At 32.3% G+C, this 230,686-nt stretch carries 219 protein-coding genes, 12 tRNA genes, 1 other RNA gene and 2 pseudogenes (2 of these 234 running past the window's edge); 162 read left to right on the top strand and 72 right to left on the bottom strand.

Annotated elements, in window-relative coordinates:
- The 3 genes and pseudogenes from OH806_RS02020 to folK form a co-directional block, all read right to left on the bottom strand.
- On the bottom strand, nucleotides 1-1,166 hold the 5' portion of the coding sequence (locus OH806_RS02020; RefSeq protein WP_264742008.1) for an OmpA family protein. Its footprint begins 286 nt before the window's first position; 1,166 of the gene's 1,452 nt are visible here — the first part of the coding sequence; it begins with the start codon at nucleotides 1,164-1,166; its stop codon lies off the left edge, out of view.
- Between the two features lie 79 nt (nucleotides 1,167-1,245).
- Nucleotides 1,246-2,352 (bottom strand): annotated as a pseudogene (locus tag OH806_RS02015) (OmpA family protein); the annotation flags it as partial.
- 21 nt (nucleotides 2,353-2,373) lie between these two features.
- Nucleotides 2,374-2,787 (bottom strand): 2-amino-4-hydroxy-6-hydroxymethyldihydropteridine diphosphokinase, encoded by a 414-nt coding sequence (gene folK / locus OH806_RS02010; protein WP_264742006.1) that lies wholly within the window; start codon nucleotides 2,785-2,787, stop codon nucleotides 2,374-2,376.
- Between the two features lie 20 nt (nucleotides 2,788-2,807).
- Between folK and sppA the strand changes: the two genes are divergently transcribed.
- Nucleotides 2,808-4,562 (top strand): signal peptide peptidase SppA, encoded by a 1,755-nt coding sequence (gene sppA / locus OH806_RS02005; RefSeq protein ID WP_264742005.1) that lies wholly within the window; start codon nucleotides 2,808-2,810, stop codon nucleotides 4,560-4,562.
- Between the two features lie 83 nt (nucleotides 4,563-4,645).
- On the opposite strand, the gene OH806_RS02000 is transcribed toward sppA, so the two are convergent.
- The 6 genes from OH806_RS02000 to lnt all read right to left on the bottom strand — a co-directional run bounded on the left by OH806_RS02000 (nucleotide 4,646) and on the right by lnt (nucleotide 8,532).
- Nucleotides 4,646-4,900 carry a GlsB/YeaQ/YmgE family stress response membrane protein gene (locus tag OH806_RS02000; protein ID WP_264742004.1) on the bottom strand — a complete coding sequence of 85 codons (255 nt, stop codon included), beginning with the start codon at nucleotides 4,898-4,900 and terminating at the stop codon, nucleotides 4,646-4,648.
- A gap of 70 nt (nucleotides 4,901-4,970) precedes the next feature.
- Complete coding sequence (gene ftsY, locus OH806_RS01995) at nucleotides 4,971-5,924, bottom strand: signal recognition particle-docking protein FtsY (RefSeq protein WP_225719152.1); 954 nt, start codon at nucleotides 5,922-5,924, stop codon at nucleotides 4,971-4,973.
- A gap of 104 nt (nucleotides 5,925-6,028) precedes the next feature.
- Complete coding sequence (locus OH806_RS01990; RefSeq protein WP_087712364.1) at nucleotides 6,029-6,178, bottom strand: DUF4295 family protein; 150 nt, start codon at nucleotides 6,176-6,178, stop codon at nucleotides 6,029-6,031.
- Nucleotides 6,179-6,199: 21 nt separating this feature from the next.
- A complete protein-coding gene (gene rpmG / locus OH806_RS01985) occupies nucleotides 6,200-6,382 on the bottom strand; it encodes a 50S ribosomal protein L33 (RefSeq protein WP_053327078.1) in 183 nt (60 codons plus the stop codon).
- Between the two features lie 6 nt (nucleotides 6,383-6,388).
- Entirely contained in the window at nucleotides 6,389-6,631 is a 243-nt protein-coding gene (rpmB, locus tag OH806_RS01980; RefSeq protein WP_002976757.1) for a 50S ribosomal protein L28, read from the bottom strand.
- A 239-nt stretch (nucleotides 6,632-6,870) separates the two neighbouring features.
- Entirely contained in the window at nucleotides 6,871-8,532 is a 1,662-nt protein-coding gene (lnt, locus tag OH806_RS01975) for an apolipoprotein N-acyltransferase (RefSeq protein ID WP_264742003.1), read from the bottom strand.
- 56 nt (nucleotides 8,533-8,588) lie between these two features.
- Between lnt and OH806_RS01970 the strand changes: the two genes are divergently transcribed.
- Nucleotides 8,589-9,011, top strand: a complete 423-nt coding sequence (locus OH806_RS01970; RefSeq protein WP_264742002.1) for a VanZ family protein — start codon at nucleotides 8,589-8,591, stop codon at nucleotides 9,009-9,011.
- Here OH806_RS01970 and proC read toward each other — a convergent pair.
- From proC to OH806_RS01930, 8 genes are all read right to left on the bottom strand, one after another.
- Nucleotides 8,992-9,795 (bottom strand): pyrroline-5-carboxylate reductase, encoded by an 804-nt coding sequence (proC, locus tag OH806_RS01965; protein WP_264742001.1) that lies wholly within the window; start codon nucleotides 9,793-9,795, stop codon nucleotides 8,992-8,994. The genes OH806_RS01970 and proC overlap by 20 nt on opposite strands.
- A gap of 56 nt (nucleotides 9,796-9,851) precedes the next feature.
- Nucleotides 9,852-11,000, bottom strand: coding sequence for a cytochrome-c peroxidase (locus OH806_RS01960; RefSeq protein ID WP_264742000.1), 1,149 nt, complete (start codon nucleotides 10,998-11,000; stop codon nucleotides 9,852-9,854).
- Between the two features lie 3 nt (nucleotides 11,001-11,003).
- Nucleotides 11,004-12,533 carry a DUF6850 family outer membrane beta-barrel protein gene (locus OH806_RS01955; protein ID WP_264741999.1) on the bottom strand — a complete coding sequence of 510 codons (1,530 nt, stop codon included), beginning with the start codon at nucleotides 12,531-12,533 and terminating at the stop codon, nucleotides 11,004-11,006.
- 36 nt (nucleotides 12,534-12,569) lie between these two features.
- Complete coding sequence (locus tag OH806_RS01950; RefSeq protein WP_264741998.1) at nucleotides 12,570-13,799, bottom strand: DUF4876 domain-containing protein; 1,230 nt, start codon at nucleotides 13,797-13,799, stop codon at nucleotides 12,570-12,572.
- Nucleotides 13,800-13,821: 22 nt separating this feature from the next.
- Entirely contained in the window at nucleotides 13,822-16,578 is a 2,757-nt protein-coding gene (locus tag OH806_RS01945) for a TonB-dependent receptor (RefSeq protein ID WP_264741997.1), read from the bottom strand.
- 146 nt (nucleotides 16,579-16,724) lie between these two features.
- Entirely contained in the window at nucleotides 16,725-17,744 is a 1,020-nt protein-coding gene (murB, locus tag OH806_RS01940) for a UDP-N-acetylmuramate dehydrogenase (protein ID WP_264742322.1), read from the bottom strand.
- Nucleotides 17,744-18,220, bottom strand: coding sequence for a hypothetical protein (locus tag OH806_RS01935; protein ID WP_264741996.1), 477 nt, complete (start codon nucleotides 18,218-18,220; stop codon nucleotides 17,744-17,746). Before OH806_RS01935 ends, murB begins: the two co-directional genes overlap by 1 nt.
- A gap of 12 nt (nucleotides 18,221-18,232) precedes the next feature.
- Nucleotides 18,233-19,438 (bottom strand): pyridoxal phosphate-dependent aminotransferase, encoded by a 1,206-nt coding sequence (locus OH806_RS01930; RefSeq protein ID WP_264741995.1) that lies wholly within the window; start codon nucleotides 19,436-19,438, stop codon nucleotides 18,233-18,235.
- Nucleotides 19,439-19,729: 291 nt separating this feature from the next.
- On the opposite strand from OH806_RS01930, the gene OH806_RS01925 reads away from it, so the two are divergent.
- The 6 genes from OH806_RS01925 (at nucleotide 19,730) to OH806_RS01900 (ending at nucleotide 26,669) form a co-directional block, all read left to right on the top strand.
- Nucleotides 19,730-22,201, top strand: a complete 2,472-nt coding sequence (locus tag OH806_RS01925) for a fibronectin type III domain-containing protein (RefSeq protein WP_264741994.1) — start codon at nucleotides 19,730-19,732, stop codon at nucleotides 22,199-22,201.
- 142 nt (nucleotides 22,202-22,343) lie between these two features.
- Nucleotides 22,344-23,528: a hypothetical protein gene (locus OH806_RS01920; RefSeq protein ID WP_264741993.1), complete on the top strand. Its 1,185-nt coding sequence runs from the start codon at nucleotides 22,344-22,346 to the stop codon at nucleotides 23,526-23,528.
- Between the two features lie 8 nt (nucleotides 23,529-23,536).
- Nucleotides 23,537-24,958, top strand: coding sequence for a hypothetical protein (locus tag OH806_RS01915; RefSeq protein WP_264741992.1), 1,422 nt, complete (start codon nucleotides 23,537-23,539; stop codon nucleotides 24,956-24,958).
- Between the two features lie 154 nt (nucleotides 24,959-25,112).
- Nucleotides 25,113-25,568: a DUF1801 domain-containing protein gene (locus OH806_RS01910; protein WP_264741991.1), complete on the top strand. Its 456-nt coding sequence runs from the start codon at nucleotides 25,113-25,115 to the stop codon at nucleotides 25,566-25,568.
- Nucleotides 25,546-26,196, top strand: coding sequence for a YiiX/YebB-like N1pC/P60 family cysteine hydrolase (locus OH806_RS01905; protein WP_264741990.1), 651 nt, complete (start codon nucleotides 25,546-25,548; stop codon nucleotides 26,194-26,196). Before OH806_RS01910 ends, OH806_RS01905 begins: the two co-directional genes overlap by 23 nt.
- A gap of 161 nt (nucleotides 26,197-26,357) precedes the next feature.
- Nucleotides 26,358-26,669, top strand: a complete 312-nt coding sequence (locus OH806_RS01900) for an NIL domain-containing protein (protein WP_264741989.1) — start codon at nucleotides 26,358-26,360, stop codon at nucleotides 26,667-26,669.
- Between the two features lie 148 nt (nucleotides 26,670-26,817).
- Here OH806_RS01900 and murA read toward each other — a convergent pair whose 3' ends face one another.
- Nucleotides 26,818-28,125, bottom strand: coding sequence for a UDP-N-acetylglucosamine 1-carboxyvinyltransferase (murA, locus tag OH806_RS01895; protein ID WP_264741988.1), 1,308 nt, complete (start codon nucleotides 28,123-28,125; stop codon nucleotides 26,818-26,820).
- The gene (locus OH806_RS01890; protein WP_264741987.1) at nucleotides 28,125-28,781 is read right to left on the bottom strand and encodes a DUF4290 domain-containing protein; all 657 of its coding nucleotides are present in this window, start codon (nucleotides 28,779-28,781) and stop codon (nucleotides 28,125-28,127) included. The genes murA and OH806_RS01890 overlap by 1 nt, the downstream gene beginning before the upstream one ends.
- Nucleotides 28,782-28,970: 189 nt before the next feature.
- Here OH806_RS01890 and OH806_RS01885 point away from each other — a divergent pair, with 189 nt between their 5' ends.
- Nucleotides 28,971-30,404: an alpha-amylase gene (locus tag OH806_RS01885; RefSeq protein WP_264741986.1), complete on the top strand. Its 1,434-nt coding sequence runs from the start codon at nucleotides 28,971-28,973 to the stop codon at nucleotides 30,402-30,404.
- Nucleotides 30,405-30,462: 58 nt separating this feature from the next.
- Here the strand turns inward: OH806_RS01885 and OH806_RS01880 are convergent, their stop codons facing one another.
- Complete coding sequence (locus OH806_RS01880; RefSeq protein ID WP_264741985.1) at nucleotides 30,463-30,876, bottom strand: thiol-disulfide oxidoreductase DCC family protein; 414 nt, start codon at nucleotides 30,874-30,876, stop codon at nucleotides 30,463-30,465.
- An 11-nt stretch (nucleotides 30,877-30,887) separates the two neighbouring features.
- Nucleotides 30,888-31,349 (bottom strand): heme-binding domain-containing protein, encoded by a 462-nt coding sequence (locus OH806_RS01875; RefSeq protein ID WP_264741984.1) that lies wholly within the window; start codon nucleotides 31,347-31,349, stop codon nucleotides 30,888-30,890.
- 311 nt (nucleotides 31,350-31,660) lie between these two features.
- Between OH806_RS01875 and katG the strand changes: the two genes are divergently transcribed.
- The 5 genes from katG to OH806_RS01850 all read left to right on the top strand — a co-directional run bounded on the left by katG (nucleotide 31,661) and on the right by OH806_RS01850 (nucleotide 37,079).
- Nucleotides 31,661-33,877 (top strand): catalase/peroxidase HPI, encoded by a 2,217-nt coding sequence (gene katG, locus OH806_RS01870; protein ID WP_264741983.1) that lies wholly within the window; start codon nucleotides 31,661-31,663, stop codon nucleotides 33,875-33,877.
- 134 nt (nucleotides 33,878-34,011) lie between these two features.
- Nucleotides 34,012-35,208: a DUF4861 domain-containing protein gene (locus tag OH806_RS01865; protein ID WP_264741982.1), complete on the top strand. Its 1,197-nt coding sequence runs from the start codon at nucleotides 34,012-34,014 to the stop codon at nucleotides 35,206-35,208.
- A gap of 24 nt (nucleotides 35,209-35,232) precedes the next feature.
- Nucleotides 35,233-35,883 (top strand): hypothetical protein, encoded by a 651-nt coding sequence (locus OH806_RS01860; protein WP_264741981.1) that lies wholly within the window; start codon nucleotides 35,233-35,235, stop codon nucleotides 35,881-35,883.
- Between the two features lie 99 nt (nucleotides 35,884-35,982).
- Nucleotides 35,983-36,297 carry a hypothetical protein gene (locus OH806_RS01855; RefSeq protein ID WP_264741980.1) on the top strand — a complete coding sequence of 105 codons (315 nt, stop codon included), beginning with the start codon at nucleotides 35,983-35,985 and terminating at the stop codon, nucleotides 36,295-36,297.
- Nucleotides 36,294-37,079 carry a TatD family hydrolase gene (locus OH806_RS01850; protein WP_264741979.1) on the top strand — a complete coding sequence of 262 codons (786 nt, stop codon included), beginning with the start codon at nucleotides 36,294-36,296 and terminating at the stop codon, nucleotides 37,077-37,079. The genes OH806_RS01855 and OH806_RS01850 overlap by 4 nt, the downstream gene beginning before the upstream one ends.
- A gap of 55 nt (nucleotides 37,080-37,134) precedes the next feature.
- Here OH806_RS01850 and deoD read toward each other — a convergent pair whose 3' ends face one another.
- A complete protein-coding gene (gene deoD, locus OH806_RS01845; protein ID WP_264741978.1) occupies nucleotides 37,135-37,845 on the bottom strand; it encodes a purine-nucleoside phosphorylase in 711 nt (236 codons plus the stop codon).
- 186 nt (nucleotides 37,846-38,031) lie between these two features.
- On the opposite strand from deoD, the gene OH806_RS01840 reads away from it, so the two are divergent.
- The 23 genes from OH806_RS01840 to OH806_RS01730 all read left to right on the top strand — a co-directional run bounded on the left by OH806_RS01840 (nucleotide 38,032) and on the right by OH806_RS01730 (nucleotide 53,441).
- Complete coding sequence (locus tag OH806_RS01840; RefSeq protein WP_264741977.1) at nucleotides 38,032-38,694, top strand: hypothetical protein; 663 nt, start codon at nucleotides 38,032-38,034, stop codon at nucleotides 38,692-38,694.
- Nucleotides 38,678-39,811 (top strand): AAA family ATPase, encoded by a 1,134-nt coding sequence (locus OH806_RS01835; protein ID WP_264741976.1) that lies wholly within the window; start codon nucleotides 38,678-38,680, stop codon nucleotides 39,809-39,811. Before OH806_RS01840 ends, OH806_RS01835 begins: the two co-directional genes overlap by 17 nt.
- A complete protein-coding gene (locus OH806_RS01830; RefSeq protein ID WP_264741975.1) occupies nucleotides 39,784-40,527 on the top strand; it encodes a hypothetical protein in 744 nt (247 codons plus the stop codon). Before OH806_RS01835 ends, OH806_RS01830 begins: the two co-directional genes overlap by 28 nt.
- Complete coding sequence (locus tag OH806_RS01825) at nucleotides 40,518-42,914, top strand: hypothetical protein (RefSeq protein ID WP_264741974.1); 2,397 nt, start codon at nucleotides 40,518-40,520, stop codon at nucleotides 42,912-42,914. Before OH806_RS01830 ends, OH806_RS01825 begins: the two co-directional genes overlap by 10 nt.
- A complete protein-coding gene (locus OH806_RS01820; RefSeq protein WP_264741973.1) occupies nucleotides 42,898-44,595 on the top strand; it encodes an APC family permease in 1,698 nt (565 codons plus the stop codon). Before OH806_RS01825 ends, OH806_RS01820 begins: the two co-directional genes overlap by 17 nt.
- Nucleotides 44,588-45,610 (top strand): tetratricopeptide repeat protein, encoded by a 1,023-nt coding sequence (locus tag OH806_RS01815; protein ID WP_264741972.1) that lies wholly within the window; start codon nucleotides 44,588-44,590, stop codon nucleotides 45,608-45,610. Before OH806_RS01820 ends, OH806_RS01815 begins: the two co-directional genes overlap by 8 nt.
- A gap of 759 nt (nucleotides 45,611-46,369) precedes the next feature.
- A tRNA-His gene (locus OH806_RS01810) sits at nucleotides 46,370-46,442 on the top strand.
- A gap of 10 nt (nucleotides 46,443-46,452) precedes the next feature.
- A tRNA-Ile gene (locus OH806_RS01805) sits at nucleotides 46,453-46,522 on the top strand.
- An 8-nt stretch (nucleotides 46,523-46,530) separates the two neighbouring features.
- Nucleotides 46,531-46,603 (top strand) — tRNA-Arg (locus tag OH806_RS01800).
- Between the two features lie 149 nt (nucleotides 46,604-46,752).
- A tRNA-Ser gene (locus OH806_RS01795) sits at nucleotides 46,753-46,820 on the top strand.
- An 8-nt stretch (nucleotides 46,821-46,828) separates the two neighbouring features.
- Nucleotides 46,829-46,901, top strand: a tRNA-Glu gene (locus OH806_RS01790).
- Between the two features lie 5 nt (nucleotides 46,902-46,906).
- A tRNA-Asn gene (locus OH806_RS01785) sits at nucleotides 46,907-46,981 on the top strand.
- A 105-nt stretch (nucleotides 46,982-47,086) separates the two neighbouring features.
- Nucleotides 47,087-47,168: transfer RNA gene (locus tag OH806_RS01780), tRNA-Cys, on the top strand.
- Between the two features lie 113 nt (nucleotides 47,169-47,281).
- Nucleotides 47,282-47,365: transfer RNA gene (locus tag OH806_RS01775), tRNA-Tyr, on the top strand.
- Nucleotides 47,366-47,652: 287 nt separating this feature from the next.
- Nucleotides 47,653-47,726, top strand: a tRNA-Leu gene (locus OH806_RS01770).
- Nucleotides 47,727-47,753: 27 nt separating this feature from the next.
- Nucleotides 47,754-47,875, top strand: a tRNA-Phe gene (locus OH806_RS01765).
- Between the two features lie 243 nt (nucleotides 47,876-48,118).
- On the top strand, nucleotides 48,119-48,604 hold the full coding sequence (locus tag OH806_RS01760) for a ribonuclease H-like YkuK family protein (protein WP_264741971.1): 486 nt from the start codon (nucleotides 48,119-48,121) through the stop codon (nucleotides 48,602-48,604).
- 27 nt (nucleotides 48,605-48,631) lie between these two features.
- On the top strand, nucleotides 48,632-49,204 hold the full coding sequence (locus OH806_RS01755) for a DinB family protein (protein ID WP_264741970.1): 573 nt from the start codon (nucleotides 48,632-48,634) through the stop codon (nucleotides 49,202-49,204).
- On the top strand, nucleotides 49,201-50,217 hold the full coding sequence (locus OH806_RS01750) for an RNA ligase, Rnl2 family (RefSeq protein ID WP_264741969.1): 1,017 nt from the start codon (nucleotides 49,201-49,203) through the stop codon (nucleotides 50,215-50,217). Before OH806_RS01755 ends, OH806_RS01750 begins: the two co-directional genes overlap by 4 nt.
- Before the next feature lie 56 nt (nucleotides 50,218-50,273).
- Nucleotides 50,274-50,837, top strand: coding sequence for a metallophosphoesterase family protein (locus OH806_RS01745; RefSeq protein ID WP_264741968.1), 564 nt, complete (start codon nucleotides 50,274-50,276; stop codon nucleotides 50,835-50,837).
- 98 nt (nucleotides 50,838-50,935) lie between these two features.
- Nucleotides 50,936-51,487, top strand: a complete 552-nt coding sequence (locus tag OH806_RS01740; RefSeq protein ID WP_264741967.1) for a 3'-5' exonuclease — start codon at nucleotides 50,936-50,938, stop codon at nucleotides 51,485-51,487.
- A gap of 338 nt (nucleotides 51,488-51,825) precedes the next feature.
- A tRNA-OTHER gene (locus OH806_RS01735) sits at nucleotides 51,826-51,884 on the top strand.
- 459 nt (nucleotides 51,885-52,343) lie between these two features.
- Entirely contained in the window at nucleotides 52,344-53,441 is a 1,098-nt protein-coding gene (locus OH806_RS01730) for a slipin family protein (RefSeq protein ID WP_264741966.1), read from the top strand.
- Between the two features lie 287 nt (nucleotides 53,442-53,728).
- Here OH806_RS01730 and OH806_RS01725 read toward each other — a convergent pair whose 3' ends face one another.
- Nucleotides 53,729-54,175 carry a VOC family protein gene (locus OH806_RS01725; protein ID WP_264741965.1) on the bottom strand — a complete coding sequence of 149 codons (447 nt, stop codon included), beginning with the start codon at nucleotides 54,173-54,175 and terminating at the stop codon, nucleotides 53,729-53,731.
- Nucleotides 54,176-54,382: 207 nt separating this feature from the next.
- Between OH806_RS01725 and OH806_RS01720 the strand changes: the two genes are divergently transcribed.
- Nucleotides 54,383-55,900 (top strand): TROVE domain-containing protein, encoded by a 1,518-nt coding sequence (locus OH806_RS01720; RefSeq protein WP_264741964.1) that lies wholly within the window; start codon nucleotides 54,383-54,385, stop codon nucleotides 55,898-55,900.
- Nucleotides 55,901-57,348: 1,448 nt separating this feature from the next.
- Here OH806_RS01720 and OH806_RS01715 read toward each other — a convergent pair.
- Together OH806_RS01715 and OH806_RS01710 are read right to left on the bottom strand one after the other, a co-directional pair.
- Nucleotides 57,349-57,693 (bottom strand): helix-turn-helix domain-containing protein, encoded by a 345-nt coding sequence (locus tag OH806_RS01715; protein WP_264741963.1) that lies wholly within the window; start codon nucleotides 57,691-57,693, stop codon nucleotides 57,349-57,351.
- 13 nt (nucleotides 57,694-57,706) lie between these two features.
- Nucleotides 57,707-58,132: a helix-turn-helix domain-containing protein gene (locus OH806_RS01710; protein ID WP_264741962.1), complete on the bottom strand. Its 426-nt coding sequence runs from the start codon at nucleotides 58,130-58,132 to the stop codon at nucleotides 57,707-57,709.
- A gap of 577 nt (nucleotides 58,133-58,709) precedes the next feature.
- On the opposite strand from OH806_RS01710, the gene OH806_RS01705 reads away from it, so the two are divergent.
- The 8 genes from OH806_RS01705 (at nucleotide 58,710) to OH806_RS01670 (ending at nucleotide 65,432) form a co-directional block, all read left to right on the top strand.
- On the top strand, nucleotides 58,710-60,236 hold the full coding sequence (locus tag OH806_RS01705; protein WP_264741961.1) for a SulP family inorganic anion transporter: 1,527 nt from the start codon (nucleotides 58,710-58,712) through the stop codon (nucleotides 60,234-60,236).
- Nucleotides 60,237-60,359: 123 nt separating this feature from the next.
- A complete protein-coding gene (locus OH806_RS01700) occupies nucleotides 60,360-61,403 on the top strand; it encodes a TerC/Alx family metal homeostasis membrane protein (RefSeq protein WP_264741960.1) in 1,044 nt (347 codons plus the stop codon).
- Between the two features lie 152 nt (nucleotides 61,404-61,555).
- A complete protein-coding gene (locus OH806_RS01695; RefSeq protein ID WP_264741959.1) occupies nucleotides 61,556-61,990 on the top strand; it encodes an FKBP-type peptidyl-prolyl cis-trans isomerase in 435 nt (144 codons plus the stop codon).
- Between the two features lie 111 nt (nucleotides 61,991-62,101).
- Nucleotides 62,102-63,052, top strand: a complete 951-nt coding sequence (locus OH806_RS01690) for a hypothetical protein (protein WP_264741958.1) — start codon at nucleotides 62,102-62,104, stop codon at nucleotides 63,050-63,052.
- A gap of 67 nt (nucleotides 63,053-63,119) precedes the next feature.
- Nucleotides 63,120-63,530 (top strand): Rrf2 family transcriptional regulator, encoded by a 411-nt coding sequence (locus OH806_RS01685; RefSeq protein WP_264741957.1) that lies wholly within the window; start codon nucleotides 63,120-63,122, stop codon nucleotides 63,528-63,530.
- A 59-nt stretch (nucleotides 63,531-63,589) separates the two neighbouring features.
- Nucleotides 63,590-64,240: an NAD(P)-dependent oxidoreductase gene (locus tag OH806_RS01680; protein WP_264741956.1), complete on the top strand. Its 651-nt coding sequence runs from the start codon at nucleotides 63,590-63,592 to the stop codon at nucleotides 64,238-64,240.
- Between the two features lie 17 nt (nucleotides 64,241-64,257).
- Nucleotides 64,258-65,025, top strand: a complete 768-nt coding sequence (locus tag OH806_RS01675; RefSeq protein ID WP_264741955.1) for an MBL fold metallo-hydrolase — start codon at nucleotides 64,258-64,260, stop codon at nucleotides 65,023-65,025.
- On the top strand, nucleotides 65,010-65,432 hold the full coding sequence (locus OH806_RS01670; protein WP_264741954.1) for a MoaF-related domain-containing protein: 423 nt from the start codon (nucleotides 65,010-65,012) through the stop codon (nucleotides 65,430-65,432). The genes OH806_RS01675 and OH806_RS01670 overlap by 16 nt, the downstream gene beginning before the upstream one ends.
- A gap of 73 nt (nucleotides 65,433-65,505) precedes the next feature.
- On the opposite strand, the gene OH806_RS01665 is transcribed toward OH806_RS01670, so the two are convergent.
- Complete coding sequence (locus OH806_RS01665) at nucleotides 65,506-66,528, bottom strand: M23 family metallopeptidase (protein ID WP_264741953.1); 1,023 nt, start codon at nucleotides 66,526-66,528, stop codon at nucleotides 65,506-65,508.
- Between the two features lie 222 nt (nucleotides 66,529-66,750).
- Here OH806_RS01665 and OH806_RS01660 point away from each other — a divergent pair, with 222 nt between their 5' ends.
- Together OH806_RS01660 and mqo are read left to right on the top strand one after the other, a co-directional pair.
- The gene (locus OH806_RS01660; RefSeq protein WP_264741952.1) at nucleotides 66,751-67,791 is read left to right on the top strand and encodes an NAD(P)H-dependent glycerol-3-phosphate dehydrogenase; all 1,041 of its coding nucleotides are present in this window, start codon (nucleotides 66,751-66,753) and stop codon (nucleotides 67,789-67,791) included.
- A 267-nt stretch (nucleotides 67,792-68,058) separates the two neighbouring features.
- Complete coding sequence (mqo, locus tag OH806_RS01655) at nucleotides 68,059-69,564, top strand: malate dehydrogenase (quinone) (protein ID WP_264741951.1); 1,506 nt, start codon at nucleotides 68,059-68,061, stop codon at nucleotides 69,562-69,564.
- Between the two features lie 167 nt (nucleotides 69,565-69,731).
- Here the strand turns inward: mqo and OH806_RS01650 are convergent.
- Nucleotides 69,732-69,802: transfer RNA gene (locus OH806_RS01650), tRNA-Gln, on the bottom strand.
- Nucleotides 69,803-70,029: 227 nt separating this feature from the next.
- Here OH806_RS01650 and der point away from each other — a divergent pair.
- Nucleotides 70,030-71,340 (top strand): ribosome biogenesis GTPase Der, encoded by a 1,311-nt coding sequence (gene der, locus OH806_RS01645; protein WP_264741950.1) that lies wholly within the window; start codon nucleotides 70,030-70,032, stop codon nucleotides 71,338-71,340.
- 83 nt (nucleotides 71,341-71,423) lie between these two features.
- A complete protein-coding gene (gene upp, locus OH806_RS01640) occupies nucleotides 71,424-72,077 on the top strand; it encodes a uracil phosphoribosyltransferase (protein WP_264741949.1) in 654 nt (217 codons plus the stop codon).
- Here the strand turns inward: upp and OH806_RS01635 are convergent, their stop codons facing one another.
- From OH806_RS01635 to OH806_RS01625, 3 genes are all read right to left on the bottom strand, one after another.
- Nucleotides 72,078-72,764 (bottom strand): alpha/beta fold hydrolase, encoded by a 687-nt coding sequence (locus OH806_RS01635; RefSeq protein WP_264741948.1) that lies wholly within the window; start codon nucleotides 72,762-72,764, stop codon nucleotides 72,078-72,080. It abuts the gene before it with no gap.
- Between the two features lie 59 nt (nucleotides 72,765-72,823).
- Nucleotides 72,824-73,477: a ComF family protein gene (locus OH806_RS01630; protein WP_264741947.1), complete on the bottom strand. Its 654-nt coding sequence runs from the start codon at nucleotides 73,475-73,477 to the stop codon at nucleotides 72,824-72,826.
- A 65-nt stretch (nucleotides 73,478-73,542) separates the two neighbouring features.
- Complete coding sequence (locus OH806_RS01625) at nucleotides 73,543-75,018, bottom strand: helix-turn-helix domain-containing protein (protein WP_264741946.1); 1,476 nt, start codon at nucleotides 75,016-75,018, stop codon at nucleotides 73,543-73,545.
- Between the two features lie 126 nt (nucleotides 75,019-75,144).
- Here OH806_RS01625 and aceB point away from each other — a divergent pair, with 126 nt between their 5' ends.
- The 6 genes from aceB (at nucleotide 75,145) to OH806_RS01595 (ending at nucleotide 80,971) form a co-directional block, all read left to right on the top strand.
- Nucleotides 75,145-76,719 (top strand): malate synthase A, encoded by a 1,575-nt coding sequence (gene aceB / locus OH806_RS01620; RefSeq protein ID WP_264741945.1) that lies wholly within the window; start codon nucleotides 75,145-75,147, stop codon nucleotides 76,717-76,719.
- A 31-nt stretch (nucleotides 76,720-76,750) separates the two neighbouring features.
- Nucleotides 76,751-78,031: an isocitrate lyase gene (gene aceA, locus OH806_RS01615; RefSeq protein WP_264741944.1), complete on the top strand. Its 1,281-nt coding sequence runs from the start codon at nucleotides 76,751-76,753 to the stop codon at nucleotides 78,029-78,031.
- Between the two features lie 96 nt (nucleotides 78,032-78,127).
- Nucleotides 78,128-78,511, top strand: coding sequence for an acyl-CoA thioesterase (locus OH806_RS01610; RefSeq protein WP_264741943.1), 384 nt, complete (start codon nucleotides 78,128-78,130; stop codon nucleotides 78,509-78,511).
- A gap of 58 nt (nucleotides 78,512-78,569) precedes the next feature.
- On the top strand, nucleotides 78,570-79,016 hold the full coding sequence (locus OH806_RS01605; protein WP_264741942.1) for a 6-pyruvoyl trahydropterin synthase family protein: 447 nt from the start codon (nucleotides 78,570-78,572) through the stop codon (nucleotides 79,014-79,016).
- 14 nt (nucleotides 79,017-79,030) lie between these two features.
- Nucleotides 79,031-79,807: a UDP-2,3-diacylglucosamine diphosphatase gene (locus OH806_RS01600; protein ID WP_264741941.1), complete on the top strand. Its 777-nt coding sequence runs from the start codon at nucleotides 79,031-79,033 to the stop codon at nucleotides 79,805-79,807.
- 189 nt (nucleotides 79,808-79,996) lie between these two features.
- The gene (locus tag OH806_RS01595) at nucleotides 79,997-80,971 is read left to right on the top strand and encodes a LuxE/PaaK family acyltransferase (protein WP_264741940.1); all 975 of its coding nucleotides are present in this window, start codon (nucleotides 79,997-79,999) and stop codon (nucleotides 80,969-80,971) included.
- Nucleotides 80,972-81,058: 87 nt separating this feature from the next.
- On the opposite strand, the gene aqpZ is transcribed toward OH806_RS01595, so the two are convergent.
- Nucleotides 81,059-81,787: an aquaporin Z gene (gene aqpZ / locus OH806_RS01590; RefSeq protein WP_264742321.1), complete on the bottom strand. Its 729-nt coding sequence runs from the start codon at nucleotides 81,785-81,787 to the stop codon at nucleotides 81,059-81,061.
- 207 nt (nucleotides 81,788-81,994) lie between these two features.
- On the opposite strand from aqpZ, the gene OH806_RS01585 reads away from it, so the two are divergent.
- The 17 genes from OH806_RS01585 (at nucleotide 81,995) to OH806_RS01505 (ending at nucleotide 98,996) form a co-directional block, all read left to right on the top strand.
- Nucleotides 81,995-82,615, top strand: coding sequence for a DUF5715 family protein (locus OH806_RS01585; protein ID WP_264741939.1), 621 nt, complete (start codon nucleotides 81,995-81,997; stop codon nucleotides 82,613-82,615).
- A 78-nt stretch (nucleotides 82,616-82,693) separates the two neighbouring features.
- A complete protein-coding gene (locus OH806_RS01580) occupies nucleotides 82,694-83,452 on the top strand; it encodes a hypothetical protein (protein WP_264741938.1) in 759 nt (252 codons plus the stop codon).
- Nucleotides 83,453-83,457: 5 nt separating this feature from the next.
- Nucleotides 83,458-84,081, top strand: coding sequence for a hypothetical protein (locus OH806_RS01575; protein ID WP_264741937.1), 624 nt, complete (start codon nucleotides 83,458-83,460; stop codon nucleotides 84,079-84,081).
- A gap of 95 nt (nucleotides 84,082-84,176) precedes the next feature.
- Complete coding sequence (locus tag OH806_RS01570; protein ID WP_264741936.1) at nucleotides 84,177-84,842, top strand: sensor histidine kinase; 666 nt, start codon at nucleotides 84,177-84,179, stop codon at nucleotides 84,840-84,842.
- The gene (locus OH806_RS01565) at nucleotides 84,826-85,506 is read left to right on the top strand and encodes a response regulator transcription factor (protein ID WP_264741935.1); all 681 of its coding nucleotides are present in this window, start codon (nucleotides 84,826-84,828) and stop codon (nucleotides 85,504-85,506) included. Before OH806_RS01570 ends, OH806_RS01565 begins: the two co-directional genes overlap by 17 nt.
- A 149-nt stretch (nucleotides 85,507-85,655) precedes the next feature.
- Nucleotides 85,656-86,393: a hypothetical protein gene (locus tag OH806_RS01560; protein WP_264741934.1), complete on the top strand. Its 738-nt coding sequence runs from the start codon at nucleotides 85,656-85,658 to the stop codon at nucleotides 86,391-86,393.
- 48 nt (nucleotides 86,394-86,441) lie between these two features.
- Nucleotides 86,442-87,071, top strand: coding sequence for a hypothetical protein (locus OH806_RS01555; RefSeq protein ID WP_264741933.1), 630 nt, complete (start codon nucleotides 86,442-86,444; stop codon nucleotides 87,069-87,071).
- 13 nt (nucleotides 87,072-87,084) lie between these two features.
- On the top strand, nucleotides 87,085-88,107 hold the full coding sequence (locus OH806_RS01550; RefSeq protein WP_264741932.1) for a hypothetical protein: 1,023 nt from the start codon (nucleotides 87,085-87,087) through the stop codon (nucleotides 88,105-88,107).
- A gap of 49 nt (nucleotides 88,108-88,156) precedes the next feature.
- On the top strand, nucleotides 88,157-89,497 hold the full coding sequence (locus tag OH806_RS01545) for a T6SS phospholipase effector Tle1-like catalytic domain-containing protein (protein WP_264741931.1): 1,341 nt from the start codon (nucleotides 88,157-88,159) through the stop codon (nucleotides 89,495-89,497).
- A gap of 252 nt (nucleotides 89,498-89,749) precedes the next feature.
- The gene (locus tag OH806_RS01540) at nucleotides 89,750-89,998 is read left to right on the top strand and encodes a DUF4162 domain-containing protein (RefSeq protein ID WP_264741930.1); all 249 of its coding nucleotides are present in this window, start codon (nucleotides 89,750-89,752) and stop codon (nucleotides 89,996-89,998) included.
- 40 nt (nucleotides 89,999-90,038) lie between these two features.
- Entirely contained in the window at nucleotides 90,039-90,959 is a 921-nt protein-coding gene (locus OH806_RS01535) for a hypothetical protein (RefSeq protein WP_264741929.1), read from the top strand.
- 125 nt (nucleotides 90,960-91,084) lie between these two features.
- Nucleotides 91,085-93,010, top strand: coding sequence for an ABC-F family ATP-binding cassette domain-containing protein (locus OH806_RS01530; RefSeq protein ID WP_264741928.1), 1,926 nt, complete (start codon nucleotides 91,085-91,087; stop codon nucleotides 93,008-93,010).
- Between the two features lie 148 nt (nucleotides 93,011-93,158).
- Nucleotides 93,159-93,515 carry a hypothetical protein gene (locus tag OH806_RS01525; RefSeq protein ID WP_264741927.1) on the top strand — a complete coding sequence of 119 codons (357 nt, stop codon included), beginning with the start codon at nucleotides 93,159-93,161 and terminating at the stop codon, nucleotides 93,513-93,515.
- A 227-nt stretch (nucleotides 93,516-93,742) separates the two neighbouring features.
- Nucleotides 93,743-96,127, top strand: coding sequence for a TonB-dependent receptor (locus tag OH806_RS01520; protein WP_264741926.1), 2,385 nt, complete (start codon nucleotides 93,743-93,745; stop codon nucleotides 96,125-96,127).
- Between the two features lie 31 nt (nucleotides 96,128-96,158).
- A complete protein-coding gene (locus OH806_RS01515; protein ID WP_264741925.1) occupies nucleotides 96,159-96,722 on the top strand; it encodes a hypothetical protein in 564 nt (187 codons plus the stop codon).
- Nucleotides 96,723-96,868: 146 nt separating this feature from the next.
- Nucleotides 96,869-98,203 carry a trigger factor gene (locus OH806_RS01510; RefSeq protein WP_264741924.1) on the top strand — a complete coding sequence of 445 codons (1,335 nt, stop codon included), beginning with the start codon at nucleotides 96,869-96,871 and terminating at the stop codon, nucleotides 98,201-98,203.
- 106 nt (nucleotides 98,204-98,309) lie between these two features.
- Nucleotides 98,310-98,996, top strand: coding sequence for a hypothetical protein (locus OH806_RS01505; RefSeq protein ID WP_264741923.1), 687 nt, complete (start codon nucleotides 98,310-98,312; stop codon nucleotides 98,994-98,996).
- A gap of 54 nt (nucleotides 98,997-99,050) precedes the next feature.
- Here OH806_RS01505 and OH806_RS01500 read toward each other — a convergent pair whose 3' ends face one another.
- Nucleotides 99,051-99,635 carry a DUF3109 family protein gene (locus OH806_RS01500; protein ID WP_264741922.1) on the bottom strand — a complete coding sequence of 195 codons (585 nt, stop codon included), beginning with the start codon at nucleotides 99,633-99,635 and terminating at the stop codon, nucleotides 99,051-99,053.
- A 6-nt stretch (nucleotides 99,636-99,641) separates the two neighbouring features.
- Nucleotides 99,642-100,547, bottom strand: a complete 906-nt coding sequence (locus OH806_RS01495; RefSeq protein ID WP_264741921.1) for a DUF6427 family protein — start codon at nucleotides 100,545-100,547, stop codon at nucleotides 99,642-99,644.
- A 42-nt stretch (nucleotides 100,548-100,589) separates the two neighbouring features.
- Between OH806_RS01495 and OH806_RS01490 the strand changes: the two genes are divergently transcribed.
- Nucleotides 100,590-100,823, top strand: a complete 234-nt coding sequence (locus OH806_RS01490; protein ID WP_264741920.1) for a DUF6341 family protein — start codon at nucleotides 100,590-100,592, stop codon at nucleotides 100,821-100,823.
- A gap of 80 nt (nucleotides 100,824-100,903) precedes the next feature.
- Here the strand turns inward: OH806_RS01490 and OH806_RS01485 are convergent, their stop codons facing one another.
- Genes OH806_RS01485 through OH806_RS01455 form a run of 7 tightly spaced genes read right to left on the bottom strand, consistent with a single transcriptional unit; the run spans nucleotide 100,904 to nucleotide 105,715 of the window.
- Nucleotides 100,904-101,341 carry a universal stress protein gene (locus tag OH806_RS01485; RefSeq protein ID WP_264741919.1) on the bottom strand — a complete coding sequence of 146 codons (438 nt, stop codon included), beginning with the start codon at nucleotides 101,339-101,341 and terminating at the stop codon, nucleotides 100,904-100,906.
- Nucleotides 101,342-101,400: 59 nt separating this feature from the next.
- Complete coding sequence (locus OH806_RS01480) at nucleotides 101,401-102,006, bottom strand: fumarylacetoacetate hydrolase family protein (RefSeq protein ID WP_264741918.1); 606 nt, start codon at nucleotides 102,004-102,006, stop codon at nucleotides 101,401-101,403.
- Between the two features lie 14 nt (nucleotides 102,007-102,020).
- On the bottom strand, nucleotides 102,021-102,419 hold the full coding sequence (locus OH806_RS01475) for a putative signal transducing protein (protein WP_264741917.1): 399 nt from the start codon (nucleotides 102,417-102,419) through the stop codon (nucleotides 102,021-102,023).
- Between the two features lie 3 nt (nucleotides 102,420-102,422).
- The gene (locus OH806_RS01470; RefSeq protein ID WP_264741916.1) at nucleotides 102,423-103,187 is read right to left on the bottom strand and encodes a 3'-5' exonuclease; all 765 of its coding nucleotides are present in this window, start codon (nucleotides 103,185-103,187) and stop codon (nucleotides 102,423-102,425) included.
- 15 nt (nucleotides 103,188-103,202) lie between these two features.
- On the bottom strand, nucleotides 103,203-103,916 hold the full coding sequence (locus OH806_RS01465; RefSeq protein ID WP_264741915.1) for a CDP-alcohol phosphatidyltransferase family protein: 714 nt from the start codon (nucleotides 103,914-103,916) through the stop codon (nucleotides 103,203-103,205).
- A gap of 1 nt (nucleotide 103,917) precedes the next feature.
- Nucleotides 103,918-104,781 carry a lysylphosphatidylglycerol synthase transmembrane domain-containing protein gene (locus tag OH806_RS01460; RefSeq protein WP_264741914.1) on the bottom strand — a complete coding sequence of 288 codons (864 nt, stop codon included), beginning with the start codon at nucleotides 104,779-104,781 and terminating at the stop codon, nucleotides 103,918-103,920.
- A complete protein-coding gene (locus tag OH806_RS01455; RefSeq protein ID WP_264741913.1) occupies nucleotides 104,762-105,715 on the bottom strand; it encodes a glycosyltransferase family 2 protein in 954 nt (317 codons plus the stop codon). Before OH806_RS01455 ends, OH806_RS01460 begins: the two co-directional genes overlap by 20 nt.
- 70 nt (nucleotides 105,716-105,785) lie before the next feature.
- Here OH806_RS01455 and OH806_RS01450 point away from each other — a divergent pair, with 70 nt between their 5' ends.
- The 10 genes from OH806_RS01450 to OH806_RS01405 all read left to right on the top strand — a co-directional run bounded on the left by OH806_RS01450 (nucleotide 105,786) and on the right by OH806_RS01405 (nucleotide 118,066).
- Entirely contained in the window at nucleotides 105,786-107,414 is a 1,629-nt protein-coding gene (locus OH806_RS01450; protein ID WP_264741912.1) for an ArnT family glycosyltransferase, read from the top strand.
- A 158-nt stretch (nucleotides 107,415-107,572) separates the two neighbouring features.
- Nucleotides 107,573-107,992 (top strand): DUF2147 domain-containing protein, encoded by a 420-nt coding sequence (locus tag OH806_RS01445; RefSeq protein ID WP_264741911.1) that lies wholly within the window; start codon nucleotides 107,573-107,575, stop codon nucleotides 107,990-107,992.
- 112 nt (nucleotides 107,993-108,104) lie between these two features.
- Complete coding sequence (locus OH806_RS01440; RefSeq protein ID WP_264741910.1) at nucleotides 108,105-109,085, top strand: pyruvate dehydrogenase complex E1 component subunit beta; 981 nt, start codon at nucleotides 108,105-108,107, stop codon at nucleotides 109,083-109,085.
- A gap of 118 nt (nucleotides 109,086-109,203) precedes the next feature.
- Complete coding sequence (locus OH806_RS01435) at nucleotides 109,204-111,198, top strand: KUP/HAK/KT family potassium transporter (RefSeq protein ID WP_264741909.1); 1,995 nt, start codon at nucleotides 109,204-109,206, stop codon at nucleotides 111,196-111,198.
- A 68-nt stretch (nucleotides 111,199-111,266) separates the two neighbouring features.
- Entirely contained in the window at nucleotides 111,267-111,740 is a 474-nt protein-coding gene (locus OH806_RS01430; protein ID WP_034709941.1) for a Fur family transcriptional regulator, read from the top strand.
- Between the two features lie 3 nt (nucleotides 111,741-111,743).
- Nucleotides 111,744-113,489: an OstA-like protein gene (locus OH806_RS01425; protein ID WP_264741908.1), complete on the top strand. Its 1,746-nt coding sequence runs from the start codon at nucleotides 111,744-111,746 to the stop codon at nucleotides 113,487-113,489.
- Nucleotides 113,490-114,217: 728 nt separating this feature from the next.
- On the top strand, nucleotides 114,218-115,141 hold the full coding sequence (locus OH806_RS01420; protein WP_264741907.1) for a hypothetical protein: 924 nt from the start codon (nucleotides 114,218-114,220) through the stop codon (nucleotides 115,139-115,141).
- Between the two features lies 1 nt (nucleotide 115,142).
- Nucleotides 115,143-115,970 (top strand): hypothetical protein, encoded by an 828-nt coding sequence (locus OH806_RS01415; protein ID WP_264741906.1) that lies wholly within the window; start codon nucleotides 115,143-115,145, stop codon nucleotides 115,968-115,970.
- Between the two features lie 2 nt (nucleotides 115,971-115,972).
- Complete coding sequence (locus OH806_RS01410; protein WP_264741905.1) at nucleotides 115,973-116,749, top strand: hypothetical protein; 777 nt, start codon at nucleotides 115,973-115,975, stop codon at nucleotides 116,747-116,749.
- Between the two features lie 141 nt (nucleotides 116,750-116,890).
- Nucleotides 116,891-118,066, top strand: a complete 1,176-nt coding sequence (locus OH806_RS01405) for an aspartate aminotransferase family protein (protein WP_264741904.1) — start codon at nucleotides 116,891-116,893, stop codon at nucleotides 118,064-118,066.
- A gap of 55 nt (nucleotides 118,067-118,121) precedes the next feature.
- Here OH806_RS01405 and OH806_RS01400 read toward each other — a convergent pair whose 3' ends face one another.
- A complete protein-coding gene (locus OH806_RS01400) occupies nucleotides 118,122-118,487 on the bottom strand; it encodes a helix-turn-helix domain-containing protein (RefSeq protein ID WP_264741903.1) in 366 nt (121 codons plus the stop codon).
- 227 nt (nucleotides 118,488-118,714) lie between these two features.
- On the opposite strand from OH806_RS01400, the gene OH806_RS01395 reads away from it, so the two are divergent.
- The 6 genes from OH806_RS01395 (at nucleotide 118,715) to OH806_RS01370 (ending at nucleotide 123,494) form a co-directional block, all read left to right on the top strand.
- A complete protein-coding gene (locus OH806_RS01395) occupies nucleotides 118,715-118,924 on the top strand; it encodes a grasp-with-spasm system A modified peptide (RefSeq protein WP_264741902.1) in 210 nt (69 codons plus the stop codon).
- 88 nt (nucleotides 118,925-119,012) lie between these two features.
- Complete coding sequence (locus tag OH806_RS01390) at nucleotides 119,013-119,882, top strand: hypothetical protein (protein ID WP_264741901.1); 870 nt, start codon at nucleotides 119,013-119,015, stop codon at nucleotides 119,880-119,882.
- Entirely contained in the window at nucleotides 119,879-120,781 is a 903-nt protein-coding gene (gene gwsG, locus OH806_RS01385) for a grasp-with-spasm system ATP-grasp peptide maturase (protein WP_264741900.1), read from the top strand. Before OH806_RS01390 ends, gwsG begins: the two co-directional genes overlap by 4 nt.
- Before the next feature lie 194 nt (nucleotides 120,782-120,975).
- Complete coding sequence (gene gwsS / locus OH806_RS01380) at nucleotides 120,976-122,049, top strand: grasp-with-spasm system SPASM domain peptide maturase (RefSeq protein ID WP_264741899.1); 1,074 nt, start codon at nucleotides 120,976-120,978, stop codon at nucleotides 122,047-122,049.
- A gap of 171 nt (nucleotides 122,050-122,220) precedes the next feature.
- Entirely contained in the window at nucleotides 122,221-122,607 is a 387-nt protein-coding gene (locus tag OH806_RS01375; protein WP_101239698.1) for an START-like domain-containing protein, read from the top strand.
- 77 nt (nucleotides 122,608-122,684) lie between these two features.
- Nucleotides 122,685-123,494: an aminotransferase class IV gene (locus tag OH806_RS01370; RefSeq protein WP_264741898.1), complete on the top strand. Its 810-nt coding sequence runs from the start codon at nucleotides 122,685-122,687 to the stop codon at nucleotides 123,492-123,494.
- 325 nt (nucleotides 123,495-123,819) lie between these two features.
- Here the strand turns inward: OH806_RS01370 and OH806_RS01365 are convergent, their stop codons facing one another.
- Nucleotides 123,820-124,368 (bottom strand): YqgE/AlgH family protein, encoded by a 549-nt coding sequence (locus tag OH806_RS01365; RefSeq protein WP_264741897.1) that lies wholly within the window; start codon nucleotides 124,366-124,368, stop codon nucleotides 123,820-123,822.
- A gap of 24 nt (nucleotides 124,369-124,392) precedes the next feature.
- Between OH806_RS01365 and pdxH the strand changes: the two genes are divergently transcribed.
- Nucleotides 124,393-125,034: a pyridoxamine 5'-phosphate oxidase gene (gene pdxH / locus OH806_RS01360; protein WP_264741896.1), complete on the top strand. Its 642-nt coding sequence runs from the start codon at nucleotides 124,393-124,395 to the stop codon at nucleotides 125,032-125,034.
- A gap of 69 nt (nucleotides 125,035-125,103) precedes the next feature.
- Here the strand turns inward: pdxH and OH806_RS01355 are convergent, their stop codons facing one another.
- The gene (locus OH806_RS01355; RefSeq protein ID WP_264741895.1) at nucleotides 125,104-125,394 is read right to left on the bottom strand and encodes an HU family DNA-binding protein; all 291 of its coding nucleotides are present in this window, start codon (nucleotides 125,392-125,394) and stop codon (nucleotides 125,104-125,106) included.
- Between the two features lie 400 nt (nucleotides 125,395-125,794).
- On the opposite strand from OH806_RS01355, the gene panD reads away from it, so the two are divergent.
- Both panD and OH806_RS01345 read left to right on the top strand, forming a co-directional pair.
- Nucleotides 125,795-126,145: an aspartate 1-decarboxylase gene (gene panD / locus OH806_RS01350; protein ID WP_264741894.1), complete on the top strand. Its 351-nt coding sequence runs from the start codon at nucleotides 125,795-125,797 to the stop codon at nucleotides 126,143-126,145.
- Nucleotides 126,146-126,148: 3 nt separating this feature from the next.
- Nucleotides 126,149-127,171 (top strand): lysylphosphatidylglycerol synthase transmembrane domain-containing protein, encoded by a 1,023-nt coding sequence (locus OH806_RS01345; protein ID WP_264741893.1) that lies wholly within the window; start codon nucleotides 126,149-126,151, stop codon nucleotides 127,169-127,171.
- Between the two features lie 80 nt (nucleotides 127,172-127,251).
- On the opposite strand, the gene OH806_RS01340 is transcribed toward OH806_RS01345, so the two are convergent.
- The gene (locus OH806_RS01340) at nucleotides 127,252-129,270 is read right to left on the bottom strand and encodes a M3 family metallopeptidase (protein ID WP_264741892.1); all 2,019 of its coding nucleotides are present in this window, start codon (nucleotides 129,268-129,270) and stop codon (nucleotides 127,252-127,254) included.
- A gap of 202 nt (nucleotides 129,271-129,472) precedes the next feature.
- Between OH806_RS01340 and OH806_RS01335 the strand changes: the two genes are divergently transcribed.
- From OH806_RS01335 to rimM, 5 genes are all read left to right on the top strand, one after another.
- Nucleotides 129,473-130,003 carry an SRPBCC family protein gene (locus OH806_RS01335; RefSeq protein WP_264741891.1) on the top strand — a complete coding sequence of 177 codons (531 nt, stop codon included), beginning with the start codon at nucleotides 129,473-129,475 and terminating at the stop codon, nucleotides 130,001-130,003.
- Nucleotides 130,004-130,083: 80 nt separating this feature from the next.
- Nucleotides 130,084-130,533 carry a hypothetical protein gene (locus OH806_RS01330; protein WP_264741890.1) on the top strand — a complete coding sequence of 150 codons (450 nt, stop codon included), beginning with the start codon at nucleotides 130,084-130,086 and terminating at the stop codon, nucleotides 130,531-130,533.
- 67 nt (nucleotides 130,534-130,600) lie between these two features.
- Nucleotides 130,601-131,122 (top strand): nitroreductase family protein, encoded by a 522-nt coding sequence (locus tag OH806_RS01325; protein ID WP_264741889.1) that lies wholly within the window; start codon nucleotides 130,601-130,603, stop codon nucleotides 131,120-131,122.
- A 169-nt stretch (nucleotides 131,123-131,291) separates the two neighbouring features.
- A complete protein-coding gene (locus OH806_RS01320) occupies nucleotides 131,292-131,855 on the top strand; it encodes a 30S ribosomal protein S16 (RefSeq protein WP_264741888.1) in 564 nt (187 codons plus the stop codon).
- Between the two features lie 11 nt (nucleotides 131,856-131,866).
- On the top strand, nucleotides 131,867-132,409 hold the full coding sequence (gene rimM / locus OH806_RS01315; RefSeq protein ID WP_264741887.1) for a ribosome maturation factor RimM: 543 nt from the start codon (nucleotides 131,867-131,869) through the stop codon (nucleotides 132,407-132,409).
- 6 nt (nucleotides 132,410-132,415) lie between these two features.
- On the opposite strand, the gene OH806_RS01310 is transcribed toward rimM, so the two are convergent.
- Nucleotides 132,416-133,360: an XRE family transcriptional regulator gene (locus tag OH806_RS01310; RefSeq protein ID WP_264741886.1), complete on the bottom strand. Its 945-nt coding sequence runs from the start codon at nucleotides 133,358-133,360 to the stop codon at nucleotides 132,416-132,418.
- Between the two features lie 88 nt (nucleotides 133,361-133,448).
- On the opposite strand from OH806_RS01310, the gene OH806_RS01305 reads away from it, so the two are divergent.
- The 4 genes from OH806_RS01305 to rpoN all read left to right on the top strand — a co-directional run bounded on the left by OH806_RS01305 (nucleotide 133,449) and on the right by rpoN (nucleotide 137,741).
- The gene (locus tag OH806_RS01305) at nucleotides 133,449-133,925 is read left to right on the top strand and encodes a hypothetical protein (RefSeq protein WP_264741885.1); all 477 of its coding nucleotides are present in this window, start codon (nucleotides 133,449-133,451) and stop codon (nucleotides 133,923-133,925) included.
- Nucleotides 133,926-133,943: 18 nt separating this feature from the next.
- Nucleotides 133,944-134,543 carry a CDP-alcohol phosphatidyltransferase family protein gene (locus tag OH806_RS01300; protein ID WP_264741884.1) on the top strand — a complete coding sequence of 200 codons (600 nt, stop codon included), beginning with the start codon at nucleotides 133,944-133,946 and terminating at the stop codon, nucleotides 134,541-134,543.
- Nucleotides 134,544-134,666: 123 nt separating this feature from the next.
- Nucleotides 134,667-136,115 (top strand): asparagine--tRNA ligase, encoded by a 1,449-nt coding sequence (asnS, locus tag OH806_RS01295; protein ID WP_264741883.1) that lies wholly within the window; start codon nucleotides 134,667-134,669, stop codon nucleotides 136,113-136,115.
- Between the two features lie 162 nt (nucleotides 136,116-136,277).
- A complete protein-coding gene (gene rpoN, locus OH806_RS01290; RefSeq protein WP_264741882.1) occupies nucleotides 136,278-137,741 on the top strand; it encodes an RNA polymerase factor sigma-54 in 1,464 nt (487 codons plus the stop codon).
- 53 nt (nucleotides 137,742-137,794) lie between these two features.
- On the opposite strand, the gene OH806_RS01285 is transcribed toward rpoN, so the two are convergent.
- The 3 genes from OH806_RS01285 to OH806_RS01275 form a co-directional block, all read right to left on the bottom strand.
- Nucleotides 137,795-139,417, bottom strand: a complete 1,623-nt coding sequence (locus tag OH806_RS01285; RefSeq protein ID WP_264741881.1) for an AMP-binding protein — start codon at nucleotides 139,415-139,417, stop codon at nucleotides 137,795-137,797.
- Between the two features lie 63 nt (nucleotides 139,418-139,480).
- On the bottom strand, nucleotides 139,481-140,155 hold the full coding sequence (locus OH806_RS01280; RefSeq protein WP_264741880.1) for a beta-carotene 15,15'-monooxygenase: 675 nt from the start codon (nucleotides 140,153-140,155) through the stop codon (nucleotides 139,481-139,483).
- Entirely contained in the window at nucleotides 140,148-140,639 is a 492-nt protein-coding gene (locus OH806_RS01275; protein WP_264741879.1) for an RNA polymerase sigma factor, read from the bottom strand. The genes OH806_RS01280 and OH806_RS01275 overlap by 8 nt, the downstream gene beginning before the upstream one ends.
- Before the next feature lie 166 nt (nucleotides 140,640-140,805).
- Here OH806_RS01275 and rnpB point away from each other — a divergent pair.
- Nucleotides 140,806-141,130: RNase P RNA component class A (gene rnpB, locus OH806_RS01270), an RNA gene on the top strand.
- A 55-nt stretch (nucleotides 141,131-141,185) separates the two neighbouring features.
- On the opposite strand, the gene OH806_RS01265 is transcribed toward rnpB, so the two are convergent.
- Nucleotides 141,186-142,055, bottom strand: coding sequence for a polyphosphate kinase 2 family protein (locus OH806_RS01265; RefSeq protein ID WP_264741878.1), 870 nt, complete (start codon nucleotides 142,053-142,055; stop codon nucleotides 141,186-141,188).
- A gap of 84 nt (nucleotides 142,056-142,139) precedes the next feature.
- Nucleotides 142,140-142,622, bottom strand: a complete 483-nt coding sequence (locus OH806_RS01260; RefSeq protein ID WP_264741877.1) for a DUF1573 domain-containing protein — start codon at nucleotides 142,620-142,622, stop codon at nucleotides 142,140-142,142.
- Between the two features lie 128 nt (nucleotides 142,623-142,750).
- On the opposite strand from OH806_RS01260, the gene OH806_RS01255 reads away from it, so the two are divergent.
- The 7 genes from OH806_RS01255 (at nucleotide 142,751) to OH806_RS01225 (ending at nucleotide 149,607) form a co-directional block, all read left to right on the top strand.
- Nucleotides 142,751-145,363 carry a valine--tRNA ligase gene (locus tag OH806_RS01255; RefSeq protein ID WP_264741876.1) on the top strand — a complete coding sequence of 871 codons (2,613 nt, stop codon included), beginning with the start codon at nucleotides 142,751-142,753 and terminating at the stop codon, nucleotides 145,361-145,363.
- Nucleotides 145,364-145,444: 81 nt separating this feature from the next.
- Nucleotides 145,445-145,738 (top strand): GIY-YIG nuclease family protein, encoded by a 294-nt coding sequence (locus tag OH806_RS01250; RefSeq protein ID WP_264742320.1) that lies wholly within the window; start codon nucleotides 145,445-145,447, stop codon nucleotides 145,736-145,738.
- Nucleotides 145,739-145,785: 47 nt separating this feature from the next.
- Complete coding sequence (locus tag OH806_RS01245; protein WP_264741875.1) at nucleotides 145,786-146,421, top strand: DUF4241 domain-containing protein; 636 nt, start codon at nucleotides 145,786-145,788, stop codon at nucleotides 146,419-146,421.
- 85 nt (nucleotides 146,422-146,506) lie between these two features.
- Entirely contained in the window at nucleotides 146,507-147,397 is an 891-nt protein-coding gene (locus OH806_RS01240; RefSeq protein WP_264741874.1) for a ribokinase, read from the top strand.
- Nucleotides 147,398-147,485: 88 nt separating this feature from the next.
- Complete coding sequence (locus OH806_RS01235) at nucleotides 147,486-148,325, top strand: alpha/beta hydrolase family protein (protein WP_264741873.1); 840 nt, start codon at nucleotides 147,486-147,488, stop codon at nucleotides 148,323-148,325.
- A gap of 1 nt (nucleotide 148,326) precedes the next feature.
- The gene (locus OH806_RS01230; protein ID WP_264741872.1) at nucleotides 148,327-148,971 is read left to right on the top strand and encodes an HD domain-containing protein; all 645 of its coding nucleotides are present in this window, start codon (nucleotides 148,327-148,329) and stop codon (nucleotides 148,969-148,971) included.
- Between the two features lie 99 nt (nucleotides 148,972-149,070).
- On the top strand, nucleotides 149,071-149,607 hold the full coding sequence (locus OH806_RS01225; protein WP_264741871.1) for a hypothetical protein: 537 nt from the start codon (nucleotides 149,071-149,073) through the stop codon (nucleotides 149,605-149,607).
- 55 nt (nucleotides 149,608-149,662) lie between these two features.
- Here the strand turns inward: OH806_RS01225 and OH806_RS01220 are convergent, their stop codons facing one another.
- The 8 genes from OH806_RS01220 to OH806_RS01185 all read right to left on the bottom strand — a co-directional run bounded on the left by OH806_RS01220 (nucleotide 149,663) and on the right by OH806_RS01185 (nucleotide 158,909).
- A complete protein-coding gene (locus tag OH806_RS01220) occupies nucleotides 149,663-150,553 on the bottom strand; it encodes a DUF72 domain-containing protein (RefSeq protein WP_264741870.1) in 891 nt (296 codons plus the stop codon).
- 86 nt (nucleotides 150,554-150,639) lie between these two features.
- On the bottom strand, nucleotides 150,640-152,085 hold the full coding sequence (locus tag OH806_RS01215) for a hypothetical protein (protein ID WP_264741869.1): 1,446 nt from the start codon (nucleotides 152,083-152,085) through the stop codon (nucleotides 150,640-150,642).
- A 139-nt stretch (nucleotides 152,086-152,224) separates the two neighbouring features.
- A complete protein-coding gene (locus OH806_RS01210; RefSeq protein WP_264741868.1) occupies nucleotides 152,225-152,797 on the bottom strand; it encodes a hypothetical protein in 573 nt (190 codons plus the stop codon).
- A 366-nt stretch (nucleotides 152,798-153,163) separates the two neighbouring features.
- Nucleotides 153,164-154,753, bottom strand: coding sequence for an Ig-like domain-containing protein (locus OH806_RS01205; RefSeq protein WP_264741867.1), 1,590 nt, complete (start codon nucleotides 154,751-154,753; stop codon nucleotides 153,164-153,166).
- Between the two features lie 9 nt (nucleotides 154,754-154,762).
- Nucleotides 154,763-155,335, bottom strand: a complete 573-nt coding sequence (locus OH806_RS01200) for a hypothetical protein (protein WP_264741866.1) — start codon at nucleotides 155,333-155,335, stop codon at nucleotides 154,763-154,765.
- Nucleotides 155,336-155,639: 304 nt separating this feature from the next.
- On the bottom strand, nucleotides 155,640-157,298 hold the full coding sequence (locus OH806_RS01195; RefSeq protein WP_264741865.1) for a ribonucleoside-diphosphate reductase subunit alpha: 1,659 nt from the start codon (nucleotides 157,296-157,298) through the stop codon (nucleotides 155,640-155,642).
- Between the two features lie 142 nt (nucleotides 157,299-157,440).
- Nucleotides 157,441-157,932 (bottom strand): hypothetical protein, encoded by a 492-nt coding sequence (locus OH806_RS01190; protein ID WP_264741864.1) that lies wholly within the window; start codon nucleotides 157,930-157,932, stop codon nucleotides 157,441-157,443.
- 2 nt (nucleotides 157,933-157,934) lie between these two features.
- A complete protein-coding gene (locus OH806_RS01185; protein ID WP_264741863.1) occupies nucleotides 157,935-158,909 on the bottom strand; it encodes a ribonucleotide-diphosphate reductase subunit beta in 975 nt (324 codons plus the stop codon).
- A 428-nt stretch (nucleotides 158,910-159,337) separates the two neighbouring features.
- Between OH806_RS01185 and OH806_RS01180 the strand changes: the two genes are divergently transcribed.
- The 29 genes from OH806_RS01180 (at nucleotide 159,338) to OH806_RS01040 (ending at nucleotide 190,883) form a co-directional block, all read left to right on the top strand.
- On the top strand, nucleotides 159,338-160,027 hold the full coding sequence (locus OH806_RS01180) for an ABC transporter ATP-binding protein (RefSeq protein ID WP_264741862.1): 690 nt from the start codon (nucleotides 159,338-159,340) through the stop codon (nucleotides 160,025-160,027).
- Nucleotides 160,028-160,118: 91 nt separating this feature from the next.
- Entirely contained in the window at nucleotides 160,119-161,348 is a 1,230-nt protein-coding gene (locus tag OH806_RS01175; protein WP_264741861.1) for an ABC transporter permease, read from the top strand.
- 27 nt (nucleotides 161,349-161,375) lie between these two features.
- The gene (locus tag OH806_RS01170; RefSeq protein WP_264741860.1) at nucleotides 161,376-162,647 is read left to right on the top strand and encodes an ABC transporter permease; all 1,272 of its coding nucleotides are present in this window, start codon (nucleotides 161,376-161,378) and stop codon (nucleotides 162,645-162,647) included.
- 39 nt (nucleotides 162,648-162,686) lie between these two features.
- The gene (locus OH806_RS01165) at nucleotides 162,687-163,883 is read left to right on the top strand and encodes an efflux RND transporter periplasmic adaptor subunit (RefSeq protein WP_264741859.1); all 1,197 of its coding nucleotides are present in this window, start codon (nucleotides 162,687-162,689) and stop codon (nucleotides 163,881-163,883) included.
- An 85-nt stretch (nucleotides 163,884-163,968) separates the two neighbouring features.
- On the top strand, nucleotides 163,969-165,495 hold the full coding sequence (locus OH806_RS01160; RefSeq protein ID WP_264741858.1) for a glycosyltransferase family 39 protein: 1,527 nt from the start codon (nucleotides 163,969-163,971) through the stop codon (nucleotides 165,493-165,495).
- Between the two features lie 69 nt (nucleotides 165,496-165,564).
- Complete coding sequence (bla, locus tag OH806_RS01155; RefSeq protein WP_264741857.1) at nucleotides 165,565-166,317, top strand: subclass B1 metallo-beta-lactamase; 753 nt, start codon at nucleotides 165,565-165,567, stop codon at nucleotides 166,315-166,317.
- A gap of 99 nt (nucleotides 166,318-166,416) precedes the next feature.
- Nucleotides 166,417-166,743 carry an ArsR/SmtB family transcription factor gene (locus tag OH806_RS01150; RefSeq protein WP_264742319.1) on the top strand — a complete coding sequence of 109 codons (327 nt, stop codon included), beginning with the start codon at nucleotides 166,417-166,419 and terminating at the stop codon, nucleotides 166,741-166,743.
- Nucleotides 166,744-166,801: 58 nt separating this feature from the next.
- A complete protein-coding gene (locus OH806_RS01145; protein WP_264741856.1) occupies nucleotides 166,802-167,275 on the top strand; it encodes a DUF6428 family protein in 474 nt (157 codons plus the stop codon).
- Between the two features lie 5 nt (nucleotides 167,276-167,280).
- Nucleotides 167,281-167,697 carry an arsenate reductase ArsC gene (locus OH806_RS01140; protein WP_264741855.1) on the top strand — a complete coding sequence of 139 codons (417 nt, stop codon included), beginning with the start codon at nucleotides 167,281-167,283 and terminating at the stop codon, nucleotides 167,695-167,697.
- Between the two features lie 96 nt (nucleotides 167,698-167,793).
- Nucleotides 167,794-169,059 (top strand): serine hydroxymethyltransferase, encoded by a 1,266-nt coding sequence (gene glyA / locus OH806_RS01135; RefSeq protein ID WP_264741854.1) that lies wholly within the window; start codon nucleotides 167,794-167,796, stop codon nucleotides 169,057-169,059.
- A 59-nt stretch (nucleotides 169,060-169,118) separates the two neighbouring features.
- Nucleotides 169,119-169,577 (top strand): regulatory protein RecX, encoded by a 459-nt coding sequence (locus OH806_RS01130; protein WP_264741853.1) that lies wholly within the window; start codon nucleotides 169,119-169,121, stop codon nucleotides 169,575-169,577.
- Between the two features lie 32 nt (nucleotides 169,578-169,609).
- On the top strand, nucleotides 169,610-170,740 hold the full coding sequence (locus tag OH806_RS01125; RefSeq protein WP_264741852.1) for a DegT/DnrJ/EryC1/StrS family aminotransferase: 1,131 nt from the start codon (nucleotides 169,610-169,612) through the stop codon (nucleotides 170,738-170,740).
- 119 nt (nucleotides 170,741-170,859) lie between these two features.
- On the top strand, nucleotides 170,860-172,788 hold the full coding sequence (locus OH806_RS01120; protein ID WP_264741851.1) for a polysaccharide biosynthesis protein: 1,929 nt from the start codon (nucleotides 170,860-170,862) through the stop codon (nucleotides 172,786-172,788).
- A gap of 36 nt (nucleotides 172,789-172,824) precedes the next feature.
- Complete coding sequence (locus OH806_RS01115; RefSeq protein WP_264741850.1) at nucleotides 172,825-173,643, top strand: polysaccharide biosynthesis/export family protein; 819 nt, start codon at nucleotides 172,825-172,827, stop codon at nucleotides 173,641-173,643.
- A 90-nt stretch (nucleotides 173,644-173,733) separates the two neighbouring features.
- Nucleotides 173,734-175,035, top strand: a complete 1,302-nt coding sequence (locus OH806_RS01110; RefSeq protein WP_264741849.1) for a nucleotide sugar dehydrogenase — start codon at nucleotides 173,734-173,736, stop codon at nucleotides 175,033-175,035.
- 65 nt (nucleotides 175,036-175,100) lie between these two features.
- Complete coding sequence (locus tag OH806_RS01105) at nucleotides 175,101-177,470, top strand: GumC family protein (protein ID WP_264741848.1); 2,370 nt, start codon at nucleotides 175,101-175,103, stop codon at nucleotides 177,468-177,470.
- Nucleotides 177,471-177,527: 57 nt separating this feature from the next.
- Entirely contained in the window at nucleotides 177,528-178,817 is a 1,290-nt protein-coding gene (locus OH806_RS01100) for an oligosaccharide flippase family protein (RefSeq protein WP_264741847.1), read from the top strand.
- Nucleotides 178,818-178,819: 2 nt separating this feature from the next.
- Nucleotides 178,820-179,983, top strand: a complete 1,164-nt coding sequence (wecB, locus tag OH806_RS01095; RefSeq protein WP_264741846.1) for a non-hydrolyzing UDP-N-acetylglucosamine 2-epimerase — start codon at nucleotides 178,820-178,822, stop codon at nucleotides 179,981-179,983.
- 3 nt (nucleotides 179,984-179,986) lie between these two features.
- Nucleotides 179,987-181,339 carry a hypothetical protein gene (locus OH806_RS01090; RefSeq protein WP_264741845.1) on the top strand — a complete coding sequence of 451 codons (1,353 nt, stop codon included), beginning with the start codon at nucleotides 179,987-179,989 and terminating at the stop codon, nucleotides 181,337-181,339.
- An 80-nt stretch (nucleotides 181,340-181,419) separates the two neighbouring features.
- Entirely contained in the window at nucleotides 181,420-182,544 is a 1,125-nt protein-coding gene (locus OH806_RS01085; RefSeq protein ID WP_264741844.1) for a glycosyltransferase family protein, read from the top strand.
- A gap of 24 nt (nucleotides 182,545-182,568) precedes the next feature.
- Entirely contained in the window at nucleotides 182,569-183,696 is a 1,128-nt protein-coding gene (locus tag OH806_RS01080; protein WP_264741843.1) for a glycosyltransferase, read from the top strand.
- A gap of 21 nt (nucleotides 183,697-183,717) precedes the next feature.
- The gene (locus OH806_RS01075) at nucleotides 183,718-184,542 is read left to right on the top strand and encodes a glycosyltransferase family 2 protein (protein ID WP_264741842.1); all 825 of its coding nucleotides are present in this window, start codon (nucleotides 183,718-183,720) and stop codon (nucleotides 184,540-184,542) included.
- A complete protein-coding gene (locus OH806_RS01070; protein WP_264741841.1) occupies nucleotides 184,539-185,444 on the top strand; it encodes an NAD-dependent epimerase/dehydratase family protein in 906 nt (301 codons plus the stop codon). The genes OH806_RS01075 and OH806_RS01070 overlap by 4 nt, the downstream gene beginning before the upstream one ends.
- The gene (locus OH806_RS01065) at nucleotides 185,444-186,406 is read left to right on the top strand and encodes an MraY family glycosyltransferase (protein WP_264741840.1); all 963 of its coding nucleotides are present in this window, start codon (nucleotides 185,444-185,446) and stop codon (nucleotides 186,404-186,406) included. Before OH806_RS01070 ends, OH806_RS01065 begins: the two co-directional genes overlap by 1 nt.
- Nucleotides 186,407-186,425: 19 nt before the next feature.
- Nucleotides 186,426-186,971, top strand: coding sequence for a dTDP-4-dehydrorhamnose 3,5-epimerase (gene rfbC, locus OH806_RS01060; RefSeq protein WP_264741839.1), 546 nt, complete (start codon nucleotides 186,426-186,428; stop codon nucleotides 186,969-186,971).
- Between the two features lie 94 nt (nucleotides 186,972-187,065).
- Nucleotides 187,066-188,367, top strand: coding sequence for a 30S ribosomal protein S12 methylthiotransferase RimO (gene rimO / locus OH806_RS01055; RefSeq protein ID WP_264741838.1), 1,302 nt, complete (start codon nucleotides 187,066-187,068; stop codon nucleotides 188,365-188,367).
- A 374-nt stretch (nucleotides 188,368-188,741) separates the two neighbouring features.
- Entirely contained in the window at nucleotides 188,742-189,401 is a 660-nt protein-coding gene (locus OH806_RS01050; RefSeq protein ID WP_264741837.1) for a hypothetical protein, read from the top strand.
- A gap of 17 nt (nucleotides 189,402-189,418) precedes the next feature.
- On the top strand, nucleotides 189,419-190,159 hold the full coding sequence (locus OH806_RS01045) for a hypothetical protein (protein WP_264741836.1): 741 nt from the start codon (nucleotides 189,419-189,421) through the stop codon (nucleotides 190,157-190,159).
- 352 nt (nucleotides 190,160-190,511) lie between these two features.
- The gene (locus OH806_RS01040) at nucleotides 190,512-190,883 is read left to right on the top strand and encodes a septal ring lytic transglycosylase RlpA family protein (RefSeq protein ID WP_264741835.1); all 372 of its coding nucleotides are present in this window, start codon (nucleotides 190,512-190,514) and stop codon (nucleotides 190,881-190,883) included.
- 53 nt (nucleotides 190,884-190,936) lie between these two features.
- Here the strand turns inward: OH806_RS01040 and OH806_RS01035 are convergent, their stop codons facing one another.
- The 3 genes from OH806_RS01035 to OH806_RS01025 all read right to left on the bottom strand — a co-directional run bounded on the left by OH806_RS01035 (nucleotide 190,937) and on the right by OH806_RS01025 (nucleotide 195,195).
- Complete coding sequence (locus tag OH806_RS01035; protein ID WP_264741834.1) at nucleotides 190,937-191,701, bottom strand: exodeoxyribonuclease III; 765 nt, start codon at nucleotides 191,699-191,701, stop codon at nucleotides 190,937-190,939.
- Nucleotides 191,702-191,877: 176 nt separating this feature from the next.
- Nucleotides 191,878-193,422, bottom strand: coding sequence for a T9SS response regulator signal transducer PorX (gene porX, locus OH806_RS01030; protein ID WP_264741833.1), 1,545 nt, complete (start codon nucleotides 193,420-193,422; stop codon nucleotides 191,878-191,880).
- Between the two features lie 132 nt (nucleotides 193,423-193,554).
- Nucleotides 193,555-195,195 (bottom strand): S41 family peptidase, encoded by a 1,641-nt coding sequence (locus OH806_RS01025; protein ID WP_264741832.1) that lies wholly within the window; start codon nucleotides 195,193-195,195, stop codon nucleotides 193,555-193,557.
- A gap of 155 nt (nucleotides 195,196-195,350) precedes the next feature.
- On the opposite strand from OH806_RS01025, the gene OH806_RS01020 reads away from it, so the two are divergent.
- The 9 genes from OH806_RS01020 to OH806_RS00980 all read left to right on the top strand — a co-directional run bounded on the left by OH806_RS01020 (nucleotide 195,351) and on the right by OH806_RS00980 (nucleotide 203,673).
- The gene (locus OH806_RS01020; RefSeq protein ID WP_264741831.1) at nucleotides 195,351-196,577 is read left to right on the top strand and encodes an HD domain-containing protein; all 1,227 of its coding nucleotides are present in this window, start codon (nucleotides 195,351-195,353) and stop codon (nucleotides 196,575-196,577) included.
- Between the two features lie 72 nt (nucleotides 196,578-196,649).
- Entirely contained in the window at nucleotides 196,650-197,681 is a 1,032-nt protein-coding gene (gene lpxD / locus OH806_RS01015) for a UDP-3-O-(3-hydroxymyristoyl)glucosamine N-acyltransferase (protein ID WP_264741830.1), read from the top strand.
- A complete protein-coding gene (locus OH806_RS01010) occupies nucleotides 197,674-199,071 on the top strand; it encodes a bifunctional UDP-3-O-[3-hydroxymyristoyl] N-acetylglucosamine deacetylase/3-hydroxyacyl-ACP dehydratase (protein ID WP_264741829.1) in 1,398 nt (465 codons plus the stop codon). The genes lpxD and OH806_RS01010 overlap by 8 nt, the downstream gene beginning before the upstream one ends.
- Nucleotides 199,072-199,866 (top strand): acyl-ACP--UDP-N-acetylglucosamine O-acyltransferase, encoded by a 795-nt coding sequence (lpxA, locus tag OH806_RS01005; protein ID WP_264741828.1) that lies wholly within the window; start codon nucleotides 199,072-199,074, stop codon nucleotides 199,864-199,866.
- 21 nt (nucleotides 199,867-199,887) lie between these two features.
- Entirely contained in the window at nucleotides 199,888-200,292 is a 405-nt protein-coding gene (locus tag OH806_RS01000) for a hypothetical protein (RefSeq protein WP_264741827.1), read from the top strand.
- A gap of 24 nt (nucleotides 200,293-200,316) precedes the next feature.
- Nucleotides 200,317-200,880, top strand: a complete 564-nt coding sequence (efp, locus tag OH806_RS00995; RefSeq protein ID WP_264741826.1) for an elongation factor P — start codon at nucleotides 200,317-200,319, stop codon at nucleotides 200,878-200,880.
- A 252-nt stretch (nucleotides 200,881-201,132) separates the two neighbouring features.
- A complete protein-coding gene (locus OH806_RS00990; protein ID WP_264741825.1) occupies nucleotides 201,133-202,035 on the top strand; it encodes a UDP-3-O-(3-hydroxymyristoyl)glucosamine N-acyltransferase in 903 nt (300 codons plus the stop codon).
- A 91-nt stretch (nucleotides 202,036-202,126) separates the two neighbouring features.
- Complete coding sequence (sucD, locus tag OH806_RS00985) at nucleotides 202,127-202,999, top strand: succinate--CoA ligase subunit alpha (RefSeq protein ID WP_264741824.1); 873 nt, start codon at nucleotides 202,127-202,129, stop codon at nucleotides 202,997-202,999.
- 14 nt (nucleotides 203,000-203,013) lie between these two features.
- Complete coding sequence (locus tag OH806_RS00980) at nucleotides 203,014-203,673, top strand: porin family protein (protein ID WP_264741823.1); 660 nt, start codon at nucleotides 203,014-203,016, stop codon at nucleotides 203,671-203,673.
- A 74-nt stretch (nucleotides 203,674-203,747) separates the two neighbouring features.
- Here OH806_RS00980 and OH806_RS00975 read toward each other — a convergent pair whose 3' ends face one another.
- The 3 genes from OH806_RS00975 to OH806_RS00965 form a co-directional block, all read right to left on the bottom strand.
- Nucleotides 203,748-205,058: an ABC transporter permease gene (locus OH806_RS00975; protein WP_264741822.1), complete on the bottom strand. Its 1,311-nt coding sequence runs from the start codon at nucleotides 205,056-205,058 to the stop codon at nucleotides 203,748-203,750.
- Between the two features lie 3 nt (nucleotides 205,059-205,061).
- Nucleotides 205,062-205,973 carry an ABC transporter ATP-binding protein gene (locus tag OH806_RS00970; RefSeq protein WP_264741821.1) on the bottom strand — a complete coding sequence of 304 codons (912 nt, stop codon included), beginning with the start codon at nucleotides 205,971-205,973 and terminating at the stop codon, nucleotides 205,062-205,064.
- 106 nt (nucleotides 205,974-206,079) lie between these two features.
- Entirely contained in the window at nucleotides 206,080-206,430 is a 351-nt protein-coding gene (locus OH806_RS00965) for a T9SS type A sorting domain-containing protein (RefSeq protein WP_264741820.1), read from the bottom strand.
- A gap of 121 nt (nucleotides 206,431-206,551) precedes the next feature.
- Here OH806_RS00965 and hemB point away from each other — a divergent pair, with 121 nt between their 5' ends.
- Entirely contained in the window at nucleotides 206,552-207,541 is a 990-nt protein-coding gene (gene hemB / locus OH806_RS00960; protein ID WP_264741819.1) for a porphobilinogen synthase, read from the top strand.
- Nucleotides 207,542-207,624: 83 nt separating this feature from the next.
- On the opposite strand, the gene OH806_RS00955 is transcribed toward hemB, so the two are convergent.
- Nucleotides 207,625-208,353 (bottom strand): hypothetical protein, encoded by a 729-nt coding sequence (locus tag OH806_RS00955; RefSeq protein WP_264741818.1) that lies wholly within the window; start codon nucleotides 208,351-208,353, stop codon nucleotides 207,625-207,627.
- A gap of 150 nt (nucleotides 208,354-208,503) precedes the next feature.
- Between OH806_RS00955 and lptB the strand changes: the two are divergent.
- The 3 genes and pseudogenes from lptB to OH806_RS00940 all read left to right on the top strand — a co-directional run.
- Nucleotides 208,504-209,229: pseudogene (lptB, locus tag OH806_RS00950) on the top strand (LPS export ABC transporter ATP-binding protein); the annotation flags it as partial.
- Between the two features lie 509 nt (nucleotides 209,230-209,738).
- Nucleotides 209,739-211,466 carry an ABC transporter ATP-binding protein gene (locus OH806_RS00945; protein ID WP_264742318.1) on the top strand — a complete coding sequence of 576 codons (1,728 nt, stop codon included), beginning with the start codon at nucleotides 209,739-209,741 and terminating at the stop codon, nucleotides 211,464-211,466.
- A gap of 34 nt (nucleotides 211,467-211,500) precedes the next feature.
- Nucleotides 211,501-212,454 carry a helix-turn-helix transcriptional regulator gene (locus tag OH806_RS00940; RefSeq protein ID WP_264741816.1) on the top strand — a complete coding sequence of 318 codons (954 nt, stop codon included), beginning with the start codon at nucleotides 211,501-211,503 and terminating at the stop codon, nucleotides 212,452-212,454.
- A gap of 187 nt (nucleotides 212,455-212,641) precedes the next feature.
- On the opposite strand, the gene OH806_RS00935 is transcribed toward OH806_RS00940, so the two are convergent.
- Complete coding sequence (locus OH806_RS00935) at nucleotides 212,642-213,133, bottom strand: DinB family protein (RefSeq protein ID WP_264741815.1); 492 nt, start codon at nucleotides 213,131-213,133, stop codon at nucleotides 212,642-212,644.
- Between the two features lie 175 nt (nucleotides 213,134-213,308).
- On the opposite strand from OH806_RS00935, the gene OH806_RS00930 reads away from it, so the two are divergent.
- From OH806_RS00930 to OH806_RS00910, 5 genes are all read left to right on the top strand, one after another.
- Nucleotides 213,309-213,893 (top strand): hypothetical protein, encoded by a 585-nt coding sequence (locus OH806_RS00930; protein ID WP_264741814.1) that lies wholly within the window; start codon nucleotides 213,309-213,311, stop codon nucleotides 213,891-213,893.
- Between the two features lie 100 nt (nucleotides 213,894-213,993).
- Nucleotides 213,994-214,563: a cob(I)yrinic acid a,c-diamide adenosyltransferase gene (locus OH806_RS00925; RefSeq protein WP_264741813.1), complete on the top strand. Its 570-nt coding sequence runs from the start codon at nucleotides 213,994-213,996 to the stop codon at nucleotides 214,561-214,563.
- Entirely contained in the window at nucleotides 214,553-215,182 is a 630-nt protein-coding gene (locus OH806_RS00920; protein ID WP_264741812.1) for a thiamine diphosphokinase, read from the top strand. Before OH806_RS00925 ends, OH806_RS00920 begins: the two co-directional genes overlap by 11 nt.
- Before the next feature lie 6 nt (nucleotides 215,183-215,188).
- Nucleotides 215,189-216,094, top strand: a complete 906-nt coding sequence (locus tag OH806_RS00915) for a tyrosine-protein phosphatase (protein WP_319804061.1) — start codon at nucleotides 215,189-215,191, stop codon at nucleotides 216,092-216,094.
- A gap of 111 nt (nucleotides 216,095-216,205) precedes the next feature.
- Nucleotides 216,206-217,600 (top strand): type III PLP-dependent enzyme domain-containing protein, encoded by a 1,395-nt coding sequence (locus OH806_RS00910; protein ID WP_264741811.1) that lies wholly within the window; start codon nucleotides 216,206-216,208, stop codon nucleotides 217,598-217,600.
- Between the two features lie 139 nt (nucleotides 217,601-217,739).
- On the opposite strand, the gene OH806_RS00905 is transcribed toward OH806_RS00910, so the two are convergent.
- Nucleotides 217,740-218,399: an HAD family hydrolase gene (locus tag OH806_RS00905; protein ID WP_264741810.1), complete on the bottom strand. Its 660-nt coding sequence runs from the start codon at nucleotides 218,397-218,399 to the stop codon at nucleotides 217,740-217,742.
- A gap of 190 nt (nucleotides 218,400-218,589) precedes the next feature.
- Between OH806_RS00905 and speB the strand changes: the two genes are divergently transcribed.
- From speB to OH806_RS00890, 3 genes are all read left to right on the top strand, one after another.
- Complete coding sequence (gene speB, locus OH806_RS00900) at nucleotides 218,590-219,444, top strand: agmatinase (protein WP_264741809.1); 855 nt, start codon at nucleotides 218,590-218,592, stop codon at nucleotides 219,442-219,444.
- Nucleotides 219,445-219,519: 75 nt separating this feature from the next.
- Nucleotides 219,520-220,380, top strand: coding sequence for a bifunctional helix-turn-helix domain-containing protein/methylated-DNA--[protein]-cysteine S-methyltransferase (locus OH806_RS00895; RefSeq protein ID WP_264741808.1), 861 nt, complete (start codon nucleotides 219,520-219,522; stop codon nucleotides 220,378-220,380).
- 30 nt (nucleotides 220,381-220,410) lie between these two features.
- Nucleotides 220,411-221,022 (top strand): alpha-ketoglutarate-dependent dioxygenase AlkB family protein, encoded by a 612-nt coding sequence (locus tag OH806_RS00890; RefSeq protein WP_264741807.1) that lies wholly within the window; start codon nucleotides 220,411-220,413, stop codon nucleotides 221,020-221,022.
- Nucleotides 221,023-221,120: 98 nt separating this feature from the next.
- Here OH806_RS00890 and OH806_RS00885 read toward each other — a convergent pair whose 3' ends face one another.
- The 4 genes from OH806_RS00885 to OH806_RS00870 form a co-directional block, all read right to left on the bottom strand.
- A complete protein-coding gene (locus OH806_RS00885; RefSeq protein WP_264741806.1) occupies nucleotides 221,121-222,980 on the bottom strand; it encodes a CocE/NonD family hydrolase in 1,860 nt (619 codons plus the stop codon).
- A 50-nt stretch (nucleotides 222,981-223,030) separates the two neighbouring features.
- Nucleotides 223,031-225,751 (bottom strand): outer membrane beta-barrel family protein, encoded by a 2,721-nt coding sequence (locus tag OH806_RS00880; protein WP_264741805.1) that lies wholly within the window; start codon nucleotides 225,749-225,751, stop codon nucleotides 223,031-223,033.
- 81 nt (nucleotides 225,752-225,832) lie between these two features.
- On the bottom strand, nucleotides 225,833-226,252 hold the full coding sequence (locus OH806_RS00875) for an SH3 domain-containing protein (RefSeq protein ID WP_264741804.1): 420 nt from the start codon (nucleotides 226,250-226,252) through the stop codon (nucleotides 225,833-225,835).
- 6 nt (nucleotides 226,253-226,258) lie between these two features.
- Nucleotides 226,259-226,747 carry a BON domain-containing protein gene (locus OH806_RS00870; protein WP_264741803.1) on the bottom strand — a complete coding sequence of 163 codons (489 nt, stop codon included), beginning with the start codon at nucleotides 226,745-226,747 and terminating at the stop codon, nucleotides 226,259-226,261.
- 221 nt (nucleotides 226,748-226,968) lie between these two features.
- On the opposite strand from OH806_RS00870, the gene OH806_RS00865 reads away from it, so the two are divergent.
- Entirely contained in the window at nucleotides 226,969-228,219 is a 1,251-nt protein-coding gene (locus tag OH806_RS00865; protein ID WP_264741802.1) for a dicarboxylate/amino acid:cation symporter, read from the top strand.
- A gap of 11 nt (nucleotides 228,220-228,230) precedes the next feature.
- The gene (locus tag OH806_RS00860; protein WP_264741801.1) at nucleotides 228,231-228,944 is read left to right on the top strand and encodes a phytanoyl-CoA dioxygenase family protein; all 714 of its coding nucleotides are present in this window, start codon (nucleotides 228,231-228,233) and stop codon (nucleotides 228,942-228,944) included.
- 50 nt (nucleotides 228,945-228,994) lie between these two features.
- Here OH806_RS00860 and OH806_RS00855 read toward each other — a convergent pair whose 3' ends face one another.
- Nucleotides 228,995-230,686, bottom strand: partial view of a GH92 family glycosyl hydrolase gene (locus OH806_RS00855; RefSeq protein WP_264741800.1) — the 3' portion only. 1,113 nt of this gene lie beyond the right edge of the window; the window shows 1,692 of its 2,805 coding nt (coding positions 1,114-2,805); the start codon falls outside the window, past its right edge; its stop codon occupies nucleotides 228,995-228,997.

Raw genomic sequence — 230,686 nt, 5'->3', positions numbered from 1 at the left:
GTATTAGAAGGTAAAATTCTATCAGAATTTAAATCAAATTCAATTCCTTCTAAAGTTCTTTCAGTCTCTTGTATTGGTCCAGCAGGAGCTGTTGTAGGACAACCGTTGTTTTCTACAGGCCCAGGAACAGTTACACACTTATCGTGAAGATCAATTACTCCGTCTAAGTCAGTATCAAGAGCAACACCAGCACCATCAACTCTTGCACCAGCAGGAGTATCAAGTTGTCTATCCCAATCATCACAAACTCCATCATTGTCAGCATCTCCTTTTTTACAAACTTCAATATCTTGGTTTTTGTTAGCCAAAACATCTAGCTTATAATAAATTTCCTGAAGAGGATCATGCCACATTAAGTGAGATTCGTGTTTTCCTAGTTTTAAAGTAAGACCCAAAGTTGCGTTGAAGAAGTTATCAGAAACTTGCTCTTCACGTTGGTTGATTGCACTGTATTTATCTCCTCCACCATCGAATTCATCATCACCAGTCATTACATACATTACTCTACCTTCAATATCAATTCTGTTGTTTACTTTGTATTTAAGACCTGTACCCGCCTGAGCAAACATTGAACCTAATTTGAATGGTTTTACTTCAGTTGCTAACCTTTGACCAGCAGCATCTTTTTGATATGCTCTATAAGCAATAGTACCAAGACCAGCATAACCATGTAATGCCCATCTGAAAGGAGAGTGGTTATCAACTCTTCTCAACAAATTTGAGAAATTGATGTCTCCTAAAATAGAGATTGCATCATATTGAGTTCTAGCTCCTACTTGCTGATAAGGTAGGTTGTTTGGAACAGATTCCTTAGTATTAAACCATCCTTGTCTAGTTTCACCTCTGTCGTATTGTAGTTTTAAACCAAAAGCATGTGTAATTGCTTTGTCAATACTTATATAAGCTGAATAACCAAAAAGGTTTTTACCGTTACCATTTTTTATAGACGTTAAGTCTGCAGACTGCATTAATGGTACACCAGCACCTGCAGAAATCGACCAATCATTAAATCTTTTAGATTTATTGGTAAATGGGGAAACATTAGCAGACCCTGAAGAAAATGTATTTGGATATTCTCCATTTGAAGAAACTGCCGTTGAGTCTTGTGCAAAGCTCACTGTTGGTACAGCTAATGCAAATGCAACAATTGCTAAACTTAATTTCATAGTGTATTTTTATTTAGTTAATTAAATGATTTCTTTTTTTATTAAAATAAAAATTTATTTATTTTAAAATCCTTTTTTACTTGTTCGTTGGGCAGCCGTTATTTTCAACAGGACCTGGAACTGTAACGCATTTGTCATATAAATCGATAACGCCATCAAGATCCATATCTAAAGCGACACCAGAACCATCAACTCTTGCACCAGCAGGAGTATCAAGCTGTCTGTCCCAATCGTCACAAACTCCATCGTTATCATTATCTCCTTTTTCACAAACTACAAGATCTGTAGTAGCATTTTCTAAAACATTAGTTCTGTAATATGCTTCTTGTAGAGGGTCATGCCAAGCTAAATGAGACATATGTTTACCCAATTTGAATGAAACACCAAGGTTAACAGTCCACATATTATCTGAACGTCTCTTGTTTAGCATGTTGTATTTTGATACCGTATTCGGGTCATAGTCTCTTGGACCAGCCCATCCACCTCCATCGAACTCATCATCACCACTGATGACATACATTGTTCTTGCTTCAATATCAATAAGTTTTGAAACTTTATATTTTAAGCCTAAACCAAGTTGATAATAAATTGAGTTTATATCAATTTTTTGCTCAATAAATAAAGGAACTCTCTTAGGTACATCACTATATCTGTATTCGTTGTTGTCATACAGGGATGTATCATAACCCAATAACCCAATCCCAGCATAACCATGTAGAGCCCATCTGTAAGGAGAATGATTATCAACTCTTCTCAACAAGTTCGAGAAATTGATATCCCCTAACAATGCAATTTGGTTATACTTAGTTTTTGCAGTTCCAATACCTCCAAGCTCTCCTGCAACACCTGGTAGTTGTGCTTTTTGAGTGGTTTCACCTCTCTGATAGATAAGACTTAATCCAAAAGTGTGAGTGATTTGCTTATCAATACTTACATAAGTATTGTATCCCCAATTTACTTTTTTGTCATAAATAGATTTAAGATCAGAGTGTACCATAAATGCTGCACCACCACCAACTGAGATAGACCAATCATTGAATCTTCTCGATTTGTTGTTGAAAGGTTGAACATTGGCAGAACCTGAAGAAAATGTATTGGGATATTCATTTGTAGAACTAACTGCAATACTATCCTGTGCATAAGTAGCAATAGGAAGGGCGGCCAATAATAATAAACCTAATTTCATACAATATGTTTTATGTTTTATTTATAAATCTTTTAATAATACTCTAGAAAACTCTCTTTCAAATAGATGTTTCTTATGAGGTATTTCCAATCTTTCAGATGTGAAATTTAATTCATCATATTTAATGATATCAATGTCTATTACTCGATCTGTGTACCCTCCAATAGCTTTTGAATCATTAATTCTCCCCATTTCAAATTCAATACTTTTAACAAAATCAAGTAGTTGAATAGGTGAAAGACTTGTAGATATTATTGATGCAATATTACAAAAAATATTGGAACTGACAAATTCTACAGGTTGTGATATTAAAAATTCACTTAATTTTAATATTTCAATTCCACTTTTTCTTATTGTGTCTAGGGCTGTTTCTAAATTTTTTTTTGTATCACCAATATTACTTCCAAGTAACAAAATGACTTTATGTTGCGACATATTAGAAAATGATTGATTTTATGAAAAGTTTCTTTAAAAATGTATTGGCAAATATAGTTGCAATTGTGATATTGTGTGCTGTATTTTTCATCTTTTTCATTATGTTGCTTGTCTTTAGCTCAATGGGGAATGATAAATCTGTTTCTGTGAAAAAGAATTCTGTATTAACGATTAATTTGAATACAAATATTATTGATAGCCCGACAGAAGAGGAAAATGAATTGTTCAATATTGGAAATCAGAATAAAAATGTTTTGGTTTACGATGTTCTTGAGGCTATTAATAAGGCAAAAACTGATGATAATATTAAAGGTATAAGTATTGAAGCAGATAATATTAATGCAGGGCTTACCCAAATTGATGATATTAGAAGTGCAATAGAAGATTTTAAGAAAAGCGGGAAATTTGTTTATGCATATGGTAATGGTGTTTCTCAAGGTTCTTATTATTTGGGAACTGTTGCTGAAAAATATTTCCTTCATCCTGCCGGAATGATTGATTTAAAAGGTCTGGCTACAGAAGTGACTTTTTTCAAAGATTTTGCAGAGAAATACGGTATAGGAATTCAGGTTATTCGTCATGGAAAATTCAAATCTGCTGTTGAGCCTTTCCTAAGAAATGATATTTCTCCAGAAAATAAAGAACAATTAAGTACTTTACTGAATGATATTTGGAAAAATACATCATCAAAAATGGCTATGTCTAGAAAAATCGATACAGCTCAGTTCAGAGTTGTGGTTGATAGTTTATATGGAATGATTCCGGATCAGAGTTTGAAATATAAGCTTGTAGATAAACTGGCTCAGAAAAGTGAGTATGATGAATTGCTAAGGACAAAATTAGCTCTTAAAGAAAAAGATAAATTAAACAAAATTTCTCTTTCCAATTATATCAAATCTTTCTCTAGTGATGAAAAGTCAGGAGATAAAGTGGCTATATTATATGCCTCAGGTTCTATAAATAATGGAGATAAGTATAATGATATTTTTTCTGAAAAATATGTTAAGTATATTAAAGATTTACAGGATAATGATAAGGTGAAGGCTGTTGTTTTAAGGATTAACTCTCCTGGAGGAAGTGCAAATGCTTCAGACGAAATTTTATTTGAACTTCAAAAACTGAAAAAGAAAAAACCGTTGGTAATTTCATTTGGTGATTATGCTGCGTCAGGAGGATATTATATTGCAATGGCTGCTGATAAGATTTATTCTGAGCCTAATACACTTACGGGTTCTATCGGGGTTTTTGGTGTGATGCCTTATTTCAAAGATATAGCTAATAAAAATGGAGTTCGTTCTGATATTGTAGCAACTAATGCTAATTCTGCTTATTATTCAAGTTTAAACGGAATTACACCTTATGGAGTGACTCAGATTACAAGAAGTGTAGAAGGTACTTATAAAAGATTTGTACATTTTGTAACGCAAAATAGAAAGAAAACTTTTGAACAGATTGATGAAGTTGGAGGTGGAAGAGTATGGAGCGGTGTAAGAGCTAAGCAAATCGGTTTGGTGGATGAGTTGGGTACTTTGAATGATGCTGTAAAGTATGCGGCGGAAAAAGCGGGGTTAAAATCTTACAAGGTGTCTTCTTACCCTAAAAGAATGTCTGCTTTTGAACAAATATTCAGCAATTTAGATGAAGATAATATTTCAGCAAGAATAATTAAAAATAAAATAGGTAAAGCTAATTATGAAATTTTACAACAGATTACTAATGAAAAACTGAAATCTGAAGTGAAAATGGAAATGCCTTATCAGATAAAAATAGACTAACTAAATTATATATTGTACAAGAAACGCCGGATTTGAAATTTCAAATCCGGCGTTTTATTTTTTCAATTAAAGGTTAAGTTATTTTAGCCTTTCTTAGTAACCATTCCGTAGATCCAAAGAACGATTAACGCTCCTCCGACTGCTAATAACATACTTCTAAAATCGAAACTATCTGTAGTTCCCCATCCCAAAAAGCTGCCTATAAAGCCTCCTACGAAAGCTCCAACAATACCTAAAATAATAGTCATTAACCATCCGCCGCCTTGTGTTCCCGGCATAATAAGTTTAGCGATTGCTCCGGCAATAAGACCGAATATAATCCATGTTATAAATCCCATAGTTGCATTTTTTAAATTGTTAATATTTAATGAATTGTTTTTACTAATTTAATGAAAAACATGATATAAATCATCTTTTCTTAAAAAAAGAATCCACAAATTCTGTACCATTAAATAATTGTAAATCCTGCATCTTCTCACCAACACCTATATATTTTACAGGAATTTGAAATTGGTCTGATATACCAATTACAACACCTCCTTTGGCTGTACCATCAAGTTTTGTTACTGCTAAAGCATTTACTTCTGTTGCTGCTGTGAATTGTTTTGCCTGTTCAAAAGCATTTTGACCGGTAGAACCATCTAGAACCAATAAGATTTCATGAGGTGCATCAGGGATTACTTTCTGCATTACTCTTTTAATTTTAGAAAGCTCATTCATCAAATTAATCTTATTGTGAAGTCTTCCTGCTGTATCAATAATTACAACATCTGCATTTTGTGCGACAGCACTTTGTACGGTGTCAAAAGCAACAGACGCTGGATCCGAACCCATTCCTTGTTTTACGATAGGAACATCAACTCTCTCGCTCCATATTGTTAATTGATCAACAGCAGCGGCTCTGAATGTATCTGCAGCTCCTAAAACAACTTTTTTGCCTTCGGATTTAAATTGGTGAGCGAGTTTTCCAATGGTTGTAGTTTTTCCAACACCGTTTACTCCAACTACCATTATTACGTATGGTTTTTTTGAAGTATCTATATTTCCTGTTCCGGCGTGAGGATTTTCAAGAAGAAGCCCCGAAATTTCTTCACGAAGAATTTTATCAAGCTCATTTACTCCGACATATTTATCTCTTGCAACACGTTCTTCAATTCTTTCTATGATCTTGATGGTTGTAGATGCGCCTACATCGGATGCAATTAGTATCTCTTCCAAATCGTCAAGCACTTCATCATCTACTTTGCTTTTGCCGACTACGGCTTTTGTCATTTTTTCGAAAAAGCCTTGACTGGATTTTTCCAATCCTTTGTCTAGGGTTTCTTTTTCTTCTTTCTTGAAAATATTTTTAAACCAACTCATAGATTTTATAATATAAGATGTTGAATTATCTCTGTATACAACAAAGATAACAAAAAAACTACCCAAAAGCTGAGTAGTTTTTTATATTGTAAATAAAGTGTAGATTATTTTTTCAAATAACCGTCAACTTCGTCTGCATTCATTACTTTTTCTTCGAAAACGTAAGCACCCGATTTAGGAGACTTCACCATTTTCACAACTTTAGTCATTTTTTTAGACCCGGTTTGTAGGGTTGCTACTACTTTCTTTGCCATGGTAAATTATAATTTAATAAATTACTTGATTTCTTTGTGAACAGTATATTTCTTAAGAACAGGATTGTATTTTTTCAATTCCAATCTCTCAGTTGTGTTCTTTTTATTTTTTGTAGAAATGTATCTAGACATTCCTGGCATACCGCTCTCTTTGTGCTCTGTACATTCAAGGATTACTTGAACTCTGTTTCCCTTTTTTGCCATGATTTATTAATTCTTTTTAATCAATCCGTTTCTAGTAGCTCTTTCAATAGCTTCCTCGATTCCAATCTTGTTAATCACTCTCAATCCATGAGCTGATACTTTCAGTGTTACGTGCTTATCTTGCTCTGGAAGGTAAAACTTCTTCTCTAATAAGTTAATTTCAAAACGACGCTTCGTTTTGTTATTAGCGTGAGAAACGTTGTTACCAACCATTGCACGCTTTCCTGTTATTTGGCAAATTCTTGACATATCTCGATGTTCTTATTTGTACTATAATATTTGAGAGTGCAAAATAACAAAGAATTTTTGAGATAGACAAATGTTTTACAAAATATTTCGAATAACTTATTGATTAATAATCTTAAAATAAAGTGAAAATATTAGGTGAAAATTCTAACTATATACGATGGTAAATAGATTTTAATATATTGTATTTTCAATGCCTGTAACTCTCAAAGCTGTTATTCTTAAATAATAAAATTTGATTTCTAATTTTTCTTCATTTTACTTTGAAACCATTTAATAATGAAATAAAATAACAAAAATCCTAAAGCAAAAATTGAAATTCTTGAAAGCAAATCTCCGGCTCTTGTATAAAACGTCATCTTATCATAAAGATTCACCTTGGCAAATAAAGCCGTTTGGTCTCCATAAAAAGTATCTTCCATAATCTCTCCTTTTGCATTGATATGTGCGGAAATTCCGCTGTTTGCCGAACGTGCAATTTCTCTCCTCGTTTCTATGGCTCTCAGTTTTGCGTAAGATAAAAGTTGTTTGTGTCCTTCGGTAACGCCCCACCAAGAGTCATTGGTCATGATTCCTAAAAAGTTTGCTCCTTTTTTTACATAATCTGTCGTAAACTCTCCGTAAATGCTTTCATAACAAATTATTGGTGCAAATTTTCCTTTATTGTAAGGGTTTGAAAAAGCCACTCTTTCTTTGTCTGTTCCTAAAGAAGCAACTGTACCTCCCAGATTAAGCATTGCATCACCTAGAATAGGCTTTAAAATATTCATGTAAGGAAAGATTTCGACTCCCGGAACTAATTTTCCTTTGTGATAAACTTCTACTTTCTGATTAGGAATAATTTGAATGGCGGAATTAAAACTTTCAACCCAAAGCCCTTCATTCAGTTGATATGCTTCTTTGGGTAAATTGGTATTATTTAAGTAAAATTTATGCGAAGAAATTCCTGTTTCAAAAACTGAATTGGGATGTTTGGCAAGGAATTCTTTTATATTATTTAAAAGAAAACTCTTTTCAAAAGCTGTTTCTGAGATAGAGCCTCTTCCCGGAATGGCGGTTTCCGGAGCAATAAAATAATCTATCTTTTCTCCTCTTGAATCAGTCATTTTGAATAGATTCGAGTTTGATTCTGCAAGAGTTAATAAATCATTTAAAATTGTCAGGCTATCTTTAGAATATTTTTCTGCATAAGGGTCAAGATCGGGTTGAAGCAACAGTACATTTACCTGTCCGACAGGTTTTTCATTAAAATTATTGTATTTAATGATGGAGATTATCATCGGAATAACGATTAAACCGACTACAATTGAAGAGTTTTTGATTAAATCTTTTCTTTTTCTTCCTGCTTCCCAAGTTCTTATTGTGTAAAATATTAAGATGTTGATAAGCAAAATCCAAAAGCTGCCTCCAGTTGCTCCTAATGTGTCATACCATTGTATCAATTTAGGATAATCTGAGAAAACGTTTCCTAAATTCAGCCAAGGCCAAGTAAGCTCCCAATTGAGATGGAATTTTTCAAAACTCATCCAGATTGCTAATAAAAATCCTAATCCCCAATAGGTACCTTGTGCGTTTTTGTACCAATGATAACATTGGAAAACCAAAGAGTAGAGTAAAGAATTTACTAAAACTGGGAAGAGAACAGCCATTAAAGAATGGCTTCCGTCAGGATTTTTAGAGCCATACAACCAACCTGTTGTTATGATATTCCAGATAATAAAACAAAGGTAGGAAAGCCCGAAAACTATCCAGCCTTTTCTTTTATAATTTGAAAATTTTGATACTCCGTGTTCCATCATTAACAGAGGAACGAGAGCGAAAAATATAAAAAACGGAACACCATACGTTGGCCAAGAAACGGACAACAACATCGCTGAAATGAGCGTAAGTAAAACGTATTTCATTAAATTAATTTAATAAAACAAATTTAATGCTTTTGAAATGAATAAATTTGCATTTGATGTTAAAGAAATTTTATAAAATAATTATTCTTCCCTATACTTTATGTTTGCTTTATCTCATGCTTTTGGGATTTGGCAGAACGCAATATGATGAAAATGTCATCAGGATAAAACCTTTTTTATCTACATTAATGTTTATTGAAAATACATTTCGATTGAAAACCATCATTATTATTGTTTTAGGAAATATAATAATGTTTATCCCGTTTGGTTTTCTGGGCTGGATTTTTCCTAGACTAAATGATTTAAAAAGCCTTGTTTTTACCTTCGTTTCAATAATTACAATTGTAGAAGCGCTTCAGTATTTTACCAGAATGGGTATTTTTGAAGTAGATGATATTATGATGAATACTTTTGGAGTTTTCATCGGATGGAATATTTGTAAATTTCTTGAGAAAAGATTTAACCGTTTAGTTCTTTAGCGCGTTTTTCGGCATTTAAAATTCCTGTTTTTAAAATTTCTTTTAAATTATTTTCATTGAAACTTTTCAGGGCAGCTTCTGTGGTTCCTCCTTTTGAAGCAACATCTTTAATGAGTTCTTCCAGATTTTTATCTGAATTATTAATCAAATGATAGGCGCCAAGCATGGTTTGCTTTACGAAAAGTTTGGAAAGGTTTTCATCAATTCCCATTTCAATTCCTGCCTTGATCATTGCATCAATAATGTAGTAGAAATATGCAGGGCCGCTTCCGGAAAGAGCAGTAACTCCATCTAATAATTCTTCATTTTCCAAGTAGACAGACCTTCCGGTTGAGTTTAATAATCTTTCGATGTTAATCAATTGACTAAAAGAAATTCCTTCTGCAGAAGTATATCCTGTGATTCCCATTCCTAAAAGAGTAGGAGAGTTGGGCATTGCTCTTACCACAAGAGGATGGTTTAATAATTTTTGAATTTTCTCAATCTTGATTCCCGCCATAATGGATAAAACCATTTGATTTTCCTTCAGAGAAAAAGTGAAATTTTCTGCAACATGCTGGAAATCCTGAGGTTTTACCGCAATGATGATTAAATCCGCATCAAGCTCTTTCACCTCATCAAAAATTGAAATTTTAGAATGAGGAAATTCTTCTGATATTTTTGAAATTTTGTCTTTATTTCTCGTAATAAGGTGTAAATCAGTAGGTTTTATTAATTCGTATTTCAAAAATGACTTCGAAAAAGATAGTCCCATGTTTCCTGCTCCTAAAATTGCTATTTTCATATATGTTTTTTTATGTTGAAATAATAATTTTAGGCTAAAATAAAGAATTTTATCGTTTATTCCACAGGAAATTCAGGTCTTCTCATCTTGAATTTTGTTGCTGAAAGTGCTTCTAAGAAAGAAACTAATGCCTTTTTCTCTTCTACGGTTAATTTCAATGGTTTCAATAAAGGATCTGTAACCGGATAAAGAGGGTCTTGTTTTTTCTTTTCATCAGAAGGATTAATCATCTGCATTCCACTGTCATACATATTAACGATTCCTTCCAAATCATCAAAAAGTCCGTTATGCATCCAAGGTCGAGTAAGGTTTAGATCTCTCAGTTGTGGCGTCTTGAATTTACCAACATCTTCTGCTTTTTTGGTGATATTGTACAATCCTAAATCTTCGTACTTTCTCTTATAATAGGTTAAACCAATATTATGAAAAGATTCGTCAGTAAGGTATTGCCCATTATGGCAATTCATACATCTTGCTTTGGTACGGAAGATGTGCATTCCGTAGATTTCTTCGTCAGTTAATGAATTATATTTCCCTTCCAAAAATTTATCAAAACGACTTGGTTGGCTTTTAATTGTTTTTTGAAAATCAACGATGGATTTTATGATTCTGTCATAAGTAACTTTTTCGTCACCATAAGCATTTTTAAAATACTTTTTATAACCTTTAATAGATTGAATCTTCGCAGGTAAAGTATTTACATCCATTGCCATTTCGTGGTGAGCTCCAAGAGGACCTGCTGCTTGTTCTTCAAGAGTTTTTGCTCTTCCTTCCCAGAAAAAAGATTTTCTTTCAGCAATGTTGTAAAGGGATATTGTATTTCTTTCTCCAAGCAAATGGTTGTTTCCTAAAGAAACACGTCTTCTGTCTGACCATCCCATTTCAGGGTCGTGACAAGTGCTACAAGAAATTTGGTTTGATTTAGATAATTTTGGGTCAAAGAAGAGCATTTTACCCAAAATTACATTAGGTTTTTCTTGTTCTTTAAAATAATTGGAATCAGTTTTAATTGGTGAAAACTCTTTCCATTCAACTCCATAATCAATATTGGGTTTTGGCCATTCTGAAATAGCTTTTTTATAGCTTTTTACAATGTCTTCAATCGTAGGATCTTGTATTTCAAGCAGAACTCGGTTTACTTTTGGTGTAAAGCTTAACAATATAAATAAAACTATTCCTAAAACCCAATATAATCCTTTTTTCATCTCTTAAAATGTTATTCCTATACTTGCACCTACAAAATTATTGTTTTTTTTCTGAATTTTTTGAGATTGGTATTCTGCGTATACAAAGAATGCAGGTAATTTTTCAAGTTTAAAATCATATCTTAATGAACCTCCGAAAGTTGTGATGTCACTTGCCTGATAATTGTAATCTTGAAGTACCCATTCGTCAACAGCCATGTTTCCTGTCGAACTTAACGCATTGATAGATTTGCTAACACGTCTTTTTGCAAAATAAGGCTGGAACGTTAGAACCTGATTCTCTTTGATTTGTTGTTTATAATCTGCATTGATTCCGAAGTAAGAATAAACAAATTTTTGCCCTGCAATAGGGTATAGTCTTCTTTCTTTTATTTCTTCATATCCAAAAAATGGAGTAGTAGTAACTGAAAAAGTTTCCCGATTATATTGATAAAAACCCTTTACAGTTGTAGTATAGTTTTCTCTTCGGAATGCTTTTCTCTTGAAAAGCAGAGTCATACTTGTAGATGAATTTACAGAATATCCGTATTCAGAACCTGTTTTTACAGAAGATGTAAAATTGGCTAAAAGACCAATTCTGTTTTTTTGATTAACATCGAAAAATTTAGCTCCTTCAGCCTGAAAATTTTCATCTACTAAATCAGAAAGATCATAATATGTTGCACCAGAATTGTTGTTGCTTTTCTGATTATTTGACCCACCAATGCTTGCCTGAAGGTAAAAACCTTTTCCTTCTTTATTAGATATTTGTAAACCTCCTTTATAACCTAATTCTTCAAAAGTTGATGTAGGGGAAGTTCCTCCATTAAATAAATTGTTTGAATTTCCGAAGCCTACCATTTGGTAGACAAAAGGTCTTCCCAATATACTTTGGAAGGTCAATGAATTATTTTGGGTGTATTTGTTAAATTCTCCAAAAACTCCCACAGTGTATTCTCTGAATAATTTATAATTTATTCCTGCATTGATGCGTAAATCAGAGGTTGTGCTTCTTAATCTGGGGTCTTTTGAACGATAGCCTAATTGCGCTAAATAGTTTATCTGTCCGGCAACTGTCCATCTATTTATTTTTTGAACCAATCCTCCAGAAAACTGATAACGTTCTATATTTAATTTTCCACCAACAGAATCAGCCGCTGCGTATGGTGCAATACGTTCATAATCCAGATTTTCATTCCATTTGATGACGCCTGTTTTTATATTTTGGTAACTTGCGCTTCCCCAAACCGAACGGTTTTTCTTTAATTTTTGAAAAGATTTGGCTTCAATTGTTAAGCCTTTTTCTCCATCTCCGAATTGTTGACGATATGCTTTTTTGTCACTTTTGTGATATCCAACGTTAAATTCTGAAAATGAAGAATTACTATAATCCGACATAGATGCCGGATTATAGTAAAACTGAGATTTTAAATTTCTTTCTACGTTATATTGATTGTTGATCTTTTTAAAAAGACTAAGACTGTCCTGAGCTTTCAAAGTAATTGAACTAAGGCTCATCAATATAAGGCAAAAAGATGTTTTTATGTTTATCATGATTTTTTATGATATCAAATAACAAGTAACAATATTTTAGTGTTGAATACCATTTTTTAAGCTTGGCTCAGCGTCTTTAACAAAATCATTAGAAGAATTGTTGGTGTCAGCGTACAGGTTTTTATTATTGGATGTTTTTCCTAAAATCTTACGTCTTACAGATTTTCCGAAACGTGTGGCATCGTTGTCAACAGTTCCTGCAGAAGTCCATCCTGCATCAATGCTTGCAGAAGTTATCGTATGGATGAATTTTGTAGGAATACTATTATTTTGTCCATCAATAATCCAAGAATTTGGAATTGCATAAGCACTTTTAGAAGTTACAGCTCCTGCACTGTTTACATATGTGTAATTATATTTATGGTTTTGTAGGAAGGTATTTTCATTTTCCCCAGCTGGAAAACGAGCAATTACATAACTTTCAAAGCCTCTGTTGTGTAGGAAGAACATATTGAAATTCATTTGACTGTAAATTACTTTTGCATTGGGTACAGACGGATTGTCAACTTGTCCTAAAGAAGGATTTGTAGACGGGAATTCAAAATCTGCATTGTGCAAATCGTAAGCTGTGCTTGTATTTTGTGTATGGTCGATAGCGTTATCAGCAATTACAATAAAATCTCCAGGTTGTACAGGATATTGAGCTCCTGTTCCAGGTAATACCATTACTCCTTTTACTGGGAAGTTTTGGTTTACATTGTAAGGTGTGGGGTTTTTGTCTTCAGTTGTAAGGAATTCAGATTGCCCGATAATTAAACCGTCTGCATATAGTACTTTATCAGAGTTATTGGTGATTTTGAAATAACGGCTGGAATTGTAGTTCTTATTATCTGGTGTCTTGATGCCTGTAAAAAATACTTCCTCAATAATAAAATCGTTGTGGAATGCTTTGAAATATAGAGGAATATTAACATTGGTAGCTAATGTATTAATATCTGCTTCACCATTTCCTCCAGCTGCTAACTGTTCTGATGCAGTAGTTATCACCTGACCGTTTACAGTAATTTTATAAGAACCGTAGGGTAGTTCTAATGAATGAATATTAGTGTTTTCAATACTTCTTTTGTAAACTGCTCCAGTATTAATTTCTTTAATTTCAATTTCTAAAGTTTTAAAAGAAGTTATATTTTCTCCAGAAAAAGATAAAGTTAAAACTCCGTTTTGAGTAGCTTGTATTCCAAAATCATCGCTTGAACATGATGTAACTGTAAATGTTGTAGTTGTCATCATTGCTAACAAACTTAATAGTAAAACTCTTTTTTTCATGCTATTTTTTTTAATTATTATTTTAAAAATTGTAATTAAGTTCCATCCCGAAATAAGGTGTATTTGTGCCTTTTCTAGATACTTTTACGTTGTTAAAAGTATAAGGTGAACTATAATTGAAAAGTCTATTTACAAATAGAGATGTTTTTAGTGCTTTATAAATACTCTTTGTGACTTTGACATTTCCAGTGATCGTGAAGGTGTAGAGAGTAGCCATATTATCTGTAACAGAAACATTTCTTACCAGCCATTGCTTATAAATGTCAGTTTTATCTTCTTCTGTAAAAGGGTGAACTACACCGTCCATCCCATAATAAGAGATAGGTTCTGCTATTCGTAGGTCATTCTTTCTGTGGTCAAATAAACTACCTTGTAAAGATGCAGATACGATAAGGTCTAAACTTGGAAGGTAGGTGTCAATAAGAAAGTTGTAATTCATATTAGAATTTATATAACCATTGTCATTTTTATAGATTCCGTAATAAGGAAAAGCTTCCGTGCCCACTGAAACTGTAGGTTTATAAATAAATGGAACTGAATTTCTATATTGAGACTTGAAATATGCTCCTGTTAAAGTAAATCTTGTATTGATTGATTTAATTCTTGGCGAAGTATATCCAAATTCGATACCTTGTTTTAATGTTTCACTGCCGTTTTCTACCATTTCGTAACTAGCAAAAATACTTTTTAGTTCGTAGGGTACAGTAGTTAGGTTAGGCCCATTGGGTGTCCATTGAGTTAAATCGACCTGTGTAGCATCATATTGTTTATAGTTGTGAACTGCTGTGTGAGCCATGTTGCGGAAACCATTTGACATATCTTCCTTAAAGTAAGTGATGAAAAATTCATGATTTCTATAGCTTAGATCTAGGCGTATTTCTTTTTTTATACTTTTTGCAGCTTCAATTTCTTTATTTTCTCTTGATTGCACATAAGTCATGAAATTTACATAGCGATATTGTGCATCATTATGATAGTAATTTAGTTGAGTATAATCCCAATATTCTTTATTGGGGTAAAGCATCATTAAAGTTGGTTGCTTGTAGAATAATCCGTACCCTAAAGTAACATCTGTCTTTAGAGGATGATTATTTATCATTAAATGTGGTAAACGGTATTGTAGATTAAGCCTAGGTTCTGTAAATACTTTTTTGCTTATTTCGTATGAATTATCGATTCCTAAATGTTTAGAAAACCTTAAACCCGCATATAAAATAAATTTGTGCTGATTGATAGCATAGCTCATTTGATCTCCTATAAAAGCCGCTAATAAACTAGATGCAGGAATATCATTAAAAGCTCTTGGTCTGTCTATTCCATACGCTGCTGAAGGTGGTCTTAGCATGTTATACACCAAGCCTTTTCCGTTGTTTTTGGAGAATCTCCAGTCTAGCCCAGATTCATATTCATGAATTATTTCTCCTGTTTTCTTTGTACCATTTGTTTTTAGAAGTGCTGTAATATCTACTGGCTTTCCTTCTGTGGAAAAATCAGAAACGTAACGTAATTCTGGGAAAAAACCAACGTTTTCTCCTTGTTCATAAGCTAAAGAGAAAGAGCGCGGACCAGATAATTGAATAAGTTTTGTTTGTTCAATTTTTTCAAAACCAAGTCGGATCGCTGTATTTAAAGTTAGTTTATTGAAGAATGAATTTTTATCTAAAGAATAAATAAAGTTATTGGTAAAGCTTATTTTTTTATTATTAGACTCGTAGCTATCTGTAGTAGGATTTCCGTTGTCGGGATCGTATTTTTTTTTGTCAACATTAGTGGAAAAGTCAATATTTGATCTCCATTCTAATGGTCTTGACCAGAGTAAGCCTATTTTTTTTGAACGAAGAGAGGCTGTTACACGTTGATAATTTTCAAAATCATCGGTTGGGGTCGCTTTAGAATCTAAGAAGTCGATACTTGCACTGATTTGCCATTTGTCATTAATTTTAAACCCCTTTCCTACATAATATTGTTTACTGAAACCATCAGCTTTGAATCTTGCCTGTAAAGGAGTTTGTCCGATTTTACGTTCAATTTTAATTAATCCCGAAGTTAGATCTCCATATGACGCAGAAGGTATTCCTCTGATTATTTCTACTTTTTCGATATCATTGGTAGAAATTGTTCGCATATCAACACCAGAATAAGCTGTTTCTCTATTTTTTGCAGCTTCTAAGAACTGACTTCTATCTACTGAAACCTGAAAATCTGCATTTGAATTGATGATATTATCATCTACCATGAATTGTACTCCCAGAGAAGAAGTTTTGTAGTCATCAGTATTTTGAAGAGTACCAGGGTTTTCACGAAGGAAAACTCTGTTGGTTGAACTTAAATCTGGAGTTCTTGCTAAACCACCAGGAACTAATTCCATTAAATCTGTAAAACTCGAAGGTTGCAAATGTTGCATTGCCTGTCTGTCTATAGTAGATTTGGTAGTTAATCCTTTACCTTCTTTTGAAAATACAACAACTTCTTCCAGCCTATTAATCGGTTGAAGCTGAATTGTAATATTCTGTTGACCATCTATCGTTACTCTGATTTCTTTTTCTTGATAGTTTGGATGAATAGCTTTTAATGTATGTTTTCCTTTAGAAACTGAAAGTGTAGCAGTCCCTTTATTGTCTGTAGTGGCCGAAATTTGATTAATAATAATCGATGTTCCTCCTAATTCTTGATTGTTTTGATTATAAACGGTAACGTTCAATAGAGATTTTTCATCTTGAGCATAAATAACCTGTGTGCTCAAAATGAAGAAGAAAACAAATGGTAAAAAACGGCCCATCCTTATTTTATGTTTTTCTAAATAAAAAGTGAGCGCAAATGTATTAAATATATTTGTGAGATAAAAGGTAATTTAGAATAAATTAAAATAATTGATAAAATTTAGGAATTTATACCAAATAATTTTACATAATATTATGCTGAGAATTATATAATGTTCACTTCTCTTTCTAGTTCAATGCCAAATTTTTCTTTTACAGAATTGATAATATTAGTAGAAAAATCGAAAATTTCTTTACCTGTTGCATTGTCTGTTGCATTAATGATAACCAAAGCCTGAAGTTTATGAGAAGCAGTATTTCCAATTTGTTTTCCTTTCCAACCTGCCTGTTCTATAAGCCAACCCGCGGGAACTTTTACAAAATCTCCGTTAGGATATCCAGGAATATTTTCAAATTTTTGCTTTAAATTTTCAAATTGAACTAACGGAATGGTTGGATTTTTGAAGAAGCTTCCTGCATTTCCTATTTCTTTCGGGTTGGGAAGTTTACTTTGTCTGATATTGATAACTGCCTTGGAAATATCCTGAATGGTAGGGTTTTCAATACCTAAATTCTGTAATTCGGATGTAATAGCTCCGTATTCTGTTTTTATTGTATGATTTTTTGTTGTCAGTTTGAAACTTACTTCCAAAATAACATATTTGCCCTTTCCCTCCTGTTTGAAAATAGAATCTCTATATCCAAATCTACATTTCTCTAAATTGAACTCTTCGGTTTCTAATGTTTCAAGATTTAAAACAAGGCATTTTACAAAAACATCTTTTATTTCGGTACCGTAAGCTCCGATATTTTGCATTGGAGAAGTACCAACATTTCCAGGAATCAGAGATAGGTTTTCAAGTCCTCCAAAATTTTTATTCAAACAATACAAAACAAACTCATGCCAATTTTCACCTGCTTTTGCCGTAACTAAAACTTCATTGTCATTGATGATTTCTTCCGAAATACCTTTCAAATTCAATTGAATGGTAAGTCCGTCAAAATCTTTCGTTAATAAAATATTACTTCCTCCACCTAAAAATAATAAGTTGAGATTCTGAGATTTCGAGAAGTTTAAAGCCTCTTTTAGTTCTTCAATATTATTAACTTCAGCAAAATATTTAGATTTTGCTTCTACACCGAAAGTATTGTAAGGTTTTAGTGAAAAATTTTCTTGCATTGGTATTATTTGTATTCTTTTGGAAGAATTTTTTCTAGTTGTGATTTGAATTTCCTGAATTGCTTATAATGAATCGTGTCGTTATAAGAATTTACAAAAACATGAGATTTTTTTGTGGTTTTGATTTGAAAGGTTTCGTCAATTCCGTTCTTAGCTTGTTTGCTTTCAGAGCTTTTTACTTTGTCTAATGTTTTTATATCAATTGTAGAAGAGAGCTGCTTCCAGATTTCAGGAGAAATACTAGAATTCCATGTTTTATGAATATTTTTAGCTACAACTCCCTGTTCTAGTTTAATAGAATCTTTTGTGATTTTTATATTTCTGTAATTTCCGAGTTTCCCGCCTACGTTTGATAGTTTTATCAAAGTGATTTCATTATAGTTTGTGGCCGGTTTTTCGGATTTTTTATCACATGAAAAAAATATCAGCAATAAAACTGTCGAAAAGAATATTTTCAAACCCATTTTTTTTATTGCTGACATTGTATTTTAATTTTAAAGATTGAATTCTAATTGATATTGTTTTAAAGCATCTTTCAGAATTTCAACGCTTCTTTTTAAATCTTCTTCTTTAAGAACGTAAGCAATTCTTACCTGTTTTTTGCCAAGTTCAGGATTGCTGTAGAATCCTCCTGCAGGTGCAACCATGATAGTTTCATTGTTATGAGAGTATTTTTCTAATAACCACTGTGCGAAAATCTCTGTATCGTCAACAGGAAGTTCGGCAACACAATAGAATGCTCCTTTAGGTTTAGGACAGATTACACCAGGAATTTCGTTTAATAAGTCTACTAAAACGTTTCTTCTGTGAGTATATTCTTCTCTTACCGATCTGATGTAAGCGCCGTCATTTTGGTGAGCTGCAGTTGCTGCAATTTGTCCTAAAAGTACCGGACTTAATCTTGCCTGTGCAAAAAGCATTGCTGCATCATGTATTTTTTTTGAACGAGTAATCATACATCCGATTCTCACTCCACACATGGAATAACGCTTCGATTCTGAATCAATAATGATACAGTTTTCACTTAGTTCAGGGAATGAAAGCATTGAAACTTGTTGCTTTCCGTCATAAACGTATTCTCTGTAAACCTCATCAGAAATAACAACAATGTCATATTTTAAAGCAATTTCTGCTAATTTTTGAAGTTCTTCACGTGTGTAAAGATATCCTGTAGGATTTCCCGGATTACAGATTACAATTGCTCTTGTTTTTTCTGTAATTTTTTTCTCAAATTCTTCAATAGGAGGAAGGGCAAACCCTGTGTCGATCGTTGAAGGAACTGCCACTACATTTACATTGAATGTGCTTGTAAAACCGTTGTAGTTTGCATAGTATGGTTCAGGGATGATTACTTCATCTCCGTCATCACATAAAGTTGAAATTGCAAAGTTCAAAGCCTCTGAACCTCCATTGGTTACAATAAAGTTGTCCGGAGTAAGGTCTTTAAAGTCTAATGAATGATAATATTCTGTAAGAGCCTTTCTGTATTCTAAATTTCCCTCAGAAAGAGCATATTCCAATACTTTTAAATCAATGTTTTTTAAAGCATTTAGTGCTGTTTCCGGAGTTTCTATATCTGGTTGTCCTATGTTTAGGTGGTATACTTTTATTCCTTTTTGTTTTGCTTTAATGGCAAAAGGAACCAGTTTTCTTACCGGCGAAGGCGGCATGTGTTGTGCTCTGTTTGAAATATTTGGCATTGTTCAAAAATTTGTATGGCAAAAATAAGATTTAATTTTTCAATAATGAAAATATGTGTATGATGTATTGAAAAAAATGATAAATGTTGATTTCGGGAGTTTTTTTTGTTTGTAATATTAATTAGTGAGGTTTTTAATTTTTATTTATTTTGTCTGATTCATGTAAAAAATTAATTTTTTAATTATTATTAGATGATATTTGTTATATATTATTAAAATGTTGTTGTTTTTATAATGATTTAATTAAAATATTGTTTTTTTATTAAATTTGAAGCACTAATGTTAAGTGGTATGAAAGTAAAACTATTTTTTGGAGCATTGAATACTATTGCTCTTCTTTCTGCGTCTGTAATGACGGCGCAAAATTTTCAAACTATGCCTGTGCAATCTGGTTATACGGCAGATGTAATCGCTAACGGAATAGGTTCTTCGTCTTTAAGTACTACAACTGATGTAGATGGTGTTTCTTACGCCTTTGTTTCGAAGGATTTTCAGTTGACATCTTCAAGTACACCTCTTACTTATGGTTTGCCAACTGACGAGATTATCAATTCTGTTATTTCTTCTACTCCTTTGCTCAGCTATAGATTGGGAAGTTATAATGGAAATAACTCATTAAGGCTGGCAAATACAAATGATACCGGGACTTTGACTTTTACAACTCCGAAGGCTGCTTACAAGTTGTATATGCTTGCAACAAGTGGTAGTGGTGCTTCTGTAGTTACTGTAACTGTTAATTTTACGGATGCTACATCTCAGACTATTTCAGGAGTGAATATTTCGGATTGGTATGGTGGAACTGATTTTGCAGTTCAGGGATTTGGCAGAATAAACAGAACTACTGATGCACTGGAGTCTGGAAGCGGAACAAACCCGAGACTTTATCAGATTTTATTAAATATTGATCCTGCGAATCAAAATAAGTCTATACAAAGCGTTACTGTAACAAAAACATCAGCAGGAACTCCTGTACCAAATGGAATTGTAAATGTTTTTGCATTTTCGGCAGATGCCTATTCAGATTGTGGAGCACCGATTTTACAACCGGTTGGAACCGTTACAGCCAACTCTGCAGATATTTCATGGACTGTTCCTACGGGAACAACAGCCGTAAGTTATGATGTTTATTATAGTACCACAAATACAGCTCCTACGAGTAGTACGTCGCCGAGTTTTCCTGGAGTGACAGGAACTTCAATGACAATTCCGAGTTTGAGTTCGAATACAACTTATTATTATTGGGTAAGAACAAATTGTAGCTCGGCAACAAGTCAAAGTTTATGGTCTTTTGCGGGAACATTTAAAACTCTTTGCGGACCAATGACTTATATGTTTGAAAATTTTGATTCTTATGCTACTGGAAATATTGTACCTGATTGTTGGGTGAGAAATTTTGTTAATGGAACAATGTCAATTTCATCATCTTCTCCTGCTTCAGGAACGAGAAATATTTATCAGAATAGTTCTTCATCACAAACACCAAGTACGGTAGTATTACCTGAATTTTCTAATATAAATGCAGGGACTAATTGGTTGAGACTAAAAGCAAGAGTTAGTTCAGCAACAGGAACTTTAAATGTTGGATATGTAACCAATCCTACGGATCCGAGTACATTTGTATTGTTGCAAGCATTGAGTGTAGCTAATACCACCTATACTGCAACTTCTGAATATATGGTTGTGGTTCCTTCTTCTGTGCCTGCAAATGCAAGACTTGCGATTAAAAATACAGCTGATGGAAAATCGTATTATTGGGATGATGTGTATTGGGAAACAATACCTACATGTTTTAAACCAAGTAATGTTACTGTGTCTAACGTAACGAATGGAAGTGTCATGGTTTCTTGGACGTCACCGTCTCCAGCACCTGCGGAAGGATTTGAAATATATTATAATACAACAAATGTGACTCCCACAAGTGCAACGTTGCCAATTACAACGTCTTCTACGACATCTGTTCAATTAAATAATTTGGGTACTGATACCAATTATTATTTATGGGTAAGATCAAAATGTAGTTCTACTGATAAAAGTGTTTGGACTAATGTTACACCATTTAGAACTGGATATTGTTTGCCTTCGTCCACTAGTCAGAATTCGTGGGTTTCTAGCTTTAGTTCAACAGGTGCAGTTACAAATTTAGCTTATGCGTCACCTTCTGGTATAGCGGGAGGATACCAGAATTTAACAGCAACAAATAACAAGATTTCAAACACTGAAGGATCGAGTACTCCAATATCTTTAACAGTTGGCGGAGGAACAACTTGTGGATTTGCAGTTTGGGTAGACTGGAATAATAATTTAACTTTTGAAGCTACAGAAAGGGTGCATGTGACAACAGGCTATGTGAGTTCTACTTCAGGCATTATTACTGTGCCTGCAGGAACAGTGGCGGGAAATTATAGAATGAGAGCGGTAGTAGATTATACTAGTTCGGCACCTTCAATCCCTTGTGGTGCCCTTTCAAGAGGAGAATATGTTGATCTTATATTTGAGGTGGTTTCATCTTTGGCAACTTCAGAAGTAAATGCTAATAAGCAGGAGGTTAAGGTTTATCCCAATCCGTTCGAAGATGTTTTGTATATCGAGAATATGAAGGATGTTAAATCCGTAGCTATTACAGATTTAGCAGGAAGAGTAGTGAAAACTATTAGTAATCCGACTAAAGAACTTCGTTTACATGAATTGAATGCAGGTTTATATTTGGTTACTATTTATTTCAATGATGGTTCAAAATCAACAGTGAAAGCTATTAAACAATAACTTTATTACAAAAATGAAAGTGTTGAGCAGCTATTTAAATAATAGCTGCTTTTTTTTATTTGAAATTTATCCTTAATTAATTGTAATTTAAATTGTTGTATTGATTAATTGTTTTACTTTTGCACGCTAAGTATAAAAATCTATGAATAAATTATATTTTTTTGTTTTTGTTCAATTGTTTTGCTCTCAGCTTATTTTCTCTCAAAGGATAGATAAAGAGACGATCAGTTTTCAACTTTTGAAAGAGCCTGTTTTTGTTACTGAGCCTAATAACAGAAATTATACAATTACGATAAATTCTCCTTATAACATTACTAAAGATGATGTGTTAAGAATGTCTAAAGAAGATTATCAGAGACAGGTTGATAATTATCAGATGAATGTGGAAACTGCAAAAATTGAGCATCAAGAGAAATTAAAGGATTATGAAGCTGAAGTGAAGAAACTTCAGGAAAAATACAAATTAGAATCTGCGGAATACAGCAAATTATCAACGGTTGAGAAAATTGCGACAACAAATGGAGGTCCCGTTTTAGTATTGCCTTCAAGACCTATTCTTAATATTCCTCCTATGCCAACGTACAAGCAACCAGATTTAAGAGAGGCTTTAATTGTTGATAACAAAATTTTAGCTTCCCAAATAGATATTGCTGGTTTTTCAAAAGGAGGGGATTATCTTGATGTGGTGATTGAAATGGAGAGAACCAATTTTCAGGATAATCAGGGGAAAACGTTTGCTAATCAGCCTGTAAAAGTTATTGCTAAGCAAAATGGAGTTGTAAAATTAGATAAAACCTACTTTTCAGATTTTACTGAAATTGCGAGTGTTCCTACTAATGAAATTAACCTTAATTTTCATGAAAAAAGATTTCTGCAGAGAATAATGGATCGTATAAGAAATATTATTAATGATAATTTTGGTTATCAGACTATTAGTTCTACGGTAATATTGGAAAATGTAAAGAATAAAGGAGATTATGATGATTTGGAAAGAGCATATATTTACGTTACAACGAATCTTAAAAAACTTCGGGCTAAATCTGATTATGCACCCAACAAAATAGCCATGGAAAATTTGCAGAAAGGAATTGATTTATGGGAAAATGCTTTAAGAAAAGTAAATTATAATGATAAAAAAGCACATTATAATCAAAAAATTGGGGAGTACCTTTATTTTAATATGATAAGATTAAACATTGCTCTAGGAGATTATCAAAAAGCAGAAAAATATTTGAATGAATTGCAGGAGCATTTAGTAGACATAAAACTGTCTTACGATGCAAACCTTGAATTGAAAAGACTAGAAGAAAAAATTTACAATAACTAAAAAATAATATGATTAAAAAGTTTATTACATCAACATTAGTTGTAGTGTCTGTAGCTGCTTTTGCACAGATGAAAATTACTGAAGGAAACAAGTTTACTACCGATACCAATCTTGAAACCAACGAAAAACTGGTTTTGACAGATGATTATAATTCTTACATGTTTAGTGTTATTAATGTTGACGGATTGATGCGTAATGTTTTTCCTCACAAGAAATTGCTAATGAGGAAACTTGATCAGAATGGAAGTCTTATTGATACTTACGTTAAGGATTATGCTAATAAAACAAACGGCGTACTTCATAATTATTTAGGTTCTCAGCAGATTGATGAAGACAGGCTTGTAGCTTTTACGGAAGAATATTTTGGTAAAGAAAACCGAAAAGAAGTTTTTCAGCACGTTTTTAGTAAAAAAGAAGGAACTTTTACTACGAAAAGTATTGCAAAGTATACAATTGAGTCTGCAAATAAATCAGGAACTACTCATGTTCTTTTCTCTGAGAACGGAAAGTTTGCCGCAGTTTTCAACGATAGATTTTCCAATAAAAAGACGGGTAACATCAATGATGTTTTGGTGATGGATTTAAGAACGCTTTCTCCTGTTTGGAATAAAGAGATTACGCTGAGTGATGATTATGTTGAAAAATCTTTGACATTAACCAATTCCGGTAAAGTAGTTTTATTACGTAAAGCAGCTGGTTGGAAAGAATCTTATAAACTTGAATTGGTTTCAAATGATGAGGATAAAGATTTGCCTTTCGATAGCAAATATATTCCTGAAAAATTATACGCAATCAGTAAAAATGATAATGACTACCTTGTTGCTTTTGGTAGAAAAAATGCTACGGTTACTATTGGCACAAGTACTTTTGGAACTATAATGTTCTATGATATTAAATCAGGTAAGGCCATCATTAGTAATACTAATTTAGCGGGAAGTAAAGATATGAACGATGTTAAAGTGATTAAAACAATTGTGAAAGGTGATGAAGTTTTAATGGCTATTCAGCAGGAAACTGTAACAAGACCGCAGGAAACACCAATGAACCGTTTTCCAGATCCGGTATACAAATTAGAATCAGGAGTTTTGATAAAATTTAATAAAGAGGGGGAAGTTAAGCAATTTGTGCCTGTCGGAACAAGTACAGGGAGACGAATTCAGGTAATTGAATCAGGGGATAATTTGTATGTATCTTCATTTTATCCTAAAGGAGCTTTCGGGAATACAGGTTTTTCAATGAAGGTGTATGATTTTAATGGGCTTGTTCCAAAAGAACTGAATGCTAATTATAATGGTAAAAATTTCTTCATGAATTACGGATTTGCAGATGGAAATCTTATTCAGTACGTTCCGAATACAAATAAATTAATGTTTTTGGAGAAAGGAGCTAAAGATTTTCAAATGGTTAGTATCTATAACTTTATAAAATAAAATTAAATATAAATTTATTTATAGTTTGCCTTGCGTTTGCAGGGCTTTTTTTATTGAAAGTTGTCTTTTTCAACAGGAAGACTAAAAAACATTTTTTATATATTTTTTTGAAACAAATTTTGTTAATTTGAAAAATTATTAAAATTGAATTAAGATGCAAATTCCCGCGACATCAATAGAGGATTATATCTCTAAAATTCCGGAAGAGAGACAAGAGGTTTTTAAAAAATTATTTGATACTATTGAAGATAATTTACCTAACGGATTTAAACAAGGAGTTAGTTATGGAATGGTAGGCTGGAATGTTCCTTTAGAAACTTATCCAGCAGGATATCATTGTACTCCGGGAAGTCCGTTGCCTTTTATTGGGTTGGCTTCTCAGAAAAACTTTATTGCTTTGTATCATATGGGGATTTATGCGAAGCCCGATTTGCTTGATTGGTTTGTTTCTGAGTTTCCAAAACATGCAAAAAGAAAGTTGGATATGGGTAAATCTTGTATTCGATTTAAGAAAATGGATGATATTCCTTTTGAATTAATTGCTGAACTGAGTAAAAAAATGACTGTTGATGATTGGATTACATGTTATGAATCTAATTTTAAGAAATAAATTTTCGAAATTATTTTTACTGATTGTTTTCTCCTTTTTTCTTTTAGGATGCAATGCAAAGCTAAATCGAGGTTTAAAAAATGGAGACTTGCTTTTTGTTACAGCAAAAGAAACCGGGCTTTCTGGTGCAATAAATAATGTTACGCAAAAAGAAAAAAACAATTCTTTTGACCATATCGGGATTTTAGAGAAAAATAAAGATGGTGCTTTTGTTCTTCATGCAGCTCCGGAAGGTGGTTCACAAAAGCAAACGTTGAGGCAATTTGTTCTAGAACAAGCTAAAGAAGGGCAAAGAGTAGTGGTTTATAGGCTGAAACCTGAATATCAAAAAACAATCCCTTCTGCAATCAGAAAAGCTAATGAAATGTTGGGAAAACCTTATAATTTCAATTATATATTAGATGAAAACTCCTTCTATTGTTCAGATTTTATTGAAAGAGCTTTTAGAAAAGACAATATATTTAAATTGGAACCTATGACTTTCATTGACCAGAAAACATGTAAAACCAATACTTTTTGGGAAGAATTTTACCGAAAGAAAAATCTCAAAGTTCCTGAAGGAGAATTAGGTTGTAATCCTAACGGATTAGCGGGTTCTGATAAATTAGAAAGAATAAAAGAATTGTAAGATAAGAGAAAGGTAAATTAAGCCTTTCTCTTTTTTTTGAAAAAATTAAAAAAAATATTAGTCCACTAATTTGGTAGACTAATATTTTTTTATATTTTTGCTAAAGATTTAAGAGTTGATAAACTTGAATCTTATAATGTTTAATACAAAAAATGTTTAGTATGATTACACCTAATCCAAATCTGCAGGTTATACAAGGTAAGCTACACCTGCCTAAGAAAGAATTAATATTGGAAATAGAGTTAAATGGGAAAATGAAGTTTGAACATTTGATGAATACTATTTACAACAAATTCGGGATATGTCACAGAGTGTTGTCTGCTAACGTAGAATATGTAAACGGAAATAGTTTTGGTTCTGTACAGTTATATATAAATGTAAATTCGGATGATTATCAACAGCTGGAATATTATCTGGCTAAAAACAAACTTTTGAGTACAACTGTAGATTATGTCTGCAGAAAATATTCTTGAGATAGATTCATATAGTTTTAATTTCTTAAAGGGTATCTGTTTTTAGATATCCTTTTTATTTAAAAAAAAGAGCATTCAAAAATTCTTGAATACTCTTTTATTAGTGAGATTTTGAGTTATAAGTTTACTCAAAAATTTTAATTTTCACTTAAATTCTTTCGATATCAGCTCCGATTGCTTTTAATCTTCCATCAATATTCTCGTAACCTCTGTCGATTTGCTCAATATTGTGAATGATTGATTTTCCTTCAGCTGAAAGAGCGGCAATAAGAAGAGCATTTCCAGCTCTGATGTCAGGAGAAGTCATTGTTGTTCCTCTTAAAGGTGTTTCCTGATTCAATCCGATTACAGTTGCTCTGTGTGGGTCGCATAAAATAATCTGAGCTCCCATATCTATCAATTTATCGACAAAGAATAATCTTGATTCAAACATTTTTTGATGAACTAATAAACTTCCTTTTGCCTGAGTTGCTACTACCAAAATGATTGACAATAAATCTGGAGTGAATCCTGGCCAAGGTGCATCAGAAATGGTTAAGATTGAACCGTCAATAAATTTCTGTATTTTATAATTTTCCTGAGCTGGAATGAAAATGTCATCATTGCTTTGCTCAAGCTGAATTCCTAGTTTTCTGAAAGTATTTGGAATAACTCCTAATTGATTCCAGTTTACATTTTTTATGGTGATTTCAGATTTTGTCATGGCTGCAAGACCAATCCAAGAACCGATTTCTACCATATCAGGAAGCATTGTGTGCTCGGTTCCGTGCAGATAATCCACCCCTTCAATGGTCAAAAGATTTGAGCCGATTCCGGAAATATTTGCTCCCATTCTGTTCAGCATTTTACAAAGTTGCTGAAGGTAAGGTTCGCATGCTGCGTTGTAAATTCTTGTTTTTCCTTTGGCTAAAACAGCTGCCATTACAATATTTGCTGTTCCTGTAACAGAAGCTTCTTCTAAAAGAATGAATTTTCCTCTAAGTTCTTTGGCTTTTAATGAATAGAAATATTCTTCTTCATCATAATTAAACTCTGCACCTAGGTCTACAAGTCCTTGAAAGTGGGTGTCTAGTCTTCTTCGTCCTATTTTGTCACCTCCCGGAGTTGGCATATAAGCCTCTCCGTATCTTGCTAACATGGGACCCATCAACATAATTGAACCTCTGAGTTTGGCTCCGTCTTTTTTGAATTCTTTAGACTTTATATAGTTGAAATTTACTTTATCAGCTTTAAAAGTAAAATCTCCTTTGTCGTTTTTAGTAACTTTTACACCAAAATCTCCTAAAATTTCAATCAATCTATTTACATCATGAATATCAGGAATGTTTTTGATTCTAACTTCATCATCTGTTAATAAAACAGCACATAGGATTTGTAGAGCTTCATTTTTTGCTCCCTGTGGAGTGATTTCGCCGTGCAGTCTTTTTCCTCCTCTTATTTGAAATGTTCCGCTCATTACTTCCTGTTCTTGTAGTTATTATTGGTGTGTCTTCTCTTGTTATTAGACTGGTTTTTGTTATTATTTCCTCTATTATTGTTATTATTTCGGTTGTTATTATTGTTATAATAGATTTTACTTTTTTCAAGCGTGTCTATTCCTGTAAGATCCAGTCTGTTTTCCGAAAGTTCTTTCAAGTGACGAAAAATTACATCATCCGTTACATGTTCCTTGTTATATACATTGTAAGATTTCTTCATATTATTAGCAATCACCTCAATCAGGGCTTCTTTTTCATCGCCTGTTTCAAGTTCGATTGCTTTTTCAATTAATTGAAGAATACTTTTTCCATAAAATTTAAATTCCCCCTGAAGCTTTGGATATTCCATAGTTTTAGGCTTTTCTGCCAATTGTTCTCTGGTAGGGAAAGGATATGGGGAATCTACATCTAAATCATAATCAGCTAAAATGAATAAATGATCCCAAAGTTTATGTTTGTAATTTTCTTCGTCACGAAGTTGAGGATTTCTTTGCCCCATAAAATCAATGATTGCGATTGCCATTTCATTCCTTTCATTTCTGTCAGAAGTTTCTTTGCAACGTTCAACCAATTGTTGTATAATTCTACCATATTCTGGTATATGAAGCTTTGTTTTTTGGGTATTGTATTCCATAATCTACAAATATATGGATTAATGGAAAAATTGTAATCAAAATCTTGAAAGTTTATGATTTTTTAATGAATTTTTAAATAATAGTTTTTTGTGTTTGATTGTTGAAAAATATATTTATTTCACAAATATTAGAAGTTGTATTAATAAAAGTGTATTTTCGTTGATACTTTAATAATTAAAACATTGTATATGAAAAAAACACATTACTTACTTTCAATTCTGGCTTTAGGACTTGTTTCTTCCTGTCAGAATAATGATGAAATTACAAATGAAATCGAGAAAAAAACGGAGGTTCATGATAAAATTGTGAATGTTACGAATCACGATGGTCGACCATTTAGCACAGGCAATAGTTCTGCTAATGGAAAGTTTGTTTCAGGACCGGGAGGTGGAGTTTTAATGCAGGGATTTTATTGGGATGTCCCTGAAGGTGGAAATTGGTGGAATACCGTAAAAAGTAAAGTTACTGATTGGTCGAACGCAGGAATTGGTGCAATTTGGTTGCCTCCGGCTTCAAAAGCTCAAAATGGAGCGTATTCAATGGGTTATGACCCTACGGATTATTATGATTTCGGAAATTACAATCAAAACGGAAGTGTAGAAACACGTTTTGGGTCAAGAGCTGAACTTGAAGCTTTAATTACTCAGGCTCATGCAGAAAATATGCAGGTTTATGCTGATATTGTGATTAATCATAATAGTGGAGGTCAGTCTGAGGCGAATCCTTATACAGGAACGAATACATGGACAGATTTTTCAGGTGTGTCTTCAGGGAAATTTACAAGAAATTATAACCATTTTTATAAAAATGCTTACGGAAATAATGATGAAGGTGCTTTTGGTGGCTTCCCAGATTTATGTCACGCTAATCCTTATGTTCAGGATTGGCTTTGGGGAAGGGATGATTCTGTAGGGAAATATTATAAAAATGTTATGAAATTTGACGGTTGGAGATTTGATTACGTCAAAGGATTTGCACCATGGGTTGTCAATACCTGGAACTCTAATGTTGGAGGTTTTTCTGTCGGCGAGCTTTGGGATTCAAACGTAAATACCTTAGAATGGTGGGCAAATAATGCAAACAGTTCTGTATTTGATTTTGCGGCTTATTATAAAATGGATGAAGCTTTTGACAACGGAAACCTAAATGTTTTGAATGATGATATGATGTGGAAAAGAAATCCTTATAAAGCCGTAACTTTTGTGGCAAACCATGATACAGATATAATATGGAACAAAATGTTGGCATATGCTTATATTTTGACGCATGAGGGTTATCCTACGATTTTTTACCGTGATTATGAAGAATGGTTGAATAAGGAAAGATTAAATAATCTGATTTGGATTCATAATAATAAAGCAACAGGTAATACATCTATATTATATACTGATAATGATGAATATATTGCAAGGCGAAATGGCTACAACGGAAATCCGGGGTTGGTTGTTTATATTAACAGTTCTTCAAATTGGCAGGAAAGATGGATAGAAACCAACTGGAGTAGTCAGCAAATTAAAGATTTTACAGGACATTCTAATTGGTATCCTACCACGCAAGGTGATAAATGGGTGAAAATTCAATGTCCACCAAATTCTTATTCGGTTTGGTCTTTGAATCAGTAACTTAAAATTAAAAAAATATTCTCCTGTAAATTTTCGAAAATCTACAGGAGTTTTTATTTTAAACCTCAATGAATTTTTTTCTTTGATGAGGTGTAGGTAAATAACATTTCTGGTTGGCCAATTTCATTCTGTTTCGGGAAATCATGTCGTAGAAAATGTCGCTTAAAGAGGTTGGTAGAATTTTAGTAATACCTGAAAGTTTGTAAATTCCACCTAATAAATTTGCAATTTGTAAAATTGCTCGGGATTTTATTAAATAATATTTATCAGGTTTCCAGAGATACATTGTGTTGAATTCTGTAGTTTTTAGACCTCTTTCAGATAAAAACTTTTGCCCAAAATCAGATTGCAGAGACGCAAACATAAATTTATCTTGTTTGTCTCGTTCTAAAATCCATTGCACCCAAAAATTGCAGACACCGCAATCTCCATCGAAAAATACAATATGCTTATTTTGCCAACTATCCTGCATGATTTTTAAATTTAAAATACCATCGCTCTTTCAGTATCTTCTTTCATTTTTTTGAAGTATTCTACCAAAATTTTTCTTTGTTCATCGGTTAATTTTGCATCTTGGTGCCCTAAATAATAAGATTCTAAAGGCATTTCCTTTTTCTCAACTGTTTCAATACATTCTTCAAGTTTGTGAGCTTGTCTTTTGGGTTCATATGTAGCGAAAGTTGAGAAATTGAGATGTTTTCTACCTTCATTAATATGATTTTTTAAAAACCATGATGCAGGAGCAATATTTGAATACCAAGGATATTTCGTTTCATTTGAGTGACAATCATAGCATGAAGTGCTGATGATTTTCGCGATTTCGGGCGGAGTTTTTTTTATGGTAAGGAAATCCATTCCAGGAGTAGGAGTCGGATTTGTTTTATCAATTGGGAAAAATTGAATCATAATAAATGCTACAAGAAGCACAACTAATACTTTTTTCATATCTTAAAAATTCATGTTTTATTAACACATAAAGATAATTAAAATTTAATAATTTTCGTAAATACTTTACTGATATAAAATATTTTAAACCTATATTGAACGATTCTAAATTTCTTTTTTTAACTTTTCTTTATATTCGATATAAAGTAATAGTTAGTAACTTGATTTCATTAAAATTATAAAGAACACATGTTATAGTTTTTAACTATCATAAATATATATTTAATAGCTTTTGTTTATTTTAAAAACTATTGTATGTTTGCACTATTCATAAATAAAATTTAAACTTAATCAATAAAAAATAAAAAAAAATGGAAAACGATTTGAATGATATCAGTAAATGTCCGTTCCATAATGGAACGTTAAAAGGTAATGCTGTAGCTGGAGGAGGAACCCAAAATAAAGATTGGTGGCCAAATCAATTAAGAGTTAATATATTAAGACAGCATGATACAAAATCAAACCCAATGGAGAAAGATTTTGATTATGCTAAAGAATTTCAATCTTTAGATTTAGAAGCAATTAAAGCAGATTTACATGCTTTGATGACAGACTCTCAAGATTGGTGGCCTGCAGATTTCGGACATTACGGACCATTATTTATTCGTATGGCTTGGCACAGTGCAGGTACTTATCGTGTGCAAGATGGTAGAGGAGGTGCAGGTGAAGGTCAACAACGTTTTGCACCATTAAATTCTTGGCCGGATAATGTGTCTTTAGATAAGGCTCGTCGTTTATTATGGCCAATCAAACAAAAATATGGACGCAAAATTTCTTGGGCAGATTTGATGATTTTAACAGGAAATGTTGCTTTGGAATCTATGGGTTTCAAAACTTTAGGTTTCGCAGGAGGTCGTGCTGATGTTTGGGAGCCCAATATGGATGTGTATTGGGGTTCTGAAAAAACTTGGTTAGAACCAAGTGGAGGAGCTAACAGTCGTTATTCAGGAGAACGCGATTTAGAAAATCCTCTAGCAGCCGTACAAATGGGATTAATTTATGTTAACCCGGAAGGACCAGACGGAAATCCTGATCCAATTGCTTCTGCAAGAGATATTCGTGATACGTTTGCTCGTATGGCAATGAATGACGAAGAAACTGTTGCTTTGATTGCTGGTGGACATACATTTGGTAAAACTCATGGTGCAGGACCTGCTGATAATGTAGGTTCAGATCCGGAAGCATCTGATTTAGAACTGCAAGGTTTGGGTTGGGTAAATTCATTCGGAACAGGTAAAGGTGGTGATACCATTACTTCAGGACTGGAAGTTACTTGGACGAGTAAACCAACAGAATGGTCAAATTTATTTTTAAGTTATTTATTTGGTTTTGATTGGGAATTAACAACATCTCCTGCAGGAGCTCACCAATGGGTAGCTAAAAATGTTGGTGATATCATCCCTCATGCACATGATCCTAATAAAAAGTTGAGACCTACTATGTTAACTTCGGATTTGGCATTACGTTTTGATCTGGAATACGAAAAAATTGGTAGAAGATTCTTAGAAAACCCGGATGAGTTCGCAGATGCTTTTGCAAAAGCATGGTATAAGCTAACGCACCGTGATATGGGACCTCGTGAAAGATATTTAGGAAAAGATGTTCCTGCTCAAGAATTTGTTTGGCAAGATCCGATCCCGAAAGTTGATCATGAATTAATTAATGAAAATGATATCGCTTCATTGAAAGAACAAATTTTAGGATTAGGATTATCAGTTTCAGAATTAGTTTCTACGGCTTGGGCTTCTGCGTCTACGTTCCGTGGTTCTGATAAACGTGGTGGTGCAAATGGCGCTCGTATCCGTTTAGAGCCAATGAAAAATTGGGAAGTAAATAATCCTGTTCAATTAAGCAAAGTTTTGACTGCTTTAGAAGGATTACAAGCAAAGTTTAACGAATCAGGTAAAAAAGTATCAATTGCGGATCTTATTGTTTTAGGAGGTGCGGCAGGTATAGAAAAAGCAGCTAAAGATGCAGGATACAATATTACTGTTCCATTTGCTCCAGGGCGTGCAGATGCTACACAAGAACAAACAGATGTTGATTCAATAAAATGGTTGGAGCCAATTGCTGACGGATTTAGAAATTACAGAAAATATAAAAATAGTGCAGTTTCTACAGAAGAATTATTGATTGATAAAGCTCATTTATTAACATTAACAGCTCCAGAGCTTACTGTATTGGTAGGTGGTCTACGTTCTATTAATATCAACTACAATGGTTCAAATCATGGAGTATTTACAGATAGACCAGGTCAATTGACTAATGATTTCTTCGTAAATTTATTAGATATGTCAACTGAATGGAAGGCAATGGATGATTCTAAAGAAACTTATTTAGGAACAGATCGTAAAACAGGTCAGGCTAAGTGGACGGGAACTCGTAATGATTTGGTTTTCGGGTCAAATTCTGAGCTAAGAGCAATTGCTGAAGTTTATGCTAGTGCAGATTCAAAAGAGAAATTTGTAAATGACTTTGTTGCAGCTTGGAATAAAGTAATGAATGCAGATCGTTTTGATTTGAAATAATAGAATTATAGTTAATATTGTATAAAAAGACGGCTTCTAAAGCTGTCTTTTTTGTTTTTCAACGGAAAAGATAATTATGCCTATATTTATCAGGCTGATATTAAGATGATGGTTTATGATAAAAAGTTTTTATTATGTTTAAAAGTAAAGTTTTTCTTCTGGGATTTGTTGGTGTGATTGATTGTTTTTGTAACATTAGTTCTACAAAAGCACAGAATACTATTGAGATTGAAAATAAATTAGATTTTCCACGAAGTGAAATAGTTTCAATTCCTGTTTCAGACTTAAAATTTTATTTGAAAAAAAATAAGGAATCCGACCTTAGAATAAAAGACGACAATAATAAATTACTTACTCTACAATGGGTAGATTATGATGCTGACGGAAAAAATGACGAATTACTTTTTCAGGTAAATATCGAGGCAAAGAAAACCAATATATATAAAATAATTACTGATAATAAAAATCCAGTTCCTGATACAAGTGTAAAAGCATATTCAAAGTTAATTTCAGAGAATTTGGATGATTATGCTTGGGAAAATGATAAAGTTTTGTTTAGGATTTTTGGTCCGAAAGGTCAAAAAGAAGCAGAAGAAAAAAAGAAAACAGGAATTCTTTCTAGCGGAATTGAGATTGGGTTTAAGAAAAATGAGCAGCCAATTATTACTCAATGGTATCAGGAATATATAAAAAATCCGACAGCATTACTTAAAAATCCGAAAGAAGAAGGCTTTGGTTTATATGAAGTTGGAGGAAGCCGAGGTGTAGGAGGAACAGGGGTTTTAGTAAATAATAAGCTTCAGGTTTCTAAGAATTTCATTACCTCCAAAGCAATTGCGGAAGGTTCTTTGAGAACTATTTTCGAAGTTACATATTTTCCTTGGGGAGATTATAAAGTAGGTGAAAAGAAGCGAATTTCTTTAGATGTTGGTTCCAATTTTTCAAAAATTGAATCTACTTTTGAATCACATAGTCCGGCTCCCAATTTTACAGTAGGAATTGCTTTGCATAATAATGAAGGTCTGGCAAAACTTAATGATAGAAGCGGATACTATCTTCATTGGGAAAAACTTGATGACAATTTTGTAGGGGAAGGATTAGTTCTCAACCCGAATATTGTTCAAAAATCATTTTCAAACAGAACAGAAAATCCGGATGAAAGCAACTTGCTTGTTGTTACAATTCCTCAAAATAAACTTACTTATTATGCCGGATTTGCTTGGCAAAAAAGCGGACAAATTCAAACGATGGATGATTGGGAAAAAATGCTTCAGAAACAAGCGAAAATTATTGCTAATCCTTTGGTTGCTGTCTTTAAATCAATTAAATAATAATTATAAAGGTTTGTTTTTCAGATGAATTTTTTTGAAAAGTATGTTCCGTTATTTTCTGAGAAGTGGAAAGAGAAATATCATGCTATTTTACACGAGGAAAATCTTATAAAATTGACTCAAAACGTAGTTAAATTCCAAAACAACAGCTTACACTGGGACTTGCCTTATTTCAATGAAGAAATTATCATTAATAGAAATGAAAGTTTTGAAAAAATTATCACAATTCTTCAAAGCGAAGAATCAGATAATAGTAAAACCCTACAATTAGAAAAAGTTAATATTGAAGATTGGTTAAATATTTTCGGACAAAGATTAACTTCTGCAAGTATTCGTGACGAAAGAGCAATTCCTCCACCGAAAAATATTTTAATTGAAGCTTGTCAGAAACCTTTTAATAATGAAATAACCATTGCTCAAAGAGCCTGGGAAAAGCATGTTGGGAGAATGGATGATGAGTTTTGGGGTGAAATAAAAGGAAATAATCAGCAAAAACAAGAAAAAGTATTGGAAAGAATCAATAATATTCTTGATAATGTAACCTGGTGGAATATCTTTTTTCATTATAAACATGAATTGGTTTTTGAAGTTCGCGAAAAACATGGTCACGGAATCCGTTGGAGTCACGGAGGTCAACAATTAATTGGTTTTTTGGAAACTTTTATCAATGAATAATACAACAACGTAAATAGATTGCGTATTAAGAAAATAGTTTTGCAATCTAATAATTTTCTTAGATTTTAATTCCAGTATTTTCATTTTAAAAAACGAATGATGAAGAACATTTATAACAAAGGAACTTTCAGGAACCATGAATGGGGTAAAATTCCTTCCTATTTAAAGAAACTTGGAAATAAAAAATGGAGAAGAACTGAAGTATTAGAAATTGAAGATCAATTAAAAGAGTTTATTCGGTTTTATAAGAAAAGAAAAAAAAGGAGGAAGATTATTTGGGCAAAAATTACCACAGAAATTAGAGGACGGTCGAGTTCTGATTATAGAAGTTTTTATTCTGAGAAATCATTTAAAGACTCAATCAGAAGACCGAATATTACAAGATACTATATAATAAAACAAAGAAAAAAATGAACACATTTATCGACATTGGTATTAATCTTACCAATAAACAATTTTACAACGAGCAAGATGAGATAATTAATCGGGCTTTGGATAATGGAGTAGAACAAATAATTCTTACAGGAACAAGTGTTCGAGGAAGTAAAGAATCAGCAGAAATTGCAGAAGATTATCCTGAAATTTTATATTCAACTGCGGGAATTCATCCTCATGATGCAAAATCTTTTAATAATGAAAGTATTCATGAACTTAGAAAACTTTTACAAAAAGAACATGTAGTATCTGTTGGAGAATGCGGACTGGACTTTGATAGAGATTTTTCGCCGAGAGCAATTCAGGAAAAATGTTATCGTGCACAGTTGGAATTGGCAATTGAAATCCAGAAACCACTTTTTCTTCATGAAAGGGCGGCTTTTCAAAAATTTAATGAAATTACAGACGAATATCTTTCAAAACTTCCTGAAGCAGTAGTGCATTGTTTCACAGGAACGTTGGAAGAAGCAAAAGTTTATTTGGATAAAGGTTTTTATTTAGGATTTACAGGTGCAATTAGTGATGAAAGAAGATTTAAACATTTGGCAGAGGTCATAAAATATATTCCTCTTGAAAGAATGATGATTGAGACTGACGCTCCATTCATGCTACCGAAAAATATGCCTAGAACACAAAATCGAAGAAACGAACCAGCTTTTTTACCTTATGTTGCTCAAACCATAGCGCAGATTAAGAAAATAAGTATTTCGGAAGTTGCCGATGAAACAACGGAAGTCGCCAGAAGATTTTTCAAAATATAAAAAGAGCTTTACTAATCAACAGGTAAAGCTCTTTTTTTTGATATATAATGAAAGATTATATTGTTTTTATAGCAGATTCTAAAGCAAGTTCAATCATTGGTTTTAGTGCTTTTTCTCTTTGGTCTGCCGAAATATTTTCATGAGTAGGAATAATATCAGAAACTGTAAGGATAGTTGCCGCATTTTTTCCTAAATGTTTAGCATTGGCAAATAAACCGAAGGCTTCCATTTCCACAGCCGGACAATTGTATTTTGTAGCAATTGCAGGGATATTCGGGTCTTTTCTGTAAAAAATATCACTACTGTGAATATTTACAGCTTTGGTTTGTAGAGACAATTCCTGAGCTGTAGCGTTGATAGTATCGAAAATATTTCCTTGATTGGAAATAATTTCTTCTTCAATTTCCCAGGCATATTTTGCATATGTACTCTCACTTGCTGCATTTTCAACATTTAAAATATCAAAAACTTTTAAATCAGTTGTGTACGCGCCACAAGTTCCGATTCTGATGATGGTGTCTACATCATACTCCGTAAACAACTCGAAAGAATAGATTCCGATACTTGGAAATCCCATTCCACTAGCTCCTACAGTGATTTCTTTTCCTTTATAAAGACCGGTATAATAAAAGATACCTCTTGTTTTACTGACTAATTTTGCATTTTCCAAATAATTTTCAGCAATATATTGTGCACGAAGCGGATCCCCCGGCTGCAATACTACTTTGGCAATTTCTTCTTTGTTGGCACTAATGTGAATACTCATAATTTTTTTTTGAATGTGGCAAAGATAATAACTTTTTGATTGCCTTTATGAATAGACTGAAAGTCTATGAACGTAGTTTAGGAATGCACAGTGATTTTATTTTAATATACAAAATGTGAAAAGCGTTATTTATTAATCATTACCTTAAAAATTTTATTCTCAGGGAAATAATTTTATTTTTGTCATATGATGGAAACCAAATCACCATTTTTAGATACCTTGTTTTTGCTTCGGAAAGATGAATGTATAACCATCTTTACCGATATTCAGGAAATTTCAAAAAAAGAGGAGGAAGATGCTGCTGAGTATTTTGAATCTGAATTTGAGAAAGAAAGGTTAGAGTTTTTAGATTCTCAGTTAGATTGTAATCAGGAAACAGCAGTTTGGGCAGGAAAAGTACTGTATCACAGTGCTCAGTTATATTTAATAAGAAAAGGAACAGATAAAAATTTAAATACATTAATTCCGCAATATAAAGGAACCAAAAATATATCTTCAATTTTATCGGCTGATTTGTCGTTGAGATTTTTACCCCAGATTATTATGGCTCTTCAAATTAAAGATCCTGAAGATGTCTTAGTTAAAATGTTGGAAGAGATTTTGTTGCAATTTCATTATTCAGGAATTGGATATGATTTGAACGTAGAAAATATTAATTGGGAAGAAGAACTAGAGAATAAAACATACAGAAAATTATATCTTGAAAGAATTGTAGAAAAGAAAGCATACAAATTAGCTGGAATTCCGTTTATCAATAGTTTGTTAATGGCTGAATTCGGTCTACATAAAGATATTTTTTGGAGAGAATTAGAAAATAGTAATAGCGAAAAAAATGACTCAAAATATTGAAAAATTAAATAAAGTTCTTACTCATGTCAAAGAAACCTTTGTTGGTAAAAATGATGTAGTAGATTTGCTCGGAATTTGTTTGTTAGCGAGAGAAAATGCCTTTTTGTATGGGCCTCCAGGAACAGCAAAATCAGCAATTGTAAGAACATTAGCCAAAACAGTAAAAGATGGTAAAAATTTCGAATATCTCTTAACTCGTTTTACAGAACCTAACGAAATTTTCGGACCTTTTGATATCAGAAAATTAAAAGAAGGTGAGTTATTAACCAATACAGAAGGGATGATGCCTGAAGCCTCTATGGTTTTTTTGGACGAAATTTTCAATGCCAATTCCGCTATTTTGAATTCACTTTTGATGGCTCTGAATGAAAAAGTTTTCAAAAGAGGAAAAGAAACGAAACATCTTCCTGCATTGATGTTTGTAGGAGCGAGTAACGTTCTTCCCGAAGATGAAGCATTGAATGCATTGTTCGATCGTTTTTTGATAAGAATTAATGTTGATTATGTAAATCCTGAACTTCTTCAACAGGTACTTTTAGCAGGAAGAAAATTGGAGAATGAAGAAGAAACAGAAACTCCTGAAATTCTTTCAAACGAAATCAAGGAACTTCAAAATTTGTGTAAAACTATTGATTTAAGACCAATTTATGAAGTGTATTTAAATACCATTATCAGTCTTAGAAATACAGGAATTGCGATTTCTGACCGTAGAGCGGTAAAATTACAGAATCTGATTGCTGCAAGTGCTTTAATTTGTGGGAGAAACGAAGCCATTTTATCAGATTTATGGGTGTTGAAACATATTTGGGATACAGAAGAGCAAATTGAAATTCTGGAAGGAATTATCAACAGAACCATTGAAAAAGATGAAAACCCGAAAGCGCATCCTCAGGCTTTACAAAATAAAACACCAAACCCAGAAGAAGTGATGAAGGATGTACAGATTTTAATGGAAAAATGGGAATCTGGTATATTGAGTTACGAAGAGCAGAATGTTATCAAAGATAAATTAAGATACCTTCAAACCCGTTGTGATTGGATAAAAAATTCTGAGCAGAAGCAATATATTCAACAAGAAATCGAAAAGCTATGGCAGAAGATTCTTCAAAGCGTATAAAAGAATTTTGGGCAGAATTTCCTCGTGCTGACGAAGATTTTTTAGGTTCAATCCGAGATTGGAAGAATATTCAGATTGCGGCAGATGACGAAGTGATTTGGCTTAGAGGTTTTACGGAAGAGCAGACTGTTTCTGCGGAAATTCAGCAATTACCTAATTTTCTGCTGTATGAATTGCGAGACGGGCTTTTATTTCGAAAAGATGCGCTTGTTCCAAGCAAAAAAATGAGAACAGCTTTGCTTTGGACATCTATTCATAAGGCTTTACCTCTTACTTTTCCACCTTCAAATCATAATTTTTTCGGAATTGACGGTAAAATTCAAATACAATTAAAACCGAGTGGAGAAGAAGAACAGGCAATTGCTTTATTGTGTTCAATACATGAAATTAAGGATCTTATTATTACTTTTCCCAAGTTTAAACTGGAAAAAATTGATTGGATTGTCATCGATGATAAAGCTTTGTTTTTAGGAATTCCTTTGTTGAGTCTTCCCGGAAAAACTTTTTGGATAAAAAATCACCATTTGTTACCAACAGGTTTTGATTTTGAGTTTAAAAATATGAGTACTTTACTGCAAAGAAAATACAACGAACAGCAGGACAAATGGTTGTTGTGGAATGAAGACGGAAGTTATTTACCTATTTACAAAGAAGATTTGCGAAAGTTGTCTGTAAGTTCATTTCGTTTGACTGAAAAATCACAGGAATGGAGCTGAAAGAATATTTTCAATCCTATCGGGATTATTTTTGGGAGTGGAATACTGATGAGGATGTTTCCGAAGACACTGGTTATAGTGTGAATAACACTATTTATTTTTCAACGCTAAAGACAACCGTTGCTTACAGGTCATATATTATTGATGTTTTGAAAGAATTGAAGATTCAGGGATGGCCTCCTTTCGGTTCTTTGCTTTTAGTTTTGTATGCAACACAAGACGGATATTTGGATATGAATAGCCTTTTTTCTGAGATTAAAAAAAATTCAGAAAGACAGGAGCTCGATGATATGATTGTAGAAGCGCGAGAATTTCTTGAAAAATTACAGTCATTAAGTCATGTATATAAAAAAGGGCAGAACAGAATCATTCTTTTTCATACAATTTTTAATGAAAATAGAGCTTGTATTTCATCCGATAAAGCAGAACTGCTTTATAGAAGATATTTAAGGATGCCTCATTTGATTGGAGAAAGTGCTAATAAAAAAGCGTTTAGTCTAGAAGTTTTACAAAAAGACATCAGAACTTTAGCGCTTGCCAATCGGAAATTTCCGACTATGCAATCTATTGTTGATGCAATAAGAGGATTTACCAAAGAACCTGAGTTGGATGATGAGGTAATTGAAGATGAAACAACTGTTGAAACAGATAAAGATTTTATTCAGGAACTTATTGAAGAATCTAAAACTTTTCAGGTGGGAAGTTTAATTAAAAGAATCTGGAGCGGACTTAAAATTCCGATGCGACATCTTTCTCCTGGTGAACAGTCGATTGGTGGTATTTCTGATATGACTAATAAAGGAGATCTTCACAGAATGTTGTTATCCGAATTTGCCAACGAAGATGAAGTTTTCATGAGCAGAATCGCTAATAATGAAGCGTTGTATATTCAACGTGAAATTCCACCTGAAGAAAATATTTTTGAAAGAATTATTTTAATAGATACTTCACTTAAAAACTGGGGAACCCCAAAAGTGTTGGCTTTTGCTTCTACTATTGCTATTGTGAAGCATCCAAAAGCTCATTCAGGATGTAAGGTATTTACTTTGGGGCAATCGAGTATGCCAATTTCGTTGGATAAAGTAGAGCAGGTTGTTGAAAATCTAAATCAGGTAAGTGGTAATCTGGATGTTTCGGAGGCGTTAGAAAATTTCTTTCAAAAAGAACAGAAAGAAAAGAATTTAGAAGTTTTTTTCATTACAAATGAGGAAAATTTAAGCAATCAAAATCTTCAAAAAGTTATTCAGGAAAACAGAGACCGATTGAAGTTTGTGGTTACAACTTCTGTAAATGGAGAACTGAATTTTTATAAACATCATAACGGGCAAAGAAAACATATTCAGAAAATTGTACTTCCGCTGAAAGAATTATGGTCAAATCCGCCAAAAAAGAAATTCGCAAACAAAACTGAAACTTCTCAGAAAGGAGCAAAAATGCCTGTTCCTTTAAATTATCCGTTGCTTTTTCCAACACCCAAGCAAAGAATTGCCACTTTTTTATATGAAGGAGATTTCTATATTTTAAGCAATAAAAAACAATTGTTAAAGACGTATTTGTCTGATAATTATTACAATAAGAGTATTTATCAGAATACGAGAATTCATCGTGGTTGCGAAGTCGTGGTTGAAAATATTTCGGTAAAACCGAGAGGTCAGTTTTCTTTAGCGAGAAATAAAGCGGGGAATTATATACTTTGTCAGTACCAAACAGATAAAAAAATACTATCAAAGCTGAATTTGACAACCAAAGAATATTCTGAGCTCAATGTTACAGGACAAAATATTCCGTTGAATTTTGAGTTGATATATTTTGACAGGAGTTTTTATTTGTATCAGGACCAGTTTCCAACAATTTTTAAAATCAATATTGAAGGTAATATTTCAATTGAGCAGATTAAAAATGATGATAAAATTGCCAAAAGCTATATCCGAAATCAGGTAGAAATTGGAAGATTAGAAAATGGAGGAGTGAATATTCTCAGCAATTTTGGGAAGATAGGAATTAATGAGTTTGAGGAATTGGTTGTTTCAAAACTTGCGTTAGCACAACAACATGAAAAGGTATTTAGTTTTGAGAAAAATAAATATGATATTGAGGTTTTAGCCTCTCAAAGCAAAAATAAATACACTTTTGAAGATGGTAGCGAAATTATAACCGATTCTCGTGGAATGCTTACTTGTATAAGCAGTAATAAGAAGATTCCGGTGTTTTATATTCCTGCTGCTCAAAACGGATATTTGGCATTAAGTACTGAAAAAGATTTTGGAGGTTCGGAGTATTATCTGCCACAAAAAGCTTTATTGAAAATAAGAGAAATGGACGATATGTATTCTGATTATTTAGAGTCTTTCATTAAGCATATTTTGGAGTATGGAACTGAGAATTAAACCTTTTCCGAAAAATATTTATCTAAAGAAAGGTCTTTTAATAAAAGGAGCTTCACCTTTGGTATGGCTTCAGGAAATGGAATTTTTGAGGATAAATCTTGATGAGGTACAATCTTTTCCAATACCGTCAAATGAACCTAATATTTTGTATGGTTGTTTTTTGATTTTTAATGAAATTGCTCCAAGCGAAATTGGGAAAAATATTTATTTTCAATGTGTTGAAGATAAATTGTTTATTCCTGAATATACTATTTGTTATCCACAGATTCTTTCGGAAGAATTCCTTTCCATAGATTCTAAATATCTTATTATGCATCCTGATTTTGGTTTGGTAAGATTAGATGAAGAAATTGATTGGCTTGATATTATCCAGAATCCTCTTGAAGATAATTCTAAAATCAGAAAAGCATCCAATGGTGTGAAAATACCTCAGAATATAGAGACTTACACCGTAGAAATGGATGATGAAAAAATTCTAGAAGCACTTCAACAACCTAAAACAGAAGAAGAATGGATGAAAAATCTGCCTTTTGATAAGAAAAAAGTATTGGAAGGCAATAAAAAAGAAATTGAAAAATATTTAAAATATATTGAGCAGCATCCTGACAGAATTGTAGATCTAGGAATTCCTTTGGATATCATGGGTAATTCCAGAGGAGATGGTTTTTCAAAATTCAAATTTGGAGGTGATTGGCTGAGAAATTTATTCAATAGAAATAACGATTCCGGCAAAACAAATCCTTGGATTGTTTTTTTATTTTTAATTGCCTTTTCAGTGGGAGCAAGGTTGATAATTCAGAAAATAAAAGAAAAAACAGACTCTCCCCATAATAATACTGAAATTGTCAATTCTTCTGAAAATATTCCTGTTGTTAAAAGTAAGCCTTCCGATCCGTTGATGTTTGAATCCGGTGTTACAGAAATTGATATTAAAGTTGATTCTTTATATAAGCAAAAAAGAAATGACCTTTCCCGTGAATTAATAAGAACGAGACATGCTTACTCAGCGAATAATGAGGAAGTAATTAAAGATCATGAAGCAAGAGGAGGAAGAACACTTGAAGCGGTAGAAAGTGATATTGCCGTTACAAAAAATAGTATGAGAAAATCGAAAGATTCTCTCAAAAAGATTTACAGCAAAATCATAGAAAAAAAGGTTGAAGAGAAATCCGAAACTATTCAGAAGAAGATTTCGGACTCTATTAAAAATGCAAATAACGGAAAACCTGCTGATAAAGGCATCGTAAAAAGCATTTGGAACAAAAAACAAATTTTAATGATTGATTCTCTTGGTCGTTATTACGGTACTTTTGAAGAACCAGATTTGCCTGTTATTCATGATTCAAAACCTTTTAATAATGCTGATAATTTTTCAGGAAAAAAGGAGATTTCATTTGGAGAAATCTTAGGTCTTACCCTTTTTATGATAGCTTCAGTAGGAATTTATTCATTTTTAGTTAAAAGGAAATTTTTAGATGTTGGAGGAGAGAATCTTCCGACAGGTGTCAAAGTTTTGTTTATGGGTATTCTGTTGGGAATGCTTATTTATATTTTTTATCCTTTGATAAAAATGTTTGGTTACAATTGGTTTGTTTGGGTAATTATTATAGGTGTGATATTCTTACTATATCGATTGTTTAGTTCTGATAAAACCATTTTAAATTCAGACAAAAATGAATAAACAGAAATTTACAGATAAGTTTATAGCAGCTTTTTTTGTTCTGGTATTTATTAAAATATTAGGGATTTTTGCAGAGCTTTTCCATAAAAGTTTTTGGGATGTTATCGGTACGCTTATCATTTTTGTAATTGTAGCATTTCTCATTTTGGCTGTAATTATTTTTCAGTCTAAAAAAGAGAATAATTATGGAAATTCTGGAAGAGGTCATGGTGGAACTGGGGGAAGTTTTTATGTTGAAAACTCAATTTTTGACAAACTTCAAAGTATCTATGAAGAACGAGCTCGAAAATATATTGAAGAAAAAGATTACCGGAACGCTGCTAAAGTTTATATCAATCTTTTAAAAGATAATTACAGAGGAGCAAAGACCTTGGAAGAAGGTGAAATGTATAATGAAGCCGCTGTAATTTATCTCAAAAAACTGAACAACAAATCTGAAGCTGCGGCATGTTACGAAAAAGCTAAACAGGCAAAAAAGGCCATCGAGTTGTATAAAGAACTTAACTATAATGAGAAAGTTGGTGATTTGTATAGAGAAATCAATGATGTTAAAAGTTCAGATACCTATTATCAAATGGTTATAGATGACTATGAGAAATACAATCAAATGGTAAAGGCTTCTCTTATTTATCGCAAAAAAATGGAAAAACCTGATGAAGCTCAAAAACTTCTATTAAAAGGGTGGATTGAAAATAGAGATGCTTTTAATTGTCTTAATAATTATTTTGCAAATATTTTTGAAGTGAATCACTTAGAAAGTGAGATTAAGCATTTATATAAAGAAACTCCTTCTGATAAGAAGCTAATCTATTTGGAAGCGATGAAATATGAGTTTAAAAAATCTGAAGAATTACAATCTACTACCCGAAATATAGCCTATGAAATTATTTCGGAAAACATAAGTACACATTCTGAGATTGTGAATGAATTAAAACATTTTAATCCTAATGATGAGGTGATTTTAAGAGATATTTTGAGATACAAAACAGGGAGAAATAAAATGTTTGGATATTAAAATTGATTATCTAGGAATTAAAAAAGTAAAGAAAATAAATTATCTTTGCGCCAGAAAATTATGACAATACAAAGAGCACATATCAGTTTAAATCTATGCGATCGCCCTGCAATAAAGGGATCGTTTGAGTATGAAGGCATGATATTGAATGAGGCAAAATGTGCTTGCTTTGAAAATTATTTACCATAAACCTGTAGAAATTTAATCAAAATATAGCAAAAACGCCTCGATACTCGAGGCGTTTTTTGTGTTTTTAGAGTGAAAATTATTTAGAATGAAAAAAAATAACCAAAAAGATGAAAATTTTTTAATTAATAATGAACAAACAATAAGAAAATAAAGAGTGATAACTAAACCGATGAGAGACAGTCATTTAGGTATTTAAGCTATCTGCAAAATATTGCGGACAGATACTTCTTATTCTTATGTTTGTATTTAATTAAGTGGTTTTCAGAAAGTTAAGTAAAAAATAAATTTGTGAGATTAAAAATTTCATATTTACTTTGCAACCGAAAATTGAAAGCAACAAGTTTTCAGCTTTTCAAAAAACTTTTTAAAACAAGAAAAATAAAATGAAACAATTACATACCATATCAAATCTATATTCAAGACAACGCAGTCTACTACCGATGGGACTAGGGTATGCATGTATTTTTGATAGTGAATTTGTGGATAAAAGGTGCTTATATATATGGGTCAGCTAATGAACTGACACGTCTAAAATATCGAGCGCCTCCTAAAAAGAGGCGCTTTTTTTATGGTTTCTCTAGCTTATTTGGTAAAGCGTCGGTTTGTGGCACCGAAGAACAGGGTTCGATCCCCGGAGATACCCAAAATTATAAAAACTCATAGCTCAATTGGTTAGAGTATCGACCTGATACGTCGAAGGCTGAAGGTTCAAGTCCTTCTGGGATTACAAAGGTTCCGTGGCTCAATGGATAGAGCATGGGTTTTCTAAACCCAGGGTTACAGGTTCAAATCCTGTCGGAATCACAAATAAGGTCTATTGAGGTAACGGCTAACCTTCCCGACTGTCTCTCGGGCACTGCGAGTTCGATTCTCGCATAGACCGCAAAAGATTTACGGAAAATTTCGAATCCGACTGTCTCTCGGAAAAGATTTTAAAGTGGATCTGCAAAACTGGAAAGATAAAGGTGGTTGTTTACCCGCCTTGGACGCGGGAGGTCGCAAGTTCGAATCTTGCTTTTCAGACAATTTACTCCATTCGTCTAATGGTTTAGGACGGCTGCCTTTCGAGCAGTAAATAAGAGTTCGATTCTCTTATGGAGTGCAAAAGATTTCGTAGCTCAATGGTAGAGTGCTGGTCTGTTAAACCAGAAGTTGAAAGTTCAAGTTGTTCCGGAATCGCCAATAAATGTTAATTGTTTCAAAAAAGAGAAAAGAAAAGGTTTGTCAAGAGCAGAAGATCTTTACGCCAAAAATACGAAAAAATAGACAAACTTTTCTTTTCAATCTGATGGTTCGCCGAAGTGGAAGAGTCGGGGCGGTCTGCAAAACCGTTGTGTAAGCTGAGTGGGTTTGAATCCCATAACCATCTCAAATAACTAAAATGAGATTAGTTCAGAAGAAAATAAAAGTTTGTCGAGCGTAGAAGTTCTTATATCAAACAAAAAATAAAGACAGGCTTTGTTTTCTTCCAAAAAATTAAAAGGAAGTACGCCGAAGTTGGAGAGTCGGGGCAGACTGTAAATCTGTTGCTTCATTGTTGAGTAGGTTCGAATCCTACTACTTCCACAAACACCACTGATAATGTAATGGCAGCATGCAGGAAATGTACTCTTGTTGTTTAGGTTCGATTCCTAGTCAGTTGGTCAAAATAATTTGAAGAGTTAATAAATCGATTTTAAATTACAAATATCATGAAAATTCAAATTGGGAATAGTATTTATTAGGTTTTCATAAAAGATAAGTTAAGACAGGAAAGAGAAAGACGTTGCCAAGCGCAGAAGATCTTTATAAAACACTAACAGGCATAGTTTATTAAAAGGCAAGCCTTCTCAGACCTTACTACTTATCAAAATGCGGAAGTGGTGGAATTGGCAGACACACTTGATTTAGGCTCAAGGTTTTGGGGGTTCAAGTCCCTCCTTCCGTACAAAATGTAAACAACTTATGAAAAATTGGAAGAGTGGTGTAGCAGGTCTGCACGTTAGTCTGAAAAACTAAAGGTACAGGTTCGAAATACGAAGTATTCGTGAATACTATAAATAAATATAAAATTCATGAACAATCCTGTCTGTTCCACAAAATATGAATTATAATAATAGACAAAACTCAAAACTTATAATTAATAATTCATAACTCTAAATCTGATTCATGGTGTAATTGGTCAGCACACAAGACTTTGACTCTTGTTGTTCAGGTTCGAAATGCGGAGCATTCGTGAATTCTTTAAATAAGATATAAAACTCATGAACAATCCTGATGAGTCAACAGAAATTAACAATTTAATATTTAAACAAAACAAAATTTAAAACATGTAGAAAAATGGAAACGCAACAACAAACATGGCAGAATATGAATGGGAAAATTTTCCAGAAATCTATCAAACAACTGGTAGAAGATGCCATAATCCGCGAACAGGCAAACGGGCATCGACTGAAGGTTTGTGTGGGTTCAGACTCCCACGTTTATGGTGATGCTATCAGTTATGCAACGGCAGTTGTCTTTATTCGTGAGGGAAAAGGAGCGTTTACCTTTATCAGAAAAGAGAGAGAAATACAGAGTATCAGTATCAAGGAAAGAATGTTGAATGAGGTAAACAAATCCGTAGAAATTGCATATGCTATTTGCTCTATTTTGGATGCTTATGGGGTAGAAATGGAGGTGCACGCAGATATTAATACCGATCCGGATTTCAAATCCAATGTAGCTTTGAAAGATGCAATGGGATATATTCTGGGAATGGGATATGTGTTTAAAGCGAAACCTTATGCATTCGCGAGTTCAAACTGTGCTGATATGATGGTTTAAGTAAAGTATAGCTAAAAAAAAATTATAATGGACATTTTTAGATTAATTCAAGATATAAAAACACATTTAAAACTCAATTTTGATGAGGTTGATAGATGGTTTGATAAAGATAATAAGACATTGAATTATCAGCCATCAAATGGAGGTTGGACGATTCAGCAGATTTTAGAACATATCTATTTGACAAATTTTTATTTGTTGATTTTGATTGAGAAAGGTTCAAAAAAAGCGGGGCGAAATTATCTTGGTCTTGATTTAAATCTTGAAATAAAAAATTACAGTTTCAATCCAGAAAAGTTTGAAAAAGTAGGTGAGTATGGCACTTTTGAATGGATAAGACCAGAACACATGGAGCCGAAAGTAGAATTAAAATTAACTGAAATCAGGAATTTAATTTCTCAACAATATCATCAATGTTTAAATTATTTAGACTTGATGAAAAACGGCGAAGGTCTTCTCTGCAAAACGACAATGACTGTGAACAAATTGGGGAAAATTAATGTGTATGAATACATTTATTTTCTTTCACTTCACGCTCAGAGACATGTTACCCAGATGAAAAATAATGAATTAGAAACTATTAAAAATTTAAAAAAATGATTTTCAAAACATATAATTCTATTGAAAATGCTTATCAAACCCGTGTGCTTGAGCAAATCAAAATGCAGGGTTTTGGGGATGAGGTTTTCATAGTACAAGAAAAAGTTCACGGAGCTAATTTCTCTTTCTTTACCGACGGAAAGGAAATTAGAATTGGAAAAAGAACCGCTTTCATCGAAAAAGATGAAAAGTTCTTCAATGCACATCAGATTTTAGAACGTTACAGAAATAATGTAAAGGATGTGTTCGAAAAAGTGAAAACTCTTCATCCGGATGTTGAAACTGTGGCTATCTATGGTGAATTGTTCGGAGGAGGTTACAAACATAAAGAAGTAGTACCTGTAAAAAGTGCGTTGAAAGTGCAGAAAGGTATTGAATATGCACCTTACAACGAATTTTATGCTTTTGATATCAAGTTAAATGGTATTACTTATTTGGATATAGATTTGGCTAATCAAGTTTTTGAAGAAACAGGATTTTTCTATGCAAGAATTTTGTTTCAGGGAACTTTGGAAGAGGTTTTGAAGTATCCGAATGTTTTCAATTCTAAAATTCCGACTTGGTTGGGACTGCCTGAATTGGAAAATAATATGTGTGAAGGAACCATTGTGAAAACTTTGAAAACCAGATGTTTTGGAAACGGCTCAAGAGTAATTCTGAAAAACAAGAATGAAAAATGGGTTGAAAAATCTAAAGTTGAAAGAAAGCAGAATAAAACTGTTCAAAAACAAATCAACTTTAGTGAAAAAGGTCAGAATATTTGGGATGAAATTCAAAAATATGCAACTGCAAACAGGCTGAATAATGTTGTAAGCAAGGTTGGTGAATTTGAGCCTAAAATGATGGGACAAATCATTGGTCTTTTTGCACAGGATATTTTGGATGATTTTGAAAAGGATTTCCCGGAAGTTTTCACAACTATTGAAAAAGAAGAACAAAAGAGAATCAATAAAAAATTGAATTCTTTAGTAATTAAAGTTATAAAAGAAGAATTTATGACTCTAAAAGTTTAGTTTCGGTAAGTATTTATCGAAACTTTTTTATATAAATATTTAAAAACAATTAAAAAATGAAACCAAATATATTTTTTACGGCGGACCATCATTTTGGTCACGAAAATATTATAAAATTCTCCGAAAGACCTTTTGAGTCTTTGGAACAAATGAACGAAGAACTTATCAGAAGATGGAATGAGAAAGTTGATGTCAACGATATTGTTTATCATTTAGGTGATGTGAGTTTAGGTAAACCGGATTTTACAAAGGAAGTCTTAAGTAAATTGAATGGCAAAATTCATTTAATAAAAGGGAATCACGAATATTCCGCTCTTCGGGTACCCGACAGATTTGAGTGGATTAAAGATTATCATGAACTTTATGTAGAAGATGAAGAAGCGAATCAGGGAAAACAAAAGATTATTCTTTTTCATTATTCCATGCGGACATGGAACGGCTCTCATCGTGGAATCTGGCAGCTTTACGGGCATTCACACGGAACACTACCTGATGATGAAATGGCTTTAAGCATTGATGTCGGAGTAGATTGTCATCATTTCTATCCCATTTCTTACCAAGAAGTGAAAGAAGTGATGAAAAAGAAAAAATGGACGCCACCGTTTGCGCCAAGAAATTAGATGTAAGGAAAGTTGGATGCCAAAGAGAAATATGCATTGCAGAAGCTATAGTTTTCTTACATCCATTTTTAATCCTTTAATAATTAAATTTTTAAACAATGAAAACAACAGATAATATATTAATTATAGACCTTGAGGCAACGTGTTGGGATGACCGACCGCCAAGAGGTCAGGAAAGTGAAATTATAGAAATCGGTGTATGTATTATGAATGCAAAAACTGGTGAGATTTCACAAAATGAGGGGATTTTAGTAAAACCTCAATTTTCAAAAGTAAGTCCTTTTTGTACGGAACTTACTTCTATTACCCAGAAAATGCTTGATGATGAAGGCGTTTTGCTGGATGATGCTTTTGATATCCTGAGAGCAGAATATGATTCAGAAGACCTGACTTGGGCTAGTTACGGAAACTATGATTTGAATATGCTTCAAAATCAGGCAAGAAGATTCAATTTAGATTATCCTTTGAGTTATGACCATATTAATGTAAAGACTTTATTTGGAGAATTGCATCCAACTGTACGCAAAAGCGTTGGGATGGCGAGAGCTTTAGGAGAATTGAATCTCAAACTTGAAGGTACTCACCATAGAGGCGTAGATGATGCCAAAAATATTGCGAAGATTTTATATTGGTGTTTAAATCAATACTAATATAGGAATTTAAAATGTGCAATAATTACTCCCTTTTATGAGGGAGTTTTTTGTTTTTATATAAAAAATCAAAATAAAAATTAGAACGCAAAAAGATTGCGTAATTGGTCGTTTACTTTGCATCATCAAAATGAAATAATACTAAAATTTTGAAAAACAGATTTTAGTCAAAATATCAGGCAGGTCTAGTTGGGTGTTTCTGTATAGCACTATTGCAGAGGAATTTGTTGAGAAACATAAATTTATTCTGTTCAGCTTGACTTGAAGGTTTCGAGGTTTTCCAAAAAATCTCACACGGCTCTATCGGGTGAAGGTTCGAGTCCTTCTATCTCTCGAAAGGGGATATAGTTCAATGGTAGAACAATAGATTTTTGCGTGGGTTCGAATCCCACTCTCGTTTCGCACGAGGTAGCTCAGTCTGGTCAGAGCACTACATTTTTAACGTAGGTTGAAAATAGACTCAAAATCTATTTTTTATTAGAGTTTCGAATATTCTCATTAAAAATATTCATGGAAAAATCTGGAATTTTTTCAGTTGTTGAATCAACATTTTGAAAAAGCCTGTAAGAAAAGATGTTTTCTGAAAATGAAGTTGAATTGAAGAATAAATGATTTTTAAATGAACTTTTCTAAAGTTAGAATTTTAATATAAAATCAAATAACAGATATTTTTTGCTTGCAAATGATAGACGTTGAATGAAATATATGAAATCAGAATTTTCGAAAATCAATTTGAAAATACTATTCTAAAATAAATAGATTTTTCTGAAAGACTTTGCTTCCGCTGTTTTTGGAAGAAGAGACTCTGGATTTTCCTTTTAATAATTAAAATTAATAACGAATAAAATATAAAAAGATGATAAAGAACGTACAAATTAAGGCTAATGAAACAGGGTTGGTTTTCAAAAACGGAAACTTAATTGATGTTTTGAAAGAAGGTAAATATTGGATTTTTGGGAATAAATCAGTGGAAATTCATGAGATGAAAAATAAATTCAATTCAGAAAATGATATTGACCTTTTATTGAAGAATGAAACCTTGGTTTCTATGCTGGAAGTGATAGAGGTAAAAGATGGGGAGATTGTTTTGTTGTATGAAAAAGGAATTTTCAAAGAGGTCTTGAATGTAGGACAATATGCTTTCTGGAAAGGAATTTTGAACAGAGAATTTCAAAAAATAGACTTAACGAAAGTTGAGATTACAGAAAAAATCTCCAAAACGATTCTTGAAAATATGAAATTGAAAAATTTCATAAGGAAATTCGTAATAACAAATCAGTACAAAGGCTTGCTGTTGATTGATGGTAAATTGGAAAAGGTGCTTGATTCAGGAACTTATTACTTCTGGAATAACGAAATTTCTGTTGATGTAAAATCTATTGATACAAGAATGCAACAAATGGAAATTGCAGGTCAGGAATTGTTAACGAAAGATAAGGCGATGCTTCGTATCAACTTTTATGTACGTTTTCAGGTGGAAAACATCGAAAAAGCATTGATGGAAAACAAAGAATATGACAAGCAATTGTATATTCTGATGCAGTTGGCTTTGCGTGAATTTGTCGGAGCATTGACTTTGGATGAGTTGCTGGTGAAGAAAGATAACGTAGGAAAAGAAATTCTTGAAAATCTTGGAAACAAAGCTGATGATTTAGGACTGAAAGTTTCTGATGCAGGAATTAGAGATGTTATTTTGACTGGTGAAATGAAGGAAATTATGAATCAGGTTTTGATTGCTGAGAAAAAAGCTCAGGCAAATACCATTATGAGACGTGAAGAAACAGCTTCTACCAGAAGTTTGCTGAATACAGCAAAATTGATGGAAGAAAATGAAGTTCTTTGGAAGCTGAAAGAAATGGAATATATGGAAAAAATTGCCGACAAAATTGGAGATATTACCGTTTCCGGAAACAGTAATATTGTCTCTCAGTTAAAAGAAATTTTTGCAAAATAGGAAATAATATCCATTATTATAAAGGCAGGTTTTGAGTTTCAAAATCTGTCTTGTAATCAGCCTTGTAGCTTAAAAGGAAAAGCCTACGGTAAAATTTACTAACCGTAGAGTTTGCGGATATTCCGGTTAGACCTGCGCGGACTAATGGGTAGAGTTTACAGATGCACCGAAATTGTTTAGGGAAAGTAGGGAAGCGTATTTACAGCCGCAATGCCAGTAGGGAATGTGAGTTCGAGTCTCATCAAGGCTACAAAAAAGACAAGTTTAAATTTTAAACTTGTCTTTTTCTATTTTTTCTCCAGCCACTCCTCATAAGAAAGGACACCTAGCTCTGGTTTTCCGTCACCTTCCAAAATAGAAATGAATTCTAGCTGATTTCCGTCGGGGTCATTAAAATATATTGCTAAAGCGGGCATCCATGCGAAAACCATTGGCTTTTCAATTCCGTCTTTTAAAAAATTGTAAGGTTTTAAGTCTTTATTTTTTAAAAATTCTATAGAGTAATTCAAAATATCTTCTTTATCCGCCGTAAAAGCAAAATGCCTTGTCTGCAAATTTTCTTTTTGTTCCCATAGTCCAAGCATTGATACTTTGTTTTTTCCAATCCACAAAAAAGCGATTGGTCGATTCTCGTCTCTATGAGCTAATTCTAATCCTAAAACTTCAGTATAAAACTGTACAGCATTTTCCAAATTGCTTACCTGAATATGCGTTTCATATAATCCTTTAATCATAGCTTATTCTTTTGATATAAACAAAGCTAAAAAACGAATTTCCAAAAATTGAGAACCGTTAATTTCTTTATTCGAAACAAATAATAGAAAAATTTTATAAAATTTTTAATTACGCAAAATGATTGCGTAATTATGTTTTTACTTTGCATCAGAAATCAGAGAGAAGATGACAATTCTCCGATAATGTTTAACAAAAAAACAGTAATTATGAAATTTAATTTTTTTAGAAAAGAGAATAAAGTAGTGGTGAACTACGAAGGTGCGAAAGCATATACAATGACACCTGCGGAAGAATTATACAGTGCTGTTGTTACAACAGGATTATCAAATACTACTTATGAAAAAGGAAATGACAGATTGGCGAGAATTCAGTCTCTGATTTTGAAAAACGACCCAGAATTTGTTGCGAAATTGGCGGTGTATGCAAGAAAAGATATGCATTTGCGCTCTATTCCGTTGGTGTTGACGACTGAATTGGCAAAGCAGGTTTCGGGTACAGATTTGGTAAGCAGAACTGTTGACGGAGTTGTTCAAAGAGCAGATGAAATCACCGAGTTATTAGCGTATTACCAATTGGCTAACCAAAGAACAGAGGTTAAAAAACTGAATAAACTTTCAAAGCAAATCCAAAAAGGTTTGGTGAAATCTTTCAATAAATTTGATGAATATCAATTCGCAAAATACAACAGAAAAGCAGATGTAACATTGAAAGATGCATTGTTTTTGGTTCACCCGAAAGCAAAAGATGATAATCAACAAACAATTTTCAACAAAATTGTAAACGATACGTTGGAAACTCCATACACTTGGGAAGTTGAACTTTCGGTTTTGGGTCAGCAAAAATTTGCTAATGATGCAGACAGAAAATCAGCATTTAAAAACAAATGGGAAGAACTGATTTTCAGTAATAAACTAGGTTATATGGCAACCTTGCGAAACCTGAGAAATATCTTGGAGGCTAATGTTTCCTCCGATGCGATTTATAAAGTATGTAATTATCTGTCGGATGAAAAAGCAGTGAAAAATTCAAAACAATTGCCTTTCAGATTTTTGGCGGCGTATAGAGAACTGAAAAATATTGATTCAAAATATCTGTCATCAATTTTGGAAGCCTTGGAAGATGCAGTGATGATGAGTGCAAAAAACATCAAAGGTTTTGGCTTTGATACTTCGGTTGTGATTGCAGCAGACGTATCGGGTTCTATGCAAAAATCAGTGTCTCCAAAATCTAAAGTTCTGTTGTATGATATAGGTTTGTTGATGTCGATGATTTTGCAGTCACAGTGCAAAAATGTTATCACGGGTATGTTTGGTGACCGTTGGAAGAGAGTTCCGATGCCTAAAAATGGTATACTGAGAAATGTAGATGCTTTCTATAAAAGAGAAGGTGAGGTTGGTTATTCTACGAACGGTTATCTGGTAATTGAAGATTTGATTAAAAGAAAAGAAATCGTGGATAAAGTAATGTTGTTCACTGATACTCAGCTTTGGGATAGCAACAGAGGAGGTAATTCCTTTGAAAATTCATGGAATCAGTATAAAAAAATCAATCCGAATGCAAAATTGTATATTTTTGATTTGGCAGGTTACGGAAAACAACCGTTGGATGTCAGAAAAAATGATGTATATCTTATTGCAGGTTGGTCAGACAAAATTTTCGATGTACTGAACGCTTTGGAAGATCGAAAATCAGCAGTAGAAATGATTAAAAAAGTAGTGCTGTAAAAGGCACTGCTTTTAAAAATAAAACTAATAACCATTAATTTTTTAGAAGCTATTTCCCGCTTTTGTTTTTATTCAACCTAAAAATTGGAAAAAAGAAAACAAGAACTAAATTTAAAATTAGGTAAGCTAGGAAAGACCCAGATGAAATAAACTGACCTAGGAAATGTAGGCGTTAAGAAAATAAGCTATACGAACGTTAAGAAAATTCTATTGTTCGAAGCGCGACATAAATAGAGAAATGAAGAGTAAATATTAAATTCGCACAAGTTTTAGAATTTTTAGAGAGTATAGGTTATTTTTAGCCGGAGTTTCCAAGTCTTGAATTTTGGTTCTTTTGCTTCAAGGCAAAACGAACAAAACATAAACAACCGATGCCGTAGAAAAGAAATCCTTCGACTTTTAATTGAATATGAGTCTTTTCACTATATTGCTCGGTTTAAATAAACCAATGTCGTTATGTAAGAGTTTCATCGTCAAACTTAAAATTTGAATAACATTCAAAACTCTTAAAATTGTTACTTGGTTTTAAAAATAAATTCAACTGCGTAAATATAATGCGCACTAAGGTAGTAATTTTGCCTTAATAAAAAATAATAACTATTTAATATAAAGTAAGTGTCGTAAAACAGAGTTACTTCGTTAGGAGCGGTTATACAGGTTCGAATCCTGTTCTGGAGCACATACAGATGGCGTAATTGGTAGCGTACCGTATACAAGTTCTGTTTGAATTCCTACCTTACTTAAAACAATCGATGCCGTTGAAAAGAGTTACTTCGACTTCCAATTGAAAATAAAGACTCTTTCTTTTATTGCTCGATTTTGAAAATATATAATCAAGTGTCGTCTTAGAATCATACTTCGAGATTGAGTAAACATTGGGTCGCAGGTTCGAGTCCTGCCTTTTCCCTCGAAAAGGAGAAGTAGCTCAGCGGGTAGAGCAAATGCACGGAAGATTCTACAATTATTACCTTGATTTAAAAATAAAAGAGTGCCGTTAGAGAAAACTTACTTCGGTTAATCTTATGATGTTGGTTCGACTCCAAAATAAATCTGAAAATGATTTATATAAAAGGTTTTCCCGTCTTTTGCCTCTTTTTTTAATTTGTAAAATATAAACAGGTGCCGTAGAATAGTGTTACTTCGCTCATTACGACGGGGTCACGGGTTCGAATCCCGTCTCTTCCACCAAAAAACAGGAAGAGTAGCTCAGATGGTTAGAGCACGACATTGCGCTATTTGTTTATTGCCTTGTTTTCTTGATAAATAAAAGTGTCGTAGAGAAAAGATACTTCGTCCACAAATAGGGGAGGAATAATGAAGTTGGTAACTCCGACAAGATTATCCGGTTCGACTCCGGCAAGACGTGCCCCGCCATTCAATTCTTTTCTTGCTTATTACCTTTAAAAAAATAGAACCAATAAAAATTATCGGTTCTATTTTTTATTGGATTACTTATTATTTGCTATTTTCTCAAATTCGTCCTCAAAAGTTTTCTTCCATTTAGCTATTGTCGTTCTGCTTATTTTATATTTTTTAGACATATAGCTTGTTGAGAAGCCGTGTTTTTGCTGATACTCCAAAAGTTTGAGCATCGTTTTTTTATCATAAGTTTTTAGCTTTTGATTGTTTCTCTCACTCTCTTTAGAACGCTTAAAGATTTTGTCATTAAACTTTAATACTTCTTCCGTGGTATCAAGTTTTTTAAGCATCTTTAGTATTTTGGGATCTTTTAATTTATCGGGATGCTCAAGCCTTAACATATCCTGATAAATTTTGTTATAATTAGGTCTCATGCTACTCATCTTTTTATTCTACATCATTTCTTTTTTGTAACCATCTGTGAAGTGTACTTTTTGGGATAGAGTACTCCTTGATAACTTCACTTTGGGTCATTTCCCCGGAAATAATTCTTTTCATAATAAACTCTTTGATTTCCTGAGTGTAAATATTTTTTCTGAAGTAAGGGATTTTTTCCGATTTTTGAGTGTTTTTATTAGTAGCAGAAGGGGGTGAATACAAAATCAAATGCGAACTGTAAAGTCTAAAAAAATCATATTCCAAAAGTTTAGACCATCTCAAAAGCGTATCTGTGTCTATAGATTTGCTATTGTACATTTTTTCAATGAATTCTTCATCTTTGTTTAAAAAATTGCAGATTCTCTCCATTGTAATCTCTTTTTCATCAACACTCTCCTTAATGAATTTTCCGATGTGTATCTCTTTGTACAGCATTTTATTCAAATAATCTTAATAATTAAACAATTAACTAAACCAAACATCCAAAGAAAAATAGGTATTTAGAAGTTAGTCAGATAAGGAAAATTGTTTGTTGCTATTAAACAATAGAATTTAGAACTATGATTTATTTATTCAGAATATTTTGAATGATAAGATATGATGTTCGTATCTTAAGAAATTCCCTTATATCACAAACATTCATGTGTTGTAAACGGTAAATCTTTCATTTTTATTTTGTAAAAACTCATATTTCCAAACTTTTCCCCATAAGTCTGAACAATATTTTACCTATTAAAGCTTTTTCATGTATTCTCTGTATATATAAAAAAAAATTGTTGATTTTTTATCACTTATAGTGGAAATAATCATTTTTTTACTTTTTCAAATATAAAAAAATAATGACAATTTAACGAATGATTTATTGAAAATTATCTTTGAAATTTAATTATAGATAAAAAAAATACAATAAATATATATATTGTATTAAATAATATAAAGTTTCATTTTGAGTTAAAAATTTGTGCTATAAAAATTAGTCTAAAGTCAATACCTTTGCGGTTTAGTTTAGTATATGAAATTGTTCGATTTTACTCAGAAAGTAAATTATAAAAACGAATTACTTGCAGGGTTTACTGTCGCGATGACAATGATTCCGGAGTCTCTTTCTTTTGCGATTTTGGCAGGGCTCTCTCCTCTTACAGGATTATATGCCGCTTTTATGATGGGGTTAGTAACTGCTATTTTTGGAGGCCGTCCGGGAATGGTTTCCGGAGGAGCTGGTGCTACAATTGTTGTTTTAATAGCTTTAATAAAAACTCATGGAATAGAATATCTCTTTGCAACTGTTGTTTTGGCAGGGATTTTTCAGATGTTGGTTGGTTTTTTCAAACTCGGGAAATTTGTAAGATTAATTCCACAACCCGTTATGTATGGATTTCTAAATGGTTTGGCTGTGATTATTTTTATGTCACAGGTTGAACAATTTAAAATTACAGATACAAACGGAATCGTAGGTTGGTTACAGGGAACATCTTTATATGTAATGTTGGGGTTAACGGCTTTGACAATTGCGATAGTATATTTTTTCCCAAAAATTACAAAAGTTGTTCCTTCTTCTTTGGTTGCAATTGTAATTGTTTTTGGAGTCGTTTTAGGATTTGGAATTAATACCAAGACAGTTGCGGATATAGCAAGCGTAAGTGGGAGCCTTCCAAGTTTTCATATTCCTGAGATTCCTTTTTCTTTAGAAGCATTACAAATCATTTTTCCTTACGCTTTGATAATGGCTGGAGTTGGTTTAATAGAATCTCTTTTAACTCTGTCTATGGTTGATGAAATTACAAATTCTAAAGGAAGTGCCAATAAAGAATCTGTAGCACAAGGTTTGGCAAATATTACAAACGGTTTCTTTGGCGGAATGGGAGGTTGTGCAATGGTTGCCCAAACTCTGGTTAATATTAATGCTGGTTCCAGAGCAAGACTTTCAGGGATTATTGCATCTATTACAATTTTGATTATCATTTTGATAGGAGCTCCATTTATTGAAAAAATTCCGATGGCAGCATTGGTTGGAGTGATGATGATGGTGGCGATAAGTACTTTTCAGTGGGTTTCTATCAGAATTGTTAATAAAATGCCCAAATCTGACATTTTTGTGGGTATTACAGTCGCTTTAATTACCATTGTTCTTCACAATCTTGCTTTAGCGGTATTAGTTGGAGTTATTATTTCGGCGTTGGTTTTTGCTTGGGATAGTGCCATAAGAATTCGTGCGAGAAAGTATCTTGATGGAAATGGGGTAAAACATTATGAGATTTTTGGGCCATTATTTTTCGGTTCAGTAACGACATTTAACGAAAAATTTGATCCTATAAATGACCCGGAAGAAGTAATGATTGATTTTAAAGAAAGTAGAATTGTAGATATGAGTGCAATTGATACTTTAAATAAATTGTCTAAAAGATATACTGATCAAAATAAAAAATTGCATTTATGTCATTTGAGTGAAGATTGTATAAAAATGCTAAAAAATGCAGAAGCTGTTATTGAAATAAATATGGATGAAGATCCTACCTATAAAGTAATGCCTGAAAGGTAAAAGTGATTTATTTTCAATATTCTGTTAAAAAAGTTTCAAAAAGCAGATTAAAATAGGTGGACATATTTTTTAATATTATCTTTGGAGCTATTTCATTTATAACAATTTAAGTTAAAGATTGCGGTGGATAAACATCAAGGTATTTTAGACCTTCATCCGGGGTTGGTGTTGGGATTTGCAATAACTGTTATCATTATGTTATTGCTAGATTTAGGAGTTTTTAATAAAAAAAGTCATGAGGTTTCTTCTAAAGAAGCTACAGTCTGGTCGATAGTTTGGATCTCGCTGTCTATGATATTTTCTGGGGTGGTATATTGGGTTTTCAATACAGATGGTGCACCGGAAAGTCATGCGTTAGCCGTTGAAAAATTTACACAATATCAGGCTGCATATTGGATTGAGAAAGCTCTTTCCGTAGATAATTTATTTGTATTTATCCTTGTGTTTGGTTTCTTTAAGGTGCCAAAACATCTTCATCACAAAGTCTTATTCTGGGGAATTATAGGTGCATTGATATTCAGAGCTATATTTATTTTTGCGGGAATTGGAATTATTAACCTAACTTATCTTCCGGAAATGACAATTTTCGGACATGAAGTTAAGATCAATGTTGTAATGACTCTGTTTGGTTTATTTCTTCTTTATGCGGGGATTAAGTCTTGGGGAGAAGGAGATGGTGATGACGATGAGGATTTTAATGACACACCTGGAGCAAAACTTGTAAAAAAATTCTGGAAGGTTTCTAATAATTACGATGGAGATAAGTTTTTTACGATACAGAATGGTATTAAAATGGCGACTCCGCTTTTGGTCGTAGTAGCTGTGATTGAGTTTACAGATGTATTGTTTGCGGTTGATTCTATTCCTGCCATTTTCGCCATTTCAAATGACCCTTTTATCCTTTATACATCCAATATTTTTGCAATTTTAGGACTGAGGTCATTGTATTTCTTATTGGCCAATTTTATTTATATGTTCAGCAAATTATCATATGGTCTGGCAATAATTTTATCTTTTATTGGAGTTAAAATGTTGATTGCGCCTTGGATTCATATTCCGTCCCCTATTTCTTTGGGGATTGTAGGAGGTGTACTTGTAATCTCGGTTTTGGTATCTTTATTATTTCCGGATAAGAAGATGAAAGAGAAATTAGAAGAGAAAAATTAAAATATAAATGCTTTACAATTTGTAAGGCATTTTTTATTTGTGGTTTGGGAGTTTATTGAAATTATTTTTATTAGTTAATCAATCTATTTAAACTTTTTGAACTGATTATAAAGTTCAGTTTTCAAAATCCTATCTTTGTAAAAAATTTAACAATGGGAGTAGCAGATATGTTATTTAAACGTAAAAAAGAGCTTGCTGAAAAAAATCTTAATGAAGGTAAAGCTTATATGGAAGAGTATGGCAAAAGAGAAAGTGTTGTACAATTACCAAGCGGATTGCAATATGAAATCATTACAGAAGGAGACGGTGAAAAACCAGGTCCGAAATCTACTGTAAAATGCCATTATCACGGAACAACAATTTCAGGTAAAGTTTTTGATAGTTCTGTGAAAAGAGGTACTCCGGCATCTTTCCCTTTGAATAGGGTAATTGCAGGTTGGACTGAGGCTCTTCAGTTAATGCCTGTAGGAAGCAAATGGAGATTAATTATTCCTCCGCATTTGGCATATGGGGAACAACAAATCAGCAAAGAAATAGGGCCAAATTCTACTCTTGTTTTTGAAGTTGAATTATTAGATATTAAATAAGATTTCCTTAAAAATAGCTTAAAAAGTTTGTCCGAATTCGGGTAAACTTTTTTTATTTATTTATCTTAGCCTTTGGTTTAAATTAAAATTCTTTTGTTTAAATAAGATTCAATGAAAAAGCTATTTTACTTTTTTGTTATTATTGTTTCATTAACTTCTTGTGTATCAAAGAAGAATCTTGTTATAAAGCAGAATATTCTTACACTTCGCGATAGTTATTGTAAAGCACCTTTTAAATATAATTATACCAATAAAATTCCGTCATATAATTCAGATTCTATTATTGCAGCAAATAAAGAACTGAAAGGAATGTTTTCTGACCAGAGTATTTTAATTCTTAACGCTCTTGATAATCTTGATGAGGTTCATAAAATCATTGAGCTGAAAAAAGAATCATCTTTGGAATCGCAGGTTAAAGTTTTACAGCTTAAAACAAAAATTAACAGTAAAATTACTATTGCTCTGACGGAATTGGATGCAGTAGCCGCAGAATTTGATTGTGAAGGAGAAAGAGTAGCTCAAATTGGAAATTATGTTGACAATTTGAATGAATCCAGAAATAACAAACTGATTTTATATTCAATCGTAACGGGAGCTGCAGCTTCAATTGCAGGAGGAATTGTAAAAGATAATGGGTGGAGTAATGCCATTGACATTGGAGGTGGTGTTTTGGGAGCTGGTTTTGGTTTAGCAACCCTCAATCCAAAAGGTAAAAAAGTTGAGTTTATACATCAAAGAAATCTGTTGAGAGATGTTTGGAAAGAAAAACTGGAATCTCCAAATTTTCCCCCTTTTATCTGGTATATGTATACTGAGAAAAAGTTTTCCATTAAAGAAAATCTTTCCATTATTGGGAATATAAAGGAAAGGTGGTTACACTATCAGTTTGATAACGATAAAGAAACTGCTGATAAATCGGTTATATTTAGTGATGGAGGATATTATAGAGCGGATGATTTACATAATAGAGCTGCAATGTTGAACCAAATGCAGTCTGCTACACGAACTATTAATCAGACTATCAATTATTTACTGTTGGATTTAGATAAATTAATTTTGTAAATAATAAATTAACTGTAATGAAATTTGTTACATTTAAAAATTGTTGTATATTTGTATCAGTAATATAATGAACAATACGAGATTTGCTACGGCAATACATATTATGACGTTGTTGGCTAAAAGTCCGCAAGACTGGCTTACTTCCGAGTGGATGGCTGGAAGTATTAATGTAAATCCTGTAGTCGTTCGTAAAGAAATAAGTGTATTGAGAGAAGCGGGTTTAATTATTAGCAGACAAGGAAAAGAGGGAGGAAGTCAGCTTTCTAGAAATGCCGATTCTATCACGATTTCTGAAATATATTCTGCGGTTAAGAATACTGAGGTTTTAGGCAAGAAAAATCAAAATCCTAATCCAGCCTGTAATGTAGGGAAAGAAATTAATGAACATTTGAATGGTTTGTTTATAGAAACCGATAAGTTGGTCGTTGATTTTTTAGGAAATAAGACATTGAAAGAATTTAGCGAACAATTCAGCTAAAATTTTTTTAACTATAAATGTAACAAATTTTATTACAGTTTAATTTAAAATATATTATTATGAAAAAAGTAGCCGTAATTGGAGCCACTGGATTTGTGGGAAAACAAGTAGTAAACGAATTAGCAAACAGAGGGTATGAAGTTGAGGCAATTGTGAGAGATGCTTCAAAAGTACAGCAAAATGAAAAAGTATCAGCAAAAAGTGTTGATGTAAACAATGTGGATGATTTAGTAAATGCTTTGAAAGGAAATGATGCGGTTATAAGTACTTTTAATGCGGGTTGGACGAATCCAAACTTGTATAATGATTTCCTTAATGGTTCTGTAAACATCGAAAAAGCTGTTGAAAATTCAGGAGTAAAGAGATTAATTGTAGTGGGAGGAGCAGGAAGTCTTTACATTGATGGAAAACAATTGGTTGATAGCCCTGATTTTCCTGAAGCTTATAAAGCTGGGGCTGAAGCAGCAAGAGATTATTTAAACAAAATTAAAGAGAATAGTACATTAGATTGGACTTTTTTCAGCCCTGCTATAGAAATGCATCAAGGTACTGCAGGGGTAAGAGTCGGAAAATACAGAACAGCTTTAGAAAACCCTGTGTTTGACGAAAATGGAAGAAGTGTAATTTCTGTAGAAGACGTTGCAGTGGCTTTGGTGGATGAGCTAGAGCAAAATAATCACATTCGTGAACGTTTTACAGCTGCATATTAATTTGAAAATTGTTCAAAATGGTTAAAAAGAAATTATTTTCATTAATTCTGATATTGGGATTAATAAGTTATGTGTTTGCCGGAAACTTAAAAATTAAAGTTTATAACCCCGGAACTAAAGCAATTTTTCCTATCACATCAACAATTGTGTATGGAGACAGAGATGCAATATTGATTGATGCACAGTTTCAGAAACAATATGCTGAAGAACTTGTAAAAGAGATAAAAGCAACGGGTAAAAATCTGAAAACCGTTTTTGTTTCTCATAGTGATCCTGATTTTTATTTTGGTTTAGATGTTATTAAAAAGGCTTTTCCCAATGTTAAATTTATTTCTACTGCTCAAACAGCTTATCTTATTTCTGCTTCTAAAGATGCTAAATTAGCTGTCTGGAAACCGCAATTGAAAACAGATGCTCCTTCAGAAATCATAGTTCCGGAAGCGGTAAACTCAATTCCTGATTTGGAAGGTAATACAGTTGAAATCAGACAAAATCAGGAAGATCCGGCTCACAGTTTTCTTTGGATTCCTTCCATTAAAACCATAGTTGGAGGAATTTCCATCTCTTTGGATTCTCATCTTTGGATGGCAGATACACAAAATGTTGAAGCGATTGATAAATGGATTGGGCAAATTGATGCGATGAAAGCACTTAATCCTAAACAAGTTGTTCCTTCTCATTATGCAAAGCTGAATCTTTCACCAAATTCACTTGATTATATAAAAACTATCTTGAAAATTATAAAAAAGCAGTTACGGAAAATAAAACTTTGGATGCTATTGTAAATTTCATGGTAAAAAAATATCCGGATTTGCATGGAAAGGATGAGCTGACAATGGGTGTAAAAGTTTTCTTGGGAGAAATGAATTGGGATTTGAAATCTCCTTATCCTGCAATCGGAAGAAAAGTAGAGGTTGACTTTGGTGAAATGAAATTTGTTCTTGATTTTAAAGATAACAAAACGATGTCTTTTATAGGAACAGAAGGTTCATTAAAAGGTTCTTCAGATACGGTTCAATACACAGCGGTAGAAGTTGCAAAAAATGTTTTCATGGTTTATTGGCATGAACCTAAGCAAGGAAGTAATGTAACTCACATTCAGGATTATAATCAAAAAACTGTTTATACGAACATTGCATCTAAAGATGGTTCTTTCATTCATTTGAAAGGTAAATTGACAATTTTGAAATAAAAATATTAAGGAGTTGAAAATAGTTTCGGCGGCACCAAAGGTGCCGCCGAAACTGATTTATTAAGATTAATTTTTATAAATTCATAAATAATTTAGGATTTACAGGAGTGTTATTTTTGTGTACTTCATAATGAAGGTGAGGGCCTGTAGAACGCCCTGAATTGCCTGATTTAGCAATTACCTGACCTACTTTTACGTTGTCGTTTACTTTTGCAACAAGTTGGGACAAATGGGCATAAAGTGTTGCTAAACCGTTTCCATGAGAAATAATTACGCAATTCCCATAACCACCTTTTTGTCCTGAGAAGATTACTTTTCCTGCAGCGGTAGCAATCACATTAGAACCATACGCAACAGCAATATCCAATCCTTTATGAAACTGCATTTGGTCTGCTTCAGCAGGTGGATTGTTTTTCTCAACTTTCGGAGTTGCTGTGTTTGCAATGGCTTTGGTTGAGGTCGTAGTTGTGGGAGTGGGAGCAGAAGTTGTAGTTTTGGGAGTTACCATTATTTTTACCTCTCTCTTATTTCCGTAACTGTCGGTTAATTCAATTATTTTTTCAACAGGTTCTGCTTTTACTTCAGGAGTTACTGCTACTGTTGCTACAGGTTTAGAATCTGTTTTTGTGGTCGATTTTACAGAAGCGTAATTTGTTTTAAAAGGAATCGGGTTTTTTCTAACTCCAAAGTTTGATGAAATATATCCGTCTGTAGGCATTCCTAAAGGAACTTGAAGTAATTTTTTCTGTAAATCTATCAGATATTGACTGTATCTGTTGGCTTGTTTAGCTAGATAAACCGAGTTTGAAATACTATCCTTGTTTAGCACCATTAATTTTTCACTCGGAATATTTTTTGATTTTAAAAATGAGTTTAATTCGGCTACAGATTGGTCGACAAGGCTCAAATCTGTTTTCATTTTCATGTAATCTACACTGTCTTTTTGTGTATTTATCTTTACGAGATTTACTTCGTAAGTTTTGTCATCTTTTTCAGAAAATAATTTGGCAATAAAAATACCTTGTGCAAAAATTACTAGTAAAAGTCCACCAATAAGGAAGTTTACGTTCTTCTTGCTACTTAGAAATTTCTTCATTTTTCTAGCTCTTAGATTAAAAACGGTTTTAAGGTTGCAATTTAATTAAAAATAATATTTGGATGTTATTCTTAACATACTTTTATTTTTATCTGTAATTAACGGTGATTTATGTATTTAATTGTGTTGAACCGTTAATTTTGTATAAAAATGAATTTTATTATATCCTGAAAAGTGCTGTTAAGGATACGATTTAATATATTTGCAGTTCACATTTCAATTATGGCGAAAAAGAAAACAATTTCGGAATCTTCAGGTCTTAAAAAAACTAAAAAAGACGTTTCCGTAGGAGTGGTAGGAAGTGGAAGTTTTGCAACAGCAATTGTAAAAATGCTTGTAGAAAATTGCAAAACAGTACACTGGTGTGTAAGAAATGAATTTGTAAAAGGAGCGATTGAGCTTCGTGGGCATAATCCGACTTATCTTACAGCGGTTAATTTCAATTTAAAAAACTTAAAACTGACAACTGATATCAATGAGTTGGTTTCAGAATGTGAAGTGGTAGTTTTGGCAACGCCTTCTATTTATTTGTCCGATGCGTTGGAAAAAATGACTTGCGATTATAAGGATAAAATTTTTGTTTCTGCAATCAAGGGGATTATTCCTAAGGTGAATGATGTGGTTGCACATTATTTAAGGGACGAATTCAAAATCGGATTCAGAAATCAGGCTGTAATTGCGGGTCCTTGTCATGCAGAAGAAGTTGCGATGGAAAGACTTTCTTATCTTACCATTGCTACGGTGGAAGATGAGGTTTCGGATAAACTGGTAAGTGTCTTTAATTCGGATTTTATTAAAGTAAATCCAAGTAAAGATATTTTAGGAAACGAGTATAGTGCGATTCTTAAGAATATTTTTGCAATTGGAGCGGGAATAGCAAGTGGTTTGGGTTATGGAGATAACTTTATTGCTGTTTTTGTTTCAAATGCAATTCGAGAGATGGAGACTTTCCTGGAAGCAATTTATGAAGCACCGAGAGATGTTAATGAAAGTGCTTATTTAGGAGATTTGTTGGTTACAGCGTATTCATTATTTTCAAGAAACAGAAGTTTAGGAAATCTTATCGGTAAAGGCTATACTGTGAAGTCAGCAATTCAATCTATGAATATGGTTGCAGAAGGGTATTATGCGGCTGATTCTATATATAAAACTTCAAAACAAAAAGGCTTGAAACTTCCTATCGTTGATACTATTTACAGTATTTTGTATGAAGGAAAAAATGCTGAGAAACAGTTTAAAAAGCTTACTGCAAAACTTAGCTAAATTATATTTCTGCATTTCGACTTTAAGTAAATTACATTTTTAATTTCCGTTCAGGATTATTAATATTTGCTTTGGGTCGAAATGTTTTTTTTTAGTAATTCTTCAAAATTAAATTAGTCTTTTCAATAAATACTGATTTATATTTTCCATCGTATTTATTAGTTCAATTATTATTCTTTTTTAATAGGCTTAATTTTACATGTTAAAAATCATGAAATTGGGTTTGTTTTTAAAACTTTTCCCGAAATTTGAAGAAAAATTAGAATTATGCCACATTCGCTTACTAGCAGAAAGCCAAAGCCAAAATACGATGTTGTATTGATTGGCGGAGGAATAATGAGTGCAACTTTAGCAACTTTGCTTCATGAGTTTGAGCCTAATCTTGAGATTGCTATTTTTGAAAGATTGGGAAGGTTTGCTAAAGAAAGTACAGCTGCTTGGAATAATGCGGGAACTGGTCATTCCGCTTTTTGTGAACTTAATTATACTCCTGAAAAAGCTGATGGAACTATCGATATCTCAAAAGCTGAAAATATTGCTGAACAGTTTGAAGTTTCAAAGCAGTTTTGGGCTTATCTTATATCAAAAGGTTATGTTGAGGGGCCTAAAGATTTCATAAACTCTTGTGCTCACATGAGCTTGGTATTTGGTGAAAAAGATGCTGAGTTTTTGAGAAGACGTTATGAAAAAATGTCAGAGTCTATCTTATTCAAAGGAATGGAGTTCTCAACCGATCATGAAAAACTAAAAGAGTGGATTCCTTTGGTAATGAGCAAGAGAAATAAGTCTGAAGTGATGGCAGCAACCAAAATGGATTTGGGAACAGATGTGAATTTTGGAAGTCTGACAAGAAAAATGGGAAGGCATTTGCTTGAAGATTCTAATGTTGAAGTATTCTTATATCATGAAGTAAAAGATATTGATCCAAGAGAAGATGGAAGATGGGAAATGGAGGTCAAAGACAGGATAAATAATCATAAACAGGAAGTTGTTGCGGACTTTGTCTTCATTGGAGCAGGTGGTTACGCACTTCCGCTTCTGGATAGTTCAGATATCAAAGAAAGTGAAGGATATGGAGGTTTTCCGGTTTCTGGTCAGTGGTTGGTAAGTCATAATCAGGAACTGGTAGAAAAGCATAAGGCAAAAGTATATACTCAAGCGACGGTAGATGCACCACCAATGTCTGTTCCGCATTTAGATTTGCGAATTATTGATGGCAAAAAAGCGCTTCTTTTTGGCCCTTTCGCAGGTTTTTCAACTAAATTTTTGAAAGAAGGAAGCTATCTTGATTTGCCTGAAAGTGTAAATACTAAAAATTTGAGGTCTTTATTTGGAGCTTGGTGGCATAATCTTCCTTTAACGAAATATTTAATTCAACAGGTTGCGATGAGCAAAGCTCAAAGAATGCAACATTTGAGAGAGTTTATAAAAGATGCCAAAGAAGAAGATTGGGAACTTAAAGTTGCCGGACAAAGAGTACAAGTCATTAAAAAAGATGATAAATTTGGGGGAAAGCTTGAATTTGGAACTGAAGTAGTTGTAAATAAAGCTGGAACTATTGCGTCTTTATTGGGTGCTTCACCTGGTGCTTCTACTGCAGTCCATGCAATGTTAAACGTTCTTGAAAAATGCTTTCCGGAAAAAATTCAAGGAGAATGGAGAGAAAAGTTGTTAGAAATAGTTCCCTCTTACGGACAAAAACTGGCAAATAATCCTGAGCTTACTGAAAAATTAAGAAATTACACAAAAGAAAAACTGGAATTGGATTATTAATTAAATAAAACTTTTATTAAAATAGTATTTGCTTCATCATTTTTTGATGAAGTTTTTTTCATGATATTAAAAATGAGTATTGGCTAAAGATAAGAAAATATAAAATTAAATTTCCTGAAAAGAAAAAAGCAATCTACTGATATTCAGTGATTGCTTTGTTTGTATTGTAGACCCACAGGGATTCGAACCCCAGATGACTGAACCAAAATCAGTAGTGTTACCGCTACACCATGGGTCTTTGTTTCTGACTGCGAAATTATAGAAATTATTTTAAAAATAAAAATGTTAAATGAAGAAAAGTGTTTGTTATGACTATTATTGTTTGATATACAAATATTTATTTTAACATTAAGTTACTTAAAGTCTAATTTTTATCACTAAATAATAAAATCATATCTTTGCAAAAAAAATTGGGCTCCAAAAGTTGGAGAAACCCATTAATAATCTTAATTATTAAACATTTTTATGTCGAATATTGTCGCTATCGTTGGGCGTCCCAACGTAGGAAAATCCACACTTTTTAATCGTTTACTGGAAAGAAGAGAAGCTATTGTTGACTCTACTGCAGGGGTTACAAGAGACCGTCATTATGGAAAATCTGACTGGAACGGTGTCGATTTCACTGTAATTGATACAGGTGGTTATGATGTAGGTACAGACGATATCTTTGAAGAAGAAATTCGTAAACAGGTTCAATTGGCTGTAGATGAGGCTACTTCTATCATTTTTATGATGAATGTAGAAGAAGGTCTTACAGATACTGATCACGAAATATACAGACTTTTAAGAAGATCAAACAAACCTATTTATATTGTTATTAATAAGGTAGATTCTGCAAAAGAAGAACTTCCTGCAACGGAATTTTATCAATTAGGAATCGAGAAATATTATACTTTATCTTCTGCTACAGGTTCAGGAACGGGAGATTTGCTAGATGATATCGTTAGAGATTTTCCGACAACAGAATATAAAGATCCATTTGAAGGATTGCCTAAAATTACAATTGCAGGTCGTCCCAACGTAGGGAAATCTACTTTAACGAATGCTTTGTTGGATGTTGAACGAAATATTGTTACCGATATTGCCGGAACAACAAGAGACAGTATTCAGACACTTTATAATAAATTCGGGCACGAGTTTGTATTGGTAGATACTGCTGGAATGAGAAAGAAATCTAAAGTTAATGAAGATTTAGAGTTCTATTCTGTAATGCGTTCTATCCGTTCTATTGAGTTTTCTGATGTGGTAATTATCATGGTAGATGCTACACAGGGTTGGGAATCTCAGGATATGAACATATTCGGGTTGGCTCAGAAAAACAGGAAAGGAATTGTTATTCTGGTGAATAAATGGGATTTGATTGAGGACAAACAAACCAATACAATGCGTGATTTTGAAAAATCTATTAAGGATAAAATCGGGCAATTCCAGGATATTCCAATTTTGTTTATTTCTGCTTTAACGAAGCAAAGGATTTTAAAAGCTGTTGAAGTAGCAATGCAGGTGTATGAAGACCGCAAAAAGAAAATCAAGACTTCAAAACTAAACGAGGTGATGCTTCCTATTTTTGAAGGAACGCCACCACCTGCAAATAAAGGAAAATATATTAAAATTAAATATTGTGTGCAGCTTCCGACGCCTTCACCGCAATTTGTATTCTTCTGCAATTTGCCACAATATGTAAAAGAACCATATAAAAGATTTACTGAAAATCAGCTGAGAAAAGAATTCGGTTTTACCGGAGTTCCTATCGAAGTATATTTCAGACAAAAATAAAATATCATCCCTTTTAGAGTTTTCTAAGAGGGATTTTATTCTTAAATAAATTGTATAATTTTAGATAAAAGCCTTTCAAAATAATGAATACAGTAGTATTATCAGAACAATTTTCTTTAGTAAATTCTTGGATTAACGAGCTTAGAAACGTTGAAATTCAACATGACCGAATGAGATTCCGCAGAAATATGGAAAGAATCGGTGAAATTGCAGCGTTCGAAATAAGCAAAGGGTTGGAATATAAAGAAATTGAAATTCAGACTCCTTTAGATACAATTAAAGTTAAGGAAATCGCTGTTCAGCCTGTAATTACTACTATTTTGAGAGCTGGAGTTCCTTTGTTTGAAGGGGTTCTGAATTATTTTGACAGAGCTGACTGTGGATTTGTGGCTGCTTATAGAAAGCATGATGCCAACGATTATTTTTCTATTAAACAAGATTATTTAACTTGCCCGAATATCGAAGGAAGACCATTAATCGTAGCTGACCCGATGTTGGCAACAGGAGCATCTTTAATTGAAGCTATAAAAGATTTGTTGACGAACGGAAAACCAACCCAGCTTCATATTGTTGCTGCTATTGCATCAAGACAAGGGGTAGAAACTATTGAAAAAGCCTATCCTGATGCTAAAATCTGGGTAGGAGCAATAGATGAAAACTTAACATCAAAAGGCTACATCACGCCGGGGTTGGGAGATGCAGGAGATTTAAGCTACGGAGAAAAACTTCAAAGATAATTAAGAAAGATTCCAGAAATCTTTCATTAAATCAAATAATAAATTGGGTCGTACTTTATCCATAGGATGCTTTGTGTCGGGGAGTACGGCCAATTTTGCATTTGGAAGATTTTTATAGGCATTAATGCTTTCCTCCAAAGTTACCATATTGTCTTTGTCTCCAACCATAATTTGAACCGGGATTTCTATTGAAGATAGATTGTCTTTCAAAGGAGGATTTTTACCTAAAGAAATCATCATTTCAGCAATTGCAGGTAATAATTGCTTCCATTTTGAGCCGTGTTGGCTTTCTAATGACTCTGCATATTTAGGAACTTTTTCAGAAATAATGTCAGGATTAAGCATTTTACTTTCTTTCAAAGCCTGTTCTTCTGTCCAATCGAATTTTGTTCCTAAGGTAATGATAGAATTTACAGTTGAAGGATACTGATTGGCGTAGCAAAGTGCAACATATCCGCCCATGCTGTGCCCGAAAATATGAATATTTTCAAGATTTTCTTTTTCAATGAATTCTTTCAATTCTTGAGTGTACTTTTCAATAGTAATTCCGTTTTTTGGAAGTTCTGTATTTCCGTGTCCTGAAAATAAAGGACTATGAATAGCAAAATGTTTTGAAAGTTCGTTTTGAAAAGGATTGAAGTTGTCGCTGTGACCTAAAGCACCGTGTAATAAGATAAGATTTTTCATAGTAATTAGTTCGGTTCAAAATTAATAAAAAGATTGAGAGTTTTTTGATTTTTAAAATTTTATGCATCTATTGCCATTACCAAAACGCTCACTTTATTGTTTCCGGATTTCAAAATTTCCCACGCAACAGACGAAATTGTATTTCCTGTGGTGAAAACATCATCAATCAATAACATGTGTTTTCCTTCAATATTCCTTGTGGTAGAAAAAGTATTTTCAGTTTTCAGGCGATGTTGTTTGTCTTTTAAAGCTTGAGCTTTTGAATAATGATTTCTCTTAATTAAATCATGCTCAAACGGGATGTTGTAAAATTTAGATAATGTTTCAGTGAATAAATGAAGCTGATTATAACCTCTTTCTTTTAATTTTTTAGGATGAAGTGGAACAGTTACTAATAAGTCTGGCTTTTCATTTTTGAAATCCAGTCGTTCTATTGTCCATTCTGCTAATATTTTCCCTATTATTTCGCGGTTCTTGTATTTTAATTCATGGATGATTTTCCTGCTTAAACTTTCTTTCTCAAACTGCATCAATGCAAATGTGTTTTCAATAGGGAACAATAGTTTGCATTTTTCTTTTATATAATTATCCTGAGAATACTCAAAATGAGTGAAATTAATTTGCTCAAAACAAATATTACAAACAAGTAAGTTACCGTCAATAATTTGGTTGCAGTTCATGCAACGATTTGGAAATAAAATATCTAAAATCATTTGTGTTGGTGCTTACAACGAAAGTAGATATTTTGATTGAAAATTAAAGAGTAGAATTTTAAAAATTATAAAATATCTTTTCTCAACCTTTCTACTGCATTTTTCATACTCGAGTTAAAATATTCTTTTTCTAATCGAATTGGTGGAGCTTGTCTTACTTCACAATCTGCTATACTGCAAGATTCACAGGTGACACCAACATTAATCGTTTGCAAAGTCGGAGATTTTATGAAATTGATTTTCTTTATCGTTTGAGGAGTTAATAAAATACCTAAACAATAGCTTCTGTTGCTCCCATCAGAAAAAGGGTTTTTTTGTGATGTGGAAATTACCAGATAACTTACTCCTTGGTCTTTGTAATGAGAAATTTGGGCTGCTGTTAATGTTTCATTCTCTACCAAATGATCTAAATTTTTCACCGCAATCCACCTTCTACAATAATGTTCGTTAGTTGCATTGGCGTGTGGAGCTTGTTGATGGTTTAAGTGCAACTCTTTTAAAATCTGTATTTTATTGGAATTGTTCTTTTTAACTAAGCACAAATAAAATAAATCTTTAATTCCTAATTCTGAAGAAAGGATATTGGTTAATCGGTAATAAAATGTTTCCGGAGAATTGGTGAATTGATTGATTAAGTTTTCGAAATTTTTAGGTTCCCAGCTGTTTTGAAGGAAAAATTCTGATGTTTTTTCAATTGTTTTTCTTTTTGAAATTAGCAAAGCTCCTGCAAAGTAGGAGGCATAAAAATTATTCAAAATTTCTTCAAAACTTCCAAAATCCAGCCATGAGAATGTGTTGGGGCGGTTTTTTAGTCCTAAAACATTAAATCCGACCTCTTTTGCTAAAATAAAAGTTCTCTGGTCTTTTTCTAGTTTTTTGTTTAAAAGCAACAATTTTTTCTCAGGAACAAATAATGACCTGAGGTTATCCAATGTGTCGTAACGTTCAAAATCTTCTGATTGAATGGTATAACCGAAATTTTCGTTTAGAATTTTCTCCAACGAATCGGTTTCTAAGTTTTTACCTGTTTTGAGTTCATTTTCTTCTGCAAAAATCAAAACTTTTTCTTCTATATCAGGAAAATAATTATCGTATAATTCTTGAAATGAGCGTAGTACGGCGAAATAAAATCTCTCCTTTCCTAAATTATAGTTTTGAGAAATTTCAATCAAAGCATTAATGAATGCAGTTACTTTTTTTGGAGCATCACTAATGATGCTTATCAAATTGTTTTTGTTGATTCCGAAAAGATCCAAAGGGACTTCTTTGAAAAAATCAGATTGTAGAATTTCATTGAACGGAGCTAGGCTTTTGTCTAATTTTGTAGAAACCAAATCATCAAAAGTGCAGTTCAGTGCCTCCGAAAGTTGTATTATTTTGTCGTGTTTCGGATATTTTTTGCCATTTTCTATCTCATTAAGGTAAGATTTTGATAAACTGGTCTTTACGGCAAGGTCTTGTAAAGACCAATTTTTCTTTTGTCTCAGTTGTTTTAGTTTTAGTCCAAAAACCGTTTTAATAAAGTCACTTTCAGAATTCATAAATCAAATATAATATATAAAAGCGATTTTTCGCATAATATTTTTTTAAATTAATTTAGCGAACGTTCGCTATTTGTGAAAATTTTTATTTAAGTTTGTAAGGTTGAATTACAAAATCAATGTGTTATGGAAACCCCAACTCAATTAAAAATAAATGCTGAACAGCAATTCGAAAAAGTGTTTACTAATGAATTAGTAGATTTTTTAATTGAACTTCATCAGAATTTTAATCAAAAAAGATTAGAACTTTTAGAAAAAAGAAAACGAACACAGGAAGAACTTGATAAAGGTAATCTCCCTCATTTTTTGTCTGAAACGGAAGAAATAAGAAATGGTGATTGGGTTTGTGCGTCGCTTCCGCAGGATTTGTTGGACAGAAGAGTCGAAATTACAGGTCCTGTTGACCGGAAAATGATTATTAATGCTCTGAATTCTGGTGCTTCAACTTTTATGGCAGATTTTGAAGATAGCAATTCTCCAACCTGGAAGAATTGTATCGAAGGACAAATCAACCTCTCAGATGCAATTAATAGAAGAATTAATTTTACAAATGACCAAGGAAAAACCTACAACCTGAATGAAAATACAGCAGTTCTTTTAGTTCGTCCGAGAGGTTTGCATCTGAATGAAAAGCATATAGAAATTAATGGTGAACAGGCTTCTGGTTCATTGATAGATTTTGGGATTTACTTCTTTAGAAACGCAAAACGATTATTAGAAAACGGAAGTGGACCTTATTTTTATCTTCCAAAGTTGGAGCATTATGAAGAGGCTCGTTGGTGGAACGAAGTTTTTGTTTTTGCTCAAAATTATCTGGGAATTCCACAAGGAACAATCAAAGCGACAGTTTTAGTTGAAACTATTACGACACCCTTTCAAATTGACGAAATTTTATTTGAATTAAAAGAACATAGTTCAGGTTTGAATTGTGGAAGATGGGATTATATTTTCTCTTTCATTAAAAAGTTTAGAAATCTTCCTGAATTTATTGTTCCGGATAGAGATCAGGTTACCATGACTTCACCTTTTATGAGTGCTTATTCTAAAAGAGTGATTGAAGTTTGTCATAAAAGAAATGTTCATGCGATTGGAGGAATGGCAGCTCAAATACCGATTAAAGATGATTATGAAGCCAATAGTATTGCTTTCGGAAAAGTAAGAGCAGATAAAGAACGTGAAGTGAAAAACGGTCACGACGGAACTTGGGTGGCGCATCCTGCGTTGGTTTCTGTGGCGAAAGATATATTCGATAAATACATGCCCTCTCAAAATCAGATTGATAAAAAGTTTGATTATAAGATTACTGAAAAAGACTTATTAGAAATTCCTAAAGGTGAAATCACAGAAAGCGGAGTTAGAAAAAATATCAATGTCGGCATTCTTTATATAGAAAGCTGGTTAATGGGAGTAGGTGCGGCAGCGATTTATAATCTTATGGAAGATGCAGCAACTGCTGAAATTTCAAGAACTCAAATTTGGCAATGGCTCAAAAATGATGCTGTCTTAAGTGATGACAGAACTTTAACCCGAGAAATGGTACTTCAGTGGGAGGTTGAAGAAATGGCACGTATTGAAAAATATGTCGGAGCAGAGCGATTTAAAAACGGAAGATTCAATCTGGCGAAAGAGCTTTTCAACCAACTAGTTTTCTGCGAAAAATTTGAAGAATTTTTAACATTAAAAGCATACCCTTTTATTTAAACCCTATTAATTAACAATAAATCCAAATGTCATGAAAACAAGACAAGAACAAATTCAGGAAATAGAAAAAGATTGGTTGGAAAATCCTCGTTGGAAAGGAGTTGAAAGACCTTATACAGCAGAAGATGTTTTAAAACTTCGTGGTTCTTACCGATTAGATTACACCATTGCGACGGAGATGTCCAAAAAACTGTGGTATAAACTCAATAATCAGGATTTTGTAGCCGGTCTTGGTGCTTTAACAGGAAATCAGGCTGTACAGGAAGTTGATGCAGGTTTGGAAGCAATTTATCTTTCAGGTTGGCAGGTTGCAGCAGATGCAAATTTGTCTGGTGAAATGTACCCTGATCAGTCTTTATATCCTGCGAACTCAGTGCCCTCTGTAGTGAAGAAAATTAATAATGCACTGTTGAGAGCCGATCAGATTCAATCTGTGAACGGAGGAGGAGATAAAGAATACTTGGTTCCTATTGTTGCTGATGCAGAAGCGGGTTTTGGAGGGAACTTAAATGCATTCGAATTGATGAAACAGATGATTGAAGCTGGAGCTGCAGGTGTGCATTTTGAAGATCAGTTGTCGTCTGCGAAAAAATGTGGACATTTGGGCGGAAAAGTTTTAGTTCCGACTCAGGAAGCTATTAATAAATTGATTTCAGCTCGTTTGGCAGCAGATGTTTTGGGGGTTCCGAGTGTAATTGTTGCTAGAACAGATGCTGATGCAGCGGATTTGTTAACTTCGGATATTGATGACAGGGATAAAAAATTTGTTACGGGTGAAAGAACTTCAGAAGGGTTTTATGTAGTGAAGAATGGAGTAGAACAAGGTATTGACAGAGGTTTGTCCTATGCTCCTTATGCAGATTTAATTTGGATGGAAACTTCAAATCCTGATTTGGAACAGGCAAGAAGGTTTGCAGAAGGTATTCATGCGAAGTTCCCTGATAAAATGTTGGCTTATAATTGTTCTCCTTCTTTCAACTGGGCTGCTAAATTAAGTGTTGAGGAAATGCTTAACTTCAGAGAAGAGTTGGCGAAAATGGGATATAAATTCCAGTTTATCACTTTGGCAGGATTCCATGCGTTAAATACAGCAATGTTTGAATTGGCTTTAGCTTATAAAGAAAAAGGAATGGCTGGTTATTCTGAATTGCAAGAAAGAGAGTTTGCGCTTCAAAAGCAAGGTTTCAGAGCTGTAAAACATCAATCTTTTGTTGGAACAGGATATTTTGATGAGATTCAGAATATTGTTACTAATGGTTCTTCAGCAACAGTTGCGATGAAAGATTCTACAGAAACGGCACAATTTCATTAAAAAGTTCCATTTTTAAATAAATTCAATTGTCAGAACCTTCTCATCTTTGGGAAGGTTTTACTTTTTTATATCTAATTTTGAATAAATTTTCGGAGAATGAGTTTGATTTTTGAAAAACAATTGCAGGTCACCAAAGAACATATTGATGCCAATAATCATGTGAATAATGTTCAGTATGTACATTGGGTGGAAGAAATAGCAGCGGAACATTGGGATTTTGTAAAACATAAAACTGATTTTCCTAATGATATTTGGATGCTTTTGGATCATCATATTCAATACAAAAAACAGATTTATTTAGGAGATATTATTCAAATTAAAACCTATCCTAAACCTCCTGAAGGAATTCGACAGCCTAGAAAAGTTGAATTTTACTGTAAAGGTCAATTAATGGTAGATTCTTCTACACTTTGGGTTTTTGTGGATAAAGAAACGGGACGGGTTAAACGGCTTGAACAAGATTGGCTCGATAAACTTTAAAGATATTAGTCTGCGTTGAGCTTTTCTTTGTTAACCTCTTTTGTCATATCTTTGCACCATGATACGTATTACAAAAATTTTTACATTCGAAACGGCTCATGTTCTGTACAATTATGACGGAAAATGTAAAAATATGCACGGACATTCTTATAAGCTGTTTGTAACAGTGAAAGGAAAGCCTGTAAATGATTTGGGGAATCCTAAAAATGGGATGGTGGTAGATTTTGGAGATATTAAAAGTATCGTAAAATCTGAAATTGTGGATGTTTGGGATCATGCAGTTCTTATTAATGCACTTTCTCCTCACAAAGAATTGGGAGAAGGACTGGAAGAGCAAGGGCATAAAGTGATTTATTGTACTTTTCAGCCAACCTGCGAAAATATGTTGTACGCCATCGCTGCAAAAATAAAGTCAAGACTTCCTGAAGGAGTTTCTTTGGCTTATCTAAAGCTTCATGAAACAGAAAACTCTTACGGAGAGTGGTTTGCAGAAGATAATCAGTAATCAAAAATTCAGACGTGTTAAAAACTATCATCAATTTAGAACCTGGTAAAAAAGTATATTTTGCTTCAGATCAGCATTTTGGTGCTCCTAATCCTAAGGAAAGTAAAGTGCGTGAAGAGCGATTTATCCGTTGGATGGATGAAATAAAGCATGATGCTCAGGTTTTGTTTTTGATGGGAGATTTGTTTGATTTTTGGCATGAATGGAAACATGTAATTCCTAAAGGTTATGTACGTGTTTTAGGGAAAATTGCTGAATTGAAAGATAGCGGAATTCATATTTATTTTTTTGTGGGAAACCATGATTTGTGGATGAAAGATTATCTGGAGGAAGAGATTGGATGTACCGTTTTCTATAAAAAGCAATATTTTGAGATTGGTGGAAGACAGTTTTTATTGGCTCATGGAGATGGTTTAGGTCCTGGAGATAAAGGGTATAAAAGAATGAAAAAAGTGTTTACAAACCCTGTCGCTCAATGGTTTTTTAAATGGCTTCATCCGGATATTGCAATGAGAATTGCGTTGTATATGTCGCAGAAAAATAAAATGATTTCAGGGGAGGAAGACAAAGAGTTTTTGGGAGAGGATAAAGAGTTTCTGATTATTTATTCTAAAGAAAAGCTTAAAAATCAAAAGATTGATTATTTTATTTATGGTCACCGTCATTTGCCAATGGTTTTGGATTTAGAACAAAATGCAAAATATATTAACTTGGGAGACTGGATTTCTTATTTTACTTATGGGGTTTTCGAGAGAGATTTTGAACTGAAAACTTTTGACAATAAAGCATAAAAAAATTACCTCCTGAGAGGTAATTCTCGGATGAAATTTTCATCATCCTGTTTTTAATCCATATTCCGATTATTTCATAGCAATAATTTGACCATTCTTTAATTTTTAGGTTAAAAAATTATTAAAAATTAAAGTCTTTATTATGAAGGTATGCTTTTGAGCCTTATATAGACTAGAAAAATTAACATTTTGGAAAATATATTTGATATAAATACAGAACAGGATTTTTTGTCTGCTTCACTAAAAGCATTTCGTTATCAATACGAAAATGTAGAAGTGTACAGAAAGTTTGTAGATTATCTGAAGGTGAATCCTAATGAAGTTGATAGCTTGATAAAAATTCCGTTTCTTCCTATTGAAATGTTTAAAAATCATCAGGTTTTAGATAAAAAAGTTTCTGCAGATTTGTATTTTCAAAGTTCAGGAACTACGCAAATGAATTTGTCGAAACATTTTATAGCCGATGAAAATATTTATCAGGAAAGTATTTACAAAAGTTTTGAGCAGTTTATTGGTAAACCTGAAGATTTTATTTTCCTGGGATTATTACCAAGTTATTTGGAAAGACAAAATTCTTCTTTAATATATATGGTAGATTATTTGATGAAGAAATCTGCTAAATCTGAAAATGGGTATTTCCTTTATAATCATTCAGATTTGTTTGGGCTTTTAAATCAATTGAAAGATAAAAAGGTGATTCTTTTTGGCGTCTCTTTTGCTCTTTTAGATTTTCTTGATTCTATAGAAAATCAGAAAATTACGAAGTCTGAAAATCTCATCATTATAGAAACCGGAGGAATGAAGGGGAGAAAAGAGGAAATGACGAAGGATGAATTATTGAAAATATTACAGAATGGTTTTAAAACAGAAAAGATTTATTCTGAATATTCTATGACAGAGCTGCTTTCACAGGCTTATTCTTTAGGAAATAATGAATATGAATGTCCGAGTTGGATGAGAGTTTTAGTAAGAAATACGGAAGATCCTTTTAGCTATGAAAAAGAAGGTAGAACGGGAGCGATTAATATCATAGATTTAGCCAATATTCATTCTTGTTCTTTCATTGCAACTCAGGATTTAGGAAAAATACAAGGCAAAAAATTTCAGGTGCTTGGAAGAATAGATCATTCTGATATTCGTGGATGTAGTCTATTGGTTTCTTAATTTTTTTAAATAAATAGTTGATAAATTAACAAAGAAATAAAAAAAAACCTGTCATATCGACAGGTTTTTATGTTTTAAAATATTATTCTATTCTGCAATTTCAGAATCTTTTTGAAGTAGAAACTTATAAATTAATCCTCCCACTACACCTCCTAAAATTGGTGCAGCCCAGAATAACCAAAGTTGAGACATAGCATTTCCTCCAACAAAAACCGCCTGAGAAAGAGATCTTGCAGGGTTTACGGATGTATTTGTGATAGGAATTGAAATTAAGTGAATAAGTGTAAGAGCTAAACCAATTGCTATTCCTGCAAATTTTCCATTGGCATACTTATCAGTTGCTCCCATAATGATGATTAGGAAGAAAGCTGTTAATAAAAATTCAGCTAAAAATGCAGCTCCCATTGAGTAGCCTTTTCCGAAATAGACAGCATCACCATAAAAATTGGTGGCAAATGCTCCCGGTCCGGACAAATCTGGCGTTCCAGAACCGCTTAAAATTGTGTATAAAGCTCCTGCAGCAGCAATTGCTCCTAAACATTGAGCCACAATGTAGGGGATAAGGTCTTTCGCAGAAAATCTGCCTCCTGCCAATAAACCAAACGATACAGCTGGGTTGAAATGCCCACCTGAAATATGTCCAACAGCATAAGCCATTGTAAGTACCGTAAGACCAAAGGCTAAGGCAACACCTATTAAAAGAATACCTAATTGACCATTAGCAGCGGGTGCAATTTGAGATGCAAAAATAGCACTTCCACAACCTCCGAAAACAAGCCAAAACGTGCCGAAAAATTCAGCAAAAAGTTTTTTTATCATATTGTTTATTTTTATATGTAAACCAAATTTAGAATTTAAAATTCAAAATAAAAAATTAAATTTTAAAAACTCTATCAATTTTAATGAAGAAGGGAAGGTTGTTTTAAGACGTATTGTGAAAATATTTAATGAATATTATTTCTATAGTTGAAATATATGGCATAAATATTTATATTTAGATTGTAAATTTAAAAGCCTGTTTTAATGAGAAAGTTTTTGTGTGTGGTTTTTGTGTCTTTTGTTTATAGTATTTATTTTGCTCAGGCGTCGAAAAAATCTCTTCCATGTTATGATTACGCAGAGGTTTTGAAAGTAGAGCCAACTCCGCTTTATAAGCCACATTTGGATGCCTCAAAGAGTTTTGGGGTAAAGCTTTTGAAAGACTCTAAGTCTGTTCAGAAATACATTAATAATGGGAAATTTCATAAAATAAAAAAATCAGGAAAAGGATATCGGGTTCAAAAACTAGATTACAGTAGAGCATGGATGGTTTCCAAAGCTAAAGCTACTCTTGAGAAAATAGGAGCTAAATTTAGTAAAGAAACCAAAGGACATACTTTTACAGTTTCATCTATTACAAGAACTCTGGAAGACCAATGTAGATTGAGAAAAGTGAATTCAAACGCCTCTCTAGGGATTAGTTCTCATAATTATGGAAATTCTTTTGATATTTCTTATGTGAGATTTAATGATGTCTTAAAAAATAATCCGAAAATGGAGAAAGCATTAGAGAAAGTTCTAAACTATTATGCCAGAGCAGGTAAGATTTATTTTATTAAAGAAAAACAGCAAAGTTGTTATCATATTACGGTAAGGAATTATTAATTTAAATTCAATTTCCAGTGAATATTTGCATAGATAATTAAGTTTCCATATTTTTATGGAACTAAAATTACCATGTTTATGACAACTTTAAACCATGAAGAATTCATTCAGGCTACTAATGAATGGAAATCTTGTTCTGAAAATTACCAGAGTATTGAAAATCTTATTTCTACAAGTAATGTTATTGAGTTTGACATAGAGCAAATTCAGTGGTTGAGAGACCGAAATAAATACAAAGAGTTTTGTGTAGAAGTAGGTGTCTTTCGAGAAAACCTAATTCTTATTTTCTGTCCTCTTAACGAAAACGGTCAAAAAATCAATGAAGAGAGTTATCCTTATAGTTCTCTTGTGGGCTGTACAGGAGATATTAGACTTGTAGAAACTAAAGAATATACAGTTGTAAAACATGCTGTTCTTTCAAGTGATTTGAGAAAGATTGATGATAGTGCAAATACCTACTTCCCGGTTGCAAATATGCCAATGTTGGAGCAGGATAAAGTAGTTGAGGCTATTGAGTCTTGGAGAAATGAAGGGATGAATTGGTTTTACAACGAATGCCAAAAGTATGAAAGAACAAGCTATAGAAATATTTTTGAAAGATTTTATGTTCCTTCCGAGAATTTATATCCACCAAAAGCCAATTTAAACAAGTTTATATGTTCTTTCGGCTTAAAATTTTCAGATGTGTATCAACAAATGCTTGTTACTCTTATTTTCATTTCTTTTTATAATGAAGGAAATCTTCAAAATGGTTTAGGACAAAGTGTAGAGATGGTTTCTAATACCTATGATTGGTCACAACCATGCCCACCCGTATGTAAAATACCGTTTGAATAAATAAAATGAAGGATTTTTATTCAGTAGTACTTTATTTTAACAATATTCTTCTTCTTATATGCTGTATACTGCTTATAATTAGATGTAAAAATTTTGAAAAAAAAGAAAAATGGTATATCTATTATATCATTTTTCTTTTTCTGATAGAAGTTATTAATAAATTACTGATTTATGTTTTTAATATTGAAAATACAGTATTTCTCTATCCCATCTATATTGCAGGGGAGTTTTTGATATTAACGACACTTTTTATTAGAAAATTAAACCTTCCCAAATATTGGTTTGTATTTTCTTTATTACTTTTTCTGATATTTGTTGTTGGTAGGAATTTTTCAATGACTTCTGGTGTTGATGATTATGCCAAAGTGATTTCAAATATCATTGTTATATGTTTTGCAGGCAGTACATTACTACAGAAAATTAAATCAGATAAAATTACTAATCGCTTTCTTTTAGTTGACGGATTGATTTTTTTATATTATTCAGTATCTGTTTTTGTTTTTATTATTCAGCATCAGCTTATATTGCTTTCAGAGGAAAATTATTTGTTAATTTTAACATTGAATAATATTTTATCCAGTCTACTTTATTTATCACTTATATATACCGTATTAAAATTAAAGAAGTAACTTTAAATATCAGTTCTATTGTTCTTATAATTGTTCTTATAGCAGTTATAATAGCTTTTATTCTATTGGCTTATAAGTTTTTTATAGATAGGATTATGAAAGAAAAGGCTGAAAAGTATAAAGCTGAAATCTATTATCAAAAACAAATGGTACTGGAAAGTAATAAAGTACAGGAAGATGAAAGAAGAAAAATGGCCGTAATGGTGCATGATGATTTAGGAAACCGGCTTAATATTTTGTCTTTATGGTTGAATAATATAGAAATTGAAGATAAATCGGCTGAAAAAGTAATTTCTACACAGATTTCGGAATTGATAGATTCAGCAAGAGGGATATCTCACTCATTATATCCGGTTAATCTGGAAAGACTTGGGTTAATACTTTATATTGAGGAGCTTATCACCAATCTTTCTCCTAAAATTACAATTTTACTGAAAGTAAATTCTAAATATACTCCTAAAGACGTTTCAACGGAAGTACAGATTTATAGAATTATTCAGGAGTTTACAACTAATGTTATCAAGCATTCTTTAGCCACAGAAATTGAAATTTATATAAAAGACAACAAAAAAAATACAGTAATTATTCTTTCAGATAACGGACAAGGATTCGATTACCAAACCGCAAGTAAGGGTATGGGACTTAAAAATATAGAATCTCGTATCAAGTCTCTGAATGCAATTTATAAATGGAAAAACACAATTGGAAAAAGAAGTAGATTAATTATTAAAATTTTTTCTGATAATGAATTCAAAAATTAATATTGCGTTAGTAGATGATGAACAGCTTATACTTGAAGGTATAAAACTTCTTTTGTCGAAAGAAAAGCATATCTCTGTGAATCTTACCTCCATCAATGGTAACGACTTTTTAGAAAATTTGGAAAAGTTGTCTCCGGAAGACTTTCCGGATATTGTTTTAGCGGATATTCAGATGAAACCTATGGATGGTTTTGAGTTAGTAGAAATTTTGAAAACGAAATATCCCGAGCTCAAAATCATGATTCTCTCTTCTCATTACAAAACAGGAGTGTTGGGATATATGGTAAAATTGGGAGTTTCTGCTTTTTTACCCAAAAATTCCCCTAAACAGGTTTTCATTGATGCTATAAATGCAGTCTATAAGAATGGAGTGTTTTTCACTTCCGAAGATTATAGTATGCTTTCTTCTTATATGAACAATTCACAAAAGAAAAAATCTCTTTTTGATAATAGTGATGAGCTTACCGAAAGGGAAAAGGAAGTGGTTGTTCTCATCTGCCAAGAATTTACTAATAACGAAATCGCGGAAAAACTATTCCTGAGTCCACGAACTGTTGAAAGTCATCGACAACGGATTTTAGAAAAAATAGGAGCCAAAAACACCGTGGGACTCGTTATATATGCAATAGTTCATAATATTTACTCACCTCCAGTTAATCTTTGATTCCGTACTTATACGGAATTTTTTATTTGGCAATTTTTACTCTACAAATAGTGAATTTTTCATTGTTACTTTGTCTTGTTCATTCAACGAAGCTTCAGATAAATATGAACAATAACGAAATAATAATAACCAAATAAAAATTTACTATCATGTCAACAATAACAGAATCAAAAGCAGCAACTACGGTATTTTCAATCAATTTTGATTTTACATCAAGTGAACAGAAAGCAATTTTACAATACTTGCAACAAAACGGATATAAACTAATGGGTTATAAAGGAGCTTCAGGACCGAATCAGGTTTCTTCTGGGGTGCCAGCTTGGTTTGCGGTGAATTATCAGGAAATGTTTGGCGAAGTAGAAATTGATTATGAGCCAAAGTATAAAGTATATGTTTATAACAAATCGAATATTGGTACCAATACTACTATTCAAATGCAGGCTTTGTCAAATGAAGTTCCACTTGGAACAGCTGTAACGTTTCATGCTGATGGATCTTTTTCTACTACTACTGGCGCTCCTGCAGGTGTAATTACAGTGAAAAACGAGAGAGGGGCAGGAACTCCCAATATTACGATAGGATTAGCAGCAAAAGTGAACGGAGAATTTCAACCTTTCTGTGCATTTACATGTACTCCCGAAGGTTCTGTAAGTATGGAGCCAAATGAGAAAGTTGTTTTATTTGCGGCTCAGACTAATATGACGTCTGGATCTGTTACAGGTAATGCTACTGCACCTGGATGTAATTTTATCTTTAGTGCACAGAATATAGAATATGATTTACAGATGATTCCGGGAACTTATGGTATTGAAAGTGTACCAGGAACAGCTCCTGTAAATCCAGTATCTTCAGGAGAGTCATTGACACAGCTTTTGAATATTTTCTAAAAATAAATATTCCCGGAGGATTAAACTCCTTCGGGATTTTTTTTTAATATGGATATTGCGCTCAACATATATTTTGATTCCAAAGGGATAACCTACCTGAATGATACCCAACAAAGTGTTGGTATTATAAGGTCTTATCCCGGAAATTCAGATTTGAAGTATATATGTCTTGCATTTAAGCCTTTTATTAATCAAAACTCTTATGTTTTCTCAGACAATTGGCAGGTATGGGCAACTAGGACTAAACCTCAGAATATGTCTGTTTATAAAAAAAATATTTCGGCAGATGCGCAATATGGAAAAAGATATTTAGTGTCAAATCTGGGCTTTGAAGGAGCGTACGATTGTCCTTCTGAGTTTTTAGGAATAGAAAACGCTTCTGATTCTACTTTGTATCCGGCTATTTCTCAGAAAATTAATGATGAGTTTAGTCTTTGCAATGCAGATTCAGCATCTGTTAATACAATTGTTTATTTTGATTACAGTGATGAGCTGTGGCTTTTTACAGCCAGTGGAATTACTTCGAATATGGCAATTTCGTCATCATTTTTTGTCCCCTCGGGCATAAGTGCCAAAAATATTGTTATGAGCAAATATCTTTCTATAGATTTTCAGGAAGATACAGACGTATATTTTGATTCGGCGAGTAATCTATTTAAAAAAGGAAAACTTCCATAAAAAACAATTAACCATGGAAAATATGCAAATTACTACTGAAGAATACCTTTATGCTTTAGGGCAGAACAATTTGGTTTATAATTGTGATTTTCGGTATTTCAGTAATCAAACTTCGAGGAATGGAGCTATTATTTATGGCGTTCCTGATGGTTGGGTTTATAATGATAAGGGAGCAAATGGAAAAATTTCTTTTGATTCCAATTCCAATCAGTTGGTTATTATGAAAAGTCAAACATCGGACGAAATGTCTTTTACTCAGGCTTTACATGAATTTCCAAGATGGATGCAAATGTTACCCGGAAAAACAGTTTCAGCTAAAATAATATTAAGTCTGAGTGTGAAAGGAAATGTATCTGTACAATTGGCGGACGGTATAGATTCTACTTCTGTTACAGTTTCACAAACAGGAAATCATGAAGTTAATATTCAGCATAATATCAATTCTTCTGCCACTCAACTTGTGCTTTCCGTGTCATCATTAGTCCCTAATGCAGAGATAAGAATCACACAATGTTGTGCTAATTTGGGATTGGTTGCTCTTCAGAATCTTCCATGCATTATTCAGGGAATAATTGGGGAAAGAAAACAATATATTGCAACTGAATTTCCGCCCGAAGGAGAATTTTCTTTATGCAACGTTCCTGTGGAATTAGACAAAAATTATACAAGATTAAATTCTGTTATCAATTACAGATTTGGAAAAGGTTCAAACGGATATTCTATGCTCCTTGATATGCGTGGATACTTCAGTCGAGCTTGGAATAATCAGGCAAATGTGGATATGAATGCTACGGAAAGAACAGCTCCGGGAACAGGAACAATTACGGGAGACCATGTAAGTACTTTTGAAAATGATATTTTTAAGAAACATGATCACGGACTGAATTTTTCAACTGATTTGATGATTACCTCGGGTACGGGACCATCTATGAATATTATTAATACAAAAGCTACCTCTAAAACGAATATTGAAGCAGATGGTTTAGAAACTCGCCCTAAAAATATTGCTGAATTATACACCATAAAATGGGCTTAGAGTTTTTTTAGACAAAAATTAAAATAACAAAAAATTAAAAACTTTTAACATGGAAAACAATAATATAATATCCATCGGAATTTTTTTCGATGGAACAGGAAACAACGGTATAAATGCAACGTCTCCTCAAAAACCTACAAAAAATAATGAAAGTTATTATAGTAGTACTACTAACATTTATAGACTTTTTGGTTTGTTCAGCGGAAATGAGAAGGCTTATATCGAAGGAATAGGAACATTAACAGGACAAGAGGATAGCAGCTATGCAATGGGAACATGTATGAATCCTGTTGGTTACAAAGGATATTCTTCTGACGATAAGCTGGCAAAAGCCTGTGCTTTTATTGCAGATAAAATGAAGGATAAAACCAAAGAATATCATTTTTATGTATATGGTTTTAGCAGAGGGGCTATGTTGGCAAGAACTTTCTGTTATGAATTGCTGAAAAAAGGCACAAAATATACAGAGAATATTAAAGTCAAATTTTTAGGTATTTATGATACTGTAGAATCTACACCGCCTACTCTCAATTATCCTGTGAATCTGTTACCGGGTATTGAAAATGCACTTCATCTTTGTGCTGTGAATGAATGTAGATATTTCTTCCCGCTTACCGGTATTTTTAAAGATTCCCCAACCATGAAAGACGAAAAATCTGTTACCCCAACTTCTGTTTGGAAAGAGATGTTTGTTCCTGGAGCACATGCAGATGTAGGAGGAGGATATTTAGAAGGTCCTCAATCTGTTTATATTTCTGCTAACTATACTAAAAATGCCAAAGTTATTGAGTATGTAGAAAAGGTAAGAGATACAAAGAGAGATTCGGAAGGTAACAAAATTTGGTATTCTCTTCTTGAAAGTTATAAACTTGATGAAGGTATGATATATTCTCAGGCCTATGTAAAAAGAAATAATGTATATAATGATTTGTCAAAAGTATACGGAAAACTGATGCTAAAGGAAACCAATTTGGTAACTCCTATTTTTAGTACAAACTTTAATGAGTCAAATTTTGAAATCAATTTTCAGAAACATCCTTATTTGATTGCACTTTCTGAAGAAATAGAAGCATACGCAAAAGACTTGTCTCCAAGTTTAAAACCTAAATATAACTATCAAAAGTTAGTAGACTATACTCATATCTCTGCGAACTTTGGTTTATATAAAACAGCGTTGTTGAAAGGAGCTCAAAATGAAATTGATGTTGAACTAATCAATAATGGGTTGAACGTTCCAAGTGATACTGTTGCATTGGCAAGTTTAAATACCGCTGATTTAAAAATGAAAGCCGAAGCCGGTAATCTGGAAGCTAAGTCTGTTACTGACCTTACTTACGGAACAAATATTCCTAATAATGATACTTGGAGCCGAACGATATTAGTAAAATAAAAGATGTACTAAATGTTAGTACTTTTTCAGTTTTAAATTTAGTGGAGAGTTGCCCTATTTGGGCAGCTCTTTTTTATATTCAAACTTTAAAAACGGATTTGAAAACGAAGACTCAGTGAAAATACGCAACCGTGAAATTAGTGTTTTCTACTCTATTTTTTCTGTTTTTTTCGTGGTTACTTTGCTTTTATTAAATGGTAAAACCGATTCTTAATACTAAGAATTTTATCGAAAAAATAAAAAAAAGAAATCATGACAGAGACTACATGGATTAACAAAGCGAGTAAACTTCATAAAGCTTGTGTAGAGGAGCAAAATAGAAACAATGGAGGTACACAAATAACGACAGAGGAAGCCAAGTCATTGAACGAATTGCAACATGCTATAAATTCGCATCATGGTATACATAAAGTAACCTATAATGAAGCAAGAGTAAGCCTAGATGAAATGTTTGTAATGGTAAAAGCAGGTAAGAAAACGCCTCCTCTTACTAAAGGATAAAAACTAATAAAAAACTTAAATAACCTAAAAAATAAAAAATATGGGATGTAGAACAGCATCTGTTGAGAGAGTAGCAGATAAAACAGTAAAAGCAAAAGAGCAAATTGATAAGTTGCAAGCAACGATTGAAGCTCAGGAAGCAAATAATAAAGCAAAATTTTACAAGCAAATTGAAGAGCATTTAGCGAGTGCACAATTAACTGATGCAAGGGAAATTTCTTATACATCTAATGTAAAAACAGAGTATACAAGTGAATTTAGCCTTGATAAAATTGCCAGTGTAGTTACCTCTGCATTAAAAGCGGTAAAGGCAGCAAGTGACCCGACTAATCCAGAAGGTTTAGCAAGTTCAGCAGCAATTGATGCATATAGTGATGTGGTAAATGCTGTTGCAGAAGCTGCAAAATCTTCTTCCAATTCTACTGCAAGTTTGGCTTTCTCTATGAATAGACTTGCTCCAGGGACTATTGCGTTTCTTTATGCTTCGTCAATTAATATTCAAGATGATGAAACTTTTGGAAGTGAAGCAGTTACAACTACGGCTATCTATTATAGATTAATGGAGAGCCCAAGAGATGTAGAATTATCAGCAGCTTTAGATGCAACAAAAATACGTGTAGCAGCAGATCTTGAGACGTACAGGAAGTTTATTGCATTACAGGCTGGGCTTGTAGATTCTCTTGCAGAAAATAAAATAACATTTGAAGCTTACTTGGTGTTAGATGACAAGTATGCAAAAAAAGCAGCTGAACTTGAAAAGAGAGTAAAAGATGGTACTCCTACTGCGAAATTGGCAAAAAGTACTATTTCGGATGTTCCATCAATCGAAGATTTTGGAAGTAGTTCAGAAGAGTATAAACAGCTAGTTCATTCAGCAATAAAAAGACTCTCAGAAAAAGGTGAAATGTATGATACGGTGATTAGGAGAAATATCTCTCGTCTTGAAAATGGATATTTTTAATTCACAATAAATAAAAAAATTGAGCTACCTTATTTTGGTAGCTTTTTTTGATGTCGTCATTTCATTTCTTTTTCCGTATTTTTGCACCCGAAAATTCATTATTCACTTATTAATCATTATTTAACATGCTTTCGGTTCAAAGTTTAGGATTACATCATTCGGGAAACTATTTGTTTCAAAATGTGAATTTCACAATTAAAAAGGATGATAAAATTGGCTTAGTTGGTAAAAATGGGGCAGGAAAATCCACTTTACTAAAGATGCTTTCAGGGGAAATCAATTTCTATGAAGGAAACGTGGTTCCTGAAGGAAATATAACTATTGGTTTCCTGAAACAAGATTTAGACTTTGTGAAAGGAAGAACCGTTTGGGATGAAACTATGCAAGCTTTTGAGCAAATCAATGCTTGGAAAAATGAATTGGAAGAAGTAAATCATCAAATGACCATAAGAACCGATTATGAAAGCGATTCTTATACCGATTTGATTAATAAAATGACTGAACTCAACGACCTTTTAATGCATCACGATGCATACAATTTGGAAGGGGATATGGAAAAAGTACTTTTCGGTTTGGGTTTCAAAGCAGATGATTTCAAAAAAATAACAGACGAATTTTCCGGAGGGTGGAGAATGAGAATCGAATTGGCAAAATTGCTTCTTCAAAAGAATGATATTATGCTTCTCGATGAGCCTACCAACCACTTGGATATGGAATCTATCATCTGGCTGGAAAATTTCTTGAAAGATTATCCGGGTGCAATTGTTCTGGTAAGTCACGATAAGCAGTTTATGACTGCGGTTTGTAACAGAACTTTTGATATTAATAATAAGAAAGTAGACGATTACAAGGCCAATTATTCAAAATATTTAATCATGCGTGAAGACCGCCGTGAAAAACTGATTCAGGCTAAAAAGAATCAGGATGCGGAAATCAAGCAAATGGAAGATAATATTAACAAATTCCGTGCAAGTGCTACAAAAGCTTCTTTTGCACAATCTCTTATCAAAAAATTAGATAAAATAGAGCGTATTGAGGTTGATAACGAAGATGTTTCTAAATTCAATATCCGATTTGTACAATCTCAAGTTCCGGGTAAAATTATTTTTGAAGCCGAAAAATTAGGAAAAGCTTACGGAGAAAAACAAATTTTTGATGATGTTGATTTCATTGTTCAGAGAGGCGACAGAATTGCTTTATTGGGGCAGAACGGACAAGGGAAAACTACTTTAGCCAAAATTCTCGCAGGAGACATCAAAGATTATTCTGGAAACTGGAATTTAGGTCACAACGTTAATATTGGTTATTTTGCTCAAAATCAAGAAGAAGTATTAACGCCGAATAAAACCGTTCAAGAAGAAGCAGAAGATGCTGCAACAGAAGAAACAAGACCAAGAGTAAGAGATTTATTAGGATCTTTCCTTTTCCAAGGTGAAGCGGTAAATAAAAAAACAAAAGTACTTTCCGGAGGTGAGAGAAACCGTTTGGCTCTTTGTAAATTGTTGCTTCGTCCTTTCAATACGTTGATTATGGACGAACCTACCAATCACTTAGACATTCAGTCTAAAGAGATTATTAAATTGGCTCTTCAAAAATTTGAAGGAACACTGATTGTCATTTCTCACGATAGAGAATTTTTGCAAGGTCTTTGTGATAAAATCTACGAATTCCGAGATGGTAAAATGAAAGAATTCTTAGGAGATATTAATGAATATCTAGAATTCAGACAAAAAGAATCCATTCGTGAAATTTCTGCTGAAAAGGCAAAACTTCATAATGAAGTACCAAAAGTTGAGATGAAGAAAGTTGAAGAGAAACCGATTAATAATAATCAATCAACGATTGCAAGTAAAGAACAGAAAAGTGTTCAGAATAAAATTAAAAAAGTAGAAGAAAGAATTACTGAGCTTGAGACAGAAATTGAAAAATTTGAAGCTTCTTTTGCAAAAGAAAATCCTTCTGATGATACTTTGGAGAAATACAATAAAACGAAAGAAGATCTAGATTCGGCTCTGCAAGAGTGGGAATATTTAGGAACTCAACTTGATTAAAGTAAAAAATAAAAGCTTCATGAATACTATTTGTGAAGCTTTTTTGTAACAAATCCTTTACTTTTTGTACTTATTAAACAATCACAATTTTTAGTGATTTAATAGAATTTTAATTTATACAATTAAATTATTTTTATACTTTTGAAGTATGATTTTTAAAGAAAGCAGAAGTCTGAAGAATTTTATATCCAAGTTATTGTTTGGGATATACTTCATTGCGCTGTTTTCTCAAAACTTTCACAGTCACAGTTCAGAAGATGTTTTTAAAGGTTTTAACTTTAAAAAAACAGAAAATACCATTACAAAAAATATTGTAAAGGAAAAATCAGGTGACTGTTTGGCTTGTCATTTTTTGGTTACAGGAAATACTTTGGTTCCGGAAGAATTTAATTTTTCTTTTGAAACATACACTCATGAAGTAAAGCAAATTATTGCTGTTCAGGAGAAAATATGGTCCCAGACCAAGTTCACTTTTCAGCTTCGCGGTCCTCCTGCAATTTCTTAATTTTAATTCTTTTTTCGGATTTTTCAGGCTTAAATTTTTTTAAGATTTAAACATTTTCAATGGAATTATAAACCCATATGAGAGTGATGAGATTATTAAAAATATTAGGTTGATGATATTGATATACATTTGATTAAGTGTAATGATATATTCGGTGATAAAAATCCATTCAACAAATTTTTACGAAAAATGTACCTCTTTGAGGGTATATAATCTATCTGTTTACAATGAAATTGATATATAGTTTATTGCTTACCTTTTTAGGATTTGCAATTACAAGCGCACAACAAAATTATACTGTAGAAGGCACGGTTTATGATTTTCATGATAAAACCTTTTTGGAAAATGCGGAAGTGAAAATTGGTGATTTTACAGCAAAAACCAATAAAGAAGGTAAATTTTCTTTTAATAATATTCCTGTAGGAAATTATATTCTCATTGCTAAGCATCCTGATTGTGATGACCATACTGAAAATATAGAAGTTACTCAGGATCTTCATTTAGAAATAACTCTTGAGCATCACGCTGAAGATATTGAAACAGTGAGACTGCATGGAACTCACAAAAAAACCGGAACAGTTATCATAAAAACACTTGATAAAGCTGATATTGAAAGGAATTCTACCGAAAATTTAGGGAATTTACTTTCAAGATTATCAGGTGTTACAGCCTTGAAAACAGGAAATAATATCTCAAAACCTGTTATTCGCGGTTTGTATGGAAGTCGTATTTCTATTTTGAATAACGGCGTGAAGATGGCTGAACAAGAATGGGGTGTGGAACACGCTCCGAATGTGGATGTTAATGATTTTGAGCATATTGATGTCATTAAAGGTGCATCTGCATTGAAATATGGAAGTGAAGGAATTGGGGGAGTCATTCTTTTAGAACCTGCTCCAATGCCAAAGAAAGATACATTGATGGGAAACATAAAACTATCAGGTATTTCTAATGGTAGAGGAGGCGAAATTGCTGCAAATGCAATAAAATCCTGGGAAAACAACTGGTTTGTAAAAACGGGAGGAACTTATAAAAAACTGGGAGACCAGATGATTCCTCATCATACTTTGCAGAATACAGGTATGGAAGTTAATTCTTTTAATTTCTCATTCGGAAAGCAAAGTTTTATGCAGGGTTTTGAAATTGCTTATAGCGGTATCAATCAAGAGTTTGGCATTTATAAAGGAGCGCATTTGGGAAGTCCTGTAGATTTTTATAATGCCATAAATTATGGTCAGGAATATTTTTATGATAATTTTAGTTATGATATCAATAGTCCGAGACAGGAAGTAGAACATCATATCGGAAAAGTGATGGCATACCAACGTTTTGAAAATTTTGGAAAGCTAACTTTTCAGTATAGTTTCCAGTTGAATCGTCGTAAAGAGTTTGATATCAGAAGAAGAGAATTGAATGCGTTGCCTTCGATGGATTTGAGACTGATTACTCATACTGCAAGTTTAACACATCTCATTGAACGCCCGAATTGGAGCCTGGAAAGCGGTATTTCTACAGGTTTCCAGGATAACTATCCAAATCCGGCGGCAAAAGCAAGACGTTTAATTCCTGATTATTATAAATATGACGCAGGAGCGTTTTCTGTTTTCAAATATAAATTTAATGCTAAATTTAATGCAGAAGCTGCCGTGAGATATGATTTTAGCAGATATGATGCCTATAAATATTATGATGCTTCAGAATGGGATGATAAATATGCCTCACTTTATCCCGAGTTTTATGTGAGAAAAAGTGATAGCCGAATTTTAGCTCGTCCTATTTTAGATTTTCACAACTTTTCGGCAAATCTTGGGTTGAATTATAAACCGATTCGTGATTTCGAGGTTAAATTAAACTTATCCAGAGCGGAAAGAAACCCGAACCCTGCGGAATTATTTGCTGACGGACTTCATCATTCTGCTGCAATCATGGAAAAAGGAGATTTAAGCATCAAAAAAGAAACGGCTTATAACGTGAATCTTTCTTTGGCTGCTCAGTTTAATATTTTGAAAGGTTTGCATATTGAGGCAAATCCTTACTTTATGTATTCTGACAGTTTTATCAACCAGATTCCGACAGGTATACAGTCTACAAACAGAGGCGTTTTCCCAATTTGGACTTATCAACAGATTAAAGCTAGAATGTACGGGTTGGATGCAGAAGCAGAGCTTAAAATTCTTGATAATTTAAGTCTAAAGTCAGCTTTTAGTACTTTGAGAGGTGATGATTTATCAAATGACGAACCGCTTATCTTGATGATGCCGACAAAAATGAGAAATTCCATTGAGTTTAAACTTAATAAACCTTCCAATTTCTATATTACTTTGGAAAACGATATTGTTTCTCAACAAAAACATTTTCCGGTAAGAAATAATGATATTACGTTTATTGACAACGGTGAAATGGTGATCAAAACTCTTGATTTGAGTACGCCACCTCAGAAATACGTGTCGTTCAATGCTTCAATAGGAGCAGACGTATTCAAAAACTTTAATGTTAATTTCAGAGTCAATAATATTGGAAATCAATATTATAAAGAATACCTAAATAGGTTGAGATACTTTATGTACGAACCAGGGAGAAATTTTATCCTTACTCTGAAATACAATTTCTAATTATTATTAATACTTAAAATTTAAAATTACAATGAAAAAATTATTCAATATAGCACTATTACTTTTCGCAGCTGTTTTACTTTTCTCTTGTAGAAATGGGGAAGATGATATTCCTGAAGATATCCATGAGCATGAGGAAATTGAAAAATTGGTTGTTACTCTTACCAATAAAAATGATGCAAGTGATGTTCAGACGATTAATTATATAGGAGGAGTGGCAGATGCTCATATTCATGCACATGCAGGAGATGTATATAATGTTTCTCTAGATTTTCAGGTGAAACATGATGATCATTATCATAGTGCAAATGATGAGATTTTAGAAGAAAAGGACGAACATTTTGTTATCTTTGAGTTTGCAGGTGCAGAGGTAAAAGTAAAGAGGGCCGCAGATGATATTGTAAGAACTGATGGTAAAAAATTAGGTCTTAAAACAGAATGGACTGTTACAGGTACAACTTCTACAGGTAAGGTAAATATTAAACTTATTCACGGGGCAACTTCAGTAAATGATAATTCGCCTTCTGCTGATAATCAACTGGGAAGTACTGTTGGAGGAGAGAGTGATGTAGATGCTATAATTAGTATTCACTAACAAAAAAGCATCATATATTATATTTTGGTAACCACTGATTTTTTCAGTGGTTTTTTATTTAACAATATTTAGCTTTATTAGTTGATTTTAAATGAGTGATTTTCATAAAATTTTCATATTTTTGCAACCTAAAATTTTAATCAATAATGAAGGTTACCGCACAAAACCATGATGATGTAAGTGCATTGCTTACAGTGACATTGGAAAAATCTGACTATAAAGAAAAAGTAGAAAAGCAATTAATTAATTATGCTAAAAATGCGCAAGTTCCTGGTTTCAGAAAAGGGAAAGTGCCTTTGAGTATGGTTAGAAAACAATATGAAGCAGGTATTGCATTCGAAGAAATCAACAAACAAGTTTCTGATGCATTAAACAACTATGTTAACGAAAATAAATTAAGATTAGTTGGTCAGCCTGTTCCTCAGCCAGTAAACGAATTCGATTACAATGCTGATCAGTTATCTGTTGCTTTTGAAGTTGGGTATGAGCCTGAATTCACTATAGATTTGGCTAAATATGAGGCTCCTCATTATAAAGTAGAAGCTTCTGATAAAGAAATCAACAAAAGTATTGAGAACATGCAAAAGCGTTTTGCTGAGCAGGCTCCTCAAGACAAAATCAATAAAGACTCATATGTTGCTTTAGAAATTTCTCAGGTTGTTGAAGAAGATGCTGAAGGAGAGCACAACCATCATCCAAAAAATGTAGTAATCACTGCAGAAAACAAAGAAGCTTTCAAATTAGTAAAGTCTTTGAAAATGGATGGTTCTGTAAAAGTTTCTAAAGAAACTCTTGCTGGTGACGAAGCTTTAGCTAAAGAATTAGGATTCTCTAAAGAAGAAGTTGAGCACTTACACCATGCTGAAGTTGAAGTAAAAGTAAAAGATTTTTATGCTTTAAATTTAGCAGAATTAAACCAAGAACTTTTTGATAAAGTTTATGGAGAAGGAACTATCAAGTCTGAAGAAGAGTTGAAAGAAAAAGTAAAATCTGAACTAGATGAATATTTCCAACAAAATGCAGATGTTCACTTCGTAAATAAAATCTTAGAACAAGTTTCTGAGAAAGAAGAAGTAAAACTTCCTGAAGCTTTCTTAGTTAAGTGGTTGGTATTCTCTAATCAAAATATCCAGTCTGAAGAACAGGCAAAAGAAATTCTTGAAGCAGAGAAAAATCAATTAAAATATCAAATCATCGAGGGTAAATTGATGGCTGATAATGAAATTCAATTAGATTATGCTGATGTTTTAGCTCAGGCTGAACAATTGGTGAAAAATCAATTAGCTATTTACGGAATCCATCATTTAGGTGATGAAGAAATCCAAAAATATGCTGTTGAAATGTTGAAAGACCAAGAGCAGGTAAGACAAATTTCTTCTGAAGTTGCTATGGCTAAATTGAAAGATGTTATTCTTGAAAAAGCTACTAAAAAAGAAACAGCAATTTCTCATGATGAGTTCTTAGAAGAGCTTAAAAAATAATTTATTGAGATATAAATATTTTAAAACCACCATATTTTGGTGGTTTTTTATTTTTTGAATCATTTTGTCTTTTACATTTTTTATATTTACAGCCTAAATATAGTATATGAAAAAAATAATCATTCCATTTTTTTGTGCAGTTCTTTTTTCTACTTCTGTATATGCACAACAAAAAGCAGTAACTGATAAAACAGAAATAAAGCAGTCTAAACTGACACCTAAGGAAGTTATTGATAATTATATTAAAGCTTTAGGAGGAAAAGAAAAACTGGAAGGAGTAAAGTCAACAGTGATAGATAATGTACTTTCTGTACAAGGAATGGAAGTTAGCATGTCAACAAAAAAAATGGGAAATAAGTTCAAATCTGAACAACTTGTTATGGGGCAGAAAATGGTTCAGCTTTTTGATGGAGAAAAAGGTTACTTCGAGCAGATGGGTAATAAAAGTATGATTCCTGCAGATAAAATTTCTGAACTTAAGAAAGGAAAAGTAATAGATGCATTAGGATATTATGAAACTAAATTTCAATCACCTACTGTAGAAAATGTTGATGGTAAAAACTATAATGTTTTATCTTCGGATAGTGGTAAATATTATTTTGATGCTGAAACAGGATTACTATACAAATCTAATTCTAAAGAAGGAACTGCAATTGTTAAAAGCTATATGACGGTAGATGGAATCAAATTTCCACAGGAAATAGATGCAGAAGGAAATGGGCAGAAGGTTACGATTAAAACAACTAAAGTGGTTATAAACTCAGGGGTTTCTGATGAAGATTTTAAAGGGTAAAAAACTTTAATATAAAAAGAATAAAAACCGCAGAAATTTCTGCGGTTTTGTTTTTTAAGAACCATATTCTTTTTTCCATTCTTCTGCGGCATCGCTTAGAACTTCATAAAATTCTTCTCCGTATTTTCTAATCAAAGGAGTTTTTAAGAATTTATATATAGGAACGTGCAGCTCTTTTCCTAGAGTACAAGCGTCATTACAAACGTCCCATTTATGGTAATTAAATGCCGTAAAAGTAGAATATTCTGTTACTCTGATAGGATAGAGGTGGCATGAAATTGGTTTTTGCCAATCTACAGCACCGTCTTCATAGGCCTTTTCAATTCCACATTTTGTAATTCCTTTTTCATCAAAAGTTACATAGGCACACTCTCTGTTTTCCACCATTGGGGTTACATACATTCCGTCCATAGGGTCAGTTGTCCATGTTCCTATTTCCTCAATAGATTTTATTCCTTCGGGAGTAAGATAAGGCTTTACTTTGTCAAAAATAGTATCCAAAATTTCCAATTCGCTCTTATCAAGAGGAGCACCAACATCTCCTTCTACACAACATGCACCTTTACATTTTGTAAGGTTGCAAACAAATTCTTCGGAAAAAATATCCTCGGAAATCAATTTATCGTCAATCTGAATCATAATCTTTTAAAATAGTTCGAAAAAAGTACCTGCTTTAAAGGTAATTAAACTTACAATAATAAGCCATACACTTACTTCCTGCATCCAGTATTTTGGTAGAAATTTTATCATTCTACTTAAAATAATACTTGATGGAAATGCCAAAAGAAGCAAATATTCATAGCTTTTATTCATATATAATATAATGGTTACAAGCTGTGCCAGCGAAAAAACAAGTAGAAAGGTATATTTATACCTGCTTACTGGGCTTTTTTTGTTGTAATTGATGAAATGGTCATAAACCGCATAAATAAGCATCAAAGCTATCGGAATTAAAGATAAAATATCACTGTAGTCCGTTACTATTTTCATTTTTCCAAATGGGAAATAATCAATATTCCATGTTGTGAAATTCAGGAAATACATGATAGAAAAATAACTGAATACAATTAAAACGATTCCGAGTAAAAACCTGAAAAGATTAAGAGTAATTCTTTCTGAAGTAGCAATTACATGAATAATTACAAAAACAGCCATAGGCCAGGTTGTGGGAAGAAAAATGAAATTTAATGCCACAATTGACCCTACCAAAACATAAGATTTTTTTCTGATGTCTTCATTAGTACTCGTTAAAAGGAGTAATAGAAAAGAATTCGTTAAAAGTGATACAGCGATTCCTATATCCAGACTTCCGGGATAAAGCCCAAAAATGAAAAAAGTGTACAGGAATAATGGCAGATGTGTCTGATAATTAAGTGCTATACTATTAAAACAAAAATAACCAAGAGCAATTCCCAGAAAGGTAATTCCGGCAATAATTGCTTCATAGGTATTGAAATTCAGTATGTTAAATATTATTACTATTAAAAGAAGAAAACCAATATAAACAGGAATTGAAAAAATATTGCTTTCTTTTGAAAGTAATTTAAACATTTTTTTTAAATTTGTACAAAGTTAATTTAAAAAAGGAAAATAATGACGTCTTTCTGGTTATTCTTAAGTAAAGTTTTCAAATGGTCTTTCGGTTTTTTTGATTCATTTGGAAATGTTTTAAACTGGATTTTATTTATCGTTTGCTGTGTATTGTTTGTTTATTGGTGCTATGTTCTAGTGGTTACACTAGGTGGCGATAAAGATAAAGACTACTATTCTCCAACGGAAGGTAAGTTCCCTTACTATGATCCGAAAATCTACAAAAAAGAAGGTTAATTAATTGGTTATATAGTAAAAAACCGATCAAAACTTATGTTTTTTGATCGGTTTTTTTATATTAACGATTAAAATTTAATTTACTCATGTATAGGAATTACCAGAACAGGAATGGGTGAATCTTTTGTTAATCCTTTGGTTAAGCTTCCTACAAATACATCATATATTCCGCTTCTTCCGTGTGAACCCATTACAATAAAGTCTGCATTTTTCATTTTAGAATATTCTAAAATAATTTCTTTAGCAAGACCTTGTTTTAGAAAATGTTCACAATCTACATCCTGAGCCAGAATTCTTTGTTCAATTTTATTAAGCTGAACCAATTCTTCTCTTATTTCATTTGCTTCCACTTCCGGGAAATATTGATATCCCATATCCCCAATTGCAAAACCAATATCTGAAGGAGCAACGTGAATTAAGAAAATTTTTCCGTTTACCTGTTTAGCAAATTTTACTGCTCCATCTACAAGTTGATCTGTTTTGTCCCCAAAATCTACGGGTAGTACAATGTTTAACATAGCCTTTAATTTTGTTACTTAAAGATACAAAAATTATGTTAAATTCTACATTCGATTATTTATAATATTCGTATGTCAAGCATTTTTTCGTTTTCAAGGTAGGCTTCAAGAATATCTCTTTCTTCTACTTTTCCTACTCCTTTAGGCGTTCCGGTGAAGATAAGGTCGCCAACTCTCAGGGTAAAATATTGAGAAACAAAAGCAATAATATCATCAATAGTAAAAATCATATCTTTTGTGTTGCCGTCCTGAACTTTCTCTTTATTTTTTAATAATGAAAAATTAAGTGATTCTAGATTGTAATTTTCTTTTTTAAAGAAATTACCAACCACAGCAGAGCCATCGAAGCATTTTGCAAGTTCCCAGGGAAGTCCTTTAGATTTAAGTTCACTTTGAAGGTCTCTTGCTGTAAAATCGATTCCCAACCCAATTTCTTCGTAATGTTTGTGAGCAGATTCTTTTTGAATGTATTTTCCGCCTTTTGAAATTTTTACAACAACTTCAAGCTCATAATGAACGTCATTGGAAAATTCAGGGATGTAAAAATCATTTCCTTTCAGAATAGCAGTATCTGGTTTCATGAAAATTACTGGTTTTTCTGGGATTTCGTTTCCTAATTCTTTTGCATGTTCACTATAATTTCTTCCTATGCAGATGATTTTCATATATTCTATTGTTTTTAATGTGTAAATTCATTTCCGCAATAATAGCAGATAAATTTATGACTCGTTAAAATTGAGATTCCGAAAAAGCTTGTGGCACTATCATCTCTGTAAATATGATTTGAACCGCATTTTGGGCATACAAAATCAAATTCAGGGTTTTCAATGGTGTGCTCTACTTCTAAAGCAAATTCTTGATTTTCTTTATATTCTTCCAGAATTTGTTTAGCTTTTTTCAAATCTTCATCAAAAACTTGTAGCTGAATTCCGCCAACAGCCTGAGAAAGCAACCAATCCGATTGAATCAGTTGTTCGTTTGCTATGAAGCTGTTGATGCCATTTTCAGCCAAAATTTGTTTGTCTCTGTTGGCTTGAAGGGCGGTTTCGTAAAATTTAAATTTTACCAGTTCGCTCATATATTAAAACCTGCTTGATAATTGAATTTTTGTAAAAATTTTCTTTGTATAAAGAGGAAAATCTGCGTTTTGAAGCCATCCATAATAGCCAAGGTCTTTCTGGAAAACTGTTTTCACAACTTGTCCTTTATACTTTCCGAAGTTGAAAACTTCTTCATTTTTATCATTATAACCAATGAATCCTGCCAAATCTGCATTTTTATTATGGAAGGTAAACTCGCTTAGTTCAGAAACTTCATTAGGAATATCGTCGTATTTTCCAACCTGAGCATCCAAAACCTCAAAAGTAGCCATTACATCAGCTTCTGCAGAATGGGCATTTTCCAATGTTTTTCCACAATAAAACTGATAGGCTGCTCCAAGATTTCTTGGTTCTTTTTTATGGAAAATAGTTTGTGCATCAACCAGTTTGAATTTGTTCAGGTCAAAATCCATCCCGACTCTCAAAAGTTCTTCGGCTAAAAGAGGAACATCGAATCTGTTTGAATTAAAGCCGCCTAAGTCCGTTCCATTAATCATTTCCATTACTTTTGAAGCAATTTCTTTGAAGGTAGGAGCATCTTTTACGTCTTCATCATAAATTCCGTGCACTTCACTGCTTTCTTTTGGAATTGGCATTTCGGGATTTACACGCCATGTCTTGCTTTCTCTAGAAGCATCAGGATTTACTTTTAGAATGCAGATTTCTACGATTCTGTCTTTTCCTATATTGGTTCCTGTGGTTTCTAAATCAAAGATACAAAGCGGTTTATATAATTTTAAATTCATTTTTTTAGTTATAACTTATTTAAGTTGTTTTTGAAATATAATTGATATTAAAATATAATACATAATCACCAACGGAATTCCTACCGTTTTGAAAATAAGTAAAATGATAATGGAACCAATCAATAAGGCTAGTTTAGGATAGTTATCCTGCAATTTCATCGATTTGAACTTCATGGCAATCATTTTAATTGGGCTAATCAACAACCAAGATGAAACTGCCGTAAATAATATTAAAAATAAAGAATTTTCAAATAAAAATGTAAAATCACCACTTTCTTTCTGAACGTAATACAATCCGAAAATCAAGATGGTATTGGACGGAGTATTCAATCCTTTAAAATAGTATTTTTGGTCTTCATCTAAATTGAAAATTGCCAATCTTAAGCATGAAAAAAGAGTAACAAATAATCCTAGATATTTGATTTCGAAAGGTAATTCGGTGTCTAAAAAAATATTCCCGAAAGGTTCTAATGCAGCATACATTGTTAGTCCCGGAATTAATCCGAAACTCACCATATCTGCCAAAGAATCAAGCTGAACTCCCAAATTAGAATTTGCTTTTAAGGCTCTTGCCACAAATCCGTCAAAAAAATCTAAGATTAAAGAAAGGATAATGCAGATTGCCGTCGTCTGATAATCTCCTAAAATCAAATGTATTGCCCCAATACAGCCTGAAAAAAGGTTTCCTAATGTTAATGCATTTGCCAGATTGTTCTTTATAAAATTCATGTTATTTTTCTCTAAGGTTTAAATTTAGCTTTCTTAATTGGAATATAATTCCAAAAAGCGAAAAAAATGCTGTAATTACCGTAAAAAGTAAAGATGCTGATACAGAAATTGAAGCATTGAATTCAAAATATTTTGAAGCCTGAAGAAATAGCATTTCTCTTACACCAATTCCCGCAAACGAAATCAAACTTAATATGGAACTTCCCAAAAATGTAACGGTATAAATCGTAAAATTATCATGTACTCCCAGACTTTTCATAATTAAAAAAAAGCAAATCACTTGCAAAAGCTGAATGATGATTGATATTGCGAAAGTCTTGAAGAAAATTTCTGTATAGGTAGAAAATATTTTTTTTGTCAAAAAATAAGTGAATCCGATTCCTAAAATAATTAAACCAATAATCAGTAAAACCCACTGAACTTCAAATAAAAAAGCTGAAAAACAAAGAATCAGAACACAAATAGCTAATAATCCGCTCAATCTGTCATTAAATAAAGCTGAAGTAATTTTCTTGGCACTCCATCCGAATTTTTTATTTAAAATGTATACTTTATAGGCATCACCGCCAATTCCTCCGGGGATGAAAAAATTGTAAAACATTCCTAAAAAGTAAAGTTCTAAATTGCTTTTGAAGTTCAAGTTGAAATTATTTGAATCCAAATAAAATTCAAGCCTTTTTGTAGACAAAACTTGAGAGGCCAAGAAGAAAAATGCTGCTAATATGATGTAAAAAACATTAACAGTGGACCAAAGTTGAGCAACATCTTTAAAAGGTATTTTTTTGAAAACAAAATACAATAAAACAATACTGACAAGAATTTTTGCAGTATTAATCAGGAGTTTTTTAAGCTTTGTTTTCTCCAAAATTTGTAATTTTTCTGATGTTGAAAGGTCTCTTACTTTGTGATTCGTAATACGTTTTCATCAACATATCAATAATAATACCTGTTGTAAAAAACTGAATCCCGATGAATGCCAAAAGAACACCCAAAATCAATAATGGTCTGCCTCCGATATCGTGTCCCATTAATTTTACAACCAAAAGATAAGCATTAATCAACATTCCCAACACAAAAGCAACAAGTCCGATGTTTCCAAACAGATAAATAGGTTTTGAAAGGTATTTTTGATTGAATAAAACCAAAAGCAAATCATTAATTACTTTAAAAGTTCTGTTCATCCCGTATTTTGAAACTCCGAATTGTCTTGCATGGTGTTTCACCGGCATTTCAGCAATTTTTGCCCCGTTTAAATGTGCCATTAAACTTATGAATCGGTGATTTTCTCCATATAAATTCAAATCCTTTGCTGTGTCGTGAGTGAAAACTTTTAAAGCACAGCCCTGATCTGAAATATTAAGTTTTGTTGATTTTTTAATGATGAAATTGGCAATTCTTGAAGGTATGGTTCTTATAGAAGAATCTTTTCTTTTTTGGCGTTTTCCTACAACCAAATCGTAATCACCTTTTTCAAGAAGAGCAACCATTGCAGGAATATCACTTGGATCATTTTGTAAGTCACCGTCTAAAGTAATTACGTAATCTCCTGTTGCATAGTCAAAACCTGCCATCATCGCAGAACTTTGACCATAGTTTTTCTTTAATTGAATCAAAACTACACTCGGATCATTTTTTTCTATAATTTCTTTTACCGTTTTATCTTTAGAGTTATCATCGATAAGGATGAGTTCGTATTTATAGCCGTTCATGGCTTCACGAATACGATCGATGAGAATTCCTGCATTGCCTTCTTCATTATACATGGGAATTACTAAAGAGTAAAATTTATTATGATCCATTCAGTTGATATTGATTTATTAAATTTGCATAGAAATGCTTTTGCAAAAATACTAAAAAACTATCTTTTAGATGAATCAAAATCAACTGCTGTCATCGACTCAAATTTTATTCTTATATATCGGTTTTTCAATTGTTTATATATCGGGCTTATTTATTCCGTTGATGGAGAATGATTCCGCTCAACATGCATCAATGGCTATGAGAATGACTTTGAACAACGATTTTTTCAATATTTTCAAAGGAGATAATCCGTATTTGGATAAGCCTCACATGCATTTTTGGTTATCTGCAATTTCAATGAAAATATTTGGAATTAGTCATATTGCTTACAGAATTCCTGCTTTATTGTGTCTTGCTTTGGGAGCTTTTTCTACAAAAAAACTAACAGATTTATTATACGAAAATCAAAATATAGGATATCTGGCTTCTTTGATATTTCTTTCTGCGCAAACAATTATTCTTTCTGTTCATGATGTAAGGACGGATGCTGTTTTGACTGGTTTTATTATTTTTTCATTGTGGCAATTTGTTAAATTTATTAAAACCCAAAATATTCTGAGTGTAATTCTTGCGGGACTGGGAACGGCAATTGCTTTTTCATCAAAAGGATTAATGGCAATTGTGATTATTGGGTTCTGTGTTTTTGCTTACTTGTTGTATTCTAGAGAATGGAAAAGGTTTTTTAATTTTAAAATTATCATTGCGACCATAAGTTTTGTTGTTGGAATTTTACCGATTTTATACGCTTATTATAATCAGTTTGGTGAAGAAGGAATACGATTTATATTGCTTAATCAAAGTGTAAATCGTTTAACAGCAACAGGCTTTGAAGAAACCAGTCCGGATTATTTGTTCTTTTTCCATACGTTATTGTGGGCTTTTTTACCTTTTTCTTTGGTTTTCTATGTTGGGGTTTTCGATAAAACAGCTTTTTTTATTAAAAATAGATTCAAAAAAATAAGTGGAGTAGAATTTTTGTCTTTAGGAGGTTTCTGGTTGGTTATGTTACTTTTTTCAGCTTCTAAATTTAAACTTCCACATTATCTAAATGGACTTATTGCTGTGTTGGCAATTTTTACAGCAGCTTATTTATTTGATATATTTAAAAGAAATGTTTCTAAACAAGCTAAAGTTTTATATATAATTCAATTGGTTGTTGTCTTTGGGGCAATTGCTGGAGTTGGTTTGCTTACCTATTTTTTTACAGGAATTGATAACGTATTCATGTATGTTGTTTTTGTTTTGTTGATAGGTGTTTTGCTTGTTAATATTTTTAGAAAAGAAAATATCTTCAAGAAGTATGTATTTGTTTCTTTAGTATTTGCAATTGGGATTAATATTTATCTTAATACACAATTTTATCCTGTTCTTACCCAATATCAAGGAAGTTATAAAATAGCACAGCAGGTTAATAATGAAAGAATGTTAAAAGATAAAATCTTTATGCCTGAAGGAGCAGAATCTTGGGCTTTCGATTTTTATACCAAAAGAAATACTCCAAGAGTTGTTATTGATGAAGTAAAAAAAGGTGATTATTTATTGATTTATAAAGAAAGACTTCCAGAAGTAAAAAAGAAATATAAAATCATTATTGAACAAAATGATTACAGAATAACAAGGCTTTCTTTGAAGTTTCTGAATCCTGAAACTAGAACTGAACAATTGGATAAGATTTTCTTAATTGAAATAGTAGAGTAGACCTTTGTGTTTAATAAATGTTTAAGTTTTAAAATTGGCATATCTGTTGTTATATATGCTTTGGATAATAAAATTTTTTGGTTGTTTGAAATAAATTTATATTTTTAGAAAAGAATTAACAACAAAATCTTTTTATTAGAATTAAAACTATAAGAAATATGAAAAAATTATTATTAACATTCGTTCTTTCATTATTTGGGGTAATGTCTTTTGCACAAATTGAAGGTAAATGGAAAACAATAGACGATGAAACTAAACAAGCAAAATCTATTGTAGAGATTTTTAAAAAATCTGATGGTAAATATTACGGTAAAATTCATCAATTATTGATAAAACCAGCAGATCCTAATTGTACTGCTTGTAAAGACGATAGAAAAGGGAAAGCTCTTGTAGGTCTTGAGATTATCAGAGGGTTGCAAAAAGATGGGGATGAGTTTACAGGAGGCACAATTACAGATCCTAAAACCGGAAAAACGTACAAGTGTACTATTACTAAAAAAGGCGATCAGTTAAATGTAAGAGGTTATGTAGGTTTATCTCTACTGGGAAGAACTCAGGTTTGGAATAAAGTTAATTAATATAAATTTTAAATAAAACCAATAAACGACATTACATTGAAATGTGATGTCGTTTTTATTATGTGTATAATAAAAAAACACTATTTTTGTAGTCTAAATTTTTCAAATAAATATGGCAGAATATACTTTTCGTGAGGTAATTGCACAGGCAATGAGCGAGGAAATGCGTAAAGACGAATCTATCTTTTTGATGGGGGAGGAAGTTGCAGAATATAACGGTGCATATAAAGCTTCAAAAGGAATGCTTGATGAATTTGGTCCGAAAAGAGTAATTGATACTCCTATTGCTGAACTTGGTTTTACAGGGATTGCTGTAGGATCTGCAATGAATGGTAACAGACCAATCGTAGAATTTATGACTTTCAATTTCTCTTTAGTGGGGATTGATCAAATTATTAATAACGCGGCTAAAATCCGTCAGATGAGTGGTGGACAATGGAATTGTCCTATCGTTTTTAGAGGACCTACTGCTTCTGCAGGTCAATTAGGAGCTACTCACTCTCAGGCTTTTGAAGGTTGGTATGCGAACTGTCCTGGTTTAAAAGTAGTTGTGCCTTCAAATCCATATGATGCGAAAGGTTTGTTGAAAACAGCCATTCAAGATAATGATCCTGTTATTTTCATGGAATCTGAACAAATGTATGGAGATAAAATGGAAATTCCTGAAGAAGAATACTACCTGCCAATCGGAAAGGCTGATATTAAAAGAGAAGGTAAAGATGTAACTTTAGTTTCTTTCGGTAAGATTATGAAGTTGGCTATTCAGGCTGCTGAAGATATGGAGAAAGAGGGGATCTCTGTAGAAGTTATTGATCTTAGAACGGTTCGTCCATTAGATTTTGATACAATATTAGAATCTGTAAAGAAAACGAATAGATTGGTTATTTTAGAAGAAGCTTGGCCGTTTGGTTCAATATCTTCTGAAATTACTTATATGGTTCAACAAAAAGCATTCGATTATCTGGATGCTCCAATCAAGAGAATTACAACTCCTGATGCTCCGGCTCCCTATTCTGCAGCACTATTTGCAGAGTGGTTCCCTAAACTTGAAAAAGTAAAAGAGGAGATTAAAAAAGCAATGTACGTAAAGTAATGGTTATAGAGAAAAACTTCCGAAAGGAAGTTTTTTCATTTATTATATTCATGGTTAAAAGTTCTTGGGGATATAAATTTAATTTAAATTTGCGCGTTTAAAATTTAAAATTGCTGATATGGCAGAAGTTACAGAAGGTGGTCATCATTTTGATCTAAAGAAGCTTTCATTTATAGGCGTTATTGTATCTCTTGGGATTGTATTCGGGGATATTGGTACATCGCCGCTTTATGTAATGAAGGCAATCGTAAATGCTCGTAAAGATGGTGCAACAATGCCATTTGATGAATATATTGAAGGAGCTCTGTCTTGTATCATTTGGACTTTGACTCTTCAAACCACTGTTAAATATGTTATTATAGCTTTAAGAGCTGATAATAAAGGTGAAGGTGGTATTCTTGCTCTTTATTCTTTAGTGAAAAGACTTAAGAAAAAATGGCTTTATGTCGTAGCAATTATTGGTGCATCTACACTTGTTGCGGATAGTGTTATTACTCCTTCTTTAACGGTGATGTCTGCTATTGAGGGGCTTAAAATATATAATCCTGAAACACCGGTAGTTGTCATAACACTATTTATTCTATTTATTGTTTTTGTCGTTCAGCAGTTTGGAACGGCTTCTATTGGAAAATTTTTTGGACCAATTATGGTAACCTGGTTTCTTATTTTAGGAGTTTTTGGTTCAATACACATTTTTGATCATGTTGAAATTTTCAAGGCATTCAACCCGATGTACGCTTATAATCTTATTACACATTCATCGAGTGCAATTGTGATTATGGGGGCGGTTTTCCTTTGTACCACAGGTGCCGAAGCTTTGTATTCAGATTTGGGGCATTGTGGAGCAAAGAATATTAGGGTTAGCTGGATTTTTGTTAAATCAATGTTGATTCTTAATTATTTGGGACAAGGTGCTTGGTTGCTGGAGAATCATGAAATGGTACATAATACAGGAGTAAATCCTTTTTTTGGAATTATGCCTGAATGGGCTGTTTTACCAGGAGTAATTTTGGCAACAGCTGCTGCAATTATTGCGAGTCAGGCTGTAATTACAGGTTCGTTTACGATGTTCTCTGAGGCAATGTCTATTTCATTTTGGCCCAATCAGCATATTGAATATCCTTCCGGAGTAAAAGGTCAAATGTATATTCCAAGAATTAATTGGGGATTGATGGCGTTTTGTTTTGTAGTTGTGATTTTCTTTCAAAAATCCGAGAAAATGGAAGCTGCCTATGGACTTACTATTACCATTACCATGCTAATGACTACTATTTTATTGTTGTATTGGCTAAGTAGAACAAGAGTAAATAAAATATTTATTATTGGTTTTGCAATGGTTTATCTTTTCTTAGAGTCCGGATTCTTTTATGCAAATGTTATAAAATTTGTTGATGGAGGTTGGTTGACTATGGTTCTTGGAGGTTTTATTGCAGTTTGTATGTATGCTTGGTATAATGGAAGATTGATTAAGGCTAATTTTATTCAATATGTTAAAATAGATAAATATGCTCCGATTATCAAGGATATGAAACTTGACGAAACTATCCCTAAATATGCTACTAATCTGGCTTATCTGAGCAGAGCAAAAAGAGGTGACGAGGTAGAATCAAAGATTATCTATTCTATTATAAAAAAACAACCTAAAAGAGCTGATCATTATTTTATCTTAACAATTGCCAATCAGGAAGATCCTTTTACTTTTAAATATACTGTTGATGAGATTTTACCAGGAACTATCTATAAAATTAACTTCCTTTTAGGGTTTAAGGTTGACCGCAGAATTAATGATTATTTCGGAATGGTTTTAAAAGATTTGATGGAAGATGATACAATTCCGTCAAGAAGTAGTCATCCGTCTTTGAGAACACACAATATTCCGCCTGATTTGAAATATGTTATTATTGATAACTCCTATATCAACGATATACTTTTAACTGTTAAACAGAAAATTACACTCAATATTTATAATTTTGTTAAGTATATCGGAAGTGATGATTTCAAGGCTTGGGGAGTCACTTCACACAATGTGGTTGTAGAGTCTGCGCCAATTACGGAGCTTACAGTTTATGATCATAAAATTGAGCAGGCAGGATTTTCAAGACATAATAATTAATATCCTTTAACAAGTTTGTCCGATATTTGTTTAAATAAAATTCAATAAATTTGTAGATAATTTTTTTGATGGATACTATACAAAAAGAAAAAAATATTGCTTTGATTAAAGATGTGTTGAGAAACTATCTACTAGAGAAAGGTTTCAGAAATACACCTGAAAGATATACTATATTAGAAGAGATTTATAATATGGATCATCACTTTAATGTAGATGATCTTTATCTTCTAATGATGCAGAAAAAATATCACGTTTCTAAAGCAACAATTTACAATACTATTGAGATTTTCCTTGATGCAGGATTGATTCGTAAGCATCAGTTTGGTGAAAAAACGCTGACCTCTTCATCTTATGAAAAATCATATTTTGATAAACAACATGATCATTTGGTGATTTATAAAAAAGACTCAGATAAAGAGATTGAGGAGATTATTGAGTTTTGTGATCCGAGAATTCAGGGGATTAAAGAAGCAATTGAAGATGCATTTGGCGTAAAAATTGATTCTCATTCGCTATATTTTTATGGCACTAAGAATGACTAATCAATGAGACTAATTTTTGTTCTATTAGTTTTTATTTCAACGTTTACTTTTGCGCAAGAGAAACCAAAACTTGTGCAAAGAGATCCTTATTTACAAAATCCAATGAAAAATGCTCCCCCACCGCAAGTAAAACCGGGAGATAGAGTAAAGATTTTGAATGCTGATGAGATTACTAAAGATCCTTTGAAGTATGACGGGAACAGGTTTTTAAAAGGTAATGTTAAAATAGAGCATCAAGGTTCAATCCTTACAGCTGATGAGGTTGTAATGTATGATGAGGAAAACTTTGTAAAGGCAATAGGAAATACAAAACTTCAGAATGCAGATGGTTCAGTCATTACCGCTGCCGAAATGGAGTATGATGGAAATACCCAAAAAGGTGTTGCCAGAAAAAATGTAGTACTTACAGACCCAAAACAAACAATCAGAACTGATATTATGTATTATGACAGGCTTGCAAATCAGGCTTATTTTAATACTGGTGGTACGATTACTGATGGTCAGAATACAATGTATACTAAAACTGCAACCTACTTTTTAGATACAAAAATGATTGATTTTGTAGGAGATGTAAAGATTGATAATCCGGATTATATTATTGAAGGGAAAAATATCAAGCAAAATCAAAACTCTAAAATTGCCGATTTCTTTGGTCCAACAACAATTACAAACCGAAAAAATCCTAAGAATTACGTATATACCGAAAGAGGTACTTATAAAATGAATTCTAAGGAAGCTTTTCTTAATAAAAATTCTAGAATACATTATAATGATAAAATTCTGACGGGAGATGATATGTATTACAACCAGTTGACTGGATTTGGTAAAGCAACGGGAAACGTAACACTTGATGATCCTAAAGAGAAAAGGTACGTTAAAGGAGGATATGGGGAAATCTTTGAAAAACAAGATTCTTCTATGATAACAAAAAATCCGTATGCTGTGAAAATTCTTGAAAAAGATTCTATTTATTTTGCTTCAGAAAAAATTATAACTTATCAAAAACCAGATTCTCTTGATGCTACCAAAAAGAAAAGCTTTATGAGAGCTTTTAGAAAAGGGAGGTTTTATAAGTCAAATGCTCAGGGAAGGGCAGATTCTCTAGCTTTTAACGAAACAGACGGGATTTTGCATATGTATAGAGAGCCTATTCTTTGGAGTGGTGAAAAACAGGTAACTGGGGATAAAGTTGAAGCCTATTTTAATACTGAAACAGAAGATCTGGATTCTCTAAGAGTTATCGGAAATGCTTTCGCAATAAGCAAAGTAGATTCATTAAGTCTGAAAGACGAGTTTAATCAAGTTAAAGGTAAGCTAATGAATGCTTATTATCAGAATAATGATATTAAGGAAGTGAAAGTAATAGGAAATGCACAGGCGATTACTTATGCAGATGATGTGAATGAAAAAACAAAAGAAAAAGAAAGAATAGGTATCTCGCTTTCTTCTTGTGGAATCATTGGTGCTTTATTTGAAGAGAAAGCTTTGCAAATTATTTCCTGTAGCATTGGTGCTACTTCAGATACATATCCGATGAGTAAAATTGAACCTTCAAAGAAGAAGTTTCCAGATTTTAATTGGAATACAAAAGACAGAATTCGGAAATGGCAGGATATTTTAGTAGATACTCCAAATAACGAAGAAATAAAGTATGAGGCAGATAATGCTCTTTACAACCAGGCTCAGGAAGCGGTAGAAAAGGAAAGGGCAAAAGAAGAAGCTAAAAAACCGAAGAGAGTAAGAAAATAATTTAGATATTTTATAAAAATTTTGAAAATCACCATTGTCTTACATGATAATGGTGATTTTTTATTCTCCAAGATTAAGCAAAATTTCTTTTTTGAGTATTATGATATACTTTATTTCATAAAATATGTTAATTATTCAATTATTTGTGATATGTAAAATGTTTGTAAGAATTTGGTTTTCATTGATTTTTATAAATTGTAATTTGTGTTTAGGTTGTATTTTTTGTTAATGGTTAAAATATTATAATAATAAATTACTTTTTAATAATAAATTTTTATAAATTTAGTTATTGAGAATAGCAAAAAAAAAATTGACTGGCATATTTATTGGATAAGTTGGGATTAATGTTATTTATATTTTGTATAATTATTATTGATGGTATATAAAATATAACGCTATGTTGAGGCACTTTCTATTTAATAAACTAATAAGAAAGTTTATTATAAGTTGGGATTTGAAATATCTTTTCTTTTGTATTGTTTATTGATGTAATTATTTATATGATAAGAAAGAGCAACAACAAATTTTAATAAAAAAACATATGATATTGTATAAGTTGGGATTTATAAAAATACCTTACTTAATAAAGAAGCTAGATGTATTGAAATAGAAGAATTACTTGTTTTGTCAGATGGTAGTTGCTTCAAATACCTAGTTTTTATTCCTGTTTTGATAAATAATTGAAATGGAATATTTATTTATTAGAAACAACATACATTAAAATAAAGATGAACGCAAAGATTATTTTATTAATTTTTCTGACTTTTGGTCTTAAAATTAACGCTCAAGTTGGGATTTCGAAAGATGCGTCTTTTAGTCCGGATTCAAGAACGCAACTGCATGTAAAGCAGGACAATAATGCAGCCCGACTACCTAGGGCAAATACAGCCTCTGTATTACCTACTTCCGCTACAGGTACAACAGGTTCGGGTACACAAGGTTCCATAATTTATAATAGAGAAACAGGAAGTATAGTAGAAAATGACGGGACAACATGGAAAATCTCTGATCCGATAGTTTCTAATTTGAAAAATAATAAAATGGCACGTTTTATTAGAAGTGCCGTTATAACTGCAGATTGTGGTACATGTGGACTAGGCTGTGGAGGAGTAAATAGATCGTGTCCAACTAGTGGAGGAGCTATGGATGTTACTTTCACGTCTCCGAGTCCGGCTTTAAATGAAATTTCTTCCGATGTATCTTTAGCATCAGCCACCAGTAATGTTATTAATATTAAAACCCGAGGATTATACAAGATTTCCTTTAAAAGTGGTGCTATTGATGTTAAGACGCCAGCATTGTGTTTAGGGGTAACTATTAATTTATATTCGAGAGTAGATTTAGAAACAAGTACTTCTGCAGCTCCAACGACATGGAGACCTATTACAAATAATTCTTCAAGTTCGACCAGTGGAGCATTATCGTTAAGCAGTATTTCTCCAAATGCAATTGATGTGGGACAGTCATTGTCATTTACCTATATAGGTGTTTTCAATGCTGGAGATAATCTTAGATTAAGATTTTACGGAAATCAGAATATAAGTACAGGAGTATGTACAGGGCTTATCGGTGGAAATGCAATGTCATTTTCCATGAATACTGTAGGAAATGGAGTATCAGAAATAATTGTTGAAAAAATAAATATGCAATAAGATGAAAGCAAAATTAATTTTTATATTACTGATATCACAGGTTTGCTGTTATGCTCAGGTTTCGATTGGTACTAACGTTAGTAGCAACAAAAATATATTAAAGATTGTTGATGGAACAAAAGGTGTTATACTTCCTTCTTCCAATATTTATACCTCTTTTCCGGCTTATAATGCCTCAGTGACTGATTTATTTAATGACAATGCAAACCTTACGGGAAGCCTTATATACAATAAGAATGATGACCAATATTATAAGTATGATGGCTATGCTTGGAATCCTGCGAGGCAGATACAGGGGATTTATCATCCTAAAGGTTCCAGATTAGGAATTTCTTCAGGAATTTCAATTCCTTGTTTGGCTTTTGGATTAGGAATCTGCCTAGCATTGGGAGCACCTGAATATCTTGCACCTGATGATAAGAGTGAAGTTCTTGTTGATAACCTTTTACTTAAAAATGCAAGTTCAGTAACAATTAAACAAGCTGGGATGTATGATGTAGGTGCTGCATTAGGATTTACAGGTGGGAGTCTTGGAGCACAAGCTGGTATTACTGAGTTTAAGCTAACATTACAGGTAAAATATACACCTAGTTCAGAATGGGAGACAATTGTATCAAAAACTAATTATTCCATAATTTTTATCATTGATACTCAGGGTAATAAAACCTCAAGTTTTTCTCAAACAATATCCCTTCCAGCAGGAGCAGAGTTGAGGGTTGTGCCAGGAATTACCACTATTTCAGGTTCAGGAGGATCTTTGTCAGCTTATGGTACAGATTCCAATTCAATTAATTCATACATCGCTGCACGTTTAATTAAAGCTTATTAATAATGAAAAGATACATATTCGGCTTGTTTTTATTTGTATTAAGTATATACAATGCACAAGTAAACTTTACAAATATTCCTAATCCTGATGTCAATGCCAATGCTAATGATAAGGTGATGATGTATATCACAAACACTAATGAAGCCTCAGGAGTAAAAGGATTTGGTCTTCCGGCTGTGGAAACGGTAACGGATTTACCTTATACAGGGGCAAATGCTCCTACTACAAGGATAGAAGAATTACGAGGGATGTTATTATTTGTTAAAAGTACAGGCCTGGCAATGGTTTTTGATGGTTTGGTATGGAGTAAAGCATTTGAGGTGGAATCAGATAATATTTCAAGATTTCAACTGAATCAGGTTGCTACAACCTCTGGCTCAGTGTTTTTGCCTATAAATCCTCTTATAGATAAACCCAATTTTCTTGCAGATCCATTAAGGCTTAAAACAAATGTACCTGTAACAGGTGATGGTCTTAATAGACTGTATATCCGTCAGACTGGTTTGTATAGAATCAATTTAAATTTGAATCTCACAGGTGCTGCTGGAGCATTCAGTAGCAGGTTGGGAGCAAGTTTATATGTCAATGATGCTAAAAGAGTTCAGCTTTTGGAAACTACAGTTAATCATGACGGAACCAATAGAAAAATCAGTTTGGACTTCTCTGTATATGTTGTTCAGGGACAATATATTACTTTAGAAGCAATATCAGAAATAGGTGGTACGACTTCTTATACAGTCACAAACGGAAGTTATGTGACGGTGGAAAAAGTATTGTAAGGACACAGTGTAACTATATATTTTTATGATTTTAAGGGAGTCGCTTTCATTTATTGGAAGCGATTCTTTTATTCTATTGGTATTATTTCGGGGTTTGATTAATGTTTTTTAGCTTTGCTGAAATTTTTCACGAAAATGGAAATGCAAAAAGATTTTTTTATATATCAGGCTCAGACTACGAGATTCGCGGCGGGTTTTGAAGTTGAAAAAGCAGAAGGAAGCTATATTTATGGTACAGACGGAAGAAAATATCTGGATTTTGTTGCAGGGGTTTCTGCGAATACGTTAGGGCATTCTCACCCAAAGGTTGTCAATGCTATCAAAGAACAGGCAGATAAATATCTTCATGTAATGGTGTATGGAGAGTATGCTCAGGAAAAACCGGTTGCTTTATGCAAATTGTTGGCAGAAGCTACTCCAGAGCCTTTAGAAATTACCTATTTGGTAAATAGTGGAGCAGAAGCCATTGATGGGAGTTTGAAATTGGCAAAAAGATATACAGGAAGAGAAGAAATTGTTTCTTTCAAAAATTCTTATCACGGAAATACGCATGGTGCTTTAAGTGTTTCTGGTAATGAAACTCATAAAAGAGAATTTCGTCCGTTGTTGCCAATGGTGAGTTTTATTGAATTTAATAATGAAAATGAATTCAGCAAAATTACCGAGAAAACAGCTTGTGTTATTTTAGAGACTATACAAGGTGCGGCAGGGTTTTTAGTTCCAAATAATGATTACCTGATTAAACTTAAAAAAAGATGTGAGGAAGTAGGGGCTCTTTTGATTTTGGATGAAATTCAACCGGGATTTGGAAGAACCGGAAAGTTGTTCTCTTTTGAACATTTCGGAATTGTTCCTGATATTTTGGTGATGGGTAAAGGAATGGGAGGTGGAGTTCCTGTAGGAGCTTTTATGAGTTCCCGAAAAATTATGGAAACTCTGGCACATTCTCCAAAATTAGGACATATTACAACTTTTGGAGGAAATCCTTTGATTGCAGCTTCCTGTCATGCCACATTAAAAGAAGTTCTAGAAAGTGGCTTGATGAATGAAGTTGCTGAAAAAGAAAAATTATTCAGAGAACTGTTGGTTCATCCTAAAATTAAGAATATTAATGGTAAAGGATTGATGTTGGCGGTTAATCTAGGTTCTCCTGAATTTACTTTAAATGTTGCTAAAAAATGCATGGAAAAAGGTTTAATCGTTTTTTGGCAGTTGTATAGAAATGAATATCTGAGAATTTCCCCTCCTTTGACAATTTCTCTTAATGAAATAAGAGAAGGATGTCAGATAATAATTGATGTTTTAAACGAAAATTAAAATAAAAAGCTCTTCGAAATGAAGAGTTTTTTTATGTAACTATGTATCTAAAATGTTATTTTAACTTTAGATGGTTGTTTTCCTCTTGTAGTCTTTCTATTTCTTTTTTCAATAGTGAAATATAATCTTGTAAACTTTCTAGTACGGTATTAGGAATGCTGAAGTATTGGTTATAATTTCCAGAATTATCATGAAAAGTAGAGTTGTCATTATTTATGGAAAATTTACTTTCGCTTTCTTTAATTGACTCTACAGGCACTTCAAGTGCTTCGGCAAGTTTTATCCATTCATCATCATAAATTTTTACTTCTCCTCGTTCCTTGCGAGAATAATTTGATGGATCTGTGGAAAGTATTTTTGCCATTTTTTCCTGAGACATACCTTTTTGTTTTCTAACGTTTTTGAGTTTTTCTTGTATCATTTTGTGATTTTATTTGTTACAAAAATATGCAAAATATGTATAAGTTTTGCAAGAAAATTACATGAAATTTGCATGTGTTTTTCACTATTGAGTGTAAAATGTTATTATATTTGAGAATCAATTGATGAGAGTTTGTTGATGTATGTGCGCAAATACATTAACAAATTCAGGAAATTACGCCAAGAATTCGTGGCAGAACAAATTATTGATATTTAAAATTTTAAAAGATGAAAAAATTAAAAGGAATGAAGAGTAATTTCTCTTCATTAGAAAACAAAAAATTGGAAAATCTGCAATCTGTAAAAGGAGGGTCTGCAAGTTCAAGAAAATCTCCTTCAAATGCTGGTGGAGCTGTAGATCAGGATTATTACACAGATGATGGTTCTGGTAATTGGAAATGGGTGGGTAGACACACTCTTAGTTTTGAAGAGAATTAAATATTCTAAGAGGAAAGATTTTTCTTTCCTCTTTATTATAATAACTTAATCAGCTCAAGTATTCAGTTTTTATTTTCATTTTATGTCCATGAAATTACATTTTTATATATCATGTTTTTTAGTGTTTTTATGTGCTTCTTTGTTGAATCAATGTAAAAAAAATCAAGATTTAAGTTATATAGAGTACTATCAAGAAGTTAATAAGATTGATAGTTTATATAGGATTACCAATGATCCTAAGGATATTATTAAAAGTTATAAAAAGTTATTTCAAAAATTTCCACCAAAAAATCAAAACCATATCCAAGAGCTTGAAACTTATATAAGGCTGTCAGATCAACAACAAGTTGATTTTGGAGGCAAAACAATTCTTTATCGTTTAATTGAACAGAATACTCCATTTATTGATGAAAATTTATTTCCACTTTTTAGAAAATATGGAATTGATAGTACAGAAGTACGTAAAAGGATTATGGAAATGAAAAATAACATAGATAAAAAACTTTTAGATTCTCTTACATTAGCCTCAAAAAGAGATCATGAAGGAAATAGGACAGATCCAATAATAATGAAAAGGAACGATAGTAAAAATCTAAACCTATTTTTATGGATTTTCGATAATTATGGATTTCCTTCAGAGCAAAAAGTAGGAACATCAGGAAATGATGGTGAGCCACTAGCAATTATTACTATTCTTTCACATTTGATATGTTTAGATTATGATAAAATATATCCCAAGCTAAACGAATACCTAAAAAAGGGAGAAATCTCTCCACAAATGTATGCTATTATTATAGATAAATATTATCTGTGTAAAAATAACAAAACTTATTACAATCTTTGGGAGTCAGTATCAAGTGAAGATTCTTTGGAGATTAATCGTAGACGTAAGGCAATTGGTCTTCCTAGTTTAATGCATTATTCTAATATCAAGAAAAGTTTCAATAATAGAAAATGATACTTATTATATCTAATCAAAAAGATCAAACAACTACGGAGGTTATAAAATGGCTTTTTGTAATAGGGAAAAGTTTTATAAGAGTGTCTGAAAATGAAACTTTTGAGATTAAAACAGAGGGTAAAAGAATATTTCTTGAAAGTAAGAGAAATAATTTTTTTTTAGATGAAATAACAAGTGTATGGTATAGGAGGAGTGGAATTAGGTTTAGACAATATAAATATAAAAATGAGTCTGTGGATATTCATATGCATGAAACGCAACATTGGCTTCAAGATTATGTTTTGAAAAAATTGGAATCAAAAAAACATATCAATACGCAGAGTAATAGTCATATTAATAAACTTTTAGTGCTAGAAAAAGCGATGGAGGTAGGCTTAGATGTTCCTAAATACTTTCTGTCTGAAAATACAGATGATGTAGTTATTGATAAAACTATAGTAAAGCCTATTGCGGGAAACCCAATGTTGGAATCTATTGATAGAAATCATGATGGAATTATGTATACCTCAATAGTAAACAAACCTGAGAAGGAAAAATTTTTCATTTCTTTTTTTCAAGAAAAAATTGAGAAAGATTTTGAAATTCGATGTTTTTACTTGGATGGTAGAATTTGGTCAATGGCAATTTTTTCACAGAATGATGATCAAACTAAAGTTGACCATAGAAAGTATAATTATGAAAAACCTAATAGAAATGTGCCTTATAATTTACCTAAAGTTATTGAAGAAAAAATATATCTATTAATGAAGGGGTTTGACCTTAACTGTGGTTCTATTGACTTCATTAAAAGTGGAAATAAGTATTATTTTCTGGAGATAAACCCGATAGGACAATTCGGTAATGTTTCTGGGGGATGTAATTATAACTTAGAAAAGATAATTGCAGAATACTTGTAAAATGCATAAATTATAATAGAACCTATGAATGAAAAGAATAAATTACCTCTTACTTTCAAATATATGGAGGTATTAAAGAAAAAAAAATCTGATAAAAACTCTGGAAAAGATATAGTTTATTATATTGAATGTGAAAAATATAAAACCTGCTTCTATGAAAGAGAAAGACCAAATAAATCTTTTGTAAGAATGCTATGATATATTTTAATTTATTTAGTAATATTTTAATAACAAAAGGAGTAACTAGAATACTTGTGTCAGATTTACAAAGAAATGTATCAGAATTATATCCTTTGGAGCTATATGAGGTCATAGAAGAATTGAAAATAAATTCTATTGAGGATATTTTAAAGAAATATGATGTTGAATCTAAAGAAATTTTTAATCAATACTTAAATTTTCTTTTAGGTAAAGAATACGGTTTTATTACGGAGGGAAGTTGGGATAATAATTTACCTCCTTTATCTTTAGAATATCATGATTACTCTTATATTTCGGATGCATTTATTGAGATGGAAGATTGGTTGGTTCTTAAGAAAATTCTGTTTTCTGTAGAAAGTTTAATGATCAAACATCTGGTTATTTATTCAAGTAAAAAATTAAATCAAGAAGAGTTTTTAGAGATTGATAATATATTCGAAAATTCAGCCCTGCAAGGAATTGAAATTTTTTCTCCTTTTCATGAACAAATCAATAAAACTTTTATTAAAGGGCTTAACGAGAAAACAGCGAGAATTTATAATCTCGTTTTTTATAATTGCAAAAGGAATCCCTTTAAAATAAAAGATGAATTTAGGTTTACAATTAATTTTACTAGTTCTGAACTTGAGTTATCATCTTGCGGAAAGGTTGATATGAAATATTTCAATACTAATATGCCAAAAGTATTAGAAGCAATTAATCACAATTCTTGTCTTCACAAAAAAATAGGCATTGATAGATTTGGAAATATTAAGAATTGTCCATTAATGCCCCAAAGTTTCGGAAATATAAAAGAGATTACATTAGAAGAAGCGTTAAGTAAATCTGCTTTCAGAAAATATTGGAATTTAACCAAAGATAATATAGAAGTCTGTAAAGATTGTGAATTTCGTTATATCTGTACGGATTGTAGAGCATATACAGAATGTAGTCATACAAATGAAGATGGTTTAGATATTTCTAAACCTTTAAAATGCGGATATAATCCTTATACTGGAGAATGGAAAGAGTGGAGCAAAAATCCCCTAAAACAAAAAGCAATACAGTTTTATTCGCTATATAAGTAATTTAATATGAAAATCTCATTGTAGACCCTATTTTTATAAAAATAAAAAATCTGGCAAAAGATATTTAATATATCTGATAAATATCATGAAGAAAGTGTAAAAAATTAAATTCAATTTTGTGTAATAAAAAAATTAATTTATATATTGCGGGACGATTAAAACAAAGATTATATGGCGAAACATAAAGTCCATTACGAATTTCCAATGCATTGTTTATCAGAGATTTTGTATGAATATCTGGCGACTGCAGAAGGATTGTCTGAATGGTTTGCGGATGAAGTAACAGAGAAGGGTGATGATTTCTTTTTTAGTTGGGGGGGAGGTCCTGCTGAGAAGGCGACTTTGATTAGATATAAGCCTGAAGGATTTGTACGTTTCAGATGGGAAGAAGATGAAGGAACCAAAAATTTCTTTGAGATGACGATTGTAATAGATGATATTACAGAAGATTTGTCATTAAATATTACAGATTTCTGTGAAGAAGGTGATGAAGAAGAAAATGCAATGTACTGGGAAAATCTAATTGAAAATCTTAGAATAAAATTAGGTGCTGCTTAAAAGTAGTTGTACTCAATGATAAAACTGATGAACGATTTATCGTTCATTATTTTTTTATAAATAAATCAAATCTAAAATTGGAAAATAAATATTTTACATCAGGTGAATTGAAGGTTAATAACAGAGCGTTTCTTTTTGGAGATGCCGTAAAGGTTTCTTTTTTTGTAAGGAATGCTAAGCTTATTATGGATGAAGAGTGTTACTTTTTTCTGATGGCATCCATGAGAAAAATGAGAATGAATATTCCGTTGACTTATACATTGGAGTTTTTTCAGTCACTTTTTCAGAAAGATGTTATCGAAGGAAAAGAAATTGAAAACGGAATTATCAATTTTCAGGTATATAGAAATCAGGATGAACTGACGTTGGCAAAATCATCGGTTTCGTATTTTTATGAAGTTAATGAAGTAGAGGATGTTCTTAATGTACATTCAAGACCTTTGGAATTGGATTTAATAAAAGAGATTAATGTAAATAACAATCTTTTGAGCAATATCAGAGTTCACAGTCCTGAAAATATTTACGGAGGTATTTATGCTCAGGAAAATGATTTGGATGATGTTATTTTGCTGAATCCGAATAAAAGAATTGCTCGTACAACTTCAGGAAATTTATTGTTTTTAGAAGGTAATGTGATTAAAGTTCCTAAGCAGACAGAAGGTGCTTATATCTCGCCTTTAATGGAAAACTTCGTTACTTTTTTGCATAAAAATAATCTTGCAGATATTCAGGAACACGAAATCATCGCTTTTGAATCTCAGAAAGCAGAAGAGATTTTGTTGATTTCTGATGAGAAAGGCATATTTTCTGTAGGTAAAATAAGAAATAAGACTTTTGAAAGCTCCCGTTTTTCTAAAATGGTAGAAAGCTGGAGAAATAGTTTTTAAATTGACAAACCCGGTAAACAACAAAGTTCCAAAGTCCTTTACCGGGTTTTATTCTGAATAAATCAGAATTTGTATTTTTATTCGTAAAACCTGTTCACGAAAATATACACAGTGTTATTGCTTTTTGTAGTAAGTGCGGTGTAAATAAATGGGATTTAAGGTCAAAAATGAGTTCGGAAAAATTTGTATAATATATAATCTAAGACCTTTCATTTTCTTTAATTTTGATTACTCAAATAACGGAAATAATTTCTTAAAAATTATATAATATATTCTTAAAATTTGTTAATTTTTTAAATCCTTTTTAATATAATAAGAATACAGGTTAATTTAGCGAAATGTCTTCAGGGGAGTTTGCCCAAAGGAGATATTCACCACCAAGATTTTGCATAATAGACTTCCAGAGTTTTTGATCATTTGGTAATGTGTAGTCTAAATTGTAGACATCAACTACGGTCCACATTTTTCTCTGAATCTCATTGTCTAGCTGCATGGCGCTCCATCCGGAATATCCTGAAAAGATTTTAACATCTCCTACATTTAGTTTGTTGTTGAGAATGGCGCTGATAATGTTTTCGATGTCTTCGGTTAAATAAAAATCGTTATTGATTTCAGTGAAAACTTCCGTTACTTTTCTACCTTTTACAATAAAAAATACTTTTTCATTTTCTACAGGGCCACCATCGTAAACCTCAATATTAAAGTCGAAGAAATTTTTGAATTTATTACTCATTTGGTTATTTTTTTTATTTAATATCAACCCAAAAGCTCCATGCTCATTATGTTCAATAATAAGTACCACAGATCTGGAAAAAATATCTCCTGAAATATCTGGTGTGGAAATTAATATTTTACCTTTGTATGAGTAATTCATACTCAAATTTAATAAAAAATATTTATGGAAAACCTGCACGACAAAAGAAAAGTGTACGATAAATCCCAACTTATTGAAAGTGAGATAAAACAAAATCCGATAGAGCAATTTAGGGATTGGTTTTTGGATGCAAATGAGAATCCTGGGATTTCTGAAGCCAATGCAATGGCGATTTCTACGTTAGAAGATGATGGTTGCCCGAGAACGAGGATGGTTTTATTAAAGGCTTATACATATGAAGGTTTTATTTTTTATACCAACTATAATAGTAGAAAAGGAAAGGCGATAGAAAAGAATCATAAGGCGTGTCTTCATTTTTTTTGGCCCAATCTGGAAAGGCAAATTATAATTAAAGGAAATTTAGAAAGGATAGTGGAGAATCTAAGTGATGGCTATTTTCATTCAAGGCCAAAAGGAAGTCAGCTTGGTGCAGTGGTTTCTCCTCAAAGTCAGGTTATTCCTAATAGAGAGTTTTTGGAAGATAAATTGAAAGAATTAGAAAAAGAATATGAGAATTCTGAAATTCCCAGACCTGAAAACTGGGGAGGTTATATTGTAAAGCCTTATGAAATTGAATTTTGGCAAGGAAGACCTAATAGATTACATGATAGGATTATTTATACTTTGGATGATTTGGATTGGAAAATATCACGATTGGCGCCATAGATTTATTAATTTGAAATAAAAAAAACCTCATCAATCGATGAGGTCTTATTTTTTTTATAATCTGAATGATTATTTTTTCTTAGCTCCAGAAACTGCATTTGCAAGATCAGCTCCAGCTTTGAATTTAGCAACTTTTTTAGCAGCAATCTTGATTGGTTTTTTAGTTGCAGGGTTGATACCTTGTCTAGCTGCTCTTTCTGCTACTGAGAAAGTCCCGAAGCCTACTAGAGAAACTTTTCCGTCTTTTTTCTTTAAAGTAGAAGTTACGTTACCGATGAAAGATTCTAAAGCAGCTTTAGCTGCAACTTTTGTGATACCTGCATCTTTTGCGATTGCGTCGATTAATTCAGACTTGTTCATAATTTTTAATATTAAAGTTAATTTCGTAATTATAGCAAATATAATACAATTTTCTAATTGTGCAATTTTTTTACTAAAATATATAATTTTTTTTTGATTTTCAACAGAAACTATTAAAAAATGATAATTCATATTTTTGCGAAAAATCTACGATACAGGTTGCTAAAATCATGCCAAATACTTATTAATATTGACTTTAGCAAAAATGTGAAATTGTTTTTTGTATTTATCAAATTCCTAATTTTGTATAAACTATTAATAGTTTTAGGGATATGGTTGTGTATTTTGTAAGTAAAGTTTGTTAAAAATGGTTATAATGAAATTAAACTACTGGGTGTCTGTTGGTTTTAAATTCATTTTAAAAGCCTGTTTTATAAATTTTTATTAATAAATTTGCACCATGTTAATAGAAGTTTTTAAGTCTAAGATTCACAGGGTGAGAGTTACGGCTTCTGACCTGAACTATATTGGTAGTATTACAATTGATGAAGAACTTATTGATGCTGCCGGATTGGTGGTTGGTGAGAGAGTTTATATTGTAAATGTAAATAATGGAGAACGTTTTGATACGTATGTTATTAAAGGAAAAAGGAAATCTGGTGAGATTTGCTTAAATGGTCCTGCTGCTAGAAAAGTACAGAAAGATGATACTATTATCATTATTGCTTATGCTCAGATGACTCCCGAAGAAGCAAAAACTTTTCAGCCAAAAATTGTATTTCCGGACGAAAAAACAAATCTTCTTACTTAATCTATGGAGAAAAAATCATCAAGTCCTTTAAAATCTATACTCACAATAGTAATTTCGCTTGCGATAGCAGGCTTTTTTTTATGGTTTGCTCTTAAAGATTTTGATTATGAATCATTCCAAAAATCTTTATCCAAGGCTAATTATTGGTGGGTTTTATTTGCAGCATGTTTTGGGATTGCGGCTTATTGGTTTAGAGCTGTTCGTTGGAATTTGATGCTGGAACCGATGGGGTATCCTGTGTCAACCTCCAATTCGCTTTGGTCAATTTCTTTTGGATACTTAATGAATCTTACCATTCCAAGAAGTGGAGAGGTAGCCAGAGCTACTGCTTTGTATGGAGTTGAAAAAGTTCCTGTTGATAAATCTTTCGGGACAATTATTCTTGAAAGAGTGGTAGACTTGGTTTGTATGTTGGGGTTTTTAGGGTTGACATTGATTTTCAAGTATGAGGCAATTCTTTCTTTTTATAAAAATTCAGGAGTAAATATCAATCCGAATAAAATTTTAATTGGATTATCTATTTTAGGATTAGGAGGTATTTTATTTTTTGTGTTTAAAAAAAGATTATCTAATGTCCCTGTTTTAGATAAAATCATCAATTTTATAGATGGTATTTTGCAGGGTTTAACTTCAATATTCAAATTAAAACAAAAAGGAAAATTTATTCTATACACGATAGGAATTTGGGTTTCGTATTACTTTGCAGCATATTTGGTATGTTTTGCATTGCCTGAAACTTCAAACTTTACTGTAGCAGACGGATTTTTTATTATTGTTGTCGGAACTTTAGGAATGATGATTCCTGCAAGTGGAGGGATTGGAGCCTTTAATCTGGCAATGAAATATGGCTTTATGGCATTATTCCTTGCTGTTGGAAAATCTGCTGAATTAGGAGGTGAAATGGGGCTTACGTATTCATTTATTTCTTTACCTCTTCAGATTGTTATTATGTTGGTGATGGGGTTGATTTCTATTCCAATGTTGGCAAAAGCAAGAAATAAAGCAAATTCTAAGAAAGAATTCTAGACTTTAAGTATTATTTTAAAGTATAAAAAAGACTATCAAAAAAAATGATAGTCTTTTTCTTTATTTTTCTGAATTAAATTTTATCCAAATGCTCTTTTCAGAAGGCTTTCCACCTTAGGTTCACTTCCTCTGAAATTTTTGTATAATTCCATTGGGTCTTTTGTTCCGCCAGATGAAAGAAGAACTTTATATTTTGCTGCAATTTCAGCATTAAAAATTCCGTTTTCTTTAAAATACTGAAAAGCATCGGCATCCAATACTTCAGCCCATTTGTAAGAATAATATCCGGCTGAATAACCCCCTTGGAAAATATGAGAAAAACTTGGACTCATTGCAGTTTCAGGATTTACAGGATAAAGCTGAGTTGCTTTTGTGTATTCGTCCTCAAATTCCTTAACGTTTTTATTTTCCAGCTCTTCAACTTTTGTATGATAATTCATATCCAGCAATCCGAAACCGAGTTGTCTCAACGTTTGATAACCTTCCATGAAGTTTTTGGATTGCTCGATTTTCTCAATTTTTTCATCAGGGAGAATTTCTCCTGTTTTATAATGTTTAGCAAAGGTTTTCAAAAATTCCGGTTCATAACAGAAGTTTTCTAGGAACTGAGAAGGTAACTCAACAAAATCCCATTTTACAGAAGTTCCTGAAAGAGTAGGATATTGTGTATCAGCCAACATTCCGTGAAGAGCATGTCCAAATTCATGGAATAAAGTCGTTACTTCTTGGAATGTCAACAGGCTTGGTGTATCTTTCGTTGGTTTGCTAAAGTTGCAGACAATAGAAATATGCGGACGAGAATTTTCTCCATCTTTTTTGTATTGGTTTTTATAGCTTGTCATCCAAGCTCCTGCTCTTTTTCCTTTTCTTGGAAAATAATCAACGTATAATAAAGATTTGTATTCTCCGCTTTCTTTCACTTCATATACTTTTACGTCTTCGTGGTACTTCGGAATGTCATTTCTTTCTTCAAAAGTTAACCCAAAAAGTTTATTGGCTAAACCAAAAACGGCATCCTGAACCTGATTTAATGGGAAATAAGGTTTTAATTCTTCATCATTCAAATCAAATTTAGCTTTACGAAGTTTTTCAGCATAATAAGAATGGTCGTATCCCTGTATTTCGTCAATTCCGTCAGCTTTGGCAAGAGATTTTAATTCTTCAATTTCTTTGTCGGCGTAAGGTTTCGCTTTTACTAAAAGTTCATTTAAAAACTCAAAGACTTTAGTTGGAGACTTTGCCATTCTTTCTTCCAAAACATAGTCTGCATAATTGATGTAACCTAATAATTCTGCTTTTTGCTGTTTTAAATTTAAAAGCTCTTTAATGAGGTTTTGATTGTCAAATTCACCTCCGTCAAAAGATTTTTTACCATTTGCTAAAGCTATTTCTTTTCTCAATTCACGATTTTCTGCATACGTCATAAAAGGAACGTAGCTTGGGTATTGTAAAGTAATAACCCAGCCTTCAAGGTTTCTTTCTTTGGCTTCTTCTGCGTATTGTTCTAAAATAGCATCAGGAATTCCGGCTAAATCTTCTTTGTTGATGATATGTTTGAAATAATTATTGGTTGAAGCCAGAACATTTTGTCCGAATTGAAGAGATTTTAAAGAAAGTTCCATGTTGATTTTCTTTAATTTTTCTTTGTTTTCTTCGCTTAATAAAGCCCCGCTTCTTACAAAACCTTTGTAGGTTTCGTTTAAAAGCATTTGTTGTTCTTCGTTCAGACTGTATTTTTCTTTCTCATCATAAACTTTCTTGATTTTATTGAATAGGGCTTCGTTTTGAGAGATTTTAGATGAATATTCCGTCAAAATAGGTGAAACTTCCTGAGCGATTTTTTGTAATTCATCACTTGTCTCGGCGGAGTTTAAATTGAAAAATATATTAGAAACTACATCAAGTTGTTCTCCTGAGTATGCTAAAGCTTCAATTACGTTTTCAAAAGTTGGTTCTTCTAGATTGCTGACAATAGCGTTAATTTCTTCTTCTGATTTTTGAATTAATTCTTTAAAAGCAGGAAGGTAGTCTTCGTTTTTTATATTATTGAAAGGTGCAGAATGATATGGTGTATTAAATTTTTCTGTTAAGATATTCATTTTTTGACTTTTAATTATTGTAAATGTAAGGAATCATAGTGATTTGTGGAGTGATTGCTCAAAAATAATGCCTGAATGAAAAGTTGTGACAAAATTGTTTATCTTTAATTAATCTTGTCATATGGAAAGTTGATATGAGGCATGGAATGATTAATTTTGACAATAAATTTTTATAAAATTAACCACTTAATATTATTTAACTATGAAAACAATTTTGAAAATTTTAGGTATAATTATTCTTTTAATTATTGCATATGCTGTAATTGCAATGCTGGCTTTCAGTAAAGATTATCATTTTGAAAAGTCAATTATTATAAATGCCCCGAAAGAAAAAGTTTGGGAACAAGTAAGTTCTATGAAAGCTTTCAATCAATGGAATCCTTGGTTAAAGCTAGATAAAAACATGAGTCTCGTCTATAGCGGAACTGCGGGAGAAGTAGGGGATAAATATTGTTGGGACAGCCAGAATGACGATGCGGGAGCAGGTTGTCAGGAAATCAAAGAATTGGTTTTAGGTCAAAAACAAAAAACAGAGATGATTTTTAAAAAACCATTTGAAGGGCAGGCTACTTCAGATATTATTTTGACTTCTGAGGGAAATGCTACAAAGGTAACCTGGACGATGGATACTGAACAGGATGCGATGATGAAGGTTATGAGACCGATGATGGATTATCAAATGGGAAAATCGTACGGAGAAGGCTTGGATAATCTGAAAAAATTGTTAGAATAATAAAAATAAGTGGTCTTGTAGAAAATTTTACAAGACCATTTTATTCAAAAAATATTATCTTTATGTAAAGATTCGATGGTATGGAGAAGATAGTGTTTGAGAAAAATGACATAAGAAATTATGTGCAAAACGTGATTGCTGAAAAGATTGAGAAATTGAAAAACTTTATTGAGTTTACGCTTGAAGCAAGTCGCGATATTAAAAAGACTCCGAAGTATGATAGTATGAGAGAGGAAATGCAGGAGGAAATTTATCAGATGCAAAGACAGCTCGGAGCCTTGCATGATTTGAAAAAAAACATGGTAAAAGTTTTAAATAATTCTACTGAAAAAATTCAGTTGGGTTCTTTAGTAATTACCAATAAAGCACGTTTTTATATTTCTGTTTCGTTGGGAGAATTCTTCTTTGAAGGAGAACGTTTTTATGCAATTTCTCCTGAAAGTCCGATGGCTAAAAAGATGATGGGTATGAAATCAGGAGATGAATTTATCCTGAATAATATTCACCAACAAATTGTAGAAGTTTTCTAATATCAATATTAATGTAAGTGTGCATTAATGTTTAATATATTAAGTTACTTATTGTAATTTTGCTTCTATGAATAAAGCAGAAATTTTAAAAGAAATAATAGAGCAAAGAAGGAGTGTTTTTCCTAAAGATTATAGTGATACCGAAATTTCTCAGGAGATTGTTGATGAAATTTTAAATTCAGCAAAGTTTGCTCCCAATCACAAACGTACTAAACCATGGCGCTTTAAGATTTTCAAAGGTGAAGAAAAATCGAAATTGGCTTTGGAAATGCAATCTATTTATAAAGCAACACAACCGGAACAGCTTTTTTTAGAGAAAAAATATCAGGATATAGGCTTTAAAATACATAAAGCAAATGTTGTGATTTCTATTGTTGTCAATTTCAGTGGGATGATTCCGGAATGGGAAGAGATAGCTGCTGTTTCAATGGCTGTACAGAATATGTATCTTTCCTGCACAGCAAACGGAATCGGTTGTTATTGGAGTTCTCCAAAGATTGTAGAAAATCTGAAAGAATCTTTGTTAATCGAGGAAAATCAGAAATGTTTGGGATTGTTTTATATGGGAATATCTAATGTAACAATCTAACAGTTTACTAATCTATCAATGAAAAATTGCCTCAAAAAGTAGTAAATATATTGTTTACATTATTAAACTGATAAATTGTTATATTTAATAATTGTTACATTAGAATTTTTGTTTATCTTTGCACTCTTAAATATTTAACTGGGACGAGTTCCCCTAAAATTAAAACATTATGTCAGTAAAAATCAGATTACAAAGACACGGTAAAAAAGGAAAACCTTTCTTCCACATCGTGGTTGCAGATTCTAGATCAAGAAGAGATGGTAAATTCATCGAAAAACTAGGAACTTACAACCCAATTACTAACCCTGCAACTATCGATTTAAATGTTGATTCTGCTGTAAAGTGGTTAAACAATGGTGCTCAGCCAACTGATACTGCAAGAGCTATTTTATCTTACAAAGGTGCTCTTTACAAAAAACACTTACAAGGAGGTGTTGCTAAAGGTGCTTTTGATGAAGCTGAAGCTGAAAAAAGATTTAATGCTTGGGTTGAAGCTAAAGAATCTAAAGTTCAAGGTAAAGTAGAAGGTTTAGCTACTGCTAAAGCTGATGCTAAAAAAGCTGCTTTAGAGGCTGAAGCTAAAGTAAACGAAGCTAGAATCGCTGCTGCTGCACAAGCTGAAGCTGATGCTAAAGCTGCTGAAGAGGCTGCTAATGCACCTGCTGAAGAAGTTGCTGAAGCTACAGAAGGTGAAGCTCCTGCTGCTGAAACTGAAGAAAACACTGAAGCTTAAGAAAATCCTGTATGCGTAAAGAAGATTGCTATTTATTAGGAAAAATCACACGCAGACACGGACTTGCGGGAAACGTTATCCTTAAATTGGATACAGACCAACCCGAGCTTTACAATAAACTGGAATCAATATTCGTTGAAATCAACGGATTATTGGTTCCTTTTTTTATTGAAAAATCATCCTGGAGCAAATTAGATGCTCTTAATATCGCTTTCAAAAATTCTACTGAAGCTCTTGTTGATCAGTCTTTGGGTAAAGATGTGTATCTGCCTCTATCTAGTTTGCCAAAACTTACAGGAAAACAATTTTATTATCACGAGATTATAGGTTATAATATTCTTGATGAAAATGATAATGACTGTGGAGTGATTAGATCTGTGAACGATCAGACAGCGCAGGTTTATTTTATTACCAATCTTGACGGAAAAGAAGTTGTAATTCCCATTATCAAAAACTGGATTATTGAGGTTAACAGAGAGGAGAGATTCATCAAGATGGAGCTTCCTGAAGGCTTGATAGATGTCTTTTTAATTCCTTCTAAAAAAGACGAATAGTTTTTCTTAAATACTATTCGTCAAAATTTCTATTTTTTCATACATTTTATTGAAGAAAATTTTTCTGTCTCTATTTCCTGAGGTAGTCATTGACTTTGAATTTTTAATCTGATGATCAAAATAGTTCTTTGTCTCATTGCATGTTTTTACATCATTAATTAGGAGGTATCCAAACATATTGACAGGTATAGCAAAAAGCGACTGTTGAGGATGATGAAAGAAGATATCGTTGGAAAGATGCATCAATTCGTTTTCGTACAAATGAAATTTTGGATTGTTCTCTGTTTTTTGTTCGATATATTCAATCAATTCCTTTAATTCTTCCAGTATAATTTTAGCTTCATTTTTTTGTAAGAGTCTGGTGTCGCAATAAAATGAAATCTGTTGCAAAATACTGGAGATAGTCATTTCATTCCATAATTCTACGACATTTTGTTCTTCATATTTTTTTCTTAATTCTTTTGTGTCGAATTCAAAATTTGGTGGAGAAAACTGTGAGAAAGGAGATGAAACTTGTTTCGCGTTCAATAAATTCATCCATACATAGATTTTGAATCTTGCAAGTAAAGTATCGGAAAGGGTATAAAAAAACGGGATGTCTTTCGCTGAATAGTAAATTGTCATTTCTTCAGAAAGAGGAAGGTTTTCAAAAACATTGAGGTTATTCCGAAAGAAAGATTGTAAATCCTCTGTTTCGTTTACTGCTGATGTTTTTTGTGCTAAAATTTGATTGTCTGATGTTATGAATTGATTTAATGAAATTTGATAATATTTAGCGAGCTCTAAAGCTTCATCCATACTGAATTTAGCTTTCAAAGAAGTTCTTCTGTGAGCTGCATCGTAACTAATATTGAGAATATTGGCAATTTCATCATTCAAAGATTTTTGACCTATTTTTTTACGGATTTCTTTGAGTAAAACTTCCTGATACATGTTTTTTGTGATTTTCACAAATTTACTTATTTATTTTTATTTTTTTTCGCATTTATTTTTATGCTTTTCGAGGATAATTTTGGCTTATAATTTTAAATAATAAGCTATGAAAAATTTAATTTTATGTTGTACAGTATTATTTTGTTCCCTTTTTAAGGCACAAATTGGAAGAGATAAAGAGTGGGAAAGTGCAATATTAATATTAAGTACAAGAATAGAATGTACAAGTTTTGACAACAAAGGATTCCTTTCAATAGGAATGAAAATTCCATCAGAAAATGGTAAAAATTATTACAGTTTAAGAGGGCATTTTAATTGGTGGGATTTACCTGAAAGGAAATTTATCGTTATTCCTGAACTTGATTATTTTCATAAAATTAAATCATTCGAAGGTCAGAAGGCTGTGATACGCAGCTTATATTTGGGGGCAGGTATTACACCCAATGCGGTTTCTCCGAAATTTGGTATTAATTTTTACTACTTTTTTACCGCAGAATTAGGTTACAATTATGAATTTACTCCCTATAAACACTTTTCTACAAAAGGGTTTAGGTATTCTTGGGGTATCAATCTAGTTTTTTAAATTTTTAAAATATTTGTTATGAAAGCGATACCTTATTTACTAATTGCTGTAAGATTTGTTCTTGCACCCATAATTCTTTCTTTGGCTTACTTCAAAGAGAAAAATTCAAGTGTTTTAATTCTTTCATTAATGTATCTAGGACTATTAACAGATATTTTTGACGGAATCATAGCCAGAAAAGTGGGGGTTTCCTCAGAAAAACTGAGAAGATTAGATAGTCAGACCGATTTGATTTTTTGGCTTTCGTTAGGTTTTTCTTCTTACTTTTTAAATCCAGAGTTAATTAAAAACGAATGGCAAGGAATTGTTTTAATCTTCGTCATGGAGGCGTTTTGTTATGTTGTGAGTATCTGGAAATTCGGAAAAGAAACCTGTACTCATGCTTTTCTTTCAAAAATGTGGGGTTTAAGTTTATTAATTGCTTTTACTTATCTGATTGGATTCCAACAGACCGGTTGGGCTTTAAATTTGGCTGTTATACTTGGATTTATTTCCCATATTGACGTTATTCTGATTATTTTGCTGCTTCCGAAATGGCAGTATGATGTCCCAAGTTCTTATCATGCATGGAAGATTAGAAAGGGAAAAATTCACAAAAAATCAATATTCTTTAATTGATAATTTCTTAGTTTAGATTAAATAATTGTACAATGATTTAAAAAGACAGCGTAATCATCAAGTTGCGCTGTTTTTTTGTAACTTTGCAGACATTAATTTTTATACAAAAATTTTAATCAACAAATGAAAAAGCAGACAATTAAGGAAATCCTACAGGATTACAAGAAAGTATTACATCATGACATTACGGTTTACGGTTGGGTAAGAGCGTTCCGTTCAAATCGCTTCATTGCGCTTAATGATGGTTCTACGATTAATAATTTGCAAATAGTTGTTGATTTCGAAAATTTTGACGAAGAGATTATTAGTAAAATCAGTACAGCAGCTTCTTTGAAGGTTGTAGGTGAGGTGGTAGAAAGTCAGGGAGCCGGACAAACAGTCGAAATTATTGCTAAAAAAATTATCATTTTAGGAGATAACTTTACTGAAGATAGGGATAAAACTATTCTTCAGCCTAAAAAGCATTCATTAGAAGTGTTGAGAGAACAGGCGCATTTGAGATTTAGAACGAATTTATTTGGAGCTGTTTTCAGAGTGCGTCACGCCGTGAGTTTTGCAATTCATTCATTCTTTAATAAAAATCAGTTTTTCTATATCAATACACCAGTCATTACGGGAGCTGATGCAGAAGGAGCTGGAGAAATGTTTGGAGTAACGAACTTCGATTTGAACAATATTCCAAGAGATGAACAAGGAGATATTGATTTTTCACAAGATTTCTTTGGTAGAAAAACGAACTTAACGGTTTCTGGTCAGTTAGAGGGAGAAACTGCAGCAATGGGATTGGGGAGAATCTATACTTTCGGACCAACTTTCCGTGCTGAAAATTCAAATACTACGCGTCACTTGGCGGAATTTTGGATGATTGAGCCTGAAGTTGCTTTCAACAATCTCGAAGATAACATCGATTTGGCGGAAGATTTCTTAAAATATGTGATCCAGTATGTACTAGATAATTGCAAAGATGATTTAGAGTTTTTAGACAAACGTTTTGCTGAAGAACAAAAATCTAAGCCGGAAAAAGAAAGAGCTAAAGAAGGTCTTATCGAAAAACTTCAAAATGTTGTTGCCAAGCGTTTCAAAAGAGTTAGCTATACGGAAGCAATTGAGATTTTATTGAACTCTAAAGAAAATAAAAAAGGAAAATTTGTATATCCTGTTGAAAAATGGGGAACAGACCTTCAGTCTGAGCACGAAAGATATTTGGTGGAAAAACATTTTGAAAGTCCTGTAGTTTTATTTGATTATCCTAAAGAAATCAAAGCATTCTACATGAAGCTGAACGATGATAATAAAACGGTAGCTGCAATGGATGTTCTTTTCCCTGGAATCGGAGAAATTATCGGAGGTTCTGAGAGAGAAGCAAGATTGGATGTTTTAAAACAAAAAATGGATGAAATGCATGTGGATGAGCATGAACTTTGGTGGTATCTTGATACTAGAAAATTCGGTTCTGTGCCTCACGCAGGATTTGGTTTAGGACTAGAAAGGTTAGTACTTTTCGTAACAGGAATGACCAACATCAGAGATGTAATTCCTTTCCCAAGAACACCGAAAAATGCAGAATTCTAAAAATAAAAAAAGCCTTAAAATAATATTTAAGGCTTTTTTGTTTATTTTTAAATAGTTTACTAAGCTAAAGGTTGTTATGCAAAAATCGTGCTAAAAATTATTTTTCTACAAATAAATTTATTAAATTCGTAGAATATGTTATGTTAAAATACAAAGATTAATATGCTTAAACAACACCTACAACTCAAACTAGGGCAAAAGTTAGCTCCTCAGCAAATCCAATTAATGAAGTTGATTCAGCTTCATACGTTGGAATTTGAAGAAGAATTGGAGAGAGAGCTTGAAGAAAACCCTGCTTTGGAAATTGTAAAAGAGGAATCTAAAGATGATGAATATTCTTCTTTAGATGACGCCTATGAGGATGAGGGTACTGAAAGTATTGAAACAGATTTTGATGTAAACGAATATCTTTACGACGACGAACCTACATATAAAACAGCATCCAGCAACTATTCTCCGGATGATGAAGAGTTTGATAATGAAAGTCTTTTGACAGAAGGTCAATCCCTTTATGATTATCTTATGGAGCAGATTAATCTGGTGAATATTAGCGCAGAAGATTTAAGAATTGCTGAATATATCATAGGAAATCTTGATACAGATGGATATTTGAGAAGAGAAATCAAATCTATTGTTGATGATTTGGCTTTTTCTCAGGGGATTTATACTACGAAAGAAAAAGTTGAGGATATTTTAGAAAATTACGTTCAAAAGCTGGATCCACCCGGAGTAGGGGCAAGGGGACTTCAGGAATGTCTTCTTTTACAGATTGAAAAGAAAGTAAGTTCAGACAAGGCTGTTATTTTGGCAGCTAATATTTTGAGACATCAATTTGATGCTTTGACGAATAAGCACTACAATAAAATTATTCAGAAGTATGATATTGAAGAAGAGGACTTGAAAGATGCTTTGGACGAAATTTCAAAATTATCTCCAAAAGTAGGAGGGAATTTCGATACTCAAACGATTACCATTAATCAGGAAATTATTCCGGATTTTGTGATTCAGGTAAAAGACGGACAGGTAATTCCGATGTTGAATAGTAAAAATGCACCGACTTTAAGAGTTTCTGAAGAATATAAAGATATTTTATCAACGTATTCTCATGATAAAAATTCATCTGAACACAAACAGGCAGCTTTATTTATCAAGCAAAAATTAGATGCTGCAAAATGGTATATTGATGCAATTAATCAGCGTCAGAATACGCTGTTGCAAACAATTACGGCAATTGTGAAGTTTCAGAAGGAATATTTTATTACCGGAGACGAGAAATCTCTAAAACCAATGATTTTGAAGGATATTGCGGATATTACAGGCTTTGATATTTCCACCATTTCAAGGGTGGTGAAGAGTAAATACGCCGATACACCTAACGGAATTGTTTATCTTAAAGATTTATTTTCTGATAGTCTCACGAATGACGATGGAGAGGAAGTTTCTACAAAAGAAATTAAAACTCACCTTCAGGAAGTTATCAGTAAAGAAAACAAGAGAAAACCTCTTACAGATGACGCTTTAGTTGTAATTTTGAAGGAGCAGGGTTATAATATCGCCAGAAGAACGATTGCGAAATATCGAGAACAACTGAATATTCCTGTTGCAAGATTAAGAAAAGAACTTTAAAATAAATAAAAAAGCATTTCAAATCGAAATGCTTTTTTATTTATATAGAAATATTACTTGTTAACGCTTTCTAATCCTAGTTCTTTGATAGAGATTTCACGCATTTCGACCTTTCTTATTTTGCCGGAAATCGTCATTGGGAATTCATCTACAAATTTCCAGAATTTAGGTACTTTATAATGTGCTATTCTTCCTTTGCAGTAGTTTAGAAGCTCCTCCTCGGTTACCGTGTGCCCTTTTCTTAGTTTTACCCATGCCATTACTTCCTCCCCAAATTTTTCGCTTGGAACACCAATAATCTGAACATCTAGGATATTGGGATAGGTGTATAAAAAATCTTCAATTTCTTTTGGAGAAATATTTTCACCTCCTCGAATAATTAAGTCTTTTATTCTTCCGGAAATAGTTATATATCCTTCTTCATCCATTACGGCTAAGTCACCTGTATGCATCCATCTTCCTTCGTCTATTACCTTTTTTGTGTTTTCAGGGTCGTTCCAGTATTTTAACATGACAGAATACCCTCTTGTACAAAGTTCGCCATGCTCTCCTCTTTTTAAAATCCTTCCGTTCTCGTCAACAATTTTTATTTCTAAATGATCCTGAACCGTACCTACGGTGCTTACCTGTTTTTCTAAAGGTGTACCTATCAAAGTCTGAGTAGATACAGGGGAAGTCTCTGTCATTCCGTAGCATATACTCATTTCTTTAATGTTCATAAGACTTTCCACTTTTTTCATAATTTCAGGTGGACAAACAGAACCTGCCATTACACCTGTTCTCAAGCTTGAAAAATCAAAGCTGTCAAAGTTTTTTACAGCTAATTCGGCAATAAACATGGTTGGAACTCCGTATAAAGAGGTACATTTTTCGTTAGAAACAGTTTTTAGAGTGATTTCCGGGTCAAAGCTGTCATTGGGAATTACCATACAAGCTCCATGAGACGTACAGCATATATTTCCGATTACCATTCCGAAACAATGATAAAACGGAACAGGAATACAAACTCTGTCTTTTTCTGTGTATTTCAGACGTATTCCGATGAAATATCCGTTGTTTAAAATATTATGATGAGAAAGAGTCACGCCTTTTGGAAAACCTGTTGTTCCGGATGTATATTGAATATTTACAGGGTCGTCAAACTGAACATGTTCTTCAAAACTTCTCAAAGTATCGTCAGAAATTTCCTGACCGTTATTGAGGAAATCCTCCCAATTTTCATCAAAGAAAACTTCTGATTTTAATGTCGTACAAAATTCTCTTGCATCAGCAATCATATTTTTATAGTCACTTGATTTGAAGTTTAGAGATGAGAAAATATGTGACATTTCAGATTGGTTGATCACAAAAATCAGTTCACTGGTTCTGTAAGCGGGGTTTATATTAACTAAAATAACTCCGATTCTTGCCGTAGCATATTGTAAAAGAACCCATTCATATCGATTGGTAGACCATATGCCTACTCGGTCGCCGGCTTTAACACCTAGATAAATTAAAGCTTTTGCAACAGCAGTTGTCTGATTATAAAATTCCTGATAAGTTGCTCGATAATTTTGATGAATACATATTAATGCTTCTTGATTTGGAAATTTTTCAACAGTGTTTTTTAGGTTACTTCCGATTGTTTGTCCCAATAAAGGGATATCAGAAGCACCATAAACGTAAGATAAATGCATAGAGTGAAATGGTTTTAGGTTAATAAAATTAACAATTATATCTTAAACTCTATATTTTTTATGTTAAATTTCTTGAGAATCTATTTCTTGAAGCTGTGTAAGATTTTTATCAAGTTTTCTTATAATGATACCATAAACCAATCTGTAGTAAAGCCAGATGAGTAATACGCTTAGTACAGTACTTATAATAATTCCTGAAATAACGATAGTAAGTTCAGAGCCAGTAGGTTGGATATTCTGAGTGTTGAGTGCGTAAAATATAAATGCAGTGAAAACAAACATAAACGCAATCAGTAAAACAATGCTGATTAATATAAACGCATTTACTGTTTTTTTGAACTTGATGATTCTGATAATAAGTTGTTTGAGGTTTTCTTCAATTCTTATCTTGCGATAATTCTGGTAAAATTTGAATACAAAATAAGCGGTAATTAATAAACTTAAAATTTTTATTGCAAAATAGGTATTATCAAAACTGTTTTCAACTTCTGGAGTTTTGTGAGCCCCAAGTTTTTCTAAAATTTTTAAAAAACTGTTCGAGTCGTCATTGGGAACGAAATAAAACAAACCCATCACGGAAAAGAATAAAAATTCTGCAACACTGATCCAAAAAATATATTTCACATAATTACGTGACTTTCTGTTCAGCATCTGAAGAATTTCACTGTTGTCGTATTTCTGTTGAACAGGCTGTTCCTGCCAAGTTTTCTTAAAGCTGTCTAAATCAAATTCAGGCATATTTTTCCATCTGTTCTTTAAGGGTTTTCTTTAATCTGTTCATCTTCACACGTGCATTTACTTCAGTAATTCCGAGGTTTTCTGCGATATCCTTGTAAGGCAAATCATCCAGATACATCATTACGATTGCTCTTTCCACATTGGGAAGCGTTTTTATCACAGTATACAAAAGTGATATTTGTTGCTGTTTTTCATCATCATCTTCCACAAAATCACTGTGATTGATATCCAATTCGTTTGTAGGAAGACTTTTACTTTTTTTTCTGAAAAGGGTAATGGCTGTATTTAAAGCAACACGATACATCCAGGTGGAAATTTTAGAGTTTCCTTTAAAAGAATCATAGCTTCTCCATAGTTGTAAAACTATTTCCTGAAAAAGATCCTCTTCATCTTCAAGAGAGTTGGTGTAAAGACGCGAAACTTTGATAATCAACCCTTGATTATCCTTGATAAGTTGTGCAAATTCTTTTTCTCTTGAACTCAATGTGATGTATAATTAAGTTGCACGAAGATAATAATAATGTGACAATTGTTGAAGATTATGAATTAAAAATTATGAATTATAAGTTTTTTTTAATGGTTTTTGTTTAATTGTAGCTTTTAGTTATTCAGAACTTTCAACTCATAACTAATTTGTATCTTTGCAGTCACGAGAATTTCGGCTTGTTGATTCTTGCTTTGGCAGGGGTAGGAAAGTCCGGACACCATAGAGCAGCAAAGCGGATAACATCCGTCACCCGTGAGGGTAGGACAAGTGCAACAGAAAGCAGGTACAGTTCGGCTGTAGTGAAACCAGGTAAACTCTTTGTGGTGCAATGATAAGTATATCGGTTCTTTTCAGTAATGAAAATAGGAGTTGCTCGCTCTGAAAGCCGAGGGGTAATCAGCTAAAGTTTTGCAGTAATGTAAAACATAGATAAATAACAAGCACTTCTTTTTGAGGTACAAAATCCGGCTTATAGATTTTCTCGTGTTTATTAAAGTAAAAAGCGGAAAAAAATCCGCTTTTTTTGTTTGTCAATTTGACATTTTATTCACTTTCCAATTGTTTTTTCGCTTCTTGCAATTCTAATCTGTCCTTTTTAGAAAGTTTAGGATATTTTAAATTCATTTTTTCTAAAGTATCAATAATAATCTGAATAGCAGCAACTCTGGCAAACCATTTGTCATCAGCGGGAAGCACATACCAAGGAGCATGATCTTTTGATGTTTCATTGATTGCAGTTTCGTAGCATTTCATATATTCATCAAATAGAGCTCTTTCAGGAAGGTCTCCGAGTGAGAATTTCCAGTTTTTTTCCTGTTCGTTGATTCTGTCTAAAAACCTTTTCTTTTGTTCGTCTTTTGAAACATTTAGAAATATCTTGACAACTGTAGTTCCGTTTTGAGAAAGATGTTTTTCAAAATTTCTAATGCTTTCATATCTGTTTTCCCAGAATTTATCGTCAAAATCCTTTACCGAATCCCAGGTTTTTTCACTTAAATTGTATTCAGGATGAACTTTACAAACCAATACGCTTTCGTAATGTGAACGATTAAAAATTCCGATCATTCCTTTTTGAGGTAGTGCTAGATAATGCCTCCATAAAAAATCATGGGAATATTCTTTAGAACTCGGAGTTTTAAAGCTTGTAACATGGCATCCTTGTGGATTTACGCCTCCAAAAACATGTTCAACTAAACTGTCTTTTCCTGCTGCATCCATTGCCTGAAGTACAACAAGAAGAGATTGACTTCCGTCTGCATACAATTTTTCCTGAAGTTCTCGAAGTTTTTCTTTTTCCTGAATGAGTAATTGTTTGCCTTCTTCTTTAGTTAGTTTTCCTTTATATTTTGTTGAAGTTTTTTTGATTGAAAATTTTCCTTTTACCTCAAAATCGTCTGAAAAATTAGTGTCCATCTGTTGTTTAATATTTTATCTGATATAAATGTAATAAAAAAACCGTCCCAATTAGAGACGGTTCTTTTATTTTTTTAGTAGAGCTTACTTTGCAGCAGCAACTTTTTTAGCATGTCTTGCAGCTTTTCTAGCAGCTTTAGCGTTTGCTGGAGCTGCAGGAGCAGCCGGTGCTACAGCTGGTGCAGCAGCAACTTCCGGAGCATTAGCGTCTACATTTCCTTTGATGTAGATTACTGTTCTGCTATTTGCAGGGTCGTTAGAAAATACTTCGATCATTTTGTTGAATGGTCCATTGATACCAGTATTATATCCAACTTTAATTTTTGCAGATTTTCCTGGCATAATAGGATCTGTGCTAAATTCAGGAGTTGTACATCCACAAGAAGCTTTTACATTAGAAAGTACTAGAGGTTTATCACCAGTGTTCGTTACTGTGAAAAATCTTGTCCCTTCAGAATTTGGTTTTACATCACCATAATCAAAAGTCGTTTTATCAAATGTAATAGTTTGTGCAGATGCTAGAGCAAAGGTTCCAAATAATGCAATACCTGCGATTAATTTTTTCATATTCTTGAATGTTAATATGTTTGTTAGATAAATTTTGAGAAACAAAGTTAAAAATTATTTTAATTCATACTTAAAATTTTTTTTCTTTAGACTATTTTTGCAAATTATAAGCCAAAGAAATAGAATTTATGCAGATTTCAGAAAAGTACAATCCACAGGAGACAGAACAGAAATGGTACAACTACTGGTTGGAAAACAAATATTTCCATTCAGAACCGAATGATAAGCCTCCTTATACTGTTGTAATTCCTCCGCCAAACGTTACGGGGATTTTGCACATGGGGCATATGCTTAACAATACCATTCAAGATGTTCTGGTCCGTCGTGCAAGAATGCAGGGCTTCAATGCTTGTTGGGTTCCGGGAACAGATCACGCTTCTATTGCTACAGAAGCAAAAGTTGTTGCTAAACTGAAATCAGAAGGGGTCAATAAATCAGATATTACTCGTGAAGAATTTTTGAAACACGCTTGGGAATGGACTGATAAGTATGGAGGAACCATTCTTGAACAATTAAAAAAATTAGGTTGTTCTTGTGATTGGGACAGAACCCGTTTCACTATGGAACCAAAACTTTCTCAACAGGTTATCAAATCTTTTGTTGATTTATACAATAAAGGATTGATATATCGTGGCTACAGAATGGTAAATTGGGATCCTGAAGCGAAAACCAATATTTCTGATGAAGAAGTAATTTTTAAAGAGCAAAACGGAAAGCTATATTTTCTTAAATATAAGATTGAAGGTTCGGAAGAGTTCCTTTCAGTTGCAACCACTCGTCCTGAAACCATTTTCGGGGATACGGCGGTATGTATTAATCCTAATGATGAAAGGTATGCTCATTTAAAAGGAAAAAATGTTATTGTTCCTATCGTAAATAGAGTAATCCCGATTATTGAAGATGAATATGTTGATATAGAATTCGGGACTGGTGCGTTGAAAATCACTCCAGCTCATGACGTAAATGATTATGAAATCGGGCAAAAATACAATCTTCAAATGATTGATTCTTTGGATGATGATGGAAATTTGAACGAGCATGGTTTGCATTATGCAGGGAAAAATCGATTTGAGGTAAGAAAACAAATCGCAAAAGAATTAGAAGAAAAAGATCTTTTGTTGAAATCAGAAGATTATGTAAATAAAGTGGGGACTTCTGAAAGAACAGGTGCGGTTATTGAGCCTAAAGTTTCTGTTCAGTGGTTCTTAAAAATGTCAGAAATTGCAAAACCGGCTTTGGATGTTGTAATGGATGACGAGGTAAAATTCTATCCAGAAAAGTTTAAAAATACATACAAACACTGGATGGAAAACATCCGTGATTGGAATATCTCCCGTCAGCTTTGGTGGGGACAGCAAATTCCCGCATTCTATTATGGTGATGGCGAAAATGACTTCGTAGTTGCTGAAGATAAATATCAGGCTCTTGTAGTATTAGAAGAACAAAAAGGAATTATTGCAAATCTTGAGGATTTAAGACAAGATGAAGACGCTCTTGATACTTGGTTCTCATCATGGTTGTGGCCAATGTCAGTTTTCGATGGACTGCTTGATCCTGAGAATAAAGACATTAATTATTATTACCCAACGTCAGATTTGGTAACGGGTCCCGATATTATTTTCTTCTGGGTTGCCAGAATGATTATGGCAGGATTGGAGTATAGAAAAGAAGTTCCGTTCAAAAATGTTTATTTCACAGGTATTGTAAGAGATAAACAAAGAAGAAAGATGTCAAAATCTTTAGGAAATTCACCAGATCCATTAGAATTGATGGATAAATATGGTGCAGATGGAGTTCGTGTTGGTATTTTATTGAGTTCTGCTGCTGGAAATGACCTTCTTTTTGATGAAGATTTAATGCTTCAGGGAAGAAACTTCATGACGAAAATTTGGAATGCTTTCCGATTGATCAACATGTGGAATCATGAAGATAAACTAGCGAATGATACAGAAAAACAGACAATTGAATGGTTTGAAAATAAATTAAATAAAACAATTGCTGAAATTGATGATCAGTTTGAAAAATTCAGAATTTCCGATGCTTTACATTTGATTTATAAATTGATTTGGGATGATTTCTGCGGATGGTATCTTGAAGCAATCAAACCAAACTACGGAGAAGGAATTTCTAAAGAAGTTTATAATAAAACAATATATTTCTTTGAAGAACTAATCAAATTGCTTCATCCGTTTATGCCATTCCTCACAGAAGAATTATGGCAAACGATTTCTGAAAGAAACATTGATGAAGCTCTGGTTATTGCACAACAGAAAAAAGCAGAATCATTTGATGAAGCTATCATTAAAAACTTTGAAACCGCTGCCGAATTAATTTCTGGAGTTAGAAACTATCGTCAAACTAAAGGTATTTCTCCAAGAGAAGTTGCGGAAATTTATACCAATGCTTCAGAATTTGCAAACGAATCTGTAATAAAGAAATTGGCAAATGTTTCTGAAATTCACTTCGGAACCAAGACAGATAAACCAAGTTTTACTTTTTTGGTTGGAGCAACAGAAGTTTCTATTCCTTTGAGCGAAAATTTAGATTTAGGAGAAGAAAAAAAGAAAACAGAAGAAGAACTTAAATATTTAAAAGGGTTCTTGATTTCTGTTGATAAGAAACTTTCTAATGAAAAATTTGTAGCGAACGCAAAACCCGAAGTTGTAGAAGTTGAGCGTAAAAAACAAAAAGATGCGCTTGACAAGATTGCTATTTTGGAAGAAAAGCTGAAAAGTTTGTAAGATTATTGATTATTTTGTCGGAATGTCAGGCTGAGCGAAGTCGAAGCCTTATCGATTAAAATGAAATAGTATTTTGTATATATTTTAAAATGTTCCGATAATTCTTATTATACAGGAATTACAAATGATCTAGACTTGAGGTTTTCACAACATCAATCTGGAAAATTTCCTGACAGTTATACTCATAAGAGAAGACCGGTTCAACTTGTCTTCTTTTGTGAATTTAATGATGTACTTCAAGCAATTGCATTCGAAAAACAGGTTAAAGGATGGAGCAGAAAGAAAAAGGAGGCTATTATTAATAATAATTGGGAGAAATTAAAACAGTTATCTGTTTGCCAAAATAAAAGTCATTCAGATAATTTTACGGGATGAAGGCTTCGACTCCGCTCAGCCTGACATTATTAATTAATCAGATTAAAATGAAACACATAGAAAACATAAAAACACTATTTTCAAAAGATTTTGTTGAAAGTCCGTTGTTGGAAAGTTTTGAAGTTGGTAAAATCTATCTTTCTAGTGGAAAATTGGTAGCTTGTGATCCTTTGATTACAAATGATATGTTACCGTTTACAACAGAATTTCCGAAAGGTGAATTTTCTGTTTTAGTACATAAAGAACGAGAAAGTAATTGCATTGCTTATACTGAAATTATTTTCAGTAATTCTGAAGTTTCAGAGTGGAAATTAGCAACAACTTCTGGTCAAAATGAGAAAGATTTGTCAGAAGGCGAAATTTTTGGATACCCTGTAGAAAGTGGAATGGGCTGTTTTATGGATGTAGATACCCAAAATCAACTGAATGAGTTGGAACAAAGACTATACAAGCGTAAAGGAGTAGATTTTATGGGGATTTATGAAGAGTTTTTCCATGAATCTTTCTTTGATAAAAATGGTGCGATTGATCAGTATGCTTTTCTAAAACCTTCGGAGCAACATCCGGGAACTATCTTTGCATTTGAAACAGGGTATGGTGAAGGTTTTTATGCAAGTTATATTGCTTTTGATAAAAATAATTTACCTGTAAAAATCATAACTGAGTTTATAGAAATTAGTTAATTAAAGTTAATTATTGTAAAAGTAATTATTCATTTTTTACATTTGTTAGAACTAATAAAATATAATTTTAAACTAATAAAACACAATGAATTTCTCTTCAGAACAACCCAGAATAATAGTTGTAGGCAGCTCATCAATTGATCTTGTTTTAGAAACAGAAAAATTACCTACAGCCAATGAAACAGTGATAGCTGTAAATTCAGACAGTTATTTTGGAGGGAAGGGAGCTAATCAGGCTGTTGGAACAGCAAGACTTGGAGCAAGCGTATATTTTGTAGGATGTGTTGGGATGGATCCTCTTGGTCAGCAGATTATGAGAAATTTGGTGAGTGAAAACGTAAATGTAGGTTTTGTGCATGAAACAGACCGAGAATCTACTGGTACGGCTTATGTTACAACTTCCAACGGAAATGCTGCTATCGTTGTAGTTCCTGCTGCTAATAAATGTTTGAGAAAAGAGCATGTAGAACTTGCCGATAAATATTTTCATACAGCGCATCTCATCCTTTTGCAACTTGAAGTATCTATGGACGTAATAGAGTATACAGTGATGAAAGCAAAAAAAATGGGTAAAAAAGTTGGGCTTTATGCCTCTCCGGCTGTACCTTTAAAAGAGGAAGTGTTACAAAATGTAGACTTTATTGTAGCTAAAAGTAACGAATTACATATTCTTTTCGGAGAAGAACAGAGAGAAGATGTTCTTAGGAAATTTGTGAATAAATTATTCCTGAGAGACGATACCAATTCAACGATTTATTTTGATGGTACAGAAATGAAATATTTCAGAAACAATAATGATAAAACTGTCCACAAAATGGGGATGGGAGATGCTTTTACATCAGGTTTTGCTGTAGCTTTATGTCACGGTAATTCTATTGAAGAATGTGTAAAATTCGGAAATGAAGTCTCAGCAAGAGTTTCCGAGAAAAAAGGGTCTCAAACGGGGCTTCCAAGAATGTCAGATTTCTTCTCATAAGCTATTTGCTACATATTGAAAGTTTAAAATGTAACATAAAATTATACGTAAATTTCCACTCTTATAGTGGATTTTTTCTTTTAAACCTATGGAAAAGTTGATTCTTACGACTCACGATAATATTGCCATCACTGCACATCTTTTTTTGCCTCAAAAAAGCAATAAAAAATTATTGTTGATAAACTCAGCAACTGGAGTGAAGCAACAGATTTATTTTTCTTTTGCTCAGTTTTTTTCAGAGAATGGTTTTACGATTATTACTTATGATTATAGAGGAATCGGGCTTTCAAAGCCTGAAAAAATGAAAGGTTTTAATGCATCGATGAGAATTTGGGGCTCTAAAGATTTTAAAAGTTTAACAGATTATATTAAAACTGAGTTTCCCGATTATGAAAAATATTGTTTAGGACATTCTGTTGGTGCTTTGATTTTAGGGATGAATGAAGATGCTGAAATTTTCAATGAATTTATTTTTGTCGGAACTCAAAATGCTTTTGTCGGACACTTGAAATTCAGAACGAAAATTGAAGCATATTTAGGTTTTGGGATTGTTCAGCCTTTAACTACAAGATTATTAGGGTATTTTCCTGCACATTGGTTTGGGCTTGGAGAAAGTCTCCCCAAAAATTGTGCATATGACTGGAGAACCTTAATTTTAAACAAGAAATCGACCAACGGATTACTGGAGAAAATTGATGATTATTCTAAAAATTTGAATCAAAAAGTATTTGTTATTCGTGCGGAAGATGATGTTTGGCTGACTGAAAAAGGAGTGAAAAGTCTCCTGAATGACACTTATCACAATTTACAACCTACTTACAGACTCGTTAAAACGACTGAATCTGAAAAAGGAGAAATAGGACATGTGAATTTTTTTAGAAGCTATAACAAAAAGCTTTGGAATATTATTTTAAATGAATTGATATAAAATGAAGAATCTGATAGAAAATACGATAGAATTTGTAAAAGAAAAATTGGAAGGGGCAGAAGCGGGGCATGATTGGTTCCATATCGAAAGAGTTTGGAAGCTTTCAAAAAAAATTGCAGAAACGGAAGATTGTAATTTAGCTGTTGTTGAGTTATCAGCATTACTTCATGATATTGCCGACCCGAAATTTCATAATGGAGATGAAAGTATTGCTTTAACGGTTTCTCGTGATTTTTTGGAAAATCAGAATGCTTCGGATGATATTATAGAAAAGGTTTTATACATTATTAAAAATATTTCATTTAAGAATAGAGAGAATGCCCCTGAAAACCCTCCTATTGAGCTTCAGATTGTGCAGGATGCGGACCGTGTTGATGCAATTGGAGCGATAGGAATTGCAAGAACATTCAATTTTGGAGGTTATAAAAATAACTTGATGTATGATCCTTCTATTGAGCCTAAACTTAATATGTCTAAAGAAGAGTATAAAAAATCAAATGGTACAACGATTAATCATTTTTATGAAAAATTGCTGCTTCTGAAAGACTTGATGAATACTCAGGAAGGTAAAAAAATAGCAGAGGAGAGACATAATTATATGCTGAATTTTCTCGATCAATTCTATAAAGAGTGGAATGTTGAGTAAGATTTTCTTGAAAACTTCATAAATCAGTATCTTTGCAGTATGGTATTCATCATATTTGTCATTTTTTGGACTTCTATCCTTTCTTTGTTTTTGTCAAAAGTGAAAACAGGTAAAGGTGCTGAATGGGCAAAGTTGTTTCGTATTGTAACGCTTGTTTTTTCAATTTCAATTTTCACTTATTGGTTTATCAAAAAAAGTACGATTGGGATTATAAAAGATTCTGTAGCATTACAGCTTATTAATAAGCTCCCTCAAACTATTGATTTTTATGTAATTACGTTGGATGAACCAACGAAAGGAGCTTTTGATACGAAACATATAGGAAAAATTCGACCTGAGTATTATCGTACAGAATATCTGAAAATGGATAACTCAAATGAATATTGGGTTGTAGGATATCTTGGTAAAAAAAATCTGGTGTATTTCTCGCAACATTCAGTTCCAAATAAAAATATTGACCAAATTATAGAAGTTCAGAATTATATCAACCAAAGTGTAAAGCTTTCTAACAGAGCTAAAAAGCAGGTTGAAGCCTATAATTATGAAAATACCAAATTAGGAGTTTGGGTAACCTTGGATTTTCTTTTGTTGTTTCTAAATTTAGTTTTACTTCTTAGAAAAAAGAAAATAAATTGAAAATATAAAAATAGAAAGCTGATGTAAAGTAACATCAGCTTTTTTATTATTGGGCTTAAAATAAGGTTCCTGTGTTTTCTACAGCCATTTTAGGAATATTAAGATTGGTTTTCCATTCTTTATTCATTTTTTCGATAAAATATGCTGAAAGTAGAGGTGAGGCTTTTTCTACATTTTGATGTACAAAGAAATATAAATTCTTGAGTCCTTCTTTTTTCCATTGAGTAAGGTGTTTCATCCAATCATCAAGTCGCTCATAATCACTTTCTGCATTAGCTCCTACATAGCGAATAAATGCATTGGGAGTGGTAAGCCGCATGTGAAGCATATCTCTTCTACCTGCGGTATCAACAATGATATTGGTAATATTATACTCTTCAAAAAGTTCACAAGTTGTATTTAGAATTTCCTCGTTGGTAAACCATTCTGTATTTCTAAGTTCAATAGCTAAAGGTACTTCTTGAGGCCATTCTTTTACAAATTTTTCTAATCTGTCATAATCTTTTGGTTTGAAATTATCATGAAGTTGTAGAAAAACCATTCCTAATTTTTCATCAAAATTCATCACTGAAGTAGCAAACTGAGTAACAGTATCTGTTACGTTTATTAATCTTCTGAAGTGAGAAACTGTGTTTGTGATTTTCGGAAAAAATTTAAAATCTGCAGGAGTTTTATCCTTCCAGGTTTGAACCTGATCTGGAGTTGGCATTCCGTAAAAAGTAGCGTTTAACTCAATAGAATTGAATTGAGTAGCATAATATGTCAATTCGTCTTTCGTTCCTTTTGGGTAAAATCCTTTTAGATCTGTTTTATTCCATTTAGCACAACCTATGGCAATGTTTTCCAAACCTTTTTTATTTTGATTTAAAATTTTTTGGGTTCTTGGATGATCTTTTGGTAGTGTAAAATCTATGATTGAAGGGTCTTCTACTTGTCCGAATTTCATATGATGAAGTTTTTGAAAATTAAACTTATTAACAAATATAAAACAAAAACCATAGAATTTTCTATGGTTTTTGTTTTAAGGATTATCTATTTTATTCCTTGACTTACCATCCTGTTTGATTTTACATTACAGCCGATATTTTCTAATTTTACAGTGATGGTTGAAGGAACAGATCTATATGCTGTATCTCCATAAGGTTCAATTATTTTTCCGGATAATAAATCTATTACTGTTCTTCCTTTTATAGAATAGGTCATGGTTGAGGTTCCTGTGAAACCATTTGAAGGAGTAAATGTTACAATTCCCGTATTTGTATTAAAGCTCCATGTACCTTGAGGTGTTGTTTTTTTTCGGTATAAGGTAAGGTCAGTATCGCTATTTTTTGTAAAGCTAAATGTTTTGTAATCGATATTGTCTTTGCTTCCGGTTGGTGGAATTGTGATACTTATTGGCCCTTTGTAGGCAATGTCATTGTCAAAGACAGGAATTTGGACAGATTGATTTTTACAGGTTGATACTTCATCATCGTTGGTTACCGCAGAATAAGGTAGTGTTAATTTTACATTTTTGATAATATGCTCTTGGTATGACTGACCTGTAGATGCAGCAAAACCTAATTTCAAAACTGATGGTACTGTAGTATTTAAATTTCGAGGAAAAGAACTAGATTCAACAATATCATTATTGTAATCTGTCTCCGCAGGATTGGCATTTTCATAATAAAAAACAGAAGTTTTATAATGATAATAGTTGATCACATTAATCGGAGGAGTGTCAGCATCTGTTTGGATGTCAACTTTCACATCAAATCCATTAGCGAAGGTTGGGGTCTCAAAGTGAGGAATCAAATCCAGATACACTTTTCTGAACTCATTGTTGGTGTTTCTTAAGCTAAAGGTTGATGATAAAGTGTTGGTTGTATTAGCAAATGTTCCATCAGATTGTAATACTTTTCCAGAGGTGGCGGTGTTAGTCAGGGTGGATCTGGTGATGAGTACAGGATACCCCGCAAAGCCTTCACCTAGCCCCATATAAGTGAGGTTGGTAAGTGTTTGTCCTTTAGCTCCTCTTAATGTTACATGGCTGTTCTCAATGGGTTCAAATGATGAACGTTGGATTCCGTTTACTCTGGATTCCGCCTGAAAACGTTTATATTTAAAATTACCAAACTGATCTAAAGCAATACCTAAATATGCACCAGTTAATCCTGCTTTTCTAAGATTAGAGAATTGTTCATTGGTTCTGTTGTAGGTGTATCCTAAACCAGCTCCCGGAGAACCGATACTAGGGCTAGTGATTGAGCCGTCATACAGAAAGAATGATAATCCGTCTCCGTAAGAGCCACCTAAAGAGGTTCCTCCTTTCATATCGTATTCAAACTCTACATGCAAACCATTTATCGGAGAGAAGGATATACCATTAATATATAATCCTCCAAACTGAGAAGGCTCTGCAGGAGTAAGCTGAATTCCCGTAGAAGTGTGAGTTGCATTTCCCTGAATAATAAGTTCTGAGGCAGATGCGGCATTCATTAATGAGTTGCTGTAAGAATTAAACCCATAAATACTCGCTACTTCTGTACTGTCTGTCTGGGCTTTTGTGAATATTGAAAGCGCAATTAAAGTAAGGGTTATCAGTAATGTCCCTTTATCATTTTTTTCATAATGTTTGTTATTTTACAACAAAAACAATATTTATAAATGAAGCTGATGTTGCCTTTGACAGTACATCGTAATTTAAAATTCCTGTGTCGCTAATGTTGTTGATTTTGAATACATCGGGATCATAATCTGTTACATAGTAATGCAAATCTGTCGCTTTTGGAAAAAAAGGTATAGTTGCTGGCGAAGAGGTATTTCTTGCATTTGAGGGAATGTTTTCAAACTGATTTTTATAAAGAGTATATAAATCTTTTGTTTGTCCTGTTGCTAAAGCTGAAGTATCAAAAATCACACTTGGCATATAGAAAAATTTTGAAACATACGGAGAAAGGCATGTCCAATCTGGTGTGGTAGGGGTTCCTACGTTTTGGCTGATACATTTTTTATTAATATCAAAAATAATCAATCCTGTTGCTGGTTCTTGAATAGAAGAGACATCATTGATTCTGGGAAGTAATAATCCTTTTGAATCACTTGTGACGTCTAATGCTGAACTTGGATCTGGTGATGTTGTATTAATTCCGACCTGTCCTTTTGTGATACCACAAATTAATGCGATAACAAGTAAAATAAGCTTGCTCATATTAATATTTTTTGGAGTTAGAGAAACAATTTAAAAAAAATCAAATAAAAAAAATTACACAAAAAGTAATAATAAACTATTATTGTTTTTATTTTTGTGTTTATTTTTTAATTTTTTCAACCAAATTATTTATTTATTGTTAAAAGAAATAAGTTTTTTATGTATGCAAAAAAATTGAATTAAAATTTATTAAAAAACTATGCTTGGCATATTTTTGTATTTTGCGATAGAACAATTGAGTTATTGCATACAAAAAAATCCTGTAAATATTTACAGGATTTTTATATCAGATGATTTGTATTTTTTACAAATTATAAATAAAATTTGTCTGTTTAATGAGGTTGTACTTGGTCAAGATCTTGTCCTTTATTTTATATCTTGAGTTACCATTTTATTTGAAATTACGGCAGATGTACAACCTGTAGTTTTTAGATTTACGGTAATTGTTGAAGGAATTGATCTATATGCTGTATCTCCAAAAGGCTCGGTAATTTTTCCGGTTGAATCCTTTTTTGTAAAACCTTTTACAGAATAGGTCATGTTTGCTGTTCCTGTAAAACCGTTTGATGGAATGAAAGTTACAATTCCTGTGTTTTTATTGAAGATCCATGTTCCTTCAGAAGTTACTTTTTTTCGATATAAAGTTAGGTCGGGAGTACCATCTGACTCATCAGGACCCTTCTCAAAACTAAACGTTCTCAGGTCAATATAATCTTTATGTGCGATGGGAGGATTTGTAATGCTTATAGGACCTCTGTAAGCAATGTCATTTTCCAAAACCGGAATTTGCACAGGTTGACCTTTACATGTTGAGATTGTGTCATCATTAGTTATAGCAGAATAAGGCAATGTCAATTTTACGTTTCTGATGATGTGTTGCTGAGCTGATTCACCTGTAGAAGCTGCAAAACCTAATTTTAATTTTGTAGGGACATTTGCATTTAAAATATGTGTTGTAGAATCACCTGTGTCATCAGACTCATTATAATCTGTGGTTTTAGGATTTGCGTTTTCAATGTAAGTAACAGATGTTTTGTAATGATAATAATTGATTACATCAATTGGAGACGTATTTTCTCCATTTTGAATAGAAACTTTAATATCAAATCCATCAGTGGTAGTACCGTTGATAAAGTGTGGAATTAAATCCATGTATACTTTTCTGAATTCATTGTTTTGGTTTCTTAGTTCGAAGTTTGGGGGCGAAGCAAGATTTATGTCTTCAAAATTTCCATTATTGGGATTTAGCTTTTTCCCGAAACCATTAGCTAATGTAGATTGGGTTATTAGCAAAGGGTATCCCGTAAATCCGTCACCCTGTCCTTTATTAGAATCAATAGATTTGCCTCTGGCTCCTCTTAATGTTATGTGACTTGGTTCGGAGATATCCCACACCCATTGCTGCGGAATTCCGTTTATTCTGGATTCTCCTTGGAAACGTCTGTGTTTGAAATTACCAAACTGATCCAAAGCAATACCTAGGTAAGCTCCGGTTAATCCTGCTTGTCTTTTGTCAGAACTTTTATTATTTGCTCTATTGAAGGAATATCCTAATCCTGCTCCTCGAGCCCCTATTGCAGGATTGGTAATTGCTCCGTCATATAGGAAAAATGATAATCCGTCTCCATATTTTCCCGATTCTGGAACGCCGCCTTTCATATCGTATTCAAATTCTACATGCAAACCATTCACAGATGTGACGGATCTTTTATCAATATATAAACCTCCGAATTGAGACTTAATTTTTGGAGTGAGTTGAACACCAGTGGAAGTGTGTGATGCGTTTCCTTGAATGGTAAGTTCCGACGCTGTTGAGACATTTTTTAGTGAACTGAAGTAGGCATAAAATCCATAGATGCTTACTGCTTCAGTGCTATCAGTTTGAGCCTTTGCAAATATTGAAAGTGTGATTAAAATAAGGCTTAGTAATGATGTATTTTTATAATTCTTTCTCATTATACCTGTTTATTTTACAACAAAAACTATATTGATAAACGAAGCGGGTGTTGCTGCTGATAGTACATCATAAGTCAGAACTCCTGTATCGCTAATGCTTCTGATTTTAAAAACCGAGGAATCATATCCTGTTACATAATAGTGTAAATCTGACGCTCTGGGGAAAAAAGGTATTGAAGCTGGAGCTGATGTACTTCTTGCATTTGAAGGAATATTGTAAAACTGATTTTTATAAAGAGTATATAAATCTTTTGTTTGTCCCGTACTGATATTTGATGTATCAAATACGACACTTGGCATGTAGAAAAATTTTGAAACATATGGAGAAAGACATATCCAGTCTGGCGTGGTAGGAGTACCTATATTTTGACTTAAACATTTTTTTGCAGTGTCAAAAATAATCAATCCTGTGGCTGGTTTTTGAATGGAAGCGGTATTGTTTATCCTGGGTAATAATACTCCTTTTGAATCACTTGTTATGTCTAGTGCTGAGCTTTGGTCTGGTGAATTTGTATTGATACCTACTTGCGCGTTTGTACTACAATAAAATACCCCTATCATCAATAAAATAACTTTTTTCATTCTTACTAAATTTTTGGTTTCTTGCGAATTTAAAAAAAATAAGTTAGAGTTAATTTTGTTAAAATATTGATTTTCAATTTTTTAATTGTTTTTTGTTGATGATTTTTTATTGTTAAGTGTTTATATTTGGTAATTTTTAAATCAAATTGAATAATACTTGAGTGTGTGAAAAATTTATTTTAAAAAATATGGTTTGCATAATATTATTAATCTGCATGAGGTGTTATAGTTGTGTTTTGGGCCTGTTGGATAAAAAACCTGTAAAATAATTTACAGGTTTTTTAAAATTTATTTTTTTAATAATTTACGCCTCACAGGCAGAGCAGGTAACAAAATTTACCATCAGTTCTTTTGAAACAGAAGAACTTCTTTGGTAATATAATGTTTTTACACCCTTTTTCCATGCTTCTATATAAAGATAGTTTACATCTTTTACAGGCATTGTAGAAGGAATTTGAAGGTTTAATGATTGTGCCTGATCAATATATTGTTGTCTTTGAGCAGCCTGAGAGATAATTTCCATTGGAGAAATCTCTTTAAATGTCTTAAATACTGCTTTTTCCTCGTCTGTTAATTCTTTCAAGTGCTGAACAGAACCGTGATTTAGCATGATTGTTCTCCAGGTTTCTTCGTTGTCAAGACCTTTTTCTTCCAATAATTTTGCTAAATATTTATTTTTACGCATAAAGTTTCCTTTTGCTAAACCTGCTTTATAATAATTAGACGCAAAAGGCTCAATTCCAGGGGATGTTTGTCCCAAAATAGCAGAACTTGAAGTGGTTGGAGCAATAGCCATTGTGGTTGTGTTTCTCATACCATAACCTTTCAATAATTCTGGTTCTCCATAAATATTGGCTAGCTCTCTCGAAGCTTGTTCAGCTTGTTCTTTTATATGTCTGAAAGCTCTTGCGTTAAACTGAGTGGCTTCAAAACTTTCAAACGGAATCATATTTTTCTGTAAATAAGAATGATATCCTAAAACTCCTAATCCTAAAGCTCTATGACGCATTGCAAAGTTTCTGGCCCCTTGTAAATAGTAATTTCCTTCAGTTTTGTCAATAAATTCAGATAAAACAGCGTCTAAGAAATAGATAGCCAATTTTACGGCATCTGTATCTTTCCATTCATCATACAATTCTAAGTTCATTGATGATAAACAACAAATGAAAGATTCTTCCATTGTTGAAGGAAGCATGATTTCAGAACAAAGGTTACTTGCGTTTACAGTCAGTCCTAGGTCTTTATAAACCTGAGGTTTGTTTCTGTTTACGTTATCTGTGAAGAAAATATAAGGAAGGCCTTTTTGTTGACGGCTTTCCAGAACTCTCGCCCAGATCTTACGCTTGTCCATATCCCCGTCAATCATATCCTGCATCCAATAGTCAGGAACGCAAATTCCTGTAAATAAATTTTGAATCGGACTTCCGATATCTTTAATGGATAAAAATTCTTCAATATCTCCGTGATCAATATCAAGATAAGCAGCAAAAGCCCCTCTTCTTACTCCACCTTGAGACACCACATCCATCGCTGTGTCAAACAATTTCATGAAAGAAACAGCTCCCGAAGATTTTCCGTTGTCTGTAACAGCGGTTCCTCTGTGGCGAAGTTCCCCAAAATATCCTGATGTTCCACCTCCAATTTTTGTCTGCATGATAACTTCACCCATTTTGTGAGTGATTCCTTCAATACTATCAGGAATATGAACATTGAAACAAGAAATAGGAAGACCTCTCTGTGTTCCCATATTTGCCCAAACCGGAGAAGAGAAACTAATCCATCCTTTAGTGATCATTTCTTTGAAGGCTGGCTGAAGTTCTGGTTTGTACAATCTTTTTGCTGCAGCGGTAGTAATTCTTTCAATTGCTCCGTCTACAGTTTCTCCTTTTAACAGATACCCTCTGTTCAGCATTTGTTCAGACTCTTCATTGAGCCACCATATATTTGTATTCTTTTCTTCCATAGGGGTTGGTTAGTTATATTTTCGAATTCGGAAGTTGTGTGCTTCAGAATTTTGTTGCTTTTTATTTAGTATTGGAGTTTTGATTCATTTATTTAACTTTGAAACTAGTTAAATAAAAATTCAAAACCTCAAGAGATATTAATTATAAAATTGTTAACCCTTTGCTATTAAATAATTCGGTTAACAATGCTTTAACTTCTTCAAAGATTTCTCTAAAATCATTATAGTATTCTGAAAAGTTTTTTATTTCCACTTTTCCACTTGAATTCATAACTTCAATTCCTCTATAAGATTCTAGTTGAGTAGTAGGCTTTTTTTTAGGATCATGAGTTATTTTCAAAATATTTTTAGAATGAGCATGAGCAAACCCATTTCTTATTGCAGATAGTTTTCTTATCTTCTCAATAATTTTATTTGGGACGTAATCAATATTTGATAAAATTTTAATTTTTGCACCAAAATTTATTATTGAAGCGTTTAAAGCTATTTTCTTGAAATCGTCAATATTTTGAGGCTTGAAAAAATCTATGATGAGCTTGTCTACAAACATTTCTATTCCATTGAGGCAATCAATAATCCATCCTCTTACCTCTTTAATATTTTTTTCATTTGATATTTTTGGAGTAGCTATCATAATTAAAACAAATCGTTTGCTGTAATACTCTTATCATGCTTCGTATAATCTACCGGTCTTTTTGCAAAGAAATCATCCATAGAGTTGGCAAAAACTTCCTCTTCAAACCAAACCATAGGTCTGTATTGTTCAGGAGTTACGTTGTATTTAGTATTCATATTGATTTTCTTTAAACTGTCATCAACACGGTATTTCATGAAGTTTAAAAGATCTTCTTTTGAGAATACGCTTAATTCTCCCAATTCAAAAATCCAGTCAAGAATTTCACCTTCCAATTCTACAGACTGATCAACCAAAGTATAAATATCTTCAATATCAGAATCTGTTAATAAGTCGGGTTGTTCTTCACGAATTTTATTGATTAAATAAATTCCGGCATTGGCGTGGATTTGCTCATCAACTGAAGTCCATGCAATAATGTTAGAAACATTTTTCATATATCCTTTAAATCTTGTGAAAGAAAGGATAATGGCAAACTGTGAGAAAAGGGAAACATTTTCTATTAGAATACTGAATAATAAAAGAGAAGAAACATACTCTTTCGGAGTAGCAGAATTAGCATGTTTAAGAACATTTGACAGGAAGTCGATTCTCTTTTTCACCGCAGGGATTTCTATTACATTTAAGAATTCATCATTGTATCCCAATACTTCTAATAAACGAGAATATGCTTCAGAATGACGGAATTCGCATTCTGCAAAAGTAGCTCCTAAGCCGTTCAATTCTGGTTTTGGCATATGATTGTATAGGTTTCCCCAGAATGTCTTTACAGACACCTCTATTTGTGCAATCGCTAACAGTGCGTTTTTTACAGCATGTTTTTCGTGTGGTTCCAATTGAGAATGAAAATCCTGAACATCTGCAGTAAAATCCACTTCAGAATGTACCCAAAATGATTTGTTGATAGCTTCTATGAACTGAAGAACCTCAGGGTATTCAAATGGCTTATAACTTACTCTTTTATCAAATATTCCCATATTAAAATGTGTTTAAAAAATTAAATAATCAGATCACTGTGGATAATGTTCAAAAAACAGTTAACTGATTGATTTGTTACAACTTGTGTTAAAAAGTTTTTAACAGAAAAATTGTTTTTGTTTCTTGTGTCGTGCGAAGCACAAAGTTCTAAAAAAAGAACTGTATTTAAAAGAGCTAAACACTAATTGGTTGAGTTTTAAGCGTAAAAGTTTTCCACATTTACATGAAACCACCATAGGCAATGGCTTATGTATAATTACGGATAGGAAATAAACAAAATTATAAAGTTACAATTAAACATGTTTTTTTAATTTGCTGATATTTAGTATTTTAATTATTAAACATGAAAAAGTTTTAATAAATTTTCATTCTTGTAACAAATTGAAACTATCATCTACTTATTAACTATAAAAACATAGATATCTTAATGTTAGTAATTCACGATTTACATAAATCTTACGATACCGGGAAAAGTAAGCTGCACGTTCTCAAAGGAATTAATCTCAATATTTCCGAGGGTGAATTTGTTTCTATCATGGGAAGTTCTGGTTCCGGAAAATCTACTCTCCTTAATATTATCGGTATTTTGGATGAAAAGGATTCGGGAACTTATGAATTAGATGGAGTTCCTATTGAGCATTTGTCTGAAGTAAAAGCAGCTGAATATAGAAGTCAGTTTTTAGGATTCATTTTTCAATCTTTTAATTTGATTGGGTATAAAACGGCTTTGGAGAATGTGGCTCTTCCTTTATATTATCAAAATGTTCCGAGGAAAGAACGTAACCAAAAAGCAATGGAATATTTGGAAAAAGTAGGTCTTGCTCAATGGGCAAATCACCTTCCGAATGAGCTTTCCGGAGGTCAGAAGCAAAGAGTTGCAATTGCAAGAGCTTTGATTACAGATCCTAAAGTTGTTTTAGCGGATGAACCAACAGGAGCATTAGATTCTAAAACCACGCATGACATCATGAAACTTCTTCAGGATATTAATAATGAAGGAAAAACAATAATTGTGGTAACTCATGAGCCTGATGTTGCAGCACAAACGAAGAGAAATGTAGTTCTAAGAGACGGAATTATTGAAAGTGATGAATTTATAGAACAGATTGTTTTGTAAACTATAATAAAAAAATAATAATGAGAGTTTAAATTTTTAAAGATTGAGAAATATCTTCTTTAGAAATTTCAATACTTAAATATCATAAAAAATGTTTGACCTAGATCGTTGGCAGGAAATATTCAGTTCTATTCGCAGTAATGTATTGCGAACGGTACTTTCTGGTTTTACTGTGGCTTTGGGATTATTTATTTTCATCGTTCTTTTTGGTATCGGAACAGGATTGCAAAATGCATTTACAGAAGGCTTTACCAGAGATGCTCAGAATCTTATTTCTATTTTTACGGGTAAAACTACAATTGCATATAACGGATTGCAATCTGATAGAGAAGTAACGATGAATAACAGTGATTATGACTTCTTGGTAAATGCCGATAAAGAAAAAGTAGGGCATGCTACTCCAAGATATCAGTCGAGTTTATTGGTAAAATATGGCAAAGAAAGTGGAACTTATCAGGTAAACGGAGCCGAGCCGGAAGAAAAATTCATAGAAAACAGAAAACTTCTTGATGGGCGTTATCTTACACCTACAGACTTAGAAAGAAAGCAAAATGTTGCCGTTATCGGTAGAATGGTTCAAAGGGATTTAATTAAAAATGGAAGTCCCGTAGGAAAAGAACTTAATATCAACGGAACTATGTTTAAAGTAGTAGGAGTTTTTTCTGATGATGGAGGAGATTGGGATGAAAGACATATTTCGGTTCCGATTACCACTTTACAACAGATGAAAAAAGGCTCTGATACGGTGAGTACGGTTTATATTGCCTATAATGATAAACTTACTCCGGAACAGGCTATTAAATATGGAGATGATTTAAAAAATAAATTAAAATCCAGAAAAAGTGTTTCACCCGATGATGAAAATGCAATACGAATATGGAATAATGCTCAGAATATGAACGATACTTTTGCATTCATGGCAGTACTTACAGGAATTGTAGGTTTTATCGGAATGGGGACCTTACTTGCCGGAATTATTGGTATCAGTAATATCATGGTGTACATTGTAAAAGAGAGAACAAAAGAAATTGGAGTAAGAAAAGCAATTGGGGCAAAACCGGGAAGTATTGTGGGACTAATTGTTCAGGAAAGTGTAGTAATTACTGTGGTTTCAGGGTTTGTAGGAGTCGGATTGGGAGTTTTGGCTTTAAATTTAATAGGTGATAGTTTGGAAGAATTTTTCATCATAAATCCAAGTGTGGGATGGGGAATTATTATTGCTGCATTTATAGCTTTGGTTTTTTCAGGGTTAATTGCAGGTTTTGTACCGGCGTACAGAGCTTCTAAAATCAAACCGATAGAAGCGTTGAGAACAGAATAACTTATTTATAACTCATAAGTCAGAAAAGTGAACATAATATTTAAAAAAGATACTTGGCAGGAAATTTATTATTCATTGAGGAATAATAAACTTCGAACATTTCTTACCATGATTGGGGTAGGATGGGGTATGTTTTTATATGTAAGTCTTCTTGGGGCTGCAAAAGGAATGGAAAATGGTTTTGATAAATTATTTTCAGGTTTTGCAACTAACTCTATATTTCTTTGGGCACAGAATACGTCCATTCCTTATGAAGGATTTCCAAAAGGGAGACAGGTACATTTGAATTTACCTGATATGGAGATGCTTAAGAGAAAAATTCCTGAAATCGATTATATTTCTCCACAAAATGCAAGAGGAAGTTTTACGGGAACACCTGGAGAATCTATGTCAAGAAACGGAAAGAATGGTACTTATTCTTTGACAGGAGATTATCCGGTAGGGAATAAAATTTCAGAAAAAAAACTAATTTTTGGTAGATATATTAATGATGCAGATGTTTCAGGGAATAAAAATGTAGCGGTAATCGGGGAAGAGGTTTACAAAAACTTTTTCGATTCAAAAAAACAAGAAAATCCAATCGGGAAATCTATTAACGTAAAAGGTATTTTCTTTAATGTAATTGGTGTTTTCAGAGTGAAAAAAGGAGGAGGTTTCGAAAATGACAGAACAATATTTATTCCGCTTTCTACTTATACAAGAATGTATAATGCAGGAGACCAAATTGATATGTTTGCAATTGTAAGTAAACCGAATGTCAATGTGGATGTGGTAGAAGAAACTGTGAAACAGGCACTGAAATCAAAAAATAAAGTTTCACCGGAAGATACCAATGCCTTTGGAAGTTTCAATTTAGGAAAAGAGTTTAAGAAACTGACTGGTTTTCTTACAGGGATGCAGCTTCTGACAATTATTGTAGGAACGCTAACGATTCTTGCAGGAGTTATTGCAATTTCTAATATTCTTTTGATTACTGTAAAAGAAAGAACAAAAGAAATAGGTATCAGAAGAGCATTGGGAGCGAAACCTGCTGAGGTGAGAAATCAAATTTTGCTGGAAAGTGTTGTTATTACCTTATCTTCGGGCTTACTCGGATTTATTTTCGGAATTTTTGTATTGATGATATTAAATATGCTCACGCAGAATCAGGATTCTTTCCCGTTCTATAATCCGACAGTAAATTACGGAAACGTATTTGCGGCAATGGCAGTTATGGTTATTTTAGGATTGATTATAGGAATGATTCCTGCACAAAGAGCCGTGAAAATTAAACCAATTGAAGCATTAAGAACTGAATAATTTAAAAATTTAACTACTTAAAAAAAATAAACTATACATATGAAAAAGAAATTCACTTGGAAAAAAGCCATTTATATTTTGCTAGGGCTTTTATTTGTAGTGGCATTATTCTCAGGAATTGGATATCTGATTAAGTCTAATTCTAAAAAAGATGAAGCTTTCCTTACCAGAAAACCGGTTATTCAGAATATGGATGATAAGGTGATGGCAACAGGGAAAATTGTTCCTAAAGAAGAAATTGAAATTAAACCTAATATTGCGGGTATTATCGATAAAATTTTAGTTGATGAAGGCGATAAAGTAACTGCAGGTCAGTTAATTGCAACAGTGAAGATTGTTCCGAATATTGCTGAGGTTAATAATGCTCAACAAAATGTTCAAAATGCTCAGCTTCAGATTAATAATGCTAAAATGAATGTTGATAATATGCAAAAGCAATTTGCAATGCAGGAAAAACTTTTCAAACAAGGTGTAATATCTAAACAGGAATATCTGAATTCTCAACAGCAGCTATATTCTCAGCAACAAGCTTTGAAAAATGCGAACCAACAATTTGCAACTGCTCAAAAAGCGTTACAAATTGCTAAAACAGGAGCTACTCCGGAATTACAAGGTTTGGCAACGACTCAGATTCGTTCAAAGGCATCTGGAACGGTTTTGGAAGTTCCAGTGAAGGTGGGTAGTCAGGTTATTGAAGCGAACTCTTTCAATGCAGGAACTACAATTTGTTCAATTGCAGACCTTAATTCTTTGATTTTTCAAGGTGAAATTGATGAAGCTCAGGCTGGAAAGTTGAAGCAGGGAATGGATATGAACATCGTTATCGGTGCTCTTCAAAACAAAACCTTTCCAGGGAAACTTACTATGATTGCTCCAAAAGGAAAAGATAATAACGGAACAATAAAATTTCCGGTTGAAGGGGATGTTAGCAATCCAAATAATGAGTACATCAGAGCAGGATTTTCTGCCAACGGAGAGATTGTTTTAAGTTCTCAGAAAAATGCTTTATTGTTAGATGAATCTCTTGTTCAATATGAAAAAAATAAAGGAAAAGATGTTCCTTTTGTTGAGGTAAAGCAGAAAGACGGGAAATTCAAAAAAGTATTCGTGAAATTAGGTGCTAGTGATGGTATCAATGTTCAGATTCTTTCAGGATTGACAAAAGATTCTGAAGTGAAAGTTTGGAATCCTTCAGATAAAGATAAAGAAGAGCTTAAAGAAAAAGCTAAAAAGTAGTAAAAAATAAAAATTTAATTTTTATTTAAAATCCTGAGAAAAACTCAGGATTTTTTATTTTTAAATTCTAAAACGAATAACCTTAATGAAAAAAAGTACTTTTATATTAATACTCTTTGTTCTCGCAAAATTAATTCTGCAATATTCATTAATCAATCCGGAATATGAGTTGCATCGTGATGAATATTTACATATAGATCAAGGAAATCATTTAGCATGGGGCTATTTGTCTGTTCCTCCTGCGAATTCATGGTTTGCATGGCTTATCATTAAGTTGGGAGGTTCTGCATTTTTGGTGAAGTTTTTCCCTGCTTTATTTGGAGCTTTAACGATGGTAACTGTCTGGAAAATTATTAAAGAGCTAAAAGGAGGTTTGTATGCTCAGGTTTTGGCTGCAACAGGAGTTTTGCTTTCTGTGCTTCTTCGTCTGAATGTGTTGTTTCAGCCTACATCTTTAGAAGTTTTGCTTTGGACGATGCTGTTTTATGTTTTAATTAAATATTTCAACTCAGAAAAAGGAATGTGGCTTTACGTTGCAGCGATAATATTTGGCGTAGGATTTTTGAATAAGTATAATATAGCATTTTCTGTGTTAGGATTGATTCCAGCATTGTTGATTACAAAACAGCGAGAGATTTTTTTTCAAAAAAACTTATATTTTGCTGGATTATTGGCTTTAATTATCATTTTTCCCAATATTTTGTGGCAGTATAATAATAATTTTCCTGTAGTTCGTCATATGAAGGAACTTTCAGAAAGCCAATTGGTAAACGTGGAGCGTTTTGATTTCATAAAATCTCAGATTTTATTTTTCTTTGGAGTTATTTTTGTGATTGTTGCAGGGTTTTATGCTTTACTTTTCTATAAACCTTTCAAAAAATTCAGATTTCTGTTTTGGGCTTATGTTTTTACGATTGCTTTATTTTTATTTTTTAAGGCAAAGGATTATTATGCTATTGGGTTGTATCCGGCGTATATTGCTTTCGGTTCAGTATTTCTTGCTCATATTTTTGAAAAAAATCGGGCTAAATACGTGTTGAAACCGATTGGTATTTTAATTCCGGTTTTACTGTTTTTACCTTTATATAATTTGGCTTTTCCAAATAAAAGTCCACAATATATTTTGACTCATCCTGAGAATTATAAAAAATTGGGTTTACTTCGTTGGGAAGATGGGAAAGACCATTCTTTACCACAGGATTTTGCAGATATGCAAGGCTGGAAAGAACTGGCTCAGAAAGTAGATAAAGAATATTCAGGTCTTTCAAAATCTGGGAAAACTTTGGTTCTTTGTGATAATTACGGACAGGCTGGAGCAATCAATTATTATTCAAAACAAGGAATAAAAGCTGTTTCCTTTAATGCTGATTATATTAATTGGTTTGATTTCAATGAAAAGTATTCAAACTTAATTCGAATTAAAGAAGCTGATGAAGAAAAAGAAGAATTGAGAGAGATGGGTTCTTTTTTCGAAAAATCTAGAATTGCTGATTCCATTACTAATCAGTTTGCACGAGAAAAAGGAACTTTAATTTTCGTTTTTGAATATGCAAAAATCGATATTGGAAAAAGGATTCGGAAGGAAATTGATGAAGTTAAAAATGAATATTAACACTTAATTAACTATTTCACTTCTTGTTGAGCATTGAGAATTCTATATTTTAGCTTAAATAAAAAATCAATGAAACGAATATCTCAAACCTTACTTTTACTTTTAACCATTATTGTTTTAAGCTGTAACTCTCAAAAATCCGCAGTTGAGAAAAATAAAGTTGTTTATAAATCTGATAACTTGATAATTGTTCAGTTGTCAGATAATGTATATCAACATATTTCTTATCTCGATTCAGAAACATTCGGGAAAGTAGATTGTAACGGGATGATTGTGAAAGATGGAAATGAAGCTGTAGTTTTTGATACAACAATAGACGATAAAAGTTCGGCAGAATTGATTTCTTGGATAAAAAATGATTTACATTCTAAAATAAACGCAGTAGTTGCTACCCATTTTCATGAAGATTGTGTAGGAGGACTGAAAGAGTTTAATAAAAATAATATTCCGTCATACTCAAATAATAAAACGATTGAACTTACAAAAAAGAGTGGTTTTAATGTTCCTGATAATGGTTTTGATGGGGAATTAGAGCTGAATGTAGGAAGCCAAAAGGTTTACGCTAAGTTTTTTGGAGAAGGGCATACAAGAGATAATGTTATTGGGTATTTCCCTAAAGAAAATGCAATGTTTGGGGGATGTTTGGTTAAAGAAGTAAATGCTTCAAAAGGTAATCTTGCTGACGCAAATGTTCAGTCTTGGTCTTCAACAATAGAAAAATTAAAAAAACAGTATCCAGATACAAGAATTATTATTCCCGGACATGGTAAAACAGGCGGTACAGAACTATTAGACTATACTATCAAATTGTTTAAAAATTAAAATAATTTCTGAGTAGATATTTTAACTGAATATCAACTTTAAAAAAAAGATTTGTCAGAAGAAAAACATTATCGTAATATTGCGATAATGTTTTTAATTATGGGAACTACAAAAAATGATTTCTTTACTGAAAAGCAAAATACAATAGCAAAAATTGCTAAAGCTTTAGGACATCCGGCAAGAATTGCTATTATAGAATATTTGCTAAAAGTGAATGAATGTATTTGTGGAGATATTGTAAGTGAGTTGCCTTTGGCACAAGCTACTATTTCACAGCATTTGAAAGAACTGAAAAATGCAGGGCTTATAAAAGGAAATATTGAAGGTAATTCAATATGTTATTGTATAGATGAAAAAGGATTTGATGCTGTTAATACATATTTTTCTAACATTCTTTCTACGATAAAGAAACAAAATTGCTGTTAAAAAATTTTTATTATTCACTATCGTAATATTGCGATAATCATCATTTAAAATAAATACTATGAAACTATCAGAAGTTAAAAAAATTCTTCCAACATTAGATAATGTAGAATTTCAGTTAGAAAACGGAGCGTTCGTTCCTGAGCATTTTCATGTAACTGAAATAGGTATGATAACTAAAAATTTTATTGATTGCGGAGGAGTAATCAGAAAAGAAGAAAAAGTCAATTTCCAACTTTGGAATGCAGATGATTTTGAGCATCGTTTAAAGCCCAATAAACTTCTTCATATTATTAATCTTTCAGAGGAGAAATTAGGTATTGGAGATTTTGAAATTGAAGTTGAATACCAGGATGCAACCATTGGAAAATATGATTTGGAATTTAATGGAAAATATTTTCTGTTGAAAAATAAATTAACGGCATGTCTTGCTCAGGATGCTTGTGGAATTCCTTCCCAAAAACAGAAATTAAATCTTAATGAATTAAAAAGTCAATCAGACTCTTGCTGTACTCCAGGCTCTGGTTGTTGTTAGAAATTATGAAAAAGAAAATATTGGTTCTTTGTACGGGGAATAGTTGTAGAAGTCAGATTGCGGAAGGCTATTTACGATATTTTGCTCATAAAAAAGCTGAAATCTACAGTGCCGGAATTGAAACTCATGGACTGAATTCCAAAGCTATTGAAACAATGAAAGAAGATGGAATTGATATTTCAAACCATACTTCCAATACTATTAATGAGTATGAAAACTTTAAATTTGATTTTGTAATAACGGTTTGTGATAATGCAAAAGAAAACTGTCCGTATTTCCCTAATTCGGCGGGTATTGTTCATCATAGCTTTAAAGATCCGTCCAAATACGTTGGTGCGGAAGAAGAAATCGTTAAGGAGTTTAGGAAAATTCGTGATGAGATTAGAGCTTATTGTCGAGAATTTATTAATGAAAATTTATGATCAGATAATCTTGTAGAAAAACATATTTAGTGATACTGTAATCTCAAAGTAAATTCCGTACATTTGGGGTGAAAAATTTCAAAAACTAAAAGTAAAATGGACATTATTTTCGACCTGATTGAAAAAGAAAAGCAAAGACAACTTCACGGATTAGAACTTATTGCGTCAGAAAATTTCGTTTCTGAAAACGTAATGAAAGCTATGGGAAGTGTATTGACAAACAAGTATGCTGAAGGATATCCCGGAAAAAGATATTACGGAGGTTGTGAAGTAGTAGATGAGGTTGAAACTTTAGCGATTAACAGAGCTAAAGAACTTTTCGGAGTTGATTATGTAAATGTTCAGCCACATTCTGGTTCTCAGGCAAATGCGGCAATTTATCTTGCCGTTTTGAAACCGGGAGATAAAATCATGGGGATGGATCTTTCAATGGGAGGTCACCTTACTCATGGTTCGGCGGTGAATTTTTCAGGAATTCAGTATAATGTAGTTTCTTACGGAGTTCAGAAAGAAACAGGTCTTATTGATTATGACCAAATGAGAGAAGTTGCTTTAAGAGAAAGACCAAAAATGCTTATCGCTGGTTTCTCGGCGTATTCAAGAGATTTAGATTATGCTAAATTCAGAGAGGTTGCTGATGAAATTGGGGCTACTCTTTGGGCAGATATCGCTCACCCTGCAGGTCTTGTTGCGAAAGGATTGTTAAATTCACCTTTTGAGCATTGTCATGTTGTAACAACGACAACTCATAAGACGCTTAGAGGTCCAAGAGGAGGTATGATTATGATGGGTAAAGATTTCGAAAATACTTACGGTCACAAAACTCCGAAAGGCGAAACTAAAATGATGAGTCAAGTTCTTGACGGAGCTGTTTTCCCGGGAATTCAGGGAGGTCCGTTAGAACATGTAATCGCAGGTAAAGCAATAGCTTTTGGTGAGGCTTTGGATGGAAAATTTGAAACGTATGCTAAACAGGTAAAAGCAAATGCTCAGGCATTGTCAAAAGCAATGATTGATAGAGGATTTGATATCGTAAGCGGCGGAACAGACAATCACTTGATGCTTGTAGATCTTAGAAATAAAAATGTAAACGGTAAAGAAACTGAAAAAGCTTTAGTTCTTGCAGATATTACATGTAATAAAAATATGGTTCCGTTTGATGATAAGTCGCCATTTACGACTTCAGGTATCAGATTAGGTACCGCTGCTATCACGACAAGAGGTTTGAAAGAAAATGATATGGATACAATTGCAGGATTGATTTCTGAAGTTGTTGATAACATCAAAAATGAAGAAGTAATTGCTTCTGTAAGAAAGAAAGTAAATGAATTAATGGAAGGAAAAGCATTATTTAATTATTAACATATCCGACATCAAGATATAAAGAATGGGCGTATTTTGCTCATTCTTTTTTTATAAATATGGAATATAAATCTCTCACTTTTAATGAAATAAAACAAAAACTGGTCAACTATTGTGTTTATCAGGATCGTTGTCATTATGAAGTTGAGCAGAAAATGAGAGAATTTCTTTTGATAGATGAAGCAAAAGAAGAAATTATGCTTTATCTTTTAAAAGAAAATTATTTAAACGAAGAAAGATTTACCAGAAGCTATATAAGAGGTAAATTCTACATAAAACATTGGGGGAGAAATAAAATCAAGATGAATTTGAAGCAGAAACAAGTTCCCGAAAAGCTTATAAATTCTTGTTTTGATGAAATAGATGAGAATGATTATACAAAAACAATCAAAAAAATCTATGAAGATTACTTTTCTAAACAAAAAGGCTTGAAAGAATATCAGAAAAAATCTAAAACTATGAGATATTTAATAAGTAAAGGTTTTGAATATGAAAAAATAAATGATATTTTTGAGTAATTATAAATGATGAAAAAATAAACACACAAAGATTGGAAGGACAAAAAATTTGGCTTTCACCTCCGCACATGGGAGGAAGCGAGTTGAAATATATACAAAATGCGTTTGATACCAATTGGATTTCCCAATATGGCTCTAATATAGATGAGTTTGAAAAAAGCCTTGAGAATTGCTTAGGTGAGAATTCATTTGTTACGGCTCTGTCTTCAGGTACAGCCGCAATTCATTTGGCTTTAAGATTATTAAATGTAGAAGAAGGAGACTTTGTTATTTGTCAGTCTTTTACATTTGTTGCTTCTGCAAATCCTATTTTATATTTAAAGGCAGTTCCTGTTTTTGTAGATAGTGAAAGTTCTACATGGAATTTGTGTCCAAATGCTCTGGAAGATGCCATAAAGTATTGCTTGTCTCAAGGCAAAAAACCTAAAGCTATTATAGCTGTTTCTTTATACGGAATGCCTTTTATGGTAGATGAAGTTCTTGAAATATCTCGTAAATATGAAATCCCTATTGTTGAAGATAGTGCTGAAGCTTTAGGAAGTAAATATAAAGGTAAAGCATGTGGAACGTTTGGGGATCTATCAATTATAAGTTTTAATGGGAATAAAATAATTACAACTTCCGGAGGCGGAATTTTAATTTCCAGACATAAGTCTGATAAAGATAGAGCTGTTTATTTGGCTACCCAAGCTAAAGAAGATGAAGATTTTTATAGTCATTCTGAGGTTGGCTATAATTATAGAATGAGTAATATTTCTGCGGGAATTGGTAGAGGTCAGATGGAAGTTTTAGAAAACAGAATCAAACAACGGAGGGAAAATCATGATTTTTATCAAGAATTAATCAATGAATTTGAAAATATTGAACTTTTTTCCGAACCCAGTGAAGATTTTTATTCTAATTATTGGTTAAATACTATTCTCCTAAACGAAAACGTTTTTACAAAAGAAGAACTCAAGTATGAATTTTCTGGAAGTAATATAGAAACCAGATATTTATGGATGCCAATGCATTTACAGTCGTTATATAAAGAATATAAGTTTTTTGGAAATAATTACTCTGGTACAATTTTTGACAAAGGTTTGTGCCTGCCTTCGGGTAGTAGCTTAACTAACGATTGTAAGGGCAAAATTGTTGAGATTTTGACTAAGTTTAAAAATTAAATTATTTTTTAAATATAAAGCATAGATGAAATTTTATTTTAATTTTGCAAAAATAGGGCTACTGCCATTAGAGGATGGTGTATTTTACAACTTAATTAATATGAATACAAATAAAGACAATGTATAATTCTCTGAGAAAAAAAATATTTGCAGGAGATAATGTTGTCAACTTATCAGACGTAAGATATCTTCCTAGATGGATAATATTGGTAATAGATATTATTATCTTGGTAGTATCTTTATTTCTTTCAACGTATATTATAGAGAAAATTACACAGAGAGAGTTTATTTATCATCATAATAAAAACTTTGTTTTTACATGTATTATTTTGATAAATGTATTATTTATGTATATTTTCAAAACATTTGCAGGAATTATAAGGCACTCTACTTTTATAGATTTGTTTAAGCTTTTGATGGCGTGTTTCTGTACATTGTTTATTATAGGAACTGCCAATATTCTTTATTTTTGGATTGGTGGAGAGAAGTTTATTCTTACACCATATCTCGTTCTGTATTTTATCATTTCTTTTATGGGTTTATTTCTTTTCAGATTATATGTTAAGGAGTTTTTTCATATTGTGAGGGAGTACAGAAGAAGTGCTTTGAAAAAAAGAATTTTGGTTTTAGGAATTGATGAACAGTCAATTGCTATTGCCAGAGCCATTTTAGATAATCCAAGTTTGCCGTATCAGGTTGTAGGTTTCCTTACTCAAAGAACAGATTCTAAAAGAGCATCTTTACTTGGGAAACCAATTTTTGAAAAAGAAAAAATTGAAAGAAATACTAAAGAAGAACTTATTATTGATGGGGTTTTGATTGTAAAAGAAATGATGTCTAAAGATGAGATGAACTCATGGGTGAATTTATTTTTAGAAAAAGATTTGCATATTTTCAAAGCTCCTTCTGTACAAAAGTTGAGAGATAGCGATTTAGGAGGTTCTATCCGAAATCTTCAGATTGAAGATTTATTGAATAGGAAGCCAATCAAAATAGAAAATGAAGAGGTGAAAAGTCGTCATTTTAATAGAAATGTTTTGGTGACTGGTGGTGCAGGTTCTATTGGAAGTGAAATTGTGAGACAGGTTGCCCAGTTTAATCCATCTCTGATTGTTGTATTGGATCAGGCTGAAACTCCGTTATATGATATAGAGCTGGAAATGAAAGAAAAGTTTCCACATATCAGGTTCAAATTTGTACTTGCAGATGTTTCTAATAGGCATAGAATTGAGCCTTTATTTCAAACTTACGACTTTTCAATGGTTTATCATGCTGCAGCTTATAAGCATGTGCCTTTAGTTGAAGAAAATCCTCATGAAGCAATTTTAGTAAATATTTTAGGTTCAAAAAATATTGCAACTTTATCAAGCCAGTATAAAGTAAACAGATTTGTAATGGTTTCTACAGACAAGGCTGTAAATCCTACCAACGTTATGGGAGCGTCTAAAAGAGCTGCTGAATTGTTTGTGCAATCATTGCAAAATGTTGAAGGAAATACAACTAAGTTTATAACGACAAGATTTGGAAATGTTTTAGGATCAAATGGTTCTGTTATTCCACACTTTAAGAGGCAAATAGAGGCAGGAGGTCCGGTAACGATTACTCATCCTGATATTGTAAGATATTTTATGACAATTCCTGAAGCTTGTGAGCTAGTATTACAAGCAGGAACAATGGGTAAAGGTGGTGAAATTTTTGTTTTTGATATGGGAGAGCCGGTAAAAATATTAGACTTAGCAAAAAGAATGATAAAACTATCTGGTTTTGAACCTAATATTGATATTAAGATAGTTTATACTGGTTTAAGACCTGGAGAAAAGTTATATGAAGAGTTGTTAAGTGATAATGCTAAAACACTTCCTACTCATAATGAAAAGATCATGGTATCTAAAGATCCTACTGTCGGATTTGAAGAAATAAATTCTTTAGTTAACTTGGTTACTAAAGCTTCTATAAGAAGAGATAAAGTAGAGGTTGTAAAGATTTTAAAAACGATTGTTCCAGAGTTTAAAAGTAATAACTCAATCTATGAGGTACTAGATAAGTAGTAAAATATAAACGTATATTTGTACAATTTTAAATTTATGAAAGGTAAAATTTTAACTATATTTTGTGTATTGACATTAGTTTCTTGTAAAGTCAATCAAAATGCTAAAAATGATTTGAATTATATGCAGAATATAGAAAATATTGCAATAGAATCGTCTGCGAAAAATTCTAATTCTACAATACAGTCAGGAGATCAGTTAGTTATTCTTATTACGGCAAAAGATATGGATGTTGTTAAACCATTCAATCAAAACTATTCTTCATCGGAAATGATTCAAGGAAATGTTACCGCTGGAGGTAATATGCCTAACCAAGGTATGACAACTTTATCAGGTCCTACGTATATAGTTGATGCTAATGGTAATATTGATTTTCCAATTTTAGGTTCCATAAATACAATAGGAAAAACCTTAGTTGATTTAAAACAAGATCTAAAAGAAAAGATGGAAAGATATGTAATCAATCCAACAATAAACATTAGATTAGCAAATTTTAAAGTAACAATTTTAGGAGAAGTTAATAGACAAGGTGATTACACTATCTCCAATGGCCAAGGGACAATTTTAAATGCTTTGGGAATGGCTGGGGATTTAACGATGTATGGGAAAAGAGATGAGGTATTAGTTATTAGAACAGAAAACGGTCAAGTTACTCATGGTAAAGTGAATTTACAAGATGCAAATCTTATTAATTCACCTTATTATAATCTAAAACAAGGTGATGCAATTATAGTTGCAGCAAATAATACGAAAGATATACAAGCGAAACAGAATCCAAATACAGGACTTTATTTAACAGCAGCCTCTATTGCAATTACGGCAGCAGCCGTAGTAGTGAGTTTGATAAAAAAATAATCTTGATTTCCTGTTAATTTAATAAATCAAAAATAGTAATAGCATTTTAAGTTTTGATATTTTACTTAAATGTATATATAAAATACAAAAATGATTAAAAATAAACAATATAAGATAGCAATTATTGGGCAAGGTTATGTGGGGTTACCTTTGTCATTAGAATTTGCATCTCATTATCCTGTGTTGGGGTTTGATATTAATACGAATAGAATTGACGAACTAAATAATGGGGATGATATTACTCGCGAAGCAGATTTAAAAAAGCTCAAAGTTTCATTAGAAAAATATGATAAAACTAATGGTGAAATAGGATATAAGGCAACTTCTAATTTAGATGAAATATCTAATTGTAATGTTTTTATTGTCACTGTACCTACGCCAATTGACCAGTTTAATGCTCCAGATTTAAAGCCTTTACTATCAGCTTCAAAAATGTTGGGAGAGATTATTAAAAAAGGAGATATTATTATATATGAGTCTACTGTTTTTCCTGGTTGTACAGAAGAAGAATGTGTTCCTGTATTAGAAAAATATTCAGGATTAAACTTTAATGAGGATTTTTTTGTAGGTTATTCTCCTGAAAGAATAAACCCAGGTGATAAAATTAATACTTTAACGTCTGTCATGAAAGTAACTTCAGGTTCTACTCCTGAAGTAGCTATTGAGATTGATGGTTTATATAAAAAAATAATTACAGCAGGGACTCACCTTGCACCAAGTATTAAAGTTGCAGAAGCTTCTAAAGCGATAGAAAATGCACAAAGAGATGTTAATATTTCATTTGTAAATGAGCTGGCATTAATATTTGATAGAATAGGAATTGATACAACTGATGTATTGGAAGCAGCTGGCACAAAATACAATTTCTTAAAATACAAACCAGGATTAGTAGGAGGACATTGTATATCTGTTGACCCTTATTATCTTGCACATAAAGCAGAACAATTAGGATATCATCCTGATGTAATTTTATCAGGACGAAGAGTTAATGACTCAATTGCTAAATTTATTGCTTCTAAGGTTGTCAAATTATTAATTTCGAAAGGAGGGGTTATCAAAAACTCTAAATCTTTAATTTTGGGAGTAACTTTTAAAGAAAACTGTCCTGATATTAGAAATACAAAGGTTTTTGATATTTATAAAGAACTGCTTGATTATGGTATTAATATAGATGTTTATGATCCATGGGCAAATAATCAGGAAGTGAAAGAAGAGTATGGAATTAACTTGCTTGAGGAATTGAATAGTAATACTAAATATGATTCAATTATTATTGCTGTATCTCATAGAGAATTCCTTACAATGAATTTGGAGAGTCTAAAAAATGAGAATACAATTGTATTTGATACAAAATCATGCCTAGACAGAAATATGGTAGATGCTAGATTATAGAATTAATTGACATCTTCCTTTTACATTGACTGTAATTATTAAAATTATATATAATATTATTTTAAATGAATAATTCAACAACAGACGAATCGATTAAAGAGATAAACATTCAGGAAATTATTAAACCTTATCTTAAGAACTGGATTTGGTTTATTATTATTCCTATTATTACATTATCTTTAACTTTTGTATATTTGAAATTTATAACTCCGGTTTTCAATATAAAATCATCTGTTCTTATTAAAGATGTAAAAAGTAGTCCTTCAGCAGGTGGAGAATTTGCAGCTCTTCAGGATCTGTCTGGACTTAGAGGAATGGGAACGAATAGTATTGAAAATGAAATTGAAATTTTCAAATCTAAAAAACTTATTCAGGATGTTGTAAATACTCTAAACATACAAGTCTCTATTTTTGCAAAGCAAGGTTTGACGATAAAAGAGTTATATGCTGATACAGCTCCTTTTGATATTAAAGTGGTTAATGAAAAACCTTTTGTAGACTTGCCAAAAGAACCAATACATATCAATTTTTCTCAAAACTCTATTATACTAACTTCAGAAGAATTTTCTAAAGAAATTGTCTCAACATACGGTAAAACAATAAGTCTTCCTTACGCAAACATCATTTTTGTAAAGAATCCTAACTTTAATAAAGTTAAAGCTGGGGATTTAAAGGATTTTTCTTTTACATATTCTACTAAGGAGGGAACTGTAAATGCGTTGCAAAAAATGTTAAATGTTAGTCTGCTTAATAAAGATGCTACAGTTATTGGTTTGTCATTAAATTATGAAAATATAGATAAAGCTAAAGCTATCCTCAATAATTTAGTTAAAGTTTATAATAATGATGCAATTAAAGATAAAAATTCAGAGTCTGAGGTCACTCGTGATTTTATAGATGAGAGAATTAATATAATTGCTAATGATTTGGGAGAGGTTGAAAATCGTAAAGAACGATTTAAAAGTTCAAATCAGATTACCGATCTTGCAACGGAAGCTAAAATTGGATTGGAGAGTTCTGCAGAGGCTCGAGCAAAGCAAATAGAGGTAGATTCACAGTTAGATCTTACCAATGCGTTGATAGGATTTATGTCTAAACAAGGGAATGGTCAAGTTCTTCCGACAAATGTTGGACTTCAAAATCCTGAAGCAGCAAATAATATTTCTGCTTATAATCAATTAGTTATTGAGCGTAATAGGTTATTAGAAAATGCAACACCTCAAAATCCATTGGTTATAGATCTTAATAATCAAATTTCAGCAATGAGATCTTCTGTTATTGAGAGTCTTAATAAAACTAGAAGTGGGCTTCAGTTTGCAAAGAATCAATATCTTGCAGAGCAAAATAAAGTTGCTTCAAAAATTCTTAAAATGCCAAGTCAAGAAAAGCTATTTAGAGATATAGAAAGACAACAGCAGATTAAGGAAAGTTTGTATTTATTGTTATTACAGAAAAGAGAAGAAACAGCCATTTCCTTGGCTGTAACGGCAGATAAGGCAAGGATAGTTGATTATGCCTATGCTTCGCCAAAGCCTATAGCTCCAAAAAAAATGACGACTCTATTGGGAGCTCTTATATGTGGTTTATTATTACCATTTGTAATTATTTACTTTAAAGAAATATTAAACAATAAAGTCAAGACAAAACATGATCTTGAAAAATTGTCATCAAACAAACCTGTTATTGGAGAAATTCCAAGATTAGTAAAGGGACAATCAGAATTGATACAGGTTAATGATCTGTCGCCAATGGCAGAAGCATTTAGAATATTGATTACCAATATGAATTTTATGCTTCCCAAAAAGCAGGCAAAAGTTGTGTTCGTTACGTCTACTGTAAAAGGAGAGGGAAAAACTTTTGTATCTGTTAATTTAGCACTTACAATGGCCACACCAAACAAGAAAGTGATTATTATTGGATCAGATATTAGAAATCCTCAGCTTCAAAGATATAACCCTGCAAGAAAAGGTTTAACAGGGCTTACAGAGTTTTTGTATGATAATCAAACTTCTTTGGAAGATATTATTCATGTGTCTACTTTCAACCCATATTTAGATGTAATATATTCAGGAAGTATACCTCCAAATCCTACTGAATTGTTAACTAATGGTCGTTATGAAACGTTATTGGAACAGCTGAAGTCTAGATATGATTACATAATTTTAGATACAGCTCCATTAATGTTAGTAACAGATACATTCTTATTTGCTGAAATGGCGGATGCTACTTTATATGTTACACGTTCTCAATATACTGAAAAAGCTCTTATTGATTTTGCAAATAATAATATAGAGAGTGGTAAAATTAAAAACGTTGGCTTCGTATTAAATGATGTAGATAGAGACTATTTTGGATATGGTAATAAATATGGGTATGGATATTCGGCTGAGGAGAAAAACTGGTTTGATAAAATAAAAGATAGATTTAGAATGTAATTTTCTAATATTTTAACAACTCTATAAACAAACACTTGCCAATCAATATAGAATACATTGAATAAAATTAAAAGTTTACTAGGTTTACCCCACATTCAGAGATTTGTAAAAAGTGCTTCATGGTCTTTAATTGGGACAGTATCTGGAAAGATACTAATGTTAGTTGCTTTTATAATTGTCGCTAGAATTATAGGTAAGGAGGAATATGGTAAAATAGGTGTACTGCGTTCCACCATTACTATGTTTATGGTATTTTCTAGTATGGGAATGGGGCTTACTGCAGCAAGATATGTTGCGTATTATAGAAATAGTAATAGAGAAAAAGCTTACCAAATTCATAGGGCATCTAACCAGGTTGCGTTAATTTTTGGAATGATTATATCGGCTATTGTATTTCTTTTCAATAATATAATTTCTCAAACGTCCTTTGGAACTACAGAATTATCGTTCTCATTAAGATTGTGCATTATTGCTTTGTTTTTTACAACGATTTCTAGTGCACAGAGCGGAACTCTGACAGGATTTGAGGATTTTAAAAGGCTTGGTATTAATAATTTAGTTTATGGCATTGTCCAGTTTTTATTTATAATTTTAGGAGCATTAGTATGGGGAGCTGATGGAGTGATCGTTTCTTTGGGAATCTCTGCAGGTGTTTTTGTTATTCTTAATCAAATCTCAATAAAAAAACATTTTGGCCCTACCTTATATAATACTAAAATTTTTACATCAGAGATAAAAAATATTTTTATAAAATTCTCACTTCCAGCAATGTTGTCAACTTTTGTTGCAATGCCTGTAATTTGGCTAGGCAAAGCTTTATTGGTAAGAACTAATGGCTTTGGAGAAATGGCTATTTTTGATGTTTCAGAACAATGGTATTTGATGGTTTTGTTCATTCCAAATTCTATAGGTTCTATTATTCTACCTATGCTTTCTAATACTTTATCGGAAGATTCAGGTTCGCAGTATAAGAAATTGTTGAAATTAAATCTTTTAGTGAATTGTGGAGTCGTGATAATTTTAACATTATTTATTATACTTTTAGCGCCTTTTATACTTAAATTATATGGAAGTAATTTTACAAGTTATTTGCCTCTAAGAGTTTTGCTTTTAGCGGCGATACTACAGACGGTTAATAGTGTATTAGGGCAAGTAATAGCCAGTAAAGCTAAAATGTGGCTAGGTTTTGGAGTGAATCTATTTTGGGGAATGAGTTTCCTTATAATAGCTTATATATTTATAGAATATCTAAATTTAGGTGCTTTAGGATTAAGTTATGCATTTTTACTAAGCTACCTCTTACATTCAATTTTACAAGGATTTATAACCTTTAAAATTACAATTTAATTATGAAAAAAGTTCTTATAGTATTTGGTACTCGTCCTGAAGCGATAAAAATGGCTCCATTGGTCAATAAATTTAAACAACATTCTGATATCTTTGAGACTTCGGTTTGTGTGACAGGTCAACATAGAGAGATGCTGGATCAGGTTTTGAGATTATTTGAAATAATTCCTGATTTTGATTTGAATATTATGAAACAAGGACAAGATTTGTACGATGTTACTTCAATAGTATTAGTCAAAATGCGTGATATCCTTAGAGAGGTAAAACCTGACTTAGTTTTTGTACATGGAGATACAACAACTTCTATGGCTGTAGCATTGGCTGCATTCTATCAAAAAATACCTGTAGCACATATTGAAGCAGGTTTAAGAACTCATAATATTTATAGTCCATGGCCTGAGGAAATAAACCGTCAGCTAACCGGACGTATTGCGACATATCATTTTGCTCCAACTAAATTGAGTCATCAAAATTTATTAGATGAAAAAGTGTCAGAAGACAGTATTGTTGTAACAGGTAATACAGTTATAGATGCATTACAATGGGTGGTTAAAAAAATAGAGAACAGCAATCAATTATCGGAAAAAATAGGAGGAATACTTAATGATTTTGGGTATGATTACCAACGTCTGAATAATAATGGTAGGCGTTTAGTTTTGATAACTGGGCACCGACGAGAGAATTTCGGGGAGGGTTTTCTTAGTATATGCAAAGCTCTTAAAACATTAGCCAATTCATATCCTTCTGTAGATTTTGTTTATCCAATGCATTTAAATCCTAATGTGAGGAAACCTATAAATGATATTTTTGGTGATGAGAAACCAGATAACATATTTTTTATTGAGCCATTGGATTATTTACCTTTTATTTTTTTAATGAAAAAAAGTTATTTGGTATTAACTGATAGCGGAGGAATACAAGAAGAAGCTCCAGGACTTGGAAAACCAGTTTTGGTTATGCGAGATAATACAGAACGTCCAGAAGCAGTTGAAGCTGGAACGGTTCAGCTTGTAGGTACACAGTACAACAAAATTATAGAGGGAGTTTCTTTATTGTTAGATAATGAGAACCATTACAACTCTATGTCAAAGGCAAACAATCCTTATGGAGATGGTATGTCTAGTGATAGAATACTTGAATTTCTTATTAAAAAACTAAAAGAGTAATAAATGACATTTGCAGGATATTTTGCAATATTTTTCTTATTAGCGATCGTTATTAATAAAGGATTTAAATCTATTACAGATCCCTTATTTTGTATGAACGTTATATTTATATTTTTTTTCGGAATCAAACAAGATGTAGAGCTTACGGAGAAATCGGAACTATTATTGTTTTTATCATTTATCATTTTTACTTCGACAGCCTATATAATTAGTAAAAGACCGCATAAAAGAATTATTGGGTTTATTAACAATAAGAATGCTGCTTTTCATAAATTTAATATAAAACCGCTTAGGTCTAAGCAACAATTTTATCTTTTTTTAATTGTTCTTTTATATGTTATTTTAGATTTTTCGTTTAATACATGGCTTTATGGATCTTTTGATAAGGCTGCCACTAGATTTTATTACAGACTTCCTGAAAAAGAGAATGTTCCTACATTCTTAACTATTATTATATTTTCATTGTACTCGTTATCATCATTAATATTGTTTGTATTAAGTTATAATAATGCTAGATTTAAGACAAATTCTTTATATCTTAATCTCAGTTTTTTTGCTTTAGCTCTTGCAGCTTTTCCGAGAGGAACTAGAGGTGCAATTATTTCATTATTAATCATTATTATATTAGCTAATATAATTGTAAGTATTAAAAATAAAAAGCTTGTTATTAAAAGTTTATTTTTAAATGTAAAACTTCTTTTTCCAGCTTCTATTGTATTCTTGTCATTTTTGGCTTTATCATCAATTAGAAATAAAGAAATTGATAACTTAGAAATGCTTCAGAAGACCATTGCAGAAATGGATTTTTCAGAATCACAAAAGGAATATAATTCTGCAGAAGGTGATCTATTATTAATTGATTATAATAAATGTATTGAAACTTTTGGTTCCTCAGTGAGTTTTTTACCTCTTAATTATACCCTGAAAGCAGTTTTATTTAATCCAATTCCTAGAAGTATATGGAAGCAAAAACCGGTTGGTTTTGGTGTTGCTTTAACTGAAGTGAAATTTGGTGGACAAAATTTTGATTATGAATATTTAGCAGATTTTAAATGGTCTAATGCAGCGGGAATAGCAGGAGAGGGTTGGGCAAATGAAGGTATTTTAGGTTTAATATTATATTCTTTTTTAATGGGATTATATGCCGGACTACTCACCAAAATTGTAAATACTTTTTTATTATCAGACAATTATGTTTCTCTTTTAATTGCGTTGTTATGTTTTCTGGCATCTTTACTTGCAATAAGAGGAGATATTTTATCAGCTATTACGCAGGGGTTATATCCAATACTTTTTTTTATTGTAATACTCACTATATTGCAACCATTTGTAAAATATAATTATAAAATTAGATAGTCTAAATTTTTAGTAATATTTACTAATAAAGTAATGAAACTGTAAATACTTCTGACATAAATAATGATTTAAAAATTAACATGAAAAAAGTTTTAATAATTCATAAAAATACTATTGAAAACGAACCGCCCACACAAATGGTAATTCAACATTTGATAGATTTGGGTGTTTCTGTTAAACTGATAACGTTAGGAGTAAATGAGTATTGGAGGAAAGAGTTTCAGGATAAAGGTGTGGAGTTTAAAGATTTGGGACTAGCATCGTTTGTAAGTTTAAAGAAAAGATCTTTTAAAAAGAAAATACAGACATGGTGGAAATATAGAAAAGAAGTTTTAAAAGAATTATCCTTACCTGAAAATAACAACAGAATTGTTTGGTTTGTAGATGCAGATAGTATTGCTCCTTTATTATATAGTAATATTTTTGATAGAATAAACTATGTAATGCATGTTTTAGAGATGTATGATCATTCTTCTTTTTATAAGTATGTATTAAATAAATATATCACGACAAGTAAAAGACTGATTGTATGTGAAGAGAATAGAGCAGCTATTTTTAATTTGTGGTTTAAACCTAAAAAATATCCCGTTGTTTTACCTAATAAACCATATAAATTATTAGATGATAAAAAAGCAGGAGAATTTTTAAAAGAAAACCATTCTGAATTATATGATAGCCTGATTAAAAATCATAAAAAGATAGTACTTTATCAGGGATTAATTTCGCCTGAAAGAGATCTTACATTTATTCTGAAAGCTGTTAATGAGTTAGGTGAAGATTTTATACCTGTAATTATGGGGAGAGATTTTGGTATGCTAGAACACTATAAGAAAATATGTCCACGTTTAGTGCATATTTCCTTTATACCTTCTCCACAGCATCTGTATATCACTTCACTTGCAAGGATAGGAATTTTAATGTATGATCCTATATCGTTGAATCAAATTTTCTGTGCACCAAATAAAATTTTTGAATATTCGGGTTATGGAGTACCTGTAATTGGTAATAATATTCCAGGATTATCGGTGCCGTTTCAGAAATTTGGTTGTGGCAGGATCTTTGGTACAAGCAATGATGTTGCAGAGATTAAAAATATGATTTTGGAGATAGATCAGAATTTTGATCAGTATTCGCAAAACTCATTTATTATGTTTAATGCAGTTGATAACAAAGCAATTATTAAATCGGTTTTGGAAGAAGTTTAATGTCTTTACATATCATTATATCAAATGAATTTAGTTATTAATACAACAACACTAAGTGGAACGGGAGTAACACAAGTAGCAGTTTCATTTATTTATGAATGTATTGGCTTTCCTGAAAATATTTATCATGTTTTTTTAAGTAAAACAGTATCAAAAGAAATTGATGTGTATGATTTTCCGGATAATTTTCATTTTTATCAATTTGAAAATCACCCTTTATATGGACTTAAAGGTTTTTCAGTAAGAAAACAGTTAAGAAAACTAGAAAAACTAATAAATCCGGATATTGTTTTTTCCGTTTTTGGACCTTCATGTTGGACTCCCCAAACTAAACATGTAACAGGATTTGCTAATTCGTATTATGTTTATCCTGAGTCTCCTTTTTTTAAAAAAATTTCATTTAAAGATGTTTTGAGAATTAATTTGATGAAGATTGCTCATCGTTTTTTTTTAAAGAGAAATGGAAAATATTTTATTTGTGAAACAGATGATATGTCTAAAAGGTTATCTGCTTTTTTAGATATTAGCAAATCCGACATTTTTACTGTTAGTAATACATACAATAGATATTTTGAAGAAAATGCTATTTCTTCAAAAAAACATCTATTACCTGTACCTGAGGAGAATGAATATAGATTTTTGTCATTAGCCTCTTTTGATATACATAAAAACCTGACCATAATAAATGAGATTGTACCTATTTTGAATGATAGAAAGTTGGGCAAGAATGTTAAATTTGTATTAACTGTTGATCCTGATAAGTATGAACGTTACTTTAGCGATGAAGCGAAAGCAAAAATAATTAATCTTGGGAGAGTGGATGTCAAAGACTGCCCTCAACTATATTCAGAATGTAATGCTCTTTTTTTACCAACATTAATAGAATCATTTTCTGCAAACTATCCTGAGGCAATGAAAATGGGAGTTCCTATTTTAACATCGCATTATTCGTTTGCTAAATCTATTTGTGAGAATGCTGCTCTTTATTTTGATCCTTTAGATGCTAAAGATATTCAATCAAAAATAGAAGATATAATAACCAATGAAAATCTTTCTGAGTTACTGATAGAAAATGGTAAACAAAGAATTAAGGCGTTTGGAAATGCTGAAATTAGAGCCAAAAGATATTTGGATGTGTTTAAATCTATTTAAATCTTAAAATTAATTAGTGAAATGTTTGTAACTGCAAGTATAGTTTGTTATAGAAATGATAGAAAAATTCTTTTGGATGCGATTAACAGCTTCCTTAATTCAAAAACAGATTATCCAATATTTTTATATTTAGTAGATAATTCTCCAACGGATGAGCTGAAATCAATTATTAACCATCCTAATGTTGAATATGTTTTTAATCCCTCAAATCCAGGTTTTGGGGCAGCTCATAACATTGCAATAAAAAAAGCTATAGAAAAAAATAGTATTTATCATCTGGTATTAAATCCTGATGCGTATTTTGATGAAGATGTACTCAATAAACTAACGGATTATTTAAAAAGCAATCCAGATATTGGTAATATAATGCCAAAGGTATTGTATCCTGATGGCGAAATACAGCGTTTGTGTAAATTACTTCCTACTCCCTATGATTGGATTGGGAGAAGATTCAACCCTTTTAAAGGGATGGTTGAAAAAAGAAATGAATTTTTTGAATTGAGATTTACAGGGTATAATAAAATAATGGATGTACCTTATCTTTCAGGGTGTTTTATGTTTTTAAAACTTGAAGCCTTACGTGAAGTTGGTTTTTTTGATGAGAAGATTTTCATGTATGGAGAGGAAACTGACTTGTGCAGACGGTTAATAAATGGAGGATATAGAACAGTTTATTATCCTGAGGTACATATTTATCATCATTTTGAAAAAGGATCTCACAAATCTTGGAGGCTTACAAAAATTGGAATGGAGTCTGCTATGTATTATTTCAATAAATGGGGTTGGCTATTTGATAAAGAGAGAAAAGTAATTAATAATAGAACCCTTAAAGCATTAGGTAAATGAAAATAGCTGTTTTTGGGAGTTCAGGTTTCATTGGGGATAATCTAGTAAAATCATTACAGCAAAATTTCAAAATTCAGGAAGTTTCATTACGGAATTCTTTATGGAGGAATGAGCTTAATGAAGAAATTGAGATTTTTATTAATCTTGTAGGTAAAGCCCATGATCATGAAGGCGTTGCAACAGAAAAAGATTATTATTATGCTAATGTAGAGTTGGCACAACAAGTGTTTGAAGTTTTTAAAAAAAGTAAAGCTAAATTGTTTATTCATATTAGCTCACTTGCCGCTTTAGAGGAGTTTGAATCTGATAAACCTTTAGATGAAACAAATAATTGCAATCCTATTTCTTTCTATGGGAAAAGTAAAAGAGAAGCAGAAGAGTGGCTGCTAAAACAAAATTTACCAAATGATAAAAAGCTTGTGATTATTCGACCTCCAATGGTTCATGGTCCTGGTGATAAAGGTAATCTCGGATTACTTTATAAAATTATATCAAAAGGAATTCCTTACCCTTTAGCTTCGTTTAATAATGAAAGGTCATTTGTATCTATTGATAATTTTAATTTTTTTATTCAACAAATAATTCAAAAAAGTAATAAATTAGAAAACGGAATTTATCATATTGCTGATGACGAACCTATTGCCACTAATGATATTATTGAAGTTATAAAAAAAGTTGAAAATCTTAAAATTCCTAATATAAACCTTCCTAAATTTTTAATAAAAGGTTTAGCTAAGCTTGGGGATATTTTACCATTTCCTTTGAATACTAAAAAATTAAAAAAACTCACAAATAATTTATTAGTCTCAAATCAAAAAATTAAAACAGCTTTAGAAATAGATAAACTTCCCTTAACTGCGGAAGAAGGCTTAACAAAAACGATTAAAAGTTTCAAAAAATAATGGAGTACATTCTTATTACAATAATATTATTTGTTTCAATATTAGTTTATTTCAAAATAGCAGATAAATATAATATTATTGATAAACCTAATCATAGAAGTGCCCATACCCAAATAACATTGCGTGGAGGAGGCATTATTTTTCCAATTGCATTTATTGTCTTTTGTTTGTTTAACTTTAAGGATGTCTGCCAGAATTATTGGCCTTTTGGGTTGGGATTATTAGCAATTTGTACTATTAGTTTTATTGATGATATTAAAACGTTATCAAATAAAATAAGATTGTCAATTCATTTTATCTCGGTTGTTTTGTTATTATACTTTACGGGGGCATTTGACTTAATGCCATTCTGGGGTTGGCCAATTTTATTCATTTTAATCATTGGTACATTAAACGCCTATAATTTTATGGACGGAATTAATGGAATGACGGGAGTTTATAGCTTGATGACTTTGTGTTCTTTAGTTTACATAAATAGACAAGTTGTTGAGTTTACAGATAATAACTTTATCTATTATCCTATTTTAGCATGTATTGTTTTTCTTTTTTTTAACTTTAGAAAAAAAGCAAAATGTTTTGCTGGAGATGTTGGAAGTATGGGAATTGGTTTTTGGGTGATTGGTCTCATTACACTTCTCATTATGAAAACAGGAGAGTATAAATACATCCTTTTGTTATCAGTTTATGGTATTGAAGTAGTATTAACAATTATTGAAAGAATATTATTAAAAGAAAATATTTTTGAAGCTCATAGAAGACACTTGTATCAGCTTTTTGCAAATGAAAAAAAAGTTTCTCATTTGGTGATTAGTTCTGTATATGCAATTTGTCAATTATTTGTCAATATTTTTTTAATAAATTCACAGCTTCCAATTTGGGCAATCATTTTAATTATTTTTGTTCCGTTAGGTGGAATTTATTTAGGTTTAAAATGGATGCTAAAAAAAGAATATAATTTGTAATGTAAGAAGAAAAATAATTATGAAAATTAAAGAAACCCCACTTAAGGACTGTTATATAATTGAGCCCACTGTTTTTGAAGATGACAGAGGGTATTTTTATGAAAAATTTAATGAAAAGAGATTTGAGGAATTAACAGGAATGAACGGTCACTTCGTTCAGGATAATATTTCCAAATCATCTTATGGTGTTCTTCGTGGAGTTCATTTGCAGAAAGGAGAACATGCACAGGCAAAATTGGTGTCTTGTCTGGAAGGTAGGGTCTTTGATGTTGCTGTAGACTTAAGAGAAGATTCTCCAACTTTTGGAAAGTGGTTTGGTGTTGAACTTACTCCGGAGAATAAGCTTCAATTATATGTTCCAAGAGGTTTCGGACATGGCTTTTCTGTCTTAAGCGAAACTGCAATTTTCTCATATAAATGTGATAACTTTTATAATAAAGAATCAGAAGGAAGCGTTATTTGGAACGATCCTGATCTAAATATTGATTGGAAATTACCTTTAGAAGTTATTCAGCTTTCAGAAAAAGATAAAACTTTACCAAAATTTTCAGAAAGAAACTTTTAATTATAATATTGGAAACCATCTTGTTGAGATGGTTTTTATTTTTTAACGCAAAAGTTTTAATATTTCGTATCTTTGCAAACTCAAAATCAAAAAGATGCGCACAAAATCTGTAGGTAAAAAGAAAATAAATGTTGTAACACTTGGTTGCTCTAAGAATGTTTATGATTCTGAAGTTTTAATGAGCCAATTGAAAGCCAATGGAAAAGAAGTGGTTCATGAAGACAGAGGTGATATTGTTGTTATTAATACCTGCGGATTCATAGATAATGCTAAAGAAGAGTCTATCAATACAATTCTTGACTATGTTGAAGCTAAAAATAGAGGAGAAGTTGAGAAAGTTTTTGTTACAGGATGTCTCTCCGAAAGATATAAACCTGATTTAGTTAGAGAAATTCCAGATGTAGACCAATATTTTGGAACCAGAGATTTACCTATTCTTTTGAAGCATTTAGGAGCAGATTATAAACATGAACTTGTTGGAGAAAGACTTACAACAACGCCTAAACATTATGCTTATTTAAAAATTTCTGAAGGTTGTGACAGACCTTGTTCTTTTTGTGCAATTCCTTTGATGAGAGGTGGCCACGTTTCCACGCCAATTGAAAAACTTGTTGTTGAAGCTCAAAAATTGGCTAAAAAAGGAACTAAAGAATTAATTCTAATTGCTCAGGATTTAACATATTATGGTTTAGATATTTATAAAAAACGTGCACTTGGAGATTTACTGAAAGAATTGGTGAAAGTTGAAGGTATTGAATGGATTCGTTTGCATTATGCTTTCCCAAGCGGATTTCCGGAGGATGTTTTAGACATTATTAGAGAAGAACCTAAAGTTTGTAATTATATAGATATTCCTCTTCAGCATATTAATTCTGATTTGTTGAAATCAATGAAAAGAGGTACTACTCATGAGAAAACTAATGCTCTTTTAGATAAGTTCAGAGAAAAAGTTCCAGATATGGCTATCCGAACTACTCTTATTGTTGGTTATCCGGGAGAAACTGAAGAAAGATTTCAAGAGTTGAAAGATTGGGTGAAAGAGCAAAAATTCGATAGATTAGGATGTTTTACCTATTCTCATGAAGAGAACACTGGAGCCTATGTTTTGGAAGACGATATTCCTCAGGAAGTAAAAGAGGCGAGAGTAGAAGAAATTATGGAGTTGCAGTCTCAAATATCTTGGGAAAAAAATCAGGAAAGAGTAAATAAGATATATAAGTGTATTTTTGATAGAAAGGAAGGTAATTATTTTATAGGTAGAACTGAGTATGATTCCCCTGATGTTGATAATACAGTTTTAGTATCTGCAGAAAATACCTATATTTCTATAGGAGAATTTGCAAATGTAAGAATAACCTCTGCTGAAGAATTCGATTTATATGGTGAATTGGTTTAATTAAATGATTGTTAATAAATTTAATACTATTTTAATGTTTATTCAATTTTAAGTGAAATTGAATTGAGTTAGTTTTTTGTGATTTAATTTGCTGATAATTAATAGTTTGTATTTTTTTATGGAAAAAAAATGTAAAATTTCGTTAATTAATTTAGAAATTAAAAAATTAAATCATAACTTTGCGCAAAAGAATAGTTTTTATAAATACTATTTATGTGAAGATTAGACGTTTAGGAATTTAGAAGTCAAAGAGTTTTTTGATGTTCTATTTTGTGTTTAAGTTTTATTTTAAATCAGTATTGTTAAATAGTTAATTAATTATATTATTATAAAAACTATTGGTGGAAAATGTAATTAAAAACCTTTAAAAACTTATGAAAAAAATTTTATTTACGGCGACGATGCTTGTTGGCTTCGCGGCGTTGTCTAAGGCACAGACTATAGGGCGTGTAGGGATAAATACAAGTACTCCTGCTGCTACTTTAGATGTTACAGCTAATACGACTGATGCTACCAGACCAGACGCATTATTAGTCCCTCGTATGACAAGAGCTCAATTAGAAGCAAAAAATGCAGCATATGATGTTGCGCAAAATGGTGCTTTAGCATTTGTTACATCTATTGCTGATGGAACAGGAGCTGGTAAAACAGTTAATGTAACGGCTACAGGTTTCTATTATTATGATGCACCAAACTCAGTTTGGAAAGCCGTTGGAGGTGGGGCTTCTACTCCACAAAGATATGAAGCTACTAGAGGAGGTGTGACTATTTTGACAAATACTAATGCATACTCTGCTACTGCAAATGATTTTTTTATCATTACTAAGGCTCCAGGAGCTCTTACTATTGACTTGCCAGATCCTAGTGGGAATATAGGTAGACTTGTTTATGTTGCTAATAATAACACAGCATCAGGAACTGTAGTTGTTCAATCTGCAGGATCTGCTACATTATTAGTTGGTACATTAGCTCAAAACAGAGCTAAGGCTTTTATAAGTGATGGTACAGCTTGGGCTGCTATTTCGTTTAATTAATAAAAACATAAAATAAAATGAAAAAAATAGGTCTTTATATAGTTCTTTTAGCGTCTTTTTCCTTAACGAAAATTTCAGCACAAGTTAACTCTAATCAATTAGTTGCTAATAATATTGCTGACTCTAATGCTTTTTTTGATGCGAGTACTAACTTTAATACGAGTGCATCTTCATCAAACAGTATGGGTAAAGGATTAGTATTTCCAAATACAGATTTAAGTTTATTTAGATTTGATCTTACATTGGCAGATGGTATTACTTTTCCGTCTTATTTTGACGGGATGTTGGTGTATAATACAAAAAATGGTGGTTCTACTGCTGATCCTGCAATAACTACTCAAACAGCTAATTTAGTTCCTGGATGGTATTATTTCTCAAATCCTAATGGGGAAGCTAATGGAAGTGTTTCAGAGGGAAGATGGTTGCCTGTAGGGGGAGCGTCGCCTAAAGTAGATGTGAAAACTACTGAAACTGTTACTAATACATTAGTAAATGGTGCTCAGGTTTATGCTATCAAAGGATCATTTGTAGCTAACGGTACTTCTACAACAGTTAGTATTCCGTCCCCTACAGGAATGACATCAATGTATGGAATCACTATTTATAAGACATCAGGAACTGGTAATAAAGTAGTTTATTCTAGAGATCTTTATTCTTATAATGTAGGTGCTACAAATAATGCTGTTACAGGTTCTCCTAGTATTTCAGTTGTATACCCTGCGGATACTTACGATTATGTGTTGGAGTATTTAAAATAATATTTAAATTATATTATATATAAAACCAATGAGTAAATCTCATTGGTTTTTTTTATTTAGTTTTGAAGTTATTTTTTTTAAATTTAAAATATTTAATTTTAATTAATTTATTGATAATCAATGTATTTGTTTTTCTGTAAAATGAAATTATGCATTAATTAGTTAAATTCATTAACAAAACAGGCTTGTTTTTAACATATTTTAACATAGTACTGTAAACTACCTATTAATAGTAGGTTACGAGAGTAGTTAACATATAATTCGACTTTTGTTAACATATTTTAACATGTTGGCTGTGGAGTTTAGAACTTTCATGATACTTTTGCTGAGTCAAAACCAATAAAAGTTCAAAATGATGAAAAGATTCATTCTCGTAATCATAATGATGATTTCAACCTTTGGTATTTATTCTTTTACGAATATTGCCATAGATGCGAAAAAAACAAGTTATGCATCGTACTACCACGATAAATTTAACGGTAGAAAAACAGCTAGCGGAGAAATTTTTGATAACACAAAATTTACTGCAGCAAACAGAACGCTTCCTTTTGGTACTAATATTAAAGTAACCAATCTGAACAATGGAAAAGAGGTAATTGTAAGAGTAAATGATAGAGGGCCTTTCCATTCATCAAGAGCTTTAGATATGTCTAAAGCCGCGTTCGATGAAATCGGAGATATTAGTCATGGGACTATTCCGGTGGAATATGAAATTGTCGATTAAATTTATGATTTTAAATTAAAGAAAAAGCCAACTTTTAAAGTTGGCTTTTTTATTTATATGTTAGCTTCGAGAAGAGCAGGACAATGGTCAGAATGTACGGCTTCTTTTAATATTACAGCTCTTGAAAGTTTCTCTTTTAAAGAATACGTTGCAAAATTGTAATCTAATCTCCATCCTTTATTTTTTGCTCTGGAATTTTGTCTGTAGCTCCACCAGGTATAATTATCAGGTTCGTTATTAAAGAATCTGAAAGAGTCTATTAGTTCGCATTCCTCAATGAAATTTGTCATCCATTCTCTTTCCATTGGTAAAAATCCTGATACGTTTTTTAATCGAACAGGGTCGTGAATATCAATTGCCTGATGACAGATATTAAAGTCCCCTGAAATGATCAAATTTGGAATAGTCTTCTTTAGCTCCTTTATATAATTAAGGAAATCATGGCAGAATTGCATTTTAAAATCTAACCTTTCAATATTTGATGCAGACGGAACATAAACAGAAATTGCAGAAAAACCATCAAAATCAGCTCGGATTATTCTTCCTTCATTATCATAGCTTTCAATTCCACATCCATATTCTACATGATTGGGTTTTATTTTTGAGGCGATTCCGACCCCACTGTAGCCTTTTCTTTGTGCTGAATGCCAATAACTATGATATCCTAATTTTTCAAGACTTTCAATATCTATTTGGTCATTACCTGCTTTGCTTTCCTGAATGCAGATAACATCTGGATCAGCAGACTTTAACCAACCTAGAAAATCCTTAGTAAATGCAGCTCGTATTCCGTTTACGTTGTATGTGATTAGCCTCATGTGATTATTCGTAATAGGTAAATTAATAATTCAAATTTTCTGATAAATAGAAATAAGGACTTGTATTTTATCTTTAATTTCTCTTTGTCACGCGAAGATATGAATATTAAAAAGGCGGAAAAAATCAATTGATTTTTTCCGCCTCAACCCAAAATTAAATAAACTATGAAAAAAAACTATTTGGGTTCTAAAATACTTATAGGAATGATACATTCTTCTAGAGAAATACCACCATGTTGATAAGTTTCTTTATAATAGTTTACAAAATGATTATAGTTTTTAGGGTAAGCAAGGAAGATGTTATTTTTAGCAAAAATATATTTTGAGCTTAAGTTTCCTTTTGGTAAAAAAAGTTTTTCGGGATTTGTAATCGCCCAAACATCACCGTCGTCATAAGTTAAACTTTTACCTGTTTTATATCTAATATTAGTAGATGTTTCTCTATCACCGACAACTTTGCTTGGTTTTTTTACATAAACAGTTCCGTGATCTGTGGTGATAACTAATTTGAATCCGTTTTCTGCTGCTGTTTTGATGATCTTTATTAATGAAGAGTTTTCAAACCAGTTATAGGTAAGTGAGCGGAACGTCTTGTCATCTCTAATCAATTGATCGACAATGTGGTTGTCGGTTTTTGCATGGGAAAGGATATCGATGAAATTGTACACGATTACCAATAAATCATTGTTTTTGTGCTGATTGAAGTCATCGTAAATTTTTCTTTCAAAATCGGCATTCAAAACTTTTAGATATTTCATTGATTTTGAGCCAAGCCCGATTCTCTTCATCTGATCTTCAAGGAAATCTCGTTCGTATTCATTTTTATTCCCTTCTTCATTATCATTAAACCATTTATCAGGAAAACGTTTCTCAATTTCAGAAGGCATTAGACCTGCAAAAAACGAATTTCTTGCGTACTGTGTAGCCGTTGGCAAGATACTGTAATAATAATCTTCAGAAACTTTATTGTAAAACTTCGTGAATAGAGGTTCAATTACTTTCCATTGGTCGTATCGCAGATTGTCAACCATTAATAAAAGTACCTTTTCTTTTTCAACCTCAGGTTTTACTTTTTCTTTAAAAAGAGTATGGCTCATGATTGGTTTTTCAGAATCATTCAACCAGTCTTCATAGTTGTTTTCAATAAATTTTGCAAACTGAATATTGGCTTCTTCTTTTTGAGACTGAAGAAGATCTGCAAATTCATTATCTGCTACTTTATCGAATTTTATTTCCCAGTTTAAGATTTTCTTGTAATATTCTGCCCATTCTTGATAGGTTCTTAAATAAGACAATTCCATTGAAAGATTCCTAAACTCTTGCTGATATTGCAAGATTGTTTTTTGCTCAACAAGATCATCTTGCTGCAAATTTTTCTTTAATGAAAGTAAGATCTGATTAGGATTTACAGGCTTTAATATATAGTCTGCAATCTGAGAACCGATTGCTTCTTCCATAATGTGTTCCTCTTCACTTTTCGTCACCATTACTATTTTTAGAGAATTGTCTTTCTCTTTTATCATAGGGATTGCTTCCAGTCCGGAAATTCCTGGCATATTTTCATCAATGAGTGTAAGAGCAAATTTTTCAGAATCCATTAGCTCTAACGCCTCATTTACGTTGTTAACAGGTGTTACCTGATAACCTTTTTTCTCCAAGAATACGATATGTGGTTTTAGTAAATCTATTTCATCATCGATCCATAATATCTTTTCTGACATAATTTATTTTTTTACATGGTTATTGTATCAAATTGTTGACCAAATCTTTTTAAAATCTGCAAAAATGAGCAGGGAAAAAGTTAAATATTAGTTAAATGAAAACGATTAAAAGGATATATTATTATTTCCGATTTAAAGTCCGGTGTTTAGATACTCCAAAGCTCTTTCCAGTACTTCATCTCTTCCTTCTTTTATTCCTTTTATTGTAGGTTTTATAATAATATCGGGGATTATTCCAATTCTTTGGGTTTCTTGTCCATTAGGATAATAGGCTCCAATTCCTGTAAAACAGGTAGCTAACCCTGCTATTCTAAAACTTATGATGTCTCCGTTTGCTCCGGAAGTGTTACTTCCGATAATTTTTGCTTTTGGATGTTGCTTTAGCATCATTGTTGTTGTCTCGGCTTGGCTTTGAGTGTTTTCATCTACTAAAACAACAATATTTCCTTTGTAATAATCAAGATTTTTTGTCCCGATATGGTTTTTTATGCTATAAAATTTACTTAAATAATTTGTATCAGGGAAATTAAATTCATAATAAATTGTGCTTTCAGGTAAAAGAATTCTGCTTAAAGGAATGATTGTTTTTTTAGGATAGTTTCTTAAATCGAAAACAATAGATTCAGCTGATTGTAGGTTTTTATACATCTCGCCCAAATCTTCCTTTTCAATAACACCCATATTTACATAGCCGATTTTGTTTTCACTGTCAATGAATTTCCATTTTTCGGGAGCAATAGGTTTTTCACTAATGATATCTTTTGAAAGATAGGTTTTGACTTTTAGTGCTAAATTTTGTCCGTCTCTTTCCAGTTTTAAGTTAATAGAATCATTGTTTGAAAAAAGGAACAGATTTTTTACTTTTTTTATTTTTCCCCAAGTATTAGAAGCCGGAATGTATTTTCCGAAAGCATTTATTTTTTGAGGTATAGTTAAGCTATTAACATCATAAATGACATCGCCGACTTTTAAAGGATTTTCTTCATTAAACTTGGTTGAGAGAATTTTTGTGATAACCAACTTTCCTTCCGCGTAAGAATATTCTATAGGTACTTTTCTTTTTCCGTATTGATTTAAGCTAATCAAAGGTGAAAACAAGTAAGCGTGAGAATCATCAGTTTTTGCAACCAGTTCGGCTAAAGTTAAATGATAGTTTTTGTCACTATTGATATTTAGAAACTTAGGAATCATTTCCGTTAAAACATCGTTCCAGTTTTGGTCTGTTTTGTATTTATATGGGAAAAAATATTCGATATAATTCCAATATCTGAATAATTCTAAAAGACCAATTTTTTTCGAAATAAACTTTGAACCATAAGAGTTTTCGTTCCTGAAAAATACTTTTCTGCCATCTTTTCCGAAATAATGATTTTCATGAATGTTTCTGTTGTTTTGAATATGTTGAAGTTTCTTGGAAATATTATTTTCAAAATAAGTTTGATTGTTTATCCAGCTTAAATCAAAGTTCTTAAGAAAATAGACCTTATTTTCTTTTTTTAAGCAGTCTTTACATTTATTGACTGCACCCAAACTTTCAATCCAGTTTGAATATAATTCATTCAGCTGCTGTTTATTATTGACTTTCTCAAGCTCATCAATTTTCTGAAAAAGTTGCTCGTCCCAATTAAAAGTTCCTTTTGAAACATTGGGATGATAATATTTTAAAAATCCCCAAACTTTACAAAGTGATTCTAATTTTTGAATTTCAAAAAGAGATTGAGCCGGGAAATTTAAAGCTAAAAATAATATAATGAATATTGAGATTTTTCTCATTAAGAGTTATTCCGTTTTTTTCTATCAAAGATAATTTTTAAAGACAAATGGTACAAATACTTTTGTAAATAGTATAGGTTTATTTTTTAATGATAAATTAATTAAAGCCTAAAATTTAAAATACTTAAATTTGTTTATTAATATTTGACCTTTCAATGCAGAATAAGCTAAAAATCATCAATGATCCTGTTCACGGTTTTATCAAGATCCCACACGAAATTCTTTTTGATATTATTGAGCATCCGTATTTTCAAAGATTGAGAAGGATAGGGCAGACCGGACTTTTAAATCTGATTTTTCCAGGAGCTACACACACAAGATTTCATCATGCAATTGGCGCAATGCATTTGATGTTTACAGCTTTGGAAACATTGAAGCAAAAAGGTGTGAAAATTTCTGAAGAAGAAGAAAAAGGAGCAATGTTGGCAATTTTAATGCATGATATTGGTCATGGTCCGTTCTCACATGCTTTAGAAAATATGTTGATGGATGATTGGCATCACGAAAAACTGTCATTGCTATTGATGAATAGGTTAAATGTAGAGTTTAAAGGAGAATTGTCTATTGCGATTGAAATGTTTCAAGGGAAATATCATAGAAAATTTTTTAATCAGCTCATTTCGTCTCAATTAGATGTTGATAGATTGGATTATTTAAATAGAGACAGCTTTTTCACGGGAGTTTCCGAGGGAAATATAAACACACAGCGAATTATTTCTATGATGAATGTTTGTGAAGAAGGGGAATTGGTGATTGATGCTAAAGGTGTCTATTCTATTGAAAACTTCCTTACTGCAAGAATGTTTATGTATTGGCAGGTATACTATCATAAAACTTCGGCTCTTGCAGAGTTTCTTTTGGTGAAAATTTTAGAAAGAGCAAAATATCTTGTTTCTCAGGGAGTTGATCTGCCTGCGTCTGAAAATTTAAAATATTTTTTATATCGAGGAAAAGCTGCCGCATCTGATGAGGATGTGGAAAGATTCACACAATTGGATGATAATGATGTGATTCAGGCTATGAAGTTTTGGCAGAAATCAGAAGATTTTATTTTGTCTTATTGGTGTAAATGTGTAATTCAGAGAAACTTACCTAAAACTATTATTTCTTCACATCCGTTTGATGAAAGATTTATTGAAGAAAAAGTAATAAATACCAATGAATTTTTTGAAATCAATAATGGGAATGAGCTGGTACACGAAATCAAAAGGAAGCTTCTTCCTTACGATACCGAAAAGCAACCTATTTATTTGCTTCAGAAAAATGGAACAAAGTTGAGGCTTGAAGAGTCACAAAATCAGCTTTTATCAGGACTTATTGTGAATAAGACAACCAGATATATCTTAACATTTCCAAGAGAAATAGAGGGTCAGAAATCTTAAAGTATATTAAAATTTAGTATGCTAAAACTAAAAAATGTTTGTGAATTATAGAATTTCTTATCTTTGCAGAATATGGAATTTACAGCTTCGCAAATTGCCAGTTTTATTGACGGAAAAATAATAGGTGACGGAAATACACTTATTACAGGGGTTTCACCAATTGAGAATGGGGAATCAGGACATCTTTCTTTTATAGCACAAGATAGATTCTCTCATTTTTTGGATACCTCAAAATGTTCTGTTTTGATTGTTTCTGAAAAACTTATTGTAAAAGATAATTATAATTCTACCATTATTGCAGTAAAAGATGCTTATCTTTCTTTTCAGATTTTAATGAATCTGTATCAGGAAATGCAAGGTAGAAAAGAAGGAGTTGAAGAGGGATCTTCTATTCATCCTACAGCTACAATAGGAGATAAAGTATATATTGGAACATTTACATATGTATCTGAAAAAGCAAAAATAGGTGAAGGAACACAAATTTATCCCCAAGTATATATAGGGAAAGGAGTAAAGATTGGTAAAAACTGTAAAATTGATAGTGGAGCCAGAATTTATGATTATTGTATTATCGGTGATAATTGTGTGATTCATTCCAATACAGTGATAGGTGGAGATGGTTTTGGTTTCCAGCCTACAAAAGAAGGATTCAAAAAAATTCCTCAATTAGGAAATGTAATTGTTGAAGATGATGTGGAAATTGGTTCTAATTGTAGTATTGACAGGGCAACTATAGGTTCCACGATTATTGGAAAAGGAACTAAAATAGATAATCTCATCCAGATTGCTCATAATGTGAAAATTGGTCAGAATAATGTAATTGCAGCGCAGGCAGGAATTGCAGGTTCGACGGTGATAGGTGACTGGAATCAGATTGGAGGTCAGGTTGGAATTGTAGGACACATCAAAATAGGAAATCAGGTGAGGATTCAGGCGCAAAGTGGTGTGAATTCTAGTGTGAATGATAGAGAAACATTGTACGGTTCACCTGCAATCAGCTATAATGACTATTTGAGAAATTATGTGCATTTCAGAAATTTCACTGAAATTGTAAGCAGAATAAATAATCTTGAGAATAACTCAAAAGATAAAACTAATGAGTGATATGCAAAAAACACTTCAGGAAGAGGTTACTCTTTCTGGAATTGGTCTTCATACCGGTAGAGAAGTAAAACTTACCATAAAACCTGCAAAAGAAAATACAGGTTTTGTATTTGTAAGAACTGACTTAGAGGGACACCCTCAAGTAGAGGCAGATGTAAATTATGTTGTAGCAACAGAAAGAGGAACAACATTAGAAAAATTAGGAGTAAAAATTACTACTTGCGAGCATCTTTTAGCAGCTTTGGTTGGTTGTGATATTGATAACGCAATTTTAGAAATGGATGCTTCTGAACCTCCAATTTTAGATGGTTCATCAAAGTTTTTTGTTGAAGCTATTGAAAAAGTAGGTGTAGTAGAACAAAATATTGCGAGAGAATATTTGGTAGTAAAAGAAGTTCTTACTTATAATGATCCTGCTACAGGTTCCGAGATTACAATTATTCCTTCAGATAATTACGAAATTACTACAATGGTAGATTTTGGGACTAAGGTTCTAGGAACTCAAAATGCTACTCTTAAAAATATTTCTGAGTTTAAGGATGAAATTTCGTCTGCAAGAACATTTAGTTTCTTGCACGAGTTAGAGATGCTTTTAGATCACGGATTGATCAAAGGTGGAGATATTTCTAATGCAATTGTATATGTAGATAAAGATTTAACTCCCGAAACTACAGAAAAACTGAAGAAAGCCTTTGGTAAAGATAACGTGTCAATAAGACCAAACGGAATTCTTGATAATTTAAATTTAAATTATCCAAATGAAGCTGCAAGGCATAAATTACTAGATGTAATTGGTGATTTGGCTTTAGCAGGAGTGAAAATAAAAGGTAAGGTAATTGCTAATAAACCAGGACATTTCGTTAATACACAATTTGCAAAAAAATTGAATCGTCAATGGAAATTGCAAAAAAAGAAAAACGTCCCTGATTTTGACCTTACAAAAGAACCTGTGTTTGATATCAACGGAATCATGAAGCTTATGCCTCACAGACCTCCGTTTTTATTAATTGATAAAATTCTTGAGCTTTCAGATTCACATGTTGTAGGGCTTAAAAATGTAACAATGAATGAACCTTTCTTCGTTGGACATTTTCCTAAAGAGCCTGTTATGCCTGGAGTTTTACAAGTTGAAGCATTAGCACAGACAGGAGGTATTTTGGTATTAGCAAGTGTCCCGGATCCTGAAAACTATTCTACTTATTTTATTAAGATTGATAAAGTAAAATTCAAGAGAAAAGTTGTTCCGGGAGATACAATTATCTTCAAAATTGAACTTATCGAACCTATTAGAAGAGGTATAGTTCATATGCAGGGGTATGGATATGTTGGGGATAGTATAGCAGTAGAGGCAGAATTAATGGCTCAAGTTGCAAAAAATAAAATTGATTAAATGATTCATCAATTAGCAGCCGTTGATAAACGTGCGAAAATCAGCAAAAATGTTATTGTAGAACCTTTTACTACAATTGCAGGTGATGTGGAAATCGGAGAAGGAACTTGGATTGGTCCAAACGTTACCATAATGGATGGAGCAAGAATTGGGAAAAATTGTAGAATTTTTCCAGGAACTGTAATTTCAGCTATTCCTCAGGATTTAAAGTTTGATGGTGAAGATACTCAGGTAATTATCGGAGATGAGACCACGATTAGAGAATGTGTAACGGTAAACAGAGGAACTAAAGCTTTAGGTTATACTAAAATAGGCTCGAATTGTCTTATTATGGCAACTTCTCACATTGCTCACGACTGTGTAATTGGAGATCACGTTATTATTGTAAACGGTTGTGGAATTGCAGGACATGTTGAAATTGGTGATTATACCGTAATGGGAGGTTTATCAGCAGTGCATCAATTTGGTAAAATTGGGAAGCATGTGATGATTTCTGGTGGTACTTTGGTGAGAAAAGATATTCCGCCTTATGTAAAGGTTGCAAGAGAACCAATGTCTTATGCAGGTATTAATTCTGTAGGATTAAGAAGAAGAGGGTTTACAAATGAAAAAATCTTTGAAATTCAGAAAATTTACAGGGCTATTTTTCAGATGAAAATGAATGTTTCTCAAGCGATTCATTATATTGAAAAAGAAATGCTTCCCACAGCAGAAAGAGATGAAATTTTACAGTTCATTCAAAACTCACCGAGAGGAATTGTAAAAGGATACGGAACGGGAAAAGATAGTAATTAAATTAATTTCAAAAAAAATCGAATGAAAAGTTCAGTCTTATTAATATTGTTGTCTTGTATGTCTTTTGTACAAGGACAACAGGTAGAAGGATTGAAGGTTGAAAAAGAAAATAAAATTTCAACAATTGAAAGAAAGATTAATAGCAAACAAAGTGATAGTTTAGCTAAAAGTAATTTGAATAGTATTCTAAAAGAGAATCATAATAAGCCAAACTTTGGATATACTAATCAGTATGGCTCTGATACTCAGAAAAATTTAAATAACTTAAAGAATAATATGAATACATTTAATAATAATTTATTAAATGACACATATAAGGATGATTTTAAATCTAATAATCTATTTAAAAATAATCCGTATAACCCAAATACTAATGAGTTATACAGAAGGATGGCTCCACCAGGATGGAAGGAACACTCTAAATAAAAGAAAAATAAATATAAAAAATTAATGGCAACAAGTAACGATATCAGAAAAGGACTTTGTATTGAGTACAGCAACGATATTTTTAAGGTAATTGAATTCTTACACGTAAAACCAGGTAAAGGTCCTGCTTTCGTTAGAACAAAACTAAAATCAGTAACAAACGGAAAAGTAATAGATAATACTTTCTCTGCAGGTCACAAGATTGATGAAGTAAAAGTTATCACAAGAAAATTCCAGTATCTTTATGATGATGAGAATGGTTTCCATTTCATGAACAACGATGATTTCTCTCAATTGTACCTTAATAAAGAAATGATTGAAAATTCACAATTCATGAAAGCAGGAGAAGAAGTTACTATTATTTTGAAAGAAGCTGATGAAACTCCACTTTCTGCAGAACTTCCTCAGTCTGTATACTTAGATGTAATTGAAGCAGACCCAGGTGTGAAAGGGAATACTGCAACAAATGCCCTGAAAAATGCTATCGTAGAAACAGGAGCAAGAGTAATGGTTCCTCTATTTATTGAACCGGGAGATAAGATTAAAGTGAGTACAGAAGACGGTTCTTACTTAGAAAGAGTAAAATAAAAGCATAATTTTGTTGATTTAATGCAGACTTTCCAATATATCAGAGATTTCACGGCAATCATTTGTTTTTTTGGTTGGATTTTGCTTTATTTTATAGACAAAGAATATACGAAGAATATTAGAAAGAATTTATTAATAATTTTCATTATATGTATATTATTATTGCTTTATAATATTTATTTAGTAAAAAATAATTAATAAAAGAATGGACTATTAATAGTTCATTCTTTTTTATAATAATAATTTAAAAATATGAAATTTCAATCTCCGCAAAAACTTAGAAATATTGCTGAACTTATCGGAGCGAAATTTGTTGGTTCCGAAGATTTTGAAGTATTAGGAACCAATGAAATCCATATGGTTAAACCGGGAGATATAGTCTTTGTAAATCATCCTAAATATTATGATAAAGCATTAAATTCTGCGGCAACAATTATTTTAATTGATAAAGAAGTTGAATGCCCAGAAGGAAAAGCGCTTTTGGTTTCGGATGATCCTTTCAGAGATTTTAATAAAATCAACACTCATTTTACGAGAATATATAATTTTACAGAAGAACTTCATGATGCTGAAATTGGAGAAGGAACAAAAATTCATTCTTCGGTAGTGATAGGGAATAATGTGAAAATAGGAAAGAATACACTTGTTTTTCCGAACGTTGTTATTGGAGATAGAACTGTAATCGGAGATAATGTAATTATTCAGTCCAATACAGTTTTGGGAGGAGATGCATTCTACTACAGAAAATTAAACGGAAATTTTGACCGTCTTATTTCTGTAGGCAATGTTGTTATTGAAAATAATGTGGAAATTGGTAATGGTTGTACGATTGACAGAGGTGTGACAGATTCTACAATTATTGGTGAGGGTTCTGTTTTAGATAATCAAATTCAAATCGGTCACGATACTGTTATCGGAAAAAAGTGTTTAATAGCTTCCCAAGTCGGAATCGCAGGATGTTGTGTAATTGGAGATGAAGTAACACTTTGGGGGCAAGTAGGTATCGCCTCCGGAAATAAAATTGAAAGCGGTTCGATACTTTTAGGAAAAACCGGAGTAAACAGAGACCTTGAGAAAGGTACTTATATCGGGATGTTTGCGGAAGATTTTAAGACCTATTTGAAAAAAGAAGTCAAGCTGAGAAATCTCAAATAAACAAATTGCAAGGTTTTATTTAAAATCAAAGAAAATTAAGTAAATTTGTGAGCATTAATAAAAATAATAAATAAATTAAAATTATAATAAAATGTCAATTTTAGTAAACAAAGATTCTAAAGTAATTGTACAAGGATTTACAGGGAACGAAGGTACTTTCCATGCAGGTCAGATGATTGAATACGGAACAAACGTAGTAGGTGGTGTTACTCCAGGAAAAGGTGGTAGCGAGCACTTAGGAAAACCTGTATTCAATACTGTTGCTGATGCTGTTGAAAAAGCTGGAGCAAACGTAAGTATCATTTTCGTACCGCCTGCATTTGCTGCAGATGCTATTATGGAAGCTGCTGAAGCAGGTATTAAAGTTATTGTATGTATTACTGAGGGTATTCCTGTAGCTGATATGGTAAAAGTAAAATCTTATATCGCTGACAGAGATTGCAGATTAATTGGTCCAAACTGCCCTGGAATCATTACTTCTGAAGAAGCTAAAATTGGTATTATGCCAGGTTTCGTTTTCAAAAAAGGTAAAGTAGGTATCGTTTCTAAATCTGGTACACTTACTTATGAAGCAGCAGACCAAGTTGTAAGAGCTGGTTATGGTATTTCTACGGCTATCGGTATTGGAGGTGACCCAATCATTGGAACAACTACAAGAGAAGCATTAGAATTATTCATTAACGACCCTGAAACAGAAGCTGTTGTTATGATTGGTGAAATTGGTGGTGGTCTTGAAGCTGAAGCTGCAAGATGGTATAAAGCTAGTGGCTCAACTAAACCTGTTGTTGGTTTCATCGCAGGACAAACTGCTCCTAAAGGAAGAACAATGGGACATGCTGGAGCTATCGTTGGTGGTGCTGAAGATACAGCTCAGGCTAAAATGGAGATCATGAAAGAAAATGGTATCAATGTGGTAGATTCACCAGCTGAAATTGGTGCAACTATTGCAAAAGTTTTAGGATAATTAAAACAAAACATATGAAAAAAATTTTATTAACCTCAGCTTTAGTTCTTTCTACTTTATCATTTGCTCAAATTGATTTTAGTAGTACGAGATTTGGGGTTACGGCTGGAGCTAATTATTCCAGAGTAAAGAACGCTCACAATCCTTCGGGACCAAGATTTACTCTTCAAGCAGGAGCTTTAGCTTTAATACCTGTAGGAAATGAAAATCAGTTTTTTATTCAGCCCGAAGTTTTATATTACGGAGCTGGAGAATCTGGTAAAGATAAGGATGCCAAAGGAAAAGATGGTTATAATGCAGTATATGCAAATGACTATTTAAGTGTTCCAATCTATTTTAAAGGATATTTTTCAGAGGCTGAATCAGAATTCTTTGGATTAGTAGGTCCAAGATTTAATTTCTTGATAAGTCAGAAAGTAAAAAATGCTCCTACTGCAAGACCTTATTATAATCCTGATGTAGATGGTTATGCTTATAGTGGTAAAGCTAGTGGTTTTAACTTTGGTGTAGGTTTGGGTGTAGGATATAGTTACAAAAGACAATTAGAGATTGCTTTAAAATATGATTTAGGCGTTTCAGATACTTATCCAGATCTTAGAAAAGAACCAGGCGGAGTGGATAAATCGAAGTCTGAGCAAGTTATTAGTGTAGGTCTTAGCTACATTTTTAAATAAAATTTTTCAATATTAAAATAACAAAAATCCTGAGAAAATAATTCTCAGGATTTTTTGTTGCTATTAATTTAATTTTAACCTTTAATCCATTTCCAGATTTCTTTTAAGGTTGCTTTATTTCCGTACATCAAAATTCCTACTCGATAAATTTTTCCGGCTAAGAATATCATAAAAATGGTTGTTCCTAATAATAATACAATAGATAATGCTAATTGCCAAACAGGTACACCAAAAGGAATTCTGGCAATCATTGCGACGGGTGATGTGAAAGGTATAATTGATAACCAAAAACCTAAAGGTCCGTCTGGATTATTCATTAAAGAGAAACTTCCATACATGCCCAACATTAATGGTAATATTGCAAATAGTGTGAATTGCTGTGTTTCAGTTTCATTGTCAACTGCGGAACCAATTGCTGCATAGATTGAACTGTAAAATATATATCCTAATAAAAAATAAATGATAAAAACTCCGATAATCAGAGGGAAATTAAGTTCTAATAAACTGTGAGAAACCTGAGTTGCTATTTGGGTAATATCCAGTTTGCTTACTATCTCTTCGTTTCCACCAGGTATATTTTGTTGCATTGCAGAGAAGCCGGTATTTAAAATTAAAGCTCCAACCACAGACATTGCAATCCAAATGATAAACTGAGTCAGGGCAACCAATGTAACTCCTAAAATTTTCCCCATCATTAGCTCGAAAGGCTTTACAGAAGAAATAATAATCTCTACAACACGGTTGTTTTTTTCTTCTAAAACACTTCTCATTACTCTAACACCATAAATAATGATGAACATAAAGGTTACATACATTAAAACCATACTTAACCCGGTTTTTACTCCAAAAGTAAGGTCAGAATCTTCTTTATTATTTTCCGAAACATTGATGGTTTTCAAGGTGAAGCTTTTGTCAAGGTCATTAAGTTGTGTTTCGGCAATACCTAATTGCTTTATTTTTTCCTTTTTAATGACGTTTATAAGATCAGATACAATTCTTTGCTTAGTGTCAAAACCTATTTTCGTATTGATAACCAACCTTGAATTACTCTGCAAATCATCAAAATTTTGATTTTTCAGCTCAGGTAGAATCAAGATTCCGTCTAATGATTCATTGTCTTTTAAATTATTGATTTTAGAACTTTCGTCAGCAGCAGATACAAAAATGTAATTGAGTTTGTCGTCTGATTTCAATTGTCCTCTAAATAATCCACTCTTGTCTACAACTTCAATAATGCTATGAGATTCATTGGCTTTAAACATTAAACCAATTACAGACCCAAATGCGATTATCATTAAAGGAGCCAACAGAGTTAATATAATGAAAGATTTTTTCTTAACCTGTGTAAGAAATTCTCTTTTTGTAATTAAAAAAATATTGTTCATAAATTAAGAATTATTACTTACAGCATTAATAAATACTTCATTCATACTTGGGATTCTTTCGTCGAATGATCTTACTTTTCCGACGTTTACCAAATCTAAAAGAATATGATTTTGTTCATTTACATTTTTGATGTCGAATGATACTAAATTATTGTCATTTGAAAAATTGAAAATTTCATGTTTGCTTTTAAAATTTTCAAATTGTGTATCATCTACTTCGCTTAGTGTAATTCCGAAAATATTTTTCTTGAACTTTTCTCTTACGTCAAAGACTTTACCGTCAAGAACTTTTTGAGAATTATTAATCAATGCAACATAATCACACATTTCTTCAACGCTTTCCATTCTGTGGGTTGAAAGAATAATTGTCGTTCCGTTATTCTTAAGGTCAATAATTTGATCTTTGATTAGGTTTGCATTTACAGGGTCAAAACCTGAAAAAGGCTCATCAAGAATCAAGAGGTGAGGTCTGTGTAATACAGTTACAACAAACTGAATCTTTTGAGCCATACCTTTCGATAGTTCAGAAAGTTTTTTCTTCCACCACTGGTCAATATTCAGTTTTTCAAACCATTTCTTAGCTTCATTCAGTGCATCATTTTTACTCATTCCTTTCAGTTCACCAAAATAAAGAAGCTGGTCGCCAACAGTCATGTTTTTGTACAACCCTCTTTCTTCAGGCATATAACCGATGTCTTTAATATGATTTGGATTGAGCCTTTCTCCGTTGATAAACACGTTTCCGGAGTCGGCTTGTGTTATTTGATTGATGATTCGGATAAAAGATGTTTTTCCGGCTCCATTCGGACCTAAAAGACCATAAATACTACCTTTTGGAACATGGATGCTAAAATCATCCAAAGCTATTTTTTTACCTGCATTATAGGTCTTTCTAATATGTTCAGCTTTTAGCATTAATTTGTTTTTTATAATTAGTATAAAAATGTTTCGAAAGTTACGGAATAATTAAAAATAGATTTGAAGCTAAAAGAAAAAATCCTGATTTTCATCAGGATTTAGCTTATTGTTTTACAATTTGGGTGACCTTCATTGTATTGTCACTCAATATGTATCGGATTAAGTATTTTCCAGGCTTTAGTTTTTCGATGTTTACTTCACCAGAATTCATGTTTACTGAATAATTAGCAACCTGAGTACCTAGAATTGAATAAAAAGTCACACTTTTTATTTTTAACGAAGAATCTTTAGCTTTAAAGATAACAAAATCCTTCGCAGGGTTGGGATAAGCAACAAGAACACCGTCATCCGACTTCTGAGAGAAGGCTCCTGGTTCTTTTATTTGTGCTTTCATATTGCTGGAAAATCCAACAAAAGTGCCCAAAAATATAAATAAAAGTAAAAGTTTTTTCATCCAAAATAGTTTTTTGCGAATAGATTAATAACAAAAATAAATAATTCTACAATCTTGTGCAATAGTTTTTTTGTAGAAGTTGTAGTAAATTTGCAGAAACTTATTCAAAAAGTATTCCAAAATGATATATTCAAGAAACAGAAGGCTAAGAGTTAATGAATCTATAAGAAGTTTAGTAAGAGAAAATGTGCTTACAGCTAATGATTTCGTAATGCCAATCTTCGTAATGGAGGGTGAAAACGTGCAGGAACCAATTCCGTCAATGCCGGGGATTTTCAGGAGGAGTATAGATCTAACAGTAAAAGAATGTAAAGAATTATTTTCTTTGGGGGTAAAGGCTGTAAATCTTTACATGAAAGTTTCAGAAAATTTAAAAGACAATACGGGAAAAGAAGCATGGAATAAAAATGGATTGATGCAAAACACCATTAGAGCAATAAAAGATGCTGTTCCTGAAATGATTGTAATGCCTGATGTGGCTTTAGATCCATATTCTATTTATGGTCATGATGGTATTATTGAAAATGGGAAAATTGTAAATGATGCCACGAATGATGCTTTGGCAAGAATGTCTGTCTCGCATGCGGAAGCAGGAGCTGACATTGTGGCACCAAGTGATATGATGGATGGTAGAGTGCAGATAATTCGTGAAGCATTGGAAGAAAGTGGTTTTACTGATGTTGGGATTTTGAGTTATGCTGCAAAATATGCAAGTTCTTTTTATGGACCATTCAGAAGTGCTTTGGATAGTGCTCCAAAAGATAATATGGAAATTCCAAAAGATAAAAAAACATATCAGATGGATTTTCATAACTCTCGCGAAGCTTTAAATGAAGTTTTTAAAGATGTGGAAGAAGGAGCTGACATTATTATGATTAAACCGGGACTTCCGTATTTGGATATTGTGTCTAAAGTGCGCGAACTGATCGATCTTCCTATTGCTGTATATAATGTAAGTGGAGAATACGCAATGGTAAAAGCTGCTGCTCAAAACGGCTGGCTGGATAATGATAAAACAATCATTGAAAGTCTTACATGTATTAAAAGAGCGGGAGCAGATATGATTTTTACATATTTTGCGAAAGAAGCAGCGATGATTTTGAATAAATAATTTTTAAATCATCAATTATGGGTTATGAATTATGAGTTTAAATACTAAACTCATAATTCATAACTTTTTAATTTAAAACTAGTTTAAGAAATATCAAAGTCTTTACCTTTTGTAAATTTTGCAGCAAAAGGGGCTTGGTTTCCTGTATATTTTAAAATGAAGTTTTTCTTGGTATCGGTATCTGTTTTAGCTTCAATTTCAATATTTTGAGTTTGAAAACTAATATCTAAAGAAACAGCTGATTCTTTTTCAAGATAAATTTCTACACTTTCGGCATAAAATAGTGATGTGCTTAAATAATTGAACTTCACATTTTTTCGATACGTTTTAGACCTACTTTGAGTAAACTCCGAATAGTTTCTCAGAATTTCAACCCCAGGAGAATCTATATTTGTTATTCTTGATTTTGTAACACCATTTACTTTTATTGAAAAATCTTTTAAGTTTTTAATATTTCCATTGATTCCGATGTTGAAAAGTGAAGGTAGTGAAAGTCCATATTCTATCATGCTTTCTTTTGTAAATTCAAAATCAGGAATCAATGCAGGATTTTTCGGAACATTGATAAGTTGTTCTTTTATATGAGTTAAATTTTCTCCTGAAAATAAAAAACCGATTAAATTATTACCTGTTGTTCGCCAATTTCTTCCATTCCATTCAAAAATTTCGCAAAGTAGAGTATCTGTTGATGAATGTGGAAGTAAGTCGATATCCTGCCATTTGAAAACTTCTTTTGCGTAAGGTCGCCTGTTAACGATATTAAGACCAAGGTCTAATGCCATTAATTCTGTGAGTTCTTTATTGGTTGCCATAATATTAGATTTGGTATACTAAAATTATGGAAATTAAAGATAATGGTAAAGTTTTAGCTACTATTTAGAAACTTTTATTTTACTTAAACAAAATCAAACAATAATTCTACACAATACAAACTTTGTTTGGCATTTTTATATATTTGCTCTATGATTTTACGAGGAGAAAACTTAATCAAAGAATACGGTCCTAAAAAAGTTGTAAAAGGCGTTTCTGTACAGGTTCAGCAAGGAGAAATTGTTGGGTTGCTTGGTCCAAATGGAGCAGGGAAAACGACATCGTTTTATATGATTGTAGGTTTGGTTAAGCCCACTTCAGGTAGAATTTTTCTTGATAAGCAGGAAATCACATCCGATGCGATGTATCGAAGAGCTCAAAAGGGTATTGGATATCTTGCTCAGGAAGCATCTGTTTTTAGAAAGCTTTCTGTGGAAGAAAATATTATGGGAGTTTTGCAGTTGACGAAACTTTCAAAACGTGAACAGCAGATAAAATGTGATGAGCTGATTGAAGAATTTTCATTGCAACATGTTCGTAAAAATAGAGGAGATCTTCTTTCGGGAGGAGAGAGGCGAAGAACGGAAATTGCACGTTGTTTGGCAACAAGTCCGAACTTTATTCTTTTGGATGAGCCTTTTGCAGGGGTAGACCCAATTGCAGTTGAAGATATTCAGAAAATTGTAAGAAGTTTGGTTGATAAAAATATAGGAATCTTAATCACCGATCACAATGTTCAACAGACGTTAGCGATTACTAATAAGACATACATTATGTTTGAAGGGAAAATCCTAAAAGAAGGTCTTCCCGAAGATTTGGCAAATGATCCGCAGGTAAGAGAAGCGTATCTTGGTGAAAATTTTGTTTATCAGAGTATTTTGGATAAACCAAAAACTAAGACCTATGCTTATAATATTTGGGCAGGAAATTTTGATTCAAAATCTCAATTGCAAAGTTTTGTGGATGATAATTTTGGGCAGATTGATAATCTAAGATTGATGTATGGTTTTGAAGATATTAGTTTTGCATCGTTGGCAAATTCAGAGCTTGAACATATATTTAATGATGTTGTTGATAAAAACGCAAATAATTCTTTTGTGTTTCAGAAAAAGGAAATCAATTCTCAATATTCTTTAGAACAGGCAGAAGCCGAATCAAAAGCTGCAAGCAAGCCTGAATTGCATTATTTGACAACTTATCATTACGAAGGATAAAAGTTTAAAATAAGCAGAATATTTGCTAAAAAATATAATAAAACGTACCTTTTCTCTTGAAAACGGTACGTTTTTTAGTTAAAATAACTTCTATGTCAAAACCATTCAACAGAACAGTCACTTTATTAGGAATATATAAACAATTGGTTCCATTCATTAGACCTTATCGTTTAATGATTTACGGAACTTTATTTCTTACGTTTTTGGGAGCTTTAGCAGCGCAGGTGAACCCAATTGTGCTAAAATATACAGTTGATGAAGTTACCAAGCTCACTCATTTACCTCATCCTATGTCTGAAGGCATTCATATTTTGGTAGTGATTTCCATTATTTTATTAGGAAAAGAGCTGTTGAATATTTTCATCAATTTCGGGCAGAAATTTTATGGTGAAAAAATTAGAATTAATGTGAGTTCAGTTTTGGCTCAATCGGCAATTGATAAGATCCTGACTTATAGAGTCGCCTATTTTAATGATGAAAACCATGAATCAGGGAAACTTCAAATAAGAATTGATAGAGGAATTGAAAGTTTAACAAGATTAGTCCAGAACTTTTTTATTGATATACTTCCATTGTTTTCAAATGCGATTATTGCATTGATTATCATGTATATGCAAAATGTGTATGTTGGGTTGGTTTCTACGATTATTGTTCCGATTTACTTTTATATAAGCTCTCTACAGGCAAAAAAACTGGGTGGAGTGAGAAGAACTTTAAGAAATCAGCGTGAGCAAAAAACTTCGGGATTATTAAACTTAATTAACTCGATTATGGTTATTAAAAGTTTTGTTCGTGAGAAGTTTGAAGGAAAAAAACAATATGATTTGCAAATGCAGTTAATGGAAAGTCAGATGTTTACAAGAAAAACCAATTTTATTTATGATGGTTTAAAAACATTTATCGAGCAGTTTGGAGTAGTTTTGATTATCCTTTTGACGGTTTATTTGGTTTTAGACCAGCAAATGACCATTGGTGCAATTATGCTTCATATTATGCTTTTCAATAATGTTTCTGCGCCTATTCGTCAGTTACATAGGATCTATGATGATATGAATGACGCGATGATTTATGCAGAAGGATATTTTGATATTTTAAATGCTGACAACGAAAAAGAACCGAACGGAAATTTTGTAGAAAAAGACATTAAAGGCAATTTTGTATTAAACAATATTAATTTTTCTTATCCTAACGGAACTCAGGCTTTACACGATGTTTCCATGACAATAGAAAACGGAAAAACAACAGCTCTGGTTGGGTTAAGTGGAGCAGGAAAATCTACTATAATTAATCTATTGTGTAAATTTTATCTTCCGGAATCAGGACAAATTTTGTTGGATGGAGTAGATTTGAATGACTATGATAATACTTTTCTTCGTGATGATTTGGGTTTGGTGCTTCAAAAAAACCATATTTTTCAGGGAAGTATTGAAGATAATATCAGGTACGGAAATATGAATGCCAGTTTTGAAGAAATTCAGGAAGCTGCAAAAAAAGCCTATTTGCATGAGCAGATTTTAGATTTGCCGGAAGGTTATAAACATGATGCTACACAACTTTCAGGAGGTCAGCAACAAAGAATAGCTATTGCAAGATTGTTTTTGAAAAATCCTCCGATTATTTTCCTCGATGAGCCTACCGCAAGTCTTGATGCTATTGCGACGGAGCAGATTAAAAATTCTTTAGACGCCATAAAAGAAGGCAGAACTGTAATTATTATTTCGCACTCTTTATCTCAAATTTTAGATTCGGATAGAATTTACGTGATGAAAAAAGGTAGAGTTGTAGAAAGTGGAACTCATGATGAGCTTGTTCAAATCAACGGAACGTATCGAGAAATTTTTGATGCTTCGGCCAGAAGTCTCAATCTCGATAAACTTGTAAACACATATAAGGATAATTAAGATAGAGATTGATATTAAAGCTAATATCAGCAAAATGAACGACAATTATTTAAAAAAACTTGACCGGGTAACGGCTATTCTTACTCAATTACAGTCAAAGCCGATTGTAAGAGCACAAGATTTGGCTGAAAAATTTGACGTGAGTGTAAGAACGATTTATCGTGATGTAAAGACACTTGAAAACGCAGGAATTCCCATTGTTGGAGAAGCAGGAAGCGGATATTCTTTAATGGAAGGCTACAAACTTCCGCCAGTGATGTTTACAAAAGAAGAGGTTTTGAGTTTCATCACTGCGGAAAAACTGATGCAGAAATTTTTACACCAAAGTTTAGGAAATCATTATCAAACGGCAATGGAAAAAGTTCGTTCGGTACTGAAACATTCGGATAAAAATTTAATTCAGAATATCGAAAAACAGATTGACGTTTATAATTATCATCCCAAACCGGAAGACAACATCAGAAATATTATTCCTATTATTCTTGAAAGTATTGCGGAAAAGAAGCAGTTAATAATGGAATATAAAACCGTTGATTCCAAAATTTCAACGAGAACAATCGAAGCTGTTGGTGTTTTCTTTGAGTTTAATTATTGGTATATCATGGCTTTTTGTACGCTGCGAAATGATTTCAGGCAGTTTCGTGTTGACAGGATTCTTCAGATTTTCAAAACTCAAAATCCTTTTTTGCAAGAATATGGACAGATAAACGATTATCGTAAAAGTTCAAACGGAAATAAAACGAAAGTAAGGCTTCTTGTCGAGAAAAAAATTATAAATCATTTGGCTAATTCTAAAAAATATTACGGTTTAATAGAAGAAATTGATAGAGGAAATGAGGTAGAACTTATCTTTGAAACAGAATGGATTAACGACGGTTTTCCGCGTTGGTTGATAACTTTTGCAGATTATGCAACTATTTTGGAACCTGAAATTCTTAAAACCAAATTGAGCGATATTGTAAACAGAATTTCAAATAAGCATCAATAAAAACCTGACCATGAGTCGGGTTTTTATTGATGCTTATTTGAATGAAAAAGCTGAAACAAATGATAGAAATGAGACCTTTTTCTTAATATGAATTATTTTCTTACCACTTTGTTTACATTATGAAATGATTGATTGTTGATATTGAAATTAATCAAAGATTTTAACCTTAATAATGGCATTAATGGAGCTAAAATCTCTCCCAAAAAAAAGGAGGCTCAATTCCTAAAGCTCTTAAATATACATATCCTTGCCCGCGGTGATGGATTTCGTTATCCACAAAATATAGAATATTTTCATATACAGGAAATTCATATTGCCCAAATAAGTTGAAAGTTTCCTGAAAACGTTCTTCAGTTATTTTTGAAAAATAATTATTGATTATTTGTGTCTCTTCATCCCATTTTTTTAGAATTTCTTCTTTGGTTTTTGGGTTGAAAGCTTCCTCGTTGTACGCTTCGGTGTTACTTTCAACAATTCCTTTTAAAGCGGGGCCTCCAATGCTGATGAGTTCAACTGCTAATTTTGCGAATGGTCTCATTCCGCCAATTGAAAACTCGAATAATTCTTTTTCAGGAAAAGCTTCAATTACTCTTCTGGTAAGATTTCTATGACCTTGCCAATGTTTTAGTAGTTGTTCAGATGTCATAAATTGTTTTGTGATTGTTTCTGTAGTTGTCATAACTAATTTGTTTTTAAGTGTTATTGTTGATACAAAGGTAAAAAGGAGTTGTGACAACAGTTTGTCAGTAGGTTTTTATGATTAAAAATTTTTTTCATTAAAATATCATTTCCACTTTTCCGTTAGAGTAGAGAATTGATTAATTAAATTGTAAATTGTACGGAAATTTATAAATATGAAGAAGATTATTTTGTCTGTTGTTACTGTGTTTTTATTGTTATCCTGTAATAAAATTGAAGAGAAAATAGACCAAACTGTTCAAAAAACTGCAGAAACTGTTCAGCAGAAGGCTCAACAAGCAGTGGAAGAAACAGTAAAAAATACAATTAATGAATCGATAAATTCTTTAACCAATTCTGAAGATATTAAGTTCAATCAGGTTTTTCCAGGTTCAGGAGAAGCGATAGTTACAGAAGAAAAAGGGAAAAAGTTTAAGTTTCCGAATGGTTCCGAAGGTTTTATCTTTAAATATAAAGCAGATAAAGCAGTTTTAATTCCTTTTTTAGAAAAACAAACAACAACGAATGAAAGCAAATCAGATAAGTCTGCCAGAAAAATTGACGGACAAAGTATTATAGATAAAATTAGTTTTATAGAAAAATTTCTTCCTGAAAATACGATTGATTCCGGCTTTTTGGATGAAATTAAAAATGATAATAGTATTGAATATTACAAACTGAAAAGATTTCCGAATAGCAGTACAATTATCTACAATCCCAAGAACCATACCGTATTGCAATACGTTGAGGTAAATAAATAATTTGAAAGATGACCGGTTTTTTATCGGTCATTTTGTTTTTTAGATTTATACAATCATTCAAAAATTTGTAAAACTTATTATAAAAAAGTATTTTAGTAGTATGAAAATTTATACTAAAACAGGGGACAAAGGACAAACTGCACTTTATGGCGGAACAAGGGTTTCAAAAGCAAGTGCAAGAGTTGATAGCTACGGAAATATAGATGAGCTTAATTCATTCATCGGAATTGCAAAAAGCCATATTGAAGATGAAGAAGTTTTAAAGCAGCTTAAGAAAATTCAGTTTGATTTATTTACAGTGGGTTCTGAAGCGGCAACTCCGGTTGATAAATTGATGTTGGCAAACGGCAAATCACGTCTTCCTATTATTATTTCTGATATAGAAATTGAAGAGCTGGAAAACTGGATGGATGCTTTTGACGAAAAAATAGAACCTTTACAATATTTTATCCTTCCTGGAGGTGGAAAAGCGGCTACTTTTTTACATGCTGCGAGAACAATTTGCAGAAGAGCAGAACGTTCTTTGGTCTTTTTGAATGAATCGGAAGAAGTTCGACCTGAATTGATTAAATACTTAAACAGACTTTCAGATTATATTTTTGTTTTGGCAAGATATATTTCAAAAATTAATAACGAACCGGAAGAATACTGGAATCCGAATGAAAGATAAAGCATTACTTTTCATCAACGGAGATGCTCCAAAAACTTTTCCACGACCTGATGATTATGGTTTGATTGCCTGTACAGATGGTGCTTTTCATTATTTAAAAAATCTGAATTTCCCTTTAGATAAACTAGATTTTATTTCAGGTGATTTTGATTCTCATTCTGGTTCGGATGAAAATATTTATCAGGATAAATTCATTCACACACCCGATCAGGAAAGAACGGATTTTCATAAAGCATTGGAAATTATTTTAGAAAAAGGGTTTGCAAAAGTTGATGTTTTGGGAGGAAGTGGAGGAGAGCAAGACCATTTTTTGGGAAACCTTACGGTAGCTTATCGTTTTAAAGATACAATGGATATTAAGTTTTATGATGAATTTTCAGAGTATTATTTTATTCCGAAAAACACTGTTTTGAAGGGAGTGAAAGATAAAATGATTTCTTTGTATCCGTTTCCGATGGTTGAAAATATTACAACAAAAGGGCTTAATTGGACTTTAAATAAAGGAAATGCAAGTATGACGACCAATCTTTTAACCCGGAATTTTGCGGTGGAAGATGAGGTTTCGATTGAATATGAAAAAGGAGATTTACTGATTTTCATAGGAAAGAAGTATCTGTAGTTTTACCTGAATTTAAGTAACATTAAGAATTGTCTGCTGAGAAAAATAATTAAAATATCGCTTTTCATCACTTCATTAATCTGTGTTTTTTCATGTAAAACACAACAATTTTCTATACCTGAATACGGAAAATTAGAAAATGAAAAACCAATTGACATCGGAAAAGTTTATAATTTCCGAACCATAGGAAATGTTAAAAATATCGATGGTAGAACTTTAAAGGAAGGGAGATTTTATAGAAGCGGACATCTTTCAAAACTAAAGAAAAAGTCTTTTGAAGAGTTTGAAAATTTAGGAATCAAAGAAATTATTGATCTTAGAAACTCCAAGGAAATTGACAAAAAACCTGACAATCTTCCTGAAAATTTTGTTTACAAAAATTATTCAGCTTTTGAAGATAAAGGGGATCAATTAGACCAGGCAAGAAAGCTGGTTTTAAAAGGAAAAGTGAATGGTTCTGATGCAGATAAAAGAATGCTTGATTTTTATAAGGAATATGTTACGGAAAATCCTGAAATTATCAAGAAAATTATCACGGAAATTTTAGATTCAGATCTGCCTGTTTTATACCATTGTACTGCCGGAAAAGACCGAACCGGAATTACGACTGCTTTGCTTTTGACAATTTTGAAATTTGACAAGCAAACTATTTATAATGAATATCTTTTGTCCAATAATTATAGAGAAAAACTTGTTCAGAAAAGGCTTAAACAGGCAAATAATTTACATTTTTTATATCCCAAAATGGATTTGAAAGTTTTAGAAAAATTGAGCTGGGTTGAAACAGCCTATCTTGATGCTGCTTTTAATGAAATTAATAAAAAATACGGTTCAATTGATATATATATTCAACAGGTTTTGGGAATTTCTGAAGATAAAAGACAGCAATACATTCAGAAGTTTACATACTGATAATCAATATGATGTTTTTACCGAGAAATGCTTGAAAATTTATAATAAATTTAACGCTAAAAAATCAAACTTTTTTAGCAATTTTGCATTTCTTAATTCACTTATTTAGAAATGAAAATAAAATACTCGGAACTTATTGATCAGACGTTATACTTCCCGACAGAAGAGTTTAATGTTTCTGAGAACAATTTGTTATTTCACGACATTCCTTTAATGGATGTTGTTGAAAAATTTGGCACCCCGCTAAAAATTAGCTACCTGCCGAGAATTTCTCAAAATATCCAGAAAGCGAAAAGCTGGTTTAAGGAGGCCTTTGAGAAAACCGAATATAAAAAGAGTTATACTTATTGTTATTGTACAAAATCAAGTCATTTCAAATTTGTATTAGAGGAAGCTTTAAAAAATGATATTTCTATTGAAACTTCTTCTGCCTATGACATGGATATTGTAAAATCTTTGTACGAAAACGGAAAAGTAGATAAAAATATTGAAGTTATATGTAATGGTTTTAAAACTGATGATTATCTGGCGAAAATCTCGGATATGATCAATAGCGGTTTTGAAAATATTACTCCAATTTTAGATAATTACCGTGAGCTGGATAAGCTTACGGAAAGTATTGATTCAACTTTTGACATCGGAATAAGAATTGCTTCAGAGGAAGAGCCTAAATTCGAATTTTATACCTCAAGATTAGGCATCGGATATAAAGATATTATTCCATATTACAGTCAAAAAATTGCTGAGCACCCGAATGCAAGATTGAAAATGCTTCATTTCTTCATCAATACCGGAATTAAGGATACAGCATATTATTGGAACGAATTGTATAAATGTCTTCGTGTGTATGCGCGTTTGAAGAAAATTGCACCGGAAGTTGATTCATTAAACATTGGTGGTGGTTTTCCTATTAAAACTTCTTTGAACTTTGATTATGATTATCAGTACATGGTTGAGGAAATTGTTTCTCAAATCAAGAAATTCTGTGAGGAAGAAGGGGTTGAAGAGCCAAATATTTACACAGAATTCGGAAGTTTTACTGTGGGAGAAAGTGGTGCAAATATTTATAAAATTATTTCTCAAAAACGTCAGAATGATAGAGAAAAATGGAACATGATTGATTCTTCTTTCATGACAACACTTCCTGATACTTGGGCAATTTCGAGACACTTTATCATGCTTCCTCTGAACAGATGGGAAGATACTTATGAAAGAGTTTTCTTGGGTGGTTTAACGTGTGATTCAGATGATTATTACAACTCCGAACAACATACCAATGCCATTTATTTGCCTGTTTTCAGTGATACAAAACCTTTATATATTGGGTTTTTCCATACAGGAGCGTATCAGGAAACAATCAGTGGATTTGGAGGAATTCATCACTGTTTGATGCCTCAGCCGAGACATATTTTGATTCAAAAAGATGAGAATGGAGAATTGCAATATGAAATTTTCCGTGAAAAGCAAGAACCTGAGGATGTATTGAAAATTCTTGGATATAAATAGAATATTGAACTTGGGTTTGTCGTTTCGACGATAGGAGAAATCTAATATTTAAAATAGATTCTTCATTTCACTTCGTTTTATTCAGAATGACAATAACAAAAGCAAATAAAAAATCTCTCAAAATTTTTGAGAGATTTTTTTAGAAATATATTGATATTTTATCTAATTCTAGTTCTGCATAATCTGAAACAACATTATTTGCTAAAGTATAATCCTGATTTTTAGAATGTGGACTTCTATAAGCACTACAGAAAATATTGGCTCTGTGTGCTGCTAAAATTCCGTTTGTAGAATCTTCTATAACCATGCAGTTTTCAGGTGTTTCATCTGCCATTTCTGCTGCTAAAAGAAAAACTTCGGGATGAGGTTTTGATTCTTTTAAGTCTGCTCCGCTTATTTTTCCGCTGAAATATTTTTCTAATCCGAATTTTTCAAAAACCATATTGATGGTAGTCATGGTTGCAGAAGATGCCAGAATTAATTTTATACCGTTTTCATGATAATGTTGAATTAAATTTCTCACTCCGGGAATCAAGTCAAACTCATCATCGTTGTAAAAATAATCCTTGAAATGAGCTCTTTTGATTTTTGCAATTTCTTCGTGGGTTTTGTTTAAATTAAATTGAACAATCAAAGTCTCACAAACCCTTTTTGTAGAAGCTCCTGTAAAAGAAGTATACAAGTCTTCCGAAACATTAATTTCAAGTTCACTGAATGTTTTAAAATAAGCTTTTCTATGCAATGGTTCCGTATCTACAATTACCCCATCCATATCGAAAAGAACAGCTTTTAAAGGCATATTTTTGTTTTTTTTACAAAGATAAGCATTTGAGTAATGAATTATAAGTTATAAGTCATGCGTACAGAAATTTTGAATTTAATTAACTGAAATAATGCCACTCGAAACTCATAATTCATCACTTATAACTAACTCTCATCTTCTAACTTCTTTGTATCTTTGCCGTAATCATTTAATTTCTTAAAAATATATGAAAACATACGCAGGAATTCCTGAAGAAAATGCATCGTTAGAAAACTCTAAAGTAATGTTGGTAACGGTTCCTTACGATGGAACGTCAACTTGGGGGAAAGGAGCTGATAAAGGTCCGGAATTGTTCTTAGATGCTTCCGAAAATATGGAGCTTTATGATATAGAGACACAAACAGAACCTTATCTTGAAGGGGTTTATTTGGCAGGAGAAGTTTCTGAAAACTCTAGTCCTGAAGCGATGACAGATGCCGTTTATCAAAAAACTAAAGAACTTTTGAATAATGAGGGCAAATTATTTACACTTTTCGGAGGAGAGCACTCGGTTTCTATAGGTTCAATTCGTGCGGTTGGAGAGAAGTACGAAAATTTAACGGTTCTTCAACTGGATGCTCATACAGACTTACGCCCTGAGTTTCATGGTTCTACTTCTAATCATGCTTGTGCAGTTTTTGAAGCGAATCAGAAACATAATTTGGTACAAGTGGGAATCCGTTCTATGGATGTTGAGGAAGCTCAATATTTACCGGAAGGAAGAGTGTTTTTTGCTCACGAAATTGCAAATAATGAGAATTGGGTAAATGATGTTTTGGAAAAAGTATCAGGAAATGTTTATATCACAATTGACTTAGATGCTTTTGACCCTTCAATTGCTCCGTCAACAGGAACTCCTGAACCTGGTGGACTACAATGGTATCCAACCTTGGAATTATTAAGAAAAGTATTTGAAAAATGTAACGTTGTAGCATTTGATATTGTAGAATTGATGGATTCTCCAATGGCAAAACCAAGTGCATTCTTGGCTGCAAAGTTGTATTACAAGATGCTTGCTTATTATCATATTTACAACAAATAGTAACTAAAATTTCGCAAGAATCGGATTTTTTCTGTTGTGTATTCTTTGGAAATTTGTGAGGTAAAATAAAATGTTATGGCTACACAAAGTCAAATTGATTATAACAGAATTGCCAAAGCAATAGAATATATTCAGAAGAATTTTAAACTTCAGCCGAGTTTGGAGGAAGTGGCCGAAAATATCCACTTGAGTCCGACTCATTTTCAGAAGATGTTTTCTGACTGGGCAGGAACGAGTCCGAAGAAATTTTTGCAATTCATCAGTCTTGAACATGCGAAAAATTTGTTGAAAGAAGAAAAAGCGAGTTTATTTGATACAGCTTATGAGACAGGACTTTCAAGCACAAGCAGATTGCATGATTTGTTTGTGAAAATTGAAGGGATGTCTCCTGCAGAATATAAAAACGGAGGAAAAAGTTTAAAGATTAATTTTAGTTTTTCCGAAACTCCTTTTGGAAGTGTAATTACAGCTTCCACAGAAAAAGGAATCTGCTTTATGGCTTTTGAAAATAATAAAAATAAAGCATTGGGAGATTTGCAAAGTAAATTTCCTAATGCTTCTTTTTTTGAAAGTCAGGATGACTTTCAGCAAAATGCATTATCCATTTTTGATAAAGACTGGACGAAGCTAAACACCATCAAATTACATTTAAAAGGAACTGATTTTCAGTTAAAAGTTTGGGAAAGCCTTCTTAAAATTCCGATGGGTAAATTATCAACCTACGGAAATTTAGCGAAAAAAATAGGTAGCCCAAATGCATCGAGAGCAGTCGGAACTGCAATTGGGAGCAATCCTGTCGCTTTTTTAATTCCTTGTCATCGTGTTATTCAATCTACAGGAAATTTGGGAGGTTACAGATGGGGAAGTGATAGAAAACAATTGATTATAGGTTGGGAAAGTGCCAAAGTCTACTCTGAAAATCCGACATTACTATAAATTCTTTAAACGCCAAACACTCAATATAAAATGGTAAGTCTATTCGAAGAAATATCAGATTACCCTCTAAATATCATTCCGAATGATGGGATTGTTCATTATTATGGAAAAGTTTTCTCTAAAGAAAAATCGGATGAATATTATAATTATTTATTCAATCAAATTCCTTGGGAAAATGATGAAGCAGTGATTTTCGGAAAGTTGATTTTAACGAAAAGAAAAGTGGCTTGGTTTGGTGAAAAACCTTTTGAATATACTTATTCAAAGCGAACAAAACTAGCAAAACACTGGACTCCCGAATTATTGGAACTTAAAAAGAAATGTGAAGAAGTAACAGGAGAAACTTACAATTCCTGTTTATTGAATTTGTATCATGACGGAAGTGAAGGAATGGCTTATCACAGCGATGGAGAAAAAGATTTGAAAAAACACGGCGCAATTGCTTCTTTAACTTTTGGAGCAGAAAGGAAGTTTTTATTCAAACATAAAACAACAAAAGAAAAAGTAGAAATATTTCTGGAACACGGAAGTTTGTTGGTAATGAAAGGAACAACACAGGATAATTGGTTGCACAGACTTCCTCCAACTACAAAAGTAAAAACTCCGAGAGTGAATCTTACATTTAGAACGATTGAGGAGTGACTTTCCTGCAAATTGAGCAAATTTATAAGGTGTTTACCTTTAAAATCGACGACATAACTAAAAAACAAAAGCTGCTCAATTTGAACAGCTTTTTCAATTTATTTTAAAACCTCAACTTCAATTGAACTGTCATCAAAAACTTTAATAAATGCTTTTGTGTAATCTTCTTTCGTTGCAAAATTGGGGTTATCTAAGAATTTTTGATGATTAACGGCAAATAAAGGGAACCATGTGCTGCTTATTTGGATTTGAATTTTATGTCCTTTTTTAAAGGTATGAACTACATCTTGCAATCTGAAATTCACGGCTGTTTTTTGATTTGGAATCAATGCTTCTGCTTTTTCTCTTGAATTTCTGAATCTTGCAGGCATAATTTCACTTCTTACCATTTGATGATAGTTTCCGTAAATTACCCCATCTTTTTTCTCTGTAGGTTTGAAATCTTCTGGGTAAACGTCTATTAATTTTACAGCAAAATCGGCATCTGTGGAAGTTGAAGCGATATTCAGTTTAGCCATAATTTCTCCGGCAAAAGTGATGTCTTCCGTTAAAACATCTGTTGTGAAAGTTAAAACATCAGGTCTTCCTACTGCAAATCTTTGGTCTTCAGACATATAATTTCTCGGTGTAAATCCGTTGAAATCTTTTAAATTATCCGAACTTAAAACAGGATTGCTTGGGTCGCTGTAATATTCCGAAAAGCCTTGACCTGCCGAATTTTTTAATGTTCCGTTTGCTAAATAGAAATTAACTTTCTTAGCTTCTTTCGGGGGATAAGTTGCAAATTCTTTCCATTGTTTTGCTCCTGTATCGTACATTAATGCTTCTGGTAAACCTGCATCTTGCTTTGTATTTCCTTTTAAATAATGATGGAAAAATTTTGTTTCAATATTTTTTTGATAATATGTTGCGATGCTATCTCCGAAATATATCTGATTATGGAAATGTTTTCCCTGTTCGTGAGCCCAAGCTCCATGAGAAAAAGGTCCCATTACGATAGTGTTTTTAGCTTTAGGACTTGTTTTTTCGATAGTTTTATAAATATTTAATGGTCCTGATAAATCCTCGGCATCAAACCAGCCTCCCACTGTCATTACTGCATGATTTACATTTTTAAGATGAGGTAAAAGATTTCTTTTTTGCCAATACTCATCGTAGTTGGGATGATTCATTACTTCTGTCATGAAAAAATTGTCTTTGTAATATTTTTCATAACCATCTTTTAGAGTTCCCATATCTCTGTAGAATTTCAAACCATCTTCCGAAGTTGTTTTAATCATAGAATCAGTGTACCATGCTTTGTTTTCAGGTTTTGTTTTTTGCACCCCGAAAACAGGAAATGTTCTGAAATAGCCTAACATAAATCTCCCGTTGTGAAGAAAATCATCATTCCAAAAATCTGAAATCGGCGCTTGTGGAGAAGAGGCAACTAAAGCCGGATGTTGAGCTAAAATTCCTGCTGCAGTATAAAATCCGGGATATGATGTTCCGTATTGTCCTACTTTTCCATTGTTATCTTTAATGTTTTTGATGAGCCATTCTATGGTGTCATAAGTATCTGTACTTTCGTCTACATCTTTCTTGGTTTTACGGTCAACTTGCGGAGTCATATTGGTAAAAGTGCCTTCACTCATATATCTTCCGCGAACATCCTGAAACACAAAAATATATTTGTCTTTCATAATATATGGATTGGGACCAAGTTTTGTTCTATATTCATTTTCACCGTAAGGAGCGATGCTGTAGCAGGTTCTCTGCATCAAAAACGGATATTTGTTTTTACTGGAAATATCTTTGGGAATGTATGCAATTGTGAAAAGTTTTACTCCGTCACGCATTGTGATATAAAATTCTTTCTTTGTGAAATTATCTTTCACAAAAGTATCTTGTGATGGTTTAGTTTGTGAGTTTCCAAAAAGGAAGAAGAAAATAAATACTATCGAAATATGGGTTTTCATAAATATAATTTGATGCTAATTTAAAAATAAATGACTGGATATTTACCCAATCACTTCTTTTTCTTTCCTGTAAATTTATTCAGTTTCATCGTTAAAGAAAACATGATGTATCGTTTCAAAATTAAATCTTCGCGGTCTTCTACATAAGAAGCGGTAATATTTCTTTTTACACTTTGGTTTTGGTTGAGAACATCATAAACTTTGATTTTGGCGGTAATTTGCTTTTTATAAAAAGAATATCCCATGCTTGTATTCCAGAAATAAAAATCTCTTTTGAAACCCGGTGCAATATTGGAGCTTGTGTTGTATTCGAAATCATTTCCGAAAAACAAATTAGTACTTAAAAAATAATTTGTAAGCTCAAGTCGGAAGGTTTGGTAAGTGTTTTTTATGTTTTCAACACTGTAGTTTTTATAATCTGAAAAAGAATAATTGATTCTATAAGATGGCTTTATGTTGATTTTGTCTTTTTTGTCATAAGTTAAATTAATTCCGGGAGAGAAAGTATAAGAATTTCCTGTAAATTCTTGTCCGTTGATATAGCCTTTATTGTATCTGTATGAGAAACTTGCACGAGGTCTGATGGAAAATTTATTGTCTTTCCATTTAAACGTTTTGGTAAATCCGGCTCCAAGATTTGCCATTTTGTTTCCGCTGATATTTCTATAGGTTATAAACTGTTTTCCGGACTCATCATAATAAGAATAGTTGGTAATATCATTGTTATTATACGTAAATCCTGCATTCACATGATAATTAATACCTTTAGGAACATTATGATTGTTTATAAGAATATTTGTACTGTTGCTCCAGGTATTTTTAAGATTTGAATTTCCTTCATTGGTTACCAAAGGGTCGGATGTATCAACATAAGGAATAAGTCTTTCCGCAGACGGAATGGTATAATTTGAAGAATTGTAAATACTTAATCTGGTGTTTTCTGAAATTTTGTATTGTAAACCGATATTGTAGTCGGGTAAGAAATATTTTTTCTCTAAATCATATTGTTTCCCATTGAAAATTGCATCTAAATTCAGGTTTACAATATCAATTCCGGCAGATGCCCATAAATTAAATTTCTTTTTATTGATTTCCAATGTTATTTCAGGAGAGAGCTCATTGTTTTTTTGTTCCAGACTGTTTGATAAATTGATGTTGTTTAGAGAATAGTTTCCTGTATTTTCATCAAAATCATTTACATTTCTTGCATTCAGGTCTCTTTTTGATTCATAGTTTAATCCGAAATTAATGCTCATAGAATCTGTAATAGGTTCTGAATATTTGATGTTGAAGCCATAATTGTTAGTTTGCTTTTTGGTTTGGCTCAACTGGTTTCTTATATCGTTTTGGTTAGGGTTTTCGAAGAAAATTGTTTGAGACTGAATGAGATTATTGTCTTTTGCTTGTGTTATTGAAGTGTTGATACTTGCATTGAAAAATCTTCTTTTCTTTTTAAATTTTTTTGAAAAAAATAAGCTAGGGCTAAAAGTATTGCTTTCAGAATCTGTATTATTATAAGATTGACTTTCATTTAAAAGAGCCTCATCTTTAAAAGTGGAAGATTTTGAATTTCTTTTACCTGAAGTTTTGGATGTTGAAAATACTGGTGAAAAATAAATGGTATTCAAAGAATCTGCTTTTATTTTCACAGAAGAATTAAAACCGTATTGTTCACTGATATTTTCAGCATTGTTTTCTGAATCTGTTTTCAGGGTGTTTGTAGGTAAAAATGTAATTTTTGAACTTTTTGAAGCTGTTTGAAGATTAGATTCTGTACGATTTATTCCAAGCGCGTCTAAATCTACATCTTTGCTTAATACATCACTATAATTAATGCCGATTGTTGTAGATTTTCTGATTCCTTTACTTTTATTACCTGAGTTTTCCGAATTTCCGGAATTTCGGCTTCCCATACTGTCAAATACATCATCGTTGGAAAAACCTTGTGAGTTGATATTATTTGAAGATGCGATAAGACTTATTTTGGTTTTATCCTTAAAATAACTCAAAAAAGCGTTGCCTTCATATCGCTTATCAGAGCCATAACCTGCTGTGATTTTAGAGAGGAGTCCTTTGTTTTTTTTCTCGTCTATATTGAAATTGATGGTTGCATTTTCAGATTTTGGAGTTTTTCCATTTAGTTCTTCTTCTTTTGTTTTTGTGGTGGTAAACTGAATATTTTTGATAATATCTGCAGGGATATTTTTAAGAGCAATTTTTCCGTCTTTATCAAAGAAAGGTTTGCCATTTATCATTATTTGGTCGACTTCTTTTCCGTTGATTGTTATTTTTCCGTCGTTATCGATTTCTACCCCGTTGATATTTTTTAAAAGCTCCTCAATATTACTGTCTGGACGAACTTTGATGGCACTAGCGTTAAATTCGATAGTGTCTTTTTTTATTTTAATAGGTGAAACCGTAATTTTTACCTCTTCAATATCCGAGATTTGGTTTTTATCAAGTATAATTTCTCCTAAGGTTAGGGATTGCTCTATTTTATCCAATTTTTTTGAATAGGAAACTAATTTATCAGCATCAATTTTTAAAACGGAAGATTCAGATACAGCATCGGTTTTTAATGAAAATTTTCCTTCTTTATTGGTGGCGGTATAATTTATTATAGATGAATCCTTTTGCTTGATAAGATAAACAGTAGCATTTTCCACAGTTTTTTTTTCATAATCTGAGACTTTCCCTTCAATGCTGAATTTTTGTCCGTGAATGAACAAAAAACTGAATATAAACAATAATAATCCTAAAACTTTCTTCATTAGTGCTTTTTTGGATTGCTAAAATATAAAAAAACATCCCTGAAAAAGGATGTTTATGACTTAAATAATGTTAAATCTCAATTAAGCTTTCAAATATCTTGCATAAGCGTAACCTTCTTGTCCGTCAGCACTTCTTACTTTCCACCAATCGTCAGAAGTCTGTTCGATTAATGTAACTGAAGAACCTTTAGCAGCTTTTCCTACAACAGCAGCTTCTGTAGAAGGCTCTTGTCTGATGTTAAGGTTAGATTCTTCTGTAGCCACAGTAAGAGTAGCACCAGCTTCAAGACCTGCAACTTGTACATCAATATTAATGTCTGAAGCAGAATAAGAGGCATCAATAGCACCTAATGCATTCCAAACAGCATCTTTAGCAGCAGAATTTGAAGCATTTCCTGAAACATAAAGAATTCCGTCTTGCTCCTGAACCTGAAGATTAGAGATTCCTGCAGACTGAGCCGCAGAAACTACACTTGAATATTTATCTTGTAATGTACTCATTTTAAATTATTTTACTGTATAGTTAAAGTTTACTTTTCCTACTTTCAAAGCATCTACAGATTCTTTGATTTTTCTAGCTTGTGTAGAAGAAGCCGTTCCTGTAAGAGTTAATTCTCCGTTTACTACTTCTACTTTTACAGTTGGGAAATCTTTTAAAGCATCTTTTACTTTTTGTTGAACTTCAGGAGCTACAGCAGACTGAGTTTCAACAGGGGCAGCAACAGGAGCAGGTGCAACAGTAGCCATGTCCATAACTTCTTTCACACCAGTAATTGCTTTTAATTGAGCAATCATAGCATCTTTAGCTTCTTGAGTTTCGAAAGTTCCACTTAAGTGAGCCACACCTTCTTTTACTTCTACAGAAGCGTTAGGATTAGATGTTACTACTGTAGTAGCCTGAGTTTGAAGGTCAGCGTCAGAAACTTTCTTTTTACAAGAAACAGCTCCGAAAGATACAGCTACAGCCAATGCAGCCATTGCGATAGTTTTTTTCATAGTTGTATATTTTTAACATTGTTAATACAATCAAATGTAATAATAAAATTTGTACCAAAAGGATAAAAAAGAGATAAATATTTCTTAAAATTTTTGCAATATTTTATAAATCAATCCATTAATTTTATTTTATGCTGAATTTAATGGGTAAATGAGATTTGTTAACGGAAATTTAATCCCAATTGTAAAAATATTATATTTGCGAAACTTGAATTATTTATATGAAGGGACAAAACAAACTATTTATAGCAATTATTGTAGCACTTGTAGTGGGAGTAGGAATTGGAGGATTGGTGCATACTCAGTATCCTGAAAGCGCTGAGCCTTTTTCTAAAAATATAAAACTTTTAGGAACAATATTTATCAGATTAGTGCAGATGATTATTGCGCCGCTAGTTTTTACGACATTGGTTGTGGGAATTGCAAAAATGAGTGATATCAAAATGATTGGTAGAGTTGGAACAAAAGCTATGTTGTGGTTTATTTCAGCTTCCTTAATTTCACTTTTTATTGGTTTGGTGCTGGTAAACTGGCTGGAACCGGGACACGTTACCAAACTTCCTATTCAGGATGCAGCTTCTGCGGATGAATTATTGAAAAGCAGCAAAGGTTTTTCTTTGGAAGATTTTGTAAAGCATGTGATTCCTAAAAGTTTATTTGAAGCTTTTGCTACCAACGAAGTATTACAAATTGTGGTCTTTTCAATTATGTTTGGGGTTGCTTTGGCTAATTTGGGAGAAGAATATGCTCAGCCGGTTGTCAAATTATTTGATATTATAGCTCATGCTATTCTTAAAATGGTAGGTTATATTATGTGGTTTGCTCCTCTTGGAGTTTTGGGAGCTATTGCTGCTGTTGTGGCAACCAATGGTTTTGAAATATTTAAGGTATATGCTGTTTATCTGAGAGACTTTTTCTTTGCGTTAGGAATACTTTGGCTGGTATTATTGTTGGTTGGGTATCTTATTTTAGGAAACAGACTGTTTGATTTGTTAAAAAGAATAAAAGCACCTTTATTGATTGCATTTTCAACAACAAGTTCTGAGGCTGTTTTTCCGAAACTGGTAGAAGAATTAGAAAGATTCGGGTGTAATAATAGAGTAGTATCATTCATTTTACCTTTAGGATATTCTTTCAATTTAGACGGAAGTATGATGTACATGACGTTTGCATCCATTTTCATTGCTCAGATTTACGGTATAGAAATGTCAATAGGTCAACAAATTACAATGCTTTTAGTTTTAATGTTAACTTCAAAAGGTATTGCAGGTGTTCCTAGAGCTTCGTTGGTAATCATCGTGGCAACTTGTTCTATGTTTGGGATTCCGCCTGAAGGAATTGCGTTGATTTTACCAATTGACCACTTTTGTGATATGGGAAGAAGTATGACAAACGTGTTAGGAAATGCATTGGCAACTTCTGCCGTTTCTAAATGGGAAGGTGAATTGAGCGACCACGGAGGTGAACTTTAAGTAAATTTTGAATGAACTTGCAAAATCATAAAGATTCGATTCTTGAAGAAGGATTCACTATTATTAATGATGTTTTTTCAGTTAAAGAAATTGAAAAAATAAGTGAGGCAATTCAGAATATTGATACTTCAAAAGATACTTTTAGGAAATCGGAAGACCTTTTTGCAATAAGACAGTTTTTAAAAGAAATTCCTGAAGTCAAAGATTTGATTTTTAATGAAAATATCAAAAAGATTATCGGGGAAATTTTCGGGGATAAATATTTTGTAGTAAAAAGTATTTATTTTGATAAACCAGAAAAATCGAATTGGTATGTCGCTTATCATCAAGATTTAACAATTTCTGTTGATAAGAAGATTGAGTTGCCAAATTTTGGACCTTGGACAACAAAGCAGAATCAATTTGCGGTTCAGCCGCCATTAAATATCCTTGAAAATATTTTTACCATTCGAATTCATTTAGATGATACAGATGAAAATAACGGAGCATTAAAAGTGATTCCAAAATCTCATTCTAAAGGAATTTACAGACCTGAAACAATTGATTGGAAAATTGAGAAAGAAGAAATCTGCAATGTAGAAAAAGGCGGAATAATGATTATGAAACCTTTAATTCTTCACGGTTCCAACAGAACAACAAACGGAAAAAGAAGAAGAGTTATTCATATTGAGTTTTCAGATTTAGAACTTCCTGAACAACTGAATTGGTCTGAAAGGATGAATTAAAGTATAAAAACACCCCGATTTCGATTAGAAATCGGGGTGTTTTTTTGGAATTATTTTACAGAAATTTCATCAACAAAGATATAGGCTTCTCCACCTGCACCTTGATGCCATTCCGGAAGTTTTCCAAAATAATAGGCTTTTACCTTAATGTAACGAGCTTCTGTTGGAAGGATTTCTGTAGAAAAATCTTTAATCTGAACAACTTCGTCTTTAGGCTCTATTGTATTGTCGATAGATTTTAAAAGTATATAATCTTTACCATTCATGGAAGCATAATATTCTACTTTTTTAGGCATTAAAATCCATGCTCTGCTGTCTTGAAGATAAGTTGAGGAAAGGTGGGTAATTTGCTGAGGAGATTGAAAATCAATAATAGCTTCCAAATCCTGACCTTGATAACCATGCCATTCACCTTTTCTCCAGTTTACATCTCCGTAGATTCCGTCAATTAATGCCAATTTTCCTGTTGCAAAATATTGTGGAGTTGCCTTTGAATTGATTGTAATATCCCAATGATTGGGTCTTCTGTTGAAGTTCGCAGTTACAAAAGAGCTTTTTTCACCATTTCTTTCGGCATAAGCTGATACGGTTGTTGTTTTTGTTATGGTAAATGGTTCTTTATATGGTTTGAAAGTCTTTCTTTTGTTGGCATCGCTTTCATCCAATGTCATGTAATAAATTTTATCGGAAGGGTGTAATGGTGTAATTTCAACTTTAGTCGAAAAATCAAAAATTCTATCCGCAGCGATTACAGGAGCAGCTGTTAATTCATCATATTTGAAATCTTTGAATGATTTAGTATTTTCAAAACCTAGTTTTTTTAATTCTGTTTTAGGTGTATTTTTTGTGATGATTTTTGTTGTTCCGTCTTCTAAATGAATTTTAATTTCATCAAAATATGGAGTTGTTGTTTGCCATTCCGGTAATCCGGGGGTTACAGAATAAACTCCCATTGAGCTTAGAATATACCATGCGCTCATTTGTCCGCAATCTTCATTTCCAATCAATCCATCAGGAGTGTTTTTGTAGAAATTATCAAGAATATATTTGATTTTAGCATCCGTTTTCTCAGGTTTATCAACATAATTGTACAAATAGGCAATATGATGACTTGGTTCGTTTCCTTGAGCGTATTGTCCCATCAATCCTGTGATATCTACTTGTTCTCTTCCTGTAGTTTTGTCGGGTGCAGCAAAAATAGCATCAATAAATTGTTCAAATTTTTCCTTTCCTCCATGAGCGGAAATCAATCCTGGAATATCTTGCTGAACTGAGTAAGAGTAATGCCACGAATTTCCTTCTGTATAATTGTTATTAACTTCTCTCGGGTCAAATGGTTGTAGCCAATTTCCGTTTTTTCTGGGTTGCATAAAACCGTTTTTAGGATTGTAAAGGTTTTTCCAGTTTTGAGAACGCTTCATAAAGTATTGATAATCCTCTTTTTTGCCCAAAATTTTTGCCATTTGAGCAATGCACCAATCGTCATAGGCATATTCTAAGGTTTTAGAAACGCTTTCGTGTTCATCATCAATACTGATATAGTTATTGTGTTTATAAGCATTTAAGCCAAAAATATCCAACATCGCAGAGTTTTTGGAAGCCTGAAATGCTTTTTCATAATCAAATCCTGTGATTCCTTTCGCCATGGCATCCGCAATTACAGAAACAGCATGATATCCAATCATGCATTCGGTTTCGTTGGCTGCAAGTTCCCAAACGGGAAGTTTTCCGCCTTGTTCGTA

The sequence above is a fragment of the Chryseobacterium oryctis genome (assembly GCF_025971925.1).
Classification (GTDB): Bacteria; Bacteroidota; Bacteroidia; order Flavobacteriales; family Weeksellaceae; genus Chryseobacterium; species Chryseobacterium oryctis.
This window is presented reverse-complemented; position numbering and strand designations above follow the sequence as displayed.

Coding starts and splice junctions, on each gene's coding strand:
- OH806_RS01740 (WP_264741967.1), top strand. CDS start 50,936: ATGAAAACAACAGATAATATATTAATTATAGACCTTGAGGCAACGTGT.
- OH806_RS01545 (WP_264741931.1), top strand. CDS start 88,157: ATGGAAAACAATAATATAATATCCATCGGAATTTTTTTCGATGGAACA.
- OH806_RS01840 (WP_264741977.1), top strand. CDS start 38,032: ATGATGGAAACCAAATCACCATTTTTAGATACCTTGTTTTTGCTTCGG.
- OH806_RS01720 (WP_264741964.1), top strand. CDS start 54,383: ATGAAATTTAATTTTTTTAGAAAAGAGAATAAAGTAGTGGTGAACTAC.
- OH806_RS01230 (WP_264741872.1), top strand. CDS start 148,327: ATGAAGAATCTGATAGAAAATACGATAGAATTTGTAAAAGAAAAATTG.
- OH806_RS01265 (WP_264741878.1), bottom strand. CDS start 142,055: ATGGACACTAATTTTTCAGACGATTTTGAGGTAAAAGGAAAATTTTCA.
- OH806_RS01175 (WP_264741861.1), top strand. CDS start 160,119: ATGTTTGACCTAGATCGTTGGCAGGAAATATTCAGTTCTATTCGCAGT.
- OH806_RS01305 (WP_264741885.1), top strand. CDS start 133,449: ATGAAAAATTTAATTTTATGTTGTACAGTATTATTTTGTTCCCTTTTT.
- OH806_RS01760 (WP_264741971.1), top strand. CDS start 48,119: ATGGAAACGCAACAACAAACATGGCAGAATATGAATGGGAAAATTTTC.
- OH806_RS01500 (WP_264741922.1), bottom strand. CDS start 99,635: ATGATTCAGATTGACGATAAATTGATTTCCGAGGATATTTTTTCCGAA.
- OH806_RS01040 (WP_264741835.1), top strand. CDS start 190,512: ATGATGAAAAGATTCATTCTCGTAATCATAATGATGATTTCAACCTTT.
- OH806_RS01035 (WP_264741834.1), bottom strand. CDS start 191,701: ATGAGGCTAATCACATACAACGTAAACGGAATACGAGCTGCATTTACT.
- glyA (WP_264741854.1), top strand. CDS start 167,794: ATGGACATTATTTTCGACCTGATTGAAAAAGAAAAGCAAAGACAACTT.
- OH806_RS01850 (WP_264741979.1), top strand. CDS start 36,294: ATGAACACATTTATCGACATTGGTATTAATCTTACCAATAAACAATTT.
- mqo (WP_264741951.1), top strand. CDS start 68,059: ATGCCACATTCGCTTACTAGCAGAAAGCCAAAGCCAAAATACGATGTT.
- OH806_RS01025 (WP_264741832.1), bottom strand. CDS start 195,195: ATGAGAAAAATCTCAATATTCATTATATTATTTTTAGCTTTAAATTTC.
- asnS (WP_264741883.1), top strand. CDS start 134,667: ATGAAAAAGCAGACAATTAAGGAAATCCTACAGGATTACAAGAAAGTA.
- OH806_RS01540 (WP_264741930.1), top strand. CDS start 89,750: ATGACAGAGACTACATGGATTAACAAAGCGAGTAAACTTCATAAAGCT.
- OH806_RS01090 (WP_264741845.1), top strand. CDS start 179,987: ATGACATTTGCAGGATATTTTGCAATATTTTTCTTATTAGCGATCGTT.
- OH806_RS01495 (WP_264741921.1), bottom strand. CDS start 100,547: ATGTTTAAATTACTTTCAAAAGAAAGCAATATTTTTTCAATTCCTGTT.
- OH806_RS00990 (WP_264741825.1), top strand. CDS start 201,133: ATGAAATTTCAATCTCCGCAAAAACTTAGAAATATTGCTGAACTTATC.
- OH806_RS00895 (WP_264741808.1), top strand. CDS start 219,520: ATGGCTACACAAAGTCAAATTGATTATAACAGAATTGCCAAAGCAATA.
- OH806_RS01455 (WP_264741913.1), bottom strand. CDS start 105,715: ATGGATCATAATAAATTTTACTCTTTAGTAATTCCCATGTATAATGAA.
- OH806_RS01160 (WP_264741858.1), top strand. CDS start 163,969: ATGAAAAAAAGTACTTTTATATTAATACTCTTTGTTCTCGCAAAATTA.
- OH806_RS01580 (WP_264741938.1), top strand. CDS start 82,694: ATGACAACTTTAAACCATGAAGAATTCATTCAGGCTACTAATGAATGG.
- OH806_RS01450 (WP_264741912.1), top strand. CDS start 105,786: ATGAATCAAAATCAACTGCTGTCATCGACTCAAATTTTATTCTTATAT.
- OH806_RS00935 (WP_264741815.1), bottom strand. CDS start 213,133: ATGACAACTACAGAAACAATCACAAAACAATTTATGACATCTGAACAA.
- sppA (WP_264742005.1), top strand. CDS start 2,808: ATGAAAAGTTTCTTTAAAAATGTATTGGCAAATATAGTTGCAATTGTG.
- OH806_RS01820 (WP_264741973.1), top strand. CDS start 42,898: ATGGAACTGAGAATTAAACCTTTTCCGAAAAATATTTATCTAAAGAAA.
- OH806_RS01610 (WP_264741943.1), top strand. CDS start 78,128: ATGAGTTTGATTTTTGAAAAACAATTGCAGGTCACCAAAGAACATATT.
- OH806_RS01625 (WP_264741946.1), bottom strand. CDS start 75,018: ATGAATTCTGAAAGTGACTTTATTAAAACGGTTTTTGGACTAAAACTA.
- efp (WP_264741826.1), top strand. CDS start 200,317: ATGGCAACAAGTAACGATATCAGAAAAGGACTTTGTATTGAGTACAGC.
- OH806_RS01300 (WP_264741884.1), top strand. CDS start 133,944: ATGAAAGCGATACCTTATTTACTAATTGCTGTAAGATTTGTTCTTGCA.
- OH806_RS00865 (WP_264741802.1), top strand. CDS start 226,969: ATGAAGGGACAAAACAAACTATTTATAGCAATTATTGTAGCACTTGTA.
- OH806_RS01830 (WP_264741975.1), top strand. CDS start 39,784: ATGGCAGAAGATTCTTCAAAGCGTATAAAAGAATTTTGGGCAGAATTT.
- OH806_RS01355 (WP_264741895.1), bottom strand. CDS start 125,394: ATGAACAAGTCTGAATTAATCGACGCAATCGCAAAAGATGCAGGTATC.
- OH806_RS01240 (WP_264741874.1), top strand. CDS start 146,507: ATGAATTTCTCTTCAGAACAACCCAGAATAATAGTTGTAGGCAGCTCA.
- OH806_RS00890 (WP_264741807.1), top strand. CDS start 220,411: ATGGTAAGTCTATTCGAAGAAATATCAGATTACCCTCTAAATATCATT.
- OH806_RS00930 (WP_264741814.1), top strand. CDS start 213,309: ATGAAGAAGATTATTTTGTCTGTTGTTACTGTGTTTTTATTGTTATCC.
- OH806_RS01420 (WP_264741907.1), top strand. CDS start 114,218: ATGAACGCAAAGATTATTTTATTAATTTTTCTGACTTTTGGTCTTAAA.
- rimM (WP_264741887.1), top strand. CDS start 131,867: ATGCGTAAAGAAGATTGCTATTTATTAGGAAAAATCACACGCAGACAC.
- ftsY (WP_225719152.1), bottom strand. CDS start 5,924: ATGAGTTGGTTTAAAAATATTTTCAAGAAAGAAGAAAAAGAAACCCTA.
- OH806_RS01750 (WP_264741969.1), top strand. CDS start 49,201: ATGATTTTCAAAACATATAATTCTATTGAAAATGCTTATCAAACCCGT.
- OH806_RS01390 (WP_264741901.1), top strand. CDS start 119,013: ATGAAATTACATTTTTATATATCATGTTTTTTAGTGTTTTTATGTGCT.
- OH806_RS01885 (WP_264741986.1), top strand. CDS start 28,971: ATGAAAAAAACACATTACTTACTTTCAATTCTGGCTTTAGGACTTGTT.
- OH806_RS01280 (WP_264741880.1), bottom strand. CDS start 140,155: ATGCCTGAATTTGATTTAGACAGCTTTAAGAAAACTTGGCAGGAACAG.
- OH806_RS01515 (WP_264741925.1), top strand. CDS start 96,159: ATGAAAAAATTATTCAATATAGCACTATTACTTTTCGCAGCTGTTTTA.
- OH806_RS01630 (WP_264741947.1), bottom strand. CDS start 73,477: ATGATTTTAGATATTTTATTTCCAAATCGTTGCATGAACTGCAACCAA.
- OH806_RS01395 (WP_264741902.1), top strand. CDS start 118,715: ATGAAAAAATTAAAAGGAATGAAGAGTAATTTCTCTTCATTAGAAAAC.
- OH806_RS01465 (WP_264741915.1), bottom strand. CDS start 103,916: ATGAATTTTATAAAGAACAATCTGGCAAATGCATTAACATTAGGAAAC.
- rpmB (WP_002976757.1), bottom strand. CDS start 6,631: ATGTCAAGAATTTGCCAAATAACAGGAAAGCGTGCAATGGTTGGTAAC.
- OH806_RS01255 (WP_264741876.1), top strand. CDS start 142,751: ATGCAGATTTCAGAAAAGTACAATCCACAGGAGACAGAACAGAAATGG.
- rfbC (WP_264741839.1), top strand. CDS start 186,426: ATGAAAATTAAAGAAACCCCACTTAAGGACTGTTATATAATTGAGCCC.
- OH806_RS01560 (WP_264741934.1), top strand. CDS start 85,656: ATGTCAACAATAACAGAATCAAAAGCAGCAACTACGGTATTTTCAATC.
- OH806_RS01140 (WP_264741855.1), top strand. CDS start 167,281: ATGAAAAAGAAAATATTGGTTCTTTGTACGGGGAATAGTTGTAGAAGT.
- OH806_RS01330 (WP_264741890.1), top strand. CDS start 130,084: ATGGAGAAGATAGTGTTTGAGAAAAATGACATAAGAAATTATGTGCAA.
- OH806_RS01080 (WP_264741843.1), top strand. CDS start 182,569: ATGAATTTAGTTATTAATACAACAACACTAAGTGGAACGGGAGTAACA.
- OH806_RS01020 (WP_264741831.1), top strand. CDS start 195,351: ATGCAGAATAAGCTAAAAATCATCAATGATCCTGTTCACGGTTTTATC.
- rpmG (WP_053327078.1), bottom strand. CDS start 6,382: ATGGCAAAAAAGGGAAACAGAGTTCAAGTAATCCTTGAATGTACAGAG.
- OH806_RS01875 (WP_264741984.1), bottom strand. CDS start 31,349: ATGAAAAAAGTATTAGTTGTGCTTCTTGTAGCATTTATTATGATTCAA.
- OH806_RS01550 (WP_264741932.1), top strand. CDS start 87,085: ATGGAAAATATGCAAATTACTACTGAAGAATACCTTTATGCTTTAGGG.
- OH806_RS01665 (WP_264741953.1), bottom strand. CDS start 66,528: ATGAAGAAATTTCTAAGTAGCAAGAAGAACGTAAACTTCCTTATTGGT.
- OH806_RS01235 (WP_264741873.1), top strand. CDS start 147,486: ATGGAAAAGTTGATTCTTACGACTCACGATAATATTGCCATCACTGCA.
- lpxD (WP_264741830.1), top strand. CDS start 196,650: ATGGAATTTACAGCTTCGCAAATTGCCAGTTTTATTGACGGAAAAATA.
- panD (WP_264741894.1), top strand. CDS start 125,795: ATGTTAATAGAAGTTTTTAAGTCTAAGATTCACAGGGTGAGAGTTACG.
- OH806_RS01855 (WP_264741980.1), top strand. CDS start 35,983: ATGAAGAACATTTATAACAAAGGAACTTTCAGGAACCATGAATGGGGT.
- upp (WP_264741949.1), top strand. CDS start 71,424: ATGAATACAGTAGTATTATCAGAACAATTTTCTTTAGTAAATTCTTGG.
- proC (WP_264742001.1), bottom strand. CDS start 9,795: ATGAAAATAGCAATTTTAGGAGCAGGAAACATGGGACTATCTTTTTCG.
- OH806_RS01195 (WP_264741865.1), bottom strand. CDS start 157,298: ATGGAAGAAAAGAATACAAATATATGGTGGCTCAATGAAGAGTCTGAA.
- OH806_RS01530 (WP_264741928.1), top strand. CDS start 91,085: ATGCTTTCGGTTCAAAGTTTAGGATTACATCATTCGGGAAACTATTTG.
- OH806_RS01955 (WP_264741999.1), bottom strand. CDS start 12,533: ATGATAAACATAAAAACATCTTTTTGCCTTATATTGATGAGCCTTAGT.
- OH806_RS01245 (WP_264741875.1), top strand. CDS start 145,786: ATGAAACACATAGAAAACATAAAAACACTATTTTCAAAAGATTTTGTT.
- sucD (WP_264741824.1), top strand. CDS start 202,127: ATGTCAATTTTAGTAAACAAAGATTCTAAAGTAATTGTACAAGGATTT.
- OH806_RS01405 (WP_264741904.1), top strand. CDS start 116,891: ATGCAAAAAGATTTTTTTATATATCAGGCTCAGACTACGAGATTCGCG.
- OH806_RS00945 (WP_264742318.1), top strand. CDS start 209,739: ATGATTTACGGAACTTTATTTCTTACGTTTTTGGGAGCTTTAGCAGCG.
- OH806_RS01185 (WP_264741863.1), bottom strand. CDS start 158,909: ATGGGAATATTTGATAAAAGAGTAAGTTATAAGCCATTTGAATACCCT.
- OH806_RS00975 (WP_264741822.1), bottom strand. CDS start 205,058: ATGAACAATATTTTTTTAATTACAAAAAGAGAATTTCTTACACAGGTT.
- OH806_RS00970 (WP_264741821.1), bottom strand. CDS start 205,973: ATGCTAAAAGCTGAACATATTAGAAAGACCTATAATGCAGGTAAAAAA.
- OH806_RS01165 (WP_264741859.1), top strand. CDS start 162,687: ATGAAAAAGAAATTCACTTGGAAAAAAGCCATTTATATTTTGCTAGGG.
- OH806_RS01635 (WP_264741948.1), bottom strand. CDS start 72,764: ATGAAAAATCTTATCTTATTACACGGTGCTTTAGGTCACAGCGACAAC.
- OH806_RS00920 (WP_264741812.1), top strand. CDS start 214,553: ATGAAAGATAAAGCATTACTTTTCATCAACGGAGATGCTCCAAAAACT.
- OH806_RS01825 (WP_264741974.1), top strand. CDS start 40,518: ATGGAGCTGAAAGAATATTTTCAATCCTATCGGGATTATTTTTGGGAG.
- OH806_RS01745 (WP_264741968.1), top strand. CDS start 50,274: ATGAAACCAAATATATTTTTTACGGCGGACCATCATTTTGGTCACGAA.
- OH806_RS00885 (WP_264741806.1), bottom strand. CDS start 222,980: ATGAAAACCCATATTTCGATAGTATTTATTTTCTTCTTCCTTTTTGGA.
- OH806_RS00860 (WP_264741801.1), top strand. CDS start 228,231: ATGAACTTGCAAAATCATAAAGATTCGATTCTTGAAGAAGGATTCACT.
- OH806_RS01505 (WP_264741923.1), top strand. CDS start 98,310: ATGAAAAAAATAATCATTCCATTTTTTTGTGCAGTTCTTTTTTCTACT.
- OH806_RS01425 (WP_264741908.1), top strand. CDS start 111,744: ATGAGACTAATTTTTGTTCTATTAGTTTTTATTTCAACGTTTACTTTT.
- OH806_RS01435 (WP_264741909.1), top strand. CDS start 109,204: ATGGCAGAAGTTACAGAAGGTGGTCATCATTTTGATCTAAAGAAGCTT.
- rpoN (WP_264741882.1), top strand. CDS start 136,278: ATGCTTAAACAACACCTACAACTCAAACTAGGGCAAAAGTTAGCTCCT.
- OH806_RS01695 (WP_264741959.1), top strand. CDS start 61,556: ATGGGAGTAGCAGATATGTTATTTAAACGTAAAAAAGAGCTTGCTGAA.
- wecB (WP_264741846.1), top strand. CDS start 178,820: ATGAAAAAAGTTCTTATAGTATTTGGTACTCGTCCTGAAGCGATAAAA.
- OH806_RS01605 (WP_264741942.1), top strand. CDS start 78,570: ATGATACGTATTACAAAAATTTTTACATTCGAAACGGCTCATGTTCTG.
- OH806_RS01410 (WP_264741905.1), top strand. CDS start 115,973: ATGAAAAGATACATATTCGGCTTGTTTTTATTTGTATTAAGTATATAC.
- OH806_RS01325 (WP_264741889.1), top strand. CDS start 130,601: ATGAATAAAGCAGAAATTTTAAAAGAAATAATAGAGCAAAGAAGGAGT.
- OH806_RS01085 (WP_264741844.1), top strand. CDS start 181,420: ATGAAAAAAGTTTTAATAATTCATAAAAATACTATTGAAAACGAACCG.
- OH806_RS01470 (WP_264741916.1), bottom strand. CDS start 103,187: ATGAATTTAAAATTATATAAACCGCTTTGTATCTTTGATTTAGAAACC.
- OH806_RS01535 (WP_264741929.1), top strand. CDS start 90,039: ATGGGATGTAGAACAGCATCTGTTGAGAGAGTAGCAGATAAAACAGTA.
- OH806_RS01220 (WP_264741870.1), bottom strand. CDS start 150,553: ATGAAATTCGGACAAGTAGAAGACCCTTCAATCATAGATTTTACACTA.
- pdxH (WP_264741896.1), top strand. CDS start 124,393: ATGGAAAACCTGCACGACAAAAGAAAAGTGTACGATAAATCCCAACTT.
- OH806_RS01000 (WP_264741827.1), top strand. CDS start 199,888: ATGAAAAGTTCAGTCTTATTAATATTGTTGTCTTGTATGTCTTTTGTA.
- OH806_RS01890 (WP_264741987.1), bottom strand. CDS start 28,781: ATGGAATACAATACCCAAAAAACAAAGCTTCATATACCAGAATATGGT.
- OH806_RS01105 (WP_264741848.1), top strand. CDS start 175,101: ATGAATAATTCAACAACAGACGAATCGATTAAAGAGATAAACATTCAG.
- OH806_RS01110 (WP_264741849.1), top strand. CDS start 173,734: ATGATTAAAAATAAACAATATAAGATAGCAATTATTGGGCAAGGTTAT.
- aceA (WP_264741944.1), top strand. CDS start 76,751: ATGAAAACAAGACAAGAACAAATTCAGGAAATAGAAAAAGATTGGTTG.
- OH806_RS00875 (WP_264741804.1), bottom strand. CDS start 226,252: ATGAGTACATTACAAGATAAATATTCAAGTGTAGTTTCTGCGGCTCAG.
- speB (WP_264741809.1), top strand. CDS start 218,590: ATGAAAACATACGCAGGAATTCCTGAAGAAAATGCATCGTTAGAAAAC.
- OH806_RS01570 (WP_264741936.1), top strand. CDS start 84,177: ATGAAAGAAAAGGCTGAAAAGTATAAAGCTGAAATCTATTATCAAAAA.
- OH806_RS01045 (WP_264741836.1), top strand. CDS start 189,419: ATGAAAAAAATAGGTCTTTATATAGTTCTTTTAGCGTCTTTTTCCTTA.
- OH806_RS01490 (WP_264741920.1), top strand. CDS start 100,590: ATGACGTCTTTCTGGTTATTCTTAAGTAAAGTTTTCAAATGGTCTTTC.
- murA (WP_264741988.1), bottom strand. CDS start 28,125: ATGAGCGGAACATTTCAAATAAGAGGAGGAAAAAGACTGCACGGCGAA.
- OH806_RS01475 (WP_264741917.1), bottom strand. CDS start 102,419: ATGAGCGAACTGGTAAAATTTAAATTTTACGAAACCGCCCTTCAAGCC.
- OH806_RS01915 (WP_264741992.1), top strand. CDS start 23,537: ATGATTAAAAAGTTTATTACATCAACATTAGTTGTAGTGTCTGTAGCT.
- OH806_RS01555 (WP_264741933.1), top strand. CDS start 86,442: ATGGATATTGCGCTCAACATATATTTTGATTCCAAAGGGATAACCTAC.
- porX (WP_264741833.1), bottom strand. CDS start 193,422: ATGTCAGAAAAGATATTATGGATCGATGATGAAATAGATTTACTAAAA.
- OH806_RS00925 (WP_264741813.1), top strand. CDS start 213,994: ATGAAAATTTATACTAAAACAGGGGACAAAGGACAAACTGCACTTTAT.
- OH806_RS01910 (WP_264741991.1), top strand. CDS start 25,113: ATGCAAATTCCCGCGACATCAATAGAGGATTATATCTCTAAAATTCCG.
- OH806_RS02000 (WP_264742004.1), bottom strand. CDS start 4,900: ATGGGATTTATAACATGGATTATATTCGGTCTTATTGCCGGAGCAATC.
- der (WP_264741950.1), top strand. CDS start 70,030: ATGTCGAATATTGTCGCTATCGTTGGGCGTCCCAACGTAGGAAAATCC.
- OH806_RS01115 (WP_264741850.1), top strand. CDS start 172,825: ATGAAAGGTAAAATTTTAACTATATTTTGTGTATTGACATTAGTTTCT.
- OH806_RS01145 (WP_264741856.1), top strand. CDS start 166,802: ATGAAACTATCAGAAGTTAAAAAAATTCTTCCAACATTAGATAATGTA.
- OH806_RS01375 (WP_101239698.1), top strand. CDS start 122,221: ATGGCGAAACATAAAGTCCATTACGAATTTCCAATGCATTGTTTATCA.
- OH806_RS00905 (WP_264741810.1), bottom strand. CDS start 218,399: ATGCCTTTAAAAGCTGTTCTTTTCGATATGGATGGGGTAATTGTAGAT.
- OH806_RS01520 (WP_264741926.1), top strand. CDS start 93,743: ATGAAATTGATATATAGTTTATTGCTTACCTTTTTAGGATTTGCAATT.
- OH806_RS01960 (WP_264742000.1), bottom strand. CDS start 11,000: ATGAAAAAAGGATTATATTGGGTTTTAGGAATAGTTTTATTTATATTG.
- OH806_RS01585 (WP_264741939.1), top strand. CDS start 81,995: ATGAGAAAGTTTTTGTGTGTGGTTTTTGTGTCTTTTGTTTATAGTATT.
- OH806_RS01205 (WP_264741867.1), bottom strand. CDS start 154,753: ATGAGAAAGAATTATAAAAATACATCATTACTAAGCCTTATTTTAATC.
- OH806_RS01970 (WP_264742002.1), top strand. CDS start 8,589: ATGTTAAAGAAATTTTATAAAATAATTATTCTTCCCTATACTTTATGT.
- OH806_RS01715 (WP_264741963.1), bottom strand. CDS start 57,693: ATGAGACCTAATTATAACAAAATTTATCAGGATATGTTAAGGCTTGAG.
- OH806_RS01210 (WP_264741868.1), bottom strand. CDS start 152,797: ATGAGCAAGCTTATTTTACTTGTTATCGCATTAATTTGTGGTATCACA.
- OH806_RS01815 (WP_264741972.1), top strand. CDS start 44,588: ATGAATAAACAGAAATTTACAGATAAGTTTATAGCAGCTTTTTTTGTT.
- OH806_RS01335 (WP_264741891.1), top strand. CDS start 129,473: ATGAAAACAATTTTGAAAATTTTAGGTATAATTATTCTTTTAATTATT.
- OH806_RS01070 (WP_264741841.1), top strand. CDS start 184,539: ATGAAAATAGCTGTTTTTGGGAGTTCAGGTTTCATTGGGGATAATCTA.
- OH806_RS01920 (WP_264741993.1), top strand. CDS start 22,344: ATGAATAAATTATATTTTTTTGTTTTTGTTCAATTGTTTTGCTCTCAG.
- OH806_RS01575 (WP_264741937.1), top strand. CDS start 83,458: ATGAAGGATTTTTATTCAGTAGTACTTTATTTTAACAATATTCTTCTT.
- OH806_RS01880 (WP_264741985.1), bottom strand. CDS start 30,876: ATGCAGGATAGTTGGCAAAATAAGCATATTGTATTTTTCGATGGAGAT.
- OH806_RS00880 (WP_264741805.1), bottom strand. CDS start 225,751: ATGAAGAAAGTTTTAGGATTATTATTGTTTATATTCAGTTTTTTGTTC.
- OH806_RS01565 (WP_264741935.1), top strand. CDS start 84,826: ATGAATTCAAAAATTAATATTGCGTTAGTAGATGATGAACAGCTTATA.
- OH806_RS01525 (WP_264741927.1), top strand. CDS start 93,159: ATGATTTTTAAAGAAAGCAGAAGTCTGAAGAATTTTATATCCAAGTTA.
- OH806_RS01905 (WP_264741990.1), top strand. CDS start 25,546: ATGAATCTAATTTTAAGAAATAAATTTTCGAAATTATTTTTACTGATT.
- OH806_RS01675 (WP_264741955.1), top strand. CDS start 64,258: ATGGTTAAAAAGAAATTATTTTCATTAATTCTGATATTGGGATTAATA.
- lpxA (WP_264741828.1), top strand. CDS start 199,072: ATGATTCATCAATTAGCAGCCGTTGATAAACGTGCGAAAATCAGCAAA.
- OH806_RS01340 (WP_264741892.1), bottom strand. CDS start 129,270: ATGAATATCTTAACAGAAAAATTTAATACACCATATCATTCTGCACCT.
- OH806_RS01285 (WP_264741881.1), bottom strand. CDS start 139,417: ATGCATTTATCTTACGTTTATGGTGCTTCTGATATCCCTTTATTGGGA.
- OH806_RS01990 (WP_087712364.1), bottom strand. CDS start 6,178: ATGGCAAAGAAAGTAGTAGCAACCCTACAAACCGGGTCTAAAAAAATG.
- OH806_RS00940 (WP_264741816.1), top strand. CDS start 211,501: ATGAACGACAATTATTTAAAAAAACTTGACCGGGTAACGGCTATTCTT.
- OH806_RS01660 (WP_264741952.1), top strand. CDS start 66,751: ATGGCGAAAAAGAAAACAATTTCGGAATCTTCAGGTCTTAAAAAAACT.
- OH806_RS01190 (WP_264741864.1), bottom strand. CDS start 157,932: ATGATAGCTACTCCAAAAATATCAAATGAAAAAAATATTAAAGAGGTA.
- deoD (WP_264741978.1), bottom strand. CDS start 37,845: ATGAGTATTCACATTAGTGCCAACAAAGAAGAAATTGCCAAAGTAGTA.
- folK (WP_264742006.1), bottom strand. CDS start 2,787: ATGTCGCAACATAAAGTCATTTTGTTACTTGGAAGTAATATTGGTGAT.
- OH806_RS01130 (WP_264741853.1), top strand. CDS start 169,119: ATGGAATATAAATCTCTCACTTTTAATGAAATAAAACAAAAACTGGTC.
- OH806_RS00955 (WP_264741818.1), bottom strand. CDS start 208,353: ATGGCAACCAATAAAGAACTCACAGAATTAATGGCATTAGACCTTGGT.
- OH806_RS01050 (WP_264741837.1), top strand. CDS start 188,742: ATGAAAAAAATTTTATTTACGGCGACGATGCTTGTTGGCTTCGCGGCG.
- OH806_RS01075 (WP_264741842.1), top strand. CDS start 183,718: ATGTTTGTAACTGCAAGTATAGTTTGTTATAGAAATGATAGAAAAATT.
- OH806_RS00965 (WP_264741820.1), bottom strand. CDS start 206,430: ATGAAAAAACTTTTACTTTTATTTATATTTTTGGGCACTTTTGTTGGA.
- OH806_RS00910 (WP_264741811.1), top strand. CDS start 216,206: ATGAAAATAAAATACTCGGAACTTATTGATCAGACGTTATACTTCCCG.
- OH806_RS01120 (WP_264741851.1), top strand. CDS start 170,860: ATGTATAATTCTCTGAGAAAAAAAATATTTGCAGGAGATAATGTTGTC.
- OH806_RS01900 (WP_264741989.1), top strand. CDS start 26,358: ATGATTACACCTAATCCAAATCTGCAGGTTATACAAGGTAAGCTACAC.
- katG (WP_264741983.1), top strand. CDS start 31,661: ATGGAAAACGATTTGAATGATATCAGTAAATGTCCGTTCCATAATGGA.
- OH806_RS01950 (WP_264741998.1), bottom strand. CDS start 13,799: ATGAAAAAAAGAGTTTTACTATTAAGTTTGTTAGCAATGATGACAACT.
- OH806_RS01865 (WP_264741982.1), top strand. CDS start 34,012: ATGTTTAAAAGTAAAGTTTTTCTTCTGGGATTTGTTGGTGTGATTGAT.
- gwsG (WP_264741900.1), top strand. CDS start 119,879: ATGATACTTATTATATCTAATCAAAAAGATCAAACAACTACGGAGGTT.
- OH806_RS01415 (WP_264741906.1), top strand. CDS start 115,143: ATGAAAGCAAAATTAATTTTTATATTACTGATATCACAGGTTTGCTGT.
- rimO (WP_264741838.1), top strand. CDS start 187,066: ATGCGCACAAAATCTGTAGGTAAAAAGAAAATAAATGTTGTAACACTT.
- OH806_RS01680 (WP_264741956.1), top strand. CDS start 63,590: ATGAAAAAAGTAGCCGTAATTGGAGCCACTGGATTTGTGGGAAAACAA.
- OH806_RS01345 (WP_264741893.1), top strand. CDS start 126,149: ATGGAGAAAAAATCATCAAGTCCTTTAAAATCTATACTCACAATAGTA.
- OH806_RS01480 (WP_264741918.1), bottom strand. CDS start 102,006: ATGAAAATCATCTGCATAGGAAGAAATTATAGTGAACATGCAAAAGAA.
- OH806_RS01935 (WP_264741996.1), bottom strand. CDS start 18,220: ATGTCAGCAATAAAAAAAATGGGTTTGAAAATATTCTTTTCGACAGTT.
- OH806_RS00870 (WP_264741803.1), bottom strand. CDS start 226,747: ATGAAAAAAACTATCGCAATGGCTGCATTGGCTGTAGCTGTATCTTTC.
- OH806_RS01010 (WP_264741829.1), top strand. CDS start 197,674: ATGAGTGATATGCAAAAAACACTTCAGGAAGAGGTTACTCTTTCTGGA.
- OH806_RS01930 (WP_264741995.1), bottom strand. CDS start 19,438: ATGCCAAATATTTCAAACAGAGCACAACACATGCCGCCTTCGCCGGTA.
- OH806_RS01690 (WP_264741958.1), top strand. CDS start 62,102: ATGAAAAAGCTATTTTACTTTTTTGTTATTATTGTTTCATTAACTTCT.
- OH806_RS01835 (WP_264741976.1), top strand. CDS start 38,678: ATGACTCAAAATATTGAAAAATTAAATAAAGTTCTTACTCATGTCAAA.
- OH806_RS01725 (WP_264741965.1), bottom strand. CDS start 54,175: ATGATTAAAGGATTATATGAAACGCATATTCAGGTAAGCAATTTGGAA.
- OH806_RS01755 (WP_264741970.1), top strand. CDS start 48,632: ATGGACATTTTTAGATTAATTCAAGATATAAAAACACATTTAAAACTC.
- gwsS (WP_264741899.1), top strand. CDS start 120,976: ATGATATATTTTAATTTATTTAGTAATATTTTAATAACAAAAGGAGTA.
- OH806_RS01150 (WP_264742319.1), top strand. CDS start 166,417: ATGGGAACTACAAAAAATGATTTCTTTACTGAAAAGCAAAATACAATA.
- OH806_RS00980 (WP_264741823.1), top strand. CDS start 203,014: ATGAAAAAAATTTTATTAACCTCAGCTTTAGTTCTTTCTACTTTATCA.
- OH806_RS01925 (WP_264741994.1), top strand. CDS start 19,730: ATGAAAGTAAAACTATTTTTTGGAGCATTGAATACTATTGCTCTTCTT.
- OH806_RS01440 (WP_264741910.1), top strand. CDS start 108,105: ATGGCAGAATATACTTTTCGTGAGGTAATTGCACAGGCAATGAGCGAG.
- bla (WP_264741857.1), top strand. CDS start 165,565: ATGAAACGAATATCTCAAACCTTACTTTTACTTTTAACCATTATTGTT.
- OH806_RS01685 (WP_264741957.1), top strand. CDS start 63,120: ATGAACAATACGAGATTTGCTACGGCAATACATATTATGACGTTGTTG.
- OH806_RS01260 (WP_264741877.1), bottom strand. CDS start 142,622: ATGAAAAAATTAATCGCAGGTATTGCATTATTTGGAACCTTTGCTCTA.
- OH806_RS01710 (WP_264741962.1), bottom strand. CDS start 58,132: ATGCTGTACAAAGAGATACACATCGGAAAATTCATTAAGGAGAGTGTT.
- aceB (WP_264741945.1), top strand. CDS start 75,145: ATGGAAACCCCAACTCAATTAAAAATAAATGCTGAACAGCAATTCGAA.
- OH806_RS01400 (WP_264741903.1), bottom strand. CDS start 118,487: ATGATACAAGAAAAACTCAAAAACGTTAGAAAACAAAAAGGTATGTCT.
- OH806_RS01200 (WP_264741866.1), bottom strand. CDS start 155,335: ATGAAAAAAGTTATTTTATTGATGATAGGGGTATTTTATTGTAGTACA.
- lnt (WP_264742003.1), bottom strand. CDS start 8,532: ATGAAATACGTTTTACTTACGCTCATTTCAGCGATGTTGTTGTCCGTT.
- OH806_RS01485 (WP_264741919.1), bottom strand. CDS start 101,341: ATGTTAAACATTGTACTACCCGTAGATTTTGGGGACAAAACAGATCAA.
- OH806_RS01445 (WP_264741911.1), top strand. CDS start 107,573: ATGAAAAAATTATTATTAACATTCGTTCTTTCATTATTTGGGGTAATG.
- OH806_RS01180 (WP_264741862.1), top strand. CDS start 159,338: ATGTTAGTAATTCACGATTTACATAAATCTTACGATACCGGGAAAAGT.
- OH806_RS01215 (WP_264741869.1), bottom strand. CDS start 152,085: ATGAATGCCGCATCTGCCTCAGAACTTATTATTCAGGGAAATGCAACT.
- OH806_RS01065 (WP_264741840.1), top strand. CDS start 185,444: ATGGAGTACATTCTTATTACAATAATATTATTTGTTTCAATATTAGTT.
- hemB (WP_264741819.1), top strand. CDS start 206,552: ATGATATATTCAAGAAACAGAAGGCTAAGAGTTAATGAATCTATAAGA.
- OH806_RS01430 (WP_034709941.1), top strand. CDS start 111,267: ATGGATACTATACAAAAAGAAAAAAATATTGCTTTGATTAAAGATGTG.
- OH806_RS01510 (WP_264741924.1), top strand. CDS start 96,869: ATGAAGGTTACCGCACAAAACCATGATGATGTAAGTGCATTGCTTACA.
- OH806_RS01365 (WP_264741897.1), bottom strand. CDS start 124,368: ATGAATTACTCATACAAAGGTAAAATATTAATTTCCACACCAGATATT.
- OH806_RS01320 (WP_264741888.1), top strand. CDS start 131,292: ATGTCAGTAAAAATCAGATTACAAAGACACGGTAAAAAAGGAAAACCT.
- OH806_RS01945 (WP_264741997.1), bottom strand. CDS start 16,578: ATGGGCCGTTTTTTACCATTTGTTTTCTTCTTCATTTTGAGCACACAG.
- OH806_RS01705 (WP_264741961.1), top strand. CDS start 58,710: ATGAAATTGTTCGATTTTACTCAGAAAGTAAATTATAAAAACGAATTA.
- OH806_RS01860 (WP_264741981.1), top strand. CDS start 35,233: ATGAATTTTTTTGAAAAGTATGTTCCGTTATTTTCTGAGAAGTGGAAA.
- OH806_RS01730 (WP_264741966.1), top strand. CDS start 52,344: ATGATAAAGAACGTACAAATTAAGGCTAATGAAACAGGGTTGGTTTTC.